Source organism: Candidatus Nitrospira salsa (genome assembly GCF_965152625.1).
Genome location: NZ_CBCUCO010000002.1, coordinates 228,470 through 459,155 on the forward strand (window position 1 = coordinate 228,470; position 230,686 = coordinate 459,155).

203 protein-coding genes and 2 tRNA genes (2 of these 205 cut by a window edge) are annotated in these 230,686 nt (G+C 45.8%); 146 read left to right on the forward strand and 59 right to left on the reverse strand.

The features are described 5' to 3' along the window. From ACWQXP_RS02900 to ACWQXP_RS02935, 8 genes are all read left to right on the forward strand, one after another. Positions 1–577, forward strand: partial view of a class I SAM-dependent methyltransferase gene (locus tag ACWQXP_RS02900; RefSeq protein WP_454061338.1) — the 3' portion only. Its footprint begins 44 nt before the window's first position; 577 of the gene's 621 nt are visible here — the last part of the coding sequence; its start codon lies beyond the left edge, outside the window; its stop codon occupies positions 575–577. Between the two features lie 184 nt (positions 578–761). Continuing rightward, entirely contained in the window at positions 762–2,345 is a 1,584-nt protein-coding gene (locus tag ACWQXP_RS02905) for a B12-binding domain-containing radical SAM protein (RefSeq protein ID WP_454061339.1), read from the forward strand. Between the two features lie 198 nt (positions 2,346–2,543). After that, positions 2,544–4,046: an SPASM domain-containing protein gene (locus tag ACWQXP_RS02910; RefSeq protein ID WP_454061340.1), complete on the forward strand. Its 1,503-nt coding sequence runs from the start codon at positions 2,544–2,546 to the stop codon at positions 4,044–4,046. A gap of 2 nt (positions 4,047–4,048) precedes the next feature. Then, the gene (locus ACWQXP_RS02915) at positions 4,049–4,717 is read left to right on the forward strand and encodes a class I SAM-dependent methyltransferase (RefSeq protein WP_454061341.1); all 669 of its coding nucleotides are present in this window, start codon (positions 4,049–4,051) and stop codon (positions 4,715–4,717) included. Positions 4,718–4,719: 2 nt separating this feature from the next. Beyond that, positions 4,720–5,790 carry a zinc-binding dehydrogenase gene (locus ACWQXP_RS02920; protein WP_454061342.1) on the forward strand — a complete coding sequence of 357 codons (1,071 nt, stop codon included), beginning with the start codon at positions 4,720–4,722 and terminating at the stop codon, positions 5,788–5,790. A gap of 164 nt (positions 5,791–5,954) precedes the next feature. After that, positions 5,955–7,412, forward strand: coding sequence for a tetratricopeptide repeat protein (locus ACWQXP_RS02925; protein WP_454061343.1), 1,458 nt, complete (start codon positions 5,955–5,957; stop codon positions 7,410–7,412). A 396-nt stretch (positions 7,413–7,808) separates the two neighbouring features. Then, complete coding sequence (locus tag ACWQXP_RS02930; protein ID WP_454061344.1) at positions 7,809–9,452, forward strand: B12-binding domain-containing radical SAM protein; 1,644 nt, start codon at positions 7,809–7,811, stop codon at positions 9,450–9,452. A gap of 72 nt (positions 9,453–9,524) precedes the next feature. Further along, a complete protein-coding gene (locus ACWQXP_RS02935; protein WP_454061345.1) occupies positions 9,525–18,404 on the forward strand; it encodes a glycosyltransferase in 8,880 nt (2,959 codons plus the stop codon). A 22-nt stretch (positions 18,405–18,426) separates the two neighbouring features. Here the strand turns inward: ACWQXP_RS02935 and ACWQXP_RS02940 are convergent, their stop codons facing one another. Further along, complete coding sequence (locus ACWQXP_RS02940) at positions 18,427–19,428, reverse strand: methyltransferase domain-containing protein (RefSeq protein WP_454061346.1); 1,002 nt, start codon at positions 19,426–19,428, stop codon at positions 18,427–18,429. 351 nt (positions 19,429–19,779) lie between these two features. On the opposite strand from ACWQXP_RS02940, the gene ACWQXP_RS02945 reads away from it, so the two are divergent. From ACWQXP_RS02945 to ACWQXP_RS03010, 14 genes are all read left to right on the forward strand, one after another. Next, positions 19,780–21,087 carry a glycosyltransferase family 9 protein gene (locus ACWQXP_RS02945; protein WP_454061347.1) on the forward strand — a complete coding sequence of 436 codons (1,308 nt, stop codon included), beginning with the start codon at positions 19,780–19,782 and terminating at the stop codon, positions 21,085–21,087. Then, positions 21,084–22,184 carry a CgeB family protein gene (locus tag ACWQXP_RS02950; RefSeq protein WP_454061348.1) on the forward strand — a complete coding sequence of 367 codons (1,101 nt, stop codon included), beginning with the start codon at positions 21,084–21,086 and terminating at the stop codon, positions 22,182–22,184. Before ACWQXP_RS02945 ends, ACWQXP_RS02950 begins: the two co-directional genes overlap by 4 nt. Beyond that, positions 22,181–22,360: a hypothetical protein gene (locus ACWQXP_RS02955; protein WP_454061349.1), complete on the forward strand. Its 180-nt coding sequence runs from the start codon at positions 22,181–22,183 to the stop codon at positions 22,358–22,360. The genes ACWQXP_RS02950 and ACWQXP_RS02955 overlap by 4 nt, the downstream gene beginning before the upstream one ends. A 16-nt stretch (positions 22,361–22,376) precedes the next feature. Beyond that, complete coding sequence (locus ACWQXP_RS02960; RefSeq protein ID WP_454061350.1) at positions 22,377–24,194, forward strand: glycosyltransferase family protein; 1,818 nt, start codon at positions 22,377–22,379, stop codon at positions 24,192–24,194. 20 nt (positions 24,195–24,214) lie between these two features. Next, positions 24,215–25,846, forward strand: a complete 1,632-nt coding sequence (locus ACWQXP_RS02965) for a glycosyltransferase family 9 protein (RefSeq protein ID WP_454061351.1) — start codon at positions 24,215–24,217, stop codon at positions 25,844–25,846. Positions 25,847–25,861: 15 nt separating this feature from the next. Further along, entirely contained in the window at positions 25,862–26,395 is a 534-nt protein-coding gene (locus tag ACWQXP_RS02970) for a hypothetical protein (protein ID WP_454061352.1), read from the forward strand. Between the two features lie 246 nt (positions 26,396–26,641). Further along, positions 26,642–27,469 (forward strand): flagellin N-terminal helical domain-containing protein, encoded by an 828-nt coding sequence (locus ACWQXP_RS02975; RefSeq protein ID WP_454061353.1) that lies wholly within the window; start codon positions 26,642–26,644, stop codon positions 27,467–27,469. Between the two features lie 76 nt (positions 27,470–27,545). Next, complete coding sequence (locus ACWQXP_RS02980) at positions 27,546–27,968, forward strand: flagellar protein FlaG (protein ID WP_454061354.1); 423 nt, start codon at positions 27,546–27,548, stop codon at positions 27,966–27,968. A 122-nt stretch (positions 27,969–28,090) separates the two neighbouring features. Further along, a complete protein-coding gene (gene fliD, locus ACWQXP_RS02985; protein ID WP_454061355.1) occupies positions 28,091–29,479 on the forward strand; it encodes a flagellar filament capping protein FliD in 1,389 nt (462 codons plus the stop codon). Between the two features lie 24 nt (positions 29,480–29,503). Further along, positions 29,504–29,896, forward strand: coding sequence for a flagellar export chaperone FliS (gene fliS / locus ACWQXP_RS02990; protein ID WP_454061356.1), 393 nt, complete (start codon positions 29,504–29,506; stop codon positions 29,894–29,896). A gap of 7 nt (positions 29,897–29,903) precedes the next feature. Beyond that, a complete protein-coding gene (locus tag ACWQXP_RS02995; protein ID WP_454061357.1) occupies positions 29,904–30,224 on the forward strand; it encodes a hypothetical protein in 321 nt (106 codons plus the stop codon). Between the two features lie 581 nt (positions 30,225–30,805). Beyond that, the gene (locus ACWQXP_RS03000) at positions 30,806–31,123 is read left to right on the forward strand and encodes a hypothetical protein (protein WP_454061358.1); all 318 of its coding nucleotides are present in this window, start codon (positions 30,806–30,808) and stop codon (positions 31,121–31,123) included. 131 nt (positions 31,124–31,254) lie between these two features. Then, positions 31,255–31,860 (forward strand): PilZ domain-containing protein, encoded by a 606-nt coding sequence (locus ACWQXP_RS03005; protein WP_454061359.1) that lies wholly within the window; start codon positions 31,255–31,257, stop codon positions 31,858–31,860. Further along, on the forward strand, positions 31,841–33,544 hold the full coding sequence (locus tag ACWQXP_RS03010) for a CsgG/HfaB family protein (RefSeq protein ID WP_454061360.1): 1,704 nt from the start codon (positions 31,841–31,843) through the stop codon (positions 33,542–33,544). The genes ACWQXP_RS03005 and ACWQXP_RS03010 overlap by 20 nt, the downstream gene beginning before the upstream one ends. Before the next feature lie 94 nt (positions 33,545–33,638). On the opposite strand, the gene ACWQXP_RS03015 is transcribed toward ACWQXP_RS03010, so the two are convergent. The 4 genes from ACWQXP_RS03015 to lon all read right to left on the reverse strand — a co-directional run bounded on the left by ACWQXP_RS03015 (position 33,639) and on the right by lon (position 39,159). Next, the gene (locus ACWQXP_RS03015; protein ID WP_454061361.1) at positions 33,639–35,033 is read right to left on the reverse strand and encodes an HD domain-containing protein; all 1,395 of its coding nucleotides are present in this window, start codon (positions 35,031–35,033) and stop codon (positions 33,639–33,641) included. A 126-nt stretch (positions 35,034–35,159) separates the two neighbouring features. After that, positions 35,160–35,609, reverse strand: coding sequence for a DUF2062 domain-containing protein (locus ACWQXP_RS03020; protein ID WP_454061362.1), 450 nt, complete (start codon positions 35,607–35,609; stop codon positions 35,160–35,162). 18 nt (positions 35,610–35,627) lie between these two features. Further along, entirely contained in the window at positions 35,628–36,671 is a 1,044-nt protein-coding gene (gene thiL, locus ACWQXP_RS03025) for a thiamine-phosphate kinase (RefSeq protein ID WP_454061363.1), read from the reverse strand. Between the two features lie 4 nt (positions 36,672–36,675). Next, a complete protein-coding gene (gene lon / locus ACWQXP_RS03030) occupies positions 36,676–39,159 on the reverse strand; it encodes an endopeptidase La (RefSeq protein ID WP_454062976.1) in 2,484 nt (827 codons plus the stop codon). A 462-nt stretch (positions 39,160–39,621) separates the two neighbouring features. Between lon and bamA the strand changes: the two genes are divergently transcribed. The 22 genes from bamA (at position 39,622) to rfaQ (ending at position 62,094) form a co-directional block, all read left to right on the forward strand. After that, on the forward strand, positions 39,622–41,952 hold the full coding sequence (gene bamA / locus ACWQXP_RS03035; RefSeq protein ID WP_454061364.1) for an outer membrane protein assembly factor BamA: 2,331 nt from the start codon (positions 39,622–39,624) through the stop codon (positions 41,950–41,952). Positions 41,953–41,975: 23 nt separating this feature from the next. Further along, on the forward strand, positions 41,976–42,551 hold the full coding sequence (locus ACWQXP_RS03040; protein ID WP_454061365.1) for an OmpH family outer membrane protein: 576 nt from the start codon (positions 41,976–41,978) through the stop codon (positions 42,549–42,551). 123 nt (positions 42,552–42,674) lie between these two features. Then, positions 42,675–43,133: a 3-hydroxyacyl-ACP dehydratase FabZ gene (gene fabZ, locus ACWQXP_RS03045; protein ID WP_454061366.1), complete on the forward strand. Its 459-nt coding sequence runs from the start codon at positions 42,675–42,677 to the stop codon at positions 43,131–43,133. 22 nt (positions 43,134–43,155) lie between these two features. Continuing rightward, entirely contained in the window at positions 43,156–43,965 is an 810-nt protein-coding gene (gene lpxA, locus ACWQXP_RS03050) for an acyl-ACP--UDP-N-acetylglucosamine O-acyltransferase (RefSeq protein WP_454061367.1), read from the forward strand. 51 nt (positions 43,966–44,016) lie between these two features. Next, positions 44,017–44,856: an LpxI family protein gene (locus tag ACWQXP_RS03055; RefSeq protein WP_454061368.1), complete on the forward strand. Its 840-nt coding sequence runs from the start codon at positions 44,017–44,019 to the stop codon at positions 44,854–44,856. 83 nt (positions 44,857–44,939) lie between these two features. Beyond that, on the forward strand, positions 44,940–45,884 hold the full coding sequence (locus ACWQXP_RS03060; protein WP_454061369.1) for a Gfo/Idh/MocA family protein: 945 nt from the start codon (positions 44,940–44,942) through the stop codon (positions 45,882–45,884). A 40-nt stretch (positions 45,885–45,924) separates the two neighbouring features. Continuing rightward, positions 45,925–47,067 carry a lipid-A-disaccharide synthase gene (gene lpxB / locus ACWQXP_RS03065; RefSeq protein ID WP_454061370.1) on the forward strand — a complete coding sequence of 381 codons (1,143 nt, stop codon included), beginning with the start codon at positions 45,925–45,927 and terminating at the stop codon, positions 47,065–47,067. Further along, complete coding sequence (gene msbA, locus ACWQXP_RS03070) at positions 47,064–48,821, forward strand: lipid A export permease/ATP-binding protein MsbA (RefSeq protein ID WP_454061371.1); 1,758 nt, start codon at positions 47,064–47,066, stop codon at positions 48,819–48,821. Before lpxB ends, msbA begins: the two co-directional genes overlap by 4 nt. A 4-nt stretch (positions 48,822–48,825) precedes the next feature. Next, on the forward strand, positions 48,826–49,326 hold the full coding sequence (locus ACWQXP_RS03075; protein WP_454061372.1) for a lysophospholipid acyltransferase family protein: 501 nt from the start codon (positions 48,826–48,828) through the stop codon (positions 49,324–49,326). Beyond that, complete coding sequence (locus ACWQXP_RS03080; protein ID WP_454061373.1) at positions 49,323–49,484, forward strand: hypothetical protein; 162 nt, start codon at positions 49,323–49,325, stop codon at positions 49,482–49,484. Before ACWQXP_RS03075 ends, ACWQXP_RS03080 begins: the two co-directional genes overlap by 4 nt. A 119-nt stretch (positions 49,485–49,603) precedes the next feature. Then, positions 49,604–50,932 (forward strand): 3-deoxy-D-manno-octulosonic acid transferase, encoded by a 1,329-nt coding sequence (locus tag ACWQXP_RS03085; RefSeq protein WP_454061374.1) that lies wholly within the window; start codon positions 49,604–49,606, stop codon positions 50,930–50,932. 33 nt (positions 50,933–50,965) lie between these two features. Further along, positions 50,966–52,057 (forward strand): tetraacyldisaccharide 4'-kinase, encoded by a 1,092-nt coding sequence (gene lpxK, locus ACWQXP_RS03090; RefSeq protein WP_454061375.1) that lies wholly within the window; start codon positions 50,966–50,968, stop codon positions 52,055–52,057. Positions 52,058–52,128: 71 nt separating this feature from the next. Then, positions 52,129–53,211 carry a lipopolysaccharide heptosyltransferase II gene (waaF, locus tag ACWQXP_RS03095; RefSeq protein WP_454061376.1) on the forward strand — a complete coding sequence of 361 codons (1,083 nt, stop codon included), beginning with the start codon at positions 52,129–52,131 and terminating at the stop codon, positions 53,209–53,211. Further along, on the forward strand, positions 53,201–53,770 hold the full coding sequence (gmhB, locus tag ACWQXP_RS03100; RefSeq protein WP_454061377.1) for a D-glycero-beta-D-manno-heptose 1,7-bisphosphate 7-phosphatase: 570 nt from the start codon (positions 53,201–53,203) through the stop codon (positions 53,768–53,770). The genes waaF and gmhB overlap by 11 nt, the downstream gene beginning before the upstream one ends. Positions 53,771–53,907: 137 nt before the next feature. Beyond that, positions 53,908–54,999: a glycosyltransferase family 9 protein gene (locus ACWQXP_RS03105; protein WP_454061378.1), complete on the forward strand. Its 1,092-nt coding sequence runs from the start codon at positions 53,908–53,910 to the stop codon at positions 54,997–54,999. Between the two features lie 55 nt (positions 55,000–55,054). Beyond that, a complete protein-coding gene (locus tag ACWQXP_RS03110; protein WP_454061379.1) occupies positions 55,055–55,825 on the forward strand; it encodes a glycosyltransferase family 2 protein in 771 nt (256 codons plus the stop codon). 99 nt (positions 55,826–55,924) lie between these two features. After that, positions 55,925–57,031: a glycosyltransferase family 4 protein gene (locus ACWQXP_RS03115; protein WP_454061380.1), complete on the forward strand. Its 1,107-nt coding sequence runs from the start codon at positions 55,925–55,927 to the stop codon at positions 57,029–57,031. Next, positions 57,028–57,867 carry a hypothetical protein gene (locus tag ACWQXP_RS03120; protein WP_454061381.1) on the forward strand — a complete coding sequence of 280 codons (840 nt, stop codon included), beginning with the start codon at positions 57,028–57,030 and terminating at the stop codon, positions 57,865–57,867. The genes ACWQXP_RS03115 and ACWQXP_RS03120 overlap by 4 nt, the downstream gene beginning before the upstream one ends. Positions 57,868–57,869: 2 nt before the next feature. After that, positions 57,870–58,640, forward strand: coding sequence for a glycosyltransferase family 2 protein (locus tag ACWQXP_RS03125; protein ID WP_454061382.1), 771 nt, complete (start codon positions 57,870–57,872; stop codon positions 58,638–58,640). 132 nt (positions 58,641–58,772) lie between these two features. Next, positions 58,773–59,867 carry a glycosyltransferase family 4 protein gene (locus ACWQXP_RS03130; RefSeq protein ID WP_454061383.1) on the forward strand — a complete coding sequence of 365 codons (1,095 nt, stop codon included), beginning with the start codon at positions 58,773–58,775 and terminating at the stop codon, positions 59,865–59,867. 61 nt (positions 59,868–59,928) lie between these two features. Continuing rightward, complete coding sequence (locus ACWQXP_RS03135; RefSeq protein WP_454061384.1) at positions 59,929–60,996, forward strand: glycosyltransferase family 9 protein; 1,068 nt, start codon at positions 59,929–59,931, stop codon at positions 60,994–60,996. Positions 60,997–61,074: 78 nt separating this feature from the next. Then, the gene (gene rfaQ / locus ACWQXP_RS03140; RefSeq protein WP_454061385.1) at positions 61,075–62,094 is read left to right on the forward strand and encodes a putative lipopolysaccharide heptosyltransferase III; all 1,020 of its coding nucleotides are present in this window, start codon (positions 61,075–61,077) and stop codon (positions 62,092–62,094) included. A gap of 69 nt (positions 62,095–62,163) precedes the next feature. Here rfaQ and ACWQXP_RS03145 read toward each other — a convergent pair whose 3' ends face one another. The 4 genes from ACWQXP_RS03145 to ACWQXP_RS03160 all read right to left on the reverse strand — a co-directional run bounded on the left by ACWQXP_RS03145 (position 62,164) and on the right by ACWQXP_RS03160 (position 64,644). After that, the gene (locus tag ACWQXP_RS03145) at positions 62,164–63,225 is read right to left on the reverse strand and encodes a hypothetical protein (RefSeq protein ID WP_454061386.1); all 1,062 of its coding nucleotides are present in this window, start codon (positions 63,223–63,225) and stop codon (positions 62,164–62,166) included. 154 nt (positions 63,226–63,379) lie between these two features. Beyond that, positions 63,380–63,471, reverse strand: a tRNA-Ser gene (locus ACWQXP_RS03150). A 277-nt stretch (positions 63,472–63,748) separates the two neighbouring features. Then, positions 63,749–63,961: a hypothetical protein gene (locus ACWQXP_RS03155; RefSeq protein ID WP_454061387.1), complete on the reverse strand. Its 213-nt coding sequence runs from the start codon at positions 63,959–63,961 to the stop codon at positions 63,749–63,751. Positions 63,962–64,008: 47 nt separating this feature from the next. Next, positions 64,009–64,644 (reverse strand): DsbA family protein, encoded by a 636-nt coding sequence (locus ACWQXP_RS03160; RefSeq protein WP_454061388.1) that lies wholly within the window; start codon positions 64,642–64,644, stop codon positions 64,009–64,011. Positions 64,645–64,853: 209 nt separating this feature from the next. Here ACWQXP_RS03160 and ACWQXP_RS03165 point away from each other — a divergent pair, with 209 nt between their 5' ends. The 8 genes from ACWQXP_RS03165 (at position 64,854) to ACWQXP_RS03200 (ending at position 77,573) form a co-directional block, all read left to right on the forward strand. After that, the gene (locus tag ACWQXP_RS03165; RefSeq protein WP_454061389.1) at positions 64,854–65,174 is read left to right on the forward strand and encodes a cupin domain-containing protein; all 321 of its coding nucleotides are present in this window, start codon (positions 64,854–64,856) and stop codon (positions 65,172–65,174) included. An 82-nt stretch (positions 65,175–65,256) separates the two neighbouring features. Continuing rightward, entirely contained in the window at positions 65,257–66,651 is a 1,395-nt protein-coding gene (locus ACWQXP_RS03170; protein ID WP_454061390.1) for a CCA tRNA nucleotidyltransferase, read from the forward strand. A 323-nt stretch (positions 66,652–66,974) separates the two neighbouring features. Next, positions 66,975–70,574: a chemotaxis protein CheB gene (locus ACWQXP_RS03175; protein ID WP_454061391.1), complete on the forward strand. Its 3,600-nt coding sequence runs from the start codon at positions 66,975–66,977 to the stop codon at positions 70,572–70,574. A 15-nt stretch (positions 70,575–70,589) separates the two neighbouring features. Further along, positions 70,590–71,072, forward strand: a complete 483-nt coding sequence (locus tag ACWQXP_RS03180; protein ID WP_454061392.1) for a GAF domain-containing protein — start codon at positions 70,590–70,592, stop codon at positions 71,070–71,072. 201 nt (positions 71,073–71,273) lie between these two features. Then, positions 71,274–73,091, forward strand: a complete 1,818-nt coding sequence (locus tag ACWQXP_RS03185; protein ID WP_454061393.1) for a PAS domain-containing protein — start codon at positions 71,274–71,276, stop codon at positions 73,089–73,091. Between the two features lie 12 nt (positions 73,092–73,103). Continuing rightward, positions 73,104–73,559 carry a response regulator gene (locus ACWQXP_RS03190; RefSeq protein ID WP_454061394.1) on the forward strand — a complete coding sequence of 152 codons (456 nt, stop codon included), beginning with the start codon at positions 73,104–73,106 and terminating at the stop codon, positions 73,557–73,559. Positions 73,560–73,888: 329 nt separating this feature from the next. Then, positions 73,889–75,625 (forward strand): ATP-binding protein, encoded by a 1,737-nt coding sequence (locus ACWQXP_RS03195; RefSeq protein ID WP_454061395.1) that lies wholly within the window; start codon positions 73,889–73,891, stop codon positions 75,623–75,625. A gap of 226 nt (positions 75,626–75,851) precedes the next feature. Beyond that, positions 75,852–77,573: an ATP-binding protein gene (locus ACWQXP_RS03200; protein ID WP_454061396.1), complete on the forward strand. Its 1,722-nt coding sequence runs from the start codon at positions 75,852–75,854 to the stop codon at positions 77,571–77,573. 519 nt (positions 77,574–78,092) lie between these two features. On the opposite strand, the gene ACWQXP_RS03205 is transcribed toward ACWQXP_RS03200, so the two are convergent. After that, on the reverse strand, positions 78,093–79,949 hold the full coding sequence (locus ACWQXP_RS03205) for a transketolase (RefSeq protein ID WP_454061397.1): 1,857 nt from the start codon (positions 79,947–79,949) through the stop codon (positions 78,093–78,095). A gap of 346 nt (positions 79,950–80,295) precedes the next feature. Between ACWQXP_RS03205 and ACWQXP_RS03210 the strand changes: the two genes are divergently transcribed. Next, positions 80,296–80,529 (forward strand): hypothetical protein, encoded by a 234-nt coding sequence (locus ACWQXP_RS03210; RefSeq protein WP_454061398.1) that lies wholly within the window; start codon positions 80,296–80,298, stop codon positions 80,527–80,529. 331 nt (positions 80,530–80,860) lie between these two features. Next, positions 80,861–82,201, forward strand: coding sequence for a POT family MFS transporter (locus ACWQXP_RS03215; protein ID WP_454061399.1), 1,341 nt, complete (start codon positions 80,861–80,863; stop codon positions 82,199–82,201). 418 nt (positions 82,202–82,619) lie between these two features. Here the strand turns inward: ACWQXP_RS03215 and ACWQXP_RS03220 are convergent, their stop codons facing one another. The 3 genes from ACWQXP_RS03220 to ACWQXP_RS03230 form a co-directional block, all read right to left on the reverse strand. Continuing rightward, entirely contained in the window at positions 82,620–83,375 is a 756-nt protein-coding gene (locus ACWQXP_RS03220) for a DUF6445 family protein (RefSeq protein ID WP_454061400.1), read from the reverse strand. Positions 83,376–83,670: 295 nt separating this feature from the next. Further along, entirely contained in the window at positions 83,671–84,627 is a 957-nt protein-coding gene (locus tag ACWQXP_RS03225) for an acetyl-CoA carboxylase carboxyltransferase subunit alpha (protein ID WP_454061401.1), read from the reverse strand. A 23-nt stretch (positions 84,628–84,650) separates the two neighbouring features. Next, complete coding sequence (locus ACWQXP_RS03230) at positions 84,651–88,121, reverse strand: DNA polymerase III subunit alpha (RefSeq protein ID WP_454061402.1); 3,471 nt, start codon at positions 88,119–88,121, stop codon at positions 84,651–84,653. Positions 88,122–88,303: 182 nt separating this feature from the next. Here ACWQXP_RS03230 and ACWQXP_RS03235 point away from each other — a divergent pair, with 182 nt between their 5' ends. The 5 genes from ACWQXP_RS03235 to ACWQXP_RS03255 all read left to right on the forward strand — a co-directional run bounded on the left by ACWQXP_RS03235 (position 88,304) and on the right by ACWQXP_RS03255 (position 91,529). Further along, on the forward strand, positions 88,304–88,624 hold the full coding sequence (locus ACWQXP_RS03235; protein WP_454061403.1) for a heavy metal-binding domain-containing protein: 321 nt from the start codon (positions 88,304–88,306) through the stop codon (positions 88,622–88,624). Positions 88,625–89,019: 395 nt separating this feature from the next. Continuing rightward, positions 89,020–89,664 (forward strand): LuxR C-terminal-related transcriptional regulator, encoded by a 645-nt coding sequence (locus ACWQXP_RS03240; protein ID WP_454061404.1) that lies wholly within the window; start codon positions 89,020–89,022, stop codon positions 89,662–89,664. Between the two features lie 193 nt (positions 89,665–89,857). Further along, positions 89,858–90,556, forward strand: a complete 699-nt coding sequence (locus ACWQXP_RS03245) for a sigma-70 family RNA polymerase sigma factor (RefSeq protein ID WP_454062977.1) — start codon at positions 89,858–89,860, stop codon at positions 90,554–90,556. Next, the gene (locus ACWQXP_RS03250) at positions 90,553–90,831 is read left to right on the forward strand and encodes a zf-HC2 domain-containing protein (RefSeq protein WP_454061405.1); all 279 of its coding nucleotides are present in this window, start codon (positions 90,553–90,555) and stop codon (positions 90,829–90,831) included. Before ACWQXP_RS03245 ends, ACWQXP_RS03250 begins: the two co-directional genes overlap by 4 nt. A gap of 119 nt (positions 90,832–90,950) precedes the next feature. Continuing rightward, entirely contained in the window at positions 90,951–91,529 is a 579-nt protein-coding gene (locus ACWQXP_RS03255) for a thioredoxin family protein (RefSeq protein WP_454061406.1), read from the forward strand. Between the two features lie 232 nt (positions 91,530–91,761). On the opposite strand, the gene ACWQXP_RS03260 is transcribed toward ACWQXP_RS03255, so the two are convergent. From ACWQXP_RS03260 to ACWQXP_RS03270, 3 genes are all read right to left on the reverse strand, one after another. After that, complete coding sequence (locus ACWQXP_RS03260) at positions 91,762–92,544, reverse strand: DUF3047 domain-containing protein (RefSeq protein WP_454061407.1); 783 nt, start codon at positions 92,542–92,544, stop codon at positions 91,762–91,764. A 40-nt stretch (positions 92,545–92,584) separates the two neighbouring features. Next, positions 92,585–94,138 (reverse strand): mercuric reductase, encoded by a 1,554-nt coding sequence (locus ACWQXP_RS03265; RefSeq protein ID WP_454061408.1) that lies wholly within the window; start codon positions 94,136–94,138, stop codon positions 92,585–92,587. 73 nt (positions 94,139–94,211) lie between these two features. Then, complete coding sequence (locus tag ACWQXP_RS03270; RefSeq protein WP_454061409.1) at positions 94,212–94,964, reverse strand: TVP38/TMEM64 family protein; 753 nt, start codon at positions 94,962–94,964, stop codon at positions 94,212–94,214. Between the two features lie 255 nt (positions 94,965–95,219). Here ACWQXP_RS03270 and ACWQXP_RS03275 point away from each other — a divergent pair, with 255 nt between their 5' ends. From ACWQXP_RS03275 to ACWQXP_RS03305, 7 genes are all read left to right on the forward strand, one after another. After that, the gene (locus tag ACWQXP_RS03275; protein ID WP_454061410.1) at positions 95,220–96,023 is read left to right on the forward strand and encodes a TVP38/TMEM64 family protein; all 804 of its coding nucleotides are present in this window, start codon (positions 95,220–95,222) and stop codon (positions 96,021–96,023) included. 309 nt (positions 96,024–96,332) lie between these two features. Beyond that, positions 96,333–96,473 (forward strand): type II toxin-antitoxin system RelE/ParE family toxin, encoded by a 141-nt coding sequence (locus ACWQXP_RS03280; RefSeq protein WP_454061411.1) that lies wholly within the window; start codon positions 96,333–96,335, stop codon positions 96,471–96,473. Beyond that, positions 96,454–96,747 (forward strand): helix-turn-helix domain-containing protein, encoded by a 294-nt coding sequence (locus tag ACWQXP_RS03285; protein ID WP_454061412.1) that lies wholly within the window; start codon positions 96,454–96,456, stop codon positions 96,745–96,747. The genes ACWQXP_RS03280 and ACWQXP_RS03285 overlap by 20 nt, the downstream gene beginning before the upstream one ends. Before the next feature lie 273 nt (positions 96,748–97,020). Then, positions 97,021–97,965 carry a hypothetical protein gene (locus ACWQXP_RS03290; protein ID WP_454061413.1) on the forward strand — a complete coding sequence of 315 codons (945 nt, stop codon included), beginning with the start codon at positions 97,021–97,023 and terminating at the stop codon, positions 97,963–97,965. Between the two features lie 659 nt (positions 97,966–98,624). Continuing rightward, a complete protein-coding gene (locus ACWQXP_RS03295; RefSeq protein ID WP_454061414.1) occupies positions 98,625–98,993 on the forward strand; it encodes a FitA-like ribbon-helix-helix domain-containing protein in 369 nt (122 codons plus the stop codon). Positions 98,994–99,085: 92 nt separating this feature from the next. Further along, positions 99,086–99,412, forward strand: a complete 327-nt coding sequence (locus ACWQXP_RS03300) for a type II toxin-antitoxin system VapC family toxin (RefSeq protein WP_454062978.1) — start codon at positions 99,086–99,088, stop codon at positions 99,410–99,412. Positions 99,413–99,659: 247 nt separating this feature from the next. Next, positions 99,660–100,223, forward strand: coding sequence for a Uma2 family endonuclease (locus ACWQXP_RS03305; protein WP_454061415.1), 564 nt, complete (start codon positions 99,660–99,662; stop codon positions 100,221–100,223). A gap of 199 nt (positions 100,224–100,422) precedes the next feature. On the opposite strand, the gene ACWQXP_RS03310 is transcribed toward ACWQXP_RS03305, so the two are convergent. Then, a complete protein-coding gene (locus ACWQXP_RS03310; RefSeq protein WP_454061416.1) occupies positions 100,423–101,814 on the reverse strand; it encodes a dihydrolipoyl dehydrogenase family protein in 1,392 nt (463 codons plus the stop codon). A 95-nt stretch (positions 101,815–101,909) separates the two neighbouring features. Here ACWQXP_RS03310 and ACWQXP_RS03315 point away from each other — a divergent pair, with 95 nt between their 5' ends. Further along, positions 101,910–102,317: a tetratricopeptide repeat protein gene (locus ACWQXP_RS03315; protein WP_454061417.1), complete on the forward strand. Its 408-nt coding sequence runs from the start codon at positions 101,910–101,912 to the stop codon at positions 102,315–102,317. 149 nt (positions 102,318–102,466) lie between these two features. Beyond that, positions 102,467–103,645 carry a DNA polymerase IV gene (gene dinB / locus ACWQXP_RS03320; RefSeq protein WP_454061418.1) on the forward strand — a complete coding sequence of 393 codons (1,179 nt, stop codon included), beginning with the start codon at positions 102,467–102,469 and terminating at the stop codon, positions 103,643–103,645. Between the two features lie 75 nt (positions 103,646–103,720). Here dinB and ACWQXP_RS03325 read toward each other — a convergent pair whose 3' ends face one another. Beyond that, positions 103,721–105,424 carry a GGDEF/EAL domain-containing response regulator gene (locus tag ACWQXP_RS03325; RefSeq protein ID WP_454061419.1) on the reverse strand — a complete coding sequence of 568 codons (1,704 nt, stop codon included), beginning with the start codon at positions 105,422–105,424 and terminating at the stop codon, positions 103,721–103,723. Positions 105,425–106,122: 698 nt separating this feature from the next. Here ACWQXP_RS03325 and ACWQXP_RS03330 point away from each other — a divergent pair. The 7 genes from ACWQXP_RS03330 to ACWQXP_RS03360 all read left to right on the forward strand — a co-directional run bounded on the left by ACWQXP_RS03330 (position 106,123) and on the right by ACWQXP_RS03360 (position 116,967). Further along, positions 106,123–107,484, forward strand: a complete 1,362-nt coding sequence (locus ACWQXP_RS03330) for a pentapeptide repeat-containing protein (protein ID WP_454061420.1) — start codon at positions 106,123–106,125, stop codon at positions 107,482–107,484. A 735-nt stretch (positions 107,485–108,219) separates the two neighbouring features. After that, positions 108,220–110,037 (forward strand): RNA polymerase sigma factor RpoD, encoded by a 1,818-nt coding sequence (gene rpoD / locus ACWQXP_RS03335; RefSeq protein WP_454061421.1) that lies wholly within the window; start codon positions 108,220–108,222, stop codon positions 110,035–110,037. Between the two features lie 243 nt (positions 110,038–110,280). Further along, the gene (locus tag ACWQXP_RS03340) at positions 110,281–110,955 is read left to right on the forward strand and encodes a response regulator transcription factor (RefSeq protein ID WP_454061422.1); all 675 of its coding nucleotides are present in this window, start codon (positions 110,281–110,283) and stop codon (positions 110,953–110,955) included. After that, positions 110,952–112,364 carry a sensor histidine kinase gene (locus ACWQXP_RS03345; protein WP_454061423.1) on the forward strand — a complete coding sequence of 471 codons (1,413 nt, stop codon included), beginning with the start codon at positions 110,952–110,954 and terminating at the stop codon, positions 112,362–112,364. Before ACWQXP_RS03340 ends, ACWQXP_RS03345 begins: the two co-directional genes overlap by 4 nt. Positions 112,365–112,656: 292 nt before the next feature. After that, on the forward strand, positions 112,657–113,913 hold the full coding sequence (locus ACWQXP_RS03350; protein ID WP_454061424.1) for a sigma-70 family RNA polymerase sigma factor: 1,257 nt from the start codon (positions 112,657–112,659) through the stop codon (positions 113,911–113,913). A gap of 487 nt (positions 113,914–114,400) precedes the next feature. Further along, a complete protein-coding gene (gene arfB / locus ACWQXP_RS03355; RefSeq protein WP_454061425.1) occupies positions 114,401–114,829 on the forward strand; it encodes an alternative ribosome rescue aminoacyl-tRNA hydrolase ArfB in 429 nt (142 codons plus the stop codon). Between the two features lie 44 nt (positions 114,830–114,873). Continuing rightward, a complete protein-coding gene (locus ACWQXP_RS03360; RefSeq protein ID WP_454061426.1) occupies positions 114,874–116,967 on the forward strand; it encodes a S9 family peptidase in 2,094 nt (697 codons plus the stop codon). Positions 116,968–116,971: 4 nt separating this feature from the next. On the opposite strand, the gene ACWQXP_RS03365 is transcribed toward ACWQXP_RS03360, so the two are convergent. Both ACWQXP_RS03365 and msrB read right to left on the reverse strand, forming a co-directional pair. Next, on the reverse strand, positions 116,972–117,295 hold the full coding sequence (locus ACWQXP_RS03365; RefSeq protein WP_454061427.1) for a hypothetical protein: 324 nt from the start codon (positions 117,293–117,295) through the stop codon (positions 116,972–116,974). A 55-nt stretch (positions 117,296–117,350) separates the two neighbouring features. Continuing rightward, positions 117,351–117,752, reverse strand: coding sequence for a peptide-methionine (R)-S-oxide reductase MsrB (gene msrB / locus ACWQXP_RS03370; protein ID WP_454061428.1), 402 nt, complete (start codon positions 117,750–117,752; stop codon positions 117,351–117,353). Between the two features lie 272 nt (positions 117,753–118,024). Between msrB and ACWQXP_RS03375 the strand changes: the two genes are divergently transcribed. Then, positions 118,025–118,759, forward strand: coding sequence for an FAD-dependent oxidoreductase (locus ACWQXP_RS03375; RefSeq protein ID WP_454061429.1), 735 nt, complete (start codon positions 118,025–118,027; stop codon positions 118,757–118,759). A gap of 103 nt (positions 118,760–118,862) precedes the next feature. Beyond that, positions 118,863–120,053, forward strand: coding sequence for a radical SAM family heme chaperone HemW (gene hemW, locus ACWQXP_RS03380; protein ID WP_454061430.1), 1,191 nt, complete (start codon positions 118,863–118,865; stop codon positions 120,051–120,053). A gap of 537 nt (positions 120,054–120,590) precedes the next feature. On the opposite strand, the gene ACWQXP_RS03385 is transcribed toward hemW, so the two are convergent. Then, positions 120,591–120,854: a DUF4112 domain-containing protein gene (locus ACWQXP_RS03385; RefSeq protein ID WP_454061431.1), complete on the reverse strand. Its 264-nt coding sequence runs from the start codon at positions 120,852–120,854 to the stop codon at positions 120,591–120,593. Positions 120,855–121,017: 163 nt separating this feature from the next. Between ACWQXP_RS03385 and ACWQXP_RS03390 the strand changes: the two genes are divergently transcribed. From ACWQXP_RS03390 to thiE, 6 genes are all read left to right on the forward strand, one after another. Continuing rightward, positions 121,018–122,526, forward strand: coding sequence for a DUF2779 domain-containing protein (locus ACWQXP_RS03390; RefSeq protein ID WP_454061432.1), 1,509 nt, complete (start codon positions 121,018–121,020; stop codon positions 122,524–122,526). Positions 122,527–122,684: 158 nt separating this feature from the next. Then, a complete protein-coding gene (gene aroQ / locus ACWQXP_RS03395; protein WP_454061433.1) occupies positions 122,685–123,179 on the forward strand; it encodes a type II 3-dehydroquinate dehydratase in 495 nt (164 codons plus the stop codon). Then, positions 123,176–123,736 (forward strand): elongation factor P, encoded by a 561-nt coding sequence (gene efp / locus ACWQXP_RS03400; RefSeq protein ID WP_454061434.1) that lies wholly within the window; start codon positions 123,176–123,178, stop codon positions 123,734–123,736. Before aroQ ends, efp begins: the two co-directional genes overlap by 4 nt. Positions 123,737–123,822: 86 nt before the next feature. Further along, positions 123,823–124,290: an acetyl-CoA carboxylase biotin carboxyl carrier protein gene (gene accB / locus ACWQXP_RS03405; protein ID WP_454061435.1), complete on the forward strand. Its 468-nt coding sequence runs from the start codon at positions 123,823–123,825 to the stop codon at positions 124,288–124,290. Between the two features lie 321 nt (positions 124,291–124,611). Further along, positions 124,612–125,964 (forward strand): acetyl-CoA carboxylase biotin carboxylase subunit, encoded by a 1,353-nt coding sequence (gene accC / locus ACWQXP_RS03410; protein ID WP_454061436.1) that lies wholly within the window; start codon positions 124,612–124,614, stop codon positions 125,962–125,964. Positions 125,965–125,974: 10 nt separating this feature from the next. Continuing rightward, entirely contained in the window at positions 125,975–126,613 is a 639-nt protein-coding gene (gene thiE, locus ACWQXP_RS03415) for a thiamine phosphate synthase (protein WP_454061437.1), read from the forward strand. Here thiE and bioD read toward each other — a convergent pair. Together bioD and ACWQXP_RS03425 are read right to left on the reverse strand one after the other, a co-directional pair. Further along, on the reverse strand, positions 126,594–127,325 hold the full coding sequence (gene bioD / locus ACWQXP_RS03420; RefSeq protein ID WP_454061438.1) for a dethiobiotin synthase: 732 nt from the start codon (positions 127,323–127,325) through the stop codon (positions 126,594–126,596). The genes thiE and bioD overlap by 20 nt on opposite strands. Before the next feature lie 58 nt (positions 127,326–127,383). Then, complete coding sequence (locus ACWQXP_RS03425) at positions 127,384–128,139, reverse strand: SDR family NAD(P)-dependent oxidoreductase (protein WP_454061439.1); 756 nt, start codon at positions 128,137–128,139, stop codon at positions 127,384–127,386. A 156-nt stretch (positions 128,140–128,295) separates the two neighbouring features. On the opposite strand from ACWQXP_RS03425, the gene ACWQXP_RS03430 reads away from it, so the two are divergent. Continuing rightward, positions 128,296–129,159 carry a hypothetical protein gene (locus ACWQXP_RS03430; RefSeq protein WP_454061440.1) on the forward strand — a complete coding sequence of 288 codons (864 nt, stop codon included), beginning with the start codon at positions 128,296–128,298 and terminating at the stop codon, positions 129,157–129,159. Here ACWQXP_RS03430 and ACWQXP_RS03435 read toward each other — a convergent pair. The 3 genes from ACWQXP_RS03435 to ACWQXP_RS03445 all read right to left on the reverse strand — a co-directional run bounded on the left by ACWQXP_RS03435 (position 129,088) and on the right by ACWQXP_RS03445 (position 134,197). Continuing rightward, a complete protein-coding gene (locus tag ACWQXP_RS03435) occupies positions 129,088–132,072 on the reverse strand; it encodes a proline dehydrogenase family protein (protein ID WP_454061441.1) in 2,985 nt (994 codons plus the stop codon). The genes ACWQXP_RS03430 and ACWQXP_RS03435 overlap by 72 nt on opposite strands. A gap of 53 nt (positions 132,073–132,125) precedes the next feature. Then, positions 132,126–133,277 carry a hypothetical protein gene (locus ACWQXP_RS03440; RefSeq protein WP_454061442.1) on the reverse strand — a complete coding sequence of 384 codons (1,152 nt, stop codon included), beginning with the start codon at positions 133,275–133,277 and terminating at the stop codon, positions 132,126–132,128. A 98-nt stretch (positions 133,278–133,375) separates the two neighbouring features. Next, entirely contained in the window at positions 133,376–134,197 is an 822-nt protein-coding gene (locus ACWQXP_RS03445) for a dienelactone hydrolase family protein (protein ID WP_454061443.1), read from the reverse strand. 917 nt (positions 134,198–135,114) lie between these two features. On the opposite strand from ACWQXP_RS03445, the gene ACWQXP_RS03450 reads away from it, so the two are divergent. Both ACWQXP_RS03450 and ACWQXP_RS03455 read left to right on the forward strand, forming a co-directional pair. Further along, positions 135,115–137,415: a tetratricopeptide repeat protein gene (locus tag ACWQXP_RS03450; protein WP_454061444.1), complete on the forward strand. Its 2,301-nt coding sequence runs from the start codon at positions 135,115–135,117 to the stop codon at positions 137,413–137,415. Positions 137,416–137,665: 250 nt separating this feature from the next. Then, a complete protein-coding gene (locus tag ACWQXP_RS03455) occupies positions 137,666–138,142 on the forward strand; it encodes a hypothetical protein (RefSeq protein WP_454061445.1) in 477 nt (158 codons plus the stop codon). A gap of 96 nt (positions 138,143–138,238) precedes the next feature. On the opposite strand, the gene ACWQXP_RS03460 is transcribed toward ACWQXP_RS03455, so the two are convergent. Next, the gene (locus ACWQXP_RS03460) at positions 138,239–138,544 is read right to left on the reverse strand and encodes an ATP-dependent Clp protease adaptor ClpS (RefSeq protein WP_454061446.1); all 306 of its coding nucleotides are present in this window, start codon (positions 138,542–138,544) and stop codon (positions 138,239–138,241) included. A 290-nt stretch (positions 138,545–138,834) separates the two neighbouring features. Between ACWQXP_RS03460 and ACWQXP_RS03465 the strand changes: the two genes are divergently transcribed. From ACWQXP_RS03465 to ACWQXP_RS03475, 3 genes are all read left to right on the forward strand, one after another. Next, entirely contained in the window at positions 138,835–139,845 is a 1,011-nt protein-coding gene (locus tag ACWQXP_RS03465; protein ID WP_454061447.1) for an SDR family NAD(P)-dependent oxidoreductase, read from the forward strand. A gap of 976 nt (positions 139,846–140,821) precedes the next feature. Next, a complete protein-coding gene (pal, locus tag ACWQXP_RS03470) occupies positions 140,822–141,805 on the forward strand; it encodes a peptidoglycan-associated lipoprotein Pal (RefSeq protein WP_454061448.1) in 984 nt (327 codons plus the stop codon). A 339-nt stretch (positions 141,806–142,144) separates the two neighbouring features. After that, positions 142,145–142,231 (forward strand) — tRNA-Leu (locus ACWQXP_RS03475). 307 nt (positions 142,232–142,538) lie between these two features. Here the strand turns inward: ACWQXP_RS03475 and ACWQXP_RS03480 are convergent. Continuing rightward, positions 142,539–142,919, reverse strand: a complete 381-nt coding sequence (locus ACWQXP_RS03480) for a hypothetical protein (RefSeq protein ID WP_454061449.1) — start codon at positions 142,917–142,919, stop codon at positions 142,539–142,541. A 406-nt stretch (positions 142,920–143,325) separates the two neighbouring features. On the opposite strand from ACWQXP_RS03480, the gene ACWQXP_RS03485 reads away from it, so the two are divergent. The 7 genes from ACWQXP_RS03485 to ACWQXP_RS03515 all read left to right on the forward strand — a co-directional run bounded on the left by ACWQXP_RS03485 (position 143,326) and on the right by ACWQXP_RS03515 (position 149,063). Next, on the forward strand, positions 143,326–143,793 hold the full coding sequence (locus ACWQXP_RS03485; protein ID WP_454061450.1) for a CreA family protein: 468 nt from the start codon (positions 143,326–143,328) through the stop codon (positions 143,791–143,793). Positions 143,794–143,922: 129 nt separating this feature from the next. Continuing rightward, entirely contained in the window at positions 143,923–144,765 is an 843-nt protein-coding gene (locus tag ACWQXP_RS03490) for a transporter (RefSeq protein ID WP_454061451.1), read from the forward strand. A gap of 182 nt (positions 144,766–144,947) precedes the next feature. Beyond that, complete coding sequence (locus ACWQXP_RS03495) at positions 144,948–145,328, forward strand: hypothetical protein (RefSeq protein WP_454061452.1); 381 nt, start codon at positions 144,948–144,950, stop codon at positions 145,326–145,328. Between the two features lie 177 nt (positions 145,329–145,505). Next, positions 145,506–146,027, forward strand: a complete 522-nt coding sequence (locus ACWQXP_RS03500) for a gluconokinase (RefSeq protein WP_454061453.1) — start codon at positions 145,506–145,508, stop codon at positions 146,025–146,027. 251 nt (positions 146,028–146,278) lie between these two features. Further along, positions 146,279–147,787, forward strand: a complete 1,509-nt coding sequence (locus ACWQXP_RS03505) for a BON domain-containing protein (RefSeq protein WP_454061454.1) — start codon at positions 146,279–146,281, stop codon at positions 147,785–147,787. Between the two features lie 283 nt (positions 147,788–148,070). Next, positions 148,071–148,607 (forward strand): ferritin-like domain-containing protein, encoded by a 537-nt coding sequence (locus tag ACWQXP_RS03510; RefSeq protein ID WP_454061455.1) that lies wholly within the window; start codon positions 148,071–148,073, stop codon positions 148,605–148,607. Positions 148,608–148,679: 72 nt separating this feature from the next. Next, entirely contained in the window at positions 148,680–149,063 is a 384-nt protein-coding gene (locus tag ACWQXP_RS03515) for a hypothetical protein (protein WP_454061456.1), read from the forward strand. 320 nt (positions 149,064–149,383) lie between these two features. Here ACWQXP_RS03515 and ACWQXP_RS03520 read toward each other — a convergent pair whose 3' ends face one another. Beyond that, entirely contained in the window at positions 149,384–149,800 is a 417-nt protein-coding gene (locus ACWQXP_RS03520) for a hypothetical protein (RefSeq protein ID WP_454061457.1), read from the reverse strand. Positions 149,801–150,164: 364 nt separating this feature from the next. Here ACWQXP_RS03520 and ACWQXP_RS03525 point away from each other — a divergent pair, with 364 nt between their 5' ends. Together ACWQXP_RS03525 and ACWQXP_RS03530 are read left to right on the forward strand one after the other, a co-directional pair. Further along, positions 150,165–150,557 (forward strand): hypothetical protein, encoded by a 393-nt coding sequence (locus tag ACWQXP_RS03525; protein ID WP_454061458.1) that lies wholly within the window; start codon positions 150,165–150,167, stop codon positions 150,555–150,557. 128 nt (positions 150,558–150,685) lie between these two features. Next, positions 150,686–150,853 (forward strand): DUF1328 domain-containing protein, encoded by a 168-nt coding sequence (locus ACWQXP_RS03530; protein ID WP_454061459.1) that lies wholly within the window; start codon positions 150,686–150,688, stop codon positions 150,851–150,853. A 478-nt stretch (positions 150,854–151,331) separates the two neighbouring features. Here the strand turns inward: ACWQXP_RS03530 and ACWQXP_RS03535 are convergent, their stop codons facing one another. The 3 genes from ACWQXP_RS03535 to ACWQXP_RS03545 form a co-directional block, all read right to left on the reverse strand. After that, the gene (locus tag ACWQXP_RS03535) at positions 151,332–151,637 is read right to left on the reverse strand and encodes a BON domain-containing protein (protein WP_454061460.1); all 306 of its coding nucleotides are present in this window, start codon (positions 151,635–151,637) and stop codon (positions 151,332–151,334) included. Between the two features lie 75 nt (positions 151,638–151,712). Continuing rightward, positions 151,713–152,027 carry a BON domain-containing protein gene (locus ACWQXP_RS03540; RefSeq protein WP_454061461.1) on the reverse strand — a complete coding sequence of 105 codons (315 nt, stop codon included), beginning with the start codon at positions 152,025–152,027 and terminating at the stop codon, positions 151,713–151,715. 96 nt (positions 152,028–152,123) lie between these two features. Continuing rightward, positions 152,124–152,588 (reverse strand): hypothetical protein, encoded by a 465-nt coding sequence (locus ACWQXP_RS03545; protein ID WP_454061462.1) that lies wholly within the window; start codon positions 152,586–152,588, stop codon positions 152,124–152,126. Between the two features lie 458 nt (positions 152,589–153,046). Here ACWQXP_RS03545 and ACWQXP_RS03550 point away from each other — a divergent pair, with 458 nt between their 5' ends. From ACWQXP_RS03550 to ACWQXP_RS03560, 3 genes are all read left to right on the forward strand, one after another. Beyond that, on the forward strand, positions 153,047–153,538 hold the full coding sequence (locus ACWQXP_RS03550; RefSeq protein ID WP_454061463.1) for a hypothetical protein: 492 nt from the start codon (positions 153,047–153,049) through the stop codon (positions 153,536–153,538). A 118-nt stretch (positions 153,539–153,656) separates the two neighbouring features. Next, the gene (locus ACWQXP_RS03555; protein ID WP_454061464.1) at positions 153,657–154,049 is read left to right on the forward strand and encodes a phage holin family protein; all 393 of its coding nucleotides are present in this window, start codon (positions 153,657–153,659) and stop codon (positions 154,047–154,049) included. Continuing rightward, on the forward strand, positions 154,025–154,939 hold the full coding sequence (locus ACWQXP_RS03560) for a hypothetical protein (protein WP_454061465.1): 915 nt from the start codon (positions 154,025–154,027) through the stop codon (positions 154,937–154,939). The genes ACWQXP_RS03555 and ACWQXP_RS03560 overlap by 25 nt, the downstream gene beginning before the upstream one ends. Before the next feature lie 166 nt (positions 154,940–155,105). Here ACWQXP_RS03560 and ACWQXP_RS03565 read toward each other — a convergent pair whose 3' ends face one another. The 3 genes from ACWQXP_RS03565 to ACWQXP_RS03575 form a co-directional block, all read right to left on the reverse strand. Next, positions 155,106–155,579, reverse strand: a complete 474-nt coding sequence (locus ACWQXP_RS03565) for a DUF4112 domain-containing protein (protein ID WP_454061466.1) — start codon at positions 155,577–155,579, stop codon at positions 155,106–155,108. 112 nt (positions 155,580–155,691) lie between these two features. Continuing rightward, positions 155,692–156,744: a DapH/DapD/GlmU-related protein gene (locus ACWQXP_RS03570; protein WP_454061467.1), complete on the reverse strand. Its 1,053-nt coding sequence runs from the start codon at positions 156,742–156,744 to the stop codon at positions 155,692–155,694. A 181-nt stretch (positions 156,745–156,925) separates the two neighbouring features. Next, complete coding sequence (locus ACWQXP_RS03575; RefSeq protein ID WP_454061468.1) at positions 156,926–157,354, reverse strand: hemerythrin domain-containing protein; 429 nt, start codon at positions 157,352–157,354, stop codon at positions 156,926–156,928. A gap of 269 nt (positions 157,355–157,623) precedes the next feature. Between ACWQXP_RS03575 and ACWQXP_RS03580 the strand changes: the two genes are divergently transcribed. Continuing rightward, positions 157,624–158,592, forward strand: coding sequence for a YihY/virulence factor BrkB family protein (locus ACWQXP_RS03580; RefSeq protein WP_454061469.1), 969 nt, complete (start codon positions 157,624–157,626; stop codon positions 158,590–158,592). A 118-nt stretch (positions 158,593–158,710) separates the two neighbouring features. Then, positions 158,711–159,373 (forward strand): HAD family hydrolase, encoded by a 663-nt coding sequence (locus tag ACWQXP_RS03585; protein ID WP_454061470.1) that lies wholly within the window; start codon positions 158,711–158,713, stop codon positions 159,371–159,373. A gap of 59 nt (positions 159,374–159,432) precedes the next feature. Here the strand turns inward: ACWQXP_RS03585 and ACWQXP_RS03590 are convergent, their stop codons facing one another. Further along, positions 159,433–159,753, reverse strand: coding sequence for a BON domain-containing protein (locus ACWQXP_RS03590; RefSeq protein ID WP_454061471.1), 321 nt, complete (start codon positions 159,751–159,753; stop codon positions 159,433–159,435). Positions 159,754–159,988: 235 nt separating this feature from the next. Between ACWQXP_RS03590 and ACWQXP_RS03595 the strand changes: the two genes are divergently transcribed. Further along, positions 159,989–162,034 (forward strand): AsmA family protein, encoded by a 2,046-nt coding sequence (locus ACWQXP_RS03595; protein WP_454061472.1) that lies wholly within the window; start codon positions 159,989–159,991, stop codon positions 162,032–162,034. A 429-nt stretch (positions 162,035–162,463) separates the two neighbouring features. Here ACWQXP_RS03595 and ACWQXP_RS03600 read toward each other — a convergent pair whose 3' ends face one another. Then, the gene (locus ACWQXP_RS03600; RefSeq protein WP_454061473.1) at positions 162,464–163,219 is read right to left on the reverse strand and encodes a BON domain-containing protein; all 756 of its coding nucleotides are present in this window, start codon (positions 163,217–163,219) and stop codon (positions 162,464–162,466) included. A gap of 472 nt (positions 163,220–163,691) precedes the next feature. On the opposite strand from ACWQXP_RS03600, the gene ACWQXP_RS03605 reads away from it, so the two are divergent. Both ACWQXP_RS03605 and ACWQXP_RS03610 read left to right on the forward strand, forming a co-directional pair. Next, the gene (locus ACWQXP_RS03605) at positions 163,692–165,404 is read left to right on the forward strand and encodes a L,D-transpeptidase family protein (protein ID WP_454061474.1); all 1,713 of its coding nucleotides are present in this window, start codon (positions 163,692–163,694) and stop codon (positions 165,402–165,404) included. 56 nt (positions 165,405–165,460) lie between these two features. Continuing rightward, positions 165,461–166,399 (forward strand): D-Ala-D-Ala carboxypeptidase family metallohydrolase, encoded by a 939-nt coding sequence (locus ACWQXP_RS03610; protein WP_454061475.1) that lies wholly within the window; start codon positions 165,461–165,463, stop codon positions 166,397–166,399. 107 nt (positions 166,400–166,506) lie between these two features. Here the strand turns inward: ACWQXP_RS03610 and ACWQXP_RS03615 are convergent, their stop codons facing one another. The 7 genes from ACWQXP_RS03615 to ACWQXP_RS03645 form a co-directional block, all read right to left on the reverse strand. Next, complete coding sequence (locus ACWQXP_RS03615; RefSeq protein WP_454061476.1) at positions 166,507–167,988, reverse strand: catalase; 1,482 nt, start codon at positions 167,986–167,988, stop codon at positions 166,507–166,509. A 77-nt stretch (positions 167,989–168,065) separates the two neighbouring features. Beyond that, the gene (locus ACWQXP_RS03620; protein WP_454061477.1) at positions 168,066–168,833 is read right to left on the reverse strand and encodes a PRC-barrel domain-containing protein; all 768 of its coding nucleotides are present in this window, start codon (positions 168,831–168,833) and stop codon (positions 168,066–168,068) included. Positions 168,834–168,998: 165 nt separating this feature from the next. After that, positions 168,999–169,436 (reverse strand): hemerythrin domain-containing protein, encoded by a 438-nt coding sequence (locus ACWQXP_RS03625; protein WP_454061478.1) that lies wholly within the window; start codon positions 169,434–169,436, stop codon positions 168,999–169,001. Between the two features lie 75 nt (positions 169,437–169,511). Next, complete coding sequence (locus ACWQXP_RS03630; protein ID WP_454061479.1) at positions 169,512–170,306, reverse strand: DUF421 domain-containing protein; 795 nt, start codon at positions 170,304–170,306, stop codon at positions 169,512–169,514. After that, a complete protein-coding gene (locus ACWQXP_RS03635; protein ID WP_454061480.1) occupies positions 170,290–170,622 on the reverse strand; it encodes a formate/nitrite transporter family protein in 333 nt (110 codons plus the stop codon). Before ACWQXP_RS03635 ends, ACWQXP_RS03630 begins: the two co-directional genes overlap by 17 nt. Before the next feature lie 391 nt (positions 170,623–171,013). Continuing rightward, the gene (locus tag ACWQXP_RS03640; protein ID WP_454061481.1) at positions 171,014–171,235 is read right to left on the reverse strand and encodes a hypothetical protein; all 222 of its coding nucleotides are present in this window, start codon (positions 171,233–171,235) and stop codon (positions 171,014–171,016) included. 95 nt (positions 171,236–171,330) lie between these two features. Then, complete coding sequence (locus ACWQXP_RS03645) at positions 171,331–171,777, reverse strand: hemerythrin domain-containing protein (protein WP_454061482.1); 447 nt, start codon at positions 171,775–171,777, stop codon at positions 171,331–171,333. 225 nt (positions 171,778–172,002) lie between these two features. Here ACWQXP_RS03645 and ACWQXP_RS03650 point away from each other — a divergent pair, with 225 nt between their 5' ends. Both ACWQXP_RS03650 and ACWQXP_RS03655 read left to right on the forward strand, forming a co-directional pair. Next, on the forward strand, positions 172,003–173,499 hold the full coding sequence (locus ACWQXP_RS03650) for a TrkH family potassium uptake protein (RefSeq protein WP_454061483.1): 1,497 nt from the start codon (positions 172,003–172,005) through the stop codon (positions 173,497–173,499). Between the two features lie 67 nt (positions 173,500–173,566). Then, complete coding sequence (locus tag ACWQXP_RS03655; protein WP_454061484.1) at positions 173,567–173,869, forward strand: hypothetical protein; 303 nt, start codon at positions 173,567–173,569, stop codon at positions 173,867–173,869. A gap of 302 nt (positions 173,870–174,171) precedes the next feature. Here ACWQXP_RS03655 and ACWQXP_RS03660 read toward each other — a convergent pair whose 3' ends face one another. Continuing rightward, positions 174,172–176,850 carry an MMPL family transporter gene (locus tag ACWQXP_RS03660; RefSeq protein WP_454061485.1) on the reverse strand — a complete coding sequence of 893 codons (2,679 nt, stop codon included), beginning with the start codon at positions 176,848–176,850 and terminating at the stop codon, positions 174,172–174,174. A 700-nt stretch (positions 176,851–177,550) separates the two neighbouring features. On the opposite strand from ACWQXP_RS03660, the gene ACWQXP_RS03665 reads away from it, so the two are divergent. The 5 genes from ACWQXP_RS03665 to ACWQXP_RS03685 all read left to right on the forward strand — a co-directional run bounded on the left by ACWQXP_RS03665 (position 177,551) and on the right by ACWQXP_RS03685 (position 185,366). Further along, a complete protein-coding gene (locus ACWQXP_RS03665; RefSeq protein ID WP_454061486.1) occupies positions 177,551–178,078 on the forward strand; it encodes a hypothetical protein in 528 nt (175 codons plus the stop codon). Between the two features lie 119 nt (positions 178,079–178,197). Beyond that, positions 178,198–179,046 (forward strand): hypothetical protein, encoded by an 849-nt coding sequence (locus tag ACWQXP_RS03670; RefSeq protein ID WP_454061487.1) that lies wholly within the window; start codon positions 178,198–178,200, stop codon positions 179,044–179,046. 667 nt (positions 179,047–179,713) lie between these two features. After that, positions 179,714–183,712 (forward strand): AsmA family protein, encoded by a 3,999-nt coding sequence (locus ACWQXP_RS03675; protein ID WP_454061488.1) that lies wholly within the window; start codon positions 179,714–179,716, stop codon positions 183,710–183,712. 347 nt (positions 183,713–184,059) lie between these two features. Continuing rightward, a complete protein-coding gene (locus ACWQXP_RS03680) occupies positions 184,060–184,689 on the forward strand; it encodes a BON domain-containing protein (protein ID WP_454061489.1) in 630 nt (209 codons plus the stop codon). Between the two features lie 215 nt (positions 184,690–184,904). Then, positions 184,905–185,366 (forward strand): hypothetical protein, encoded by a 462-nt coding sequence (locus ACWQXP_RS03685; RefSeq protein ID WP_454061490.1) that lies wholly within the window; start codon positions 184,905–184,907, stop codon positions 185,364–185,366. A gap of 459 nt (positions 185,367–185,825) precedes the next feature. Here the strand turns inward: ACWQXP_RS03685 and smbP are convergent, their stop codons facing one another. From smbP to ACWQXP_RS03735, 10 genes are all read right to left on the reverse strand, one after another. Further along, complete coding sequence (smbP, locus tag ACWQXP_RS03690) at positions 185,826–186,548, reverse strand: small metal-binding protein SmbP (protein WP_454061491.1); 723 nt, start codon at positions 186,546–186,548, stop codon at positions 185,826–185,828. A 406-nt stretch (positions 186,549–186,954) separates the two neighbouring features. Beyond that, entirely contained in the window at positions 186,955–187,830 is an 876-nt protein-coding gene (locus tag ACWQXP_RS03695; protein WP_454061492.1) for an endonuclease/exonuclease/phosphatase family protein, read from the reverse strand. 291 nt (positions 187,831–188,121) lie between these two features. Next, on the reverse strand, positions 188,122–188,280 hold the full coding sequence (locus tag ACWQXP_RS03700) for a YqaE/Pmp3 family membrane protein (RefSeq protein WP_454061493.1): 159 nt from the start codon (positions 188,278–188,280) through the stop codon (positions 188,122–188,124). Between the two features lie 267 nt (positions 188,281–188,547). After that, positions 188,548–188,928, reverse strand: coding sequence for a sensory rhodopsin transducer (locus ACWQXP_RS03705; RefSeq protein WP_454061494.1), 381 nt, complete (start codon positions 188,926–188,928; stop codon positions 188,548–188,550). A gap of 889 nt (positions 188,929–189,817) precedes the next feature. After that, positions 189,818–191,071 carry a carbohydrate porin gene (locus tag ACWQXP_RS03710; RefSeq protein ID WP_454061495.1) on the reverse strand — a complete coding sequence of 418 codons (1,254 nt, stop codon included), beginning with the start codon at positions 191,069–191,071 and terminating at the stop codon, positions 189,818–189,820. Positions 191,072–191,312: 241 nt separating this feature from the next. Continuing rightward, on the reverse strand, positions 191,313–192,713 hold the full coding sequence (locus tag ACWQXP_RS03715; protein WP_454061496.1) for a BON domain-containing protein: 1,401 nt from the start codon (positions 192,711–192,713) through the stop codon (positions 191,313–191,315). Between the two features lie 232 nt (positions 192,714–192,945). Further along, positions 192,946–193,476 (reverse strand): hypothetical protein, encoded by a 531-nt coding sequence (locus tag ACWQXP_RS03720; protein WP_454061497.1) that lies wholly within the window; start codon positions 193,474–193,476, stop codon positions 192,946–192,948. A gap of 18 nt (positions 193,477–193,494) precedes the next feature. Next, positions 193,495–194,925 carry a cytochrome B6 gene (locus tag ACWQXP_RS03725; RefSeq protein WP_454061498.1) on the reverse strand — a complete coding sequence of 477 codons (1,431 nt, stop codon included), beginning with the start codon at positions 194,923–194,925 and terminating at the stop codon, positions 193,495–193,497. 8 nt (positions 194,926–194,933) lie between these two features. Then, entirely contained in the window at positions 194,934–195,947 is a 1,014-nt protein-coding gene (locus tag ACWQXP_RS03730) for a TIGR04086 family membrane protein (protein WP_454061499.1), read from the reverse strand. Between the two features lie 381 nt (positions 195,948–196,328). Then, a complete protein-coding gene (locus tag ACWQXP_RS03735; RefSeq protein WP_454061500.1) occupies positions 196,329–196,616 on the reverse strand; it encodes a hypothetical protein in 288 nt (95 codons plus the stop codon). A 487-nt stretch (positions 196,617–197,103) separates the two neighbouring features. Here ACWQXP_RS03735 and ACWQXP_RS03740 point away from each other — a divergent pair, with 487 nt between their 5' ends. After that, entirely contained in the window at positions 197,104–198,228 is a 1,125-nt protein-coding gene (locus ACWQXP_RS03740; RefSeq protein WP_454061501.1) for an AI-2E family transporter, read from the forward strand. 335 nt (positions 198,229–198,563) lie between these two features. Here ACWQXP_RS03740 and ACWQXP_RS03745 read toward each other — a convergent pair whose 3' ends face one another. Next, positions 198,564–198,977 carry a host attachment family protein gene (locus ACWQXP_RS03745; protein WP_454061502.1) on the reverse strand — a complete coding sequence of 138 codons (414 nt, stop codon included), beginning with the start codon at positions 198,975–198,977 and terminating at the stop codon, positions 198,564–198,566. A gap of 701 nt (positions 198,978–199,678) precedes the next feature. Between ACWQXP_RS03745 and ACWQXP_RS03750 the strand changes: the two genes are divergently transcribed. Next, positions 199,679–199,879 carry a hypothetical protein gene (locus tag ACWQXP_RS03750; protein WP_454061503.1) on the forward strand — a complete coding sequence of 67 codons (201 nt, stop codon included), beginning with the start codon at positions 199,679–199,681 and terminating at the stop codon, positions 199,877–199,879. Between the two features lie 194 nt (positions 199,880–200,073). On the opposite strand, the gene ACWQXP_RS03755 is transcribed toward ACWQXP_RS03750, so the two are convergent. Both ACWQXP_RS03755 and ACWQXP_RS03760 read right to left on the reverse strand, forming a co-directional pair. Further along, entirely contained in the window at positions 200,074–201,246 is a 1,173-nt protein-coding gene (locus ACWQXP_RS03755) for a hypothetical protein (RefSeq protein WP_454061504.1), read from the reverse strand. A gap of 868 nt (positions 201,247–202,114) precedes the next feature. After that, positions 202,115–202,348 carry a hypothetical protein gene (locus ACWQXP_RS03760; RefSeq protein ID WP_454061505.1) on the reverse strand — a complete coding sequence of 78 codons (234 nt, stop codon included), beginning with the start codon at positions 202,346–202,348 and terminating at the stop codon, positions 202,115–202,117. Between the two features lie 291 nt (positions 202,349–202,639). On the opposite strand from ACWQXP_RS03760, the gene ACWQXP_RS03765 reads away from it, so the two are divergent. The 11 genes from ACWQXP_RS03765 (at position 202,640) to ACWQXP_RS03815 (ending at position 210,587) form a co-directional block, all read left to right on the forward strand. Then, the gene (locus tag ACWQXP_RS03765) at positions 202,640–203,179 is read left to right on the forward strand and encodes a response regulator (RefSeq protein WP_454061506.1); all 540 of its coding nucleotides are present in this window, start codon (positions 202,640–202,642) and stop codon (positions 203,177–203,179) included. 451 nt (positions 203,180–203,630) lie between these two features. Continuing rightward, the gene (locus ACWQXP_RS03770; RefSeq protein ID WP_454061507.1) at positions 203,631–204,479 is read left to right on the forward strand and encodes a hypothetical protein; all 849 of its coding nucleotides are present in this window, start codon (positions 203,631–203,633) and stop codon (positions 204,477–204,479) included. A gap of 16 nt (positions 204,480–204,495) precedes the next feature. Continuing rightward, positions 204,496–205,695, forward strand: coding sequence for a hypothetical protein (locus tag ACWQXP_RS03775; RefSeq protein WP_454061508.1), 1,200 nt, complete (start codon positions 204,496–204,498; stop codon positions 205,693–205,695). A gap of 709 nt (positions 205,696–206,404) precedes the next feature. Then, positions 206,405–207,019 (forward strand): superoxide dismutase, encoded by a 615-nt coding sequence (locus ACWQXP_RS03780; protein WP_454061509.1) that lies wholly within the window; start codon positions 206,405–206,407, stop codon positions 207,017–207,019. Positions 207,020–207,059: 40 nt separating this feature from the next. After that, positions 207,060–207,335: a YtxH domain-containing protein gene (locus ACWQXP_RS03785; RefSeq protein ID WP_454061510.1), complete on the forward strand. Its 276-nt coding sequence runs from the start codon at positions 207,060–207,062 to the stop codon at positions 207,333–207,335. A 67-nt stretch (positions 207,336–207,402) separates the two neighbouring features. After that, the gene (locus tag ACWQXP_RS03790) at positions 207,403–207,711 is read left to right on the forward strand and encodes a BON domain-containing protein (RefSeq protein ID WP_454061511.1); all 309 of its coding nucleotides are present in this window, start codon (positions 207,403–207,405) and stop codon (positions 207,709–207,711) included. A gap of 432 nt (positions 207,712–208,143) precedes the next feature. After that, entirely contained in the window at positions 208,144–209,010 is an 867-nt protein-coding gene (locus ACWQXP_RS03795; RefSeq protein ID WP_454061512.1) for a YihY/virulence factor BrkB family protein, read from the forward strand. Positions 209,011–209,247: 237 nt separating this feature from the next. After that, entirely contained in the window at positions 209,248–209,448 is a 201-nt protein-coding gene (locus ACWQXP_RS03800) for a CsbD family protein (protein WP_454061513.1), read from the forward strand. A gap of 53 nt (positions 209,449–209,501) precedes the next feature. Beyond that, a complete protein-coding gene (locus ACWQXP_RS03805) occupies positions 209,502–209,798 on the forward strand; it encodes a PepSY domain-containing protein (RefSeq protein ID WP_454061514.1) in 297 nt (98 codons plus the stop codon). Between the two features lie 35 nt (positions 209,799–209,833). Next, positions 209,834–210,208 (forward strand): CsbD family protein, encoded by a 375-nt coding sequence (locus ACWQXP_RS03810; protein ID WP_454061515.1) that lies wholly within the window; start codon positions 209,834–209,836, stop codon positions 210,206–210,208. Positions 210,209–210,290: 82 nt separating this feature from the next. Next, positions 210,291–210,587, forward strand: coding sequence for a PepSY domain-containing protein (locus ACWQXP_RS03815; protein WP_454061516.1), 297 nt, complete (start codon positions 210,291–210,293; stop codon positions 210,585–210,587). Positions 210,588–210,629: 42 nt separating this feature from the next. Here the strand turns inward: ACWQXP_RS03815 and ACWQXP_RS03820 are convergent, their stop codons facing one another. Next, positions 210,630–211,052: a hypothetical protein gene (locus ACWQXP_RS03820; protein WP_454061517.1), complete on the reverse strand. Its 423-nt coding sequence runs from the start codon at positions 211,050–211,052 to the stop codon at positions 210,630–210,632. Positions 211,053–211,300: 248 nt separating this feature from the next. Between ACWQXP_RS03820 and ACWQXP_RS03825 the strand changes: the two genes are divergently transcribed. From ACWQXP_RS03825 to ACWQXP_RS03920, 20 genes are all read left to right on the forward strand, one after another. Further along, positions 211,301–212,041, forward strand: coding sequence for a PRC-barrel domain-containing protein (locus ACWQXP_RS03825; RefSeq protein WP_454061518.1), 741 nt, complete (start codon positions 211,301–211,303; stop codon positions 212,039–212,041). Positions 212,042–212,098: 57 nt separating this feature from the next. After that, positions 212,099–212,287, forward strand: coding sequence for a hypothetical protein (locus ACWQXP_RS03830; protein ID WP_454061519.1), 189 nt, complete (start codon positions 212,099–212,101; stop codon positions 212,285–212,287). A gap of 254 nt (positions 212,288–212,541) precedes the next feature. Further along, complete coding sequence (locus tag ACWQXP_RS03835; RefSeq protein ID WP_454061520.1) at positions 212,542–213,261, forward strand: M48 family metallopeptidase; 720 nt, start codon at positions 212,542–212,544, stop codon at positions 213,259–213,261. A gap of 52 nt (positions 213,262–213,313) precedes the next feature. Continuing rightward, positions 213,314–214,441 carry an AI-2E family transporter gene (locus ACWQXP_RS03840; protein ID WP_454061521.1) on the forward strand — a complete coding sequence of 376 codons (1,128 nt, stop codon included), beginning with the start codon at positions 213,314–213,316 and terminating at the stop codon, positions 214,439–214,441. Between the two features lie 168 nt (positions 214,442–214,609). Then, positions 214,610–215,959 (forward strand): DUF2254 domain-containing protein, encoded by a 1,350-nt coding sequence (locus ACWQXP_RS03845; protein WP_454061522.1) that lies wholly within the window; start codon positions 214,610–214,612, stop codon positions 215,957–215,959. A 210-nt stretch (positions 215,960–216,169) separates the two neighbouring features. Continuing rightward, on the forward strand, positions 216,170–216,859 hold the full coding sequence (locus ACWQXP_RS03850; protein WP_454061523.1) for a S16 family serine protease: 690 nt from the start codon (positions 216,170–216,172) through the stop codon (positions 216,857–216,859). 463 nt (positions 216,860–217,322) lie between these two features. Further along, entirely contained in the window at positions 217,323–218,222 is a 900-nt protein-coding gene (locus ACWQXP_RS03855; RefSeq protein WP_454061524.1) for a mechanosensitive ion channel family protein, read from the forward strand. A gap of 121 nt (positions 218,223–218,343) precedes the next feature. Then, complete coding sequence (locus ACWQXP_RS03860; RefSeq protein ID WP_454061525.1) at positions 218,344–218,787, forward strand: MgtC/SapB family protein; 444 nt, start codon at positions 218,344–218,346, stop codon at positions 218,785–218,787. A 73-nt stretch (positions 218,788–218,860) separates the two neighbouring features. Next, positions 218,861–220,228 carry a glucose-6-phosphate dehydrogenase gene (locus tag ACWQXP_RS03865; protein WP_454061526.1) on the forward strand — a complete coding sequence of 456 codons (1,368 nt, stop codon included), beginning with the start codon at positions 218,861–218,863 and terminating at the stop codon, positions 220,226–220,228. 50 nt (positions 220,229–220,278) lie between these two features. Further along, entirely contained in the window at positions 220,279–220,434 is a 156-nt protein-coding gene (locus ACWQXP_RS03870; protein ID WP_447968130.1) for a DUF1328 domain-containing protein, read from the forward strand. Positions 220,435–220,515: 81 nt separating this feature from the next. After that, positions 220,516–220,827 carry a hypothetical protein gene (locus ACWQXP_RS03875; protein ID WP_454061527.1) on the forward strand — a complete coding sequence of 104 codons (312 nt, stop codon included), beginning with the start codon at positions 220,516–220,518 and terminating at the stop codon, positions 220,825–220,827. A 455-nt stretch (positions 220,828–221,282) separates the two neighbouring features. After that, complete coding sequence (locus tag ACWQXP_RS03880) at positions 221,283–222,749, forward strand: TrkH family potassium uptake protein (RefSeq protein WP_454061528.1); 1,467 nt, start codon at positions 221,283–221,285, stop codon at positions 222,747–222,749. Then, positions 222,746–223,474, forward strand: coding sequence for a potassium channel family protein (locus ACWQXP_RS03885; RefSeq protein ID WP_454061529.1), 729 nt, complete (start codon positions 222,746–222,748; stop codon positions 223,472–223,474). The genes ACWQXP_RS03880 and ACWQXP_RS03885 overlap by 4 nt, the downstream gene beginning before the upstream one ends. Next, a complete protein-coding gene (locus ACWQXP_RS03890; RefSeq protein WP_454061530.1) occupies positions 223,471–223,833 on the forward strand; it encodes a hypothetical protein in 363 nt (120 codons plus the stop codon). Before ACWQXP_RS03885 ends, ACWQXP_RS03890 begins: the two co-directional genes overlap by 4 nt. 509 nt (positions 223,834–224,342) lie before the next feature. Further along, positions 224,343–224,747: a response regulator gene (locus tag ACWQXP_RS03895; RefSeq protein ID WP_454061531.1), complete on the forward strand. Its 405-nt coding sequence runs from the start codon at positions 224,343–224,345 to the stop codon at positions 224,745–224,747. Positions 224,748–225,089: 342 nt separating this feature from the next. Beyond that, positions 225,090–225,713, forward strand: coding sequence for an outer membrane protein (locus tag ACWQXP_RS03900; RefSeq protein WP_454061532.1), 624 nt, complete (start codon positions 225,090–225,092; stop codon positions 225,711–225,713). A gap of 760 nt (positions 225,714–226,473) precedes the next feature. Continuing rightward, positions 226,474–226,941 (forward strand): hypothetical protein, encoded by a 468-nt coding sequence (locus tag ACWQXP_RS03905; protein ID WP_454061533.1) that lies wholly within the window; start codon positions 226,474–226,476, stop codon positions 226,939–226,941. A gap of 119 nt (positions 226,942–227,060) precedes the next feature. Further along, positions 227,061–227,528, forward strand: a complete 468-nt coding sequence (locus ACWQXP_RS03910) for a hypothetical protein (protein ID WP_454061534.1) — start codon at positions 227,061–227,063, stop codon at positions 227,526–227,528. A 1,008-nt stretch (positions 227,529–228,536) separates the two neighbouring features. Next, complete coding sequence (locus ACWQXP_RS03915; RefSeq protein WP_454061535.1) at positions 228,537–230,276, forward strand: type I secretion system permease/ATPase; 1,740 nt, start codon at positions 228,537–228,539, stop codon at positions 230,274–230,276. Continuing rightward, a protein-coding gene (locus ACWQXP_RS03920) for an HlyD family type I secretion periplasmic adaptor subunit (protein ID WP_454061536.1) crosses the window boundary here: on the forward strand, positions 230,273–230,686 show its 5' end (the start). The gene runs 894 nt beyond the window's last position; the window shows 414 of its 1,308 coding nt (coding positions 1–414); its start codon is at positions 230,273–230,275; its stop codon lies off the right edge, out of view. Before ACWQXP_RS03915 ends, ACWQXP_RS03920 begins: the two co-directional genes overlap by 4 nt.

The window sequence follows — 230,686 nt, forward strand, 5'->3', positions numbered from 1 at the left end:
CTTAGGATTTCTATTAGCAAGATATAAGTTCTGTGCAAAAGTCTTGGCGGGAAGAAAAAATGTGCTTGAGGTTGGATGTGGGGATGCGTTTGGAATATCAGTTGTTAAACAAACAGTCTTAAGTATTCATGGGATCGATCTAGAACCTCTTGTGCTTCAAGATGCGAGGGATCGCAAGAATGGTGAAGAACAAGAGGGGATTACTTTAAGTGTCCACGACATGACAAAGGCAGCTATGAGTGAAGAATTTGACGCAGCCTATTCGTTAGACGTGATTGAGCATATTCCATTGTCTGACGAGCCATTGTTCATGGAACACCTCTGTGCCTCACTGAATCCTCACTCTATCTGTATCCTTGGCACGCCAAACATTACCGCAAGTGCTTATGCTAGTCGTTTTGCAGCAGAAGGGCATATCAACCTTAAAAGTGCTGAGACACTTAGTAAATTGATGCTGAGTTTTTTTCATCATTGTCTATTGTTTTCAATGAACGATGAAGTGGTTCACACAGGGTTTTATCCGATGGCACATTATCTGCTCGCGGTTGGCATTGAGAAGAAGGAACGCCATGAGTAGGAGCGTGACGTATTGCCATAACTGAAGGGTGTCTGTTCAAAGGAGTCAGTACGTAGAATTGCAAAAATTGTGAGATATTTTCGCTGCATTTAGTCTGAGTGTGCACAAGTTTGTACTCTTTATGTGACAGGATTGCTGAGCCAGAATTGAAAACGAAACGTTTCTCTAGCTGTTGAGTGAGAACATGAAGATTTTTAAGGTATTGATTGTCGTCCCTCCTCTTGTTAATGGCGATAAGGGGACTGATCCAATGTCTAATCGGCCTGACATTGAATCGTATCGATTGGTTTCTCCTATAGAGCCTCTTACCGTAGCTGCTGATCTTCGGACACGTGGATATCAGGTGGATCTCTGTGACTTGGGTCTTTATGTCGATTCACGATTCAATTCCTTTACGAATGAGCTTATTGCCTTCCGGCCGGATGCCGTTGTGCTTGTACAGTCCATATTGACGTTCGCCACAGCACAGGACTGGAATGGAAGTCCCGTGTTTAAAATCGCCAAACAAAATATACCGAATGTGGTGACCATTCTGTCTGGCGGCCATGCCACGAATTACCCTGGTCATGCAGTGCGCGATGGTATTTGCGACTATTCTATTCGAGGTGAAGTGGACTTTGCGGTAGGAGATTTACTCTGTGCATTGAATAATGCAAAAGAACCGTCTTCAATCCACGGTGTTTCTTATCATCGGGGAACTGAAGTGGAAGTCTCTCTAGACTATCCATCTGTTGATCTTTCGAAGCTCCCTGTTCCAGCTTACGAGGTACTCACTGTGGAGCAGCGAAAAGGGTACGAGACGATTTTGGAGTATGGAAAAATTCGATTCCCAGAAAAGAGTGTTCGCTATCGGGATATCATGACTTCTCGTAGCTGTCCGTTGCGTTGTGCGTATTGTAGTGTTGCTCCTCTCAGGGGCAGCAAGCAAAAGTATCGTAGAAAACCATTGGAGCTTGTTTTAGATGAAATAGAGATAGCGTTAGATTCAGGTATAGAAGAAATTCATTTTTTTGATGATCTGTTTGCTGAGTCTGAAGAGCAAATCTTAAAATTCACAAACGAATTGGTAAAACGAAATCTAAGGTTCCCATGGTTCGTAGCACAAGGCATACCTTTATGGCCTCTCTCAGAAACAGTCATCGACGCAATGTGCAGTACGGGAATGTATCGATTGATCTGTCCGCTCGAATCCGGAAACGACCGAGTATTAAAGCGAATTATCGGTAAAAAGTTTTCGACGATAGCCCATCATCATGACGTGCTGAACTGGGCCAGAAAGTCTGATCTTGAAATCATTGGGATGTATGTGGTCGGAATGCCTGGTGAGAGCCGAGAAGAACTTTTTGACACTATTAATTTTGCTGATTCACATTCTGAAATCGATTATTCCGTATTCTCTATCGCGACACCTATGGTTGGCACGAGATTAATGAAGCAAGTAATAAGCAGCGGGCAATTGAAAGATACAGGAAAGATTAACAGAATTATTAAGCGAACGGTCGCGCTCTATCGAACTGAGGCCTTTAGCGAGTATGAGTTGGGTATCATTAGAGCTTTTGACTGGGACCGATTAAATTTTGCAACGTTGGAGAGACAGACCAAATATGCGTCAATGGTTGGAATAACTCTTGAACAACTCACGCAACTTCGCAGACATGCACAAGACACATTTTATAGTTTCTTCCCAGATTTTGAAGGTCCCTTTTCTTTCAAGGAACTGTATAGTGAACCCAACATGTATCAAGCACTTGAACCCAAAATCGCGTAAATATATGCAATGATATTCGAGAAGTTCTCAACTTTGCTTAGGATATCTTTGATGATGTCTATCAAGGTTAAGGAGCGGTATTATGGAGTCAATGTCGTGAAATCTTGGAAGTATCAGCGATTGCTCGTCTATCCGTTCTAGAAAGAATCTAGGGGTAATAGAAAAACTCGTGGCAAATATATACAGGAGTCTGATGAAATGTCGATAAGTACAGAGATCCCCGATAGTTCACAAGCAATAAATGCGAGCACCCAATGTATCAAGGATGGGGATATTGAGAGAGGCTTGCAGATGCTAGAAGAGGTCGTCAAGGCATTCCCCCGAGAGAGTGAGGGCTTTCGAGAACTTGCCTCTGTTCTTGTAAGTCTTGGAGAATTTCAAAAAGCTATTCTTGCGTTAAAACAAGCAACGCTTCTTTGTCCCAAAGACATGAATCTTTACAAACAACTGGGATATGCTCACTATCATGTCAAAGAGTATTCTGCGGCGGCGGCATCATATCGAACTTCCATCTCGTTGTCCCCCAAAGACCTCGATTCTAGAAGAAGCTTAGCTGAGATCTATCGAATGCAAGAGCGGTTTCCTGAATCTCTGGAACAAATCAATGAGGGATTAGTTCTAGCGCCGGAAGATGTTGGTCTTTGGGAAGGAAAAGCTGTCATTTGCGAACATCTTGATGAAAAAGCTTTAGCTATGTCCGCCTTGAAACGAGCAAAAGCATTACGAAATAAACAAGCAGCAAGACCAAGGTTAGGAAGTGTTAATGTCGAAGTGACGACCTTTTGCAACTTTTCTTGTGCTGGATGTCTTAGAACTGTGATGGTTGAGCAGGGTACATGGAGAAATCGGCATTTATCCGTAGAAGAGTTTCAGAAAGTTGTCGAAGGAATGCCCCACACAGAAGGCTTACTGGTTTGGGGAGTTGGAGAACCTTCGCTTCATCCGAATCTTCCAGATATTATCAAAATGGCCTCCTTGTCAAAAAAGTTCTCACGTATTGTGCTTACGAGTGACATTTCGGCTCGTGACATTCATTATTACATAAAGCTTTTCAATTTTGGTTTGTCTCATCTGGTTGTTTCTGTTGACACGTTGGATCAGGGGCTTGCGAATCAAATTCGTAAAGGGACGAAAGTGGACAATCTGGAAAGTCGCCTTCGAACCTTACTTCAAAGCTGTCCAGGTCGTGTTGATATTAGAACTGTTGTGAGTCGAAAGAACATTATGGACCTTTCCAATCTCTTTGATCGACTTGATCGACTTGGAGTACTGAGAGTCAATCTTCAACCATATGCGGATTTGGGTAATCCCGATGGCTGTCTTACTTGGGAAGAGCTGGCGTGGGTTTCTTCGCAAGTTCCGAAGTTGGCTCCTCGCTTTACGAACCTTACACTGGTTATGGGTGAGTTTCTGCCGTCTCCTGCTATCTGTACGAGACCTTGGCGGGATCCTTATGTGACCGCAGATGGACATCTGACTCCTTGCTGCAGACTTACAGATTCAAGAGAGTTCTCTTTTGGAAATATACTAGAGTCATCATTTAAGGAAGTCTATGATTCTCCTGAAGCAAGAAACTGGAGGGAAAATTTCTTAGAAGAATCCCCGGCCATTTGTGATAGTTGCCAAATGCATATATCTCGAAAAGCGCCGACATCGATGCCACAACGGAAAGATATCCCAATGCTTCAAGGAGGGAGTTGATTATGGGAGAAATTAATTTACTAGATCGTTATCCACGTTCAGTACGGCCGATTGACGAGCGAGGCAGTTGTATTACCGAAGATCATCGAAGAGTGGCCCGGCGTTTTGGCAAAGAGTACTTTGACGGAGAGCGTTTAACCGGATATGGGGGATATTCATATCATCCACGCTTTTGGCGGGACACTGTCAAACGATTTGTGGAGTTTTATGGGCTTACCGAAGAATCAAAGATCTTAGATGTTGGATGTGCAAAAGGGTATATGTTGTATGAGTTCAAGCAGTTATTGCCAGGCTTATCAATAACTGGAATTGATATTTCTGAATATAGTATTGCCAAAAGCCCTGAAGCGATCCGCCCTTACTTGCAAATTGCTAATGCCAAAGAATTACCTTTCGCAGATGATGAGTTTGATCTCGTGATTTCAATTAATACGATTCATAATCTGGAGTTGGATGAATGTAAGCAAGCATTGAAAGAAGTTAAACGAGTGTCAAAGAATCATACGTTTGTGACGGTCGATGCGTGGCGGAATGATATGGAGCGGGAGAGACTTCTTAAATGGAATCTGACTGCACTGACTTATATGCATGCTGCTGACTGGGAATTAGTGTTAGAAGAAACCGGGTATTCTGGTGATTACTATTGGTTTATTGCTGATACAGCTGCATAAACATGAATGCGGTAAGGCAGACAAGAGCGGCAGTGTTGCTCCAACCTAATTGTCCATTGGAGTTAATGATGTTAGAGGTCCCGGAGTTACAACCTGGCCAGGTTGTAGTAAAGGTCATGTATAGTGGACTCTGTGGTACGCAACTGATGGAAATGCAAGGGAAAAAAGGGCCTGATCGGTATTTGCCACATACATTGGGACATGAAGGGGCTGGAGTTGTTATAGAGATCGGAGAAGGTGTCAAAAAAGTACAGCCAGGGCAGAATGTGGTGTTGTCATGGATTAAAGGGGGTGGGGCAGATGTGGGGAAATCTGTCTACAGAAGTGAGAAGGGTCCGGTGAATTCTGGTGCAGTTAGTACGTTCATGGAATATGCTGTTGTATCAGAGAATCGAGTGACGCCAATCCCACATTGGTTGCCGTTAAAAGAAGCTTCATTACTGGGATGTGCAGTTCCGACTGGGGCTGGAATTGTATTCAATACTTTGAAGGTGAAAGAGCAGGACAGTGTCGCTATTTTCGGTATTGGTGGAGTTGGTCTGAGCGCTTTCTTCGCAGCTCAATCTGTCGGGGCACGGATTATAGTCATTGATCAAATCGACAATAAATTGCAACAGGCTAAAAAGTTAGGGGCATGGAAGACCATAAACATTACTCATGAAGACCCAATGAGCGTGATTGCTGAAGTAACCAATGGACGAGGTGTCGATCATTCAATTGAAGCCGCGGGTCAAGTCACGACCATGGAGCTGGCCTTTCAAGTGACTAAGGAACAGGGTGGAACATGTGTGCTCGCAGGAAATTTGGAACATGGTGGTGAAATATCTCTTGATCCTTTTGCTCTTATCAAAGGCAAGAGGCTATTGGGGACCTGTGGTGGAGAAACCACCATGGATCAGGATCTCCCACGGTTTGCAAGTCTCTATCAACAAGGAAGTCTTATGTTGGGTCAATTAATATCACAGGTCTTCCCGCTTGGAGAGATCAATACTGCTTTTGAAGCCATGAAAAAGGGCGTGATGGGTCGTGTACTGATTGATGTTTCTTCGCTGTCTTCTGATTCCATATTGTGAGGTCATATATCGCACCGCATTGTTTCTCTGTGATGTCGTTTGCCCCATTGTTCATGGTTCGGCATAGAACCAAGATGACTTTTTCGGCTAGAGATGGAAAGAACAGTCTGTTCCCTGTGTCATCTATGTCATACATTGAGTATTTCGTTACTTGACTCATGGATATGAAGAAAGAAGAATTCAATATTGTCGTTGTGGTGTGGGGGAAAGTCTATACAGAAGACTTTCTATCATGGACGTTACCGACACATCTTTCTAGACGGAATCTAGGAGTATTTTATACAAATACTGCCGCAAGCTGTCACTATCATATTTTTACCACGACTGCTGATAAGAAAGAGATTGAAAAAAGTGAGGTGTTTTCCCTCTTAAGCCGCTTTGCGACACCAGAGTTTCATATTATTGATCAAAGAATCTCCGAAATGGAGGCCGGCGACATTAACAAATATGATGTGTTGACATTATGTCATCAAGAAATTGTTGCTTTATCCGCACGACAGAATAGTGGTCTGATTGTGTCTGGTCCTGAAATGCTTTTGGCCGATGGCGCAGTTGAGAATCTCCTAAAGCTTGTTAAGCAAAAGAAGAAGCTTGTGTTGACTGGAGCGGTGCGTGCTAAACGAGAGTCCCTGCTTTCAGATTTTGGCACTCGACACGACTTTCAAGATGATGGGAGTTTCACAATTTCGCCACGAGATCTCGTTGCCTTATCACTGAAACATGTTCATCCATCATCCACGAGTATTTACTGGAATTCGCCTGTATATCGAAAAAAGGCATGTGCCTATCTCTATTGGCCGGTTGGCTCAGTGGGGCTTGTACAACGTGGCATTCATCTTCATCCATTTTTATCGTTTCCACAGTCGGAGAGCGACCTGACATATTCAGCAGAAGGTCTTGGGATTGATGGAACAGATTATGCCTTGCGAGTATGCCAAAATCTGGAACAATTACATGTCGTAGGAGATTCAGATGAGGTGTACTATCTCACGTTTGATACTGTCTTACCAGGAACACCTCCCAACGGAAACGCACGAATTATTGATCTCGCATCATGGCTTACTAGGCATACTCATTCCCATCATCGTTATTTCATGTCGAAAGCCATCATATTTCATAGTACCGAAATCAATGAAATGTTTGATCCTGTTTTACGAGAATCAGAAAATATTGTCATGCAGGCGTTAAGGATGGCAGAAGCCTTTGAGGCTGCTCCAGACGGTCACAAAGAATTTCAAACTCTACGTGAGGTTGAGATGGAGCAATTTCGTATGGCAAATTTACGATTAGTATTGACCGTAGCTAATCTCTACAATCAACTTGGTGTAGAAGTTTTCAATGGAGGAAAACCTGAAGAAGCTGAAAAATTCTGGCAAACTGCTATTGAACTAACTCCTAGTGTATTAGCTCCACATGATAATCTGGCTGCATTTTACGAGAGCCGTGGAAATCTAAAACAGGCAATACAGCGTGGGGCCTCAGGAGTGTACATTGATCCTGTGAATCCACAACGGTGGATTAAGCTCAGTCAATTGTATGAACATCAAGGTGACTATCAACGTGCTAGTGAGTGCAAGCAACAGGCTGCTCGACTGTTGTCTGGTAGTCAGTCTAAGGAATAGGTGAATGCATTTTTTTTGATGAGAAAGCGTATAGGCCTATATTGCATTATGTTTGCAGTCATGTCCTCAATTTTCCAAAACTGTGAACATATATTTCTCAATTCTACCAATTGCTGATTGTCTCCTTTGTCAATATCTTCTTTATTCCTCTTATTCCTCCCAAACAACCGCCTTGGGGAAGTAGGCAGCATTTTCATGTCCCAAGGCAATCAATTCCCATGTAAGTCCGTATTGTTCCCCATATTATTAAGTGCGTACCACTTTCAATCGTTGGCATAACGATTGCGTTCATTTTTAACTATCAGTCTTATTTGTTGTCCCGTACGAATTCGAAATGGTTTCGGATGGACGCGGAGCAGATGAGAGCAGTCAAATCCTCAGAGTAAGGAGTAAGCAATGAAGGTTGTGTTGGTATATCCAACCTGGACAGGCTCTTATGGAATTTTCGGCCATTTCGCACGACGTGCAGCAGGATGGCCCCCGTTGAATCTGGCTTTACTCGCTGCCATTGCTGAAAACCATGGTCATGAAGTGAGTATTATTGATGGAGAAGCGAACGGCCTGTCGATGGACGAAATGGTTGCTGCAACAATGGAACAGCAACCTGATATTGTTGGGTTGACTGCAACGAGTCCTTTTTTTCACATCAGTAAAGCGTTTGCCACCCATTTTAAGCAAACCGCTCCGGAGATTCCTGTCGTGATTGGTGGTCCACATATCACGATTGTGAAAGAGAAGGCTTTGGAGTCGTGCTTTGATTGGTTATTTATTGGTGAAGCTGAAGACTCGTGGCCTCAGTTTCTTGATCTTCTTGAAGCTGGCCGTGATGTATCTGAAGTGCCGGGACTAATCTTCCATCGAGATAATCAAGTCATCACCACAGGACAACCAGCAAATGTTTCTGATCTTGACAGTCTTCCTTTTCCAGGTCGGCATTTGCTTGATATGAGCAAGTATAAGATCGGTACATTAGAAGGCAGAAAAAATTTTTCGTCAATTCAGACCATGCGAGGTTGTCCGTGGAAATGTATCTTCTGTGCATCAGAAGCTTTGAAGACGACGGATATGCGCGTTCGTTCACCGCGTTCTGTTGTGGCAGAAATGAAGTCTGTCGTTACCAAATATGGAATCACACATTTCAATATCGTCGATGATGTCCTTACCCTCTGGAATGACCATATTGTAGAGATTTGTGATTTACTTGATCAGGAAGGTTTATCTATTACGTTTGAAGGTAGCACGAGAGCAAACTTAGTTGATGAGGCATTGATTGAGCGGCTCGCAAAAAGTGGGCTTATTCGTTTGTCCTTTGGGTTGGAGACAGTTGATGCGCAGATGCGGAAGACGATGAAAAAACAAGTGCCGCTTGAACATTATGTACGGGCGAATCGGATTTGTAATCAATTTGGTGTTGAAGCTCTAAATTCGGTCATGATTGGTTTGCCTGGGGAAACACGAGAGACGGTGAAAAAGACACTTGATTTCCTCGGTAAAGCACGTGACGTCGCGCAGGCGAATTTTGCGATTGCGGTGCCTTATCCTGGTACAGAATTTCACGATATGGCTATAAGTGGGGATTATGGAATTGAACTCATGAGTAAGGATTTTTCAGAATATCGACGGTATGGCAGTGCTGTGACTACGGTGAACGGTTTGTCTCCGCATGATCTCATTGAGCTACAGAACGAAGGATTTGTCAAAATCTACTCCGCGCCATGGCGTTGGCGCCCTATGCTTAAGAAGCATGGCGTCCTAGGTGGTCTCCTTATGCTTTTTCGTGTGGGTAAATTACTGATGAAAAAATCTTTGCCCAGAAATTTTACGGAAACAAAGCAAGAGTTTGTCAGTTTAGGTGATGGTGCATTCGGGAAAGTGCAAGATGTACCAAATATTGACATGGCATCGATGGAGCCTGAACTTGTGGGAATTGCGACGGAAGGATCACCGGACGCCCCCCTCCTAACGATTCAGTCATTACCACGCAAGTCTCCTGCTCCTGCTGGCCATATCGGTCATCCAAGTCGGCCCAATCTATTGTAAGTGCTGAGGTCAGAATTATGTCCAGTTCAGAGTATGTGAATTAATCAAACCTTTCGTTTGACGAAGGACAGCATGGCATCACGGAAATCCACTGCACTTTTAATTCAGCTAGAATTTCCAACTTGGAAACTTGCTCGCCCTTGGACCTATTCGGCGAACTTTGCTATTCAAGATGCACTTTCTCAGTTAGAAGTTGAATGTTTTACGATTCCCGCTATTCCAGGTGAGCAACGGTCTTGGCTTTCTCATGCGAGATCATTTTGCCAAAACAAACAGTTTGATCAAGTCTGGTTATGGCTCGTTCATTATCACTATGACGAGTTATTTTTAGATTGGATCTCTACTCTCGCACCGATACGGATTGGCGTGTTGATGGAATCATTACACTATGGGTCTGAAGCCTATGCGAATTCGCCCGGACTAATTGAGCGTCCTCGTATTGTTTCCCGTCAAATTCAAGCTTTGACTCATGTGTTGACATTTGATGAACAGGATGCAGAAGACATTAATGCTTCAAAGTCGGCTGATGCCATATGGTGGCCTGCAAGCGTTCCTCGCAATTGTATCGTCGATACTCCTGCTCCATTAGATGGCCGAAAAGCTGTTTTTCATGGAAATATCTATGGATCTCGCCGAGCGTGGATTGATCATCCAGTTCTAGACCGCATGCTCGTACCTACCAAGAGCAGCTCAGAATCTGAGTTTCCTTGTTTGTTTGATGAACTACAGCAGTATGCACGAAATATATTAGAGAGTGGGCGAATTGTTTCAGGGCAAGATCTAGTCCAATACATTTCAAATCTTCATAGTATTCGAAAGGGAGAGTTTCGTGAATGGATGCGTGGACTACGTGCATCCGGTCCAATAATCAATTTGCCTAGTTATGCGAGTTTTTATGGTGGGCGTGTATTTGAGGGAATGGCAGCAGGATGTCCAGTTCTTTCTTTTGCTATTCCGAATCGCCCTAAGACCCGAACTCTCTTTGAAGATGGTAAAGACATTCTCCTATTTTCTCAGGACGATCCTTCTTCTCTCGCTCTACAGTTGGATCGTCTTGAGCGAGATCCAGTCTTTAGCGAAAAGTTGATGGTTCATGCACTTCAGAAGATTCGTAAATTTCACACGGTCGAATGGCGAGTACAGCAAGCATTGGCTTGGGTGAAAAATGGAAAAGTTCCAACATATGATGAGAGTTCGGAGTATGGAACACTGAGTGATTTTCCAGATGCTTCTTCTACAAACAGTAGATCAAAGGATCTTCGTATGTCTTCCGATTCACCAGAGGGATGGAGTATGAGTAAATGTTTGCCCAAGGGATATATTGAACGTGTCGGTCATACGCAATACCTCGATACTCCGGGTGAGTTTATATACCAACCGCATGTGTATGAGCTAGCTGGTTTCTTGGCTGAACGTTCGGGTGCCAAATGGATTATCGATATAGGGTGTGGTTCTGGAGAAAAGCTTCAAGCGTTACCTCAAGAATTTCGAATTTTGGGTATTGATTGTTCGGACTCACTTAATCTTGCGAAAGAAAGGTTACCTCAAGGGAAATTTATTGACTGTGACCTCGAAAATGGGTTGCCACAATTATCTGAGGAAATTCTTAGAAATGCCGTCGTAATTTGCTCTGATGTCATTGAGCATCTTCAGCGCCCTGATTGCCTCATGCAGGCTTTGGCTGGTTTATCTAAGGTCTCACCATTTTTATTAATTTCAACCCCAGATCGGGATCGAGCACGTGGATGGCTCGATAATGGTCCACCGGCCAATCAAGCCCATGTGATGGAGTGGGCGGCGACAGAATTTGCGCGCTTTATGAAGGAGTCTGGATTTGGCGAGGGACATTTTTTAGGTCATACCATTAACACCGATTTTCATTTGGCGAAGACCACTCTTTTAGCTGTTGCCGGGACACAGGCGATACCGCCTTCGTCTGGGCAAAAAACGTTTCGAGTCGCAGCTATCATTCATGTCTACAATGAAGCAGATATTCTTCCTGAGGTGATTGAGCACCTATACAATGAAGGAATCGAAGTTCATATTTTTGATAATTGGTCAGATGACGATTCATGGAAAGTCATTTGTTCTCTTAAAGGATTAGGGAAAGTGACTCACGCTGAGCGTTTTCCGGAAGCTCGAATTAATGAATATCAATGGAAACGTCAACTTGAAAAAACTGAGACGTATGCCGCTACGCTTCCAGTTGATTGGGTCATGCATCATGATGCTGATGAAATACGAATGAGTCCATGGCGGGGGGTTACTTTAAAAAATGCCCTAGCCCACATTCATTGGCTGGGATACAGCGCGGTGGATCATACGGTTATTGATTTTCGGTTTCTGTCTCATCGGAATTCCAGCCAGGCGCCCTACCAAACAAATTTGACTCATTTTGAATTCGGTCGACGACCAGGTCATTTTCACCAGGTAAAAGCCTGGAAAAATGTTGGGAACATCAAACTCTCCAACACGGGAGGTCATGAGGCCCAGTTTCCAGATCGACGCATTTATCCCATTAAGTTTCTCATCAAGCATTACCCATTAAGAAATTTGGATCAAGCCAGTAAAAAGGTATTTCAAGATCGATTGCCTCGAGTGATCAATGAACACCATACCTTGGGCTGGCATTCGCAATATGATCAATATTCCCCAAAAGATATGGCTGGGTGGTTGCCCAAAGATTTGTTGTCTTACCATTCTGTGCATTTTGATACGGAGTATTTGGTCGAACGAATAAGTGGCATAGGCTTAGCAGAAAAGAAGCCTGAAGTGATGGAGGAGACGATGTCTGAAGTTGGAGCAGCAATCTTAAAAAATTATACCCGAGATATGACGACAAATGTCTGGCAGCGTCCAGAATATACAGGTATTGCATATAGTGACGGAGATGAGATTGAGAAGCGTTTAAAAAATATTATAACAAGGGCCAGTGATGTCAGTGTAATGTCGGTTGAATTGGCAAACCACTATACTGATTGGCCCTCTCGGTATCATTTGTCCAATCAACGTGCCAATCTTTTGCGACCATTTGAAGAAGGTCTACGAGGAAAACAGGTTCTCGAAATTGGTGCAGGTTGTGGGGCCATCTCACGGTATCTGGGTGAGATTGGATCCGATGTGTTTGCCATAGAAGGTAGCCCGCGTCGAGCTTCCATTGCTGCCCTTCGTTGCCGTGATCTGAAAAACGTGACAGTCGTTGCCGAAGCGGTTCAGACACTTCAATGTATTCAAAAATTTGATGTGGTGACTCTCATTGGAGTTTTAGAATACGCGAGAAAGTTTTTCCCCGGTGAGGGAAAAGATCCTGTTGATGCCATGCTGAAATATGTCACAGGCTTTTTAAAGCCTGGGGGTAAATTGATTATTGCGATTGAAAATCAACTGGGCCTGAAATACTTTGCGGGATTTCTTGAAGATCACATGGGTGAACCCATGTTTGGGATTGAAGATCAGTACGATTCTAGCAATGTGGTGACGTTTGGTCGGAAAGACCTTGGTGACCGAGTAGGTAGGGCTGGATTAACGAGGATGCAATGGTGGTACCCATTTCCGGATTATAAGCTTCCTAGACTGATGATATCAGATCAGGGAGCATTGCCAGTGGACGACATGAATCTTTTTCCGCTTGTCCGCAATGCCTGTTCCAAAGACCTGCAACATCCTTCACGCGTCAGTTTTAACCAGGAAAGAGCGTGGCGGCCCGTTATGCGAAATGGTCTTCTCAAAGAAATGGCAAATTCCTTTGTCTTGCTTGCATCTGATAGGGAAATTTCTGACATGTCAGACAGATCCCTTGCTATTCATTATGCCACGGACAGGAGACCTGAATTTGCTAAAAAAGTCGTGTTTAGTCGTACCAAAAATGATGCGCCTATGACCTATCAAATTGCACTGTACCCTCAACTTCATAGTCGAAACTTGATGGTGAACCAGCGTCTTGAACATCAAGCCTTTGTTCAGGGTCAACTATGGCAAGACCGCCTAATCGATATTATGACCAGCCCTGCTTGCTCATTTGAACAAATCCAGCAATGGTTTCACGTATGGGTCGACGCATTCTATTCTGCTGCAGGGTTAGTGGAAGCTCCCGATGTCATGTATAAAAAAATTTCAGGTAAGTACATTGACATGATCCCACAGAATTTATTTGTTGATGGAAATGGAGCATATACGTTTATCGATCAAGAATGGGAATATGGGCAAGAAATTCAGGTTGGGTATGTGGTTTATCGAGCACTCATAACTTCTCTCGGTGAAATGAAAAACTTTTGCAAACATTCGGAGCAAAGGGATCGACAGCCATTACCTCTTATTCTTAAAGTTGCAGAAAGTGTCGGTTTTTCTTTTACGAACCATGAATTGAAGAAGTGTATCGTATTTGAAAATACCTTACAGCAATATGTCCTGGGTAAGATCAATTCCCTAAACTATGAGACCCTGTCTCCTCATAAGGGCGGCAACAGTAATATTGAGGAATCCAAAGAAAGTTGCGAGAAGCAGAATACGAACTCACCTGTTTTTGATTGTTCGATTGTTATTCCTGTTTTCAATAAGGTAGAGCTTACCCAGCAATGTCTTATTCAATTGGCAAACGTGACGGATGGGGTCAGCTACGAAATCATTGTTGTGGATAATCACTCAAGTGATGGGACAAGAGAATTCTTAGAAACGCTCGATGGTGATGTGCAGATTATTCGAAATAGCGAGAATTTGGGCTTTGCCAAAGGTTGCAATCAGGGTGCACGTGCATCGAGAGGAAGGTATGTCGTGTTTTTGAATAATGACACCATTCCTCAACCCGGCTGGCTTCAAGCCCTGGTGAAGGAAGCGAGTGCACATTCGGACGTAGCGATTGTCGGAAGTAAGTTGCTCTATCCTGATAACACTGTACAACATGCTGGAATTGTGTTTAATCGAAAATCTGGTCTGCCTGGTCATTGGGCGAATGGAGTGAAAAAAGATTCACCGCTCGTCAGTCAACGGAAGCAGTTTAAAGCCGTGACCGCGGCATGCATGTTGGTGAAACGTGAAGTTTTTGAATGCGTCAATGGATTTGACGAAGCGTATATGAATGGGTATGAGGATGTGGACTTCTGTCTGAAAGTCGAACAGCAAAACCAAAAAATTATTTATCAACCAGAGAGCTGTCTCTATCATTTAGAAAGTCAAACTCACGGACGGCAGGATCATATGGGACAGAATAGAGACCTGTTTCTAAGCCGGTGGGGAAATGTGTGGTTGGAAGACGAAGACATCGTAGCTTATGAACACGACTGTGCAATGGTTCAAGTCGCACAAGGGCAGGTACAAGGCGTTCAACTTGTTTCTATAGGTAATGAATTAGAGAAAATGCAATGGCGTCATGTTGTGACCGTGCAGGAGATGTTAAGTGGTTCTACTCGTGGTGTACTTAAGCAAGGAGAGCGAAGGGACCAGCTTCACAAAGTCTTGAGCGAGCATGAACAATGGCCAAGCGACCCTGGAGTCTTGGAGTGGGGCGGATTTGTATGTGAAACATTGGGATTCGAGGATAATGCCTGTGAGTTTTGGCGAAAGTTGGTCAAGATCGGGAATGACGTTGATGCAAGGCGTTCCTTAATTCGCTCAGCTATCAGACGCGGTCAATTAGATGATGCTCAAATGCATCTTGATATTTTGACGGAAAATGTTTCCTTTAGTATCGAAGATGTCATATTACAAGGAACCTTGTTCATACAAAGACAAGAATTTGACAAGGCAATATCTCTCTTTGAAGATGGTCTTGCTCGAAACCCTCTGCATCAGAAGGTACGCTTGGGTTTAGGGGTGGCACTGCTAGGACAGGGGAAGGCGACAGAAGCTTTTGAAGTTTTTCAATCGATTTTAAGGGATTGTCCAGATGATCAGGAGGCGATCCATTGGATCGTGAGGGCTGGGACAGACATAAAGGATTGGAGTCGTATAGCTGAGCAACTTGAAAAATTTCTTATCAGAAATCCAGCCAATTGTGATATGCGTTTTGCTCTAGCTGGAGTATATCTTCAAGGTGAAATGAACGAAAAGTCTCAAAAGGAATATGAAATTTTGCGATTGTTGAAACCTGATCTTGAAGGGTTGGATGACCTATCCGCAAGTTTGTCGATTCCTTCTCCGCAGACCCCCATTATTGGACAAAACGAGGGCAGTAAAGACCTCGATTTAGCCGTAAGCTCTTTCCCCAAATCTCAAGATGCCTCAATATCTCTTGAAAAGAATATTTCAGTTCTCGTGTCGGATACTATTTGTGGTGCTGTGAGGTTGGTCATGCCTTTATTGGCGTGCATTAAAACATTAGGGGTTCACGGGAAGATTTTTAATGCATTGGAAAATGACAATGTTAAGAACGCGTTACCCGAAGGTCCTGATGAAGTGTGGCTTAGTCATCGAACGAATGTGATTGATGCTGATATCTTAAAAATGGCACGTCATAAAGGGACACGTGTTGTTCATGATATTGATGATTTAATCTGGAATGTTCCAGATGATAATCCTAATGCATCTTTGGAGAGGATCAGGAGTCCTAAATTAAGAGAGTTTCTTCCATTGGTAGATTGTGTCACTGTCGCCACTGATCCTATTAAGAATTTTCTTTCAACGTGGGGTATTGAGTCCTTCGTTCTGCCCAATTGTTTATTTCCTCAAGATTGGGCTGGGTTATCTACTCAGTCGAGAGGTGGGCGTCGGCCTCGTGTGGGTTGGGCAGGACAAACTAGAGTGCATATGGCTGATCTTGCACTCCTCAATGCAGTCATTGAAGCACTAGGCGATGAAGTGGAATGGGTTTTTCTTGGGGATGCTCCAGAGTGTATGAAAAATTCACGTATACCCAATCAAGTGTATCCTATGGCTGCCATCGAAGATTATCCACAAGCATTGGCCAATTTACATCTCGATGTGGCGCTGGCTCCTTTGGAACTAAACGAATTTAATGAAGCCAAAAGCGATATTCGAATTTTGCAATATGGCATCTTGGGATATCCAGTCATTGCAACAGACATTTATCCCCATCGACAGGCACCTATCGAACGAGTGCCTAATGACACAGCCGCTTGGGTTCGAGCTATCCGGGACCGAATTTATAATTTGAATGAAGCACAAGCCGAAGGAGAAAAACTTCGCCAATGGGTCTTAGCCAGTCGGATGATAGGCAACTATTTGCCCCAGTACCAGGCTGTCTGGCTCGGTTTGCCAGATTTTACCCAAGAAGGCACGTCGACTACTGCTTGTGGTCCAGGAAAAGAGGTCATTCTTGATAGAAATGAGACTGTTCGTCAATTCACTAAGGATTGTTCAATTATTATTCCTGTTTTTAATAAGGCCGAATTAACGAAACAATGTCTTACGGAATTGATGGAAATCACAAGCGGTGTCAGTTATGAAGTCATTGTTATAGATAATAATTCCACTGATGAAACTCAAGAAATCTTAGAAAGTTTTCTTAATGAGATACAGGTTATTCGAAATACAGAGAATCTTGGGTTTGCGAAGGCGTGTAATCAGGGGGCACGAGTCGCTCGGGGCAAGTATGTCACTTTTCTCAATAATGATACGATTCCGCAACGTGGATGGTTGAAAGCTTTGGTCGAAGAAGCCGAGTCCGATCACAATATTGCGATTGTCGGTAGTAAGCTGTTGTATCCGGACGGTACGCTTCAGCACGGGGGAGTGGCTATTTCCCGTAGTACGTTGACGCCCTACCATATCTATAGGGGCTTACCTGGCGAAAGCACGTTCGCAAATCGACGACGAGAGTTTCAAGCGGTAACAGCTGCCTGTATGCTGGTGAAGCGAACATGGTTTGATGCGGTTGGAGGGTTTGATGAAGCATATAGAAATGGGTTTGAGGATATTGATTTGTGTCTGAACATTGGAGAGAAGGGAGGCAAGGTTGTGTATCAGCCAAAGAGTTGGCTATACCATTTAGAAGGCCAAACTCCTGGCCGAAATTTACACAATGATAGCAACACTGAGGTTTTCTTGAAAAGATGGAGTAATAAGCACCTCACCGATGAAGATTGTATTGCTTTTGAGGATGGTATTGCGCTGTTGGTGGAAGACCAGGGTGAGTCGTCTAGTATTACTTACAAGTGGTTTGATGATGAAAAAGAGTCTGCAAGTTGGTCAAGAGTTGCTCAATTGCAGCATCTTCTTCACCAATATAGAGACATAAAAATCGTACATGATCAAACAGATTCTCTTTCTCAGGAAATTCAGCAATTAGTTAACGGTCATGAAGAGTGGCCAAAAGATGCCGCGGTGGTTGAGTGGGTTGGATTGACGTGTCATGCATTAGGATATGATGGGTTAAGTGAAAAGTTTTTCCGACAAGCTCTTCAATTAGGAGAGTCTCATAAGTCACTTGCCATGTTAGCACGCTTCGAGCTTAATCGAGGGAATTTGGAGGAAGCGGGTAGGCATCTTATGGCTCTCTTAGAAGCTAGGCCGAACAACGGATCTGATTTGCATTTACACGGGGTGTATCTCATGCAATGCGGGAAATTTTCAGAAGCAGTAGAAGCTTTTCACAGGGCAATCCAATGTGAAGGAGATCGGAAAAAGGCTCAGCTTGGAATGGGAATGGCTTATGTCGGTATGGGGCAGACGAGAGACGCGTGGGATGTTTTCACGCAGAACGCCAATGAGAATCCCGATGATATTGAATCGATGAATTGGGTGATTCGAACAGGAACGGAGTTGGCTGATTGGAAATCATTGTCGAAGTTGCTCTTGCGATTTGTCCAACGAAATCCAGCAGATGGTGACATGCGGTTTGCGTTAGCTAGTGTCCATGTTCGTCAGGGAAATTCGCAGGAGGCTCAATCTCATTTACAAACCTTGAAGCATCTAAATCCGGAGTACGATGGAATTCAGGATTTGGCGCATGCTATTGACAGCATGGGAGTGAATCTTAGTGGTGTCGCGAACTCATGAACACCGTGCAGAGAAGAATGTTCTATGAGATGTTAGATTTTAGATGCGGTTTTTGGATTTCGAGTAGCGTATTCAAGGCTTGGTAGGTTGGCAACGCTACTGTGAGTTTTTCGAGTGTGTCCTGTGCCTCATCAAGTTTTCCGCGTTCAACGAGGACTTCTACTGTGCCGATCCATTTCTCAAGACTGTCAGGAGACTGTTGCCGTAACGCTTCATATGTTCGTAAGGCTTCCTTTTCCCGGCCTGCCTGAAGGCATTGTTCGGCATACCATACATACATTCGTGTATCGAGCAAAGAAAAAGCCTGACCACATTCAGCTTGTAGCCAGCATGTATTCTTGGGCCGAATGACTGCTCCTGATTTTTTAGCGAGATATATGCCGCAATTTGGTTCCATCCGATTGCTCGACTGTATGTTTGTGTCTAAATGTGTTTCGCCAATTAACTGAAATCCACAGCGCTGTAATTCTTCTGCAAGCTCATGTGTACCGTACTGACGCATGGTAATGGTATCTTCGATTGCCGTATCTAGAGGAACTCCAACTGGAATCTGAAAAGCCAGATATCCATGAATTTTCAATACGCGATGACTTTCTTCCAAATAACGTGCAAACACAGGTCGAGGCATATGTTGAAAGGCGACAAATGAATACACCAAATCAAAAGACTCATTCCGAAAAGGATGTAAGTCAACTCCAGACGTTTCCCTTGTCTCGACATTATTGAGTTCGTTCAGCCATTGCTTACTGTGTGCAATCATCTCACCGGAGATGTCGATGCCGATAAGATGTTGAAAGTGCGAGGCAAGAGGTTTGAGGACGCGTCCGACTCCACACCCAATATCCAAGATTGACCATGATGAGTTGGAGTAGGGTGCGACACGAGATAACAGAGCATTGGCCGTATTTTTACCGGATTTCGCAAACTTCCTATCATCATGAAAGTCTTCTGTCGCAACCCAATAACGGGCATGGTGTTTAGCCCGCCGATTCCATTCACTTTTCATTGTTTCAGCAATATTCATCGATGATGTTTCACGTCTGAGTGTATTTCTGCACCTGTGTTAAGCAATGAGAACTGAATGTAGAGAGACAATGTCGCGTACTGGCAAAAAGCTGATGTATGGCTGAGTATTCATTATCGAAAATGCAAAAGTATTGCCAGATATGTAATCGAGTGAGTCTGTTAATCGATGAAAGATGTTTCTCGTAACGTGATAAAAAACTCCGCATTTTGCACGTAATATCTATTTTAATGAAAATGGAGTCGTGAGGTTTCATTTCTCTGTCTCCTCTCGCTCTGCCTAGTTAAAAAGTCCATTCGTGTTTCCTCAAATTAAAGAATTGAATAGTAAGTTCCGATAACAAGAAAGAACATGTTGCATCGTCTTGTTATTCAATTGGCAAGGTTAGGAGACCTGCTTCAAACCTTACCTGCAATGACTTCCTTGCGTGGTCGCTATCCGGATGAGGAGCTGGATCTCTTATGTGCGAAACCGTTGGTTCCTGTCGGTTCATCTTTTCCCGGTGTTAGGCATATTTTTCCTTGGGATGGAAATGAATGGGGGAACATTGCCAAAAGTTGGTCACACAAGGGGGGAAAGGCTCTTTCTAGGGCTGATGATTGTCTAAACCATTTCCAGCCTAACGCTTACTCACTGGCTTATAACTTGAATAATCATCCTCGTGCGATCATTGCGGCTCATCTGTTTGCTCATGATGTAATCGGTCCTGGTTGCCAGGGACCACTTTCACAGATTGTCCCAGACTGGGTGAAGTATTTGAACCTTGTTGGTGTTCATCGTGGAAGGAATCGTGTGCACCTAGCAGATGCATTTTGTGGTGTTTGTGGGGTGAAGCCTCCATCGGTGGTTCCAACGTTCCAGCCTCGAGAAATAGATTGGCCCACCAGTTTGAATAGTTTCAGAGATGGTAATGGGGTCTGTGTAGCACTTGTTCTTGGATCCGGTGATGCTGATCGCCGGATTCCTCTTTGGATGTGGGACGAGTGGATTTGCACATTTCTCACCGCCTGTCCTGACGGGCGTGTGATGTTAGTTGGTGGGGGAGGTGAGCGAGAGTTGGCCTATACACTCTTAGATCGAATTCCGTCGCACTATGTGAGTCAGATATGGGACGCATGTGGACAGACGTCTCTGATGCAGCTCGCGAATATCCTTTCTCACTGTTCATGGGTGCTGGGGTCTGATACGGGGCCCCTTCATTTAGGAGTGGCCTGTGGGGCCAAAGTTCAGGGTTTTTATTTTTCTCGTGCACGTGTGCATGAAACAGGACCCTACGGACATGGTCATTGGGTGTGGCAGGCGGAACAGGTGTCAGGTCAAGAAGAAAACAGGAACGTCAAAAAAGAAGCAGTGGGAGAAGGTGCGTTACATCAAAATATCAAAGAAGGTCTCAGGCTGGATCATTGGCCGGTAAAAGAAAGTATTGAGCTTTTGTTAACCGAGACCTGTTCGGTCATTCCAGAGAGATGGAGTCTGTGGAGTAGTCAGCTGGATGATTGGGGTGCCCATTTTATCCAATTTAGTGATCCGAATAGAGAACTTGATGGTTATCGCGAACAGATCTGGGAAAAGCTTCAGAACGAAAATGTCAACTGGGACTCTGTTCTTGAATTGATGAGCCCGTCGGGCTCTTCTCACGTTGTAGAACGATTACTATGAAGATACTCTTGCTCGGGTTTCCTATCTTGAAGAATGCCTTTCTTCAATGTGGCCATGAGGTGCTGACATGCACGACCGATCACTGTGGAGATATTTGGGTTGATGAATTTCCGGTTTCCATTGATCAGGTCCTTCAAGCATTACCACACGGGTGGAGTCCTGATCTTGTGTTCTTAATGGATGAGAGCACGGAACCCATGTTCCTCGGATTAGAGAGTCTCTCAATTCCAACGGCATGGTACACCATTGATGCTCACCTTCATTTACATTGGCATAAAGCGTACACCGCGATATTTGATTTTGTCTTTGTCGCGCAAAAAGATTATGTGCCGGATTATAAATACGATGCCTCTCGTCAAATTGTGCAATGGTTGCCCTTATTTTCTGACCCTGAACGGGATCGTCATTTTCCATTGCCAAAGATTTATGATGTAAGTTTTGTGGGTGTCGTGAATTCGAAGTGGAAGCCTGAGCGAAGTCGATTGTTAGATGCGGTGCGTGAACAAATTCCTCTCTATACCACGACCGGGGAATATGTGAGTGTCTTTAATCGTTCGAAGGTTGTGTTGAATGAGAGTGCGGCCAATGATATCAATTTCCGTGTGTTTGAGGCCCTGGCCTGTGGAAGCCTGTTGTTGACAGAACATGTTGGTAACGGATTTGAGGACTTATTCCAGGATCGAAAACATCTTGTCATGTACGATCGTCGCAATGTCGAACAAATTGTTGAACTTGCACAGTATTATGCGAGTCATACGCAAGAGCGTGAGGATATTGCAAGAGCTGGTCGACAGCGAGTTCTCAAATCACATACCACTGTGCATCGAGCTCAAGCCATTACTGAGATCGTGCAAGCATCAGATGTGCATAAACTTGTGAGCACAAGACAGTCTGCACTGTTAGATGTGTATGGTGTCTTGGCTCGCGTGTATGAACATGCTGTTGGAGTCTATGAGGTCGCCAGTCAACGATATCAAGGCTCTGATTCTCAGTTTCGCGAGTGTGTTCGAATGAAAGAAACCTATCTTCATGTTCGAGAGAACGTGCTTCAACAGTTAGATGAGCAGGTAAGGTGTCCGAACGCGGTCAGTATGTGAACATTTTACTTCTTGGTCTATTGGATCTGATGGAAGGATTTCAAGAGCTGGGCCATCACGTTTTGACGTGTGCCACTCGCTTTATTCACAGCTATTCCATGATGCGTCAATCTGCGACTGTGACTGAAAAGTTTCGCCATGTCATTTGTCAGATTCATCATGAATTTGGCATGTAGGAGTTCAACGATCTTTATGAGTCAGTTTCAGGAAAACCTTCGTCTTCTTCGACTTTACGATTCAATGCTGGCTGACAAGCTGACAGATGAAAAGCCCGGTGTTCTCACAATCCAAAATGCGAAGAATGGAATGCCAACAGCACGTGTTCAACAGCAGTGGATTCATAGCGCCTATGATCCTTTGAAAGAAGCTCAAACGTGGGCAGAAAATGCCATTCAAGAACACCAATCCGGAGAAGCAATTCTTGTTACGGGGGTTGGGCTCCTCTATCACGTGGAAGCGCTCATGAAGATTGCGGCTCCTCACACATCGATACTAGTATTGGTTCCTGACTTGAGAGAGCTGTGCGCTGCGCTTACGGTGCGATCTTTTACCGGATGGGGTGAAGAGATCCAATGGTTATGGGGAAATGTTGAAGATTTAGCCAATCGTGTCCAGCACGCGTATTCACGAATTCGTTTTGTCGGTCATACTCCTTCCGCCGCTCTACATGAGACGTATATCAGGGACTTTCAATCTGCACTTCGTGAAAGTGTGTCCCGCACCCAGGGAGGAAAGCTTCATATTGCCGTGATTGGACCAATCTATGGCGGGTCTCTTTCTGTGACGAGTCATGTTGTGCCAGCGTTAAAAGCTCTTGGCCACAGAGTGACATGGATTGATCATTCGATTCATTATCCAGGATATCAAGACTTAGAACGTCTTCGTGATCAGCAATTACGAATGACTATGCAGAGTCGCTTTGGTGAAACTCTTGGAGTTGTGAGTCTCGCTCATATTGCTGATGATCCCCCGGATCTTGTCCTTGCGATGGCTCAAGCGCCTTTATCCATGCCCGTTCTTCAACAATTACGAAAAAAGAAGGTCGTCACGGCCATGTGGTTCGTTGAAAATTTCAGGCATCTGACGTATTGGCAGCAAGTCGCGTCCGGATATGACTTTTGGTTTGTCATGCAGCAGGAGCCTTGTATGAATGTCTTGTCTCGTGCCGGAGCAAGGCAGGTGTCTTATTTACCCTTAGCGGCGAATCCCGATGTGCATAAGCCTGTGGTATGTAGTCCGGCGGAACAAAAAGAATTTGGAGCTGACGTCTCATTTTTGGGAGCAGGCTATCCCAATCGGCGACAACTGCTTGAAGGGTTACTTAATCAAGGTTGGTCTTTCAAACTCTGGGGAAACGAATGGGACAATCCTGGTCCCCTCAGCGCCGCCTTACAACGAAACGGTGCAAGAATTGATTCAGAAACCAGCGTCAAAATTTTTAATCAAACAAAGGTCAATATTAACGTACATTCGTATACTGGGTCAGGGTTTGATCCTGATGGTGATGGAATCAATCCACGGACCTTTGAATTGGCCGCCTGTGGAGCTTTTCAAGTGATTGATCGACGGAGTCTGTTGTCTCAACATTTTGATGAGACCATGTTAGCGGTGATTCAAAACCCTGAAGACCTTGTGCCAACCGTTCACCGGTACGTGCATGATTCAGCGGCTCGTCTCGCCATGGCAGAAGCCTCAAGGCGACATATATTGGCTCATCACACCTATGTGCATCGAATGAAAGAACTTCTTGGAACGGTTGGTCTCCATAAACCGGACTGTGTGGGGGAAGTATTACGTGGTGATCGAAGTACGGCTTCATTGGAAAGGAAGAGTCATAAAACTCCAGAATTGATTTCAATTCTGCGGTCTGTACCAGAAACTGACCGTGTAGAGCTTAAGGATGTTGCTAAGCAAATTCGATCAAAAGGGCCAACGTCTGTGCTGAGCCGAGACGAACTCTTGATCTTAATGATGGATGAGTATCGTCAGGAAACGCGGGATTTTATTTAGATATCGTGAGCAGGGTTTTCATGCCTAAACAAGTTCTCATCATCAATATTACTCGCATGGGCGATTTGATTCAGATGACGCCATTGTTGAAGCGATTAGAGTACGAATGGCCTGGTGTGGCTATTGATGTCATCGTAGATCGTGAATTTTGTGTGATTGCGAAACTACTTCCTGGCATTCGTCATGTTCTGTCATATGACTTTCAAATGCTTATGGATGATGCACGTGTTCAATCTCGTGATTTGGTGTCGTTGTATCAAGATGTCGCGGAGTGGGCGAAAACTCTTACCACCAATGGCTATGATCGAGTAATCAATCTGACATTTAATCGACGGAGTGCGTATTTAACCGGTTACATTGGTTCCTCTGATATTCGTGGTCTGACGACGGCTCCTGATGGAAATGTGATTGTGAAGAATTCTTGGATGGCCTATTTTCTCGATATGCATACCTATCGAAGATTAAACCGCTTTAATCTCGTTGATATCTATGCTCTTGGAGGGAGCGGTCCAGGTCCTTACGCGCCAGTGAAACTGAAACGGCACGACTCTGATTGTGAATGGGCACGGGCATTCCTTTCGGTATCAGGAACTCCAGCATGTTGGATTGGGGTACAAATTGGAGCGAGTGATGTGATGAAAGCGTGGCGTCCAGAGTATTTTGGCCACACCATGGCGTTGATCAGCCAACAACTCAATGTTGGCTTTGTGTTAATTGGGAGTCAAAAGGAACTGCCTGCCGTGCAGGAAGCCGTGCAGACGTATAAAAAAGCTGGAGGTGTTGCTCCACTCTGTCACGCGATCGGCAAAACCACGATTCCTCAACTCGTTGGTCTCTTGTCCCAGTGTGATTTGATGCTCACGAACGATACCGGGCCCATGCACGTAGCTGTCGGAGTGGAGGTGCCGGTGGTCAATGTGTCAGTTGGTCACGTTGACTTTCGGGAGACTGGCCCATATGGCCAAAAACATTGGGTTATTCAGCCCGAAATTGAATGCGGGCCATGTGGGTTTGACCAAGTCTGTGCCCACCAAAGCTGTAAGGACCGACTTCCCCCACGGTATGTCTCGGAGGTCTGTCTCCATGCATTGGGAAAAGGCGCATTGCCGGATGATTGCTCTCTGGGAATGCGGATCTACGAATCTGCTATCGATCATGACGAGCTGGGAACGTATCAACTTCGTGTTGGCACAGAATCTCATCTGTATCACTGGTATGGGCAGTTTTGGCGAAAGTTTTGGTTTGACACGTGTTCAGGAGGCACAAGTCAACTTCCCATTTCCAATGAGAATCCTCCAGATCTTGATCATATAGAAGAGACGTTCTTGCAATTAGAGCCGCTGCTGACGGCTCTGTGTCACAGCGCGGATGAAATGGTAACGATCACTTCTCATGAGCCTGTAGCAGTCGATCGTCTTAAAGCTTGTCAAGGTCATATGAATCAAGTAGCGCATGAGGCCAGAAAACTTGGACGAACATCTCTCGCCTTTACGCCCATTACGACAGCATGTTTTCGAGATACACACAATTTACAACAACCCGATCTTCGGGGAATGGCCCGTGAACACGCGCGTGCGTATGCCACATGGCAGCGTCGTACATGGGACATTGTCAGGCAGTTGGGCATTGATCATACATTAGCACTACACTAGCAAGGAGGATGGTTCATGCAAGTACAACTTGATGACGAAGTTTGGGAAATGTCCGACACGGTCAAGCTTGAGGAAGTCATTGCACGTGTGAGTGATACGGCGCATGCCAGAGGATGTTTAGTGACGAATTTAACAGTTGGGTCGCGATCGTTTACTGATCGTGATTTAGTGCCATCGATTCTCTCGCAAGTCGCTGGCCCATTGGGTAATATCGTGGCGACCAGTCAGCCGCTTCAGTCTATTGTTGCGAGTGGAGCATCCAGTGCCCAGGAGTATGGTCGTAGCTTGAAGGTTGATGGAGAACAGTTAGTCCAAGCCTTTCGCCGTGGAGAAAAACGTTTTCGTCAACTTGACGAATGGTTTGGACGTCTCGCCGATTACGTGGAGTGGGTCGAGCTTACGAGAGCGGTCGAGTCTACAGGTGAAAAACCTGATTCTATGGTGAATTGGTTACAAGAAGTGCTGGCTGCTCGTGAAAGAACAGATATGGTGGGGTTAGCCGATCTCTTGGAATTTGAAATTATGCCACGTTTGCCCCATAGCCCGTAATGCGCTCAACATTCTTTCTTTTTGAAAATGCTGAAAATCTAACAATATGACGAATTCCTTCTTGTTCGTGTGAGTTCTGAGTGTGCGAAAAGAAAAATCTCAAGTATTTGATGTCCTTTCCGATAATATGATCGAAACCAAAATGAGATTGTTCATCTTGGGGAAGGAGATCAGAAGTACATTTATCATTCATTAAGCTTTAGAGTATGGATACTCTGAGGTGACTCATTATCAAGGAGGATTTTTATGGCACTTGTTGTAAACACAAACGTTGCATCCCTGAATGCGCAACGGAACTTAGAAGCGAATACCAATTCGTTACATGGTTCCGTGGCTCGTCTTTCTTCCGGTCTCCGGATTACCCGAGCAGCTGATGATGCTGCCGGTCTGGGTATTTCGGAAACGTTACGTGCACAGATCAGAAGTATTAATCAGGCGGCCAGAAATGCAAATGACGGTATCAGTCTTCTGCAAATCGCCGACGGTGGTGCGGCTAATGTTGGTAATCTTCTAGGTCGATTGCGGGAATTAGCCGAGCAGTCAGCCAGTGGTATTCTTGGAAGTACCGAACGGTCATACTTGGATCAAGAGTTCGTGGCGTTACGATCTGAAATCGACCGAATTTCTTCCGTGACGGAATTCAACGGTGTGAAGCTATTGAGTGGGACGGACAATAATAGTCTCTCCATTCAAATCGGGTTTAGGAGTTCAACCAACGATACATTATCGATTGCGCTGAATGATCTCAATACCGGTGCGCTTAACTTGTCGACGACGAACGTCTCTACCTCGGCGGCAGCGTTGGGCGCTTTGGGAAGCATTGACAGTGCGATCAGTGCTGTGGCTAGTGCTCGTGCAACAATTGGTTCCTTGCAAAATCGAATTGATGCGGCTGTCCAAAACTTGGCCGTGGGTGGTGAAAACCTTACGGCTGCTGAGTCTCGTATTCGAGATGCAGATATTGCGTTAGAGACATCGCAATTTGTCCGAAATCAAATTTTGGTGCAAGCTGGAACATCAATTTTGGCACAGGCCAATACGTTGCCTCAGCAAGCACTCGCGTTATTGAATTAATGAAGATAGGGAAGAGAGCAAGGCCGTACTCGGCCTTGCTCTTTTCCGCTCCGTACGATAACGGAGGGAGGATATTATGATACAGAGTGTTCCAGAATCTACATCGGCTGCATTGTCCATTGGGCAAGGTGTACGCGATCGTTCTGGAGCCAAAGCGACTTCTTCGGATTCGAGCGACATTCAAGAGAAAAAAACATCATTTCGACCTTCATCCTCAGAAGATCGCACAGATGCTTCAGGCATTCAAGCGTCTTTAGCAACTAGAGATGCTGCCCTAAGCCAGGATTTGAAAGAAAAGGTTGCACAGATTCAAGATACCATTAATCAGTTAGATTCTCATGTGCAGTTTTCTGTTGAAGAGGAATTGGATCGTGTGGTGATCAAAGTCGTTGACCGGGATTCTGGAGAACTGATACGTCAAATTCCCTCGGAAGAAGTCTTACGAGCTCAACGATTCTATGATGAACATTCAGGAATTCTTTTCGAGGAAGAAGCTTAACGAGAAAAGTCTCTATTCCCGACCCGTTAAGAGTGTCAGTCTCATTGGATGTTCAATGCCCGATGATTCGTAGATGTGTACTTGATATGCAAGATGCACCAACATGACAGGGAGCGTTTACTATGGCTGTAAGCTTTGGAGGTTTAGGAAACGGAGTCGACTTTGGGCAAATTGTCGAGTTTCTTGTCCAAGCTGAACGTTTACCCATTGATCGGTTGACAGAAAAAAAACTGGCTTCTCAAGAAAAACTCACAGATTTTGGGGCATTAGGGACCAAACTCTTGAGTCTTCAAAGTGCCGCGAATAGTATTCGAACGCGTGTGAGTTTTGACAAGACGAAAGTTGATGTCAGTACTGCCAGTGCACAAAATGTGCTCACGGCCTCGTCTTCTTCAACGGCCACGGCTGGGACACACACATTGACGGTGAATCAACTTGCCACCGCTCATCAAGTGACTTCGAAGTCGACAACGACGGTATCTTCTGTTGAGGCTGATATTGTCAGTGGTGGATCAGGCACATTTTCTTTTACGGTTGGTGGCGGTGCGGTGCAAACAGTCAATTTGGGAGCTGATGCCACGCTTGATGAATTGAAAAATGCGATTAATGATCTTGGGGCTGGAGTCAGTGCCGCTACCCTCAACACTGGGACTGAATCGACCCCGGCTTATCGTCTTGTTCTGACAGCTAATGACACCGGATCATCGAATGCCATTGCGATCACGGCAGATAATACGACTCTCAATACCGTCGGTGCTGGAGTTGATACGCTTCAAGCAGCTCAGGACTCGGAAGTCGTTCTTGGCGGTGCAGGCAATGATCAAGTGACGCTACAACGCTCCTCCAATACGCTGAGCGACATCATTGCAGGCGTGACCGTAAATCTTCAAGGTGTCGATGCGGCGAATCCTGTCACGATTGCTGTTTCTCAGGATACGGAAGCGGTGAAGGAAGGCATTTCATCACTCGTTGAGTCGTACAATGACGTAGTGAAGTTTATTGATGAACGGACATTTTTTAATGAAGAAACACAAGAACGCGGAATTTTCGTCGGGGAATCCATTGCTCGCAATGTCCTTGATAAAATACGTGGAGCAATTTCTGGCCAAGTCAGTGGATTGTCTACTATCACTTCGGCTGGTCAAATTGGTTTTCAGACTCAAACCGCTGATGGGACGTTAGTCCTCGATACTGATGATCTTGATGCGCGGTTGGCTGATTCCTTTGATGAAGTACGGGAACTGTTTATTGACAATCCGACGAACGGAACATCGGGGATAGCCGATCGTATACTTGATGCCGTTGACGCGTTGGATGATATTGAGTTTGGTGCACTTGCGTTGCGACAAAATTCTCTCACCAGTGAGATTGATGATTTCGATGATCAAATCAACGTTCTCGAAACACGAATTACGCAATTTGAAGAACAGCAGCGAATTAAATTTGCAAATCTCGATGGATTATTGGCGAGCTTGCAATCTCAACTTGACAACCTAAATTCATTAATCTAATAAGACCTAGGGAGGGGTGATTGTATGATGCAGGGTGCCCAACAGTATGCCAAAACCCAAGTGCAAACAGCATCGTCTGTGCAAGTTGTAGTCTTATTGTATGATGGAGTAATTCAGTCATTGAAACTGGCGCAGGATGGGATTCAGATGAATAACAGCCAGGATAAGGCACGATTTCTTGATCGTGCCCTTGCAGTAGTGAACGAATTGTCCGCTTCGCTTGATATGGAACAAGGTGGTACAGTCGCAAAAGACTTGCGTCGTTTATATGAATATGTTCAGCATGAACTGACTCAAGCCAATCTTCATCATGACGCCACGCGCTTAAGTAGTCCAATCAGATGTTTAGGCGTGGTCCGTGAAGCTTGGGTGGAGTTAGCCCGACAAGGTGCGATGGCTCAAGCGGTTGGAGTATAAAGAATCCATGATGCCACCGGCCTCTCAACATCCAATCGAACTCTTGACCCAAGAAGCTCTCGCTTCATCTGAGGCTGGAAATTGGGATCACGTTACATTGTTGTATCAACGTCGAGCGGAAGAATTTGTCTTTCATGAATTGCCGGCCCCCGTGGTTAAACGCCTGATCGATATTGATTTGGTTGTTCAAGAGCGCGCGCGGGTGGTTCAAGCCGCGACGCAACAAAGCATGGAGGATGTTCAGGAACAGTGTCGTAAGTTACGACAGCGAAAGCACAAGTTGACGTATTCAAACTCCGCTGGCACTCGATTTGTGCGATCTGCCTAAATTTGTCCATGGTCTGCGTAGCAATATATCCTTTCACATTGACCGATCTTTTCCTCTCCTACTAGTGCCATGCTTGTCTATGCCATTCATAGACATTTACCCTTCAAGTCTTCTCTTACTGTTCGCTTATTGCTATAGCCGTTTCAGTTATACCGAAACGATAAAGCGCCAACTTGCAGAATTTTGATATCCAATGCGTGATAGAAAACGTCAATCATTGTCAGGACATCCAAGCGGGTATAACCTTCCGATGTTTGATGCGTGGTATTACGCTTTGGCAGTCTTAATAATTAACTGGAAATTAATTGGATTTGCTATAGGGAGCTTCGTCACATATTGTTCAATAAGAAACATATGTGCGAAATTTGATTTGTGCTTATCATGGAAACGAGTAGGCCTTGTTCGCGGAATAATATTAAGCATTGTCAAGATGTTGACGGGGTTGGTCAGTTGCCCAACATGCCATCTGTAAAAAAACCTTATATTTATTATTTCTTTTTCCAATTGCAAACCTTTTCAAGGTATTGAAATAGTTATTGTTGGTATGACACTTGCTTTTATCTCATAAGGAAAAGTTTTGAATGTACGAAGATCCAAGACGGCTTATGCATAACTCCATGTTCCCCTCACCCTCACTCGCTCAACATGAAGCATCGACCTCAAATAACGAGCGAAATGTACTCAAGCAGCAGATCCATGTTTTGGCGAATAAATTATTACCGATTACGGTATTTGCGCAGTTAGCGCTTCGACATTGTCAAGACCCACAGGTGAGGAAGCATTTAGAAAAAATTAATTGTTCAGCCGAAGAAGCCAGGGTGATTGTGAGCCAGATTCAACAGTTTGGGCAAAACGATACGTCATCACCCACAACAGATATCCAACAAAATGAGTCATGATCGTGCAATCAAACATGTGGGAGATTCAATTGCGCCTAGTGTGGTTTGTTCACGGAAATTCTAATCCGATTTCACAACAATGTTCAGGTGACTGTTCAGGTAGGTTGACCTGAGACTCCACGAGGGATGATATGAGCGTTTTAGATAGTGATGAACGCCGAAAAGACGTTCGAGCGTCTGTCAATGTGTGTGTGAATGTCGATGTACCTCTAGCCCTTTCCTATGAAGCGGTTGAACCGAGTGAGGCTCAAATGGCTCAGTGGCAGTGGGAAGAGTTAGCCGTCTCACCCGATTTGGTTCGCGCGATGGTTGATGAAAAGGATCTCATCATCAAAGATCCACTCATGTTACAAATGTTGACTCGCATTGATTGGTTATTGACATCAGTGCTCAAGACGCTGGCGAAGGAGAAACGGTTAAAAGATACCATTCCGCAGTTTATGAATGTGAATCTCAGTGGCTCTGGCATTAGGTTTAAGACAGAAAAGGAATTTCCTATTGATAGTGCTCTGGTCTTGCGCCTGATTCTTCGTCCGTTTGTTCCCATCCAAGCCATAGGGAAAGTGGTTAGAAATTCTTTGATCCAAAAAGATGAAGAGTCATATTTTGAAACAGCTGTTCAGTTTACTGAAATATCTGAAGACGATCGCGAGGCGATTATTCGTCATATTATCCGCTCGCAAGCGATTATTCAGCGTCATCGTCAGAGTCATCCTCATGGCTGGGTCACGAGTTAAGACGATTTTGCTTGTTCCGTACGTTATTTTTAGCTTCACGTTTCTCGGGCTCCTGAGTTGTTCAACGCCTCCTCCTTCTTCCGTGCCGATAGCAGAATCTTCTTCGGTTCAGGTCCAACAACAGATTCCTCTCTCTCTCCCTCATTCGCTAGGGATTTTGCCATTTGATTTTCATAGCGATGGGTCTCAGTGGTCCTGGTTACGACAAGGTCTTCCTGACATGCTTGTGACGGATTTGGCTATGCAGACGGGTATCCATATCATTTCTCGTCAATCGTTGGGGGAAGTCTTACGAGAGCAGTGGCTTCAGCATCGAGGCATGACGGAGCCGGGATTGGCTGTCAAACTTGGTCAATTGAGTGGAACGCGATATTTATTGAAAGGCAATGTGTATCACATTGACGAGCAATTATCAGTTGATGTTCATCTTCTTGATGTTGAACGGGGTGTCGTGGTCCGAGCGGGCCGGGTCACTGGTACGCCTGAAAATTTTCTTGCTCTTGAACGACAATTATCACAACACGTAAAGTCTTTTTTTGATGTTCAGTCAGAGTTAGATTCGAGAAAATCTATCAGTCATGACGAGCGGTCGGCTATACAGTCTTTTTCTGATGTCGTCGTAAAAGAAGACCCTCAATCTATCCCTCAATCTGATCTATTGACCGAGAACCCTCGGTCTCCTCTACTGACAATGGATGTTCAACTGAGTCTTGACCGTGCGCAACGGTTACGTGAAGAGGCTTGGCTGTTTGCGAATGAAGTGTGGCGTCGAGGGTTGGTCATTGAACTAGGGGTTCCAGGTGATCGAGTCGATGTTGTAGCAGAACGACATCAAGGTTTCAGATATGAGAGCCTGTTGATCCCAGTTTCATCGTTTTTTCTTCCTGGCAAACTACGGGATATCCATCGCGCGTTGGAGTTATCTCGTTTAACAGAAAATAGTCAGGAAGCAGTACGAGGGATGCTTGTTTGGAAAGCAGATGAGAGTACGACACGTTTATTTGCTGAGCGATTCCGTTCTCCTCGTCGTTTGTTTGTGCGAGCGATTTCTCAATCTGGTGAGGTGCTTGCGGTCTCGTCGCCATGGACTTGGCGAGTCGATCAGACCGTCGAAGTTGAAGAGTCTGGAGCCATACAGATTAGACTTTCACCGGAACCGACAATCCAGGGAAATGCAGAATTTTTAAAGTTTATTTTGAGTCAGCATCTGTTGATGCAACATTTTGATGCGGTGGTCGTGCCCGTACCAAAAGAACATCGAATGGTTTCCGTCGAACCTTTTGAATCAGGCAACGAAAATGACTTGAACGACTCTGAGTTCGGAAATCTGCCAGTGACGTTACAGCAAAGACTCAAGGATTGGCTGCTGGAAAATTGGAGACCTCCGGTAACGGAGTCCCTTCCTGTCAGAGGCTATTTGCCGGGCAATCGTCGCGCAATTCAATTGCGAGTCTGGGGACAGCATGGTGTTGTTGAGGATGTTCAATTGTCTCAGGTACCACATGAGGAATTGTTGCAGGCCGATGTGAAACGTCTTGTTTCTCAATTGATCGGGTATTGTTTATCTGATTGTCGAAATACCTCCAGCGAATATGTTGAGGCGAACGATGCGTTTGCGTTTCGTGTTCAATTGGATTTAATTAAAGACCTTCAACATGTTGGATTCGGGGACATCTCACCATAATATGGAGAATAAACATATGAGGGATGACTGAGTTTCTTGTGTGGTCCCGGCCTACTTTTTGAACAATCCGTTGCATCTTTCTTTCCCAGACAGTTTACCCTTCTTCTCCCAATACATATTTGGCGGCTTGGGCAAGTTCTGCGTCGGCTTCATGATTGTGAGTGTATATACGAAATTGCACCATTCGCGCCGGCAGATACTCAAAAAAAGTCTGCAGACTTTCTTTGGCAACATGATGTGTTGATGGTTCGTAGACAAAAATTTGAAATCCACCCATATTCAGCAGATTGATTGGACGTGGGTCTTGATGTGCCATATCAATCCAGAATTTCATCGTACGTAGGCGACGGGGGAGAGCTTTCCGAATCTGATCTTCGAGACGTTGAGACTGAACACGCTTTCGAGTTCTTGAGTCGTTCGGAATTGAAACGAGCGTTGTATAGGCCATTTTCCATTTGACGTTTCGAGTTAAGATTCTTCCCCATTCCCGTCCGAGTCGCTTCTTGATGCGATGGGTGTCCTTTTCCCATTTCCGGACTGATTCAATGATATGCCAATCGGTGAGTTCAAGATAGGTATCGAGTTGTTCCAGTGGATTGTGTGGGTAAAGATACCGCATGGTGTGAGAGAAGATTTCCTGCAAATGGATATCAATCGCTCTCGTGGTGCGATGATAGTACACGTTGGAATACAGATAGAGTCGTGCATTTAAAAACATTTGTAATGCGGGGAGTCCTGATTTATGAATGGTCAGGCCTTTATTCGTGAAAAATGTATAGTGTATCAGCCGTTCAATATCGACCGGTCCAATGGCAACCCCACACATATAGGAATCACGAAGAATATAGTCGCAGTTATCAGCCGTGTAGACCCCGCCCAAAATGGGTTGTAATGCGGCCAACCATCGAGGGTAGCCCTGAGTTGACTTACGTGGATCTTTCAAGATGAGAAAGGCCACATGGTCGGGGTTGAGTTGCTCTCCTGGCATGAATGAGCCGGATGGACTGCGAGTAATCTGTGCAATCATGGGTGCCAGTTTTGTTCGGATAATCGCTTGTCCAATTTGCTCATGGGTGAGGTGAAATTGGTTTAGGAAATGATGATCAAAGAAATGGCAAAATGGTCCGTGCCCCACATCATGGAGAAGCGCAGCGACGCGGAGCAATTCTTCAATATACGGCTGAGAGGGGACATCGTGAACCATGTGGGAGAGCGTGGGGTACACATGATTGGCGAATCGACCTGCTAAATGCATGGCCCCTAAGGAATGCTGAAACCGAGTGTGTTCGGCTGCAGGATATACCCAGTGCGCGCTTTGAAGTTGATAGATATATCGTAATCGTTGTAGCCAAGGAGAATCGATTAAATCTTGTTCTGTGCGTTCCCTTGAGGAATGATCTGAGAGCTGTACGGTGAAGGTGATATAGCCATGAATCGGGTCAGCAATGAGAGATGTTCCATCATGTGGCAGCCTTCTGTCCGTACTCATATGTCAACCCAAGAGATCCGCGATAGATTACCGTTCACTAGAAAATTCTCGGTTGAAGTGACTTGTATGGGCTGGTCGTGGAGTCTTTGAGAATGGAGAATCTTAAACATCAGATGGTGAGTGGTCCTAGAGAGATTTCGCTGAGCGGTAACGGTGAATAACAAATAACATAATTGGATAAGCCGTGAGCGCTCCGATGAGTCCGAGAACACAACCTCCGAGTATGAACGGGAGTAAGTAGGGCGTGAGGCTTTCAAACAGATTATCGAAATGCAGGTTCGAGAAATCGAATGTGGATGTTGGAGTTGTTCCAATGACGGCGAATCCAGTATAGAGTGTGCCCCCTAAGATCGGGGCGATGGTCCATGGATTATTGAGAAAGGCTCCCATCAGCATGGCTAGGTAATTGAGCCGAAATGCCCAGGCACACAAGACCACGCTGGCGGTGTGAAATCCGTAATGTGGGGCAAAGGCAATAAAGACTCCAAGCGAAAAAGCGAATGCTGTTCGTTGTGGTGATTCTTGAAGGTGAAGAATTTGAACAAGCTGCGCCCGGACTGTTTTTAATGATGCCACGAGACTTGCCTGGATCAATTATAGAGGAAAATGTTCATAACTGTTTCGAGGCAAGCCTTGCCGGGATCCATCCTCCAATAGGAGGTGAAGTCCTTGCTGGTGTGCGCAAATTGTTCCAAGGCGTGTAATCATGTGTCCGAGACGGGCAGCCATTCGTTTAAGGGGTTGTTGGTGATGGGGTGAAACTGTAAAAAGCAGTTCATAGTCTTCACCACTCGCAAGCGTCAAATCTATCCGTGATTCGTGACGGTTTTTAATGTATTTTGCACATTGCGATGAAATCGGAATCTTCGACATCTCAATTTCGGCACCAACATGGCTGGCCTCACAGAGATGGTGCAGGTCTCCTGATAACCCATCTGAAAGATCGATGGCTGCCGAAGCCAGGCGACGTTTGGCTAATAACTGACCAAAATGGACACGTGGAGTTGGATGAAGATGACGCTGTATGAGAAATCGTACGACAGACTTCGGTAGTTGTCTAATCTGCTGAGTCGATCGGTGTTGTAGCAGTCGTAGACCGGCACCAGAATCACCAAGCGTTCCTGTGACAAAAATACTATCTCCGACTTTTGCTCCACCTCGACATAGAGCGTGACCAGCTTTGACTTTTCCAATGATCGTCATGCTGATACAGACATCGGTTCTGGATGCCACGGTGTCGCCTCCGATCACGGAGATGCGAAATTCTTTGCACAGGTCGCGAAGTCCTCGATAGAGAGCCTGCACATGGGCTAATGGATGAGATGGCGGAATGGCCAGGCCAACGAGGAGGAATTTGGGGGTGCCTCCCATTGCGGCCATGTCGCTGATGTTCACGGCAGCGGACTTATATCCGATGGCTTGATACGACGAGTAACTCGAATCGAAGTGAATACCTTCAAGGAGGAGATCTTTTGAGACGAGCCATTCGTCATCAGATGTTGGTTTGATAATGGCGGCATCGTCACCAATGCCGCGAGGCGATGGAAGACTACAGTTGGCAAGGGTCTGTTGGAGAATTTTGATAAGCTCAAATTCGCCAAGATTCGAAACGATTCTCCGAGAGGGAGGACGCGGCATATGATCAACGGGCTGAAGATTTTCGTCTTGTCAATTTTCGTCGTTGTGTGGTACGGGCTCGAGAAGGCTTCACGATCGTGCGTCGTGGAGTTGAAGTTTTTCCATTCATGGCTTTATGCGAGACTCGAGTTTTGCTCGGTTGACGAAGTGCCGCTTTCAAAACTTCTGCCATCGTTTCAACAAAAACAAAATCTAAGTCCTCCAGAAGATGTTTCGGAATATCATCTAAATCTTTTTCGTTGCGTTTGGGGAGTATAATGCAAGTCAGTTTCGCACGCTTGGCTGCAAGGATTTTTTCTTTGAGACCGCCAATAGGGAGTACACGCCCTCGTAGCGTCACTTCGCCAGTCATGGCCACATCGCGCCGAGTAGGGATATTACTCAGGCTCGAAGCTAGGGCTGTTGCCATTGTGATGCCAGCTGACGGGCCGTCTTTAGGAATCGCTCCCGCCGGAACGTGAATGTGAATATCTTTTTTGGAGAAGAAGTCAGGGCTGATATTCAGGGTTTTCGCTTGTGTTCGAATATAACTGAGCGCCGCCTGGGCGGATTCTTTCATGACTTCGCCCAGGTGACCTGTTAAGGTAAGCTGGCCTTTGCCTTTGATAGAGGAAGCCTCAATATACAGGACATCTCCACCACTCTCGGTCCATGCCAGTCCCGTGACGACGCCAACCTCATCATGTTCTTGCTCCTGTTCAGGAAGAAATTTTGGCGCGCCCAAATACTTATTGAGCGAGCTCGGCGTCACGGTTGACCGAGTAGTTCGCCCTTCTGCAACACGTTTGGCAATCTTACGCATGACATTGGCAATTTCTCGCTCGAGATTTCGAACGCCGGCTTCTCGCGTATAGTGAGAAATGATTTGTTGAATAACTGGTTCGGTGAGTCTGAGATGTTCCTCGGTGATTCCGTGTTCCTCTAATTGTCGCGGAATCAGATAGCGCTGAGCAATGCCAAGTTTTTCCTCTTCGGAATAGCCGGGGATACTGATGATTTCCATACGGTCTCTTAAGGCCGAGAGGATCGGATCAGTTAAATTGGCCGTCGTAATAAACATAACGTCACTCAGGTCAAAAGGGACGCTGAGATAGTGATCGGTAAAGGCATGGTTTTGTTCAGGGTCCAAGACTTCAAGGAGTGCTGCAGATGGATCACCTCGAAAGTCCATCCCAACCTTATCAATTTCATCAAGCATAAATACGGGGTTATTCGTGCCTGCCTGCTTGAGGCCTTGAATAATCCGACCAGGAAGGGCTCCGACATATGTGCGGCGATGTCCACGAATTTCTGCTTCGTCTCTGGTTCCCCCGAGACTGATACGAATAAACTCGCGGCCAAGTGCCTTCGCAATGGATTTTCCCAGAGAAGTTTTGCCTACACCCGGAGGTCCGACAAAACAGAGGATAGGCCCTTTCATCTTTTCTTTCAGTTTTCGAACAGCCAAATATTCTAAAATGCGTTCCTTGACTTTTTCGAGGTCATAATGATCCTGATGGAGGACTTTCGTGGCTTCCTTGATGTTCAAATTGTCCTGTGACCGATGACTCCAGGGAAGATCAACCATCCATTCCAAATATGTTCGGACGGTTCCAGACTCCGCGGCGTCGGGGTGCATTTTTTCCAGACGTTTTAACTGCTTTTCACATTCCTTCAGAACTTTTTCCGGCATCTTCGCATCGTTCATGCGCGTTCGAAACTCAGAAACTTCTTCCGCGCGATCGTCTAATTCGCCCAATTCTTTTTGAATAGCTTTCAATTGTTCACGCAAAAAGTATTCACGTTGGGTTTTGTCCATCTCGCCTTTAGCTTGTGCCTGAATTTTTTGTTGCATGGACAGAACTTCATGCTCTTTGGCAAGGACTTCCCTGACGCGCGAAAGTCGTTTGTGCGGATCGGCAATTTCCAAAACTTCTTGTGTCGTTTCGACTTTTAATCCAAGATTTGAGGCGATGATATCTGCCAATCGTCCGGGCTCATCGAGATTTTCAATGACCGTGAGGACATCGGGCATGATGACCTTACCAAGACTCACCAGTTGTTCGAGAGATTCTTTGGTGGTTCGCATCAGGGCTTCATGCTCGAGCGAAGACTGGGAGATGTTGGCATCGACGATTTTTTCAATCTTGACGGTGTAGAATGGTTCTGATTGTGTGTAGTTGAGAATTCGGGCTTTTGCCAGACCTTGCACCAAAATTTTGATCCGTTCATCTGGGAGCTTGAGCATACGCATGATCATTCCCACGGTCCCGACGGAATGCAATTCATCAGGTTTTGGCAATTCGATGTCTTGGGTTTTTTGCGTGGTGAGAAAGATCATCCGATTGCCGGCTAAGGCCTCTTCGATGGCCTTAATTGAGACATCTCGGCCAACAAACAGAGGCAACACCATATACGGAAATACGACAATGTCGCGCACAGGTAGGAGCGGGAGGGATGACGGAATTTCAGTTTGAGGACGTTCTTCCATAGCTAACGGTTCTTCCATAGTCACGTACGAGATTTATCGTGGTCTGTGTGGTGTCGTCAGAATTCGTAGGATGGCTTGGGACGCATCGGGACCTGCTTGGTCAATTCCGAGGTAATGCGTCATGAGGTTGTCCACGATCATGGTGACGATACTAGGAGAAGGGTAAAAATAATGTCAAGGTAATATCCTCATTATGGAATGACCAGGATTCATCTGTGTCCTATACTTTACAAGAATCATATTTCAACTATATAATTCAATGTCTTCCTAAGAGTATTCAAGTCTTACAAATCGTAGAATTCCTACCCTCTCTGTGAGCATGCCGTTTCGAACTCCTGTTGCTCCCTGGTTGGGTATGACCAATCAATATCTCTTGTCTAATTCAGGTTTTGTAATCCACAGTTATCATTTCATACTTTACTCCGTGCGGGGGCGTTCGTCTGTTCATCGATCCCAAAATGCCGGAAAATGGGATGGGGAATGAACGACTGCCGAGTTCAACTTTGGTCTGTGTTCGATTGTCCATTTTTTTCCTCTAAAGTGTCATGGCTTTGCGCATTGGTGTTGAGTCTTGCTGTGTTGGGGAGCGGGGCGGTACGACCGGCCTTAGCGGCCGAGGATGAATTGAGCATTCGTTCAATTCGCATTCAAGGTACACAACATATTGATGTGCAGGCGATCGAATCAAAGCTCACGCTTAAAGCCGGTGATCGATTTCTTCCTGAGGAGGTTCGTGCGGAAATCCAGCATATTTATGCAATGGGGTTCTTTGAAGATGTCCAAGTGGAAACTCAGAGGAAGCCCGATGGAGTCGATATCGTGTTTGTGGTTCGTGAAAAAGCCTTTAATGTTGAGACGGTCTTTGATGGGAATGAAGAACTGTCCGAAGACAAGTTGAAAGAAAAGGTGACGGTGCAGAGTCAAGTGTTTTTGGATCAAGAACAAGTGAATGTCAGTGCCGAAAATATCCGAAAAGCGTATCAAGAAGAAGGCTATTACCATGCACACGTGATTCCGGTAATGGAGATCGTGAGCGAAAATCAACACCGATTAACATTTTTCATCCAAGAAGGCCCGCAGGCACATATCAAGCATGTCACGTTTGAAGGCCGAACAATACTGACTCGAAAGGAATTGCTCAGTGGGATGGCGACTCGCGAGTGGTCGCTCCCTTGGTCATGGTTCACCGACGCAGGTATTCTTAAGCAGGATGAGATTCCAAATGATGTGGAGCGAATCAAGGAAGCCTACATGAATCGCGGGTATCTTGATGTGCAGGTGGGCGTCCCGTCTATTGAACTCGATGAACAAAAGGAATGGTTTGACGTGAACTTCCCGATCGTCGAGGGTGAGCCATATATCGTGAACTCGATCGCGATTAAAGGAAACACGATTTTTACAGACCAGGAATTAGAAGAGGGACTGTCGATTCGAGCGGGTGAGGTGTTTCAACGGGCACAGGTGAGGGAGGAGGTCGCTCGGTTAACCGATCTCTATGGTGAAAGAGGATACGCTTTTGCTGAACCTGTTCCTTCCATTCAACCTGATCCGGAGAGTCGCAGTACCGAAATCGTGATTACCATAAAAGAAGGTGAATTGATTCGAATCCGAGACATTCGGATTACCGGCAATGGGAAAACGCGAGACAATGTGATTCGTCGTGAGTTGCGAGTGGATGAACGGGATATGATCGACTCGGTGGCCATGAAGCGAAGTTTTGAACGTCTGAACAATTTAAACTTTTTTGAAACCGTCGAAATATTGCCACAACAGATTGATGAAGGACAGGTGGATCTTGAGGTGAAAGTCAAAGAGAAGCCGACAGGATCATTCAGCATCGGCGGAGGTTTTAGTACACTCGATCAATTTACCGCCATTGCTGATATTACGGAAGGCAATCTTTTTGGTCTTGGATATACGGGACGAATTCGTGGACAGGTTGGTGGACGTCGAACCTTAGGTGTGATTACTTTTCGAAATCCAGCCCTCTATGATGGATTGACATCTATGCAGATCGATGGGTTTCAAACCAATACGGACTTTTTAACTTATCGGGAAAAGAAAACTGGTGGCAATATCACCTTTGGTCGATCCTTCTCAGAATACATTTCTGGAAGTTTTACGTTTGTGGCTGAACGAATTAGGATATCCAGACCCCGCTCGGACGCTCCTGAACTTATTTTAAGTCAAGTTGGAAATCAAACCACCACGGGATTTCGGACCGCCATATTTCGAGATTCTCGAGACTTTTTCCTGGACCCCAGACGCGGGGCCCGGGTCGGCGTGAATGCAAGCTTTGGGACGGAACTTCTTGGCGGGACGAATGACTTTTATTCTGTAGCTTTTGATGCTTTGCGGTACACGCCACTCCCAATTTGGGATCTTCGTGTGGCGACGCGAGCTCGAGTCGGTGTGGCCAAAGGCTATAATGGCGATGCGGTCCCACTGCCTGAACTCTTTTTTGTTGGAGGTATCAATACGGTCAGAGGGTTTAAGTTTGGTCGAGCAGGGCCGGTGACCGCCAGTCGTACGTTGTTGGGTGCGACCAAGCAATTAATCTTTAATGTTGATTTGATCTTCCCCATTTTGGCGGAGGCCAAGCTGAACGGCGTCGTCTTTTTCGATTACGGTGAAGGATTTTCCAAGACCAAAGCTCTTGATATTTGTTGTAATCTTCGGCCTTCCACAGGCCTTGAAGTCCGGTGGATTTCTCCATTTGGGCCTCTTCGGGCCGCATATGGAGTACCGATATCCAGAAGGTCCGGAGAAAAACGAGGTGTCTTTGAGTTTTCGGTGGGATCAGTGTTTTAACCAAGGTGGGAGAGGCGTCAGTTATGCATGCAACCATTTTCCAATCTCGTTCGTGGTTCTTTAATTGTTCAACCATTTGGGTTCTGGTCACCTGTGTCGGATTGGGAGGCCTCACAGGATGTATGTCCACTGCGCCAACTGTTGAAAGCCCTGGTGTCATTGCGGTGGTAGATTTTCAGCGAATCCTTGAAGAAACACGAGCTGGAAAAGAACTTAAAGAGTCCTTTGACAGCTTCGTGAAGGATCGTCAGGTCTTACTTGAACTTGAACAACAAGAGATTCAACGGATGCGAAATGATCTTGTGAATCAAGGAAGTGTGTTAAGTGAATCAGCAAGGCGAGAACGGGAAGAAAAATTTCAACGACGAGTGAGAGACTATCAAGTCAAAGAGGCGGCTTTGTCTCGTGAACTGCAAGGCAAGCAACAAGATTTGATGACCGACTTTCGATCCAACGTGACAGAGGTTGTTGCACGACTCGCACAAGATCGTGAGTTTGTGATTGTCGTGGAACGTGGGCAGGGTTCGTCGACCCTCTATCATCGTCCTCAGTTGGATATCTCTGATGACATAATCAAAGAAATGGATCAAGATGAATGATACGCTACGGTCTGTCTCGATGGAATCGTGGGTGCCAGGCAGTCGCTTCTCGAAACGCTATCGTCTTGTAGCGGAAGACTGAGTCTCACTATCTAGCTGTTCTGTTACGGAAGGAGGATTATTGTGGCTGGGCTTGAAATTACTTGTCAGGAAATTCAATCCATTTTGCCTCACCGCTATCCGTTTTTGTTAGTCGATAAAATTATAGATTTTGAAGCTGGACAACGGATCATTGGTGTGAAAAATGTCACCTGCAACGAACCCTACTTCCCGGGGCATTTCCCCGGTCAGCCAGTGATGCCCGGTGTCTTGCAGTTAGAAGTGATGGCGCAAGTTGGCGCAGTGCTCGCCTTGAAAGGCGCTCAGGGTCCTGGACGGTCAATTGTCTATCTTGCTGGTGTTGATAAGGCCAAGTTTCGAAAACCTGTGTTTCCGGGAGATCAACTCAAGGTCGAAGTCAACGTGCTGAAGCAGAGGTCTGCTTTTTGGAAAATGCAGGGGAAAATACTTGTTGAGTCGACCCTCGTCTGTGAAGCAGAAATGACCGCGATGGTGACAAACGAATCGGCAACCACATCATGATCCCTTCCTTGGACTTGACCTTATGAATATACATCAAACAGCGATTGTGCACCCAAAAGCTGAAATCGAAGACAATGTGAGTATTGGTCCCTATTGTATCGTTGGTGAGCATGTCCGAATACGGAATGGCACAGAACTCATTGCACATGTCAATGTCGAAGGCCACACGGAAATCGGTCAACGATGTAAGCTTTTTCCATATTCCTCTCTAGGGTCGCCTCCGCAGCATCTGCAATATAAAGATGAACCCACGAAAGTGGTTATTGGTGATGACAATATTTTACGAGAATATGTGACGGTCAATCGTGCGACGAGTTTTGGCGGCGGTGTCACCCGTATTGGCCATCATAACTTCCTCATGGCCTACGTACATGTCGCGCATGATTGTGAATTAGGTGACCACATTGTCATGGCCAACGCCGCAACGCTGGCCGGGCATATATTCATCGGAAACTATGCTGTCATCGGGGGGTTAGTTGGCGTGCATCAATATGTGCGGATTGGTGACTATGCCATGGTCGGAGGCTGTTCCGCCTTAGGTCGAGATGTGCCTCCATTTTTACGGGCAGCCGGGGGGTATCGTGCGAGATTATTTGGACTTAATTCGATTGCCCTTCGGCGTTATAAATTTAATAGTGAACGTATTGCCAATCTGAAGGGAGCGTTTGATGTCCTGTTTCGACAGAAACATCCAATCAGCGAGGCGACAAAACTCGTCCGTACACAATACGAACACAGCGTCGACGTACTGAAGCTTGTGACGTTCATCGAGAGTTCACGTCGAGGTACGTGTCGAAGCGCATCGCGAGAATTGGATGAGGAAGAAGTCTAATCTCGAGAATCGAGCGTTGCAGGTTCTGGCCAGTCTGAAAGAAGACGGACTTTGGAAATAAATGGACGAATTGGGTTAATCGCAGGGAATGGGCGGTTTCCGATTATTTTTTCGGAGAGAGTGAGAATGCTCGGCTATCAAGTCTCGGCCGTCGCCCATATTGGTGAGACCTCTCCTGAACTCGAACAGGCGGTTGAATGGATCCAATGGGTCAAAATAGGCCAGTTTAACAAGGTTGTCCAAGTCTTTCGAAAACATGATATCCAGCAAGCCGTGATGCTTGGAGGCTTTAAAAAGACTCATGTCTTTTCCAAGGTGAGTCCGGATCTTCGGGCATTGATGCTGTTGAGTAAGTTGAAAGATTGGAATGATGATGGAATTCTTCGTGCTGTGGCCGGAGAGCTTGAACGAGAAGGTATTCAAATCATTGATTCCACGTTTGGCTTAGAAGACATCCTGGTCGAGGAAGGGGTCTTGACCAACAGGACCCCAACGAAAAAAGAGTGGGCCGATATTCAGTTTGGGTGGGACTTAGCCCATGACATTGGTCGCTTAGATATTGGGCAGTGCGTCGTGGTAAAAAATCGAGCGGTCGTTGCGGTCGAGGCTGCGGAAGGCACTGATGAAACTATTCGGCGTGGTGGACAGTTGGCACAAAAAAATGCCATTGTGGTCAAGCGGTGTAAGCCCACACAAGATCTCCGTTTTGACCTCCCTGCCATTGGACCAGTTTCCATAGAACGAATGATTGAAGTTAAGGCCTCGGTATTGGCACTGGAAGCCGGACGTACGATTATCCTTGATCGAGATATTGTGCTAGAACAGGCGAATGCCAATCAAATTGCCATCATTGGAATGATGGGTTCCCCAAGTCATTTTCCTTCGCTGTGATGATCAGTTCGAAAATTCGGACAGATGGGTAAATAGTTTTTATTTCACGGTTCGTATTATTCAATGAAAGCATGTGATTAGAAATGGATCAACTCAAAGTCGGAGTGATTGGAGTTGGGCATTTAGGGCAACATCACGCAAGAATTTATTCCGGACTTCCTGAAGTCCGGCTTGTCGCCGTCTCGGATACTGATCAGGCACGAGGTCAATCAATTGCGAATCTCTATCACGTGCCGCACTCTGCACAGTTTGATCGCTTCCTATCTGACGTCGATGCGGTCAGCGTTGCGGTCCCGACTTCGGAACATTATCCTGTTGTCCGTGCCTGTCTCGAAGCGGGCGTTCATGTCCTTGTAGAAAAACCAATTACGTCCCGCGTTGACGATGGTCAGACGTTGGTTAAGCTAGCCAAGCAACATGGTTGTGTTCTGCAGGTTGGTCATGTTGAACGTTTTAATCCAATCGTCGAACTTGTCCGTCCCTTGATTCATCATCCAGGATTTCTTGAATGTCATCGGCTGAGTCCGTTCCAACCACGCGGAACGGATGTCGATGTTGTTCTTGATTTGATGATTCATGACCTGGATATTGTGTTGTCGCTGAAGCTTGGCGCCATCGTCACGGTTGAAGCCTCTGGCTTAGCGGTGTTAACCGATCAAGTGGATATCGCCAATGCTCGTATTGGATTTGCGAATGGCGGCGTCGCGACGTTTACCGCGAGTCGAATCTCAACCGGAAGACTTCGAAAGTGCCGAATTTTCCAGTCTCAGGCGTATCTATCTATCGATTACCAAGACCGTCAAGCCGTCATTCACCGTCGAAACGGACGGAATGCGGGAGTGGGTAGTGTAAAAACCGAGCAACTGTCTGGTGATCAAGATGAACCGCTTCAACGTGAGCTGCGCGCCTTCATTGCCTCGATCAACACGCAGGCGCCTCCATTGGTGTCTGGAGAAGACGGCGTGGCGTCATTACAGTTGGCTCATCAAATACTGACGAAGATTGAGATGACCTCAGTCATGGCCTAACGTAGACAGCCATGAAATTGATGATCGTACGCAACTCATTGTGAAACCGTCACCACGAATTCTCATTGTGACAGGGGAGGCGTCAGGGGATTTGCATGGTGCAAATTTAGCGAAAGAGTTATATGACTTAGATCCACAGATTCACATCGATGGTGTTGGCGGTCAACGGATGTTGGCTGAAGGTGTTCACTTGCTTCCCGGTATTGAATCTGTTGATGCCATTGGCGTACCGGGGCTCAAACAGTTAGGTCGTGGAATCCGCACATTGCAGCGCTTAAAAAAAATGCTGAGAGAAAATATCTATGATGCCGTGGTGTTTATTGATAGTCCAGGCATGAACCTTCGTTTAGCGAAAGCTGCGGTGAAAGCCAAACAGCATGTCATTTATTATATTGCTCCACAAATTTGGGCCTGGGGGAAACGCCGTCTCAGCGTGATCCAGCGTGCGGTGAGTCGGATGTTAGTCATTTTCCCATTTGAAGAATCGTTATATCGTCAGGCTGGAGTTCCCTGCAATTTTGTCGGTCATCCATTATTGGATGTGGTGCAACCGTCCTACGATAAATCCATGGTTCGAGAACAATTACACGTTCCAAAGGGTGCGCGGGTCTTAGGGTTGTTGCCAGGCAGTCGAGAGCATGAAGTGGAGCGTTGTCTTCCAATGATGCTTGAAGCCGCCTGGGAGGTGAAGAAAGCTTTTTCCGATGTACACATTATGATTGCGAAATCAGCTTCCGTATCACATGCCGGTATTCATGATAGAGTCAAAGGCTATAAGAGTTTACAGGTTGCTGTTGTCGACAATCAGCCGAATGAAGTGATGGCGGCCGCTGATTTGTTATTTGTGGCCTCTGGAACGGCGACTCTTCAGGCTGCCATTATCGGAACTCCCATGATTATCCTCTACCGCGTACCATGGTTAACCTATGCCATCGCTCGCCATTTGGTTAAAATTCCTGACATTGGATTAGTCAATATTGTGGCGGGCCGTCGTATTGTGCCTGAATTGATTCAACATGATATGACGGTCACACGACTGGTTCCCGAAGCGCTTCGGCTTTTGCACAATCCACAACTCCTCGAAGACATGCGGAAGACATTTCAGGAAGTACGAGATGCTTTAGGTGAACCTGGGGCTTCTCGTCGTGCAGCAGAATGTGTCTTGGCTGAGGTGCAATCGTGAAGACGTTCCTACGTCTGCTTCGGTATGTTCAGGTCTATCGAGTTCGTTTAGTGTTGGCCTTACTATGTTCGGTTGGTGTCGCAGGCTTGCAAGCGGCCTATGCATGGCTTGTGCAGCCCCTGATGGATGGCATTTTCATCGAACAGGATGAATATTTATTTCGTGTGCTTCCAGCTATTATTTTGGGCGTAGCGTGTGTGAAAGCCTGTTGTGCCTACGCTCAGGCTTATCTCATGAGTTATGTCGGGAACTGGATCGTGGCAGATGTGCGGCATCAGTTATTTGTCCACGTTGTGCGCTTGCCCGTGAGGTTTCACGATAGGAATGCCTCTGGACGGCTCGTGGCACGCGTGATCAGTGATGTGAATGAAATGGCGAATGCTATTCCCAGTGTGATGAAAGATCTTTTTCAGCAGGGCCTGACGTTTGTGGCACTGTTAGGTGTGGTGTTTTATCAGAATTGGAAACTGGCAACCGTCATGCTGTTTATCCTTCCAGCATCGGCACTTGTCATCGTGCGGATTGGAAAGCGCTTGAGGAAACTCGCGACGCGTGGTCAGGAAAGTATGGGCGATATGGCCGCCGTCCTCAAGGAAGCGTTTGCGGGGATTCGTCTCGTCAAAGCGTATGGAAGAGAAGAGTCTGAAGCACAGCGGTTTGACGTGACGAATCGAGCGTATCGATCGGCGAGCCAAAAGTCCGCTCAGGTTTCCGCATTGTCGTCACCGTTAATGGAGATTATTGGCGTGTGTGGAACAATGGTGATTACCTGGTACGGTGGACACCTGATTAGTATTGGTGCGATGACGCCTGGAGAGTTTTCATCATTCTTTGCGGCGATGTTTATGGCATATGCGCCAATTCGGCGTCTTTCAGGGGCGAATCAAACAATTCAACGAGCCCTGGCTGCATCAAAGCGGGTTTTTGATGTCCTAGATCTGGAAACTGAGTTTGATCGTGATGACGGGAAAGCGACTCTACCTCTCATTGCCCAGTCATTAGAGTTTCGTGATGTGACGTTTTCCTATGAAGGCAGTGATCAGCCTGCTCTGCAACAGATTTCACTGACGATTCAGGTTGGCGAGGTTGTGGCCCTTGTGGGAAGCAGCGGGAGCGGTAAATCGACCTTAGTTAGCTTGGTGCCGCGATTCTATCGCCCATCGGATGGGGTCATCTTAATCGATGGACATGATGTGCGTGAGGCCAGTCGAGTATCGTTGCGACGACAAATTGGCATTGTTTCACAAGAAACGGTGTTATTTGATGACACGATACGAAATAACATTGCGTATGGTCGTGCGGATGCGAGTGATGCCGACATTATTGACGCGGCAACATCTGCTTTTGCCTGGGAATTTATTGAGCCACTTCCAAAGCAATTGAATACGCTGGTTGGAGAAGATGGGGTCAAGCTTTCCGGAGGGCAACGTCAACGTTTGGCGATTGCCCGTGCAATTTTGCGCGACCCGCCTATCTTAATCCTTGATGAGGCCACGTCGGCATTAGACTCAGAATCTGAAAGACTCGTACAGGCGGCACTTGCCAATCTCATGAGTCATCGAACCACGTTGGTGATTGCGCACCGGCTTTCTACAGTCCAACACGCTGACCGGATTGTTGTGCTTGAACGTGGACAGCTTGTCGAAATAGGCACACATGAGGAATTACTCAAGCATGGCGGGATCTATACTCGTCTCTATCAGACGCAATTTGAACACTCGACCATCGCATCATTAGAATCTAATACGGTCTAACACTATGCATGTTCCGCAGTGGATAGCGGCTCATATCATTCCAGTATTGGGAGCAAAGTGTATCCAATGGCTCGGACACACTTTATATATTAGCAAAAGAGGTGAGGAACCAGTTTGTAAATTGTATCGTGAGGGAAAGTCCGTAATTTTTGCTTTTTGGCATGGTCGACAATTAATGATGCCGTTGGCCTATCGTGGGAAGCTTGCCTATATATTAATTAGTCAACACAGGGATGGGGAACTCATCGATCGAGTCATCAGCCGATTTGGATTTCGATCGGTGAGAGGATCGACGACGAGAGGTGGAAATGCTGCTCTTCGACAATTAATTCGGTACGGACGCACGGGTGCTGATCTTGTTATCACGCCCGATGGGCCCAGGGGACCTCAAGGGACAGTGCAGGAAGGTGTGATTCATTTAGCCAAAATGACTGGACTTCCCATTGTTCCAGTGACGGTGGCGTACTCAAAAAAAAACTTTTCTCCAGTTGGGATCAGTTTATGATACCGTATCCGTGGGCAAAAGCCTTGTTTATTTGGGGCACCCCTCTGTGGATCGAATCCTTGTCCTCTCGCGAAATCCTTGAAGTGAAACGTCTTGAACTTGAACGCACCCTGGCCCAGATAACTCTTGAAGCTGAGGCTAAAGTTTCTGAACTATAACATCCGGTCTGTATTGATTATGTGGCGGGCCAGAGACCGCTTGTTTTCATCGTTCTCTGCTTCGTAATGAGTGATGCGACATATGTTTGTCATGCGTGGGAGGTATGGTGGGGTACTTCTTGTACAATGTTCTCCTGCTGATTGCATCTCCAGTGATCGTGTTGGGACTTTTGGCCAAGCCGCGATGTCGTCGCGGTCTTCTCCAACGGTTGGGTCGAGTTCCCACTAACCTTAAACATCTGAATTCTCCTGTTATTTGGATTCACGCCGTGTCGTTGGGAGAAGTGACGGCGGTGGTTCCCTTCGTCAAAGAGCTGCATGCACTGTATCCTCATTGCTCTCTGGTGGTTTCGACTGTTACTGAGACGGGACGTGAAGCGGTTGAGCAACAGTTAGGTCATGTCGCGCATCACTGTTATTGCCCCGTCGATTTCTCCTGGGCGGTGAAGGCCTATATTCGTGCATTACATCCAGTAGCGTTTCTTCTTATCGAAACCGAATTGTGGCCGAATCTCTTACGGTTGATGGCCGATCAACAAATCCCTGCGATCCTGGTCAACGGACGTCTCTCCTCAAATTCATTTCAACGTTACCAACGCATTCGAGGTTTTATGAGGAAAGTCCTGTCCTTTGTGACGCTGTGTTTAATGCAGACGGAACGTGACGCACAACGTATCATCAATCTGGGAGCTAGCCCTGAAATTGTCCGAACGAGTGGGAACATGAAATTCGATCATGTTGATGCTCGTCCAGATACCCATTCTGTCCCCTTGTCCCGTTCCACGCTTCATCTTGCTCCTCACGAAATAGTTTTGGTGGCGGGGAGTACCCATGCGGCTGAGGAAGATCAACTTCTCCGTTGCTACGGACGGTTATGTGAAATTATGCCGTCCCTGGTCTTGCTCATGGCCCCTCGTCACATTGAACGTAGTCAAAATGTTGAAGACAATATTCGACGTCATGGTTTTCTCTGTACCCGTAGGAGCCGTCTACAAAACGATAGTGAAACACACGAAGAAACGAAAACTCCACGTGTCATTCTGCTCGATACGAGAGGAGAACTGGCTTCGGCCTATGCCTTGGGATGGATCGCATTTGTTGGGGGAACGTTGACGCCTATTGGAGGACATAATCTCTTGGAGCCAGCTCGATGGGGAATTCCGGTATTCTTCGGACCCCATACCGATCATTGTGCTGAGGTGGCTCGGATATTATGTGATGCAGGAGGAGGGATAGAAGTTCAGAACGGAGACGAATTGTTCCGCCGGATCAAAGAGGCGAATGAAGATGCATCATGGAGTGCTCGCGTCGGACAAGCCGCGCAGAAGGCTCTTGCCGCACATGGTGGTGTGGTGAAAAAAAACATTCAAATGATTCAAACCGTCGTTCCCATGCTTGAGACGGTTCCGGTGGAGGAATCATCAACATACGTCCTTGATAGGATGTAAGAGCGCCATGCAGAGAGAAATCCGTGTTGGATCATGATGTTGGATCTTCGCATTCAAGCAGAAAAAAGCGTGTCATGGTTTCACCGTCATTGTCCAGGCTTACTGACCGTACTGGCTATTCCTTATGGCTTGGCAATTCAGACGAGAGGAAAGCTGTATGAGAAGGGCTGGTTGAAATCATCCCGACTTCCTCGTCCTGTGATTAGTGTAGGAAACCTGACGGTCGGTGGAACCGGAAAAACTCCGGTGGTGATCTGGCTGGCCAATTGGTTGCGGGCGAATGGAAAACAAGTTGGGATATTGAGCCGAGGCTATCGTCGGAAAAATACCGCAGATTGTGTCCTTGTCACAAATGGTCACGAGTGTTTGGTGAGTGCGGTGGAGGTTGGTGATGAACCGTTTCTCATGGCCCAATGTTGTCCAGGGGCGGTGATCGCGGTGGGCCATGATCGCTATAAGCTGGGTTCATGGGTTCTTGATCAACTAAACGTCGATTGTTTTGTGCTTGATGATGGATTTCAGCATTTACGTCTGTTTCGGGACTGCAATCTTTTACTGGTCGATGCCTTAGATCAACAAGGATTAACGGCACTCTTGCCGAGAGGACGGCTGCGGGAGCCACTTTCTGCAATACGACGAGCGACCTCCATTCTGGTCACTCGTACGAATCAATCTCCGAATTATCTCGATGTCATTCAGCCTCTTCAAGCAGTGATTGGTGAAAACTTTTCACCTATTCATGTTGAATTCCATTCCTTGTCAGTGGTGAATATCAGAACTCGTCAAGTCAAAGCTGGGGATTGGCTGATTGGAAAACGAGCCATAATTTTTAGTGGCATCGGCAACGCGTCGTCGTTTAGTCGGACGGTCGAACAGATGGGCGTGACCATCGTTAAAGAATTTGAGTTTGCTGATCATTTCTCCTATTCCGTGACAAGCCTTGAGCCCATTCGTGCTTACGCGCAACGTCATAACAGTGATGTGACCTTGACGACGGAAAAAGATGGAGTGAAAATTTCTTCTCTGTTACAGGATGGCGAGAATGTGTGGGCGATCCGTCTCGAGACCAGAATCGAAAAAGGTGAAAAAGAATTTTTGGAATTGTTGCAACGCGTCGTGGCGTAATGGATGAGGGGATATGGCCCCGAAGATGACCCAGTCGAGTGTGTATCGCAAACTATTGATCCTGCGTATCTATGACTGATCAGGATATCTCGAAAATTCTTATCCGAGCACCAAATTGGATAGGAGATGCGGTGATGTGTACACCGGCACTTATGGATGTACGGGAATGTTATCCACGCGCCAATATTACGTTGTTGGCAAGACCAGCCATTGCAGAGTTACTGAACGGTCATCCGGGCATCAATGATGTGCTGCTTTATCAGCATCAACGTACTCATGCCGGAATGATGGGCAAAGCACGGATCATTCGAGAGCTCCGATCCCACAAGTTTCAGGTTGCCATTTTGTTGCAAAATGCGTTTGAAGCAGCCTTTCTAACTATTTGTGCCGGTATTCCGGAGCGTTGGGGATATGGAACCGACGGGAGGAGTGTTCTGCTTTCGAAAGCCGTGCCGACCTTACGCACTAAAAAAAGTATACATCAAGTTCGGTATTATCAGTTACTTATTCAACATGTGTTAGGCCGTACACTTCCACGTCGGATGCAACTTGTGACGTTTGAGCAAGATGAGGAAAGTGTGAATCAACGCTTTCCTGAGATTGTCACAGGAAAGCGTGAATATGTCATTGGTCTGAATCCTGGATCCGTGTATGGTTCTTCAAAGCGATGGTTGCCTGGTCGATTTGCTGAGTTAGCTGATCGCGTGGTGGACCACATTCGTCAGAGGGCTGGTTCGACAGCAACCGTTAAGTGTGTGCTTGTCGGGGGAACGGGAGAAGAATCGCTGGCACAGACGATTGCCTCTTTGATGCAAGTGACGCCAATTATCCTATCTGGGAAAACGACTCTTCGTGAACTGATGGTCATCATTAAACGATGCTCTCTGTTTATTACCAATGATACTGGCCCGATGCATATTGCTGCTGCATTCAACGTTCCTCTTGTCGCGATTTTCGGATCAACAGACTCTGGATATACGGCTCCGTTTGGGTGGGAGGATACCGTTGTCCAGGATTCCGTGAGGTGTGCTCCCTGTTTTCTTCGATCCTGTCCGATTGATCATCGCTGTATGACGCAAATTTCGGTGCAACAGGCGTTCGATATGGCACTGTACCAACTTTCAAGAAGTGTGAAGGTGGATCATGATGCATAGCGACGTCACAGTGTTTGTGGATCGTGATGGCACCTTAAATGAGGATCCTGGGTATTTGTCGAGCCCTGATGGCCTCGTGTTGTATCCCGGTGTCGTTGAAGCTGTTGCTCGATTAAAGCAGGCAGGTTGTTCTGTGGTACTTGTTACGAATCAATCGGGAATAGGTCGAGGATATCTCACGAGAACCAACTTACAGGCTATTCATGATAAGCTAGAGAACGTATTAATGAAGGGTGGAGGGAGCTTGGATGGAATTTTTTTCTGCCCGCATCTTCCCGATGAAGGGTGTGATTGCCGTAAACCCAAGACTGGCCTCATTCATCAGGCTGTCGAGACGTTAAAAGTCTCAACCGCTCATAGCTATATGGTTGGTGATAAGCAAAGTGACATGGAATTAGCCAACAACATTGGAGCGATTGGTGTCTTAGTCACCACGAGTTCTGTGAGTCACGAAGCCATAAAAGCAGAAATGCGTGGCGGACTTCATATTGAAAGTATCACTTTAACTTTTAGTGATGCGGTAGAATGGATTCTTCAGGATGTAGTAAAGAAGCAGTGAACAGGGTTGTTGTTGTCTACTTGGTCTTTTGTTCATGCATTGCCAAGTATGAACTCCCTGTATTGCATTGTGTATTTCTCTTGTCATAATGAACCACGGCTCATGTCTGGTAAGTTTTACTTCTGCTTGACGCATGCATGATTTCCCCACCTAAACGAATCCTTATTTTAAAGCCCAGTTCGTTGGGTGATATCGTGCATGCCCTTCCAGCTCTTGCTTCGCTGCGTACATGTTATTCTACGGCAAACATTGCCTGGATGATTAAACAGGAGTGGGCTGAATTGTTGGATGGCAATCCAGATGTCGATGAAGTTATTCCTGTCAATTTTCGTCTGAGATCTTGGCCCTCGTTAATTCGTCGCGTTCGTCGAGGGAAATACGATATGGTGATTGATCTTCAAGGACTATTTCGAACGGGATTCCTCGCGGGTGTTTCCGGAGCATCCGAACGGGTGGGATTTGCAGCAGGACGAGAAGGCAGTCCCTGGTTCTATACCCAACGCGTAGAATTACCAATACCGATGGATCGTCCCTGGCGTTTACTCGATATGCACGCGGTAGACAGAAATCTAGCCGTGGTCCGGCACCTTGGTGTGGAGACTCAAACTCCCACATTTTCTCTTCCTGATATCGAAGCTGATCGAATCACTGTTCTGCAAAAATTGGATGAAGCTGGGGTGAAGCTTGGTGACCGACTGATTGCTATCGCTCCACTGTCTCGTGAAGAAATTAAAAATTGGCCGCTGGACTGCTATGTCGAACTTGCGATCAAATTGAGTCGTTGGCCAAACTATAAAATTGTTGTGCTTGGGTCACAATCTCAACAGTGGATCATGGAAAAGTTTTCGCAGGTGACGAAAGCGAAGTGTCTTGACATGGTTGGAAAGCTTCGTCTTCGTCAGCTTGGAAGTCTGTTGCGGCAAACAGATCTACTGATTGCGAATGATTCGGCGCCTATCCATTTGGCTGTGGCCGTGGGGGTTCCTGTTATTGGTCTGTACGGTCCCACTCATGCTGGAGCGACTGGACCGTATGGGGGACGTCAACATCGGTCCTTACAGACGGTTCTTCCTTGTCGTCCGTGCGGACAATCTACTTGTCATCACGCCAAAATAAAAGAATGTTTGACTGCAATATCTGTTGACGAAGTGCTCAGTGCGGCAGAAATTCTATTAAAAGCGTCAGTGATGGACACAAAAAATGTTGTTCAGAAACCAAATGGGAAATGAATGTATGGAATTTGTTATGAGAAGCACGAAGCCTCGAAGAAAGAAACGGTAACCGATGGCTCAGAGTTCTAAGGTTTCTGCAGTGGTCATTGCCTACAATGATGAAGCGAATATGCGTGCTTGTTTAGAGAGTTTACATTGGGCTGATGAAATTATCGTGGTCGATTCTTTCAGTACCGACCAGACGACCAAGATCAGCCAAGAATTTACGGATAAAGTCTATCAGCATGCCTTTCACGGGTTTGGGCGATTACGGAATGAGGCCATATCCCATGCCTCATATGATTGGGTGTTTAGTCTCGATAGCGATGAACGTGCATCTTTGGAAGTTCGTGACGAAATTCGTGGCTATTTAGCAGAAGGTCCAAAGGCACAGGCATACTTTGTTCCTCGACTCAATAACTTTCTCGGTCGATGGATCAAGCATTCTGGATGGTATCCTGATTATCGACAACCGCAATTTTTTCACAAATCCCATATGCAGTATCGCGAGGACCTCGTTCATGAGAGTTATTCCGTGACAGGTCAAATTGGTTACTTTAAGAATCATGTGACTCAGTATCCCTTTCGAAATATTGATCAATATATTATAAAGATGGATCGATATTCATCTTTGATGTCTCAAGAGATGCGAAAGCGAGGCCGCCGGTTTCACCGTCATCAACTGATCACGCATCCGCTGTTCACATTTTTTAAAATGTATGTGTTGCGTCTCGGGTTTCTCGACGGAAAGCCTGGTCTCATTTTGTCCGGGTTGTACGCCTACTATACCTTTACGAAATACGCCAAACTGTGGGAACTAGATCAACATGAGTCTTCATGTTGATCAAAAAAACTTTCTCGAGAAGTCTTTATGATATCAGCCAATTCAGTGAACACTCAGCAGCCACGCCTTCCATTGCGAATTTTGCATACTGAATCATCAATGGAACTTGGAGGTCAGGAGTTTCGGATTATCAATGAAATTGCTGGCATGGTGAAACGAGGGCATTATGTCGTCTTGGCCGTGCAGCCGTGCAGCCAACTGGCCATACGCGCGAAGCAACATGGTATCGTGGTTGAAGAAGTGAACATGAGTCCTGTGAGGTGGCTCTGGCTCATTGTGGTGTTTCTTAAGATCATTACGCGGCATCAGATTGAGGTGGTGAATTCCCATGGGTCAATCGATAGTTGGACTGCGGCTATTGCTGGCCGTTTCTCACGTCGTTACCCGTTGATTATCAGAACGCGTCATAAGTCCACGATGATTTCCAAGACCTGGCGCCATCGTGTGCTGTATCAACGTCTGCCTCATGCCGTCACAACGACGGGTGAAGCGGTAAGAAATCTTGTGATACAGCAAGCGGATGTACCAGCGGAGCGAGTTTTCTCGATCCCAACTGGAGTTGACTTGGAGGCCTTCCATCCTGATGTGACCGGTCATAGTCGCAAGGCGCAACATTCACTGACCGATCAGCCTCTTGTGATTGGGACTGTAGCATTTTTCAGAACGTACAAAGGATTATCCTATCTTTTGGAGGCCTTTCACATTGTGGCGTCCAGTTTTCCACACGCCAAGTTACATCTTGTGGGCGATGGACCTGACTATGCTTCGATTGTCAAAAAACGAGATGAGCTTGGTCTGCACGAGCAAGTAGTACTGACAGGATTTCAGGAAGATGTGGCACTACTTTTAGCGAGTTTCGATGTCTTTGTGCTTACGTCGATTGAAGCTGAAGGGGTTCCTCAAAGTTTGACTCAAGCGATGGCCATGGGGGTGGCGGTGGTGGCGACGGATGTGGGCAGTGTTCGGGAAGTGGTGGAACATGAAACAACCGGTCTCTTAGTGGAGGCTAAAAACAGTGGAAGCCTTGCTCACGCCATCATTCGATTGGCTACGAATCAAGAGCTTCGAGAAAAATTAGGGCAGTCAGCGAAAAGGCACATTGCTGAATCCTATAGCTTTCACGGCATGCTTGTACGAACTGAATGCGTCTATCGTGAGTGTCTTGATCGACAAATTTCAGGGAGTGTGATTGTGAGTGGCACATGAAAGTCAGTGGCTTTACCTTTATTCGAAACGCGGTGAAGTATGACTTTCCCATCATTGAGGCGATTCAGTCGGCCTTGCCAATTGTCGACGAATTTATCGTGAATGTCGGAAATTCAGAGGATGACACTCTGGAGTTAATCCGCTCCTTGGGCGACAAGCGAATAAAAATTGTCGAGAGCATTTGGGATGAGACTCTGAAGCAAGATGGCCGAGTGTTGGGAATGCAACAGGATATTGCACTTTCTCATTGTTCCGGAGATTGGGCATTTCTCGTACAAGGAGACGAAGTCATCCATGAAGATGACTTACCTGTCATCCACGATGCTATGAATGCACATATTCATCGCGAAAATATTCTGGGACTGGTATTTCGTGTTCTGCATTTTAAAGGAGACTATTGGTCTCTTGATCCTTGGATGTATCGAAAAGCCACCAGGGTGGTTCGCACGAATAGGCAGATTCAGTCTTCGGCGGATGGTTGCGACTTTCGAACAGAGCAGGTAGCGAAAATGATCAAGTCAGGTCCTTCCGGACAGGTAATTCCAGCTCGAGTGTTTCACTATGGATGGGTCAAAGACCCTGAGACGTTTCGTGCCAAAAAACGTGTTATGGAATCCTGGTGGCATGGGAATACTCGTACACCTGAAGAGTTGGATCAGGAGGCGGCCTTGCAAGCGCAATTTCCGAATTATTCAATACTCAAGGATTTTAATGAGCCCCATCCCCATGTCATGCAAGCGCGACTGGCTAGGGCGAAGAAAATTAGAGCAAGACGAAATCGTTGGTTAAATTGGAAGTTTTACCGTGAAGTGATGAATCATGGATTTAAAGGGTAGAGATGAGCTCACGCCCGACTTTAGCGGTTTTGGTCATCACAAAGAATGAAGAAACGCATATTGCAGAGTGTTTGGAGAGCGTTAAGTGGGCCGATGAGGTCATTCTCGTGGATGCCCAAAGCACAGATGAAACTGTGGCAATTGCCAAAAAATATACAGACCGTATTTTCGTCAGGCCGTGGCCAGGTTTCGGGCTTCAAAAGAATTTTGGCATGGAACAGGTTGGTTCTGACTGGATATTGATACTCGATGCTGATGAGCGTGTGAGTATGGAATTGTCCAAAGAAATTCAAGAAACCCTTTCGACTGTGTCAGGTAAGACTGTGGCCTATCGCGTTCCACGGCGAAATTATTTTTATGGTCAATGGGTTCGATGGGGCGGAGCGTATCCTGACTATCAAATCCGTCTCGTTCAGAATGGAAAGGCGCAGTATAATGATGTCGCAGTTCACGAGAATTTACTTGTGAATGGTCAGATTGCGACGCTTTCAAGACATCTCGATCACTATACGGAACGAAAGATTACGGATCATTTTAAGAAATTTAATCTGTATACAACTTTGGCAGCTTCAGAAAAAGGCAAAGTCCAGAATTCTGTCTCTTGGTATCATGTCATATGTAATCCATTCATCATATTTTTCAAGACGTATGTGTTAAAAAAGGGCTATCGGGATGGTACGCGAGGAATTATTTTTGCTGTATTTGCCAGTATGTATACCTTTGTCAAATATACAAAACTGTTCGAGTCTCACGTGACGGAAAATAATGAGTGAAAGCGATTCGGTTGAAACGCTGGGTAACCCAATTCTTATAGCCGTTTCAAGTATCAACTTATACTTGAGCCGTCGTATGACGTTGAGGTCGTCTCAATCATCCAACTGGAAGTTAATTGGATTCGCTATGGCATGAAAATTGTGATTGCTGCCTGGCATTTGAAAAATTTTAATGTTGGTCTGGGGCGGTACACGCGTAATCTCATTGAAGGTCTTGGTCGTGTTGATCAGACAAATGAATATGAAGTTCTCGTACCCGTCAAGGATTTAAATTTCCCCGACTATCCCAACGTTCGGTATCGGTTCTGTCGTTACCCTCTATTTAAGAGACGGTTTTGGGAGCAAACCGCAACGATGAGTGTGGGAAATTATGATCTTTTGCATTTTCCTTATGATTCTTGCCTTGCGATCAAGCGTGGAAAGTTTGTCGTCACGATTCACGACGTCAAGCCGTTGTTGTATCCGAAACCTACAAAACGTTTCAATCTGTATGGACATATTAAACGTTTGTGTATTCCACGTCCTTTAGAAAACATCGATCATATTATTACGGTGTCAGAATGTTCACGGAGAGATATTGTCGAATATCTTGGTATTCCTCATGAGCAGATCACGGTGATTCCACAAGGTGTCGAGCATGGTCTTTTTCTCCCTCCATCAACAGAAGTGACTCAAGCGCAAGCGATGATTCCTTACGTCTTGTGTGTGGCAGGGGCTGATCCAACTAAAAATATTCAGTCCCTTATACATGCCTTTTCATTGCTGCCGGAGGATGTTCGGCATTCTCATCAATTAATTTTTGTTGGAGATATCAAAAAGCAAGGAGACCTTCCGCTATTTGTCAAGCAGAAAGGAATCGAAAAGCAGATAGTATTTGCCGGAATGGTATCAGATCAGCAATTGATACGGTATTACCAGCATGCGTCACTCTTTGTTTTTCCTTCTCTTTATGAAGGCTTCGGGTTGCCGGTTCTCGAGGCGATGGCCTGTGGTTGTCCCGTTGTGTGTTCAAATACGTCTTCATTGCCCGAAGTGGTGGGTGATGCCGCGATGATGGTTAGTCCTATGGATGTTGCCGCCCTGGAGCACGCGATGAAACAGGTTCTGACGGATCCAAGCCTTCAACACCGCATGCGGAATGCCGGCCTCCAGCGGGCCAAACAGTTTTCTTGGGAGCAAACGGCAACGCAAACAGTCCAACTCTATGAACGAGTTGCAGGTAACTGATTATGTGTGAGCTGAGAACGAAGAAAGCGAGTTGGCCGTAATCAACGAGAGTCATTCCTCCATGTCTAGCGAAGCGCCTACACGACTCTTACTCCTGGCGATACGAGCGATCGGTGATGTAGTGCTCATCACACCCATTATTCGACAACTCCGACTGGCTTACCCCGATGTCTATCTTGCGGCACTTGCCGATGGACAGAGTGCAAAGATTCTTCATCACAACCCACACCTCGATCGAGTGATTGAGATTGATCGACGTGCCGCGAGACGGTTATCAAAAACGACACAATTCAAGCAATGGCTGCAGTGCATTGCTGACATTCGGCATGAACAATTTGATACGGTTGTTGATTTATTTAGCGGGCCAAGAAGTGCCATGCTCGCATGGTTATCCGGGGCCTCTCGTCGGTATGGTGAAGAGTCTCGAAATAGGGTACGTGGCTTTCTCTACAGTCATTCTGTGGCGATGCCGCGTGACGATCGACATCTCACTGAACAAAAATTGGCCTTAGTCCACTCGCTGGTGGGAAGTATGGACTTTTACCAAGCGCCGCCATTAGAGCTTTTCCTGACTTCCGATGAATCGCAGCGTGCCTTGTCGTTGCTTGCAAATGGACAGACGACATCCGAACGAATAGTCGGTCTTGTGCCGGGAGCCGGATCACCGTGGCGAATGTGGCCGTTAGATCGGTTTGCTCAATTGGCAGACTTTCTCGTCGAGCACTATCATGTCCGGATTGTCTTGGTCGGAGGTGCTGATGATCGTGGTGTCTGTCAACGAATTTCTGAGTTGATGAACGAGCCACCGTTGGATCTATCTGGCCAGACGAGTCTCCGTGAGTTGATTGCCGTTTTAGCGGAATTTGATTTAGTCATTTCAAATGTCACAGGGCCGATGCATATTGCCTCAGCATTACCGAAACCTCACGTGATCGGTCTCTATGGCGAGGCTGATACCGTTCAATATGCGCCCTGGGGAAATCGAGCGATGATGGTGACCAAAGGAAGAAGAGAGGACGCGTATTGGCAAAAGGTGGATTATGAACAAGATTATCAGCAATTATTGGAAATCTCAGTTCAGGATGTAAAGGACGCCGTGTTTCAAGTCATGAGCGACTGGCATGTCTAGCTTACCTGTGTTGTTGTCAAGGATTGGCGTTCCTCGCTTTCTCTTCTTTTCGTGTTGGACAAGCTTTGGAAGCCACAATTGAACAATATTCTTATTATTAAATTGCGGTATATCGGGGATGTGGTGCTCTCGACTCCAGTCCTCTCAATATTGCGGCAGCAATTTCCTCATGCAAGCTTGGTTTGTCTTGTCAATCCTGGTACGCAAGAGGTTCTTCAGCATAATCCGCATGTCAACGACGTATTGGTGATGGCTCGGGGCAGCCTTGTTGAACAAATTCAATTCTGGCTGGAATTGCGTAGGCGACAGTTTGATTGCGTGATTGATTTGACTGATGGGGATCGTTCAGCATTTCTGACTTGGATTTCTGGCGCATCTCGACGCATTGGCTTCAATAGCGAAAACCGATGGAGAGGGAAATTGTACTCCCATTGTATTTCATCCGGAATTGCGAGTCGTCACATGGTGGAATATCACACTCAAGCCCTTACGTTTGTTGATGCACCTTCTGTTGTTCAAAAGCCTGAGGTGTTTGTCGGATCAGAACAAACGGCTCGTGCTCAGGCCAGATTAGATGAGCTGGGGCTTCTTGGTCGTCGTTGGGTGATGGTTCATCCGACGGCACGATATTGGTTTAAAGCCTGGCCGTTTGAACGATTTGCCAGTTTATGTGATCGGTTGGCTGAAAACTCCCTGTCGATTATTCTTGTTGGGGATGATCGAGACCAGGAAGTTGCCACGAAGATTCAAGAAGTTGCCAAAACACGAATCTTTTCGCTTGTGGGGAAAACGCCGCTCTTGGTATTAGCGGCACTCATGCAAAAAGCTGAATTGTTCATTGGTAATGATACGGGGCTGATGCATATGGCTTCCGCCGTCGAATGTCCCGTACTGGGTTTGTTCGGGCCAACGAACCCTGAAACGTGGGGGCCAAGAGGAAGCATGACGACGGTTATCTATAAGGGGCTGGATTGCCGAGCGTGTTTTCATCCAGGCTGTTTTCGCGGCGAAGAGAGCTGCATGAAACTAATTTCCATTGATGAAGTGTATGAGGCGGCGCTTAAGCTTCTTCAAGAAGTGAAGCCTGCGAAGTCATAGATTATGGGTGAGAACGATTTATAGGCATCCATCTTCATCGCCATTTGTGCTATGCAGCTTTTGTCTTCTCTATGGAAATGCTGAGAGAGGGGAGTAGGTCACAGGTCTGCCGATGACAGATTCCAACCAATCCGTGGTGTCTTGCGCACTGACTGGGTATCGATTTAACCGAACTTCGATTTGAAATGTTCCTTGATGGCCGACAATACCGATAATGGCGGCTGAATCATGTCCGTTTGGGAGAATCGTGGACGTTTGAAATTCGCAGAGCGTTGAATATAGACGACCGGTCTCTCCGAGAGTGGTCAGGAGTTCAGGGAGTTCATTCATGACGCAATGGACGGAACATCGGTACACTGATCGTTTCGATGCATCAAATGAGTCAAAGTGAATTAACTGTTCTTCAGTGAATCCGGTGAGATAGGCTCGTACCGATTGGGGTTTCCCTTGCCATGTTGCCGCGAGTTGGCTGGCCGGAACAAGAAATTCAAAGACGTCAGGGGAGTTTAATTCAAATTGGCATGGTCCAAAGGCATCCGGCCATGAACAAAATAGTGGTGTGTCCTGACGAGGGGTTTGGAGGCGGACCTGTATCTGGTCGACAACGGCTTCCAATGGAAGGTCGAGTGTTTTGATCGCGGACTGAAACGCGGCTTGACGTTCGGTTAACCACAAAGGGCGTTGATGATCAGCCCATGTTTCGCCGGGTGCGACGATTTCCGTCGTGTGCACACGGACTCGGATAAAGGAATGGGCATGTCGAAAACCCAACCAGAGCATGGCATCAGGTCGTAAGGTCACCATGTGTTCTTCAATGCGCCAGGGATGACAGATTGAGCAATAGGTGTTCACGGATTGGTATTGTTGAACAACGGTGTGATATTGCCCTGCCAGTAGGAAGAAGTCTCCTTCCCATTGATCCAAAATGTGAATCAGTGTGATGTCTTCTAATGGCCAAGGGTCAAGTGCTTGAATGCCCTGTGGTCCAGAAACCTTCCACTCTTCGATATAGCAAATAATATCTTTTTCGGTATGGGCAGGGGTGAGTCCAGCCTGTTTCAATTGTTGAGTGGTCTGCAAGACCTCATCAAAAGAGAGGGGCGCTATTGTTTCCCAGCGATGTTCACGCATAACGATGACGGTTATAAAGTTTTGATGTGATCAGAACGTTTGGTCAGAGATAGTATTGACCGTATGGAAATTATGGCAACTGAGATTTGGAATGGTGCTCTCGACAGATCCTTGCCCCAAACAGCTGGCCTGCGGGACGAAGCTATGCGAAGGCTGGCGGAGAGGGCGGGATTTGAACCCGCGGTAGGTTTTACCCTACGACGGTTTAGCAAACCGTTGGTTTCAGCCAGACTCACCCACCTCTCCGCATTGTCTGTGTTCCGACTGGTGATGTTTTAGTTGTTATAAGGCGATTTGTCAATCTACACGATGAAACCCTCTCTGTGTGTCACTTTTTCGACTTCATGGGCGAACAAACACAATGTTCATACGAGGTGGTGAACTGTGAGTAGGGTGATGGCCAAATGTTCACGGGTCTTGTTTTGGACAATCTATGATCGCCCACTCATCTTGTTGGTTAGTATGTGTGTTCCGAGGGTTACCGGTGCGCTCTATGAGGAATAGGGCTGGGCGGCGTGAACATTTATGCCTGACCTTGTGGACCTTTGAATGTGGTTTCATTATTCTTATCGTTCATGGTATTCACCATAGTTTCCATCAGTGCAGAAAGTTTTTTATATTGAGGGTGATCTGGAGTCAACGGTTGCCCATTCTCGTCTCGCATAAGATCTTCCATGCCGGCGACCAAATCGTTCATTTCTGGAAATGGTAGGTCTGATTTGCTTTTTTTTCCCATGTGCTGCATCCTTTTTCTTGAATACGAATAGGTTGACGAAGGTGTTGTTATGAGTGTTTATCCTGTTCGAGAATACTCTGAATGATGGTCTTGAGATTTTCTTCCGTTAAATTTGCGACTCGAATATTTCCATCAATCACAATGGTTGGTGTGTGCGTGACTTTAATGCGTTCTCCCCAGGCTTTTCCTTTTTCGAGTGTTCGATAAGGAACGCCGCTGGCTAATCCTTTTTCAAATTCTTCAACATCAAGTTCTAGCTTTTCAAGCAACAATCGTCGTATGGTTTTGTCGAAGACTTCAATTTTTTTCCCATGAATGGCGCCGAATAATGCATCTTTCATTTCAGGGCCCTTGCCCATCGTCACGGCTTGTTCATACATTTCAAACGCCGTAGGAAGTTTGCCTGGCATGACTGGAAATCCGATGAGTCGAGCTTCGAATTCATCTCCGAACTCTTCTGCAAGCTTGGTGACGACAATTTTTTCAAACATGTGGCAATGCGGGCAATAGAAGTCGGCAAATTCAAATAGGATAACTTTCCCTTTTTCATGTTTGGATGGTTCATCAAGCAGTTCATATTCACCTTGAATCGTGTTACTTGTTGCCCCAATTGCCAAAGGGACAGTCAGAGAAAAAATGACGACACAGATGAGCCAGGCGAAGGATGAGCGGGCGGTGTCCATGCGAGTACCTTTCCTAAATATTATAACTGGCGGTCTGTAGCAAGATGGTTTGATGTACGCGAATTCTTCCTCTCAGGCTACCATGATAGTGACGAGGGTTCAACCTAAACGAACGAGAGACTCTAGGGTGAGTTGGTCTCACTGGCTGCTTGATAGCCGTTCGAAAGGCCACGCATGCTTGACAAATTTCACGTAAGGAGGACAGGAGAATGAAGATTGTAAGTCTTGATGATTTTCAAGAGTTTTCTTTGGAGAAAATGAAAAAACACAATGTATTTCAATCTATGAGGTTTTTTTGTGATGTGTATTGTCTTGAGCCGAAACAAGAGCAAAAAGGTCATGTGCATGCCGACCAAGACAAAGTCTATCTTGTCATAGAGGGGAGTGGAATATTTCAAATTGGAGGGGAAAGTCATGTGCTTGGGCAAGGGCAGGGGACGATGGCTCCTGCCGGTGAGGAGCATGGTGTTATCAACCATACGGATCAACGACTTCGAATCTTGGTATTTATGGCACCGAATCCTTCTTAAGCCACTATATGAAGGGAGAGACTTCATCGAGGTGAGAGTATTCCTGGAAAAATTAGCTTAACTACGAACATGAAGAACTGACATGGAGTTACCGATTTTACATATCGGAGATGATGTGACGCAGGAGGCCTTGGAAACCCTTGTCCAAGCGGTTCGAAGCGCAGGAGGGCGGGCTCTCTTTGTGGGAGGATGTGTCCGGGACGCGATTCTTGGTATCTCTTCCAAAGATCTTGATATTGAAGTCTATGGCATTGCTCCTGAGAAGTTGAAGCAACTCTTAGGTACCTATTTTAAGATTGATGTCGTTGGGGAAGCATTTGGGGTACTCAAAATTTATGGTTGGCCTATCGATGTCTCCATTCCGCGTAGGGAATCGAAAGCTGGATTGGGACATAAGGCTTTTGACATTTTTTCTGATCCAACGATGACTCCCAAAGACGCTGCGATCCGACGAGACTTTACGGTGAATGCCATGGCCTATGATCCGATGACTCGCGAGCTGATTGATCCTTTTTCAGGCTTCCAGGATCTTCACGATCATATTCTGCGTCATGTTGGGGAACAATTTTCGGAAGATCCGCTCAGAGTGCTTCGCGGACACCAATTTGCTGGGCGATTTTCCTTAGAGGCGACACCAGAGACCATACGGTGCTGTCAAAATCTCGTGACTGAATATGACACCCTGGCGATCGAACGTATTTGGGGTGAGTGGTACAAGTGGGCGGCACAATCTCAACGGCCTTCGGCTGGCTTGCACTTTCTTCAGCAATGCGAGTGGCTTCAAAAATACCCGGAGTTAGCGGCACTTCAGGAATGTCCGCAGGATACTCGTTTTCATCCTGAAGGGGATGTTTGGATTCACACGTTGTATGTTGTCGACCGGGCAGCTCGAATTGCCGAACGAGATGGTTTAAGTTTGGAAGATCGGGCCGTATTGGTCTTCTCGGCATTATGTCATGACCTTGGAAAGCCAGAAACCACGGAAGTTCTTCCTGACCGTATTCGTTCACATGGCCATGCCGGAACGGTTGAGACGTTTCAACATTTTCTTCAGAGTGTGGGGATGCCGCTTGGATTAAGGAATCGTGTCATACAGCTCTGTCGATATCATTTGACGCATATTGACTTTGTTGGATCTTCTAAGCATGTGCGGCGTGTGGCCGTGGCACTCGATGAGGCAGGCGAAAACTTAGAAATGTTGGCGCGACTTGTCGAAGCCGATCACAGTGGCCGACCTCCACTGCCGCAAGAGCTCCCGCGCAACATGGCAGAGATGTTGGAGGTCGCTCAAAAATTAGAAATCCACACTCAAGCTCCAAAGCCATTGCTCATGGGTCGTCATCTTTTGGCGATGAATGTGCAGGCTGGTCCTCTAATGGGGGTTATCTTGAAAGCAGCATTTGAGGCTCAACTAGGAGGGGAGTTTGATACCATAGAGGGAGCTTGTCGGTGGGTACAACAGCACTATTTCGAATAGGGGCATGTTGGGTCTATTCAGGAAAACGGGAAAAACCCATAGGGAACGGTGGGTACGTTAGTGCCCGCCAGCTGACAAGAACTTCTCATCGTCATTTTTTCTTCCATAAATCACTCCTGGTGAAATGTCCGGGAGACAGATTTTGGTAGTTTTCTGAATCGTTTCAATAATTTGCTATAAATCAAGCAGAAAGATACAATTTAAATCTTCCAGCATTATCCTTTATCTGTTAATTTAGAGTTTATTCGTGTCGTCAAAAGCAGAGAACAAATTATAAAAAACCTCGGCAAGGGAATGAATATTGAGTAATGAAATCCAAAACCATGTCTGAGAAAAAAAAGACCTCTTCTCAAACAGCTTTTGTTGCCAAGAAGGTTCCCCCTAAAAATAAAACAAATTCGAAGCTAACTAAGAATAAAGCAAAACCCAAGACAGCGAAGGCCAAGCTTATAGTCGAAGTCCTCCCTCAATCCGGACGTGTTCCATTGAAAAAAAAGACCTCGTCCAAGGTTTCTGGTCGCAAGAAGAAACCTGTCCCACTCAAGCCCGAAGTACCTAATTCCGAGCCCGCGAAGTCTAAGGCAGCCGACCAAGCCCGCCCTCGCCCGCGACGAGTGTCATCGAGTCAACTTGCCGCGCAGCCAGATGATCTTGAGATCGTCACCGCACCACCAGCTCGAGGTGACGAGCTGGTGGTGGTTGGCATTGGAGCCTCTGCCGGTGGGTTGGAGGCACTCCAAGTGCTCATCCCAACGCTTCCCTATACGAATCAGATTACCTATGTCCTAGCACAACATTTGGATCCCAAACATCCCAGTATGTTGGTGACACTGTTGAGTCGACATTCAGAAATGCCCATCCTAGAACTGAGAGATGGAACGATCCCTAGGCCTGGCACCATTTACATTACGCCCCCAGATCGTAATGTATTATTTGAACAAGGGAAACTCATTCTCGCTCAGCCTCGTCCGGGTTCAGTAGGGCCTAAACCATCCATCGATATCTTTTTCTCGTCTCTCGGGGAAGAATTGGCAGAGCGAGCCGTAGGCATCATTCTGTCTGGAACAGGGTCTGATGGAGCACATGGCGTGAAAGCGATCAAGGCGGCAGGGGGATTCATTATTGTTCAAGATCCCGTAACAGCCAAATATGACGGCATGCCGAAGACGTCTATTGATACGGGATGTGTTGATCTCATTCTTCCCTCACCAGAAATTGGCCGGGAGCTTCCTGGAATCCTCGTCTATCCCACGCGACTTCCATTGTTAATTAAGGAAGAAGCTTCAGTCAAGGCGTTACAAACGCTCTATGCACGATTGCATCAGAGTACCGGATGTGATTTTTCCGAGTATAAGCAAAATACGATTCATCGGCGAATAGGACGGCGAATGGCTGTCCACAAGATCCACGATGTGACGGAATACCTTGAATTAGCGGAGACTTCGCCAGGTGAGCTTGATGCGCTCTATAAAGACATCATTATTTCAGTCACTAGCCTTTTCCGAGATTCCCAAGCCTATGGGGTACTCAAGGATGTGATTGATCAAATCGTCGATAGCAAAAGCGAGGGAGACAATCTGAGGATGTGGGTAGCCGGTTGTGCCAGCGGCGAAGAAGCCTATTCAATCGCGATGCTGGTGGCCGATTCGCTGGCTCGAAAAAATCGAACATTAAAAGTGAATATTTTTGCGACGGATATTGATACCGATGCCCTAGCTCGAGCGAGAAAAGGCTTGTATCCGGAAGCGGCCATTGTCGATGTCCCAAAAGCTATCGTGGGAAAATATTTTACCCGAACCGAAAATCATTATCGGGTGGTAAAAGCAATACGTGAGATGGTCGTGTTTTCTCGGCAAGATCTTGTCAAAGATCCACCATTTTCTCGTCTTGATCTCGTCAGTTGCCGAAATGTCCTCATATACTTTTCGCCGCATCTCCAACAACGCCTCTTGCCGATTTTTCATTATATTTTGAATCCAAATGGGTATTTGTTCCTTGGGAAGTCGGAGTCAACAGGGCAATTTATCGACCTCTTTTCTCCGGTTGAAAAAAAGTCGAAAATCTTTCGGCGTCGCGGAGGAGGAGGGCGAACCCGGCGTGTCCAAGTCGGTCCTCTGGCTCTCCAGCATTTCAAACCACTGAGTCCCGGGAAAGCGCGAGCAGTCAAAGAGCCGTCACTTGGTGATGTGGTCAACAAGATAGCGGCCGAGGCGTATGGGCATCCTGGGGTCGTAGTAGACGATCACATGAATGTCATCCTTGTTCGGGGTGAGGTGAGTTCGTATCTGACTTTGGCCCAGGGAGAGGCCGGGCTCAACGTGCTGGCCATGATCCGGCCTGATTTACGAGCAGAATTACGGTCCATACTAATAAAGTGTACCCGTGAGCAGATTCCACTGTCGACAAAGAATCTTATCCTCAATATGAAGGGGAAAGCGGAGACCATCCGATTACATCTTCGGCCGATCAAGAGTGAGAGTCGTCAGGCAGGTGCCATCGTGATATTTTTCGAATCTATTCTCACGGTCAAACCTGTGAAGCTGACCATTCGCAGTACGAAAGGTATGGTCGATGAACGCATCAAAGAACTTGAAAGGGATTTGGTGGCCACACAAGAGCATCTGCAAACCACCGTGGAGGAACTGGAAACTGCCAACGAAGAACTCCAATCGTTGAATGAAGAACTCCAGTCCGCCAACGAAGAACTCCAATCCTCGAATGAAGAGTTAGAAACCTCGAATGAAGAGTTGCAATCGACCAATGAAGAATTAACGACGCTGAATGAAGAGATTCAGGAACGTTCGGCTGAATTGAGTTTGGCCAACACGGACCTCGAAAATATTCAAGAGGCGATTGGATTTGGCCTGGTCGTGGTTGACAAATCATGCCGTCTCACCCGGTTTACTCCAGCGGCAACCGCGCTCTTCGAGATGTCAGAAGAGCATCTTGGCCATGCGCTCACAACGATTCCGACCCGTCTCGATATGCCGTTTCTTCGGGAAGACGTGCAGGAAGTGGTCAATAAGGAACGAGCAAGAAGTCGGGAATTTCAACATGGCGATATGACTTACCTGTTTCAAGTTTTGCCGTATCGAGCGCCGAACCAGCAGACAGTAGGAGCCGTGTTGATGTTCATCGACAAGACGACTGATCTTTTGGCTGAGCAGGCTCTCCGGGAAAGTGAAGGACGGTTTCGCCAAATTACTGAGCATATCCATGACGTGTTTTGGGTGGCTGACTCGACAGGTAAAACGATACAGTATGTTAGTCCGGCCTATGAGAAAATCTGGGGACGGTCATGTCAAAGTCTGTATGACCGAGGGCTTGATTGGATTGATGCCATTCATCCTGAAGATCGCGCGGGTACACAACATGCGTTTTTCGACAAAGCTGCAAATGGGACGTTTAGTCAGGATTTTCGTATCCTCCAACCTGATGGGACTGTACGGTGGATCTGGGACCAAGCCTTTCCTGTGTCCGATGCAGAGGGACGCGTTGTCAGGATAGTGGGCATCGCTAAAGATATCACAGACCGAAAGCAAGCTGAGTCAGCAATCCGTGAGCACGAACAACAGTTTCGAGCTGTCTTCAACTCGGCATTTCAATTTATGGCCATTCTAGACACAGATGGCACGGTACGAGAAGTCAATCAGACGATGTTAAATTTCTGTGGAGTGGACGCCAAAGACGTGGTAGGGAAACTACTCTGGGAAGGGCCATTGAAAGTCATGAGTAGCGTCGCCACGAATCAGCTTAAGCATGCGATTGCCTCGGTCATGCATGGCGGCTCTTTTGCGCGCTTCACAGGTGAATTCGTTGGGAGCGAGGAAAAGACTATGACCATTGATCTCTCCTTCAGAGGTTTTAAAGGCGAATTTGGGAAGGCGAACTCACTGATTATGGAAGGTCGAGAAATCAGATAACAGCGAGGCGGACACATGATCGATATTGGTATGGTAGGAAAAGCCTTGGGGTTGCTCTGGTATGAGACCCCTGTTCTTGTGACGAACAAAAAGCACAAAGGAGCAGAGCATCCAAACTTTATGTACAGTGCGCCTCTGCCATCTGATGACCCTGTGAGACTTCAAGCCCTTTCGGCGAATTCCATCTTTGATACGCCGTCGAAACTCCAGTTTGATGACCTGACCTTCCCGGCGTCACATATTTGCCAAACACCTATTGCGATCATCAGTTTCATTGATCCAGCGCGACAATGGTTTAAGTCAACGGTGGGTTTCAGTGCGAGTGAAACGTCTCAGGATATTGGGTTTTGCCCTCACGCGATCCTCGCGCAGCAGATATTAGTTGTTCGCGATTTTGCGACTGAACTGAGATTTGCGGATAATCCTCTCGTGACCAAAGACCGACAGATTCGGTTTTATACTGACGCGCCATTGGTACCCAACGCTGATCATACGTGAGGTACGCTTTGTGTGATTGATCGGGTCCCACTCGATTTGGCTCAATCAATCCTTGCACATGGCGTTGCAGCCGTTGGCGCGTCACGTGATGATTCTCATGTTCACCAGGCACTTCTGAAGAAAGGTTGATCAGGTGAACCCAACCTCGTTCTTCTTCCGGTTTGTGCTTCTTGGTACTGAAGACTACCTGGGACATCAAAAATGAGTAGGGATATATGGCCGCCCACGGGCAAAAATGTTCAAGACGTGAGTCTCTCTCTTCTTTTGCTGATAGGAGCGAGTACTGCTGACCTCCTGACGCCCCTGGGCGTGGCGACCGGTGTTCTGTACGTATTGCCTATTGTCGCAACTTTAAAATTAAATTCTTCGCAAACAACCTGGATATTCGCAGTGGTATCCACTCTCTTAATTTTTCTGGGATGGTGGCAATCTCCAATTGGGGACAGTGTATGGAAAGTCAGTGTTAATCGTATCATTTCAATTTTGGCAGTGTGGACGACAGCTTTTATCGTGATGAGGGGGATACAAACATCACTGCTGCAGGTCCTTCATCGCCGGAATGAATTACTTCTCACTTGCGCTGGAGAAGGAATTTTTGGATTAGATTTAGAAGGTAAGGCCACTTTTGTGAATCCTGTAGCAGCGCAGATGTTGGGGTATTCCCCTGAGGAACTTCTTGGCTCTCCTATGCATGCGACTATTCATTCCACGAAGCCGGATGGGACACCCTGTCAGGGCGAGGACTGCCCGATGTCGGCCGCCTTCATGGACGTCCCCGTCCATCATGTAGACGATGAAGTGCTCTGGCGAAAAGACGGCACCAGTTTTCCGGTTGAATACACGAGTACGCCGATCCGTAATGAACAGGGTACGATCGAAGGAGCCGTCGTCACGTTTTCGGATATTACGGAGCCCAAAAAGCGTCGAGACGAAATCAACCGCCTCTCCGAACGCCTGCAAATTGCCACACAATCAGGCCATATTGGTATTTGGGACTGGGACGTCATTAACGATGTGCTGACCTGGGACGACACCATGTATGCTCTTTACGGAATCTCCGAGGATACATACTCTGGTGACTATAAAGCCTGGATACAGAGTCTCCATCCCGATGACGCTGCTCAAGCCAAAGCCGAATTACAGGAAGCCCTTAAAGGCAACAGTCTCTATAACACGCAATTTCGAGTTAGGTGGCCTGATCACTCCATTCACCACATTCGGGCCTTTGCCCATGTCTTTCGCAATACGGAGGGACGACCGATACGAATGACGGGTGTGAATGTGGACATTACTGACCAAAAACACATAGAACGTGTGTTGCTTCAACAACGTGCCAAGCTAGCGCGCTCGAATACAGAATTGCAACGATTCGCCTACGTGGCGTCCCATGATCTTCAGGAGCCACTTCGCATGATTAGTAGCTTTATCCAACTTCTTGCCACAGAGTATCACGGTCGTTTGGATGCGGAGGCTCATGAATATATTGACTATGTGGTGGATGGAGCGGCGCGCATGCGGACGTTGATTGATGGGCTTTTGGAGTATTCCCAATTAGGGAACATCGAGAAGACGCTCAACCCAACGGATTGCGAAGACCTGTTGAATGAAGCACTCTTGAACCTTGGCGAAGCCATTGCAGACAAGCAGGCTATGGTCACCCATGATCCTCTCCCGACCGTTCTCGCGGACGGTAATCGACTCGCGCAAGTTTTTCAAAATCTGATCAGTAATGGGTTGAAATTCTGTGGTCCGCAATCGCCCATTATCCACGTTGGGGCTGTACACCAGGAAGAGGCCTGGCAGTTTTCCGTGGCGGATAACGGTATTGGGATTGAGGCCGCGTACCATGAACAGATATTCGACATGTTTCAGCGCCTCAATCAGAAATCCGAGTATCCCGGTAGTGGCATTGGGTTGTCCATTTGTCATAAAATCATCGGACATCACCGCGGCAAAATTTGGGTTGATTCGGAGTTCGGGGCCGGGAGTACCTTTTATTTTACCATTCCTCATAAATAGGGATCGGTTGATATGAATGCACCATTAAACATTCGAGCGATTGACCTTTTGCTCATCGAAGACAGCCCTGGCGATGTGCTCCTCATCAAGAAGGCGTTGAAAGATGCCAAAGTCTTAAACAATATTCAGGTGGCGAACGATGGCGTTCAAGCGATGGCGGTACTCCGGAAGGAAACACCCTACTTTGACGCTCCGAGGCCTGATTTAATTCTTTTGGATCTGAACATTCCCAAAAAGGACGGGCGTGAGGTCCTCAAAGAAATCAAGCAGACTCCAGACCTCCGCTCCATACCCGTTGTGATTTTGACCACATCGACGGCGGAAGCAGATGTGTTGAAGTCGTATGACCTTCATGCCAATGCCTATATTACCAAACCCATGAACGTCGAGGGATTAATTCAAGCTGTCAAAATGATGGAAGGGTTTTGGTTTTCGATTGTGACATTACCACCGAAATCTGATGGGTAAGGACCCGTTGGATATTGTGTGGGTAGATTTTCGCTCCAGACGACATGATGTATTGATCGAGCATATAAAGTTTGATATGGTTGTCATATTATATACGTCTAGCATTTATTTTTTCCCGCTCCCTTCCTCTTCCATTACTCAGGTTTCATAACAGACCTTTTCAACAAAAACTTGCTCCACTGTTTTCTTGAGCATGATTTAATAGCGTACGAAATCATGGAGGACAGCTTCCTCTTGGTGAACTGGGATCACTGTGCGTGGCTCCCGCCTACAATAAATCCGGCGCAGGTCGAATGGCTCGCTGACGTCATGAGTATAGGGAATGTTCTATGAGTCGTGTCCGTAGCAAAAAACTCAGCGCTGGTCCAGGATTTGAGTTGTTGGATCTCCAGCGTGAAAATGCTGATTTTCGAGCACAGCTTGCTCGTTTCCAGCATGTAGAATCCAAACTCCAAAACACCTTGGAAAATCTAAATATCCATCAAGAGGAACTTCGAACGCAAAATGAATCGCTTCGCCAAACACAAGAAGATCTTGAGGAGTCTCGCCAGCAGTATGTGAATCTCTTTGAATCTGCACCAATTGGCTACTTTATCCTCGATCAACATGGAAACGTGCAGAAGGTAAATAATAAAGGCGCGGAATTATTGGGGTACAGTCGGGACTATCTTATTGGGAACCCCCTTCTTCCGTATTTGACTCAGCCGACCCGACTGCCGTTCTCTGCGCACTTACGCAGCATTTCTGGGGTGGCGACCTCGGCGTCTGCCGAAGTGGAATGTTTGCATAGTAGTGGGCGAGTGGTCCATACCAAAGTTGAAAGTGTCTTAATTGATGAACAACGGGGCATGCGGCGGTTCCAGACCGCGTTGATAGACATCACCGAACGAAAACACGCAGAGGAAATGTTGCTTCGTACGGAACGACGGCTTCGTCAAACACACAAAATGGAAGCCATTGGGACTTTAGCTGGAGGCATTGCGCATGATTTCAACAACATTCTGATGGGGATTCTGGGCTACACGGAAATTGTTCAGGGGAAACTTCCGGCCGCCAGTCCTTTACGATCGAATCTGAGTGAAGTGCTAGTTGCCGGATTTCGAGCCAGAGATCTGGTCAAACAGATTTTGATGTTTAGTCGTCAAGCGGAAACTGAAAAACAGGCGGTGACCATGAATTCGGTGATTCAGGAAGCCCTTCATCTGCTACGAGCCACGTTACCCTCGACGATCCACATCCGTACCTCATTGAAAGCTCAATCAACATGCGTGTACGGCGATCCAACCGAATTGCATCAAGTGCTTATTAATTTGTGTACCAATGCTGAATACGCGATGCGCAAAACTGGGGGAGGCCTAGATATCAACATGCGAGAGGTCGAGGTATCGCTCGAATGGGCAAGACAGCATCCTCCGCTCAAACCTGGGTCCCATCTTTATCTCACCATCTCAGATACAGGATCAGGCATGTCCAGGGAAGTCCAAGAGCGGATTTTTGATCCGTTCTTTACAACCAAAGACATCGGTGAAGGGACCGGGATGGGTTTGGCAATGGTGCATGGCATCATTGCCACCCATAATGGAATGATTCAGGTAGAAAAGACAGGCGTTCACGGCACAACGATTGCGGTCTACCTCCCGATCCATGTCGATGCACCTGTTGAGGTTTTCCAGCCTCTTCCCTCGAAGCCTCGAAAAAACGGGCGTATTCTTTTTGTTGATGATGAGGCGGCATTGGTTCGAATGGGGGAGGAGCTCCTGCAACAATTGGGATACGATGTTGTGGCATGTGGAAGTGGAGCGGAAGCATTGATGATCATTAAGAAGAATCCCGATGACTTCGATACGGTAGTCACTGATCAAACGATGCCCAGGCTTACGGGTGAAGATTTGGCCAAACAGCTGTTGGTGCTCCGGCCTGACCTCCCCATTATCCTTATGACGGGCTTTAGTCATGTCATGACCCCAGACAAGGCGAAGGAAATGGGTATTTTTGCCTATCTTATGAAACCGTTAGTCATTGCTGAACTCGATCATGTGATTCAGGAGGCGTTGTCTGTGGAATAAACATCTTAGAGCATGGAGGCCTCTTCCTCCATTCTCGTGGTGTTCCGCTTCCACATCTGAACTCGATTATTCCTTCAACGCTTTCGCATGGTACCTTGTGAGAAGTGGAGAGGAGCTACACAGTGATCGTGTAGCGCTTTAGACAATCGACATACTACAGTTTTTCGTGAGTGTGGGCCAGTGTACGGAAATTGACGTTGGAATTCCTATGCAAGGAGGATGTTCTATGACCGCAGGAAAAACCACTTCGCAGTTACGAGTGGAAATTCAACGAGCACAGACTGAGATGGAATCGTTACGAGCTCGAGATGCACAACGGGCAACCATCCAGAAGCAGTTAGAAGACACACTGGAAAATTTGACGATTCATCAAGAAGAGTTGCGAGCACAAAATGAAGAATTACGCCAAATGCAGGAAGAACTTGAACGATCGAATCATAAATACTTTGATCTCTTTGAAGGTGCACCTATCGGGTATTTCACTCTCAACTGGCAGAGTATCATTCTTGAGATCAACATTACGGGTGCTGAAATGCTTGGGTTTGATCGCAAGCACCTCACTCAGACTCGGATGTCGCTTCGTGTGAAGCCGGATTACCAAAAGGCGTTTTCCACTCATCTCAAAAAGATATTTTCTGGTGCATTTTCTGACTCCGTTGAACTGGAGTTTGAGCATTTCGATGGGAAACGGTTGTGTGTCATTCTTGAAAGTGTTCCCATGCATGGCCACGGCAAACGAGTCGCCGAATGCCGTACAGCGATGATGGACATGACCAAACGCAAGCAATTGGAAGAGCAACTGCACCATGCGCAAAAATTAGAAAGTCTCGGAGTGTTGGCTGGAGGGATTGCTCATGATTTTAATAATTTGCTGGCTGCAATCTCTTCCCATGCCAGGCTTGGAATTCGAGGGTTGACCACAGAGAGTCAAGCAATCACTCATTTTAAAAAAATTGAGAAAGCGGCATTGAGTGGAGGAGAACTCGCGAATCAAATGTTAGCTTATGCCGGGCGTGAGCCCCTAACGCGTCAACCTGTTAATCTGACCGATCTCATTAAGGAATTAGGACATCTCCTTGAAGACGCTATTTCAAAAGGAACCGTGCTCACCTTTGCCTTAGATGCCAAACTCCCCAGGATTGAAGGTGATCCCTCACAACTCCGACAGATTGTGTTAAATCTAATCACGAATGCTTCTGAGTCCTTCTCCAATGCCAGTGGCAGGATTACCTTGACCACGGGGATGATGGTGGTGGATCGTGCCTATCTATCGCGCTGTCATTTGGCCGCAGATGTGCCTGATGGTGATGTAGTCTATGTGGAGGTGAAAGACAATGGCGTCGGGATTAATCCTGAAATGATGAAGAATATTTTTGATCCATTTTTCACGAGTAAATTTATCGGTCGGGGGTTGGGCCTGGCTTCTTTGGTTGGAATCACGCGGACGCACGGCGGAGCCGTTCATGTCTCAAGCGAGGTTGGGCATGGCAGCACTTTTCGTGTGCTCTTTCCCGTCGCTCAGGATCAAGACATTCTTCCTGCTCCGGAGGTGTCCTCAGAGACCGATGATTCGTGTCGGGGCCATGGTCTCTTTTTGGTCGTCGACGATGAAGAAGAAATTTGTCTGACGACGGAGATGTTCCTTGGGCAGTTGGGGTTTACCGTCTTGACGGCTCGAAATGGCTTTGAAGGCCTGCGGCTATTCGAAGAGCATGCGGAGGATCTGACTGGTGTGCTGTTAGATTTGACCATGCCAGGCCTGAATGGAAAACAAGTCTTAATAGGGATGCGCGAAATATCTACAGATGTGCCTGTCATTCTTTCAAGTGGCTATACGGAAGAGGTCGTGGTGACTGGTTTGAATGAACAACAGCCGATTGATGGATTTATCCAAAAGCCCTATTCACTTGATACCCTTCTTGAAAAAGTGAAAGAAATCCTTGTTTAATGTGCTCGGAGTAGGACTGGGGTCTGTTTAGGAAAAAGGAAAAATTCCCAGGGAACGGTGGGTACGTTAGTGCCCGCCAGCTGACAAGAACTTCTCGTCGTCTTTTTTTCTTCCACAATTCACTCGCCTTCATTATCTGTTTCTCAGAAGTCGAATTGCTCCATTGAGACATCAAGATACCTCATTTTTTTCACTCACGGAGATCTCGATGCCCAGATTGAAAATTCTCAGTACCGTTGAATGTAAAGAATTCGATTCGTCGTCGATCTTCACCGGTGCATAACTTCATGAATTTCCGTTCTCTTTGCCAGGTTGACCTGCAAGGAGGCTAATCGTCGCTCTGCGGAATGGAGAGCAAAGCCTTTGGCACTATTTTGAGCTTCAGAAAATAAATTCATCTTTCTGGCAAAGTAGCTCAACAGTGTGCTTTTCGAGTTGTTCACGGTCCACCGCGTTCAAACGATGAAAGAGCGGCAAAGTTTGAAAGATGCTTGGGTCCGACATGGTGGTAAATGATGGTCAGACAAGCCGCTTCGCAGTTTCGACGATGACGCGTGCACTAATTCCATATCGGTCGAGCAATTCATCAGATTTACCGCTGTGGGGAATTTCTCGAACAGCAAGTTTGTGAAGACGAATGCCTTCGCCTGATAAGGCGCTCAGCACGGCATCGCCCAATCCGCCATGCGCATAGTGATCTTCAACCGTGAGGAATGTGTTCGATGTGGCACGGGCGCAGTCAAGCAGTGTTTCCGTATCAATAGGAACAATACTATAGAGATCGACAATCCGAACATGAATGCCGGCTGCAGCTAATTCGTCATAGGCTTTCAATGCTTCAAATAACGTGACGCCAGCGGCCACAATGGTCAGGCGGTCTTGGTCACTTTGCCGAAGAACTTTCGAGCCTCCAATATGAAAGATATCATCATTGCCGTAGAGGATTGGTGTCTTGGGTCGGCTGGTCCGCATATACACCATGCCGTCATGGGAGGCTGCTGCTTGGACCAAATGATACGCGCAGACGGCATCGGAAGGGTATAAGACCGTCACGCCTGGCTGTACCGACATCATGGCTAAATCTTCGAGCCCCATTTGAGACGGCCCGTCTTCGCCGATGCTGACCCCGGCATGTGACCCCATCAATTTGATATTGGCTTGACTGATGGCTGACATCCGAATGAAATCGTAGGCACGAGTCAGGAAACAAGCAAACGTGGCGGCAAATGGAATCTTCCCGCACGCCGCAAGTCCTGCTGCCGCGCCAACCATATTTTGTTCGGCAATGAAGTTTTCAAAAAACCTTGTCGGAAAGCGTTGTCCAAATTTATCAGTGAAGGTAGAGTTTTTGACGTCGGCATCAAGGGCGACCACTAATGGATTCACTTCGCCTAAATGGACCAGGGCTTCTCCAAACGCTTCACGGGTCGCGACTGACTTTTGAGTATCATATGCCGGAGGCGCGACTGGTAAGATGTTGGCTGGAGTCGTCTCGTGTGAAGTGGGAGCCTGAATGGTCAGAGGACCTTCTTCTGTATTCAAGAGTTTCGAGAGTTCTTGAATGGCTTTTTGGGCATCTTCTTGACTCAGCGGTTTTCCGTGCCAGTTCATTTTATCTTCAGCAAAAGAAATTCCTTTGCCTTTTAGCGTTTTTGCTAAGATGACCGTTGGTCGGTCATGCGTATTCGCGGCTTCTTGAAATGCCTCAAGTAAGGCCGAATGATCATGTCCGTCGACGGGAATGGTATGCCAGCCGAATCCCTTCCATCGTGCTTGGTACGCCTTTAGATTATGTTGGAGTAGAGTCGGGTCGGATTGTCCAAGGCGGTTGATATCGACAATGGCGCATAAGTTGTCGAGTTGTTTGTGCTGAGCAATTTCCGCAGCTTCCCAGACCGATCCTTCCACCGATTCTCCGTCACCCATCAGCACGTACACGCGGGCATCGTTTTGATCAAGAAATTTATGGTTGAGGGCAATTCCGACACCACCACACAATCCTTGGCCGAGCGAACCCGTGGCCATGTCGACAAAGGGCAATCGAGGTGTTGGATGACCTTCTAAATCGGAACTGAGTTTCCGTAAGTTCAAGAGATCGTCGCGTTTGATGAATCCAGCCTCCGCCCATGCGGCATATAGAAGCGGAGCTGCATGTCCCTTCGATAAGATAAATCGATCATTCCCGCGGTCTTTCGGATTGGCGGGATCATAGTGCATGACAGCAAAGAACAGCGTGGCGACAATGTCAGCTGCAGAGCAACAACTGGTCGGGTGACCGCTTCCTGCTTCGGTTGTTCCTTGAATACTATGAATGCGTAATTGAGTGGCGTAATGCTGCAGCGATTGAATTGACTGGCCAGAAGCAGTAGGTGACACGATAGACTCCAATTGTTTGGTGAAATAGAATGGACGTAATAGCCCTCGAATCGACGATAGCGAAACTCGATAACTTCCAGCAAGGGGAAACTCCCTCACGCCGTACATGACCTGTTATAAGTACTGGAAGCATATGGAAACGGCTATAGGATAAGTACGGTAGCAGACGTCTCCCATCCAGTCAATTTGTGGATGATTCGATGAGACCTCTCTTGCCTTTGCCTCAATAAGATAGGCCTTCTTTTAGAGGAAAAGGTAGGTGACCATACAAAATTGAGCAACTCATCAAACGATGGTATTGAGGTATCGTACTAATGTGAAATTAATAGACAAGGAGGAAGGTGAAATGAAAGCGCAGGACTCGCATTTAAGTAGTTTGCAAACTCACGGGGTGGTTGATTGCTGTGTGCGGACCTTGATCGATAGGAGTGCGAAAGGCAGCCTGGTCTTGCTGAGTTGTCTCTGGGTGTTTGGATGCAGCACTCCGGCTGAGACGAAGCCAGATCCTTCCAAAGAGGAGATTCGAAGCGATGCTGATCGATTTTTTGAAAAAATGGAACGGGAAAAACATGGTGAGTAGAAACGCTAGCTCTTATTCGCTATGTGTCTCGAAATGTGATGAAGAGAAGATTGCTATTTTTTGACAGTACTGTGCAAAGCGGCGTAGAGAATTTTTCACGCGCATACCTGATTGTCAGCAGCTGTTAGTCGTATTCATGCCAGGTTGTCAGGTCTGTCTGTCGCGTTCAAGAATTGGTACATGCGTGCGAAGAATTACTGCCCACCTTATGTCTTCGATGCTTTTCTCTGGTCGTAGTTAAGTAGTTCTGTGTAAACCACTCTCCACTCACCTGAGTTTGATAGAATGGCGTCCGTTACAATTGGATTGCCCTCACTCGCAGAGATTATCTATGTCAGATCGATCGTTTCGCACCACACCATTGCCGACTGACCAAATGCCTTCTGGCATTTTTCATCTGGTGGCCAATGAAGGCGCTGAGCGCTTTAGTTTTTACGGCATGCGCGCCATTTTGGTCGTCTTTATGACTGAACTGTTGTTGAGTCAGGATGGCGTTCTTGACGTCATGACCGAGGCTGAGGCACGTGCCCATTTTCATTTATTTACCTCAGCCGTATATTTTTTCCCCTTCCTAGGGGCCTTATTGGCGGATGGGTGGTTGGGGAAATATAATACGATCATTCCCTTGTCTCTCGTGTACTGTGCAGGACATTTTGCGTTGGCGGTCGATCAAACGCGTGTGGGTTTGTTGATTGGGCTCACGCTCATCGCGATTGGCTCGGGTGGGATTAAACCCTGTGTGTCGGCCGTGTTAGGTGATCAATTTGGTGTGCGGAACCGGCACCTCCTCTCCAAAGCCTTTTCCTGGTTTTATTTCTCGATCAACTTTGGCGCGTTTTTTTCCACTTTACTCACGCCGTGGTTGCTCAAGCATTATGGCCCCGATGTCGCTTTTGGTGTACCTGGCCTGCTGATGTTGTTTGCGACGTTGGTCTTTTGGTTAGGTCGCTATAAATATGTTCATGTCCATCCTGATCCTCGCCAGTTTCTTGCGGAATTGAAAAGTGCAGCAGCGTGGCACGCAATCCTCAAACTCTCCGGAATATTTTTGTTTGTTGCGTTTTTTTGGTCACTCTACGATCAGACCTCTTCGGCTTGGGTCCTACAGGCAAAACACATGGACCGGCACTGGCTTGGGATCGATTGGTTGCCGTCTCAGGTCCAAGCCGTCAATCCTGTTCTGATCATGATCTTTATCCCAGTCTTTACCTATGGCATCTATCCCACGATTGACCGGGTTTTTCCACTGACACCATTGAGAAAAATTTCAATAGGGTTTTTTGTAACTATGTTGGCATTTGTGATATCCGCTTCTATTGAGGAGCAGATTGAGTCCGGGCTTCGACCGAATATTGTGTGGCAGCTCTTGGCCTATGTGGTGATGACCGGAGCTGAGGTGATGGTCTCAATTACTTGCTTAGAGTTTTCCTATACTCAAGCACCGCTTAAGCTGAAGTCGGTCATCATGTCTCTGTTTTTGCTCTCTGTGTCCCTGGGGAATGCGTTTACGTCGTCCGTCAACTATTTCATCCAAAACCCTGATGGAACAACATGGCTCAATGGGGCTAGCTACTACTATTTTTTTGCTGGAATTATGTTCGTTGTGGCCATTGTCTTCATCTTTGTCGCAAAACGGTATCATGAGGAGACGCATTTCCATGGAGACGTGTGAGCCATGGCTGAGGCGCGAGAAAACAGAAAAAGTACCGTATCAAACTATCCCCTAAAGACAAGTGTTTTTGTATGTGGATAACCTGTGAGAGGTTTGAAATCTCTTGCCTGGAAAGGATGAAGCCGTTCTGAAAAATATTTTCAATGGAGATAACGAATGATTTTCAAGAATTTCATCATAAGATATGGAAATATTTGAATATTTAAAGATTTAACCTCATGAGGGTTTTGGAAATAAACTGTGTGATGGCGCGTAAATTATTTATGAAAATTTGGTTGATTTTTTGTCTGTGAATTGCTAGGGGATAAGTTTATTAGGATCGAATGCCTAAGTAGTAATCAGGTTGGTGTTTTGGTAGACGGTCGGAGGGGGCGTGAGTACTCGGTTAAGTCGAGTCGTGATTGCTTGTTGAGCCTTTCTAGTCCTGGGTTAAATAGAGAATTTGGTTGACTCGGAAGGCTTCAGCATAATGCTGTGTTTGGATATATTGGGAATGAAAACACCGCCCGTCAAAAATAATTAGTCGGTTGGGTTTCATCTCGATGAGATGAAGGAGTTCCCAATATTCGTTCCCATCATTGATGTATCGATTTTCCTGGCAGGCAAATAACGGGTTGAAAATCATACTATTTTGAAAGTTTTCGTATCCTTCCTGATTATTGAGAAATTCATCACTCAATTCCAATCGGTCTGCGAGGGTGCGAATCTCCTGATCTGGGATTCTGGGCAATCGTTCCAAATTTGTCGGTTTGTGTCGAAACAATCCTGTGCCTCCTGCGCAAGACTCCTGCGGATTGAGCCAAATCATGGCTGTGATGTCTTGATCAATGTGTGGCTGACGTTGTCCAACATTGAGACGATAGCGATTGTTCGTGATTCCAGAAAAGACAACTGGCTGTGGGGTAAATGCTGAACGCAAGGGGGCGTCCCAAAGTTTGCTGATAGTCTGGATGAGTGTTTGAGTATCTCTCTGAGCTGCAGCACGGACGCCTGGAAAATTTCCGATTATTTCAAATTGATTGGTGTAGGGAAGTTCAAGAGCAAAGGTGAGGATTTTCTCAGGATATCGATAAAAATGATCGGCGGTAACGACTTTATGCTTTCCCTGTCCGACGAAATTGACGGTAACGTCAAAATCGGTATTGATCGTAAAGAGGTCGTCATCGATATCCATAAGAGACTTAAGGAAAGCATGACGTGGATAAATTCGATAAGACTTTAAACTTCGAGGGTGAATAATGCCCATATCTTTGGTGCGAGTCAAATCCTGACAAGACAGACAGAGGCAAGGAGAGATCTGGTGGCCATGAGTTATGTCGTCGATAGGCCTTCGTATGAGTCTTGAAGGAAGAGTGAGGGGGTATTGAGGGACACAGTCTCGTTACCCAGAAATTGATGGATTGTTCCTTTTGTGTGCGGGTTTAGCAGGTCTGTAGCAAGCAGAATTACGAGGCCGTCATGACTTGGTCTTACTGGATCTCGCGAATGGCTGCCATTTTGCGAAACTTTTCATCTCGTTCATGTAAGAGCGTCGTTGGTGAGAGCTTGTCGAGTTGCTGAAGGGTTGAATCAATAGTGTGGAGGAGTTGTTGAGCCGTGGTTTCAACATCACGGTGTGCACCTCCCAATGGCTCGGGTATTACCTGATCCACGATGCCAAGCTTCAGAAGTTCAGGAGCCGTCAGTTTCAGCGCTGAGGCGGCTTGAGCAGCTTTTGAGGCATCGTCCCATAGGATCGCAGCACAGCCTTCAGGAGAAATGACGGAATAAATTGAATGCTCCAGGATAAATACTCGGTCCGCAACGCCTAAGGCTAACGCGCCCCCACTTCCACCTTCTCCTGTAATGATGGCGATTATTGGCACATGCAGACGTGCCATGGTCATCAGGTTTCTCGCAATGGCTTCAGCTTGTCCATGTTGCTCCGCATCAATTCCTGGATAGGCGCCGGGCGTATCTATAAAGGTGATAATCGGACGCTGAAACTTTTCAGCCATTTTCATGAGGCGGAGAGCTTTGCGATAGCCTTCAGGATTCGGCATGCCAAAATTTCGTCGCATGCGTTCTTTTAAGGTTTTCCCTTTTTCTTGTCCAATTACCATGACGGGCCGTTCTTTTAGGAGAGCAAATCCCCCTATTATGGCATGGTCATCGCCAAATAAACGATCGCCATGAAGTTCAAGAAATTCTTGAGTCATGCTCTCAAGATAATTTGAGATGGATGGACGTTGGGGGTGCCTGGCAATTTGGCTGTGCTGCCAAGGCGTGAGGTTCCCGAACAGTTCGATCTCCAGTTCGTTCAGCCGAACGGTTTGTTTTTCAATCTGATCCAGCACCGACTGTTTTTGTGAATTTGATTTTCTAAGACGACTAATGCGCTCTTCTAGCTCACGGAGCGGTTTTTCGAAGTCGAGATATTCTCTCACAAGGTTCTCCCTATCATCTGCAGTTAGGCGTGTAAGGTCACAGTAGACTTGCCAAGGATGTGCTCAACCTCTTCCATGAACTCGGCATTGGGGAGTACCCCCACGTTTGGGAGAGGAGAGGTTTGCGCGCGAAGGTGACTCAGCAACGAGAAGTGAATCGAGACAGAGACCGGGCCCGGATGACGTTGGAAAATGCTTTGAAGATGATCTAGGCTGGTATCTTTCGTGACCGTTTCATCAATAGTAAGGGTCAAGGACTTAATTTTTCGAGACAGGAGTTCCTGGATTGGCTGAATGGCGGTGGCTTTGACCCGGGTGCCACTGTCCATTTGATCAACGGTTCCCGTGATCTGAATAATCGCCTCAGGCACCATATGCTCACCACTGTTTTTATAGAGTTCGGGAAAGACGATAATTTCAACGGTGCCGTGAAGATCTTCAAGCTGGAGATAGGCCATCGGATCTCCGCGTTTTGTCGTATGGTTCTTGATCGAAGAAACGACGCCACACAATTTGACATCTTTTCCCTCTCGAACCTCTGAAAGGGTGGCGGTTGTGCCGGTTGAAAATTGTTGAATGGCGGCCGCATGACGATTGAGTGGATGGGCGGTGATATAAAACCCGGTCAATTCTCGTTCGTTTTTCAATAATTCCGGTTGCGACCATTCACTGAGATTCGGCAGGGTAAATTCCAATGGCGTCGGTGAGTCCGATGACGTGTCTTCTTCCATCACTTCAAAAAGGCTGGTCTGACCATGACGTTTTCGACGTTGAACGGTATTCGCTTCCTCCAGCGCATTCTCTAAAATAGCCATGAGTTGGGAGCGGATGAGTTTCATGGAATCAAATGCCCCGACTTTGATCAGTCCTTCAACGACCCGCTTATTGACCTTCTGTAAATCAATTTGGCAGCAAAAGTCATAAAACGATCGAAATTCGCCGTTTTCTTCGCGTGTGACCAATATACTTTCGACCGCCCCGCCCCCCACATTCTTAATCGCCGCCAACCCAAATCGTATACCGTCGGGGACCACGGAAAAGTCTTTCCCACTTTGATTGACATCCGGTGGAAGAATTTTGAGCCCGCGCTCACGACATTCAGTGAAATAGCCCACCATTTTATCGGTATTGCCCATTTCAGTGGTTAATAAGGCCGCCATAAATTCGGTGGGGTGATGAGTTTTTAAGTAGGCCGTTTGATACGTCACTAAGGCATAAGCGGCTGAGTGTGACTTGTTAAAGCCGTAGCCCGCAAAAAAGGCCATTTGGTCAAAAAGCTTTTCGGCTTTTTTCTCTGGAATATGTTTGTGTTTGGCCCCTTCGATAAATAAGGCCTTTTGCTTGGCCATTTCCTCATGTTTTTTCTTACCCATGGCTCGCCGGAGAAGGTCGGCTTGACCCAGGCTGAACCCGGCTAATTGGTTGGCAACGGCCATGACTTGCTCTTGATAGACGATCACGCCATAGGTTTCTTTCAAGATGGATTCGAGTTGTGGCGGATCGTAGATGGTTTTTGAGGGGTCTCGCTTTCGTTTGATGAAGTCATCGACCATTCCGCTTTCCAGTGGTCCAGGGCGGTAGAGCGCAAGAATGGCGATTAGGTCTTCAAAGGTTTCCGGTTTGATCTTGACGAGCAGGTTCCGCATTCCTGAACTTTCAAGCTGGAAAATGCCGGTGGTTTTCCCCGTCGCGAGCATAGCATAGGTTTGCGAGTCCGTGAGCGATATATGATTAATGTCCAGGTGGGTATCTTCGGGTTTATTGGCATTGATGAGGAGCACGGCACGATGAATCATCGTGAGTGTTTTGAGCCCAAGAAAATCAAACTTGACCAGCCCAACTTTTTCCACATCGGTCATGGTGTATTGGGTGACGATTTCGTCATTGCTGGTTTTGTACAGCGGCACATGCTCGATTAACGGCTTTTGAGAAATGACCACCCCGGCGGCATGCGTCGAGGCATGCCGGGCAAGCCCTTCCAAGGACTGAGCCGTATCCATGAGGTCTTTCATTCTTGGGTCACTTTCGATGAGCTCTTCGAGTCGCGGTTCTTGAGTCAGGGCATCTTGCAACGTGATGTTCAATTGAGTAGGAACAAGTTTAGCCACTCGATCGACTTCGGCATACGGAATGTCCATGACACGTCCGACGTCACGGATAGCCGCTTTGGCGCCTAATGTTCCAAAGGTGATGATTTGACAGACGTGTTCTTCTCCATATTTCTCGATGACGTAATTGATGACTTCTCCGCGACGGTCCATGCAGAAGTCCATGTCGATATCCGGCATCGTGACACGTTCGGGGTTTAAGAATCGTTCAAAGAGAAGATTGTAGGAAAGCGGGTCTAAATCGGTAATTCGCAGTGCGTAGGCGACAAGACTTCCGGCAGCTGAGCCTCGTCCAGGCCCAACCGGAATCCCGCGTGAACGGGCAAAGTTGATGATGTCCCACACGACCAAAAAATATCCGGCATAGCCCATCGACGTTAAAATTTCGAGTTCGGCATTGAGTCGTAATTCATAGGCTTCACTGGAAATGCCCGTTGGGCGTTCACGAAGTCTGGCGGCAAGTCCCTCTTCTGTGAGTGTTTTGAGGTAACTTTCACGAGTTTGTCCGTCTGGCACAGGATAATGCGGGAGATAGGTTTCACCAAATGAAAGTTTGAGATCGCAGAGTTCTGCGACTTGGCAGGTATTCAAGACCGCCGAAGGAAGTTCGGAAAAATCCGCCACCATCTCTTCTGTTGATTTGACATAGAGTTGATCGGTATCAAACTTCATTCGAGACGGGTCTTTGAGAGTTTTGCCCGTTTGTAGGCAGAGCATGATTTCATGTGGACGGGCATCGCGTTTTTTGAGGTAGTGACAATCATTAGTGCCGACTAACGGAATGCCAAGTTTCTTATGAATATCAACAAGGCCGCGGTTGGCGATGACTTGATGATCAAGTCCATTAGCTTGCACTTCTAAGTAATAGTGATCTTTGCCAAAAATCGAACGATATTCATCAGCCACACGAAGGGCTTCGTCCATATTATTCTGACCAATTAAGTAGGGAATCTCACCGCTTAAACAACCTGATAACGCAATGATGCCTTCATGATGGTCTGCCAATAATTCCTTGTCCATCCTGGGTTTATAATAGAAGCCTTCGAGGTAGGCTTTACTGGAAAGCTTCATCAGATTTTGGTAGCCGGTGAGGTTTGTGGCAAGAAGGATCAGGTGGTAGTAGTCGTTATGGGCCAGGTGACCATCTCGCTTTTGTCGTCGACTGCCCGGGGCCATATACGCTTCACAGCCGATAATGGGTTTCACTCCATGATTTTGGCCTTTTTGAAAGAAATCAATGGCGCCAAACATATTGCCGTGGTCGGTCATGGCGACGGCCGGCATACCATATTCACTGACTTGTTTAAAGAGGGGATCGAGTTGGTTTGCGCCGTCTAGCAGGCTATATTGGGTATGGAGATGGAGATGAACAAATTCGGAGGCCACGCAACAGTCCCTTCGCAAGGAAATTTTTTAACAAGGGTCTCAGGGGAAGTCAATGAACCTGGAATTGTATCATTGATTCATGTTTAAAAGGGAAAAAAGATTTCTTAAAATCCTAAGTGGGGATAAAGTGGGGATAAAGAAGAAAGGGTGTTCATGTATGAACTCATATTCAGGAGACGATAATGATCTTAACGACGACACCAACACTAGAAGGCCGGCGTATTCAGGAGTATTTAGGGGTGGTTACTGGAGAAGCGATCTTGGGAGCGAATTTCTTCCGTGATTTTTTTGCCAACATTCGCGATATTGTCGGAGGTCGATCAGGTGCCTATGAAAAAGAATTAGCACGTGCCCGTCAAATTGCCTTTCAAGAACTTGAAGAAGACGCAAGGGACGTTGGGGCCAATGCCATTGTTGGAATTGATTTAGATTATGAGGTTCTCGGTGAAAAGGGAAGTATGCTGATGGTGAGTGTCAGTGGGACTGCCGTCTTGGTGGAATAATATACAGTTGGCAGTGTCCCGGAGTCGTTGTTTTTGGTGGGGTACTGGATTTCTCAAGTAACTAAGATTTTTCATCTAAGTACTGACAGAAGATTCTTGATTAATCAATCTCTGCTTAATTTCTCCATAACGACTGTTCCTCTTTCCTGTCTACTTTTTAGGCAATCGTTCCAATCCTTCTCTGCCAGTATTTCATGTCATGCCGGACAATCTTGCCTCTGATAATAAAGTCTCAAATCAAAAAGACCGAAAGTTAGAAGATTGAGACTGTAAGAATCAAATACTTAAGTATTCGATTGATTCGTGGAGCAATAATCACAAGCTAGTAGATATTGCTCGAATTTCACTGATGACTTAACGCTTTTATATTTTTGCTTGCCTGTTGATGAGGAAACGTGGCTGTTACTCAGAAAAACTTTTCTCATGTGAATCACAATGAAGAGGGGCATGCACGTCCGTTGATGTCCTATTTAGAAACGATTGCGGATCGTCGGTCCGTGCCAGGCGTTTTGTCCTTTTCAGCTACGGGAGACGTCTTGTACATGAACACAGAGGCGGAGATGTTGTGTCGTCAAATTCTCGGGAGCCGTTCCGGTGAGAAGGCTGCAAATCCTTACCCCTCAGAAGTTTTAGATATGTGTGAGGACCTGAAAAACGCGCTGCAGGAGCAATTAAAGCTGGAAGATTATGAACATCTTGAGTTTCGCCGAGTGACAGGAAATTTAGAGGTTCCTGTTCTGCTGCGCGGGTTCTTGTTGCCCGATCCGCATCGCCAGCAAGATACACGTTTCTTGATTCTTATGGAAAAAATCGGTCGAGAGAGCCGTGTGATTCCGGTCCAAGCGACGGAGCGTTTTCATTTGACCGAACGAGAGCAGGAAATTGTACGACATATTGCCGACGGCCGGACGAATAAGGATATTGCGAATGCTCTGTCGATTAGTGAACACACGGTGAAAGAACATGTCAGACATCTTCTCAAGAAAACAAAATCTTCCACCAGAACAGGCATTCTTGCTCAAATCTATCAAGATTCCTGACGTTTTCTTCATTAGTTATCGTCTTTTCGAATCAACTGTTCATTTTAGGTTAGTGTTCCGCGCACTCAGTCAATGAGTCCGTTATACATTGACGAACGCGGCATGTCTTGATTCTATCGAGCGAAGGCGTAGATAATCCTCCTTCGGTCTTGTCCCTGAATGTTGGCAATGGAACCTGTGATTTTTGAACATAATGATCATTCTGCGGTTTCTACCTTTGGCGTTTGCAGTGCCGGAATCATCTGGTGATCTCGATGAGTCTCAATTGGTTGATGCGCTGCGAAGTGGAGAGGACGCCGCCTTTGCCAAGGTTGTCGATCAGTATTCTGGGTCAATGTTGCGGTTGGCCATGGCCTATGTACCCAGTCGGGCGGTCGCAGAAGAAGTGGTCCAAGAGACCTGGCTTGGAGTCTTTGAAGGATTGTCTCGATTTGAGGGGCGTTCATCCTTTAAAACCTGGCTCTTTACGATTTTAACCAATCGAGCCAAAACCCGAGGGCAACGAGAAAGCCGATACGTTGCCTTAGCAGAAAAATCTGCCATGGACGATGAGGAAGCCGGAACAGGAGTTGATCTGGATTTATTCATCCAAGCCGGGACAAAGTCGGGGCATTGGATTGAACCACCGCATGCCTGGGATCACAGTACCCCTGAACGGTTAGCATTATCAAAAGAAATTCGGGAGCAGATTGAACAGGCAATCGAGAGTCTTCCTCAGACACAACGACAAGTGATTACCCTCAGAGATCTCGAGGGAGTCAGCTCTGAGGAAGTGTGTAACATTGTTGGTGTCACGGAGACTAATCAACGTGTGTTGTTACACCGTGCACGGTCTCGCGTGCGTAAAACGCTCGCTCCCTATGCTATAGGAGATTCAGGGGCACTCTCATGACGAGTAAATTGAAACAACAAGCCATGACTTACATGACAGGTAACCTGACATGTCAGGAAGTCGCCAGCGTCGTAACAGATTACCTGGAAGGGGCCATGCCGTTTTTGACCCGTCTTCGGTTTCATCTGCATCTCGGCTTGTGTTTTTCCTGTAGAAATTTTCTCAAGCAAATGAAGTATACCGTTCAAACGCTTGGGAAGCTTCCTGCAGAGCCTATATCGCCAGAAATTCGAGAAGAACTGCTTCGTCGGTTCCGTCATTGGAAACAGGGTTAGCCTGCGAGTGCGTATTCTTCGCATGGCGAACGTGGGATCTCGTATTGGTTTCTTTCTCTATGAATCCATTTTTATTTGACTAAATCTCTTGTGTCATCTTCTAGTAAGGAGTGCTTGGTATGGCGCTGAAATCTTCCACGATGTTGCCGCTTGGCACCACGATGCCATTCTTTTCATTGCCAGATGTGGTCTCTGGTAGCATGATTTCTCCGGAAATGTTTGACTTGTCTCAGGGGGTGTTGGTGATGTTTATCTGTAAGCACTGTCCCTATGTGGTTCATGTCAAAGATGAGTTAGCGCGGCTTGGTAAGGATTATCACCAGTCGGGCCTTGGCATGGTAGCGATCAGCAGCAACGATGCCAGCAGTTACCCTGATGATGCACCGGATTCCTTGAAGGTCATGGCAGAACAATTAGGCTTGGTGTTTCCGTTCTGCTATGACGAAAGCCAAGAAACGGCTAAAGCCTTTACCGCAGCCTGTACTCCGGATTTCTTTCTCTTTGATAACAAACAACAGCTAGTGTATCGCGGGCAACTTGATGACAGTCGTCCTGGTAATGGAAAGCCGGTGACGGGAAAAGACTTACGAGCTGCGGTGGATCTCGTATTAGCAGGGAATGAAGTTTCGCTAACGCAGCGACCCAGCGCGGGTTGTAATATAAAATGGAAGCCCGGGAATGAGCCCGATTATGCCTAGTGCTAATTCAATGAACTTCTCATTTTTCGAGAAGTAGCTAATGACGCAGAGTGAGCTTAGGGGGTCGGTCATCGATAGATTAAGAGGCCTTTACGATATTCTTTAACATGAGGAACTCTCTTAGAGCGCTCCGTTCTGAAAATGATCGTGTCCAAGATTGTCTCGATTGGGCAGTAAAGGCTGAAGGCTATGTGATAGGATAATAGAGAATAACTGGTATCCTGGTCTTTCGTCATTTGCCGTCTGCGCGTTTGAAGGTAATATCTCCAAAATACGCAATAGCGGCTTCTTTCGTGTTGTCGGTGTCTGTCATAATGGCTACACCGGAAATCATGGGCGGTTCCTCGCCGAACGCTCGCAAGTAATCTTCATACACATTTCGTTTTTCCGTGACCCATTGCCCGAGTTTCTTTGTTCCACTTTCTGTCACGAACATTTGTACGCGATCAGTGTAGGGATTCGGGACCATCGTTCCAACTGGACTTTTGCTTTCCCAAATATAGTTGATGGCACCAAGAGGCGGGTATTGCCCATAGAGTAATTTGGCTGCCTCATATTTTGCTTGTTCAAACAACCCGACCTTCTGACTCTCGTAGGCAAAGGTAATGTAGATTCTTGCCGGATAGTCATCGCCTTCCTTTTGTGTCACATCGCCGTTTTTGAAGATATTCTCCACTTTCCATCGCCAGGTCACAATTGGAAACTGTTTCGGATCGATGGTGATGTTGCGAGTGAGTCCGGATGAACTTTCCACGCTTGTGGCTTTAACGACAACCTGCTTCTTGTCTTTGACGAGTTCATAGTGGGTGTGTTCTTTGATTTTCTCAAACGTCAGGGGTTGCCAATCTTCCGGAAATGTTTCCCCTTCTTGAGCCTGAGAAAAAGCGCCAACTTCGAGGGTAGCTGGAGAAGTCGTTTCCGCAAGGCTGAGAGGAGGCAGAAAACTCATAACGATCCAGAGGCCGATGGTGTAGCCGAGTCGGCTCAGACGAGCAGTGAGGAGTTCCTGCATCATGGTTCTCCTTGGGCTGATAGCGGGTTCTGAGATGTTGGGGTTATCGTGTCCAGGCAAACAGTTTTTGAAGCAATCGTTTTTTTCCATCGGTGAAAGTCGTTTTTCTCCAGGCATTCGCGACTTTTTTCACAACTTCCGCCTGGGTGGGGTAAGGGTGAATGGTTCCCGTGATTGTGCTGAGACCGACCTTGGCTTTCATCGCGAGGGTAAACTCACTAATCATATCTCCAGCATGTGAGGCGACAATCGTTGCACCCAGGATTGTATCAGTTCCCTTTTTGACATGCACCCTGGCAAATCCTTCGTCTTCGCCATCTAAAATGGCCCGATCCACTTCATTGAGGTGAAAGGTAAAGGTATCAATTTTAATGTTGCGCTGTTCGGCATCATGTCCATAGAGACCAACGTGGGCGATTTCTGGTTCTGTGAAGGTGCACCAAGGGATAATGAGGGAATTGGTGCTGGCGTAACCGAGCCCAAGAGGATGAGGAAAGAGCGCATTTTGAATCACGATTTGTGCCATGGCATCGGCGGTATGGGTAAATTTAAATGGGAAACACACATCGCCTGCCGCGTAAATTTTCGAATTGCTCGTTTGAAGTCGGTCGGAGACCTTGACGCCTGAGCGGGTATCGAATTCAACACCGACGGTATTTAAGCCCAATTTTTCCACATTTGGCGCACGTCCAATCCCGATCAGGATCTCGGTGACTGGCAATTCCTTAGATTGTCCATCGATCTCATAGTGAATCACTTTCCCAGTTTCGTTCTTGGAGACATGCGTGATTTTCGCGTTACAGAAAAATTTCACTCCGTCACGAATCATGGCCTCTTTGACGACCTCCGCCGCTTCGGCATCTTCACGGGGAAGAATTCGGCACTCCTGTTCAAAGACAATCACCTCACTGCCAAATCTCGCGAAGGCTTGTGACAATTCGCAGCCAATTGGTCCCGCCCCAATCACGGCCAGTGTGGAGGGAAGTGTCGTCAAGTTAAACACGGTTTCATTGGTCAGGAATCCAGCGTCTTTTAATCCGGGAATTGGCAATGCAATGGCTCGGGCTCCGGTGCAAATGACCGCTTTGGCATACGGTAAGGTCTGGTCGCCGACCGTGATGGTCCCATCACCGGAGAACCGTCCTTCTCCGATGTAGACATCCACGCCAAGTTTTTTGTAACGATGGGCTGAATCGACATGGCTGATACGGGCTCGAAGTTTTCGCATGCGGGCCATGGCTGTGCCGAAATTCGTCTGGACGTTTCCAGAAATATCCAGTCCAAATTCTTGAGCCTGCTTGAGTTCTGCCCAGGCCCGAGATGCGCGAATCACCCCTTTTGAAGGGACGCATCCCACGTTTAAACAATCGCCTCCCATGAGATGCCGTTCGATCAGCGCCACTTTCGCTCCGAGTGCTGAGGCGACAGCTGCCGTGACTAGGCCAGCCGTTCCTGCGCCAATGATAACCAGATTATACTTTCCATCTGGTGTGGGATTCGTCCATTGAGGCGGATGCACATTATTGAGCAATGCTTGATTGAATTCGTCCATTGGTTGAATCTCAATGGCATGATTAGTCGTAGGAGATTGAGTCATCGTATCCTCAAATTAAAAGTATGAAAAAGGAATGTGAGTCGTATGTCATGTCCGGTGTCACAATCTGTTGACGTTAGGCGCCGGGACTGCTCTTTCCGGTGATTTTTCGATAGACAATGGGCATGACCGCGAGAAGCCCAAGAAACGTAAAGGCAAGCAATACAGGTGGTGATGCGATTTCGGATAAAGAATTGATCGTTCCGAGTTGGCGGCCGGCAAACGCAAAGACGAAACTGCCGGGAATGATGCCCAGGGCCGTCGCGGAAATGTAGGTGCCAAGGTTGACTCGGGTGAGACCGGAAACCAGGTTAACCAAGAAAAAGGGGAACGCTGGAATGAGACGGAGCGTCATGAGGTAGCTAAAGGCGTTTTTGGCAAACCCAGCTTGAATCGGACCCAGCCGATCCCCAAATTTACTTTCAACCCAATCCCGCAGAAGATAGCGGGATGCAAGAAAGGCGAGAGTCGCACCGGTTGTGGCTCCGACGTTGACGAACAGAGTCCCTAAAATACTTCCAAAAAGAAAGCCGCCTGCAAGAGTCAGAATAGCTCCGCCAGGAAGCGAAAACGCAGTTTGGACAATATAGACCAGAATAAAGAGGGAAACCGCGAGGGTGAAATGACTTTCAGTATAGGCAAGAAGATGATCACGATTGGCTTTAAGCGATTCGAGGGAAAGATAGGCTCCCAAGTCGAAGTAAAAAAATGCAGTAATTCCAGTCAACAAGAACAGAGCCGTCACAATCTTTCCTGTAGAGCTCGAAGAACTCGTGTCATCTGTTTCTCCGGCATTAGGCATAGCGTGCTCCAAATGGTGAGTTCTCATAACACATGCTCCTTTTTCGTTTGTGCATCTTTAGTGTCCTGCTGATTGAAAGTACTGCGATATGATGCGTACGACTGAAAAGGAGTCTCATGAAGTTGAAACTTGTTACAGAAATGTTGATGATGTCATGCCCCCAGAAGGTTTCTTTCAAAATAGCAGGCTTAGGAATGTCGTCACGGATAACAACCTGCGAGAAACGATTAGACTACTCTCGGAACAGTGTACTTGAATGATTCATAAGGAAACAGGAGATTCATGACTGTTGCTGATGAAAAGAACGGATATTCTAGATTTGGGAAATGGCTCAATTTAGCAGGATTCGTGCTTGTCTTAGCTTGTTCGTACTGGGTGTTCCATTCTTATGATCTCACCGAATATCTTCAACCTATCAAGCTCGTCGAGTTTATTCAGTCTTTTGGGATGATAGCACCTGTGGTGTTTGTGAGCATCATGGCACTGGCCGTTGTGGTCAGCCCGATTCCCAGCATACCTTTAGATCTCGCAGCAGGTGTGGCCTTTGGACCTTGGTTCGGAACGCTTTATGCGGTCATTGGTGCAGAGATTGGCGCCATTATAAGTTTTCTTATTGGGAGGAAGTTAGGGCGAGATGTGATTGCTCGCATCCTAAAAAGCGACGTGGTGTTTTGTGAGAAATGTTCTGATCATCATCTTATGGGATTTGTGTTCTTGTCCCGTCTTCTCCCAATCTTTTCCTTCGATCTCGTGAGTTACGGAGCCGGACTCACGAGCATGAGTCTGAAAGCCTTCGCCCTCGCGACATTCGTTGGGATGATTCCCCCAACGTTTGCTCTTGTCTACTTTGGGAGCAGCGCGTTAGCCGTTGATTGGCTCGTGATTCTTCTCGGCATCATCCTAGTAGGATTTTTTCTGGTCCTGCCAAAATTGCTTATACGAAATCAGTCAACATGGTGGGCTCGATTGATTCAAGGAAAAAAGCCGGAAGTTCAGGCGGAACCAGTATTCATTCCAGAACATGTTCCTTCATCAGGACCTACAAGCAAATGTTTTTGGTGCGGTTCACGGGATTCTGGTGAATGATTTGAGAATTTAATTCCCTTGCTTGAACAAGATAAAAAATATTGCGTGAATGTACCATTTTAGGTACTGTGATATGCGAGTTAAGTTCAAAAGGTTATCACAGCCACATTTTACCGGCTTCCCAGCGGGAAATAGACTTTTAAGAATTGGCTCTTGGAAATGTCCGATTCCGATCGAAAGAGTATTGAGAGTGATCTGATGACGGTTGAATTTGGCTGGCCGTGTGGCGAACCGTTGTGTAAGTCCTTAACTGGCTATGCAGGCCTCCGGGAAGTACGTAGTGATTTGTCGGATGGATGAATTGTTCGAGTGTTTTTCTATGTGAGTGAGGCTGAGACGGTTCTGCTCCATGGGTTTGTGAAGAAGTCACAGAAGACGCCGGACAAAGAATTGAAACTCGCGAACAAACGTAAGAAGGAGCATGAGCGATATGAAGCGGAAAAAAATTAATCCTCGGTCTGGATCTACGCTTGAAGAAGTACTGAAAGTGGAAGGACAATATGAAGAGTGTCAAACCGATGCAATTAAGAAGGTGCTGGCCTATAAATTGAGCAAAACCATGGAACAAAAAAATCTTTCCAAGGCCTCGATGGCTTCTCGCATGGAAACGAGCCGGTCACAACTCGATCGCTTATTAGACCCGGAAAATGAATCAGTCACGCTGCACACCATGAAGAGAGCAGCAGAGGCCTTGGGCTTAAAATTGGAATTGCAGTTAAGGTAGTTTCATGCACTGCTCAACATAAATGGTTCAATCTAGCAGGTCCGAATGATTCAGGGGAAGAAGTCGAGATTCAGTGGAAAATGAGGCATTTTTAATTTTTTAAGTGATATAACTAAATTTGACCCCACGAATCAGAACCAACAAGCAAATGTTCTTGGTGTGGTGCAAAAGAACACGGTATGTGAGAAATTAGGATGATTCTGGGTTCAGAAAAGGTACAATCATAATTTATTAAGAATTCAGATCATTAGGTCTTTTCATGGGAGATTTGAGATGAATCGAGACAAGAGTATCATCAGATCAAAAAAAACTGCTGTAACTGTCGGAGACCTTCTAGGCAAGGAATTATTGACAACATTCATTCCGGGTAGTGGCCTTGTTTATGAACTTGTCAAGGCTTTAATTAACCACGGAAGACAATATTATTTAGATAGAACGGAAAGTCGGTTAGAAGAATTTCATTTGGGCTTGTTAAACGGTATAGAGAGTCAAGAAGAATATTCAGACTTTATTAATAAGCCGTTTGATCTTGACGATTACTATGCTCTGTTAGCTTCATGCGTTCAAGACATTGAGAATGAAAAAGTCGAAATATATTCGCAATTGATGAGAGGTTTAATAGGCGGGGAGCTTGATCCTGAAATGAGGCGACATTTCGTAAAGGCTTGTCAGAAATTGACGTATTCTGAGCTGTGCTTCTTAAAAGACCTCTATATTTATAGCAAGCATGATTTAATGACAGTTGGTGGAATCCAAGAGCAGATTAAAACAATGCTATCTACTCATGAGCCATTACGCCGTCTTGCAATTGAAAAACTCATGTCATCCGGTTTCATAGATAAAGAGGAGAGAAATATTACTTCAATGGGAGAAAAGTTTATATCCATAATCTTTCCAAGTGGCGCTCTATCCCCTGAAGCTGTTGGGCGAAAACCATTTTCAGGAATAAATGTGGGCATCATAAGCTATCGGCTTGGTGAAGGAGTGCATTCAACAATTGCAATGGAGATCCAACGGGCACTATGGGAGTGCCAGATTAAATCCTGTATACATATACTTGATAACGAAAGACTACGTATTAGTATTCTCAGATATAAAGCTGCAATTCTCATTGTAGACAATCAGCCGATCGATCCTGAGTTCATTGAACCAATATTGCAATTTTCTGATAAAAGAGCACTCTTCAGACTCAATGTTGATGCTAGTTCAAAAAAGTAATGATGTTGACGGTATTTCATTCAAAGGTGAGTTGACTTTAGATTCAAAAGAACCACTTGAAATTAAGAAACAAGTGACTGCATATCTGTCGACAATCTTGGCCTCATGATGTTCTGCGCTCCTAAAAGTTCTGGGTAAGGGGACATTCTTCTTTTTCTATACATGGGGTCAAATCTAGTTTTATAAGATTAAAAATGGCGTGAGAAAGATGTGAAGAATCTAATTTTTCCTCGTCATTGCGGCTCGTTGGTGTCTCTCACATCATCAAATTCCTATTCTCGAAATATCGCCGATTTCTTGGTGTGGGTCATATTGAGGAAGGATATTTTTGGTTGACTCATGATCGTCGTTTGGGAAAGGGGACATTCTACTTTTTCTTCGCCTTATGCTAGCTGTCATCAAGAAATTCTTATTAGTGATGTCACTCGGAAAGCTCAATTAAAGCCATTTCTTCGGCAAGGAAGCCACCGTCGTGGGGCACTGGTTCTCGCGTCGCCTGTAAGTCCAATCGCGTCTCTATTACAGCGATCGAGAGAAGTGGAGAGAAGAAAGCATCCCTCGGCGACTGGGAATGTGATACGGTGAATTGGACAGGATCGAAAGAGCGTGGCTGTGACGGTTGTTGACCCCGCTTCACTGAGTAAGATGAGCAAAGTATTATGACGTCCTGTCTTGATCCCTTTATCTTCCCATTTTTCTTTTCATACGATCTCACTCTTTTGGTTTTGTCCGAATATGGCTTGTGTGATATCGATGATATAGAAGTGGAGGACTTAACAATGGGACAATTAATTGTTCGAAATATTGAAGAAGATGTGAAGCTGCGTTTACGTCAACGGGCTTTTCGACACGGCCGAAGTGTGGAGGAAGAGGTGCGCGATATTCTTCGGAATGCCACAAAGAATGAAGGGAAGCGAACGGATGGTTTTGGCTCAGCAATGAGCCGCCTGTTTCAAGGTATTGGGTTACAAAAAGACATTCCGGAACTCAAAGGGACTTCTCCTCAATCTACTGACTTCGAATCATGATCATTCTCGATACGAATATCCTCTCTGCGGTGAAGCAGGAGCAGGGCGATTCTATCATCGTGTCATGACTTGACAGACAGGCATGGGTATCAATCTGGACCAGCTCGATCACAGTATTTGAAATTCGTTTAGGACTCTCGTCTTTCACAAAAGGCAAGCGACGTGTCAAACTTGAGGATGCTTTTCAGCAGATGCTGGGAAATATACTTAAAGGACGAATACTTCCCTTTGACGAAGATGCGGCATTAACGGCTGGAGAGTTAGCTGCAGGTAGGCGACGCCGAGGAATCACCGTCGATATGCGAGATACACAAATTGTAGGAATTGCCATTGCGAAGCGAAGTCGTATTGCCACACTGAATATCAAAGATTTCGATGGACTCTCTGTGTCTGTCATTAATCCGTGGAAAAAACGTTGAAGAGGCATAGGTCTTTTGCTGTCATTGAACTTGTGATATCTTTCGAAGTAAAGCTTCTGGATATACTTTGAAGAAAGCCGTTCATGGGTCATTCGCAGCGGACACGTTTGGGTCAGGAGCTTGAACCAACGTCGCTGAGGGTTTGAGTAGGGCTAGATAATGAGAGGGGTCTCAGGAGTTCCAGCATTGCGAATTCTGGAATAATCTTTTATTCTGAAGTGAAGACGTTAAGTGTGAGGCATTGAGAATGACGACAACTCCCTCCAGTGTGAAGTTTACCTATGAGGATTATCTCAGCTTTCCTGACGATGGGAAGCGTCATGAAATCATCGATGGAGAGCGCTACGTGACACCCGCACCCTTGACTAAACATCAGCGCATTTCCGGCAATCTCTTTGCCGCGCTTCATCATCATTGTCAACAGACCAAGGCCGGAATAGTGTTTGCTGCGCCGACAGATGTCAAATTGACGGAGATTGATGTTGTGCAACCCGACCTTTTATTTGTCGCGAAGAGTCGAGTTCACCTCGTCACCCGTGAGAATATTCAAGGTGCGCCAGATTTTATTATCGAGATCCTCTCCGATTCAACTCGTCGACGCGATGAACGATTTAAACGCACACTCTATGAACGTCATCAGGTATCCGAATATTGGATTGTTGATCCTGAACTAGAAAGTGTGAAAATCTATCGACTTCATGAAGGCCGTTATCATGCTCCTCACGAAATGACTACTGAGTCACCTCAGGAGAAACTCTCTACGCCACTCCTTTCTGAATTTACCCTGAAAATTCAGGATATCTTTGAATAACGTGGGTCTTGCAAAACTCTGCGTTTGATCTTCTGCCTGAGCCGTGGGCAGCCGATGGTCTCGATTATTTCTCTTTTCCAGCGAGGGGAAAACGTGTTTTTTGTGCAAGGCATGGCTGATTCCTCTGGGAATGTGACCGGCCTCTAATCGGCAACCTTCGACCAGAAAACCGTAGAATCCAGTCTTGTAAGTATGTTCGTTATTGAAGCTTTTCTACGAGTTCTTCTGACGGGTAGGTCAGGATTTCGGCTAAGGTTGGGTGGTAGTGGGGAATGCGGAGCATGTCGTGGACGGTACCGTGATAGTACATGATCGTGATCAGTTCATGAATCAGCTCTGCGGCTTCTGGGCCAACGATATGACCTCCGATCAGTTCTCCGGTTTGCGGGTGACAGAGTATTTTGACATGCCCATGCATTTCTCCTAGACACATGGCTTTTCCGTGATCGTTAAATGGGTATGATGCGGTGAGATAACTAATACCTTGTTGTGTACACTCTCGTTCGGACAATCCGACATTGGCGACTTGAGGATCGGTGAAAACAACCTGAGTTTTTAGCCGATTGTCGTGTTTGCGAGGTGAAGCTTCCGGGTGTGAAGCGTTCCATCCAGCAATTTCTCCTTCTTGGATAGCGATATGAACGATTTCTCGAAGGCCGTTTACGTCTCCGACCGCAAAAATATGTGGGGTCGAAGTCCGCATCTCATTTGAAACAGTAATGGCTCCCTGATGAGTCTCTACCTTGGCATTGTCCAGATTTAAATTATCGATATTGGGGCGACGCCCAAGTGCTTGTAGAATCACTTCTGCCGAAACGCTTTGTTCTTTTCCATTGTGAAGGAAATGGGTGGTTTTGAGACTTCCCGCTTGGCTAAAATGTTGAAGTTGGGTGGAAGTGAATACTGTCATACCTTCTTCGCGAAATCGATCTTCCACCGGGCGAGCCAGGTCCTCATCACCGTCAGATAATATATAAGCGCTTCGTTGAAGGAGGGTCACCAAAGTGCCCAGTCGCGAAAAAAATTGCGCGAACTCAAGGGCTACCGCTCCTCCGCCTAAAATAGTCATTGATTGGGGTAGTGTGCGCAATTCCAGCGCTTCATCGCTCGTGATATAGCCCACCTCCTCAAGTCCTGGTATGGGAATTCGCGAGACCACGGATCCTGTCGAGATAATGAACGATTTAGCACTCAATCGGTGTGGACCTGCTTGAACTTCTGTTGGTGATAAGAACTGGGCGTGTTCTTGGTAAAGTGTGAACCGTGGATCTTTGAGAGATTCGATTCGATAATCTGCAAATTCTTGAATGAGTCGAGCTTTGCGGTCAATAATGGCAGAGAGATTGGCTTTTGCCACGACGGGATGCAACCCAAACTCCTCAGCGCGATGCATGAGTGACATGACATCAGAAGAGCGGAGAATGGTTTTGGTGGGCATGCAGCCCCTAAGAATACAGAGGCCACCTAATGGCCCGTGGTCGATGATGGCTACCTTTGCCCCTTCGTCTCTTGCGGTGCGAGCGGCAGCATATCCGGCAGAGCCACCACCTATGATAATCACATCGTAATTCATTAATTTCTCAGGAGCCATGGTCAGTGAGTCTCTCGTTGATGAAGATTGTTCTTGCGGCAAGGTCATCTAAACAGATTCTGAAGTTCTATCCCTATGAATAGGAAACTCAAGGCATGAAGATAACATGGTCATTCCCATTTGTCGTGCTGTGGGTGTTGATGGGCCAGGGCTGTGTCAAAGCCACTGGCCCACTGGCTACCTTACCCATCGTGAGCCCGACAGCGTCAGAGTTGAATTTGTCTGGCATTCAAGCCTACAACGATGGCCAATGGGAGTTGGCGAAACAGCGTTTTGAGGACGCTCTTCTCGCTGATGATCAATTGCCGGAAGTGTATTTTAATCTTGCGCTGACCTTACATAAACTTGAAGATCATCAACAGGCCACTGAATATTTTCAAAAAGCTGGTGAGTTAGCGCCACGCAACGACAGCATTATTCAATCATCGGTCTATCGCAATCATCTGGGGCTGTCTTCGACATTTGAACGACATATGAGCGGGGGATACCGTTATGCCCGATAGATCGTGATTTTTTATTGTCATGCCAGATTGGTGTTTCCTCCTTAGGTGATGTCGTTGATTGATCAATTGCATTCGACGGGGAGAGCGTGATGATCCCTTCACTTCAAGTTTCGAGGATGAACTACTGAGCAATTCATGTAACTAACCCCATGCGATCAATCCTTCACATAGACATGGATGCTTTTTATGCATCAGTTGAACAACGCGATAATTCGGCGTTTCGTGGGAAACCTGTCGTGGTTGGGGCAAATCCTCAAGGAGGCAAGGGACGGGGGGTGGTGTCCGCGGCGTCATACGAAGCACGTACATTTGGTATTCATTCTGCGATGCCGATCAATCAGGCATATCGACGGTGTCCGTCTGCAATTTTTCTTCCCGTTCGTATGGCGCGATATGAAGAGGTGTCTGAACGAATTTTTGAGATTTTTTCCCGGTACACAAATTTAGTTGAACCACTGAGTTTGGATGAAGCCTTTTTAGATGTCACGGGGAGCTATGCCTTATTCGGTTCAGCCGAAACGATTGGCCGGCGTATTCAAGCCAAGATTTTGAAGGAAGAGCAATTGCAGGCATCCGTGGGAATTGCAACGAATAAATTTGTCGCAAAAGTGGCGTCCGATCTTGAAAAACCTCGGGGTTTTGTCATGGTTCCGCATCAAAAGATCCATGATTTTTTGCGAAGCTTGCCCCTGACCCGTTTATGGGGTGTTGGGGCAAAGACCGCACCCCTTTTACAACAGATGGGGTATCGAACCATCGGAGATATCGCGCAGCAGCCGCAAGAAACGCTCCGTGTGCGTTTTGGTAAACGGGGCGTGCATCTGTGGCAATTGGCTAATGGGTTAGATGATCGTCTGGTTGTGCCACGCTCCACGATGAAGTCAATCGGTGCTGAGACAACGTTTTCACATGATACCAGTGATGATGCACTCATTCGACAAACGCTGCTAGCCTTGTCTGAACGCGTTGGTCAACGATTACGAAATGAACACCAAGGGGCCTGTTGTCTCACGCTCAAATTTCGGAATACGGCCTTTGAAACGGTGACGCGATCATGTTCTTGGTCCGAACCGATCAATCAAGCCAGTGCCTTGTGGAAACAGGCGATGACACTTCTCGAGCGTGTTGGGGGCGGTGAGCAAAAGGTGAGATTGTTAGGGCTATCAGTCTCAAAGTTGGCCTTTCTTGGGTCGCATGAGCAATTAACGCTCTTTGAACCAGACAGTCGACAGGAACATGATTTGTCGGAAGCGGTGGATATGATTCGCATGCGTTTTGGTGATGAATCCATTCAGTTGGGGTCATTGTTAGGAAAAGAGAAACCGTAGAAACGCAGGCAACGAGAATGGGAAATCTGTGCGTCAGGGTAGAGAATATTTGTTATGTCGCACGTGATCAGGGAGTTAAGCTGCCGTGTATGATTGGCTTTCACCCATAATAAGCCAGTGGCGGCTTTCGTGAGCTGGAATGGGCGGAGTGACCCAAAACCCTTGAATGGCATAACATCCGTGTTCAGAAAGGAATTGAACTTGGGCTTGTGTTTCGACTCCTTCAGCAATCACCTTGAGCCCCAGCGTATTTCCTAGGGCAAGAATGGCTTTCACAATTGCGGCATTATTGATGTCGGTGTCGAGGTCTTTGATTAACGATTGGTCCAGTTTGAGCCCATCGAGGGGAAATGCTTTAAGGTAACGAAGTGAGGCGTAGCCCACACCAAAGTCGTCGATATAAATTTTCACTCCCATGGCCTTCAGATCGCGTAACGTCGCCAGCGTACTCGGCGTTTCATTAATCAGAAAACTTTCCGTAAGTTCAACTTGAAGGTATTGCGGATCAAGTTGTGTCGCCTGAAGAATATGTTCGATCGTCGCAGGAAGATTTCGCTGATGAACCTGCCGTGCTGACAAGTTGACCGAGATGGGTGGAATCGGCAGTCCCTCGCTCTCCCACTTTTTGGCTTGGAGACTGGCGGTTTCCATGACCCATTCCCCCATTGGCACGATGATTCCGGATTCCTCGGCTTTCGGAATAAAGTTCATCGGACTAATCATCCCCTGATACGGGTGTTGCCAACGAATCAACGCCTCCATTCCAATAATCTGTTGCGTGCGTAGATCCATTTGAGGCTGATAGTGCAGTAAAAATTCACCTTTCGCCAGCGCACGACGGAGTTCGACATCAATCGTCGTCCGGTCAAGTGACGAGGTCTGCATGCCGGCGGTGTAGAATTGAAAGTTGTTGCCGCCTTGCGCCTTGGCGCGGTACATCGCGGTATCACTATGTTTCAAGAGATCTTGAGCTTTGGCGCAATCCCACGGATAAATCGTCATTCCGACGCTTCCAGTAATGTGAAGTTCATGATCCAGGATCACCATCGGTTGAGCGATGAGATTAAGCAATCGCTGAGCGATGGTGCCGACGTCATCAACCGACACGACTTCATCAAGCAGAACGGCAAATTCATCACCTCCCATCCGGACGCCTGTGTCGACTTCGCGTATGCATTTCCTCAGACGATTCGCAACAGTTTTCAGCACGATATCCCCATATTCATGGCCAAAGGTATCGTTAATAGCTTTAAAGTGATCGAGATCCAGAAAGAGGAGCGCGATGGCGGCGTCATTGCGATGGCAGCGGGCTAATGCATATTGCAGTCGTTCGTAAAACAAACCTCGATTCGCCAGGCCGGTAAGATTGTCGTAGTGAGCTTGATACGTCACCTGCTCTTGGACTCGATGGCGTTCAACCGCGTATCGAATCGCGCGACTCAAGGCGTGGCTATTAATATGGTCTTTAATGAGATAATCTTGAGCCCCATTTCGCACGGCTTGTATCGCCAAGGCTTCATCTTGAAGTCCGCTCATGATGAGGGTCGCTGCGCTGGCATGGGTTTGTCGGAGTTCTCGTAAGGTGTCGAGCGCCATCGAATCGGGTAAGTTGAGGTCAAGAAGAATCATGTCGAATGACTGGTCTTTCAGGTAGGTACGTGCTTCTCCAACGCAGCTGGCATGTGAAAAAGTAAATTGAGTCCCAAGCCCTTCCTTCAGCATCTCATGTGTGATGCGTACGTCAGCCATATTGTCGTCAATAACAAGAATATTCAACATAGTTGGGTTCCTGTGAAAAATGATTTGCCCAGCATATTGCGACATTATTGGATGTTCTATCTGCTCAGTGGTTCTTGTCGGGAAATTGAGGAAGATTCTTGAGGTTAGGGATGAATGTCTTTCGGTATGGGGAGTTATGGCCCTGTTACCGTCAAGCCGTCTCAGTTCTGTCCTTAACGTGAATTGTGTGGTAGGGGATCTATATGAAGAACAATGCAGTAGAGTATGTTGGATTGAGGAGCTCTGGCGGAAGGTCAACAAGGTTTTTTCAACAAGTGACGCGTTTGGTTCGTGAATCACGGCAGTACAGTTCAAGGTTTTCTGGTTCTCCGGTCTCCCGTTTTCGTGTTCGGAATAGCTCAGGCCATGTTTCCGTTGTTCGTAGGCTGACTCATCCTGCCCATTGTAATGCTCCTGGATGTCATGCCGTCCTATCCGATCGATATTTTCGACGCCACGATGGCTGGGTGTTGTGTCCGACATGTTTCTCCTCTCAATCTCATGCCGTCTGAACCGACGACTCTCATTAATAATCTCTCTCCAGTTGTTTGTGTTCGTTTTTCTACTTTCGACATTCAATAAGTTGCGTAACTTGTCCGACGTAGTAGGTGAATGCGGTAAAGGAGATGTGTGCATTGGCCTAAGGATTGTTTTCAAAGCCCATGATCTATCATAGAACTGTTGTCTAAGTTGAGACGATGAATCATCAACCTTCAGGATTATCAGCTGGACCACCAGTGGCCGCATGGATTTCCTGGACTCCTCAAGAAAAATGGGTCTGGGAGCACATTTGCGAAGGGCAATTGGCGGATCTGAATTATTATGATGGAGTCGGGGTTCTTGATCCAACGCAGCCCATGAGTTGGTCAGCTAGTCGGATTCTCCGTGCCTCCTTTTTGTGGAAAATTCTCTTAGAAGAACCCTATGCGAGCGCTATCCCTGTCCAAGGCGTCCGCATCAAAGGAGCATGGTGGGAGGATAGCCTTAGCTGCCCCACAGGCAAGATTGTTCACGATCTTTGGTTACATGCCTGCTACTTTGAGCAAGCCGTTCAGTTTCAAGGTTTGCACATGACCGGGACATTATCATTTGACGGATCCTCTTTTGTACGAGAATTGGTATTGAGTGGAGCCTCAATTGATGGCGATCTTGTCTTCGATGGCAGTACGGTTTCTATGCCGCTTGACATGACCCAAATTCATGTCAGCGGGTTATTATGGGTCGGGGCTTCGGGCTGTTTCACGTCAATCAACTTACACGGCAGTCGTTTGGATCGAGGGGTTACGCTTTCTGGCGTCACCGTATATGGGTCAGTCAATCTCGAGCAGTCTGAAATCGGAGGGAATGTGTATGTGGAAGATACGGAAATTCTGTCATTGTTGTCCTTAGGGTCGGCGATGGTTCATGGACATGTTTCCCTGAAGGACACGGACATTTTTAGCACACTGACGATGCAGAACATCACGGTAGAAGGCAGCGTCTACCTTCGCTATGGTCTGAAGTGCGAAACGGTTGATCTTCGTGGTGCTCACTGTCGTGCTCACGTAACGATTCTTGGCGCTCGCATCGGTCGGATGATGAATTTTGAAGGTGGGCAAATTGTTGGCTCGCTCTATTTGGGTGGAGATGTTGCCTGTGAAGAGATCAACTTTTTTAAGGTGTGTATTGCGCAAAATCTAACCTTCGTGGACGCATCAATATCCGGTGTTGTCAACCTGACGCAGGCCCAGGTATTTGGAGACGTCATTTTCGGAGCCAGTACTCGGCTTCAATCTGTTAATCTTTCCAATGCACACGTTGGAGGCCCAGTCTTATTCATTGCGGCTAATGTTTTTGGCGAGCTCAATATGGAGTCTATACAAGTAGGAGGAAGTTTAAATTTGTATGATAATGCCAGCTTTGGTTCCGTTAACCTTGATGGAGCACAAGTCCAAGGTCGATTAGCTATTGTTGGCGCCACTTTCTCACGTAATCTCAGTATGGATCAAATTCAAGCCAACGGTGGAGTGTTCATTGGTGAGGGGACACACTTTAGTCAAGTCAGCCTCTTTCACCCGTAGGCAAGGATCGCTCGGGTTTTTGCCGTTTTCACTTCTCTAAAAAAATCTCTTTACCATAATCTTTGCTCACCCTTCGTCTGGAATAATAGGAATTTTATTTTTCGCGTCTTCTAATAGCGTGCATATTGTTGAGCTCATGGGCTGTGCTGCTGGCTCTGCAAATTTTTAGGCACATTCCTTCATGATGTTTGGTTGATATTGTTACTGTAGGGCATGGTTTATGGCCATGATATTGACGACATTTATGATGGTGATAGTGTGATAAATGTCAATTTATTCAATGTGTTATATCTTGTTGCTGTTCAAAGGGTTATCTTGGTGGGTGTGAGGTGAAGTTCCTAAGTATTTTGTGACTTTACTTTCATAGTGAAACAGCGTATATTAGGTTTAAGTTTTGCCCTAAGGTATATGATGGTTTTTGGGGTTAACGATCAAAAATTTTTCTGACAAGTACCTAGGCGATAAAAGTTAAGCATGTAACCATCCTTGTCTAGATATTTCAATAGTTTGTCAAATCTTCCCCCATTGATACCGCATAGTTAAGTAAGCATTATACAGAAGGATCTCATGAACTTGCTGAATGAAGTTGTTGATGTAGAGCCATTTTCATTTTAAAAATGGTGTGGATGAGGGTTTTGCTAATTGTTCTGAGACTGTGAGTGACTCAAGTGAATTACGTGCTTTTCCCGTGAAGACGCATGTGTAAATTTTGATTTATTGTTGAAGGGGTGTTGCATGTCAAAAGAAAAGATTGTGGATGATGTACAGCGTCTTATTGCCCTCGCTCGAGAAAAAGGACACTTGACTCATAAAGACCTTTCTCAGGTTCTTCCAGCTGAAATTGTGACATCAGACCAGTTGCATGTGGTCTTGTTGGCGTTAAACGAAATGAATATTGAAGTGATTGATATGCCGAGCAAGGAGTCCCTTCAACCTTCAGCTCAGGGCAATGAAAGCGATGATCAGGAGTCAGCGGGTGACGAAACTGAGAGTGGGGGAAGTGACATTGATCTCACCCCAGGGGAGCCGACTCGCATCGACGATCCCGTTCGCCTTTACCTCAAGGAGATGGGGCGAGTCCCGCTCTTGACTCGAGAAGGGGAAATTGATCTTGCCAAACGAATTGAGGAAGGCAAGCGTGAGCTGGCCTGTGCCATGTTTGGTATGCCTGTCACCATTCAGCAGTTTGAAATGTTGTATGAACAATTAAAAAATCATGAGATTCGTGTTCGTGACTTGGTGTTACTCCAAGATACTCAGGAAGAAGATGATGTTGAAGAGGAACCTCAGGCCGCAGAACAAGATGATGAAGAGTTACACCAACGTACCTTAGATATTTTAGGAAACATTCGGAAATTTGGCCGATCGTTAATGCTGTTGTATGGGAATCAGCGGAAGTCTGCGTCTGCAAATTCTAAACAAGCCCAATTAGAAAAACGTATTATTGATGTCTGCGACCAATTTGTTGATCAGATTGAGTCTCTGAATTTACATCAACGGGTTCGAGATCAGATGCTCAAACGAATTAAAGACATCGGCAAGGAAATTTTTGAGTGTGAATCGGTTGTACGAAGAAGTACCGCGCGACTGGGGTTTGCCAGCCAAGATGGCATGCAAGCGATTTCTCAACGATCTCGGGGGACATCCAAGGCGAGTGGGGGAAGACGGAAAGTTGAGCTCAGTGCGCAAGAGGTTGCCAAGCTGAAGGAACTCGTGTCTGAGGCAAAGGGTCGTTTAAAAGAAATTCAAGAAGAAACGGTGCTTATTCCGGTCAACGAATTTCGTGAAGCATTGACAAAGCTTGGTCGGGCTGAAGGCAAAGTGAAGCGTGGCAAAGCGCAATTGATTGAAGCGAACCTTCGCTTGGTCGTCAGTATTGCTCGAAAGTATACGAATCGAGGTCTGCAATTTATTGATTTGATTCAAGAAGGCAATATTGGTCTGATGCGTGCGGTTGATAAATTTGAGTATCAGCGGGGATACAAGTTTAGTACGTATGCCACCTGGTGGATTCGACAGGGGGTGACCCGCGCGATTGCTGACCAAGCGCGCACGATTCGAATCCCTGTTCACATGATCGAAGCAAATACCAAGCTTGCACGGACAGCTCGCCAGTTAGTGCAGCAACTTGGGCGGGAACCGACTCCAGAAGAAATTGCCAGTCGTATGGGACTGACGGCAGAAAAAGTTCGTATGATGTTGGATATTTCCAAGGGCACGATCTCGTTAGAGACACCGATTGGAGAAAAAGAAGACAGTCAACTTGGGGATTTAATTGAAGATAAAAATGCTGTTTCGCCAATGGATGCGGCCAATCGATACGATCTCCAGCGACAAATCGCCAATGCACTTGGAGTGCTCACACCTCGAGAGGAAACGGTGATTCGTAAGCGGTTTGGTATTGGTGATAGCACCGATCACACTCTCGAAGAAATCGGTCAGGATTTTGACGTGACACGAGAACGAATTCGTCAGATTGAAGCCAAAGCGCTCAAAAAACTTCGGCATCCAAGTTGTAGCCATAAACTCCGGAGTTTGGTTGAACACATTTAAGAGCTGCAAGATACGCTTATCCAAAATAAAAAGCCCCGTCATGCGTGACGGGGCTTTTTTGTCTTGAACGGTTTCCGAATACTGCACAAATTTTTCAGTTTCTTTTTGTCCTCTCTTCTAGGCAATCTTCACAAATGGTACAATTACAGCGAATCCAGTGAATTTTTATTAGATAAGTCAGATTGCAACTCGAAGTCATCGATCTCAATCATCGGAAATTGTGTGAAACGGCTATAATTACGTATGCGTATTCTTGTTGTTGAAGATGAACCAAAAGTTGCGTCATTTATTCGACGGGCTTTGGAAGAAGAAAGTTATGCGGTGGATGTGTGCGCTGATGGTCAACAGGGACTCGATTGGGCACAGTCGATTGACTACGATTTAATTGTCCTCGATCTGATGCTTCCTGGTATTCCTGGCCTTGAGCTTCTCAAACAAATTCGAAAAGGAGGGGTCAAAGCCCCGGTTATGATTCTCACTGCGAGGTCCGAAGTGGATCAGCGTGTCAAAGGGTTGGATGCGGGCGCCGATGATTATTTGACCAAGCCATTTGCCATAGAAGAATTGCTCGCCCGTGCCCGTGCTCTTCTTCGTCGAGCGGGAGGAGTTCCCAGCGGTATCTTAGAGGTCAGTGATTTAGTGTTAAATCCCGTCACACGAGAAGTGACGCGTGGTGACCAGCGGATTGAGTTGACCACCAAAGAATATGCCTTATTAGAATATCTGATGCGAAATGCTGGACGTGTTCTGACTCGGCCGATGATTACGGAACATGTCTGGGATCTTGATTTTGATACATTTACCAACGTGATTGATGTCTATATTAGCTACCTGCGAAATAAAATTGACCGGGGACGGGAACAGAGTCTGATTCAAACGGTTCGTGGTAGCGGATATGTCATGAGGTCTGATACATGAGTCAGGCCTCGATACGAGTGCGTCTGACGCTCTGGTATGGAACCGCCTTAGCCCTTATTCTCATCCTATTTGCCGGGACGATCTACTTTGTCATGTCGCGCGGGCTGCGGGACCAAGTTGATGCGTCTCTTGAGGAGGCAGCCTCTGCAGCCATTCGCACGTTAGGCGAACACCGGTTCGGGCCATTTCTCATATTTGAAGATCTGTCTCAAAACTTTCCTGAATTGGCTCTCCTTGATAAGTTTTTTCAAATTTTTGGACCGGCAGGACAGGTCACCATTCAGTCAGCCAATATCAAGAGTCGTGAAATTCCGTTAAGCCAAACTGCGTTTCAAGCATCGTTGAAGGGGCAATCCACATTCGAATCTGTTCGGTTTGATGAAGGGGTTCCGTTCAGACTGTTATCCGTTCCGATCCGCCATACCGAACGTCTGGTGAGTATCCTGCGAGTGGGAACTTCATTGTATCCCACCGAACGGATGTTGAAACGATTATTGCTTGCCCTTGTCATTGCCTCACCCCTGGCGATTATAATTTCGTTGCTTGGTGGATGGTTTTTGGCTGGACGCGCACTCATGCCCGTGAATGTCATTACTTGTGCCGCCCAACGAATCGCCGATGGCGATTTAACCCAACGAATTACTAGTCCCCGTTCAACTGATGAAATTGGGCGTTTGGCGTCCGTCTTCAACGATATGATTGCTCGTCTTGAAGTCTCGTTTCGTCAAATTCGACAATTTAGTGCCGATGCATCGCATGAGCTTCGCACGCCCTTGACGATTACCAAGGGCGAAACCGAGCTGGCGCTACGACGGCCTCGAGAGGCGGAGGATTACCGTCAAGTGCTCGAGAGTAATTTAGAGGAAATTGATCGCATGAGCCGAATTGTCGATGAGCTATTATTTCTCTCGCGTGCTGATTTGGGAGAGATCAAAATGACAATGACGCCGATTTCATTGGATAGTTTAGTGCGAGAAGTTCAACTTCAGGCGACCATTCTTGGCCAAGATCGACAGATTGAAACAGTTTTAGGGGCCGTTGAGCCGATTGTTGTGGATGGTGACGAACTTCGACTGCGAGAACTGCTCTTAAATCTTGTCGATAATGCCATCAAATATTCTCATCCAACCTCACAAGTTGAATTATCATTGAGGCAGGTCGAAGCTCAGGCAGAACTCAAGGTGTGTGATCACGGCATTGGTGTTTCTTCACTTGAGCAACAACGAATCTTTGACCGCTTCTATCGGACGGATACCGCCCGCGCCCACGCTTCAAAGGGGACTGGCTTGGGTTTGGCGATTTGTCAATGGATTGTTGATGTGCATCAGGGAACGATTCACATGCAGAGCTCTCCTGATACTGGGTCATGTTTTACCGTCTTGCTTCCGCTTCGTGCGCCCGTTTCATAACCTGCCAGATTTCTTCAGCCGTTTTACATTAAAAAGTTTTAATGTGTGCTTAATCCTCCTTTCATATCTGATGGGTATAAGGTATGGGATGTCTTATTCACACGAGAAGGAGGAACGTATGCAACAGATCGTGACCGGCTTTCATCACAAAGATGGTTTCTGTTGTCTGAAAAGCCGTTTTTCTGATTCTTTTGATCATCAAGTGCTGAGTCACTGTGGCTCTATAGAATTCTAGAATATTGTACCGGAATGTTCACGGAGTGTGTGTGGAAATGATGAAAGGAAAATTTTTATGAATGTCATAGAAGAACGTCGAACAACAGCGAGACGCGTCAAGGCTGGATCCAATACCGGCTATGACACCGATCAACACGACGAAGAAGGCGTAGGGGTGCAACGCCTACGTCAAAAAAGAAAAAGGTCAAATGAGGGAGGGGTTTTTGATAAAGTCGCTCTTCCAAATGGAGAAGGAGCGGTCACGTTAGAGACGGTGTATTTTCGCGACTTTCGATCACGGCCCTTACTTGACCCCGATGCCGAACTGCAGTTAGCGAAACAGCTTCATCACGGCACTTCCACCATTCGGGACACGTTACGTGAAGCGATCGCAATAACAACAAGTATGGAGACGAATCTTGAGATTAAGCAACTCTCGGAACGATTTCATGAGATGGTTGAGTTGAGTGGATTGTCGGCACCGATCATTGATGAAATCATCGACTCACTCCAAAGGTTGCATAATCTGTTGCAAGCAGAAGGGGGCAAAGGGCGAGAGCTTGCTAAGCAGGTTGAGGGATTGCCAAAACAGGTAGAAATTGCACGACAAAAGGTCGAACGCGCGAAGGATGAACTTGTTCAGCGCAACCTACGCCTTGTTATTGATATCGCAAAACGCTATCTCAATCGAGGTCTTGGGTTTCTTGATTTAGTACAAGAGGGCAATATTGGATTGATGAAAGCTGCTGAACGATTTGATTTTCAGCGTGGCTTTAAGTTTAGTACTTACGCGACATGGTGGGTTCGGCAAGGTATTACGCGTGCGGTCGCCGATCAATCGCGTACGATTCGCGTTCCGGTTCATACGACCGAAGCGTCGAATCGAATCGCGAGAACAGCTCAAAAATTAGCTCAACAATTCGATCGTGAGCCCAGTTACGAAGAACTTGGCCGTGAGTTAGGGTTGAGTCAGGAGCGAGTCAAAGAAACGTTGCAAGCCTTTCAAGAACCCATCTCACTCGATGCGACACCGACTGATGGAGATGGCATGCTCGGTGACTTAATTCCTGACCTTGATGTGGTCTCACCTGATGTAGAGATCGACAAAAAACGAACCACCGAGCACCTTGAAAGAATTTTGCAGATCTTGTCACCCAGGGAACAGCAGGTGGTTCGTTTACGGTTTGGGATTGGTCAGGATGAACCTTGGACCTTGGAACAAGTGGGACGCAGTTTATCGGTGACGCGAGAGCGGATACGGCAAATTGAAGGTGTGGCGCTCAAAAAACTCAAAGAGCCGCAAGTGAAAGCATTGCTCATTGAACTTCGTTAGGGCATGGGGCCGTAGGATTCCTGTATAGGTCCTTAAGCAAAAAGGCGTAAGGCTGTGATTGTTTTCACACCTTACGCCTTTCTTACGTTTATCAAGTCTAGGTAGAATATGTCCTTCATCTTAAAATTGAAGGACTTTTGAGAGCATAGCTAGGAAAAAAAACGGGTACGTATCTGGTGAGTATGCCAAAGAACTTAAGAAAATTTCCGGGGATAAACAGCTTCTGAATATGAATACTAGTGGATCTCTGTCATCAGGTTTTCATCGAAATAACCGAAAAAGCATGAGAGATTATTCTATCTGAACAACTCATCATATCGTTGTCGAAGGTGATGTGGTGACGTGATCTTTTCTACTCCATTCTTTCCATTCTCTATCAGGATGCCCGTTTCACTGATCATGCGAGTCATTGAATATTGAGCTTTTTGGTGAAAGTAGACTTTGCGGCATGGAGTCAAGACCCCATTTCTAGATCGTGAGACAATTGATGGATCTTTTTATCAACGACCACCTATCAATTCCAGAACGGGAGTTAGTCTTTACGGCTTCTCGGAGTCGTGGCCCCGGTGGGCAGCATGTAAACAAAGTGAATAGTCGGTTGACGCTGCATTTTGATATTCAGAAGAGTCCGAATCTTACGGCCACGCAGAGAGCGAAAATCTGTTCTTTGCTGGCGACCAGAATTACTGTCGATGGCGTGTTTCGTTTGGATTGCCAAAAACATCGAATGCAATCCATGAACCGGGCGGAGTTGATTGATCGTTTCGTGGATCATTTGCGTGGGGCATTATTGCCGAAACGATTTCGTGTCCCAACGCGGATATCGAAATCCGTCAAAGAACGCAGACTTGACCAAAAAAAACACCAAGGACGAACAAAAAAACGTCGATCGTCTTTGATCGAGAGAGATGAGTAAGGCACTGTACTGAGCGATCATCATTCGAATAAGGAATTTGAAGAATGAATAAGAAGACCACGATTTTGTCCATTGAACCGCCAAAGGCGAAGAAGGTTCCTTTTGAACTGAAAGCGCATGGACAATTACGCGTTGATGAGTATTACTGGCTTCGTGACAGAGAGAATCCAGATGTTCTTGAGTATCTGACTGCAGAAAACGAATATGCCGACAAGGTCATGGCTCATACGAAGACTTTAGAAGACACCTTGTTTCAAGAAATTACAGGTCGAATCAAGCAGACAGATTTATCGGTGCCGTTTAAACATGGCGACTATTACTATTATGTCCGGTATGAGCCTGAACGTGAATATGGCATCTATTGTAGGAAATACCAATCCTTGGAACATCCTGAGGAAATTATGCTTGACGCCAATGTTCTCGCTCGAGGATGCGAGTTTTTTTCGCTGGGGAATTGGATGATCAGTTCTGAGCAGGATCTTCTTGCCTATGCCGTCGATACACAGGGTCGACGAATTTACACGGTCCACATCAAGAATTTGGTTACCGGTGAAATTATTCACGATATGATTCCTGAGACAACTGGAAATATGGATTGGGCCAATGATAATCGGACCTTGTTTTACAGCAAACAAGACCCAGAAACGCTTAGGGCCTATCAGATTTGGCGACATGTCCTTGGCACTGATATTGAGAAAGATGAGCTAGTATTTGAAGAGAAGGATGAAACATTCTCGACCTATGTCTTTAAAACCAAATCGAAACACTTTCTGATGGTTGCTTCGCATCAGACGATTTCCAGTGAATACCAATTCCTTGATGCGAACCATCCTTCTGGTGAATTTCAAATCCTACAACCACGTGAACGCGGACACGAATATGACGTTGAGCATTACAACGGACAGTTTTATATTCGAACAAACGATCAGGCCAAGAATTTTCGCCTGATGGTGACGCCGGTTAATCAACCGCAAAAAGAATATTGGAAAGAATTGATCCCGCATCGCGAGGATGTGTTACTCGAAGGAATCGAACTCTTCCAACAGTTCCTCGTGGTGGAAGAACGGAATCAAGGCCTCATTCATCTCCGAGTTATCCCATGGGAGGGTGATGAAGAATTTGAAATTGATTTTGGAGAGGCGGCCTATTACGTCACCTTTGGTGATAACTATGAGTTAGAGACTTCCGTGCTGCGGTTCGGCTATACCTCCATGACGACGCCGATGACGATTTATGATTACCATATGGAGACGAGACGTAAGGTTCTCTTGAAGCGTGAAGAAGTCTTAGGTGACTTTGATGTATCGCAGTATCACACTGAGCGTCTTCATGCTCAAGGGAGGGATGGAACGTCTATTCCCATTTCTCTGGTCTATCGGAAAGGGTTTGTGGCTGATGGGAATGCGCCGTTGCTGTTATATGGGTATGGGGCCTATGGATCCAGTATGGATGCCACGTTTAGTTCAGCCCGTCTGAGTTTGTTAGATCGAGGATTCGTGTACGCCATTGCCCATATTCGGGGAGGCGAGGAATTGGGGCGTGTCTGGTATGAAGATGGCAAATTGCTGAAAAAAATGAATACCTTCACAGATTTCATTGCTTGTGCCGAGTATTTACGAGATCAACGGTATGCGAATCCAGAAAAGTTATTTGCCATGGGTGGAAGTGCCGGTGGGCTTCTTATTGGAACGGTCACCAATTTACGGCCTGACGTGTTTACCGGTGTCATCGCGCAAGTTCCATTTGTGGATGTGGTGACGACCATGCTTGATGACACGATTCCCCTCACGACCGGGGAGTATGATGAATGGGGAAATCCTCATCAAAAAGAATATTTTGACTACATGTTGTCCTATTCCCCCTATGACAATGTGGAAGCCAAATCGTATCCGCATATCTTGATCACGACAGGTCTTCATGATTCGCAAGTGCAGTACTGGGAGCCAGCGAAATGGGTTGCGAAATTACGGACACTCAAAACGGATTCCAATCGTCTTATTCTCAAGACCAATATGGATGCCGGTCATGGCGGAGCGTCTGGACGGTTTAAACGGTATAAAGAATCAGCAACGATTTATGCGTTTCTTTTAGATTTGGCAGGTCTAGCTAGAATTAATTTGTCAGCTCCACGACTGTGAGCGCTTAGGGAGTGTTCTCACTTTTCGCATCGATGAGGTAACGAAGTTGTTCTGTTGTTTGAGGAGGACATTCGATAATTTGTGACGGAGGAATGTCAGCTTGAAGACGTCTAAGCAGACGGGGGACGCTAGTGCCTGCCGGGATCTCGCAAAGCCAAATATGAACGCCTGTTTCTAATTGGTCGTAGTGCCGTCGAATTTGAAAGCCAGGTTTTTCCATATAATAGGCTGAAAGAAAGCCTGTAATACCTTGAATGACCCACTGATGTTCCTGAGCATACCGATAGCTAACACTAATTTCGACAAGGTCATTCTCACTGTCAATCATTGAGATGACCCGATCATACAGCTGTCCGTAAAGAGGACTTCCGGTCTAGCCATGTCTATGGACTCTCTTCTTTGAAACGCAGTGATGCAGAGTTGATGCAATAACGTTGTCCTGTAGGGAGAGGGCCATCGTCAAAGACATGACCTAAATGTGCATCGCAAGTGGCACAAAGGACCTCGGTTCTTGTCATTCCATACGTGTGATCATGCTCTGCCTCAATGGCTTCTGGTTCAACCGGCATGGTAAAGCTTGGCCACCCGGTTCCGGAGTCAAACTTATGCTCTGATCGAAATAACGGACTTCCACAGCAGACACATTGATAGAGCCCCGCATCCTTATGATTATAGAATTGTCCGGTAAATGCAGGTTCTGTTCCATGTTGCCTCGTCACATGAAACTGTTCTGGTGTGAGATTTTGCTTCCATTCGTCATCAGATTTTTTAATTTTCTCTTTCATATATTTCTCGTGATGGATAGAGGGTTCATAAAGCCTCAGACATGCTATAACCGATTTAATTAAATTCTAATATTCAAAGTCGTTATGACGCTGAGTTTGTCAAGCTGGCCCAAGCAGACCTTTTTTGAATTCAGTGGAAGTATATCAGGTTTCTCAAAGAGAAACACATCAGATGCGAATGAGACGCATGGCCTGTCACGGTGTTTTATCTTAGTGTGTCACAAGGAACGGAGGTTGTTATCGACTCACAGAATCTACTACATTCTTCAGCTATGAAGCCCTCGAGATATACGGCTCGCATTGAAAAAATTCGGGATTTAGCTCCTAATATTCGTGAATTAACGCTCAGTATCGTCGAACCGAGTTCCGGTAAACTTAATTTTCTCCCAGGCCAAGCCATTGCGATAGAAATCGAGTCGTCTAACACCCAAACGCCACCTGTGAGATACTATTCCCTTGCCTCATCTCCCATTCAATCCACACGATTAACCCTTCTTCTCAGTCTGGCCGATCAAGGAATTGGTTCTACCTACTTATTTGAACTATCAGAAGGTGCGATGGTTCGATTTCAAGGGCCGCATGGTTCCTTTCATCTCAATCGTGCTGAGAGTCGCAATAGGCTTTTTGTGGCGACAGGCACCGGTATCGCCCCATTTTTGTCTATGTTACATACACTCTTTGAAGCAACACCATCACACTTGATTACATTATTTTGGGGGCTTCGGAGTGAGCGGGATGTCTACTATCAAGAAGAATTGCAAGCGTTGGCTGATACGCATGCGTGTTTTTCTTTTGTCACGACACTCTCACGTGCGCAATCGAGCTGGAAGGGGGAGACGGGTCGCGTCACTGCGTTGGTTGCGAATCTTTCGTCCGTCGAAGATCTTGCGGTGTATGTTTGTGGCCATAAAACCATGGTGAAGGAAGTGACCAAAATTGTACGTGAGAAAGGCTCCTGCCCGATTTATCGAGAGCAATTTTTCAAAAGTCAGAAACAAGATCAGTGAGAAGTGACGAATATATGTTCAATGCGAGTCACCAGATGTGTCTAGTTTGTATAGAACCAATGTGCCTTGACCTGTAGGGTTTTATGAGAAGAAGTCAAAAGATATGAGCCGCATGGAACCTATCTGGGACACGTTATGTCAACGAATACATATGGACTTTAAGGCCCGTGACCTCGGATTGTATGTTCATATACCTTTTTGTCAGAAGCGCTGTCACTTTTGCGCCTTTTATCTTACGTCTCATCGGGAAAACCGCATTCAAGACTTTTTATCCGCATTAGCACAAGAAATTTCATTGTATTCGCAAAGCGAGACCTGTCATCGTTTTCCAATTTCGACCATCTACTTTGGTGGAGGAACACCCACATCCCTCGAGTCAGTCCAGCTTGCTTCTATTCTTGATCTCATCCATCAACATTTTACGGTCGATCCTGCGGCTGAAATCACCATTGAGGCTGATCCTGAGACGGTCAGTCGGTCGAGTCTTCAAGCGTTGCATGATGCTGGAGTGACCCGATTAAGTTTAGGCGTGCAATCGCTGGAAGAATCTGAATGGCAACAGTTAGGTCGGTTAGGGCAGATGGAGACGGTAAGTCGTGCTATGGCAGATGTGAAAGATAGCGGGTTTACAAATGTGAGTCTTGATGTCATGTATGGACTACCTGGGCAAACGCTCGAAACATGGCAATATTCATTGGAAAAAGTCCTCGAACTTTTTCCGACTCACCTGTCGTGCTATGCGTTAACGATCGAAGAAGGAACGAAGTTTCATCGAGATGTTCGTGAGGGGAAATTGGGGAGCCGTGACGTTGAGTTAGAAACGGCGATGCATGAGCAGGCCGTCACCTGCTTGGAGTCCGCAGGATATTACCAGTATGAAGTTTCGAATTTTGCAAAGGCAGGATGGGAGTGTCAACATAATCTTCGATATTGGTCTGGATTGGACTATCTCGGCTTAGGGCCCAGTGCTCAATCCTATGTTTGTGGTATGAGATTTGGAAACATTTCAGATCTCTCTACCTATTCACATTCATTACAGACACAAGACTTGCCTGTAGACTTTCTTGATGCGTTGTCGGTAAAGGATGTGGCGCGAGAACGAGTGATTTTTGGGTTACGCTTGAACAAAGGAGTCCCCATTCACGAGTTAACGATATTCGAGAATGATCAATTGTGGCAATCAACGGTTGATCGTTTAATCGAAGATGGTTTGTTGTCAGTTGACCATCAGTATTTGAAAGTGACATCACTTGGACGTCAGTTTATCGATACCCTTGCTCTACAGTTGTCGTAGAAATGTTTCAAAAAAGTGCTAACGAAGTGTATCACTCGTGGGACAACTCTATAGTTTTTGAAAGTTGCCTTAAAAATAGGCAATTTGCTGGATTAAGCTTTCTAAGAGTATGCAAAGGAGTTATGAACAGGATTATGAAGAGTTTTTCCCCAGTTTTTGTGGATAGTGAAAATCCTTATCTTCTTGCTATCCTGCAAGGTTGTTATGACAGTAACGCGAGAGATGCAAATAGTATAGTTGCCAATTTTTCGTGAGGTTATGCCAATCCCTTACGAATTATTTACTGTATAACGTGAAGGCGATTTTCACCTCTGATTGAAGGTCATGAATGATTTTCCTTTAAATTTACTAGTTATGAACAGAATATACATAGAATGCCCGGGGGGGACGATTTGAGAGAAATATTGGTGTTCTTGAGGGTTTGGCTGGCAAAGTCTTCTTGTCAGGGGTGATGATTATGAGGAGAAAAGGCAGAGACTCAACGACTTACGCCAAAGATTCCCAAATAATTCTCATGAGTCAGAAGATACCAAATTTTTAAACCATATGGAAAACAGGTCTCCAATCATGGGAATAGCTCCAATGACCATATTGAGAAAAAATGTTGAAGGCTATACGGAATATAACAATGCCTGGTACGTCTGAGCGAGAAGCCAAAAAGAGAAGTGATGATCCGATAAGATTTGAGAGACAATCTCCAATTCCGGGTATCAAGCCTAATAACGGGTCGAGGCCGATACGAATAGTGGTTCCAGGGATAGAGAAGGCCGAGTCTAAAATGGTCGAAATCAAATCGGCCAACTCGTGGGACGTTTCGCCTTGTCTTTTGTAATCAAGGCGACTGTGGATGTTTAGAAAATGTTGTCATCAAACATGTACCTGCCTTCAGATCGTATAGAGCACGACTTGTCTTTGGCAAGACGATTGAGATTGTTGTTCAGATATTGAGAACAGGATAAACCTTGTGACGTTTTCGTTGCCCATTCGGTTATCAAAAAGTAAGTTTTTGTCAGGTCTTCAGTGTACAAAACGATTGTACTATGAAGTGCATACTCCAGAATTGGCTGGTGAGATTGATCCTGAACGTCAAGCGATCATGAACATGGGGACGGAGATTGGGGAAATTGCCCGACGCCGGTTTCCTCATGGCATTCTTGTCACAGAAACATATCGACAGACAAGTGCGGCCTTACGTCGAACCACAGAACTGGTTGAGGATCAAACGACTTCGGTCATTTTTGAAGGAGCATTTGAATGGCAGGGAACGCTGGTCCGTGCTGATATTTTGGAACGTGTAGAACATGATACCTGGAAACTCATTGAAGTAAAATCGACGGCGAAAGTCAAACCCATTCATATTCATGATTTAGCCGTTCAGGCCGAAGTCCTTCTTGGAGCAGGCATTCAATTGGTCGGCTTTGGCTTAATGCATCTGAATACGCGTTATGTGTATGAAGGTGGACCTCTGGACTTAGAGGCGTTATTTATAATCGAAGACTTGACCGAGGTGGTAATGGAGCGAGCAGCGAACGTTCATAAGCAATTAGAGGAAATGCGGCAGATATTGCGTGCACCATTCCCTCCCTCTATTGCTCCAGATGGTCATTGTCATACCCCCTATGCCTGTCCGTTCTGGGCGAATTGTACAAAAGAGAAACCAGATCGTTGGATCTATCATCTACCTGGAAGCCGGCAAACCTTCAAAGATCTTGAAGCTCAGGGTATTGAGACCATTGATGAAATTCCAGCCGGATTTAATCTCACGGTTCTTCAACAACGGATGAAAGACCATGTGGAGTGGATATCTCCGGAATTTTCAAACATCATGCAGTCGGTGGTCTATCCCGTTCATCATCTCGACTTTGAAATGTTTATGCCGGCGATTCCGCCTTACCCTGGCACACGTCCCTATCGTCCTATTCCCATTCAGTGGTCGAATCACATTGAACATGAAAATGGAAGCGTTCTGCATGATGCCTATCTGTGTACTGAACCAAAGGACCCTCGGGAGGAGGTTGCGAAGAGTATTATTGCGACTGTGGGGGACACGGGGACCATTTGCGTCTATTCCGAAAATGAGCGCCATATCCTGCTGTCATTGGCCGAAGCCTTTCCGTTGTTGAAAGATGATCTACTCAAGATTGTTGAGCGTTTGTGGGATCTCTTTGCGATTATCCAGCAGCATTATTATCATCCGAACTTTCATGGGTCATTATCGATCAAGGCGGTGTTGCCTGCCCTGGTTCCACATATGGCCTATGGTGATCTTTCAGTACAAAATGGAGCGATGGCTTCAGTCGTGTATCGTCAAATGGCTTTTGAGGAGCCGGATCTCATCGAGCGTTCACGTATGGCTTCAGAGTTACGAGACTATTGCGCTCGAGATACGTTAGGCATGCTCACGCTTCGACATGTGCTTCAAGAGAAAGCTGCCGCAATTTCCGCTTCATCTTGGGAGAATAATATTGAGTAACTGAGTCGGCCACCTTGCTTTCTGATGGTATTCCCGCGTTGACCCCTTAGGAGATGCCTGCTAGAATCCATCCCGTCCCTGCCATTGTGTGATGAACTACGCGAGCATATGTGCGTGGTATTGCAATCCCTTAAATCAGCGTACTGAGGATACACTCCATGTTTCGAATCCTTGTGCTACATGGGCCAAATTTAAATTTGCTTGGTACGCGTGAAAAGTCGATTTATGGTGTGCAAACATTAAATGAAGTGAATATGGCCATTGGCCAATTGGCACGGCGAGAAGGCGTCCATGTCGAAGCCCGGCAGTCAAATCATGAGGGGGAGTTAGTGACATGGATTCAAGAAACTCATGGACAGTTTCAGGCCCTGGTGATCAACCCGGCAGCCTATACGCACACGAGTATTGCCATACGAGATGCCATCGTGGCAGTGGGGATTCCGGCCGTGGAAGTGCATTTATCGAATATCCACCGGCGAGAACCATTCCGAAAACGCTCATTGATTGCTCCGGTGGCTCTTGGGCAAATATCTGGATTTGCAGCGACCAGTTATCTTCTCGGCGTTCAGGCGGCCATAGATTATTTGCGAATGAAAAGTCCTGATGAAAAAAAAGAAATCAAACATCTTGATAGAGGAGCCATGCGATCGTGATTTCAACGTCTGAATTTCGAAGTGGTACTCGATTAGAAATTGATGGAGTTCCCTACTACATTGTTGAGTTTCAACATGTGAAGCCCGGAAAGGGCGGAGCATTTGTCAGGACCAAACTCAAAGCCTATCGAACAGGTAATGTCATTGATCGAACATTCCGTTCCGGTGAAAAGTTTCAAGAACCTAATCTTGAAGAGCGAGAAATGCAGTTTTTATATTGTGGTGGTGAAGAGTATTCTTTTATGGATACGTCGAGCTATGAACAGTTCAGCTATCAAAAGTCCCAACTCGGAGAGAATACGGATCTTCTCAAAGAAAATACGAATGTGAAAATTTTTCTCTATCATGACGAACCGATTTCAGTTGAGTTGCCAATTTTCTTGGAATTGAAAGTTGTCGAAGCCGATCCCGGTATTCGTGGGGATACCGCTTCCGGTGGAACCAAGCCTGCTGTTGTCGAAACCGGAGCCGTGATTAAAGTCCCACTTTATCTTGAAGCCGGTGAAGTTATTAAAGTTGACACGCGAACACGAGAATATGTGGAGCGTGTACGATAAGGCAGGGATTGGCATAAAGTATCTCTTGCTCGTTCTGGTATGAAATGATCGGGGTTTTTGTATCCTAACAATGGTGATGTTGACATATGAGTGACACGCAGCGAGAAGAAATTGAATCGCTCATTAACCTTTTGAATCAGCACCAACTGACTGAATTAGAAATTGAAAAAAAAGGTGTACGGATTCGTGTGAGACGAGAGCCGACTCCGCTTGTCTCCATGGCTTCTGCCGAGCCGGCCGAGCCGTCAGTTGACATTGCGGTATCTGAGCCATTTTCCCATCATGTCAAAGCCGCAGATCAGGGGAAATTTATGGCGGTGACATCACCAATTGTCGGAACGTTTTATCGCTCGCCGTCTCCTGATGCCGATGCCTATGTCGAAGAAGGGGATTATGTAAAAAAAGGGCAAGTGCTCTGTATCGTTGAAGCGATGAAACTCATGAATGAGATTGAAGCTGAAACGGATGGAAAGATCATGAAAGTGTTAGTCGAAAGTACAACGCCTGTTGAGTATGGGCAAACCTTGTTTCTTATTGACCCGATTGCTGTTTGATCGTTTTGGCTGTAGGAAATGTTAGCATGCTGCGCTTTGGTTTTGTTGACGAATAGCGGATCCAGCCTGCATGTCCTCAGTTTAAGTGTCCTCTCACTTTCGCATCACTTCGTACATCATTGCCAATGAGTCAGATGCTTGTTCATGTCCTGACCATGAGGGGACAGATAGAGCCTCTCTATTAAGTCGATCGAAGTGACTTAGATATGTTACGGTATGCTCGGATGAAGAATGGGACACGGTGCTGTGACGATGAGGGAATCTATTGTATGAAATTTCCCGATACAGCTACACGTACTTTCGAAGGTTAGAGGATGAATCGTGTTTAAGAAAATTCTCGTGGCAAATCGTGGGGAAATTGCCCTTCGTATCATTCGGGCCTGTCGTGAGCTTGGGATTCGAACTGTTGTGGTCTATTCGGATGTCGATGCCGATTCATTACCTGTACGACAAGCCGATGAGCATATTTGCATTGGTCCGGCCGATGGGACCCTGAGTTATCGAAATATCCCCAATGTATTGAGTGCGGCAGAAGTCACGGGCGTGGATGCTATTCATCCCGGCTATGGTTTTTTAGCCGAGAATGCGCACTTTGCCGAAGTGTGTGAATCAATTGGCTTGACCTTCATTGGACCCTCCTCAGAGCATATTGCGCTCCTCGGTGATAAGTCCAAAGCCCGTCAACAACTGAAGCAGGCTGGTATTCCCGTTCTTCCAGGAAGTGATGGTGAAATTGATCCAGACCAGGACTGTCAGAAGATTGCTAAAAAAATTGGATACCCGGTCATTGTGAAAGCGTCTTCAGGTGGTGGAGGACGTGGGATGCGAGTGGTGACGAAAGAGGAGGATTTATTGCCAGCGGTGCAGGCGGCACAAGGCGAAGCCGAGTCGTCATTTGGTCATGGGGGTGTCTATCTTGAACGATTCTTTCAAGATCCGCGTCATATTGAAATCCAAGTGTTGGCTGACCATCATGGTCATATTGTCCATCTGAATGAACGAGACTGTTCTGTCCAACGACGTTATCAAAAGTTAATTGAAGAGTCTCCGTCCCCGGGTATGGATGATCAGTTGCGGAAGGAAATGGGTCGTGTCGCGATCCAGGTCATGAAATCCGTGAATTATCATAATGCAGGGACCGTTGAGTTTTTACTTGATCGTGATGGAAAATTTTACTTTATGGAAGTGAATACACGGATTCAAGTCGAACATCCAGTGACCGAAATGATTACCGGTATTGATCTCATCAAAGAGCAGATTCGAATTGCCGCCGGTCTTCAATTGTCATGTAGTCAGCGAGACATTCGTGTGACCGGTCATGCCATTGAATGTCGTGTGAATGCGGAATGTCCTGATCGTTTTACCCCAAGTCCTGGAATCGTTTCACGGTATCATGCACCAGGAGGACCGGGAATTCGAGTTGACTCTGCTATGGAGACCTTAGGAGTCGTTCACCCATATTATGATTCACTTGTCGCGAAGTTAATCGGGTATGGACGTGATCGTGAAGAAGCCCTTGCAAGGACGAGACGGGCGCTTGATGAATTCATTATTGAAGGTGTCAAGACGACAATTCCTCTACATCGACGTGTGCTTGACCATCCAGACTTTCAAAAAGGCCAGGTGTCAACGCGGTTCTTAGATCGAATGATGACCTCGCGTCCTGTTTCGTAACCACGTTTCTATGCCGACTTCTCCAATCCGCACTCCCCTGAGAGGACTCTATCTTATTTTAGATCAAAGTTTGTCGTCGACACGTTTATTGGCTGACGTGCTGAAGCAGGCTGGTGAGGCGGGTGTGCAACTCATTCAGTATCGAGATAAACATGGATCGTTGAACGAGATGTATCAGCAGGCGATGGTGTTGCGTGATCTTGCCGGTAAAATGGGCATGACGTTTATTGTGAATGACCGATGTGATTTGGCAAAATCTGTTGAGGCTGATGGTGTGCATTTGGGGCAGTCGGATTTGCCATTAGACGCGGCTCGCGAGTTGATGGGTTCCGATTGTCTGATTGGCATCTCAACTCATCAAGAGGAAGAAGTAAAGATAGCCATTGAGGGGGGCGCTGATTATCTCGGGTTTGGTCCGATCTACGGAACGACCACGAAAAAAGATCATGAACCACTGGTCGGACTTGAGGGACTTCAACGCGTAAGATCATTCACCACACTTCCGATTTTTGCCATTGGCGGGATCACATCGCAAGTCGTGCCGGACCTGATCGCTGCAGGTGCTGATGGTGTCGCGGTGGCTTCAGCTATAGTAAAAGCAACAGATATCGAGTCCGCCGTTCAACCGTTTATCGCTGCTTTTGAGTGATGAAATGAGCCAGATTTTGAATCGATGTGTCTTGCTGTAGACTGTCGACCCCTTCCCGCCATCCTGCGCTGAAGGTCTTTTCAAATACAATAGGTCCATACACCGGAACACCACTTCGCGTTCGAATGATCTCGACTGTCGATTGAATCTGCAACGCCTTGACCTCTGACTGATCTGGTTGTTGGCAATGGTTTAAGGCGATCGCTAAAACTTGAATTTCTTGAGTCTTTAATGCCTCAAGCGTCAGAAGGAGATGATTGACCGCTCCTAACGTTGCCCGTCCCACGACAATACAGGGGACCTGTAGCAATTTTATGAGATCCCGCACTTGTAGGTTCTTCGTGAGAGGAACTAGGACCCCGCCGACACCTTCTATAAATATATACTCATATTGTTCAATTAATTTTTTATATGTTGATTGTATAGACTGAAGATCTATGTTGCGAGCTTGTCGATTTGCGGCAGCGAGTGGAGCAAGGGGATCGGGAAAGTGATACTGACATACCGACTCAAACATTTGAGCTGGTTCGATGATCGTGCGAAGTCGATGAGTATCGGTGTTTGTCGTATTTGTGAGGTTAACTCCGGTTTCAATTGGTTTCATAACACCAACTTTTATTCCCTGAGCTTGAACGCATCGTGCGAGTGCGGCAGTCATGGCGGTCTTGCCAACCCCAGTATCTGTTCCTGTTATGAAGATTCCGGTGCCCATAGCTTAGGAGATATTTCTGTCGCGAGAGGTTAAGTACTTTTCGATCATTGTTGAATGATTACCAAATTCGGCTATCGAGATTCCAGATTTGTCCAGACATGCTTTCCATGAGCGCTAACTCAAAGACGGCTTTGGCGACATCTGTTGTCGCAGGTGTGTTCTTGAGAAGATGATTGTCAAAATTTTTCTCTGGAGAATATGCTGCTCTTGAAAGTGGTGACGCATGCCAACCTGGGAAAATGGCATTGACTCGAATATGCCAGGGAGCCCATTCTTTTGCGACGCTCTTCATTAATCCAATGAGCCCGGATTTCGACGCAGCATAGGCCGCTTGCCCAACAGTTCCCAATATCCCAGAGAGTGAACCGATTAGGATAACCGAACCATGGTGTTGTCGTTCAAAAATTGCTGCGGACGCTTTCAGGAATTGAAAGCATCCCGTTAGGTTTGTCGTGATGTGGGTGGTCCAAGACTCCGGTGTTGTGCGAGCAAGTAACTGACTCTCTGAGACTCCAATGGCCCAGATTAACACATTGCATTGATGAGACTGTTCGTGAAAGGTTTGAAGCATTGCCTCACATTGGCTGTAATCCTGGATATTGGCTTGGTACAGTTCCGCTGTTCCCCCAACATCGTGAATATGTTGCGCCGTGTTATTTGCTGATTCGTGATTTCGGTAATAATGAATACCGACATGCCATTGTCGATCTCCAAAGTAGCGACAAATGGCCTGACCGATAATTCCGGATCCGCCAGCAACAAAAACGGTTTGTTGACGTGAAGGGTGGACAAGGTCTGTGGGGAGGGGAGTCAATTTGTTGATTTGTTAAATTCCTTAATTAAAGCGAGAGGGATTGTCCATCTTGACGCATGAAAAGCCACTTAGTTGAACCTATGCTGTTTCTTGCTGCGATAAATCAGTCTATGATACTGTGCCCTAGGAAATTCATCATAGATCAAGGAGGATGTGTTGGCAAAGAAAATTACGAAACCTTCGACCTTCTCTGTCAGTCTGCTTTTCGTGTGGAGTCTGGTTTTCGGATGGCCTGTTTTCAGTTTGGCTGGTCCTTCAAGCGAGATCGTTGAGAATATCGAGGAATATTTTCCAGATGACAAGGGTAATGAGTGGCACTATCGTGGTCGGTTTGTTGAAGGTGTGATGGTGCAGATTGCCAAAAAGTCTTTTACCAATGTGTCAGCTGTTACGGGAATCGAGAAAAAAGATGGAATGGAGCTTACGGTGTTTCACGATACCAATCCTGGGGATCAGGGGGCTTCAGATAGTTACTACCGCCGAGATGAAGCCGGTATTCGATATTTTGGTTCTAAGCCAGGAACGGTGCTTGAAAAGCAATTAATCCCGTATCAAATTATGCGATTTCCCCTGGAGGTTCCAAGCGCCTTTCAACAGCTTGACCGTCAAGGGCTGGACTTGGGATTAGACTTGGACCGTGACGGCCAAACAGAAAAAGTTGATGTGCAGGCAAGAGTGTCGGTGTTAGCAAAAGAGACAGTCACGGTTCCTCTTGGGACTTATCATGAAGCCATTCGTGTCGAAGCCCACATGACGATGCGTGTGCATATGTCTCGATTGCAACAAATTGTTAACGGGACCGATACGATGACGGCGTGGTTTGGTCGGGGTATTGGACTGCTAAAATATGAGGAACGGCAGACCATTCCATCATTACAGTCAGAAAGTGATCGAATGATTGAAGTGACAGAGGAGCTTGAGAAAGCGACGATTCAAGGGAAGCGTCTTTCAAGGCGAGGGGGCAAATCCCCGTCGAAGGGTATTCTCACTCATCACCCGTTCGATCATAAATTGCAATAAATAATTTTCCCCTCCGGCCTTCATTCCGATTCCAGACATACGATGCCCTCCAAACGGCTGGCGTCCGACGAGTGCTCCGGATATTGGGCGATTAATGTACAAATTTCCCACATCAAATGTATCACACGCACGTTGAATATTGGCGGGACTTCTGGAATAGACGCCACCCGTGAGGGCATAGGGTGTCCCATTGGCAAGGTCTAAGGCCTGGAGGAAGTTTTTGGCATTCATGATGGCTAAGACAGGTCCAAATATTTCTTCTTGAGCCAGGCGATGGTGAGGCTCTATCTCTGTGAAAATTGCTGGACCTTGAAAAAACCCAGGGCCAGTGACCGGCAAATCAAGAATGCACCGGCCTTCTTTCTTTCCAATGGCAATGAAGTGACGAACCCGCTCAAGTGCGCGTGCATCAATGAGTGGCCCCATACGATGATGCGGATGTTCGGGGGAACCAATTTGAAGGCTGAGGGCAGCCTGTTTCAATCGATCGACAAGTGTGTCGTGGATTGAATCTAAGACAATGAGGCGCGAGCAGGCTGAACATTTTTGGCCTTGATACCCGGTTGCGCTGTCTAAGATTCCTGTGACGGCTTGATCCAGATCAGCTGTCTCATCAACGATGATGGCGTTCTTTCCCCCCATTTCAGCAATGACATGTTTGAGATGTTGTTGTCCCGCAACGATGTGTGATGCCGAAGACATGATTTGAATTCCTACCTCTTTTGATCCGGTAAAGGCGATAAGATGCACGTCGGGATGACTGACGAGCGCCTGCCCAAGCTCGGGCCCTCCGGGAAGGAAATGCAGGACATGCTCTGGAATGCCAGCCTCACGGAAGAGATTGTATAGTTGATAGCCAACCATGGTTGAACGTTCCGACGGTTTAAAGAGCACGATATTTCCCGTGACTAACGCTGCTGAGACCATGCCGGTTGGAATGGCTAACGAAAAATTCCATGGAGCAATAATGGCTGCGATTCCTCTGGGCCGATGGTGAAGTTGATTATATTCCCCGGGTTCAGACCGGAGGGAAGGTAATTTCACAATTCTGCGCATGTCTCGTCCATAGAATTCGAGAAAATCGATGGCTTCTGCGACGTCAGCATCAGCTTCTCGCCAGGGTTTTCCGGTTTCAAAGATTTCCCATGCAATCAATTCCGAACGCCTCGCTCTCATCAACGAAGCCGTGTTGAACAGTATCTCGATTCGTGCTGATACAGGTGTCAGACGCCACATGTTCATGGCTGCCTTAGCCGATTCGATCATGATGTGAATATCGTGCGGTCTCAGGCTTTGGAACCTTGCAATAATCTCTTCGGGTTGACTAGGGTTCACCGTCAAAAGTTCAGGTCCTGAAGGAGTCACGCCTGTTGGAACTGGATAGACCCATGCCTTCCCAAGTTGTTGGCGTATATGTGTGAGGGCTTGTTTAATCGGAACATGTAAGTCTTGTTGAGAAAAATCCGTCAGAGGTTCATTCTGGAAATCTTGACGGTCTGTAGATACGTGAGATGCTTGCGGATGTTGAGATTGTGGGGAAGGTGAAGAGTCCTGAACTTGTGGCGGAGCTAAGAGTCCTTCGATTGACGTGTTGGTCGCGTGATGTTGATGGATAAACCCTTCATTCGCGGTGTTTTCTAGTAAACGACGAACAAGGTAAGCCATACCGGGAATAAGTTCTCCTACTGGTGTATAGACTCGCATCCGAAATCCTGCGTCAATAGCGGCTTCCTGAAGCCCATCCGTCATCCCAAATAACATTTGATACTCACAAGCCTCTTGTGGAAGGTGAAGGGTTTCAACCAGAGCTTGCGTGTGGGCCAAGGTTCGAAGATTGTGTGTTCCAAATGCTGGTCTGAGCACATCCAGGTTTTTCAGTAAGACCTGAGAGAGGGATTCAAAATTGATGTCGGTTTCGGCTTTATTCAAAAATACTGGAATGGGCCATCGTCGTTGTTGATATTGCACGGTTTCCGAGTCCCAATAGGCTCCTTTGACGAGTCGAATGCCAATGGGGGTTCCTCGCTTTCGAACCCAAATCAAGAGGTCTTCTAAATCTTGGGCCGTCTCTTTGAGATAGGCCTGTAGGGCAATGGCAGCATACGGATACGATGAATAGGAGGATTCTGAGAGGATACGTGTGAAGATCTTGATCGTCAGATCTTTGAGTTCGGCTTGTTCCATATCAAAGGTGATTGCAGCAGGAAGATCGGTTGCAAGGTCGAGTATGGGACGAAGACGTTGGGCAACGCCTTCATAGCTTCCTTCTGGATCAATCGGGTCGAGTTGAGAGTAGAGTGCCGAAACCTTCAGCGATAGTTGAACACGGGGAAGAGGGCCAATATGATCCTTTTCAAGTCTGGGTTGGCTTTCCCATCCTTGTGTTTCCTCGTTAAGAAATCGGAGGGTCGCTAGGCAACGATCTCGATAGTGATCAGCTTCCGCTTCACTGACCGTCGCTTCACCTAATAAGTCAACGGAATACCCGCATCCGGATTTCCAAAGATGAGAGAGCGTAGCTTTGGCGTCTTCTGCAGAATGTCCAGCCATAAAGGTTTCGGCTGCTTTGAGGAATTGTCGTCGAAGGAATCGTGTGCCGATGCGGGCACGTAACGAATTCGCGGGTGTCTCATGTATCAGCCGGCGAACGGGTGAGGGGAGAACGGCCAGATCTTGAAAATATTCCTTAAAGACTTGAATGAACTGTTGATCGGTCTCAAGTGTTGGAAGAACATCGACAAAGCGAAAGAGTTGGACCTTTAATTCTTCATCCCTCGTCCCCCAATCCAAAAGGAGATTAATGATTCGTCGGTGGTGAAAAATGTTGAGGGTAAACCGGCGAGAGCGATCGTGCAGGGTACGACCGATGTCTTGGATTGATGTTTCGAGTACCTCTGGGGAGACCAAGGCCATGTTCTCCTCCTCTACTTTGTAGTATACCCGATTTTTCTGTTAACGAATACGATTCAATGCCGGGAGAGTGGTTTTGGTTCGCAGAAAGACAGACGCTTGCCGGAAATGCTGCCATGGGGGCCTAGGGTGTTGTGAAACGTTCCCTCCAGTCGCTTATCATCTTGACTCAAGAGAAGACTATCTTCTTGAAATCCTTTAGGGAATTTCCACAGGAGATACACGGTTTCTCCATTGATTTTCATTTCAGCTGGTTGAGGTTGTTTGGTGGGAGACTTCGCAGGATCGCCAAAGAACACGGTCATTTTATGGTCAGCATGATTTTGGTGATTATGCACCGTCCAATGCCATGTGCCACAAAGTCTTGCTCGGTTCTTAGTGAGTATGTGGGCCTTCTCTTCTTTTGTGATCTGAGTCATGGATTGTTTGGCGAATTGTATGGACTCGGCATCAGCTTGGATGGTCAGAGCGATAAGATGGGATTTGAATACCGGCCATAAGCGTGTCCGGACATAATAGTGTTCATAGTTGTCAACATTGGCTTGTGAGGTATCAGCTTGAGGATCGTGAGATGATTCGAGTTCCCAATACTCAGAGAAGCGTTGGGAAATATCAGAAAGGTTGCCGTGTTCGAGCATCTCAACCCAAGATTCTCCTTGACCAGTGAGTGCTGGATAGTGTTGATCAACATACGTGGCAAATTTGTCAAATTGGCTTGAGTGAATATGGTCTGATGGTATGGTGTCCTTGAATACGTAGGTGGCGACATGCTTCTGGAAATCAAGCATTTTAGTGACGGTGTGTGAAATTGGCTGGCTCTTGAGCCATTTGAGTACCGCTGGATGCTGCTCGGAAAATGGGCGGATATCTGTGGTCTTCTGTTCTTGTATGGCGGATTGAATGTGAATAGCTAAACGTGAGGCCAGGAGATTGGCTACTAATGTGATGCGATGATGGGGTATGACAGGTTCAGGGCGTGTGCGTGACGTGTTTCGATAATGACGAGAAATATTCCGTGCTTTATCCAAATTTTTTTTATAAAAATTGAGGGCCTCATTGTCCGATGCAATGGTCAATAAATCGGATTGGTGTGTCTGACTTAATTCTCGAAGGGTTGATTCTTCGCCATGTGCGAGGCCTGAAATAGCCCAGACTATGCAGAGCACTGCAATGATGACATGCGATCTGATGAATAAAAGGCGAGGCATCACGACTGCCTGTAGGGAGTCTCAAATACACAGGTGAGAAAAAGTACTAGTCAAATCTTGCCATTCTGGTACAATTGAAACAAGAGGCGGGTGGAAGGCTAGGAACTTCTCAATATGTCATTGAGGAATTTCACCGTTGTCCCCCAAGCTTGTTGAGATGCCTCCGGGCGATAAGTGTCAGGGTTTGACTGATTCCAGAATCCTGCCGGGGTGTCTGGATAAGATTGAACTTCTACAGTCTTCCCTTCTTCCTTTGCCTGCTGTTGAAGTTGATTGACCGATTCAAGGTCTGAAAATCCATTGTGATGCACGGCGTGGTACAAAATCGGACAGTACATTTCTTTGGCGAGTTCGCTGGTGTTCTGAGGAATGGAACCAGAGAACGACACGACCGCTCTCAGCCGTCTTCGTCGTGCTGCAAATTGAATGGCCAGTCCACCTCCCATTCCAAGTCCAATCACGCCATGCAGGTTTCGTTTGGTGACATCTAAGTTCGTATCTTCGGGGATGTTGGTGTTGAGGAATTCACAGCAGGCATTGATATCTTTCAACGCCAGTTGTTCGTCGAGACGACTCATGAGGGATTCGGCGACTTCATCATTTGCCGTAATCATTCCTCCTAGGCGACCATATAAATTCGGGACTAGGACAACATACCCTTCACAGGCGAGTTGCTTGGCGAAGGCCTGAACATGCGACGTGAGTCCCCAGCGGTCATGCAAGAGAATAAGGCAGGGGAATAGCTCCTTGACTTGGGGAGTAAATTGCGTTCCTTCAATCTGGACCTCTTTCGCAATGCGAGTTTCCGCATAGGGGTCGACCATATTATCTTTGTGTGTAATAAAGGTTCCGGAACTTGAGAAACGCACTGGGCTAAAGCCGATTTGATCAGGAGTAAACGGCGCGGTATGTTCAGACATAATGAGACTTTCTTTTTACGGCTAATGATGCTGGATGCTGAGACAATCTAGGGAAAATGAGTAATGCACAGCCCTAGAAGAAACCTTTCGAAGCCACTATATCGACGGATTCTTGATAATGTCAATGAAGCGAAGAGGGGTGTCCTGTATGTCGAATCATCTCAAGGGGAAATGCGGTATTGTGTGGTTAAAGAGAGGGTGATACGTCGGTTGTTGTTGCTTAAAAATGTTCCTGTCTCGAACGTGTTCACATGACTGATAACCGTTTCAAATAACGTCCGATACTTGAGGCCTATAGCCGATTCCATGAACTTTCAATCTTTGATGTGGGTCATGACGCTGGGTTACTTGAATATCTCTGATTGGTGGTATCAAAAGGATAAAGTCTCCTCGATAGATTGCTTAACGGTTACGCTCAGTCCTGCGAACGATTATATCCACTGAGGCCATTTATGATCACAATAGTGAGTGACCAGAGGAATTCTCAGTAAAGGTTGAACAGATAAGACGAGTGGTGCGTTCTACGTTCATGGCCTCAGCACACCACTGGAACGTATTTAAATTCGCTATAGTTATGACGCTGTCTTGGCGACTTTGAGTAGACCTCTTCGTGACAGAACGGCTTACAACGTTAGTTGCCATTGAGATTGCATAAGGTTATGGAGCAATCGTCGCATCAAGGCCATTTATGATCACAATAGTGAGTGACCATCGTGATTCTCAATAATGATTGAACCGACAAAGCCAATGGGGTGCTGAGCGTGTGTGGACTAGGCACATTCTGCAAATTCATTGGATTCGCTAGAATATTATGACTGTTCTGACTTTTATCTCATAGCCGAGAAGTTCAACGGAGTGAACACTCGACCTGTACTGCGAATGACATCAGAAACTTATCGACGGAGGAGATTAATTTTATGATGTGTAGACGGACGGCTCACGTGCTTGTCACCTGCTTTATTCCTTGTCTCATCTTGCTGTTAGGAAACTGTACGCAGATGACGGCAGAGGAAAAAAAGGAAACGCACTATAAAAGAGGTCTCGCATATAGTGAAGAAGAGAAATATCAAGAAGCGGTGATTGAATTTAAAAACGTCATTCAAATTGATCCGAAAGATGCCAATGGACATTATCAGTTGGCATTGAGTCATTTGAAGATTGGTGGAATCACGGATGTGCAATCAGCCTACGGGGAACTCAGTAAGACTGTTGATTTGGATCCATCCAACCAAGATGCTCAGCTGAAATTAGGTGAATTGTTTTTACTGGGTAAGAAACCATCAGAGGCCCGTGAACGAGCTGAGATTGTGTTGGCGTCTTCGCCGCAAGATCCGAAGGGGCATCTTCTTCGTGGGAGAAGTTTGATTAGTGAAAAAGAATATAACGAAGGAATAACCGAGCTGAAAAAATCGATTGAGTTAGACCCAGATAATGTTCAGATTTATCTTGATCTGGCGCGAGCCTATGTCGGGTTGGAAGATTTCACAACCGCGGAACAAACACTTCACGATGCGTTAGCCAAACACCCAGATTCGACGCAACTGGTGATGGCATTGGGCGATTTTTACGCTATTCAACAAAAGAGTGATGAGGCCGAAGCCCAGTATCGCCAAGCCATTGAGTTAGACCCGAATAATGAGGGCCTTTATGTAAAGTTAGCGCTCTTCTTTCAAGCCTATCAAAAGTATGATCAGGCGGAAGCGACGTATCAGCAGCTGGCCGCGCAGCAACCTCACAGTGAAAAGCCTCACCTATTCTTAGGGGAGTATTATACCTATATGAGTCGGGCTGACGATGCCTTAGCCAGTTACAAACGCGCGATGGAACTGAATCCTGATTCAGCTGCCGCTCGGGAGAGATTGACAAATCATTATCTTGACACGGGAGAGCTGAAATTAGCAGAGGAACTGGTCAATGAGACATTGGAGAAGGATAAGCGGGATTCAATGGGTCGAGTGCACAAGGCACGCCTCCAGATGGCAACTGGAGATATTGATGATGCCGTCTCCCTGTTGCAAAAGGTTGTGAATGACAATCCAAATCTTCCTGCGGCCCACGAGTATCTTGGCATTGCCTATGGAGCGAGGCAGGACCTTTCTCAGGCAGCAACGGAATTATCTGAAGCGGTGAAGCTGGCCCCCAACAAAGTGACGGCTCGGACTGCGCTCGCTGCTGTGTGGTTGGCTTCAGGAGAATATGATCAGGCGATTGACGAGGCGCAAGCTGGCATTCGTCTGAACCCTCGAAATCTCAAGGCTGTTCGTATTCTTGGTGCGGCTTATCTGCAAAAAGGTGAAATCACCAAGGCCAAAAAGGTCTTTGAGATGGTTATTGCGCAGGTTCCGCAGGAATCATCAAGTCATTATCAGCTAGGACTGATCGCTGGAAATGATAAACGATGGGCAAAAGCGATCAAGCATTTTGAAGAAGCTTTGAAAGGCAGTCCTGACTCGATTCAGGCCTTATCGCAACTTTCGAGTATTCATTTGGCCCAGGGTGAGGCCAAAAAAGCTCGAGAGCGTGTTCTCCAACAGATTGACGCATCCCCAAAAAACCCATTGTTTTATAACCTTCTGGGAAGATTGTGGATGCAAGAGAAGGACAGCGCTCAAGCGGAAACCGCGTTTAAACAAGCCATTGAACTCGATGCGAATGTTCAAACCTCCTATATGAACTTAGCCGAACTCTATCGTCAGACGGACAGGACCGCCGAAGCCGTGAATGAATATGAACAACTGGTTAAAAGAAATCCTAAGCTCGTATCAGGTCATATGATATTGGGGATGATCGCAGAGCAACAAGGCGATTATGAAAAAGCAAAGACGCACTATACTAACACATTAGACCTTCAGCCAAAATTTGCTCCAGCCGCCAACAATTTGGCGTGGATACTTGCTGAGCATGATCGTGCTGGTAATCTTGATGTGGCACTTTCGCATGCTCAGACGGCTCGTGAGCAACAACCTCAGGAGCCACACATCGCTGATACCCTTGGGTGGATCTATTATAAAAAGGCTGCCTACTTAAAATCCGTTTCGTTGCTCGGAGAAGCGGCGGAAAAGCTCAAGGATAATCCTGAGGTCCAATATCACTTTGGCATGGCTCAATTTAAGAAGGGCAATAAAGTTGAGGCTAAAAAGGCATTGGAAGCTGCCTTAAAGCTTAATGCCACGTTCCCGGGGGCCGATGAAGCCAAATCAACACTTGAGAGTCTCTAAATGAGTGGGGCACCTGCCTAGAACTCTCGTTTTCAGGCTGTGTAAGGTGGAATGAATCAACAACGTGTCAATTATGTTAAATTCACGCGCATCGTATACATGACGTTCTTCATGGGCTTGTGGAGCCGGATGCTTGTCAAGTGAGAAAAGCACACTAGGTGATACTGACAAGTGATGGTCAATTTCTGTACAATCCCGATGCTTGGTGGCAAGATAATGCCATTTATCGATAAAAGGAAAGGAACGCTGGATGGAACGGCGAGTAACTTCTCATACCGAAGAAGAGGAAATGAACCAACGCCGGCGCCTATTGGGTATGGCCAGAAAAGGGGATGAAAGGGCTATCAGTAAATTATTTGAACTCTATCAAGTCAAGGTGTATACAGGTGAGACGCTAAAGAAAAGCAAAACATCATTCTCGAAGGATCCGCAACCCCTTAATTCTGAAAAGAAATCTAGCGCTAAATCCAAGAAAGCTCAACCAGCAAAATCTAAGAAAGCGACCGTAGAAAAACCTAAGGATAAAATCTCCGCAGAACGTAAGCCCGCTAAGCCAGCGGTCGAAAAAAAGGCACCGACTAAACCGAAAGCGATGGCTTCAAAGACTCTTAACGCAAAAGCGAAAAAGTCTGTCGCGAAGGCAGCTCCCAAAAAGGCAGCAAAATCAAAAAGTTCATCGAAGTCGGGAACGAAGGTAAAGAAGGCTCCTGTTAAGGCCAAGAAATAGTCAAACCCTAAGATTTTGACGATGTGAGCCATCTACATTACTCAGAGCCAGCCTGAAGTGAAAAAAACAAAGATGATGGTGTGATCGCTGAGCTCTTCAGTATCTGACCTCGACACGCAATCCGCCACCCGCTAATCGATTCGCAATGTCTTCAGCTTGTTTTTGATCGCCGCGAAATACCCCGGCGCTGCCATGGTGGTCAATCTGCCAGGCGAGTTCGAAGGCTCGGTCTGGCGTCATGCCTGGTATGAATTGGCAAAATAAGGCAATGACCTGTTGGTAGGTGTGACAGTTGCAATTATACACAATGACTTCTGCCTCGAAGTCTTCCCCCGTGCCAGTCCCTGTGTCTTCGATAACCTCTGGTACTTCAAGTGTACTATTACTTATCACTCCGACCATCAAAGTATTGTAACAATCACTCTGGCACCTCACAAGTTGAGTCCACACATGTGATGATCCTGTCGGACAGAGGCCGTTAGTTCACGATGATGAGTCAAGATGATGATCTCTGTCTTAAGGCTGCAGTTGGAATAGCCGACTGATACCTCAAGTCGTTCATCGTTGGGATGTGTTGCGCCGAATGATGAAATCCGCAATCATATGTGACCGAAAATGATATTTTGTGCTATTGATACTCGGGCGCTGTTGAGCAGACGACAAGACGAGTGACAACGAGAAGGAGAATACGCATGTCTAAGACTGTTTTGGTAACTGGTGCTGCTGGATTTATTGGGAGTCATACCGTTGAAACGCTTTTGAAGCGAGGCGATCGTGTGGTGGGCATTGATAATTTCAATGACTATTATGACCCCAAGCGCAAGCGTGCCAACATCAAGGAAATCGAAACGCAACTGGCTCCTTCCGGTCAGTATGAAGCCTTCACGCTTATTGAAGGTGATATTCGTGACCGAACCCTCATTCAAAAAATATTTCAATCCCATCAGTTTGATGGCATTGTTCACCTCGCGGCAATGGCCGGTGTGCGCGTGTCGATTGATGATCCGGGGTTGTATTACGACGTGAATGTGACGGGAACATTGAATTTGTTGGATGCCTGTGTCGGCAGAATGGATGGCACGAAAAAATCAAATGCTTTGCCAAACTTCGTGTTTGCCTCAACGTCGTCCGTGTATGGCAATACGCAAATTGTGCCTTTCGTTCCCGATGATCGTTGTGATCGCCCATTAGCTCCATATGCGTCCAGCAAGCGAGCAAGTGAAATGTTAGGGTATTCGTATCATCATCTGTATAAGCTCAACTGTACGATTCTTCGATTTTTTACCGTGTATGGACCACGTGGTCGTCCGGATATGATGGCCTATAAAGTCTTGGATAATATTTTTAAAGGTTCAGAGGTGCCGCTTTATAATAGTGGAAATATGCATCGTGATTGGACATATGTTGAAGATATTGTCAGTGGAGTGATTGCCGCGGTCGATCGTCCGCTGGGCTATGAAGTTTTCAATATTGGCCGTGGAGAACCAGTATTGCTTTCTGATTTTGTTAAAGGTATCGAACAGTTAGCAGGAAAATCTGCACATCTGATTCCGACTCCCATGTTAGAGGCTGATATTTCCTATACCTTTGCCGACATTAGTAAAACACGTGAACTTTTAGGGTATGAACCGAAAACCTCAGTTCCTGAAGGCGTTGAAAGATTTTGGCAGTGGTATCAACAAACCATACTTCATAAAGATTAACCCCCGCGCATGTACTAGATAGAGTGACTTTTGGTTTCTGCAAAAGTGATTGTGTTGATAGGGGAGTCGAAATGGATAAAGCTTTTTTGACGAATGACATTTACGTAGAGTTTCACTACCTATAACCGTTTCAAAGAACTTCCAATGTTTGAGACGTAGATTTCCGCTACTAGGCGACCTTCTATCTACACTTCAGGGACTCAAGCACAGTTGCCTATCGAGGTGCCCCGAGTGACGCAACAACCGTCGCCAGGTTTCCTTTTCTGATTCGAATGGAAATTAATTGGATTCGCTATAATGCCTGTCTCGTCATACTCCTCAGGGGTTGAATTAAACGAGTAAGCTGTGGACTGACACAGGGATATTCTGAATCGCGTTGTTAGATGTCCTTACCTGCCTTTGAATGTCTGACTACTTTTCTACATTCGTTTCTCACTAATATCCAAGATTCCCAGATAGATACTGATCTCCATATGTTCGGTCCTCTCAGGGGTTCGAGGAGAGTAGAGCCCTCAATGGATATCTGTGATATTCACCGGGATTTATTGTCACTCCTCTTGATTGCCAACTTTACATTCATCTGCATTTCTTTCCTATGACTTCGTATTCCGTCTGTTCTTTTTCGTTCTTGTCTGTCCTTAAGAGGACTGTGTTTCTTCGTTGCTGGAAATTTTCCATTGTCGCAGGCCTTCAAGCATTCGGTAATTAAAGATTCCTATGACGTTCGACGATCACATTGGTAGATAAATTTTAAATATCGAAGAGACTTTGTCTTCAATATAAGCTGGAAAGTACTTAAGTTTTACTCCGGACGACCGATAGTACGGGCATGAAGTCAATCTTGTTTTCATGCATGTTTGTACGAACACAGCCTAATTCTTCGAGATAGGTAATCTGCGTCCCTTCACCCCGACCGACGACAATATGGTGTTGAGACACGCAAGCGTATCATCTACTTACTAAAGAGGAGGTTTTCATGAATACTCGGCATCAAACACGGTTATGGATGAGCGCCATTGCCTTATTGCTGTCAATTGGGCAGGGGTGCAGTTCTCATTCAGTGGGGTACACAGTCGACTCAGAGGCAGGGGCGCATGAAGATGGAATGATGATGGGTATGACTGACGAATCCGGAAACACCATGAATGGCGCAGGTGACTATGAACAGGGACGATCATTTTATGAAAGCGGTGAGTCCTATGATCCCGGAGCCGTCGGATCTTCCCGAGCGTATAATCATGGTGGAACACCAGACGGACAAGGAGTGAGCAACGGGTATTATAATGGGTTGGAATATGTGAACCCGGGAACTGGTCATGATGACGACATAAACGGATATGGTCATAACTATGCCGGTGTAGGGCATGGGGCGAATAATGGCCCCGTGACGGGGTTTGGTGATGGATTTGCTGAGGGTGTGACTCCAACGCCCGAAGCGTGGGCCGAATCTTTTTTACGTGGCTATGATTCTCGTGGCAATGTGGAAAATGGAGGGTTGAGCTCAGAGCATGTGGACCAAGATGTCATGGTTGCAAGATCAGATTCAAGCGAGAATGGCCATGGTGGAATGACGCATTCATCTCGCGGTACTGCCATGAATGGCGGGCAAATGGCGAGTGGCCATGGAAATGTGGAAGATGTGTATTTCGCCTTTGATAGTTGGAAAATTACAAAAGCTGGCGCGTATTCACTTCAAAACGATGCGGAGTGGTTGAAATCCAATCCTGGGCAACGAGTGACGATTGAAGGTCATTGTGATCAACGCGGCACGCAAGATTATAATATGGTATTAGGAAAAAAGCGTGCTGAAGCGGCCAAGGCGTATCTTATTGACTTGGGAGTACAGCCCAGGCAAGTCAAAGTTGTGTCCTATGGAAAAGAACGGCCTTTTTGTTCAGAACATAACGAACATTGCTATCAGCAAAATCGTCGAGGACATCTGACGATTCGGAATAACTAAGCGACACAAGATACGTAACAGTCGTGAAAAGGGCAGTGGGATATTCTCTCCCACTGCCCTTTTTGTTTTCCATGATGGCCTATTTGTAAGGTCATGTTAGTGAGTGACAGGGTTAGCCATTCCTCTTTGAAGGGCAATATTTGGAATTTGGGGATGACGTCTAAGGATGTTATGTGAGGCGTACTTTTTGAGCTTGAAGCATTAGTGAACATCTTGAACGAAGTATGCAGGAAACAGCCTGCCCTCGCTTATCCATTCATGGTAAGGAGGCGTCTGTTGAAAATGATCTTGCCTTGATCCGGCTTGAATGGTAGAGTCTGATCCTTTGTTCTCAGGCCTGCGGGAGTGGCGGAATCGGCAGACGCACAGGACTTAAAATCCTGCGCCCGCAAGGGCATACGGGTTCAATTCCCGTCTCCCGCACCAGTTTCTTTGCAATATCCAGGGATACGGTCTTAGACGGAAGCTCGTTTCTAGACAGTCAAATGGAGAATGGTGGATAGCAGAAAGCTTCGACTCGAAGAAGAAGATGTGCGAATTATATATAGGCCGTCAGTTCATTTTTGAATAACGAGTCAGATCCGTATTTTTCGAATTGCTTCGCTTTAAATATACATTCTGATACGCGTTAAGAATAGGTGAAGGATCTCGAGTTTGGCTGAGCTGTTAATTCGAGTCTGCCCCTAGAATTTAGTGAACGCAAAATTCCTGACGAAACCGGTCGTTCTTAGTGCTATTTGTTTTTGGTCCGGTCTTGTATTCTTGACGATGCTAAGTCAGATGACGTTTTAATCTCTCCCCACGCTTTATTAAACCCTTTTACTAAATCATCCCAAGCATGTTGGCTGCCAGTCTTCATTTCTTCCCAGGCTTCTTCTCCACCCGATCTGATCGACTCAAGTCGTTGCTGACCTTCAGCAATTTTAATGTTGACGGCTTCGATTCTTTCTTCAACTTCTTTGATTTGTTCCAGGTGTTGGAGTCGTACGTCGGACTCAAGTTGACTCGCCTTTCTTCTCAGTCCGTCTAATTTGCTTGAGTATTCATCAATTTGAGACTGCCATTCTTGCAATTGTTGCTCTATGGTGGTTTGAAATGCTTCTTTTTCACTCATAGGTCTCGCTCCTTCTTTATTAGGAAAATATCTTGCTCATATTTGCCACTGAGAAGAATGCCAGAAAATTGATTTGAACTGGTTTGTGTCATTTTCAACAACTGCAATTGGAATTCTAGTCTGAACCTCTTATGAATGAAATTTTGAGTTTCATCAAAAGTAACTATAGAAGAAAAAAGATGAGAACGAAAGATGGCATATTTACTTTGGAAATTGAGCAAGGGTGATGTAAGTTATTTTATTCATGGACAACCGTAACCTAAAATAGTCTTCGATTGCATTAAATCTGACTAGATTTTTGAGGTCATTGTACCCATGACTTGTCTAGTGCATTTATCTCTGTATGATGATGTAAAATGGTCATTTATGATAGTATTTGAGGTTTTCTACCAAAACTGAGGTTACCATGAACACGAAGATTGTTGTTGCAGTTCTTGTGGTATGTTTAATGATAGGTGTTACAAGTTTTGCTGAGGAAATCGGGAGTGTGGATACCAAGTTCAATTTACTTGGGCCGGATCATAAGATTGTGGTCGAAGCGTTTGATGATCCAAAGATTGATGGAGTGACGTGCCACCTCAGTCGATCGAAGACAGGCGGATTTAAAGGGATGATCGGAGTCGCTGAGGATAGCTCGGATGCTTCCATTGCCTGTCGGCAGGTGGGACCAGTTCGCATGCCGGCTGAGCTAGAAGAAGGTGAGCAGGTTTTCAATGAGCGACGATCATTGATTTTTAAAAAACTCCAAGTTGTGCGTTTTTTTGATAAGAAACGCCGAACGCTCATCTATCTAGTCTATAGTGATAAAGTGATTGAAGGGTCACCCAAAAATGCGATTTCTACAGTCCCGATCATGCCATGGCCCGGTCAATAATCAATGAAGTGTTGTCTCTCTACTATCAAAAAAGGAGAGAACCCTGACAGCTGTTAAGCAAACATCACAGAAAGATGGGAGTTTTTCTTCTAGAAGGCAGACGCTTGTGCGTTTGATTGGTCATTTATCATGAGGGCTTTATTGCTGACCTTCTCGTGCATCGTAGTCAGTCTTGTCCTGCAAGTTTATTGGGCCGAGGTTTCAGCTGAGGAGCAGACTCCAACGCCCTTTACGACCGATCGGCCTGGAATCGGTGATACGGCATATCTCATCCCACAGGGTCATGTGCAATTTGAAGTAGGTGTCAACCTGCAACGGGATAAGACAAATGTCATTCTTGAGCGAAGGGTAACTCCAGGCAGAGGCAGTGAAGTACGAAGGACGACGGTTTCGGTGCCCAATACGTTGATTCGGATTGGTGTATTAGAAGCGATGGAACTGAGGCTTTTGGGAGGAGGGTATGTCTATCAGAAGACGAGTTCGGGCAATATGGACAACCATGATCATAGTGTAAGTGCTCCAGTCATTGGCACGAAATTACACCTATTCGAGGAAGATCAATGGATCCCACAGACAGCATTTCTTCTTAATCTCACCCTTCCATATGGAAGTGAGAGACTACATCCAGACGATGTGACCCCTGATTTTAAGGTCGCGGGAAATTACATTATTTCTGACAGGGTGAGTTGGGAAGTGAATCTTGGCGGAGCTTGGGAAGATGGGGTGAACGATAATATCACTGGCTTTTATACGACCGCCTTGTCTGTCTCAATCAATGAGACGGTAGTATCATTTGCGGAATTTTTTGGAAATATGAATGGTCCATCCACCCACGCGTTTGATGCTGGCTTTACCTACTTGTGGTTGCCTACAGTACAGTTTGATGTGTGGGGTGGGCCAGCTCTCACGGATGCAGCTGCTGACTGGTTTGTCGCGGCAGGTATATCGTATCGTCTTCCCCAATTGTGGTAATAGAAAAAATGAATGATCAAAAAATGAGGAGTACAAGCATTGACGAGCTCAGTGTGGTTATGGCGCGTGTTTTTTAGATACGAAGTAAGGTAAAATATGGTGTTGTTTTAAGGATAATTAACGACGTTGAGGATACTGTGAATCAACACATTTCGCATGAATCTAAGTAAGGAGTGATAATCATGAAAACATTATTTCTCATACTAATTTTTGTTACGATCGGGTCGTTTGTAGCCAATGCTAACACGCTACGCAATGCAGCATTTGGACAGTTGATTGACTCGAATTCCAGTTCAGCTTCACGATCAGAGGGTGACAGTGAGAGTACCTCTGAGTCGGAACAAGTCCCAGAGGCCCAGGAGCCAACAGATTCGATTGAGTCTCAAAGTCAACAATCACCGAACGATATGACAGACTCTCCTGCCGTTATTGTTCCTCCTGTCACTGATCCAGAAATGACGATTGCTCCTCCGGTTGTTGACCCAGAAATGACTGTGAATCCTGAGCATCTTCCCGAACATCTTGGGCAAGAATCAAAAGAGCTTCCTAAAGTGCCACATTAGTACCGAGACGATAGTAATTACTGCACTGATAAAAACCTGAAGTGTGCAATTGAGCATGCTTCAGGTTTTTTTATCGTTGGTGCGCTATGACTTGTGCATGTTATCTTTCAACTGTTGTGAGTCATTGATCGTTCGTCGGCTTAAAAGGATTGCTTCTCCTAAACGTTGTCTTTATTTATGAAGATTCGTTCGTCTCCGTTTAATTCTTCTGTTCAAATTCTTATCATTATGGGGGTATCTGGATCAGGAAAGACCACGATCGGAACACTTCTTGCGAAAGATCTTGGATGGTCTTTTTACGAGGGAGATAATTTCCATTCTCAGAAGAATATCGACAAGATGACACGTGGTATTGCCTTAACAGACGAGGATCGGGAGCCATGGTTACATGCGTTGAGGCTATTGATTGAGAAGCTCGTTGCTACATCTGAGCATGCGGTAATCTCATGTTCTGCCTTGAAACAGGGGTATCGAGACATTCTTGCAGCGAACAGTCCTCGCATCGGGTTTGTCTATTTAAAGGGCTCAGATTCCCTGGTAAGAGAACGTTTGTCAAAACGGGAAATGCATTTTATGAACGAGGTTCTTTTGGAGTCGCAGTTGCATGAGCTTGAAGAGCCTGATGATGCATTGATTCTTGATCCTGCTTTTCCTCCGCAGTTCCTCATTTCACAAATCAAGAAGAATTTAGAATTTTAACCAATTGTATAATTGTCGCGTCGATTATCTCGTATATCGACGTGAATGTGTACCATAATGGGAGGGTTGGAATCATGTATTAGACAAGACTTCTTGTAAGCATTTATTTTTGTCTAGTGCAAGGGTTTACCGATGTCGGTACTGTAGAAGACATACACGATGTGTCTGTGGTGTTACGTATCTGGCAGGTAAGGCCTGAGTGACGGGGTTTATATTGAATGAAGTTTGTTAGTCATCTGTAGGAGGTGTGAATGCAGTTAAGAAGTCATGGCCGACATTCCTTGAATACTCATCAGGTTATGAAGTTTCACATATGGGCCGGAGTGTTGTGTAGTTTTATTATTCTACATTCAGGAAATATTTATGCTGCACAAGAGAAAACGCTTCCCACCGATGGAGCTATCACCCGTGCTGTGGAAAGCACATTGCTGCTTGATGAAAATGTTCCATCCCATTTGATCGATATACGAACAGAACAGGGAATTGTGACATTGATTGGAGCCATGCCGCATTACCGAGCAAAGGATCGAGCAGTCAAGCTGGTCGAAACTGTCAAGGGCGTAGAGAGTGTGATTGATGGGCTGACTGTTATTGTCTCGAAGCGACCAGATGAAGAAATCCGTGAGAAGGTAAGTCTGGCGCTACAAGACGATCCTGCGACAGATTCTTACAAAATTGACGTCAGTGTCGAGCATGGAATGGTGACACTCACAGGGACGGTCCCATCCTGGGCAGCGAGAGCGTTAAGCGAATGGGTAGTGTCTGGGGTGTATGGGGTGCGAGACATTGAAGATAAGCTCCTCATTGAGAAGAAAGAGGACCGTGCAGATGACGTCCTATTAGAAGAAATTCAAAAGCGTTTAAAGGCTGATGTTTGGGTCAATGACGGCACGGTGCTCGTGACCGTAAAAGACGGGACGGTCACCCTAGACGGCGTTGTCGGAAGTGTCGCCGAGAAGCGACGCGTGCTTCGGGACGTTCAGGTAGCGGGGGTGAATGAAGTCGATGACAGTCTCTTGTTCGTCAAAGCTTGGGCTAAGGGAAAAAGTCGGCGCAAGGGACAGCCTGGGTACAAGAGCGATGCTGAGATTAAAGAAACTCTGCTTCTAGCATATGCGTACGATCCGCGGGTTTCGGTCTTCAACCCGACAATTGATGTTCGTCATGGGATGGTCACGTTGACTGGGGTGGTTGATAACCTCAAAGCAAAGCAAGCTGCAGAGGATGTGGCCAAATACACTCGCGGGGTTCTCTGGGTAAAGAATTTTCTGAAAGTCAGGCCAAATAACCCAATTGAAGATGACGCACTGAAACGCAAAGTCGAAATGGCATTACATGAGGATGCGTTCATTAATAGATTCCTTGTGAACGTTTCCGTCCGTGACGGCGTTGTGGTATTGCGAGGTTCTGTTGAATCTCATTTTCAAAAAAATCACGCTCAGGATGTTGTTTCGGGAGTAAAAGGTGTGATTGCTGTCAAGGATAAGTTGCTGGTCGAAGAAACCTGGATTTGGAAGCCAGATTCGGTCATACAACGCGAAATAGAAAGTGAATTATGGTGGAGCCCGTTTGTTGATCATGACGATATTTCGGTGAAGGTTAAGGCAGGTGTGGCGACACTTTCCGGAACCGTGGAGAATTATTTTGAATATAAAACGGCCTTAGAGAATGCCCGTGAAGGGGGGGCTAGGCGAGTTGAAACCCTGCTGAGCATACGAAAGTACTCAGGATTTGACATCCTACCTGATCGGCCATTGTAAGATGAAATGAAGCCTTAAGGAGATCGGTCGAAGGGTGGCAGGGGAATATTGCTGTTAGGAACCGATGTCCGGTGAAGAAAGTCACATGGAAGCTGCGCTTTTGCAGCTTGGCGACAAGGATGGGGTAAGGTCTGTATGACTCCTAGTGGTTCATATCTTTTGCTGAAACGTCCCCAAACACCTCCGGTAGACACTTCAATAGAGGCACTCGCAGTATCACTTAGAAGCAAGACCAAACACATTAATCAAGAAGGATCGTCATTTTCTATGAGGGAGACAATACATGGGAAAACGAAAGTCAGAAGATGAAATACGAAAAGCAATAAAATCTGGAGCGATCACGAAAGAGTACAAAGCGGACCCCAAACACATCATTACTGAGCTCAATAAGTTACGCTCTACAGAAATTTCCAGCTATCTTCAGTATAAACAGCATGCCTATATGGCGGTTTCTCTGATGGCGCCAGGACTCAAAACTGAATTTGAAGGACATGCGAATCAAGAACTACAACATGCTGATGTCTTAGCTGAGCGTATTCAGCAGTTGGGTGGTGTTCCTATCTATGAATTAGACGAAATTGCCAAGAAGTCGGGTCGGGCTGGCGTTCGTGCCGAACAGGGGACAACTTTGAGAGATATGGTTGCTCAGGATTTATTGTTAGAACGCAATCAGATCGAATCGTATACTAGGCTTATTCGAAAAACTGGTGATAACGATCCGGTCACGCATCAAATTCTCGTGAATGTTTTACAAGATACGGAAAAGCATGCAGGGGAGCTTGCTGATTTTCTGACCCGTACGGCGGATACACGGAAATGACCCGTACAGATATCATTGTCTTTTAAAAAGTCTGTGTGGGGTATACGTGAAATTTTTTAATCGAAAGGAGACATGATGATTCATGAATGTAAATTGTTTTCGAAGACGATTATTCTGACCAGTGCTGTATGCTTCAGTCTATTTGGTATGACGGCTACTGGTGTCGCGGGAGAAGGGCATCAACAGGAAATGACAGAGGCAACAGATCGGCAACATAAAACAAACGGTCTGGCCGCGGGACAGCGTATTATCTATGGGACAGTTGAGGGCGTGAATGAGAATACGATTAAGGTAGATGCGGGTGAGGCGGGTGAAATGTCTCCTCGTTATTTAGAGTTAGAGAAAATAGCGAGCAAAGCAGATGAGATAAAGCAAGGTGATCGTTTGGAAATTACCGTCAATAACAAGAATAAGGTGGTTGACTATCAACTTTCACATGACGAAGACAAACACTAAGTCGTAGAGGAGATTAGTTATGGCTAAAAAATGTGCACATCCATCGTGTTCGTGCGACGCAGAACCGGGAAAAGAATTTTGCTCTGACAACTGTCGAAATGTTAAGAGCCCTTCCGCAGGCAAATGTGAATGTGGTCATTCAGGTTGTCAGGCGGATAAAAATACTTGAGACCTTGGAAATCCTAGTGAATTTCAAGTTATAAGGATTATCTGTCTAGTACGAATAATATCAGCCAATGTTAGTATGAAGCTCCTACCGATAATAGGAGCTTCATACTAAAGACTTTCTCTTTAGGCAACCTGATAAATTTCTTAAACGCTCATCGCTCCTTCCTGATCGCAATCGCTTCCCCATCCGCGTTTATTTTGACGATAATGCGATCTCCTGTAACCATCCCTTCATCCACGAGTGTGTCTGAACTAGTCTTGAAGTGCTGCTCTGCTCCTGCGCGATCCTTTATGACGTACATATCTTCCTCGATCTTGAGCAGTTCACCTTGCATAGTTGTTTCCTCGACGACCGATGAAGAAGTTGATGGAGTGACTTCTTCACTAACAGCTGGCATTGAGGGTGGAGTTTCTTGTTCGACGACAGGTGGTGCGGCTGTTGAAGTTTCCTGTTCACCGACGGATGGGTTGTCGGAAGTCGAATCTGAATTTCCGCAGGCAGAAATTGCAAAGGCCAATCCGAAAGTCATAAGCAAGTTACACGTGCGATATATGGTGACACATTTCATGATGCTCTCCTTTTGAATAAAATAATGGTTGAAGCAGAGAAAATCAGGACAGATATTTCATCAGCACGCATTACCGAAAAACAGACATGTGATCCATCTGATATAGACCTCGCTGGTCCCGCGGCTTAAAAAAATCTCCTGGCATTCTAACAATCTTGTCTTCATAGTATGTCCAGCATAAACTGTATCGCAAAGGACAAGTTCTCTATTGCGATTTGCAAAATGTCCAAGGTGGACTAAAGGACCTTATAGACATAAAAGCATGGAGTCATGTTTATTTGTCCGTAGGTATGGGATAACTGTGACTGTTATAAAATATCTAGACGGCGATGGTAGTGTCATTAATTATCTCTAGGAGGCAGCCATGCATACTTCATCAAAAATTACAGCAATGTTTTTGGCCATCGGACTCACGATGTGTGGAACAGCATTTGCGGGTCAGGGCAAATCAGCAATGGGTTCGCAGTCCCAATCTCAGGAATCTGGTATGACAGAGGGTCAAGGTAAGTCTGTCGAGGGTGAATTAGTTGCGATTGAAGGTGAATTCTATGTTGTGAAAAGCCAAGAAGGTACAGAAGAGCGCTTACATGTTAGTCCGACGACTCAAAAATCAGAAGGACTAAAAAAAGGTGATATGGTGACAGCGCAAGTCACTGAAAAAGGACATGCGTTATCTATTCAGCAAGCTGAGGAATCAGGTATTGCCGCCCAATCGAGCGAGAAAGCTGGAGAAATTAAAGAGATGGAAATGCCTTAAAAAAGTGAGTAGAACGTTGAACGTGTTGGACTCGTCGTCAAATACAAACGACGAGTCCGGATTTTAGTTTGTTGATGGTGGAAGTGTGTAGAACATCCATCCTCTCTCACATACTAAGGAGGTGCACAATGTTAAGCTGGGCAATTACATTTCTCGTGATCGCGCTCATCGCTGGAGCGATTGGACTATCAGGAGTGGCTGGGACTGCAACGAATATAGCCTGGGTACTTTTCGTTGTATTTCTTATTATCTTTGTTGTGAGTGCGGTCATGGGGCGTCGTCCTCCAGCAGCTTAGATAAACGTCTTCTCATTCTTTAAGGTCATTGTCGGGAATGCCATGTCTATTTATTGTGAAAGAAGGAGGATTGATTCCTTGGAGACTGGGAGGAGTATTCTTTAATTAGGCGCGTACTTCATCACGTTAGAGAGCATCTGTTCCACCGTTTAAATGTGGGGACTGGAGAAAAATAGAGAGACTGCGTATGAGATCGCATGTGTATTGCAGATATGAGTTTTATCTATCATCATGCATATGGAATGCTAGCGAAAAGTACTAGTGAGCTGTTTTGGGAAACGCTTGTTCAAGTCATCACAAACTTTTAACACATTTATCTTCCGAAGACATTGAGTCTTTTGCTTTTGCTTCGCAGACTGGAAAGAAACTATGACTTAGTTTCCGATCTATAAATTATGCACTGCTCTCCGATTGAAAACAGCTTTGTCAGAGAACGAGCCAAAGTAGATAGTGAGGCGTCGGAACATTTCAATGCACGTCATTTGATACTGATATGGTTTTCTATGGCGCCGACGCCTCCAATTTCCTTGGCCAAAGTCGCTGCGTGTTCTGCCTGTCGTGCATTGTTGACAAAACCACTGAGTTGCACACGTTTTTTAAACGTTTGCACGTGAATGTCCAACCCGGAGACCATCGGACAACGCAAAAGATCGGTCTTCACCTTCGCGGAAATTACACTGTCATCGATATATTCGCCTGTACTTTCTTGGTACGGCGTGGCTGCACATCCAACGAACAGCCCAGCGAGTGCCAATGAAGACATGGCAAGCAATCGAGATTTCATACATTTAGGCTCCTGAGGCATGGAAGGTCTGATGCCATACCTACATTGTGCACGCAACCGTGGTGCCTTATTTTATTATTTAATAGATAAATTGTTTTCCACTGAGCCGACTCCGCCAACCTCGCGTGCCAATTGAGAGGCCTTTTCAACCTGGTCTGCGTTATCAACGAGGCCATTTAATTGGACGCGACCTTTGAAGGTGCTGACACTAATATCAAATCCTGACACTTCTGGATCGCGTAACAAAGATGTTTTGACTTTCGAGGTAATCACGCTGTCATCAATATGCTCTCCAAAACTCTCTGACTGGGGTCCGCCCGCACATCCCATGAGGGCGTTCGCTGCAATTAAAATGCTGCTCAACAGGATCATCCGATAAAGAGATTTCATTAGCGTCCTCCTACTGTGATGTTTCCAACATTTTCGTGAAGTTGAACATTTTGCTTGTGTTACATATCGTCTCGATAAAGAGATTGCGTACGTTCATCACTGCATTTTTCCGGAATCTGATTTACTGGCGGCATTGATGGAACTGCCAAAGAAATTCTTTCGGGAGTCCTGAAATCTTTTTCGTGCTCCAACAAATTTATCTTTTGCTTCTAAAAACCGATCTCGCTCTTTCTCGTAATTTTGTGAAACTATATTGAATCGATGTTTCGCTTGGTCATATGTTGACTTGGATCGATGGTATTTGGCTTGAGCTTCTTTGTAGAGCAGACGATCCTCATTGAACTCTTCAATGCCTTCGTTAAATTGGTCCTCGGCTTCTTCGTATCGATCAATGCCTTTTTGGGCTTCCCCCAACTCTTTTAACGAAGGACCGACATTAGAAAAAGAAGGGGAATCCTCTGGTGAACCATTTGTCTGGGCATAGGCATGTGAAACCGATAACCCCAAGAACACCAGAAGAACTGTGAAATTCATGCCGAATTTCGTTAGCTTCTTCTTCATAAAGCACCTCCTTATGCTGAATTTTAATGCGCCGCCGATAGATTCACCGTTACTCTATGAACCGTAAGGCAAGCAATTGTGAACATTTAGACAACCGACAAGAGATAATCGTCACATAATTACTTTGCTGATGGTTGCCGACGGATGAGACGATCACCGAACTTGCTCTAGATAGTAATGCCAATCAATGCCTGCATAATAAATGAGCCTCATTCACGCATGATAATTCTTAAGACGTACGCTAGCCTACGGACATATCTCTGAAATTTAGGATTTTTTTGTCCAGTATCTCCGGTACCAATTAAGGCGTTACACTTGAACTTTGTTATTCCTGTGGAACTAGGCGCGAATAACATACAAATATATAGAGCTTATGTCTAATACCACACTGGTGTCATTTGGCATTTCAATAACAGGATGGCAATTCATATTCATTTCAAATCACAAGGAGGAAATACATGGAAGATACGGTAAAAGGCAAAGGCGGCTCTACGCTTGAGCATGCGGATCTAGAAAAAAAAGCAGGCGATGTGAAAGAAGCAATTCAATCGAAGGCAGAATCTGTCTTACAGGAGGGCAAAGCTGAAGCCAAAGCTTATGCGAAAGAGGCGCAACACAAGACCGTATCTGCTTTGTCTGAAAAAAAAGAACAGGCTGTTGGAGAGCTGGGAAACTTAGCTCAGGCTCTCCGTCAAACGGGCACGCAACTCCGGCAACGAGATCAGAATACTGTTGCACAATATACGGACAAAGCGGCTCAACAGATAGATCGGGTTACTGGCTATCTGTCCAACAAGGATATGGATCAGCTTCTCGATGAAGGTGAAGCGTTAGCGAGAAGAAACCCTGAACTCTTTATAGGGGTGACATTCGGATTGGGTTTATTAGCTGCTCGGTTTATCAAGAGTTCGCGGCAACGTCGTCATTCTCAGCAACCAGCGGCAGTTTGAGAAAGATCATCAATGTCGTCTCTTATGAGCGTGACGATTTGACACAGTAAGCACTACACAGGCTTTCATCTCTTCTGAATTTTTTATCTACTGCATGACGATAGTACGAGGAGATTTCATGATACGAACAGAGGAAGAGCAATCGCTGAGCGAGATGTTTAAGGAATTGATACAGGAAGTCAAAGTCTTGCTCAAGCAAGAAGTGGATTTGGTTAAGGCAGAAATGTCTCAAAAATTTTCAAGGGCAGGGAAAGATGTTTTATTTGTTGGAATTGGAGTTGCATTAGCTTATGGGGGACTACTCGTGTTATTGGGAGCTCTAGTCTTGCTGGTCGCACAGATTCTTCCGACTTGGGTTGCCGCATTATTAGTCGGACTCGTTGTGATAGCGGTTGGGTATGGATTGGTTCAAAAAGGACTGAGCGATCTAAAACATGTTAATCCTGTCCCACATAAGGCTATCAACGCACTCAAGGAGGAAAAACAATGGATCCCGCAACAAGTGAGATAAAACTAGCAGCTGAAGAGGAACAAGATAATTGTCCGGAAAGTCCGGATGTGCTTCGCGCTCGTGTCGAATGTACGAAGGCGGAAGTTAAAGAAACGATAAACAATATTCAAGCAAGGCTTTCGCCCGCGCGCCTTAAGCAAGACGTGCGTGAAGTGACGGTCGGAAAGGTAGAAGATATGGCTCAGTCAGCACGGCATACCGCAGAGCGGTGGAGTGGGAGTGCTTTGGATACGATTAGTCAGAATCCAATTCCTGTGGCACTTATCGGGCTCGGATTAGCTTGGCTGTTTAAAGCACGATCAGAGCAAGCCTATCAGTCTGATTTGCCTGAGTATAGTAGATCATATGCTTATCGTAATCCATATGATCCGTCGGTTGATCGTGATTCAAGCACATTAGAAAGTCTAAAGCTCAAAGCGAGCGAAAAATCCCAGGCCCTCCGCGCTAAAGTCGAAGGAGCGGCTGGTACGGTTCAAGAAAAAGTGGGTGAAGCGGCTCAGACTATTCAGGATAGTACGAGTGAGTTCGGTGAACATGTGAAGGGCCAGGCAGAAGAATTCTCCACGCAGGTCCAGGAACGAGCCGGAGAGTATAAGGATCGTGTGCAACAGCAGACTCGTCGGGCAAGACAGAGCTTTGAGCACACTTTTCAGGAAAACCCATGGGGAATAGGAGCGATGGCCTTTGCCATTGGAGCAGCGGTAGGGCTGTCCGCGCCACGGACTCAGCAAGAAGACGAATGGATGGGAGATGCTCGTGATACCTTGCTTGATCAAGCGCGGGGAAAGGCACGAGAAATGGGTGACAAGGTCAGGCAGGTTGCGGAGGAAGTTAAGGAAACTGCAACGGATACAGTACAGGAGGAAGTGAAAAAACACAGTTTTTCGTGAATTTATAAATAAAGTGAATATTCATCGACCCTATACTATTGACTGTATTTATATATTTTTGAAGTGTGAGGGATGGTTACTACATTTTAAGACCACAGGATTGGGTTGGAAACATCCGATCCTGTGGCTAGGGTAAAGGCCAGACAGTTGTTTGATATCTACGACATCACATGGAATTCACTTTTTCCCACACGGCCTTGATGAGCCACGTGGTAACAAGAATAGATCCGATAAGTAATACTACGATTCCAGCGAATAAGCTTCCTACAAATGCCCAATCCCCGAATGTTGAGGAACGTTTATTATTGTGAATATGTTTTTCTAAAAGCTCGATATTTCGTACATTGCTTTTGAACCAAATCGAAAAGAGGTCGCCGAAGACGGGAATCGCACCAATCAAACCATTGATAGAAATATTTATCCCCATCCGAAACAAGACAATTTTCGGTAAATGGTATTGCGCCGCAACTAGCAAAATGGTTGAGCCTGCTAGGCTGGTGAGGAAATCACCTATTCCCGGTATTAGACCAATCACGGGATCGAGACCTATCTGTATAGATGTCCCAGGAATATTGAACTGTCGGTCTAGAAGTTTTGCTAAAATTTTAGCAAAGTTGAGTCTTTTCAAAGGTTCTGCCATTTTTCCTCTGACTTATTAAGGCCTGAGTGAATCTTATTGAAAGACACGTTTTCCTGAAATTCACGATAAGCTTTTTTCGTAAGAGTCCATTGGGGAGTTACTGATTGCACTTCTATTTATGAATCTCTGAGTTACAAGAAGATACGCTTTTGGCTGGGAGGCCCATTGAAATTGTTCGTGATGGGAGGTTATTCGTTACCACAGCCCCTGCTCCGACCACAGCACTATCTCCAATCGATACTCCATCAAGCACGACGACTTTGGCTCCTAACCAACAATTTTGTCCTATGGTGGTGGAACCTTTTGAATACACCTTCTGGTCACTAAAGGCCACCTGACTCTCATAATCATATGAATTGCCACTCATAATATAACAATAGGCAGCAATCATACTTCCATTTCCAACCAAAACGTGATCGCCTGAAAAAATCTCACAGTTTGAACCGATATTAGCCTTTGATTGAATTTCAATGTTTCCGTCTTTACAGAATATGATAGAATTCCGACCAATATAGACATTGTCTCCAATTTGAATTCCCTTGTTAGACTGTCCTTTGGCGTCCAACACACAGTTATCATCGATGGTCACATTTTTCCCAATTCGAATCTTATGCGGATGACGTAGAATAACCGATCGGCCTATTACCGTGTTCGATCCAACGTCGCCGAGAATCCATCGATATACCTTACTTCGAAGATAGTACCCGATCGCACCAGGTATATTTCCCAGTAAACTTGTGATGAGTTCATACTTGAAGATCTCTGGCCAACGTGTTGTTCCAATCACCCATTTCGCATACTGTTTCCAGCGTGGCGTTTTTTCTCGTGACATCGAATTGAGTTTAAACTTTCCTTCACCCACTTGTTTCTTTGGGTTCGCTTTCCCAATGCTTTCGGGTAATGGGGCCTCCGTTATTGATCGAGATGCTATCTCCTTGATCATCGCTTGCATCTCTCGCTTCATATGTTTAGTTTGACTTAATAGTATAGTTAACTCATCTTCAATTTTAGTCGTAACACAAACCTGATCTTCTGATAGGTGGTCAAGCGTCTTCAGCTCAAGCGTCAAGCGATTCAATTGCTGTGTGATAGCAGAAATTTCCTCAGTCTTTTTCTTGATGTGTCGTGGGTAATCTCGTGTTTCTTTTATAGATAGAGGTGTCATTCTACCTTCTCCTAGCTATCATATATATGATTTGCGAAGAAAACCCATCCAGACTTAATAATTGAACATTCTTGTTTGTTCAATATCACGCAAATGTTCAAGGAACGACTCGGCAGATTGTTATCTGTCAAGATAAGAGAATATTTATTATGCACGTAAATGTCGCAGAAGCACTAAGATGTTACGTGTTTTTGGCATCGAGATATTGTTGTGCAAGTTCCTGGGCTTGATGAGCGGAAAAAACTCTCCGCGCTTCTTTGAAGATGCCCGTTTCCTCCACTTTAATGTGATCTTGAAGATAACTTTGAAGCTCACTTATCCGTTCATGCCAATTCTGATCATCCACACGTATCATATCAATATCTTCTAGTTCATAGGCGACCTGCTCGCGTTGCTCGAGTGCATTTTCGATCCGCCGATTTATGCCATGCCGTTCTTCTAATGCCGTATAAAATATCTTTTCTTCGTTTTCATGATGTGTTGCAAGTATGGTTTTGAGCCTGATCAAAATATCTTCACGTTCTTTATCTTCCAGTTTAGTTTGTAAAAGTTTTGAGAATAAGGCCTTAGCTGTTCGATGCTCTTTTTTTAAGGCTTGATAAATGTCCATAGTCATCTCCATTTAGGTAATCGATCTAGAATAAAAAAGATAATGGCATCACCTCATGAGTATTAATGGCTTTATTACACCAAATAGAGTGGTATTCGGATATGGATAAAATCTTGACAAGCATGCGAAAAATATCCATTTCATTTCTCGTGCTGGAAATTGTATGAATTGATGGAAGGGTTTACCATTTGTGCGAGAAATGTTTAATTTTCTCATAAGGACGACGTTCACACTTCGAGGTAGAAGTTAAGATGAAAGGGATGACCACCATGACTTTTTCCTCGTCACCAGAAAATACATCTAGAGGTCGCAGTGCCACTCGTCCAAGCCAGATTCCTCCCCTCGGTTGGCGGGACATTGGATTCAGAATTAAACATCAATTGGATGCTGATAATGTCTCTCTGGTCGCTGCTGGAGTGGCTTTTTATGTCGTGTTGGCCCTGTTTCCAGCTTTAGCTGCGCTTGTGTCTTTATATGGGCTGATTATGGATCCTCATGATATTGAACGGCATTTGGCGTTGGCGAGTTCCCTCTTACCACAAGAGGCACGTGCCATTATTGATGAACAACTCAAGTCTGTTATCAAGAGTGCAGAATCTGCTTTAAGTTTAGGGGCTCTTGGTGGCGTTTTGCTGGCTTTATACAGTGCTTCCAAAGGAATGGCGGCTCTGATCACCTCACTCAACATTGCGTATGATGAAGAAGAGACGCGTGGATTTATGACACTCACGGGGCTAGCTTTATTGTTAACATTCGGTCTTATCATTTTTATAATCGTCGCCCTCGCATTCATCACGTTATTTCCAGTCATTCTAGAGAGTATTGGAATTGGACAGCTCATTCAGACTTTGCTCATGCTATTAGGATGGCCCCTTATGGGAGCCGTCATTATGTTTGGGCTGGCCGTGTTGTATCGTTATGGTCCATGTCGCAACAAACCTCAGTGGCAATGGGTCTCCTGGGGGTCTGGAATCGCGGCGTTTTTGTGGATCACCGGATCAGCACTGTTCTCTCTGTATGTCGAAAATTTTGGAAAATATAATGAGACCTACGGTTCTCTTGGCTCAGCAGTCGTATTGTTTATGTGGTTCTTTGTTACGGCGTATATCGTAGTGCTTGGGGCCGAAGTAAATGCAGAAATGGAACGACAAACAAAACATGATACAACCGTCGGACCGGAAGAACCAATCGGTGAACGAGGAGCATATGCAGCCGACACGGTTGGAAAAGTGCCCTAACAAAAGCGTCGAGGGTTTTTTCTTTTTGTACCTGAATCTCCATGTTTGATTGAGTGCAAAGTATGAGGAAATCTTCGGAACTCTCGCAGAGGTTCCTCTCGCCTCGAAAGCCATAATTATGAAACGTACCATTATCCTCGATGTCGATGGAACGCTGATGGATACCAATTATTTGCATGTCGAGGCGTGGGCTCGTGCTTTTCAAGAAATTGAGATTTCTATCTCTCGTTCAGCTATTCATCGACAGATTGGGAAGGGGGCAACGCTGATGCTGGAGGAACTTCTTGACGATTCTTCATTGCGGCCACAAGCCAGTGAATGGCACAGTCATTTCTTTGCCGACCTTCAACAATATGGGAGTGCTTTACCGGGGGCCAAGGAGATGATAGAGAAACTGTTTTCTCAAGAAATGGCTATATGGTTAGCTACGAGCGCAAAATCACAGGAATTAGACTACTACCTTGATAAACTTGAGGCACGGGAAAAACTGACTGGAATTGTCACTTCTGATGACGTGGAGAGCGGTAAACCGGCACCACATATTTTTCAGCAGGCACTTGAACGTTCTGCCAGTGCTCCGGAAGAAAGTATCGTTGTTGGGGATACCATTTGGGATATTCAAGCGGCTCATGGATGTGGACTTCAAACCATTGGTGTACTGACCGGAGGAGCGTTTAGTCGTCAGGAACTACAGATGGCTGGTGCCGTGGCCATTTATGAGAATTGTAGAGAATTGCTCTTAGCGGGATTCCCTCAGACGTTTCCCAGTACCTGTTCTTGATCAACCTCTATTGGGGATATGAATGTTTTCCTTCTCTCATGATCCCGAGTGTGGTGTCGCTATTTAATTTGAATATTATTAATGACGGACTGTACTCCTTTTGCGTTTTTAGCGACTTCTGCGGCTTGTTTTCGTTGAGTTTCGTTTTCAACGAAACCCTCTAAAGTGACAACCCCTTTACGGGCTCTGATGTTTATAGGGGCGACATTGAGCGTAGGCTCTTGAGCTATGGCCACTTTCACTGCAGCCGCAATTCTCTCATTTTTATCTGAAACTTTATTGTCTTGTCCCAGATGACTCCAACATCCTCCTATTGCTGTGAAGGTTGTCAGAATAATGAGACCCCGTACTAATTGGCGTTTGATAAGTGAGTTTAACAAGATTTTTGTATCCTTTGATATTCGTCACGTCTGGTGACATATATTGTCGATGCCTGGTCAGGATAAGAAGACAAATGAATTATGACCGACGGTATCATACACCCTTCATTCCGATAAACGTTTTATACCATAAGTTGAACGAATGTTCATACGGGATTCCGAATTCACTCTAGGCAGATGAAAGATCTTTTTATCAGAATAAGTCATGCATAAGGAAAAACCTCGAACAGTTCCTATGAAGATAATTGTCGGTTTGATCACGAGTCTGGTTCTGGTGATAGTCCTATGCGTGGTTCTAGGGGCAGTCATGCTGAATTCTCAGTGGTTTCAGGAATTTATCGAAACAACATTGTCAGAAACCATTGGGCAGAAAGTGTCCATCGATTCCATAAAACTCAACCTAGGACATATTACCCGTTTACGAGTGGAACAGATATCGGTCGCCAATCCTTCTTGGGCATCAAAACCTTATTTAGCTTCTGTGGAAGTCTTAGAGGTAGGCATTGATCTGTCTGAACTACTTGTCGGCGATTTAGTGTTTACCGAGGTGCAGATAATCAAACCGGTGTTTCAGTTGGAAAAGTCGGCACAGAATAAAGCAAATTGGGTACTCACTGAGGAATCTGTGTCTTCCCCTGATGAGCAGGACCTTTCTAAGCAAGACAAAGACGAGGGAGGTTTGAGTGACTTACCTCGTATTAAATCACTCTCGGTGGATAACGGACGTCTAACCTATAGAGACTCTACTCAAGACACATCGGTAACACTTTCGATTGAGTCTCATAATCAAAAATTATCGACCGGCCAAAATCATGAAGTCGAACACGATGATTCTGATCGACAGGCTAAGATAGCTGTTCCCTTAACTGATGACAGTTTTCAATCGGACATAATCATTGAAGGGAACGTGAAGTATCAGGGTATACCAATCGATGTTTTAGTCAGAACTGGTTCAACTCGTCAAGGTATTGAGGACTATCGAGAATGGCCGATAGATGCCAAGCTGCAAATTCGAGAAACGACGATGGACCTAGATGCTCAAATTGGTAGCCTCTGGCCGCTAGAGAGTCTCACGACAACATTTAGAGTGGCAGGCCCAGACTTGTTTCGCTTGGGGGAAGCTATCAATATCCCATTACCACACTTACCTCCCTATGATTTACAGGCCCAATTGCAAAGAAAACTGCTTGAGGATGGAAAACAAATTTTTCTTTTTAAAAGTCTTGACGGTACCATAGGGGACAGCGACGTGGCTGGTGAGCTGCGGTTAACCATAGGTGGTGAACGGCCAATGATTTTCACGCATTTACAATCCCGCATGCTCGATTTGGACGATCTTGCCGGTTTAACGGGTGCACAGCCGGATCCGGAGGAGACCGCATCTACTAAACAAAAGGTGCAGGCCGAAAAGAACGAGGATCGGAAAAGACTATTGCCGGATAAGCCTCTCGACTTTTCTCAACTTAAGAAGGTGGATGCAGATGTTGATTATCGAGCGAAAAATGTTCAGGCTCCAAATCTTCCGTTGGATGATTTCGTGCTTGTCATGACACTTCAAAATGGCCACATGCAGATGAATCATTTAGATTTTGGCGTAGCTAAGGGAACGGCAGCGATGAAGCTTGAAGTTAATGCACGGCAAGTTCCTGGAGAAGCTAAGCTGAAAGTAGACTTTGATCAGATGCACCTGAGCCAGCTATTCGCTGACTCAGAAGTGGCCGATGATTCATTTGGTAAAATTGGAGGGAAAGGGACTCTGTGGATGCATGGTCAATCGTTAGCCAATTGGTTTGCCTCAGCTGATGGAGGGATGTATTTCACGATGACTGGAGGAAAAATTGATGCTCTCCTGGTCGAGTTAGCAGGATTAGATTTCACGGAGTCGGCAACAGTCTTTCTAGGCACTGATACGGGGGTGCCGATCGATTGCGCCTACTCAGATCTTCAGGCCCGCAGCGGTATCGTCACCATAGAACCCTTTCTGTTAGATACATCGGATACCAAATTTAAAGGTCTCGGCTCAATCGATCTACGTCAAGAAATCATGGATTTAACGATTAAGCCATACCCAAAAGATTTTACCTTATTAAGCTCACGTGGGCCATTGCATGTTACTGGCACCTTTAAAAATCCAGAATTCAGTGTGGACCCCAGTTTTCCTTCTCCTGAGTTCGGAGTCGCGGATGATAGTCAAAGTTGTGAGGGTATGATCGAAGCATTGAGGAAAGCTCGAAAGAATGATATGGATCATCAAAAAATGGATCCTGCTTTAGACAAGTAATCTGTCGAACGGATTCTTATTTTCTTCCGTAAGTTACACGTGAGCATATTGCTGTTTCCCCCCTATATTTCTTGTTGTGTTAATATTGCACAATCTCACTGTTCAAGCTCACAATTTTCTCATTTCTTCAAGTCAATGTGAGCCTCTGCGCATTATAGGCATTCATTGGGTCGAGCAAGTGTTTATTAATATTTACCAAGGTAACATTGGATGTTGAAATATAGGTCTGTGTCAACTTAATCAGGAAACAGGACGAAACTGCTCCCCCTCCCAGGGGGAGCAGTTTGTAAGGTAGGATGAAGACAGGAGTGTTGGAAGGATGGATAACAAGGCAGGTATTTAGTAAACAAAAGACGATTTTTGTCTACATTTCCCAAAGCTGCTTACTTAACGGGATCATATCCTATTGTTAGTTTAGAAATACTAAAATTAATTACGAAGTCGTAATTTATTGATTACCCGTCTTGCGCCGATGTCGTAGGTTGTTTCAACAGCATCAGCCATTGCTGATCGATCTTCAACGGTTCCCCGCAATGTCGCAACCCCAGACCGAACATTTACGGATATTCCCTCTCCAAGTTCATCGTATAAATCGGATTCTAAACGACTGTCGCTGTAATTTAACCAAGGTCTTTCATCATGATGAGTAACCTGAAGTTTATTGATTACCTTTCTGGCCCCGCCCTCGTAGGCATTCTCAACGGCCGCGACCATTGACCCGCGATCTTCAACCGTTCCCGTTAAGGTGGCCACTCCGCGTCGTACCTTGACTCTTACTCGATCCTCATCGACATAAGGGCTTCCATCCAGTTCATCGCGGATATCTTCTCGTATTTCTAAGTCAAGTTGGCGAAGTTCGTTACGATTTACATTTCCCATTCCTGCATAAATATCTTGTCTACTGTCAGACGTTCGATTTTGCCTTCTTTGGTAGAGCTCATTGTCAACGTCACCGTACTGATCAGTGTAATAATCAAGCGAATTATTCTGTCGATTTTCATAGCGGTCATAACGACTATCACGGTAGTTGCGCGAGTCCTTCACCATCAGTGCCTTAGGGGTATCTTCTGAATAGGACACTGAGTTTAGGGAGCTGCTTTGCGCTGAAACGGGAGAGGTAAGAGCCAATGCGCAAACGGCGAGAACAGCTGGGAGAGAGCGTTTGAAATATAATTTTGGCACCATGAGAGCCTCCTTAAAGGTTGAAGAGTGTAAAGGTTTTCGAAAGTGTTTTCAGGCGATTATTTCCTGATGGTTGTTCAAAAGTAACAAATCGTTAGAATCGATCAAAGCGACAAATTTGAAAATTCATCACCATTTATGTCCACTGAATGTCTGATCAAAATATTTAAAGGCAGTCAGTATTATCGTACGCTCAATTTTTGTGAGTACGAAAGACTCTGGACAGGAGAAGAAATGAGAGAGATGCAGACATTTTTGAAGATATCCTTATGAATTTGTCCATCACGCGTTGATTAAAAGGACAGTTAAAATTTCCTAGAAAATTCAGAGTGATGGATATCAAGAGTGCCTAACAGCATCTTCGATGAAAGATTATTTGTCATGGTTCAGATATTTGGTGAGGGCATGTCGTAACAAGAATGATGGAGTATCCAATCAACTATTCATTCCTTGTGTTGTTAGGGTGGAAAAATATATGAAGAAAATTATGCTTAGCATTGTTATCATTTTTTCTATTTTTGTATCTTTTGAGTATGGGCTATCAAAAGAAAACGTGGTGCAGGAAATCTCGCCTACGGTACCTGACCGCCTGAAAAAACAACTGGAGACTTTTAATGGTTCGTATGGAACTGAAGTGGCTTCAATTTATTCCGAAAGAAAATATAGTCCTATATGGATAGAAGACTATGATCTCAATGAATCTGGTGAGCAGCTAATTCAAACCTTGTCAGATGCAGTGCAACAAGGGTTGGACCCACAAGACTATGAAGCGGATGAAATACAGTGGTTGCTTCGAACCATCCGCCTCTTTTCGGTGGATGACCATATCGCTCGCACGGAAATGCTTTGGAAATTAGAGACTGTACTGACCAAAAATTTTTTCAAATTTGCTGATCATCTCACAGCCGGCCGAATTTCCCCAGCGGCCGTCAATGGAAAATGGTATCTTACAGACCATCGTCACTCTCTCACTTCTCTCATGTCAGATGCATTGGAACGTGGTGTTTCGGCAACGTTCACGAAAATCGCCAGTGGACATGATGGTTACACGCCTCTATTCAAAGCGCTGGCATCTTATCGAACCATTCAAACGCAACATGGCTGGCCAGTTATCTCAGATGGTCCTCTCCTCGGCTCTGGGTCACATGGTGAACGGGTCAGAGCTCTTCGACGTCGATTGTCTGCGACGAGAGATTTGAAAAGTGACCCAGATAACAATGTTTTTAACAAAGAAGTTGTAGAGGCTGTGAGACGATTTCAACAGCGTCATGGCTTGACCGTTGACGGACTCCTTGGCCCTGTCACGTTAAAAGAATTGAATGTTCCGGTCGAAACGCGGATTAAACAAATTCTCATTAACTTAGAGCGGCGGCGATGGATGCCGCGTGGCTTAGGAGATGATTATGTTTATGTGAACATTCCGGATTATATGCTGACCGCATTCTTGAATGGTAATGAAGGAATGAGAATGCGAGTGATTGTAGGCAAACCAATGAGCCAAACGCCGATCTTCAGTGACACTATCGAATATGTGGTGTTTAATCCGTACTGGTATGTCCCTCGGAGTATCGCGACCGAAGAAATTTTCCCCAAGTTTCGTGAAGATCCTCTGTATTTACAGACGAAAAATTACGAACTTGTCGACTGGGATGAACAAGTTCTCGAGTCCGACTTATTTACGCTGGAAAATTTAGAAAACAATATCGTTCGTCTTCGGCAAAGGCCTGGTCCCTCCAATGCCCTCGGTTTGGTCAAATTTATGTTTCCGAATGACCATGCAATATATTTGCATGATACGCCCGCAGATTATCTCTTTGATGAATCGGAAAGAGATTTCAGTCATGGCTGCATACGTATTGAAGATCCGAGGGCTTTTGCTGAATTTTTATTAGGTGAAACGTATACGCCTGAAAAAATCACGGAAATTTATAAAACGCAAAAACGTGAGGTCGTTGATATGTCTCAAACCGTCCCTGTTTACATTGTTTATTTTACATCATGGGTCGACAATGATGGTCTTATAAATTTTCGTGAGGATATTTACGGTCATGATGAACGCCTGTGGCAGGCATTGAAACCCGCTCTCTCAAATACCTTGGCCCGTCCGCATATCACTGATAAGTGGATTTATGGCTTATCAGATAAGCGTGCGAGTGAGATACCACACTATTATGCTGCGAAGCATTAACACTTAAAGTGAGGTGTTCAATTAGAAACATCACATTAAAGCTGTTCATCGCCTTCATGCCCATTGTCATGTTGACGCTTACCACTACTAGTGTGCGGGCAGAAAAATTATCATCTGTTGAAAAGATGAATTTTTCTGTTCAATTCAAAGATGATCTCAATCCTTATCACACTCTCGGTATTTTTCTGATGCCGGGAGAAAACATAGAATTTGAATGTGTATTTACCGATCCCAAAAGCACTTTTACCATTGCGGCATCGATGGGGACTCCCAAACTCATTTCAAAGGAGCAATGGACGTGGAAAGCTCCGCAAGCAAAAGGTATGTATTCGGTGACGATTACAGAGAAGCCGAGTCAGCACCGCATGGTGTTTCATGCGTTTGTGATGGTTCCGTTTCAATCCAAGAATAGCAAGCTTAATGGCTATAGAATTGGACAGTATCAGCAGAAACCTCTCAAAAACAATCCTGTCTATGCACCTCCACGAGCGTTTATCGAAGTCACGAAGCAGAACCAACATGAACTGGTCTCGCCGCATTTTACTTTGGGACAATTTGTTTCCAAGCAGCCTAGCGGGTATCCAAAGTATGTCGCACTGCGAGAGCGACTGCTGTTGAAATTAGAAATGATTCTCGAAGCGGTGCAGGAGAGCGGGAAGAACGTGAAAACCCTCCATGTCATGAGCGGCTTTCGAACTCCGTTTTACAACAAAGCCATCGGAAACCCAACTCAGTATAGTCGTCACCTGTATGGAGATGCCGCCGACATTTTCGTTGATCAAGATCAAAACAACATGATGGATGACCTTGATCATGATGGAAAAACCACCCTCGTCGATGCTCAAAAGTTTGCCAATATCATCATCGATAAATCGAAAGAGGCCTGGTATCGCCCATTTATTGGAGGACTTGGCGTATACGGCCCAAGAAGTCACCGAGGACCGTTTGTTCATGTGGATGTTCGTGGGACCCCAGCCAGGTGGTCGAACCCTTAGCAGACACAGTGTCCACGTTCGGACGCTGTGTCTGCGCTCAATACCGTGAACGTCGTCGTTGGATCCCTTTCAATGATTCACTATACGGGTTCTAAATCGGGAGATGTTCAAGTCTCCCATGCTTTGAGCGCATCCTCGATGTTGACATCTATTGCTTTTGCCACCTGCTCTCCGAATTCTTTATCCACTTTATAGAAATGATACACCTGTCGATGTTGAATATTTTTGGGCACCTTGTTCATACTTGTCGCGAGATTCTGGATTAATTGCTTGCGACCCAAATCATCAAGGGTGTGTTGATAAAACATCTTTGGCTGTTCGTAATAATCTCGATCATCACAAGTATAACTATTATATCGTGTCGCTTCACCTTCGATTTTCAGCGGGGGTTCATCATAGGCCGGGTCCTCCATTGGACCGCCATAGGTATTCGGTTCATAATTGACAGCGTTACCGTGGTTGCCATCGACTCGCATTGACCCATCGCGGTGATACGTGCGAACCTTCGCATGTTTGGCTTGATTCACGGGAATTTGATCGTAATTGACTCCGAGTCGATAGCGATGGGCATCGCCATAGGATAATACTCTATTCTGCAACACTTTATCTGGTGAAAAGCTGATGCCGGGAACCCTGTTATTTGGTTCAAATGCTGCTTGTTCGACTTCGGCAAAATAATTTTCTGGATTTCGGTTTAATTCGACAATGCCGACTTCTTGTAGTGGGTAATCACTATGTGGCCAGACTTTGGTTAAATCAAAGGGATGCCAGTGATACGTCTCAGCGTCAGATTCCGGCATGATCTGAACCGACATTTTCCACTTAGGGAACTCATTTCTGGCAATGGCTTCGTATAAATCACGTGTTGAGTAGTCCGGATCTTCTCCTGCCATCCTCGTGGCCTCGTCGGCGGTAAAGTTTTGAATGCCCTGCATGGTCTTGATATGAAACTTTACCCAATGGCGCTCACCGTTATGATTAATCAAACTATAGGTATGGCTTCCATATCCATTCATGAAACGAGCTGACTTGGGGATGCCCCGTTCACTAAACAGAAACATGACTTGGTGTAGGGATTCCGGACTTAACGACCAGTAATCCCATTTCATCCAATTCGGTTTGAGGTGAGATCCCGGCTCACGTTTTTGCGTATGAATAAAGTCTGAGAATTTAAGAGGATCACGAATGAAAAAGATGGGCGTATTGTTGCCGACGAGATCCCAATTGCCTTCTTCCGTATAGAACTTCATGGAAAAGCCCCGAGGGTCACGCTCTGTATCAGCTGATCCAGATTCGCCACCTACTGTGGAAAAACGAAAAAAACATTCTGTTTGTTTTCCAATATTGGAAAAGATTTTTGCCTTGGTAAATTGCGTAATGTCCTGAGTGACCGTTAACGTGCCATACGCTCCGTAGCCTTTCGCATGAACCACTCGTTCAGGGATGCGTTCGCGATTAAAGTGCGCCATCTTTTCGATTAAATGCGCATCTTGCATGAGTACGGGGCCACGGGGCCCTGCCGTCATGGAATGTTGGTTGTTGGAAACAGGACATCCCGCCTTCGTGGTGAGCGATTTATAGTTATCCATGATTCTTCCTTCCGTCTGTGCGTTTATTTCATGCTTGATTAAATCGTACGGAATATGTCAGCAGAGAGACATCTGTCTTACCAGTATTTGGCACGTCCATAATAATCGTAAAGTCGGGCCTCATACTCGCGATTAATCGGAAGTGATGGATCAAATTCTGGACTATTCTTGATCTCTTCCTGAGTCAAGTCGAGATCAACGGTTTGGTCTGCCCAATTGACCCGTTTAATCCACTCCGGAGAGATAAGGACCTTTTTTCCTGGAAGCCAATTCCCGGTATTCACAATCATATAGAGAAGCCTCCACGATGTGTCATCCATCACAAAATCATCAACATGCCCGATGTCACCATCACGTGCCTGTATCGAATACTCACAGACCTCATTCACACTGCGAAGATGGGGGTCGCCGGTCGGAACCTGAAACGATTTCTCGACATGTGGTGGTAAGACTTCAGGGGCGGGCGTCACGCCAACCAAACCAAAGGTGGCACCAGCCGCAGGCTGAATAAATGGCTTTTCACCCCAGTAGCGTTGCCATGAAAAATAAGAGCGAAGCTTTTCCTCCTGTTGAAGAGAAACTGGAGAATCGCTTTGAATATCTGGGCTCTGTTCAATTTGTTCAGCAGACAGGTGAATTGGAAATATTTCCTCATTCCAATCCGGTTGTCCAAGAGCTTCTGTGCCAATCAACACTTGTCGTCCGGGAAGCCAATTCCCAGTATCGGCAATCAGATATCGAATCAACCAGACATGGTCATCAAAATAAAAGTCTTTCACTGATCCGAGGTCTTTGTCCGTAGCCCGAAGTGCATAATTCAAGATGACGTTGAGTGTTCGTAACATAAGCCCTCCATGATATAGCCTGAAATTGTCTATCATTCACAATGCGTGCATATTTGCATTGTGCGATCAGAAGTAGCGTGTACCATACCCTACTGTAGACTCATTGTTTCAATGGATAAAACCTCAGCCGTATAAACAAGAAAGTCTAATCTTCATGCAATGGATTTATTTTTTTAGAATCTTTGCTTGTTGAAATTGTTCTCCCATTTCTCGAGCTTGTTGCTGAGAGAAAACACACCGTGCCGTTTCGAAAATCTCCCCCTCCTCTTCATTAATATGTTGTTGTACTTCATCGCATAGGCTCATCAGTTTGTTGAGCCACGTCGCACTGTTTGTATCCATGTTTTCAAGAACTTCTAGGGTTCTCGAGACTTGGTTATGCTCATTAACCGCAAGTTCAATTTTCTTTTCTACTTCTCCCTGTTGTCTCAGCTGTGTGTAGAACACCGCTTCCTCAGCTTCACTGTGTGACGTAAGTGCAGTTTTAATTTTCGTAAAAATCTTGTCCCGAGACTCGCCGTTCATATGTGGTGGTTGCTTAAGTTCATCGAACAATTCCTTGACTTCCTGATGATCGTTCTTTAAGGCGTTGTAAATATTCATTTGTTCCCCCGTAAAGTAAAGTAACAGAGAGACACCAACGTATCAGATCGTGTGGTCTTCAAATTGATACATGTTTTATTTGCTTTTAGGCAATTCAATGTTTGCAAGTGAAGAATTATCTGGGCGATGATTCAATGTTCCTAATACTGAAAAACTTCCGTCAGTTTCGATTACCACAGCAGTTACTCCTTCCAGAGATAGATGCCCGCTCTCTCGAATGATTGCCCGTACCTCTTCTTCGGTCACTCGCTCTCGTTGCATGGCCTTTTTTAAAAAGTGTTGCTTGTGGTAAATGAGCGTCGGATCGGATTTAATCAAATGTTGAAATGTTGATGAGCGAACCGACAGAGAGGTGATGACAAATTGACTGAGAATCAGTACACAGAACGCTGCAATACCCTCAGTCAAAGCCACATCTTTGTTCAAGATCATACTCGCCAGAGTAGAACCCAGTGCGACGGTTACCAGAAAGTCAAAGGTATTCAATTTGGACAGAGTTCGTTTTCCCGAAAGCCGCAAGAGAATGATAGCAGACAGATATGCGAGAATTCCCACCACAAAGACTCGTCCGAGTTCTGGCCAATTATCAAAAAACATCTTTACTCTTTTTCCTATGTGTATAGATCTTAGACGTGGAATACGTTGCAAACTTTCACATGACGACGAAGCTTGCTCCATCAACCATCGACGCCACGAGAGCCGTTCGCCGAAATCTTCTTTAGCGGCGCTGAACGGTGCGTGGTTCAATGTTGTCACACATACCACGCTGCGGACGGTGTTGCCCAACACAACTGGCACGAGAAAGTCAAAGACAATAGCTGCTGAAGCTTGCTCTGCACGAGGAGGTTGAGTGCTAACGCGATTCCCCATACTCTAAAAAGGTCTGCAGCCTGGCGAACCGGGTAAAGGTCAATATGACTGGGGTCAACGTGTTTTCGGTATAGAGTGGATAACGACCTAATATCACGATAATAAAGCCGATGGGATAGAGTAGATGGCCCAGCAATCCGTAGGCGCTACCCTTGGGTAAGGCCGTTGTCACAACAGCTTGAGCTAGAAAGGAAATGCCGATCATGAGTCCTGCCGCAAAGCCCCCACACAAATGTGTGAATGGGTTGGAGTAACGTATGGTGTGCTGTTGCTTAGACTTTGAGGAAAATCTCGTTGGTGTCGAAATAATCCTCAACGGCTTCGCCCTTAGCAGAAGCCTATGCTGAAGGATTGGTTAAGGTTTCTTGCTTAGGTTTATCCAGATCATCCGTGGGAATCTTCCTCCCCGAAAGTCCAATATTTAATGATATTTATTTTTTTTCATTGATTAATGTGCATATCTTTATCGAGTAGAATAAGCTATGAAAAAAATCTGAAAAGTTTCTTTTTTAGATAAGGACCTTGGGTGCATAGTTTCCTACAGTAAATTGCTCAACAAGGAACGGCTAAGTGTCTAGAAGACTATTCCGCAATGACCCCGAGGACACCAACACTGCACCTGTACCTGTTGGCCACTGCCATGATCATAAAGATCAACAACGCACAGACATTCAGAAACAACTTACTTTCCGCATGAGTACGTACAGCTATCGAGCCGGCTCGGCTGTTGGAGGTTGTGTCGAAGATCCTTTGGCCCGGGCTGGTGTCCCGCTCATGAATTTATTGCAGCCACTATCGCCAGAAACTCGTAATAAAAAAGGTTGAAGCGTTTCATCAATACAGAGGCCTAGTGTCTTATCCTTGATTTCCGCTTCTGGATCGATTTGCCACCATTTGCAGCTTTTACATAAACCCCATTCTGTTCCCATTGTCGCTTCCTCCTGCACAGTCCTGTGAATGTTTGATTGTTGATGATCTGCAAAACTAAAACGAATGCCACAACACGGAGCGACACCCTCTCGGTCTATGTTTTCATGGCTTTCTGATTCTTAGCTTGTTCAAATTCTTGAGCCATGTCCTCGGCTTGCTGCTCGGAAAAAATGCCCCTGGCTTTTTGGAAAATTTCCTCTTCTTCTTCCTTGATGTGATGCTGAACGTCTTCCTGTAGTTGTGTCACCTTCTTGAGCCATTGCTCATTATCTTTATCCATATCCTCAAGCTCTGTAAGCGTTTTCGCAACTTTGTCATGCTCTTTGTTTGCATGCTGGATTTTTTCTTTTGTCTCTTCATTTTTCTTCAGTGGTGAATAAAATACCTCTTCCTCTGCTTCGCTATGAGCTTCGAGTGCGGCTTTCAATTCTGTGAAAAGTTTCTCGCGTGCATTGCCATTCTTGCCTTTGGTCTGTTCGAGGTCGGCAAATAATTTTTTGGCTTCCTGATGATCATTTTTCAGCACTTGATAGATAGTCATGAGCTCCTCCTTGAAATATGAAATTGTATATGATGATCGATTGCGCGACATACATATTTTCGCAATCACGCTCTATTACATCACGATCTTCTCCTCACAGGAAGAGACAAAAGTAATGGCGAAGCAGCTGATTTGTATCATTCAGTTCAGTGAGTTAGTCGTGCATCATCATGTTTTGGTTGTGGTGAAAAACATTAAGCAGTCACTTGAAAAAAAGAATATTAGATGCCGGCGCTGACTCGTTTATCGTTCAATGCTATTGGACATGATCTTGGAATGTTGCTTCATGTTCCGGGCGCTATGGCTCTCTTCAGCATTCTTATCGTCGTGGGATCAGGAGAATGGTATGCCTTGCCAGGGTTTATTATTACAGCTCTACTAGGTCTTGGCGGGGGCCAGCTTTTGTATCGATGCTGTGCGAGAGGCGGACCAACCCAATCCCCTCAGTCAATGATTGTTGTGGCTTTAAGCTGGCTTTTTATTGCCATGATAGGCTCGATTCCATTTATTACGGCTGCCTATCTTGGAACGGAATCCAGCGAAGCAGTTCGTGCTTTTAGGCATCCGTTGAATGCTTTCTTTGAGTCAATGTCGGGTTTCACTAGTACAGGTCTCACCATGACTCAAGATCCAAGTATTCTACCGGTGACTCTACAATGGTGGAGAAGCTTCACGGAATGGATTGGCGGAGTCGGTGTGATGGTCTTGACATTGGCATTGATTGAACCCACGGAAGATAACTACGCGTTATACTCTGCTGAAACACGCTCTTCCCAGTTAGGCGACAGTATCACAGAGGCAACCCGTCGAATTTGGATGATTTTTCTGGGATACTCGATATTTGCCATAAGCATATTTTATTTCGCGGACATGCCAATGTGGGAAGCCGTCAATCATGGTATGACGGGTATTGCCACTGGAGGCTTTACGATCACCTCAGAAAGTTTTAATAATTATGATGTCAACATTAAATCTGCAGCCATCATTATTATGATACTTGGGGCCGTCAGCTTTCCCATTCATCACGCATTCCTCATACGAGGCGATCTCCGATTTATCATTCGGCAGTCGCAATTCCACACTTTTCTGATGTTGTTTTTGTTCGGGCTGCTTGTATTACTGCTGATGTATTCAACACAAGATTCCCGCGTACTATTTATTGACCAGTTATTTCAATGGGCTTCTGCCATGGGAACCTGCGGATTCAGTTCTGTCAAAATTGCCACGTGGGCCCAATCAGTCTTATTCATTCTAATGATTGGGATGTTTATTGGCGGTATGGCTGGGTCAACTACTGGTGGACTCAAGGTTAAACGAATCACCTGGTTGAGTAAGTCTTTCGTGTGGAGGCTCCAGAGTTTCTGGCTGGAGAATCGTCAATCGACACGTTATAGGTATAACGGAAAAGACATGGATGAGGCTTCAGCTATGCGATACGTGGGAACGGCTGCTCTATATGCATTCCTCTATATCGTGACCTTAGCTACAGGTACATTGGTTCTCTTTATTGCGCTCGGTAATCAATATAACTTGTACGAGATTCTCTTTGAGGCTATGTCGGCCTTAGGTAGTGTGGGATTAAGCGTTGGAGTGACGAGCACTGATTTACCCCAGTCAGCGAAATTGACGTTAATAGGACTGATGTGGATGGGCCGGCTCGAAATTATTGCAGTTCTTGTTTTAATATCCAGTTCGTTCATGTGTCTACTCAACAGACGGTAGTGATAAGTCCTCTCATTTCTCTCTCACGCGTTCCTCGTGCCTAAGTGTGAAAAAACGGTTCCCTCGTATGGACAACGACGAAGCGAAAGAATGGTGCTCACGGTTTAACTCTGTCGGTGTGATGTATATCACCATTACGGTGGGGTTAATTGGACCGTTGAACTACGATCAGTGGGCAGCAGCTTTTCTACTGGTATTTGTGTGTGGGCAACTGTTTTCTATTAAAGAAATTTACAATCCATTTCAATCCGATAGTATGACCCTGCAAACTAGTCAAATATTGCATTATGGCTTGCCGTACCTACTAGGTCTCTTGGCCATTGTTTGGGGCATCATCGCCTCGTTAAGTTGTCAATTCCAATGGATTTAGGGATTGCGGTAATCCAAGAGAAAGGATCACTCACTTGCTTCAGATTCGTTCTCAACATCGGTATGAAGAGATCCCTTACCGACACTGAGGCTGAAGAAGATCCCGATGTGAGAAAGCTGTGCTCCACAGGTTGACATGAGATAGCTGTGCCCAGGCTTGCTAAAGTTTGGCAGGACGGGTAAAGATTCTCTTAAGGCTTTGACGATATTACTGGTTTCCTCGTTTGCTCGTGGAATCTCTATCATTCAAGAGCATTTGCTGGCGAAACGATCAACGAATTTTGGCATTTTGACAGCATGATGTTACTTTTTTATTCTCGGAGTTTTCGATGTGTTACGTGGTATCTTGAATGTTGAGCAGAGAAAGGCGGGTAAGATGATCACAGAGCAGATCAATGTATAGAAGACGCCAATAATCAAGAATTGTCCCATACTGGCCATGCCAAGGTGAGAAGAAAAGGCCAGACCACTAAAGCTCATGATGGTCGTGAGGCAAGAAAGAATCACGCCTCGAATGGTACTCGTTTGAAATAATGCTTCGCCTGAGCGTAAAAAACAGCGTACACGATGGACGATATGGATTCCATTGTCGGCACCAAGTCCAAACAATAAGGGGAGAGCAATGACATTCGCAAAGTTGAACGACAGATCTAAAACGACTGATGTCGCAGCTGTCAGCATACCAGCCATGAACAATGGGATCATCACCAGAAGAGCGTCTTTAAAATTGCGGAACACCATAAGTAAGAGGAAGAAAATAGCCCCAATGGCTAAAAGAAATGCTTCCTGAAAGGCCCCTATCACCGCATCTCCGCCATCCGTGTAGACCATGGGCAGATCGGTCACCTGAAGAGAGACACGACGTACGTCGTCCACAAAATTTTGTAAATTGTCGTTCAGGCTGAGGTCTTCCTGAGGGAACACTTGCACTCGATAGATCCCTTCTTCGCTGACCCATCGTTCCTGCAGGCTCTTGGGTAGACGATTTAATGTGACGAGACCGAATGAACTGATCTGTTGTTGTGTGGACGGTGCTATAAAAAAATCTTCGAACAGACGTTGATCCAGTTGCTCGAGAAGTTGTCTCTGTGCATCAGACTCTAATGTCGCGAGATGGGTTGAAAAGACATGCAATTGCTCTTTTAAATGAACAGCCAGGTCTTGGTTATGCCGAATGGCTTCCTTGCTGCCTATGTGGTCCAATGTTGCAATGACGGCATCTAAGTCTGGGGGTTGAAATGGCTCTGATGCCGGCGGTGAACCTGAAGATTGATGATTTTGCGGGAGAGACGCTGCGATCTTTTCAATATACGGAAATTTTCCGAACTGTTCGCTTGGTATAAAGTTATGAATGGTGCGAACGCTTTTCACGGAATTCAATTGCTTGAGACGAGAAACGTAGTCTTGCGCGATGGCTTCATTCAATGCAAGGATGGAGAGGGTGAGAGGGCTGGCCGATTCCGAATGGAGGAGATCGTTAAAGGTTGTGACGGATTCGCTGTGAGGATTGCGGAGATTGTGAGGATTACGATCAAACGTTGTATAAGGCAATAGCGTGATGGTGACAAGCACAAGCCCGGCTGCTCCCCAACGAACGGCTCGTCCCTGAAAGGCTGATAAATGATGAATAGGGCTGAAATGCCGAGTGAGTTTTTCGAGAGGTCGATCGGCGGTCTGTGGCAGTGGGATGAGGTTGAGCAGGGCAGGCAACACAATAAGGCTGACGAACATGCCAATGAACATGCTTGTGCCAGATATGAGACCCAATTCAGCCATTCCGTCGTAATCGGTTGGTAAGAAGGAATAAAATCCAATGGCGGTGGTCACGGCACACAGAGCAATGGATGGTCCGACGTCGAGCATGCTGCCTCGCAGTGCGTGTGTGATTGGTGCACCAGCTATGAGACGTTCTTGATATCGCAGGCAAAGATGAATGATGTAATCGACTCCCAGGCCAACAAATAAGACGGCGAAGGTTATCGAGATCATATTTAAGTAACCAACGGCCAGTGTGGCATATCCCGCTGTCAGTGCTAAGCCGATTCCTAGCGTCAAGAGTGTTGCCATCACAAGTCGTACTGATCGTAGTCCGAGCAATAAAATGATGCTGATCATGATCAGAGCCAGGATTGACGCGATACCTGCACTTTGGCTGACGGATATGAGTTCGTCATGGGCCAGTGCGACTTCACCCGTGACTCGGATTCGAACATCAGAAGTCGAAAATTGTTCGAGATCTTTGATGATGAGATGAATCGCATCGAGAGCAGCCTTAGCCGGGAATAAGCTTTGATAATCAAGCGTGGGTTGCACCATGATGAGCTTGGTGATCGGTTGCTGAGGTGCGAGGTGGTTCATGAGCACATGTGGCCATGAAACGGCGTAGGGATACCCGGCCATGGTTGCCTTGATCGCCTGCGAGATTCGAACGAACAGTTCGGGTAGTATCGGATCTTCAGAAGAGGTTTGTGTATTCAGTCGCTTATTTAATAATGCCAAGAGTCCAGAGAAGCTTGGATTTTTGGATAATTCCTCGATCATGGGCTGGGCATTTGCCAAGGATGATGCAAAGCCTTTTAATTCTTCGATGTCGAGATACAGCAGTGCATGATTTTTCCAATATGGGTCTCCATCAGGCGCATAGACAGACTGAATCAAGTTCTTTTGATTGTTAAGCCGTTGTTCTATCGTTGAGACGACCGTTTGCGCCATCTCCGGCGTGTTGGCTTCGACGACCAAAAGAACTGAATTGGATAATTGTGGAAAGGTTTTCCGAAATAGCTCTTCGGCCTGTCTATAGGGCAAGTTGGCCGAAAGCATTTGAGACATATCCGTATTCAAGCTTAATGTCGTGACCGCATAAAAAGCCGAGACGGTGCTCGTCAAGATAGCGAGACCTACAACCCATCGAGAGTGGTGTAAAATCCAGCCGGCGAAGGCTTCAATAATCGCCCGACAGAACCTGTTTATTTTATTTTCCATATCTAGCTAATGTATCCGGATGACTTGCGTAGGCGTGTCTGATATCGCTCGCCTGATCTGGGAACGGTACAAGGAGGGCAAGCTGTGTGGTCGGAATGAAGCAGTGTAATCGTGCGGGAACGCAAGAAGTATTTCGTTAATAGCCTAAGATTAATCTTAAGCGGAATTATGTTAAATCAATGAGTTATGTGAAACATATGCTGCCAATAGTTTCAAGACAGATGCTGACTGTGAAAAGTATCTTACCAGTGATGACCTTCATTTTTACACTCCCTCTGTAAGTTTCATTAATCCGTGGCACGGGCATCGTTTGCTCATCAGTTTAGCGTTGCTCCTTATTTATCCCAACTTAACCTCGTTCCAGCTAGTCATACAGTGATCTGTGAGGAGATGTAAGTTTTAGGGGGCTGGTGAGTTGAGATGTCGAGTTGGAGGACAACGGAGATCTTAAAATCTTTAGATTTAAACGCTGTCACTGAGAGTTTGTAAAAACGTTTAGAAAGATTTGCCATTCAGGTTCAAGTGTGGACTTCTTCCATCGTCTTTCCTGACTTTTGTACATGCAGAACAGCGTGCTTGTCTTGCTAGAGTTTAACGTGTGCTGATCCTTTACTCCGTACCATTTGATTTGTCTACGTGATGCCAATATCAGCATTCAGAGAGTTTCTCACTCATCAATCTTAAACGAAAGGTGCCCATCATGAAACATGGTTTATCTCAAATTCTCGCGCTAGCAGTTTGTGGATTGTTTATTGCCTCAGGATCTGTTGTACAAATAGCATCCGCCATGGAGAAGCCGGTCGGTTCCTCTGCTGAACCAAATTTAGGAAGTATGTCTGACGTCACTCAAGATCCTAGTGCAAGCGGCGGAACCCAATGGAGTGATCAACTCAAACGAGAGCATGACGAAGCCCAAAAAGGTATGGAACAGGCTCAAAAGGAACGCGATCAGGCCAAACAAGAACGCGATCAGGCTATGAAAGCAAGCGAACAGGGCAGCCAAGGTAATTCCGGTCAGCAGAACATTCAGGCCCAAAGTGGTACTTCAAGTGACGGACAACACAATCAAATGATCCAGGAACGCGATCAGTATTTAAAAGAACGGGATGCTCTCCAAAAGGAAACAGCAAATCTCCGTCAAGAGCGTGATCGTGCGATGAATGCAATCTCTGGCGGTTCAGCGCGTGATGCGGTCGATTCAGGTATGCCGGTCAAACAGCGCCAGTAACGGAGATCGGAAATTTGACAATTCGATGTACGTGAAGCATCAGTGAAAAGTTAGCCCCCATCGCCAAGTGGGGGCTAGTAAACGATTTGTAAAAGGGGGTCTCTATGTTGACTATGCGAATGAAATCAGTCGGTATTTTTATCAATGCACTGGCTACCACTTACTTCGTAATATCTCTGTTCTCTCTGAGTATCGCATCTAATGGCAGCGGGGAGGGCCCATCTTCTTCTGAAGGCGCTGAGTCGAAGAAGCTCGACGATGATCAACACAGCAATCACCACACCCTTATTCCTAATCATCGAATCATTACCGGAAGGGTTGAAGGTATAACGGAGGATCATGCCAAAGTGAACTCTGGTGATACGGGGGAAATAAGTCCACGGTATTTGTCACTGGAGCGTGCAAAAGAAAAAGGGTTTACTCTCAAGGATAATGATGAAGTTCAAATAATTGTGAACGCGAAAAACCATGTCGTGGATTATCATCTCATGGGTAAAGAAGTGGAGGGTCAACATAAATTGATCAAGGGTTTTCTCGCTCAATCATTGCCCGTTGGTCAAGCGCACGCGATGATCAAAATGCCAGACGGGAAAGTAGAGACATTTCCTGTCCGTCCGCTTGCTCGAAGTGAGGTGGCCGCTATTCCATTTGACACCGAGGGGCTGTTCTTACTTGATGAAAGCAATAAAATCGCAAGTGCCACACTGTCGAAAGATATTGAAGCTGAACGTGACTGGGCACGTAGCGCCAAAATTAGTGCTTATCGTCAAGTGAAGGGTGTTGTTCAGGAAAAATTAAGTGAAAAAACGTTAACAATTAAAAAGCAAGAGGAAACCATCTCGCTGCCCGTATGGGACTTCGTCAAAGATGAGTTACAGCAGCTCACGAAAGGGGCGGAGGTGACCTTATTGGTTGATCGTAACGATAAAGTGGTTAATATTTCTTATCCAACAAAAGAGCTGGATTAAATTTGCAGGAAGAACCCTTTCTGCACAGTTAAGGTAATTGCGAATCTTCTCTCGACGTCTCTGGCCCAGCGTCGAGAGAAGAGTCTGAGATTTGTTCGTCCCCTATCCGTAGCTGTTTGATTCGGTTCTCATCTGAAGTGTTTTTATCAGTCATTATCGTCAAATGTATGTCGTCTTTTGTAATGCCACGACGTTATTTTATTTGAAGATTGTTCGTGACGGTCTGTTCTATCTCACATTTTGCGCTGCTTCTGTCGTTGGTTTTTGTTGAACCGCAGTTTTAACGAAACCTCCCAAGGTTACGACTTTGTTGCTGGCGGCGATGTTGATGGCGGCGACATTGAGCATGGGCTCCTGTGCTATGGCAACGTTTACCGCAACCGAAATCCTCTCATTTTTATCCGAACCTTTGTGTTCTTGTTCAACGTGATTCCATTATCCTAATGGGATCATGGTTGTCAGGATGATGAAGCCTAAGGTAGGTCGTTTCTACCATTGGTTGAACGAAGTTCCTTCGGAATTTCCGATCTGTCTGGTACCTGGCAGGAAAAATACTCAAGAATTCTTGTTTCGACTCCAATGTCAGGGAGGAGTCGTAGTTCAACGGTAGGTGAGAGGTTTTTCTAACAAAATGAACCATGATAATGAAAAAACTCGAACCTCTCCTATGAGAATAATTATCGGTTTGCTTACTGGGCTGGTTCTTGTGGTAGTCCTTTGTGGAGCCACAGTGACACTCATACTGAATTCTCAATGGTTTCAGAATTTTGCCGAAGTCAAATTATCAGAAATCATTGGTCAGAACGTAACAATCGCTTCCATAAGGCTTGACCCAGGAGCTATCACCCGCATACGAGTGGAACAGGCATCGGTAGCCAATCCATCTTGGGCCTCAAACCCCTTTCTGGCTTCTGTGGATGTCTTGACCATAGGCATTGATGTGTTTGAACTACTCGGCGGTGATTTGGTTCTCGCCGATGTGCAGTTGATCAAACCCGTGGTTCACTTGGAAACGTCGGCGCAAGATAGAGCCAATTGGCAATTGGAGGAACAACCCCCACCTCCACAGAATGATCAAGACTCTGCAGGTCAAGACGAAGATGAGGATGGTGTGACAAATGTGCCGCGTATTGAGTCACTATCGGTGGATAATGGGCTTCTCACCTATGTCGACACAAGACAGGACACGTCGCTAAAACTCTCATTTAAATCTCTCAATCAAAATCTCTCTCCTGAGCAAGGACGAATAATTGCCAAAGGCGGAGGACAACTCTTGGGACAACCGCTGGAGATGAGCCTGTCTGCAGGTCCGGCTCCGGTGGTGACAAAAAACAATACGAATAACTATCCGTTGAAACTACAGCTCAGCTCCGGTGAGACATCTTTGCTCATGGAAGGAACGGTTGATGCTCCAATTTCGCCAGAGATGGCCAATCTGCAATTTCACTTGAACGGTGAAAACCTCTCACGTTGGAATGACGCATTGGACATGCAATTGCCCGCACTACCAATGTATCAGGTTGCCGGGCATGTCGGGCTAGAAGATGGTGTCTGGTCCATTGATGAACTGAACGCAACGGTGGTGGACAGCGACCTCACTGGGACGCTGAGAGTCATACCGGATGCTGATCCACTACGTGTAGAAGGAAACTTTTCTTCTGAACACGTAGACATCGCACAGCTTCAAGGATTTATGCCTGACCAAGAAAATTCCGAGCCAGTGAGCAAGCAGGTGGCGAACCTTTTGGCGTTTCTTGCGAATGCATCTATGCAAACAAAATTCAAGTATAGATCTGATCTGCTGAAAACCCAGGAAACACCTATAACGGACGCCGAGGTTGTAATGAGCCTTGAGAATCATGCGTTAACAGTTGAGACCTTATTCGGTACGATAGACGAGAACCATGGCAAAGTCGAAGGATACATATCTGCTAATTCTGACCTAACGGGTGGGCGCATACAGCTCAAAATTGAGACAACTCCGACTATTGGGACTGCGAAAGACTCTGAGATGAAAGACGCTTTGTCTGCACCCACATTCCCGATGTTTCCTGGGAATCTAAGCATAGCATTAGCAATGAATGTTGCAACAAAACGTGTCCCAGTCAATGAAAACCAAGCTTCCATCGATGATGAGGAAAATTCAGTTGCTCGCATAGAACTAGACTCGGTTGCCGTCGAGGAGTTTCATGTGACTTACACCGATACTCCCTCAAGCACAAAACTGGTTGCACGTCTTAAAGAAGATATGTCTAAGGAAGATATCGTTATAGAAGCCGATGGGAAGTATAAAGATGCACCGCTAGGTTTTTCCTTCACGATTCCTGATCTGACATCATTGGTGAAACTCAATACAGATGAATCGCTTCAACGTCTGACTTTGGATCTCAAGCTGGCTGACGCGATGGCATCCGTAACGGCGTCAGTGATGCCCACTTGGCCAGTGACAAAAATGAATATGCGCTTTCAAGTGAGCAGTGATACGCCCGCATCCATTGCAGCTCTATTTGGGATCGAGGTGCCGACGTTAGGCAAACTGGCGATACGTGGCTCACTCAGCAAGCAACATGATCACTGGAAACTCGATAAGTTTGTCAGTCAGGTTGGGCAAAGCAATTTGAATATGGTGGGAATAATCAATACGGCTGACGAACTACGCGTGAAGGCGACGCTGAAGTCCAACTTACTGGATGTAGCCGCGTTGATACCACAGACGCCTACAGAGGGCCAATCGTCTAAATCAACAACATCTGACGGTTCCTCTGCGAAGTCCGATTCTTCTGAACGTATGTCGATCGAATCAACCACCCCACCTTGGTTGACAGATCTGACTGGCCAAATAAGTCTCGAAGTGCAACGTCTTGTATTACCTGGAGCAACCCTGAACAATGTTTCAGCTAAGGCCACGATAGACCAGGGCCGACTTCGCGTCGTTCCGCTATCCATTGCACTTGGAGGAGGAACGATTAAGACACGAGTGAATCTGAATGTTAACACCTCTGCTCCAACAGGAACCCTGCGTACTGAAATTCAGGGCGTGGATCTCGGTGAAGCTCTAACGGCTTTTGGTAAGGAACCCTCTGCGCTAGGAGTCGTTGATGGACGAATAGGGTTGAAGCTTCCGGATGTCAGTCACAAAAACATCAAGAACACTTCAAACACTGATGCTCTGCTTGACCGATTGGAAATAGAGGAAGTCCGTCTGCAGTATGACGATCCTGATCTACAGGCTAAGACAGACTTACGCCTGAAGGCGGATAGTTTCAAATCAGATATTCGTATTGAAGGAAAAGTGGAGTATCAGGGAATACCAGTGGATGTCTCTCTTAAAGGCGGCACGATTCGTCAAGCTATTCAGGATTATCGTTCATTACCAGTGAATGCAACCTTCCAAATAAAAAAAACTACCCTTGATATCGAAAGCCATGTTGGTCGGTTATTTCCGCTTGAGAGTTTGACCACCTCTCTACGCTTGGCGGGTCCAGATTTGTTTCGTTTTGGAAAATCGATCAAAATTCCTCTGCCTCACTTACCTCCCTATGACTTACATGCCAATTTGGAAAGAAAGCAGCTTAAGAATGGAACGCAAGTTTTTATCTTTACTAATCTCGAAGGGACCATAGGGGATAGCGACGTAGCCGGCAAACTGCGTGTGACCACGGGTGGCGAGCGGCCGATGATCTTTACACGTTTGCATTCCCGTAAGCTTGATTTAGATGACTTAGCCGGTTTAACCGGTGCTCCACCTGATCCAGAGGAGACCGCTTCTGAGAAGCAAAAGGCACAAGCAGAAAAATTCGATGATCGAGAAAGGCTGTTGCCTGCCAAACCCATTGATTTTACTCAACTCCAAAAGGTGGACGCGGATGTCGACTATCGTGCCAAAAATGTTCAGGCGCCAGACCTTCCGCTAGACGATTTTGTGCTCACCATGACACTTCAAAATGGCCACATGCAGATGAATCGATTAGATTTTGGCGTAGCGAAGGGCACTGCAGCGATGGAGCTTGAAGTCAATGCGCGCCAAATACCTGTAAAGGCTAAATTGAAAACGGACTTTGATCAAGTGAACTTGAGTAAGCTATTCACTGCTTCTGAAATGACCGATGATGCATTTGGGAACATTGGAGGGAAGGGGACTCTGTGGATGCGCGGGACATCGTTAGCAGATTGGTTTGCCTCAGCAGATGGAGGTCTGTACCTCACGATGACAGGAGGAAAAATGGATGCCCTCTTGATTGAGTTAGCAGGATTGGATTTTACCGAGTCAGCGACGGTATTTCTCGGTACAGATACGGGGGTGCCGATTGATTGTGCCTACACAGACCTTCAGACTCGCAGCGGTATCGTCACCATCCAACCGTTCCTGTTCGATACGTCGGATACGAAATTCAAAGGTCATGGGAAAATTGATCTTCGTCAAGAAAAGATGGATTTGACCGTCGAGCCTTTTCCAAAAGACTTTACTTTCTTAAGCTCACGAGGGCCCTTACACGTTGCCGGCACGTTTAAAAATCCAAATTTCAGTGTTGATCCAAGCATTCCGTCTCCTGAATTTGGAACTGCGGACAATAACGCGCGTTGTGACGGCATGATCGAAGACCTGAGAAAGGCGCGAAAGAGGGACATGGATGAACGGAAACGAGAATTTGAAACAGTGAAGTGATTCATCGAATAGATCCAAACCTTCTTCTAGCTTGCTGGTTTCAACGTTCTCAAGCTTAACGTCAATACTTGGTGAATCAATAGACTAGAAAGTTGGTCCAAGAGAATTATTTGGCTAAGGGTGTTCGAAGAATTATGTAGTAAACAGTTTTTCACCTTTACATGAAGAGTTGTGCAAGGATTTACCGTAGACTATTTAGGCGTCGTTATTGTGGATGAGTGTTGTGACCTAGACACTTATGTTGAAGAATTCAGTGATTTGTATACTTCTCCACGAGAGCTAAAGAAAATATAGTAAAGTAGGTATTTAAAATGGACACATTTTTCTTCCTCTTTAAACGGAGGTTAATGATGAAGAGACTACACTCAGGTATCTCAACAGCCACACTTCTCGGAGTGTTTATAATGATGGTGGGCGCACCAGGACTTGCTCAAAGCCAAGATTACTATGGTGCCAAACCGTATGTGAGTCCGTATTATGATCCCTTGTTTCCGGAGGACAATGATTATGAGCCTGAGGATGAAGTTCTCACTGATTCTAAGCTACGGGCCCTCATCATCACAGATTTGGGGATAAGTCCATTTGTCAATAGAGATGACATTTATGTTTCGGTCAAAAATGGAATTGCGACGCTTTCCGGTGACGTAGATGATCGTAGTGAGATGATCGATGCAGTGGAAATTGCTTATGATGCAGGGGCATGGAGAGTTCAGAATAAGTTGCATCGGAGAGAAGTCAGCGATCGTCCATGGGCTGAACTGAGTGACAGAGAATTAGCACGTGAGATCGAGCGAGAACTCTCACTCAGTCCGTTTGTCAATTCAGCCTATATTACAGTGCATGTACGAGAGGGAGTAGCCACGCTTTATGGTGGTGTCGAAAATACAGGGGAAATTGCCGACGCTGTAGAAAATGCCTATGAGGCTGGCGCGAAACGAGTCAAAAGTAGATTGTGGGTTGATCATGAGCTCTCGTGACCAGCTATTAATTGGACGATTATGATACCGTTAATTGCTTATGAAGTCGGTGTCGCAAAAAGGATAGTGTATAGGGGAGAGAGGATATCAATTAATGGTTTTTCTATCGATATAGATAATGGCCGGTGTGGAAGCCATTGGGTGCCATCCGACTTTTGATGCAACCCGTCGACTACGGCCGAGACTCATGGGCAAAGATACTAAGGACGTGTACCATGAACAGCAACCTTAACAACGTTCGGACTTATTGTGGACTATTTTCGCTCGTACTTTTAATCGTTCTCGGGTTTGTATCATGTCAAGAGGAAAAAGAACCTCTTAATGAAATCATATTAACTCCGACCACGACATCTCCATCGTCTACGCCAAACATCATTTCAACGAGCCCGACTGAACCAGAGATTGCCATTGTCGACCCGGGTGGTCCTGTTCTCCAAGGCGAAGTCGTTTCCATAAATGACAAGACATACATCATTAAAGACAATGACTCGGATGAAGAGGAGATTTACTCTATCGAGGCCACCCCATCAATTCTTGTAGACGAAGCTCTGATTGTAGGAGACAGAGTTGAAGTTCGTTTTTCTGAAGATCGTATTCCAATCGCCATTCGAAAGGTGTTGAGCATTGAGATGGGTGATAAAAGCTCAGCAGAAAATGTGACCATACATGGGAATTAAGGCCGCATTGATAAATGGCATGGCGTGTACGTAAGCAAAACGAGCACGGGCGATAAAAAGGAACTGACGACCAAATCACATACACTCATAGATGAGTCACTTTGGGTTGGGGATCAAGTAGAAGTGCAAACCTCCATGGATAGCCACCAGCAAGCCATAAGAATCAGAAAAGCGAGAGGGGTCTCATAATAATTATTCGTCCCTCTGTCGAATCCAAGTTTTGTTTGACAATTCGTAAGTCAGCGAGAGTTTTTCTGTTCATGGTTTCATCAAATAATCTATGGCTTTGGATCATCTATCCACGCCGCATTCGTATGCGGCGTTCTCGGCTGTGTGTTTGGGCTTGCAGGAGTGGGCAGTGCCAGTTGAATATCACAGATCTACCCTTTCTCTCTTGAAAGGATACATATCGTCGATTTTTACGACGGGACAGCAATCTGTTTTATCTCTCAAGATCAATTATTGCGAATCCTTTTGCTCTTTAAAAGCTGAATTTAAATGGAGATATGCGCCTCTTATTAATGTTTTGGCCGCGCCTAATTTGTCTTGATTAATGTGAGCGATCGCGTCATTCAATTCAGAGATGCTCTCGCTTAGTGGTTCAGAGTCAATTCCTTCTTGTTGGGCGAGAGACGCATAGTCTTTAGCTTTTTCTGAGTTTTTTAGGAATAAATTCTTTCTTTCTTCTTCTGCAAAGCTTTCGGCAAGCTTCGCATGATGAACGGCTTCTTGAAGATAACGGGATTTATCGTGAAGAGTGGGAAGAATCTCATCATACGCCATGTCTAAGTTGGCCATGACCGCGTCGACTTCGGTCTTATCTCTCAACCAGTCTTTTGGGTCTACCGAGTCAAAGTTCTTATATACACGTTGAGCATGTTCCAGCTCTTTATTGAGTTTCATCATTTTTCTTTTTAGTGTTTCCTGATTTTCTTTGGACCTTGTATCAATCCTGCTCTCTATATCTTGCAAAAGATTCTGAGCTTTTTTCAGTTGCTGTTCAACGTCTTCTTTATATTGTTGAAGCTTGTCCTGTGATGTGAGCGTTGTAAGAATGAGAAATGAACTATGATTGTTGATTGTGTGAGGTGATGCTCCAAGCGCTAAGCCAGAGAAGGAAAATGATAGAGTCAACATACTCACAATCATGATGCTTCTGTGAGAAATAGTGAAATCCTTCATGAACATGCCTCCTATATATTTACATTACGTGTGAAATGAATTCGAACTCTGTCTATATGTACCTGCTTCAAACAGAGGTTTCTCTTAAAACGAGTTAATTCGTGGGATGATCGAGAGACTTAGTCTATTTTCATCCTGCCTATCGACTTCGTCCGCGCCGGGTTCCGTTATGACTTGTATTTATGCGATGGTCTTTGATAATTGCAACGTCTTTGGATCATCTTCTTGACTGCATAAGTTTTAAAATTTAACCCCACCCCAAGCAATATCTTCAAACTACAAATCCCATCGTGTAAAAATCTAAATGTCTAGTTGGAAAAGTTTTGGGAAGGCACCAATACTTATACGTACTAAGAAAGAAAACAGTCATTTCTTTCGAACGTAATATGCCTATTATGTTTTTTGATTATGTCAACGATTTATTGTGAGCGTGTTCAAGCCCTTCCTCAATCTTTTCTTTCGCTTCATTGCGTACCTTTTTTTCTGTATTTGGAAGGGGAGTTGAGTGATCCTCAAAAGACAAGACAGCAAAGATAGGATAGTGGTCTGATCCAAATGCTTCAAGGATCTGAAGTCGCTTGAATCCAATATGCTTCGTGTGGAAAATGTGATCCATGGGAAATCTGAGAAAAGGGAAGTGAGCCGGAAAGGTATTAAAAAACCCTCGGCCGATACGAGGGTCCACTAAGCCACTTTGTCTTAGAAACAGTCGAGTCGAGTGTGACCAGGCTACATCATTTAAATCGCCTGCGACAATTGCTGGTCTTTGCCGTTCTTTTATTCTGCGACCGACGATGAGGAGTTCAGCATCTCGCTCGTGAACATCTTGACCGATGCGAGGAGGACGAGGATGTAATCCATAAAAATCCACTGTTTCTCCTGAAAATATTCTGAGAGTGGTGTGTATCGAAGGGACATCATCTTCCACCAAAAATTTTATTTCACTGTCTATCAATGAAAAACGAGAGTACAAGAGTATGCCGTAGGTATTCTCGAGTGGCTGTTTGATGGTGTAATCGTATCTTGTTTCTAGCGGTTTCATGGCCTGTTCCCACCAATGATTCGCTTCTGTGAGCAAAATAAGATCAGGGTCTGACATTTCAATAAATTGCATGAGTTGGTGAGAGTTTCGATTGTCCATCAACACATTTGCTGAGAGAATACTGATGGTCCGTTCTGGATCGTCTTCTCTGCAAGGAGTGCTTTCTTTATGCGAGAAGATAGTGTACGGATAAATTCGATATCCTTGGATCAGCAGGCTTCCCACGAGAAAAGGAATCATGGCTGTGCTGTAAAAAAGCGAGTGCTCCTGTAGATATAGAACAAGCCATGTGATTAAAATCATTACACCTAAAAAGGCAAACTGGGCACAAGGAAAGTCCAAAATCCTCAGCCACCACATTCCTTCGCGACAGAACGGAAGAACCGTAACGATGATAATGAAAAGTCCACATACTGTAAGGATAAGATCAGGGTCCATGGTTCAATAAGAATCGAGGTATACGTATCGCAATCTAAAACATCGTCGATGCCATTACGCCAGAGAATAGTGCAAGTGATAATGTGCGAAAGACTATCGTTTTGCAATAATCCATACGGCGTGAACAATTCCAGGAATATATCCTAGTAAAGTTAACAGGATATTTAGCCAAAATTGTGCTCCAAAACCAACCTGAAGAAACACTCCAACAGGCGGTAATAAAATTGAGAGGAGCACACGAAGGACGTCCATGATTATTATCCTTTCTAATTTTCAGGAAATATGTGCAGACTTGGCTATCCACTCATCTACTTTTTTTAAGAGTGGATCGTGAGCCAATCGCGCTTTCTGTCATTTTTTTGAACTCTGCACTGGATATCCTATAAAGGATCATGATCAATATTTAATCTGCATGTACACACGACTGTCATGGATGCAATTAATTAATGAGCGACAAAAGCGGGTCTGAGATTGTGACGAGGGTAAGCCTACCACCCAGTAGAATGGTGTATGGGTGGTTCATGATGACACAGGAAATGCCATTGTGCTGAGAAGTGCATTTTCAGCTTGACGGGAATCCAATCGTGTATGTTGCACGATGATCGGAACATCGGAGGCGATAAGGCTGGCATAATCGGTATCGAGTGGAATCGGTTCGGGATCTTTGAGATCATTGAACCGCACATGTTGCGTGCGTCGTGCTGGCACGACGATGTGATAGGGTCCACCTGGTTCACGATCAGAGTAGTAAATCGTAATAGTGACCTGGGCATCTTGGTTTCCTGTATTAAGAATGCATGCTGTCTCATGACTCGTGAATTGAGGCTCAGGGCCATGTCCCCAACTAGGAATATAGCCTTCTGGTATAGCCCAGATTTTAGCTCCATGTGGTTTGCTCATAGAATTTGTGCTCCAAAAACTTTCTTCAATTTTATTACCCAGTTATTGCATCCCCAAGGAGAAGAGAACTTAGAGGCCTTGATGATTCTTGAAATCATGGATCTATGTCAGATGCGAGTCTAAAAACGACGAGAAACATATTCTCTTGTCGCCTTCAGTGTTATAGTCAACCGGTCAGCAAAAACGATGAGAAATACTGTTCCACGCTTCTGGTGCTGAGCTACTTAAGAATATCCGATTCTGCTGATTCAATGCCCTATTAGCTGTCCGGCTTGGCCGTTGGTGTTTCAGCATACTTTATTGCCATTCGTTTATGCTCGCAGGGCATGAACCAGTTCTACACTCCACCTCCAAAAATCAACAGGTGTATGGACATCAGTGCTGATGGCCCCACTATTGTTTAGTCGACTTGATAGTTCTATGCCACTAAATAGCTGCGCACGTTCAGAACGTTCCTTCTTGATGAGCACTTACAGGGCTATTACCCCAAGAAGCCACAAGACAACAATTAAACTCAATGGCACGCCGAGTAACCATAAAAGTATAGGCATAATAATCTCCTTTATAAAATTGGTTCGCTTTACTCTCGACACATGTCCGCATGTGCCGAGGGTTATCTCTGGGTACGTTGAATCATCATCGTAGCAAGTGAAAGTGAGTGTTCTCTATGGACAATTTACTTACTCGCTCTATCATTATGTCTAATTTGTTTGAGTCTCTCACACCCGTCGCTTGAGCAGTTGTTTCATCCCTAAAAATGATTGTGTGTCGGGAATTACCTTCCAGGACAGAAGTCATTCAAATATTCCGGAAACATCTAGGATAAGGTCTTGGTCCAAGATAAAGAAAAGCTCCGTACGTTACGGAACTAACAACAGAGATGTCATATTTATTTTTGAATTTCCACGGATGTGGTTGGACCTTCGAACCAATTGAGGTTGAATTCCACTCGTGCACCGACGACCAACGCGTTTTGAATGGCTGGATTGGTATCAGGATTAATAATGTATTGAATGTTAGGTTGGATAATAATTTCAGAGCGAACGTTGATCGCGTATGTCATTTCTACAGCTATTTCTGCAGTATCAACTGAGTTTCCAGATCTCTGCTGTGCTCTCTCGAAATGACTACTATTGAATGCGGCAGCGACACCGATCCCAATCTCGTCATTCTCACGATTGGGCAGGAGACCGCGGTAGACCATACCTCCGCCATAATACTGAGAGAAACGATTCACCCGAGGATCAGCAAAGCCGATTCGAGTAAATAGTGTGAGATTCTGTTCTCGATCCTGCGGTTCCCGATAAACGATTTTCTCTGCGAAACCATATACTCCGTAAGTCATATCCCGTTTCAGTGGTCTTCCTAAAAGGTCGACTTCACTGAGATCATTGAGGTCTGTGGTGTAACCCCATAGTCCAATAGCGTACTTTGCTTGGTAGACGATTGGAGCAGCCCGACCCACTCGTTGAAAGGTTAGACGAAATGGACGTTGCTTGAGGATTTTTTGTTGATCTCTTTTTTTTCTCTCTCGTTGATCATAGTAGGCAAGCTCTGTGGCTAAAAGTAGGCCGTCCTTTCTATCTAATTTGACTTGTGTCCCAGTGACGTCGTTGGGGGTTCCTGACACGCCATCAGCAAGAACGGCACGAATGATGACGTCATCGCTGAGAATCGCTTGTCCTCTGATCGCCAAGGATGTTGTAGGAAAGGTGGAGGGGCCGTTTATCCCACTTGTGGCGAATTCCGGACCTGTGCCAAATGAACCATTCAGAAATAGCTCCGAGGATGATCGAATGACATCAAATTCAGAAGTTACGTCGTACAACCCTGCCAATAATGAGAAGCGTTGTTGAAGGAAATTTTGCTGATACCAGGCTTCAAATAGTTTCCAGTCATTGGGAGCCGCGATGTTACTTACGGCCTGAATATCGCCAACGTTCTTACTGGGATCATTGCCATATAATCCCAAACCATACACAAAGAATGTGGCTTCATCCCAGTTTAAAAGTTTTTTGGCATCAATCACGAGTATTAAATCGAGGTCACCAATGAGTGCAGTGTTTCGATCAAGTCCCCCTGTCACATTGGCCATCACATCATTGGTATTGATGGTTTGAAAGATGACACCTTTTTCATTCATGTATGATTGAATAGCCCCCCAGTGATCAATGATAGAGGCCTCATCTGATTCGAGAGAGGCTTGAGATAATCCAGGGAAGAGACTGTTACAAACAGAAATGAACAGACATGTGATGATGCAGGGTCGTGGATATCTTCTCAGTTTTTTAGTCCCTGACGGAACAGCTATGCAATCGAGAAAATACATCAGCTTTGGTGCCGAAGGACCATGCTTAACGTAGATAAGCGCTCTGCAGGCAGAGTTACTTTTCCGAAGCGAGTAAATCTATTTCAGTATTTTTAGTCTGTTCTTTATCAGTCGAGATTTGTGCAATCATATGAAGATCTTTGGACACGTCGGCAATGGGCCTGGATGGATCAGTTTGTGGTGGGGCACTCTCCTTGCTTAGTTCTTGTGGGGGGCCATGGTCTGACATGGTCTGAGCATCGATATGAGAAAGTCCCTGTACTTTGAGACGGTAAATGGGTTCAGGCATCTCGTAATTTGCAAGATCAAAGGCCTCCTTCACATTACGAATAGCCTCACTTTTCACTTTTAAAAAATCAAATTGATCTTGCGTCGTCCATGCCAATATTTTCAGCACCACATTGGAATCGCCGAGTTTTTCAACGAAGCAGCGAATGGGTGGATCTGCAATCACTCCAGGTGTTTGTCGTAATGTCTTAATAGCCAGTTGGCGAGCCGCTTCAATGTCGACAGCTGTGTCAATTCCGACTTCGAAGGTGAACCGGCGTTTGGGATTGCGAGAGTAGTTGAGAAGAATGCCTTTGTAGACAGTTGCGTTAGGAATGCGTACATGGTTTCCGTCTAGGGTCATTAAAATAGTCTCCCTCGACGTGAGCTTCATGATTAATCCTTCGTACCCCTCTAGAACTACATGATCGAGTGGGCGGAATGGTTGCCGAAGACTTAGCAAGAGGCTTGCAATGTAGTTTTCTACCGTGTCCCGAAGGGCAAATCCGACTGCGAGCCCCATGATTCCGGCCACTCCTACGATGGTACCCAATAAGGCCGTGGCGTCCAAAATTTCAAGCATAACAATGAAACCAATAAAGAGAATGGCGCCACGTACCGTTTGCCTTACCAATGACTGTAAAAACACATTCGGAGTGACTTTTTTGTAAAAAGTACTCCAGTTGCTGATAAAAGAGGCCAGAAACCAAAAGAGAAGAAATACACAGATCGCAATAATCAGGAGAGGAATCATGGAAACAAGTTCATTCAATTGAATGAACAATTTTTCTTGAACAACAGAGAGTCGATTCTGTATATCTCGTTTTTGCGCGATGTTATCGGTCACACTGACCACACCCTCAGTCCGTTTGGCTAGTTCAAGCGCTTGTTGATGGGCGTCTTTTGAAAGAGTTTCGCCGGATAGCTGAATCACCCCAGCATTCACTGAAACGTCAACATTGGCGAGTGCTGGAATATTTTGATAGACGTCGATGAGTCGGGCTTTGATTAACTCATCCTCGACTTTGCCTGGCCCAACAGAAATTTCTGGTGAAGGGTCCTGTGGCACGGCTTCTGATGGAGTAACATTTTGGTCAGCGGGCTCTTGAGAGTAAATAAATTGTGACGAGATGATCAAAAGGCCAAAAATGCAAACAAGGATAAGTCGCGAGTAGTGTGTGACGTTCATAGGGTTTGCCGCATCTTTAATGGATACTATACTTCTCAGGTGAGGGTGAACTTATCGTTCAATACATATAGTTTTCAGAGGAAATGAAGAGGGTGGAGCTAAAGAGCTATTGCAACGGTCGTAGGTATTCGTACTTCATGTGTTCGCGAAATTCGAATAACACACTTGAGTGCGTTTGACCTAACCCCACTACTCATCCCAACCTACGTTGGGGATTTGACTCCAATGTTTGCTATGGCTGCCGTACCCTGTTTCGCTCAGGTTTTTCCCCAAAGATCAGTTTAGTCAATGTTCGAGTCATGACCATCACGAGATATGCTTGTGCCATACTTTTTACTGGATTTTTCGGTTGGTCATCTACATGAGAAGTCTTTGTCTCATACCTGTCTTGAGGTGGTATTGGCTCGAATCCACTTTTGATGCTTCGTGTAACAGCATCAAAAGTGTTGAAGAGTCGTTCTCCTTGATCTAGCACCGCCACGTGCATCCGTTTCACGGTATCCCCGATATCTCCGATGGCGTGGCCCAGCACCATAGCATGGGTTATTCCCAGGCGAGTCTGATGGGTCACGCCACGCACATTGTGGCTTATTTCGTGGAGATTGTCGAGCAATAATGGTGTCTCTTTGTTGAGATGCTCAAGAAGGTGCTCAGCCTGAACGAGCGTTTTTTTGACTTGTATGATGGTGCTCACAAGAACACCGAGTAGACCGACGAAGGCTATCATAGCAGCCACGATTGTGAGTTCAACCAACACTTCCATATTGTTATCCATTCGAAATTAAAGAACACGGAGAAATTCTACCAAGTCATTTTTCTCTTGAGTCGTCATCTTTCGTTGAAGAACAAGATTGAAAAACTCCACCGTATCTTCTAACGTGAGCAATCGTCCGTCATGGAGATAGGGCGGGGAGTCTTTGATTCCTCGTAAGGGCAATGTTTTAAACAAACCTTCCGCACGTCCTGGCTTTCCTTCTGATGTCGATCCCACATGATCGTAAAATCGTTCAACTTGTAAATCGTGCAAACTGTTGTCAGTGTAAAATGGAGCTGTGTGACAACTCGCACAATTTTTCATGAAGACTGCCTCACCTCGAATTTCAGCTTTTGTCGCCTTCGCGTGATCCAGTGAACCCTCGACCGTAAGTTTCGGGGCAGGAGGAAAATCCACAATGTTTTGAAATCGAGCCATATGACTGGCTTCTTCACGACTAAAAAACCGACCACCTTTTTCTGCTGCTTTGGCCAACACGTCATCAAAGTAGGCCGTGGCCCCTTCGCTTTGAGTGAAGTCCTCAAGAGATCGAAGGCCTCGCTTAGACCCTAAGCGGTCTTGGGCGAATGTTCCACGCATCGAGATGGTGTCGATACGGTAACGCTCACTCTGTGGCCGAACATCGGGAGTCAGCTCAAATGCGCCAGAGGTATGTCCATTGATATGACAGTCCATACAGGCCGCACCCTCGACGGGTTGTGCGGTGGAACGATCAGCTGTAACGTTGTGACGTTGTGCAGGAATTTTTTTGAGCAAGAGTCGAAGTCCTTCTTTTTGTCGAGGAGATAAGATCTCTTTATCGCCAAAGATGGCTTCAAAATTTTCAGTGGAGATGACCTGTCCTTTGCTGACATCACCTAAGTCAGGTCGTCCGACGAGAAACAGCGGAGGTGGAAACTCTGGAAGATACGTTATCGGCAAATCATGACCAGCATCGACTCGCTCTAGCCCATCCATCTGTTGAATTTGATGATCAGGGAAAATAAAGCCTCCTACCTTCTGGAGGGGAAACCATAGGGGTGGGTAAGGGAAAATCTTACGATCTTTAATTTCCTCAGGTGACAGTTTGGCCAGTTTTTCCCAAGTCACGTCTTTTTTAAGTTTTGCTGTTGGACCAACAGGAATGTGCTTACGACCTCCCGACATCGTGACAGTTGGATGAGTGCGACCTGACAATTCGTAACGCTCATTGATTGTGTTCATATGTTTGGCCATCACCTCTTTCTTTTGAGGAAGAGGGTCAAGCGGCTTGGGCGCATCAACCATGGGCTTGCCCATGAATTTATCATTGGAAAGTGAGCGAGTATCGGATGCTTGGCTGTCTCTGGCGTCGGAGGCGAGAAGGGGTTGTTGAGCTCCGAGCGTCGTCATGCTTATGATAACCGTCGCGGCTACAGCAAAACAGGTGGTCTTGTTTAAACAATGCTTGAACATCATGTTTCTCCTCAATTTCGATTCGGTGACGATACGGGTGCGATAATATCCCGTGGAGTACCCATGAATCCGCCAATAGCTGCAGCTGCAGCTCCGAATAGCATTGAAATAAATGTCCAGAGGGATGCCTGAGAAATGGTCTCAGCTGTAGCATCGGCTGCTATCCGAGCTTTCTCCTGAGCTTGACCTTTGAATTCATCATATTTGATAACGGCTTTTTCATATGTGTCTTTCCATCGTTGGACAGTTTGTTCAGCTTCCTGCTGGCTCATATTCGTCCTCGCGACTAAAACATTAACGACTGCCTTGCGATCCACCTCTGAAAACACGTCTTTCCCCTTACGCATCACCTGATCAAGTATGGTCAGTAGTTCTTCATCAGTTTGTTTAGGTTTGCTTGCAGCATCTTGAGCCGAAACTTTCGCGTTTGCGGCTACTGCCTCCGCCTCATTGGAGAGGTTCTCAGCCTGAAGTTCCTCTTTCCCTGTTTGTTGAAGGAGGATTTGTGCCTCCTGTTTGATATCCTTCCAGGTGACGTCGCTTTGTTCCATCTGACCCGTGACTGCGTTTGTGATGCTGGGCGCAAAACCAGACAGGCCTTGTCCTGTGGCGGCCAGGGCATTACCGACAAGCCCGAAGGTGCCCCCAAGAAGACTACCCGCTGTCGTGGTTAATAAGTACATTGTGACAAGGGTGGCTGCTCCCCAAGTAATGAGGCCGTGTAACAGTCCATCAGTTCGAAGTGGCATTCCTGCAAGTCGCCCTGCGACCCACCCACCAAGCAACAGTGCAATCATTGTGGTCACGATCCACCAAATACCTGCCCCGACGCTGAAGCTTGAAGCCGTGGGGGTTTCATCAATCAAGGGATCAATCGTACTAGCGCCGATGCCGATGCCAAGTAAGCTGAGAGAGAGCTGAACAATAAGAACGATAATAAGTCCGGCAAAGATAGCTGCCCATGAGATCCGTCGTACCATTGCTGGTTGGTCGTCGCGATAAGGCTCTCTTGTTAATATATCCATTGGGAAATCCTCCTGATTTATGAATAGTATCCTTAGGTGGTCGGTTCTTGTGGTTTCTGCAGAGGTGATTCAGAGGAATCATGATAACGGTTGCAATCTACTTTCAAGGTATCACCTTTTTGAAAGGAGGGTTAGTGGACAAATGGAGGAAGGCCGAACTTGTATTGTCCGTGTGCGTATCAGTGATTCTTGAGGAAAGTTTTAGGGATAATAAGATGTGTGCGGCAGTGATTCGTCAGGGTAGAGAAGGAATGTCATTTTGTCGTATCAAGAACTCCACAACTGTCGCATTCAACGGTCCTGCTGGGGAATACGTCAGCAGGAGGTTGGCTGAATCTGATCACGACGGTGTCCCCCTTGATTTTTCATGAGGTTTTCTGTTTATTCGGGACGTGTTTGGTCTACCCGAAGGCGAAGCCGCCATTGCAGGGGAGTTTTAGGATCTCGAGTGTAATGATTCTGGTCCTCTCCTACTTCAACATTTCTTAAGGGAATTGATACTTTGTCTTTCATATGCGGAAACGAGTCCGCAAATATTAAATGGACAACATGTTCAGTGCATCCCGACACTTGTGCATTTAGGTCCCGAGCATCAGTAAAGTCCACGGTGATTCTCTCTTCTGGATTAATCCATGGTGTGATTAATGCCGATTTTTCTGAATCAGTCATATTCCCTCAAGATAAACTAAAAGTTTTTGAAGTAGACGGTCGAATTTAAAGGTCGTTCCCTAGAGCGCTCATTCATGATTTTTTATATTGCATCATTTCTTTTATCTTCACTAGTGGACAAATAGATTTTATGAACATGTTAAAAGTCTATGACTTTATGAAACAGACGACTCGTAATAATTTCTTTTGTCCGACTTTTCTTATGCAAGCCAGTAGTATTTATTGGACATTGTATTGTATTAGTGATGTGCCAACGAGTCTTAGTCAACAGCGGAGAGGAGCTCATGTTTGTGTGTCCTATACATATACAATGTAAAAGATTGTATATCGTCCGTTTCTAATTTCATCTCAATCCGGTATGGTGTTATTAAGAGGCATATGCTTCTGTATCTTGCACATGCTTTTATTCGACGGCCATATGTTCAGGTCATAGGTCTTGACTATGCGCGCTCAATGATCCTTACATTTAGGAACCCTCCTGACCTTTATGCCTGAATCTCATTCAAGAACCTCTCTCGCGGAGAAACACCTTTGGCAAATCACTCCGGTTCGTGATCTTTTTGTGATCGGGGTGCTGATCTTTGTTCTCTGGGCTGGCTATGCACTCCGTAGTATTTTCACGCCTGTTCTCATCGGGTTACTCTTTGCTTATCTCTTTAGTCCTCTGATTACCTACACCCAAACGCGCTGGCATTTTCCTCGTCCTCTAACGATTACGCTATTGTTTGTTTTATTAATTGCTGTTGGGGCAGGATTAATTGGTTGGTTAGGTCCTATCGTCCAAGAACAAGTGGTGACCCTCACGCAGAAGGCTCCATCTTATCTTGAGAATTTGGCGCAACAGTACAATATTGACGTAGCGCATCCACGGGAGCAGCTTCAAGATGCAGTATCTACCCTAAAAATGAACGCCATGTCGCTGATAAAGGCGGCATTGACCGGAACGAGTCAAGCGTTTGGTTTTTTAGGGAGTGTCGTGGGCGCGACAACCTATTTTCTAATCTCATCCGCTCTGATTCCAATATATTTTTTCTTTTTTGCCTGGCACTTCCCTTCAATGATTCAACATATCGAAGAATATGTCCCTTCAAGTCGTCAAGATCGTATATTGGAAATCGTGCAACGCATGGACCATGCAGTCGGGAGTTTTTTTCGAGGACGTCTTGTGATTGCCGTGCTAATGGGTGCCATGTTGTCGATTGGCTGGTTAATCGTCGATGTGCCGTATTGGTTCCTTCTAGGAATTGGAACCGGACTCTTTAGCATCGTTCCCTATGGAGCAACTTTGGGCTGGCCATTGGCAGTCTTGTTGAAATATCTCGATATGACGACCGGTTCTGGAGCCCCAGGTTTTGATTGGACAGCGGTAGTACTCTGGCCTTCCGTGGTGTACGGGGTGGTTCAACTTCTTGAAGGCTGGGTCTTAACGCCTTTTGTCCAGAGCCAGTCAACAGAACTCAGCGCGGTGACCATTTTAATAGTCGTGTTTATCGGAGGAGCCGTCGGAGGTCTCTATGGATTGATTTTAGCCATCCCTCTGACTGCGTGTGTCAAGATTCTGTTTCAAGAAGTCGTGTTCGTTCGTCTTAAGCAGTGGGCTGCAGAGAACTAGAAGTGGACCTTGATTCTTGGACAGTTCGCTAAGTGAAATTTCTGCCCTTCCTTTCGCACCAGCTGTGCCTTGAGATCAGAAAAATGTACGGCATTAGGAGTTTGCCGGTTCAATGTCTGATGACGGCGCATGCTGTTATAAGATTGAAAATAGTTGGTCGGTCCAGTGCCCACCGTGGCCGGTGTGTCAGGGCGAGTGTCCATGGAGGCGAGGTAAGTCCAAGACAGCTTAACCCCTTGTCTGATTTTGTGGGGAGGATCAAATAATCAAAGAATTACGAACCCAAGTCTTGACTTATTTTGTTGCAAATGAACTGACTTGAAATACAGTCAGTGTTATTTGATCGCAGCGCAGAGCGATTTCTCGATATCTTCAGTAGAAGAGTTAACCAGAGTTTTATTAAGCTCTAAAACGATTTTATCGGATACCTCCTGGTGCAGTATGGGGCGAAGTTCACCTAGAGTTTCAGGATCGGCCATGAGAACCAGATGGCTGAATTTTCCTGAGTGGGCGAGCTTATAAAGATGTTCCGCCAATTGCTTAGAGAATGTTGCCTCGTCCGTCTCACTAGGAGATGATTCTTTGGGGCGATTACCAGAAGGTCCATCATCAGCTAAACTCTTGGGAGTCAGACCCCCATCAGATCGGAGCTTGATATCCCCTGAGTCGCTTTGATTACGGAAAATTTTAGCTTCTGTGCCGGTTGTTACAACTACAAGTGTGTTTTTCGGTATATTCGTGCTACTCATTAGGTATTTCCTTCCCCTCTCAATATTAATATTCTGTTCGCTTCATTGAGCCAACATATTTAAAGCGTACAACGATTGTTGTCACCATCCTACGACAATTAAATATGGTCTGGTCAACCCAATCAGAACATTCCAGTTAAACAATTTTATTTATACTGGCCATTTGGGGGTTATATCGATTTAGGATTTTCTCCTAAATTCCTCAGTTGAACGTATCCAAGTGTATGGTTTTAGGCTATATGGTAGAGGTTCGCATGATCCTTTACTTCACTATCTCGACCTTCTCAGTAGTCCTTTAATGTCGGAAGGTCCTGCGCAGTGGCCAACACCATTGCGTGGGCCGGAAGAAATTGATGAGCCAAATGAAACTCCCACTGTCTTCCCTTTCGAAAAACAACAGTTGATACGAGAGTACGCCTGCCGCTTCAAGTTTGCGCTGAATGACAAAAGTGACTATTTCTGATCTTTGCCGGCCACGATGACCGTATATCGAATGCCTTCTATAGCTGACACTGCCAACATTTCGTCAATATAGGTTTGACATGCATGTACCACGTTCCCGGCTTCATCCCATTCGCTTTCATGGCGTGCTGATGCCCAACGCTACGCTCCGATCCCAGATTAGCTAGGCGAGTGCGCCCAGGCGCCGAACATCACCGATGCGGATGGCGATCTCTCTCTTAGCCTTAACACGGGTTTGCATGAGTTGGGCCCAAATACTCAAGCGCGTCTTTGCCTTGATGCTTCTGGCGGCTATCGAAGATCCCACAGTGATCGTCAAGACTTCCGCCCATCTGGGATGGCCCACCCGCGCCCCACCAATGGGCACAGCCTACCTCGACGCGTTCATGCAAAGCAGACAGTTTAATCTCCTCCTTGGATTCCGGTACAAATATCGATAGGGTCCTTTTCTCCCTCTCACACGCCATAAGCGAGCATCCGGTTGGACATCATCCCTGGCAAAAGGGCCAGTCTGGCCCTATGCGCAGTGTGTACTCACGCGTGGCAGACACAATGTTCGCATATTGCCCCTGCAATGGGGGCATTGGTCGTTCTCTGTTCACTCAAGAATGCCTTGTAATATTCCTATTCCTCATCAGGATTCCTCTTTGGTAAACAGAACGGCACGAATCAAATCCTTGCTATCAGCGCGGCCACCCAGCGAGCCTGCCAATAAGGCCAGCCCACCAATTAACAAGCTCAGTTTCAGATGAGCCAGCAAGCCCGTCGCTGGTCGAACCGTTGTCCAGGTCTCCATCAGACGATACGGAAAAATACTGATGATCGCGACATAGACTAGCAGAAGGAATCCCAGGTTGACGATCAACATGGTTAGAAATAGACTGGCGATCGCGACCGCTTCAGTGACCACAGCGGATTCCGACACGACGCGGTCTCGACTGAGGATCGGCCCGAACGCAAAGGTTTTATACAAGGCCAATGTAGCCCCAATATTTGTCAGTAGCGAAAAAATAACCAACTGGTACATTTCCATGGTGCTGGCGACATCCCACATATCCGGTGTGAAGAATAGGAAAATCAACACGGATATGGCCGCTGTTGCCATGGTTGGCAATTGAGCGAGCAGGCTAAGCGGATTGGCCCGTATAATGCCGGTCATGATGCCGCGACTGTTGATCGCAAGCGCCCGCAGAATGAAACTAAATTGACCCTTGTCATGCTTGCTGACTCGCTCCCGGGCTTCAACGGGCAGGTTACGGACAACGGTTTCGCGCTGTTGCTGTGTGAAGTTGGCCATGGTATCAAGCTCTTCCACATTCTTGAAGTCAAACATCACGTTGTCGGGGTCCTGCACGCGTGACAGATTTACAATGCGGCCAAAGCTGTACAGCATCAACGCAGCTAACCGATTGGGTGACGCGCAGGTTGGACTTTGTTCGACCCGAAATTCCGGTTCCAATCGCTTCGTGGAAATGACGGCGATATTCGTTAGCTGACTGGGTAGTGCCAGGGCGAACGAGAGTTTGGATGCAGCAAGATCGACTTCGGTTACGATCAGCAGAAAATCGATGTTACGCTCGATTTTTTCGCTCAAACCCAGACGGAGAAAATCTAGCGCGGCGTAGGCGCCCGATTCGGGTGTGAGGTGCGGACCGGAAAAGCTGAATGTGGTAACGCTGATTTGTAGTTCTTCGGAAAGCGTTTGCTTGAACGTTTCGATGGCGGCCTCGACGGTAGTCTCCAACGCGAATTCCTTTTCCGAATTGACTGCAGCTTTCATGATTCCAATTATGTAGCGATCTGCCATGGGTTCGATCCTTAAAGATTTTACATGCCGGAATAACTTAGTTAACCAGAGCGCATCCGGAAACACGTGTTTTGAATTCATGGTGCTTTTGTAGGTTCGAATTTATTCGGACGAATCCACGTGTTAGCGAATCGCATTGCCCGAATAAATTCGGCCGGCGAGGTCGTCCTCTAACTCAAAACCCCATCCCGGGATAGGACCACCCTTCTCGTCATGACCCGGCGGAATTCCGGCAACGCTTAGCTACACTTGTCCCACGTTCCCGGCTCCACTCATACGCTTTCATGGCGTGTTGGAGCCCAACGCTGCGTTCCGATCCCAGCTTGCAGTAGGGGGAGTGCGCCCAGGCGCTAAACATCGCCGATGCGGACGGCGCGCGTTCCCCAACCGAGTTTATTGGGTCCTCACCGTGATCTAGGCCGTACATTCGACATCAAGAAGACCCCTTTGCCTAACATTTCAATAAATCCCTCTTGTAAGTGCGTTCGAAGGTTTTTCTGAGTGAAGCCCTTATGGCGTTCAAGGCGCCTTGTCTAGGACGATCCTTAGATTGGCAGGCTTTCGCATCAGTGGATTCGAATTTATTGCGCTGCGGAGTTTTCTTCATAAAAGTCCTTGATTCCTTCAACAAATTTCCTTGTTTTAGCTAGTCAATAACTTGATTGTGTCGGGCACCCAATAGTCCTGACTCATAGCAATACCTCCCTGTTCGTGATGGGCTACCCAATAAATGTCTTGGAATCTCTCGTTCTCAATCATTCTGTTCAAGAGTTCCTCATGACAATCGGTAGTCAAACATATCCTTGCACGTATCCTTGACCACACTTGCGGACAGGTCTTACGGCACATTTCATGCCATTCATAATTGCTAGTACATCATCATCGGTCGACCCGTAGGCTGTGGGTCACCAATTGGTTGTGGATCATCCATTGGTGGTTCATCAGGTGGTGAAGGTGTGGGCGGTTCCTCGACTGGTGGTTCTTGGGGAGAAGGCTTGGGTGGTTTGACAGGTGGTTTCTTTGGATCATTCGGTGGTTCTTGTATTGGAGAATCATCATCTTTAAGTTTGGACGATTTGTTTTTGGATTGTTGAAGTATCATGCATTATTTCCCTATGAACTCTGTAAAATCGACAATGAGGAATACAACAGATTATTAAAATATATAAGTTTACCTCAGGTCATGAAGAAACTCGGACATTTCCTTGATCTCAAAAGAACTTTTATCCGTAGGAAGTTCATAGGTTCTTTAATAGAATAAACGATCAAGGCATATCAAGAACTCTTGAAGTGTTGAGTGTACGATGTTGTTGATTTCGTCAACACCTGAGTATTTATTTCGATGAGTGCAAGCAATATCCGCTGAAATTCTCACGGGAGCAGAGGTCCTTTTATGATTATGATCGTGACACACCAGCCGCAATTACGCAATGAACTGATAGAGCATCTTAGTCTACATGGTTATGAAGTGCTTGTGCCTCCTCATCGACAAGATGTATGTGCTCTCGTGCAAGAGACTAATCCTCAAGTTATTATTATAGATCTGTATGTCGCTGATCCTAATGGCCTTGAGATTGTAGAACGGTTGCGGCGTCAGGGGTTTACTGGGAGAATCTTAATTATCGCAGGTGCATCAGTTCGGAGTGCGGTTCCGGAAGCCTTGCGTCGGGGGGCTGATCAAGCTATAGGCGGACCACAAGGAACTGGAGCTCCGCTTATGGCAGGACAAGTAGAGGCCACGATTCGTTCGTTCTTTCATAAGGAAATTCAAAAACTAGCCTATAAGCTTTTCGAAGAAAGAGGACACATATGTGGTGGAGAGTGGGAAGATTGGTTTGAGGCTGAACGCCAAATTTTAAAGCGACAAAAGTCTCGACATCTCAACTCGATTTCTACAGAAGCCACGGCAGATAAGTGGGTGCGACATTCATGAGCAGGAAGAACATGACGTGCTTTCGTATTGTTGGCTTCTTGAGACTGGCTAGTGGCCATGTTGTGTGTAAAGAAGTTAATGAATACTCGAAAGGAAATTGAGAAGCGACATTGTGTTCTAGGCTGATTCGTTCTATTGGACGTCTATTAATTCATGAACGATTATTCTTTTGCCAGTTCATAATTTTCCATTCTTGACTCCCGTTAATCCTCCAGATTTTGCAACGAGAGATCGTGAAAGATCCTGCTATCTTCTTTCAGTTGCTCGAACTGCATTTCTCACTCTATGCATGAGATTTTAATGTTAGTAAGTTGTTGATTTCATGACGATTTATAAGGTTTACATCTTCTTTCCTCTACCGCCATTCTTGTTCCACAGGTTGCCTGCCTCAAAGCTTCTCTGTAGAATCCAATACCTTTTGACCGCTAATCAACCTGTGTTATCAGAACAAATGGATACTCAAAACCCTGCCACAGATCTCATCATTAATACGGAAGAAGAGTATGATCAATTTATCCGAGCTTCAATGCCCATGCTCTTAGAGAGAGCGAGTACGTATTCTAAGAAAATTCTCAGAGAGACGGATGATTGGACTGAAAATGTAAGCCATGAGAAATTAGCCTTACGCTTGGGGTATGAATTAGTCGAACGGTTTCTTTTGTATGCACGTACCGAGATTCCGTGTCGACCGACTCTCCTTTTGGACAGCTATGTCGCAAAATATTTCAGCCAGCCAACCTCTTTTGTTCCTAATAATAAGCCCGGCACCGCGCTTGAGACATTTATTGATGGTCTGGCTTCGAAGGCGGTGGTCAGTCGGGATGCACTCATTGCTCAATTTACGCACTTTTATGCCTTAACACCGTCTCAGGTGATTAAGTTACTTGGGTTAGCAGAAGAGCAAAGTCAAAGAATTTACAAAAATTTTACTCGTTGGCGGCGAGCTGGATGGAATCAGACGATGAAGGAGATCGGGTTGACGCTTCCACAAATAACCAATTTAGAACAACAGTTGGAAAGTGAGCCACATATTGTTTCACAAACCGCAAAAGAGTTACTTGTGCAATTTCAATCTCATTACCGAAAAAGCGAGCCAGATCATTATCCCTGTCAAACAAAAGATCAATGGGAAGAGATGTTCATGGATGGACATGGCCAAGACTATCGAGTCTGGCATTTGGCGATGTGTTTCCCATGTCTCAGTAAGGTGTACAGTTCGACGATTGAGGGTGAACTTTCTGAGGAACCTTTGAAAATGAACCTCCATATTCAACCGGGACTCATATCATCAAAAAGTTAGGAGCAGGATACGGTATATGGTCCCGCATAAAGAATTGACCCTGTATCAGCAAGACCTTGTTCAGGCATTGTTGGACCAGGCTGAACGAAGACGAACTGAATCTCTTGGATCACTTCAGGTTTTCATTGGTGATAAAAGTCTTGGGTCCGTTGAATGTGCTGACCAGGTCAAGACTGAAAAAGTCTTTGAAATCGGAGCAACATCAGACCCAATTGAACTTCGTTCTTCATCTGGACTTCCCGTTGGTCTGTTGTCTGTTGAATCGCTGAAACCATCGACTGCTCAATTTCTGGTCGGACAGCATCGTATTGAACTTTGGGTGAAACCACAAGACGATACCAGTGTGCTTCATCTAACGTTAACGAATCTTTTGGCCATTCCTCGACAAGTCCAGGCCTTGGATGATGATCGGGTTGAGAATGCCCATCACATGGTGACAAAGCCTTCGAATTACTGGTCAACGGTAGCTCTGGCTGCTCAAGTCATTTTGGCTGTGGGTGTGGTCATGTTAGTTGTTGATCGGTTTTCTTCAACGATGAATGCTCCGAGCGGTCAAAGCTTACAAGTGGATCTACAGAAACAGCAGTTGCAACAGGTTCTTCAGCAATTGACGGCGCTTGAGAACCGTCTTGGAACTACTCCTGTTGTTCCGGTGAAACATGAAGGCGAAGACGTGTTGCATGATGATTTAGAAATTCAAACTGTTAGTCAGGTCCAGACGTTGATACCCGATACGTCGGTTCTGGAGACAAAACCGGTATCGGCAGAGAAGGGACTCTTGGAGCGTCGTCCAGTTTGGGTTCGATTTAAAAAAGGTGTGGCAGATATTCGAAGAAGTAATTTCTTTAAAGAGGTTTCAGCGCAAGAACATGCACAGGTGGGGGGATGGTACTCGTTTAATCTTGATATCCCCAAGTCACAACAGTTCGATGACGTTCTGGGATCTTTCGAAAAGAGTGATGACATTGAGGTCATCACCACTTCAGTGGTCACGCGCCGCGTACGAGTCCGATTCAAGAATGGTAGTAATGATCACGATATTACGAAATTTTTCGAAGAAATACGAATTCCCCAAACCGCGCCCAAGGGTGATTGGTACGACCTCAATCTTTCTCTTCCTGAACCAGTTCAGCCAAAGTCCTTTATCAACGAATTACGTTCACGAAGTATTGTCGATCAAGTAAAAGTCGATCTGGATGGGCTTCCTTCATTTTAGAGATCCCCTCCCTCCTTGTGTCACACGGTTCATGAGTTTCACTACAGTGCTGTATGATTAGGGACAGGTTGGCAAACACCGATGCTGCAAGATGACTGAGTCGATGATATCACCACATTGGATGCAACGTTGAATTGGAATTTTCAGCATTCCGCTGTCCAAGATATTGTCACACCAATCGCGGACTAATAACCCTCCACACCGTGAGCAGTTATCCTCGAACTGTTTTTCTGATATTACCTTGATTCTGTGTTGATCGGGCTCTGGTATTTTGGAAAGTATGTGTGGCATCTCCTCCCCCTTCTGTGTTTAAAACATGAACAAGCTACTATGTTGGCCAGACAAGGCATAGCTTGTACTTCATGAATGCATATCAAAATTTTGGGAACAGGTGAAGTGGACAAACACGAGAATGATGGAAAGAAAATATTCAGTGGTTCCAGGATATTAGTGCAAATGATCAACGGCATGAATGTCCATAGGCGGGCTTTAGCTAGGGGATGGTTGATCTGCAATGAAAGAAAACACTCATGAGGTAGACATTTCCACTCTGATCTTTCCCAAAACGTCTATTGTGAAGAAGGGAGGGGCTTCCTTTATAACTATGGGATGACTTGTTTGTTCAAGCGACCCCCGTTCAAGAAGATGAATGATGTCTTAGATTGACACCATAGCCATGACCCTCTCAGCATTTAAGGAGAAAGCACTCATGCAGAACCAGACAATCTACAAAGCTCAGTCCTTTAACTTGAGCAATTTAAAGGGCATATCTGATCAAAGTTTAGAAATGCATTTTAAGCTGTACAGCGGGTATGTGAAGCAAGCGAATAGTCTTCTTGAGCGGATCAGTGAATTTTTGAAAGATGGTGTTATTGATCAAGAAGAAAAGCCGGCGTACTCAGAGCTCACACGACGCCTTGGGTTTGAATATAATGGCATGGTCCTCCATGAATTTTACTTTGGGAATCTTAAAAAGCAAGGTATTGGTGCACCTGGTTCGCAGTCAGCATTTCGAAAAGCCGTTGAGTCCAGTTTTCCGAGTTACGAGATATGGAAAGCTGACTTTATGGGAGTCGCAAAAATGCGTGGGGTAGGATGGGCGATCTGTTATCAAAATCCCACCAATCAGCGAGTCTCCAACCACTGGGTCAGTTTACATGAAATTGGCAATGTGGCGGGCTTTCAGCCTCTATTGGTTCTCGACGTGTGGGAACATGCGTATCTCCTCGATTATGCGCCGTCCGATAGACCGAAGTATATCGAAGCGTTTTTTGAAAATATTGACTGGGATGTCGTTGACTCGCGTGTTGAGAGTGCTCGTTAGTGCCGATAGATGGATTATTATGTCATTTAAGAGGCAATCAATGTCAAAATACAATGAGTCTGAACGTTCTTCCATTATTCCTGTCCTTGCAGGGTTTTTTCTTGGTGCCGGACTCGCGTTGTTATTCGCACCTAAGTCAGGTCCTCAACTCCGCCGAGATCTCAATCGCAGAGCACAAAATGCTAGGGAGACCTTTGAGGAAACTGTTGATAAGGTAAAAGAACAAGGACAGGAAGCAATTGATGTGGCCGGTGAAGTTATGGAGGAAGCCAAGTCTGCATTTGAGGCCGGTCGAGATCAAGCCCGGAGGTCGTAACGTCAGCAAGAGAGGAAGCGCTCTTTTTTCTTTTCATTTATTCAAACACATTTTTAGGAGGAACAACATGAAGCACGTACTGACTTATGCAAGTATCATCATGATATCGATGATGGTCATGATGGGATGTCAATCCATGACGGGGAAAACCGCAGGTACGACCGTCGATGATGCGATGATTACCTCTTCCGTCAGTGCAAAACTTGCTGGCGATAGTATGTCATCCATAGCTCGTATTGATGTAGATACGGAAAGAGGTGTCGTGATGCTGAGTGGCATTGTGGAAGATGCGGAAACGAAAGATCGAGCCGAGCAGTTAGCCATGCAAGTCAATGGGGTCAAAAGTGTGACAAATAACTTGCAAGTGCAAAATTAACAATCTCTACCAAGTCTCCGCCCTGCCTTAAAGAAATGTTATAAGGCAGGGCGCTTTTTTTTTAAATGTCAGCATTGAACTCATGCAAGCATCCTCGCTGCGAATCGTCTCTCTTCTCCTCTATAATTTAAATACTCGTACATCTTGCTCAATGAGTGTATGAGCAATGTTTTTTTAAAGCTCAGAATTGTTTTCAGCCGATGCTCCTCTCGTAATGAAAAATATACGTCTGAGTCGCTTGCGGTATTGGACAGCAATTTTCTAAGGTTCTATCGAGTTTATGCTTTTCCATCACAGTGAAATTAAACAGTTCAGTGTAAACGTGTCTAATGGGCATAGGTGTTGGTGAAATATTATAAAGTTTCCTATACCACATTTCCCACACTGTTGAGTTTGCATGAGTTAAAAAAAGGTTGTGCTTAGTCGTACCTGATGTCCGAAAAATCAAAATGGCAATTAAATGGACTCTCCTGGTGGGAGTTTTTCAATCGTGTGTGGGAGGAAGTTCTACGCGATGATTTGTTGGGAAAATCCGCGCAGTTAGGTTTTTATTTCCTCCTAGCGTTGTTTCCTGCATTGTTGTGTCTCACAGCTTTGGTTGGGTTACTGCCGATACAATCCATTACTCCCGACCTACTTAGCTATCTCAATACCGTTCTTCCCTCAAATGCTATTCCGTTAATCGAAACCTACTTAGAGCAGGTCGTGTCCGGGAGTGGGGGCGGTGTTGTGTCATTGAGTTTTCTGGGTGCCTTTTGGGCTGTCTCAACCGGAATGGCTGCCATCATTGATACGCTCAATGTTGTCTATAATGTCAAGGATTCTCGGCCAATGTGGAAAACACGCGGTATTGCCATGATTATGTCGATAGGAGCAAGCGTGTTCGTTATTGTTTCCATGTTTCTCATTCTTGCGGGCGGATACATGAGTCAATGGATTGCCGAAATCGTAGGATACGGTGCCGTGTTTACCATAAGTTGGGCCATAGTACAGTGGCCACTCGTCGTCGCATTCATGCTGTTAGCGGTGAGTATGATTTACTATCTCGCACCAAATGTCTCTCACCGATGGCGTATGATTACGCCTGGTTCAATCGTGGCTGTTTTTCTCTGGCTCTCTGCTTCTCTGGGCTTCAAATACTATGTCGCCCATTTCGGGACCTACAATGCTGCCTACGGTTCTTTGGCGAGTGTGATCGTCCTAATGTTGTGGTTGTATATGAGCGGGTTAGTTTTACTCATCGGCGGAGAAGTAGATGTCGTGCTTGAAGGTTCGGCCAGAGATCAGACGAGAACGTAGTTTCATCGCCTCACATTGTTTGCCCTGCCTCATCCACACGAAATATCGAGATTCCTCAAGCTTACAATTTTGGTGTTATTAATAAGCGTAAAGAACTTATTGAGGCGAGGTCTTAGAGTGATAGACATTTCAGCGGGGAGTGATCACGTTTTGTCCATTGAGGATCAAACGATGTCTCAAGTATTACTATTATTAACATTACGTTAACAATGTTTTTTATCATTTAAGGAGGTTTGTATGAACAAGGAACAATTCAAGGGCAAGTGGAATCAATTCAAAGGGGAAGTCAAACAGCAGTACGGAAAACTGACTGATGATGACCTGAAGGAAGTTGAGGGAGATTATGATAAATTTCAAGGGAAAGTGCAGGAGCGATACGGCGATGAGAAACAAGCGGTTGAAGATTGGGCCGAAAGTTGGCACAAGAATAATACGTGAAGCATGAGAATTCACGTACTCGAAGCCTATAAATTTGTACAATGGAGGACATTATGACTATTACTCGTAAAGTTTTGGCATGCACAGCATGTTTGTTGTTTGTGTGGACGGGGTCGACATGGGCTTTTTTTGAATCGAACAAAGAACTGTCAAAGTCGGCAAAGGTTACGCTTTCTGAAGCCGTCGAAACAGCTGCTGAAGTGGCCCCAGGAAAGGCCGTTGAAGCTCAGATAGGTGAAGAAGACGATCGAGTGGTTTATTGGATCGAAGTCATTGACGCGAAAAACGCCACCCGCACGATTTATGTGGATGCGGAAACTGGCAAGGTCGTCAATGTGGAGAAAGATTGAATTAGCAAAAAGGATAACAAGGAGCAAATTAGCGTATGAAAAGTCCTAAATTGGCAGTAGGAAGTTTAACCTTTCTACTTGTTGTGCTAGGTATGACCAGCTTAGCCTGGTCGGACTTCAAAACCTACTCGACATTCAACGAATCACTCAGATCCGAGAACATGTTTACGATTTTCATTCTCAATAAGGATCAATTCCAGGGTTCATGGAAGCAGTTTAAAGGTGAGTTGAAAGAAGAGTGGGGCCAATTCACAGATGATGATCTCCTCGAAATCGAGGGAGATATGGATAAGTTTGAAGGGAAACTACAGGAGCGCTATGGAGATCGGAAGGAAGAGCTCAGAGAATGGACGGACAGATGGTTCGAGCGACAGACGTTCGAGTCGCAGTCACGTCCGATCAATCCATAGGTGAGATTTCATAATTATTTTCACGAATATTATATCAACTCAAAAGGTGAGTGTGTGAGGAGCTCACAGAAAAGGAAATATAATGAAACGATATTCGATGGTTCTATTCATTTCACTTTTACTCATGGGCGTGAGTACCGGATCTGCCTGGGCGTTATTCGAGTCGAAAAAAGAACTTGCCAATTCAACTAAAGTTACGATGGCTGAAGCTATTGAGGCTGCTGTGAAGACAGTTCCAGGGAAGGCCGTCGCGGCGGAAATTGATACCGAAGATGATCGGACGGTTTTCGAAATAGAAATCATCGATACGGCGGGAAAAACTAAAGAGGTCTATATCGATGGGCAAACGGGTGAGGCTCATAAGGTGGAGGATGAATAGGTTGTTAGCGTAAAAAGCGAAGCTCGGGGTGAGAATGAATGATTAAGGTGTGATCTGATGAATTTCTTTCAACCCCGGGCTCATTCGCAATCCGGACTTGTTGGTCACTGAAAGCAGGTTGTCAAGTGCATTTAGAATGATTTCGTCAATTGGTCCGGTACGAAGTTCAGGCTGATCGAGAAGGCTTTTGTAGACCTCGGCTGAAAGTTCCTGTGCCGACAATGGGCGTTTTAACGTTACGACTAGGCCCTGTGCATTATAGACGTGATCAAGGCCTGCTAAAAACCCAAAGACAAACGATGCACGGTTTTGGGGAGTAAGTTCCATCCATTTCTTTGCCTGAACGTCGTCAGCATTTAAGATAAATGCCCCGTGTCCTTCTGAAGGCACACTTAAAGCGCACGCGAATACAAACCATATGAGGCTAATCATTCGTATAGTCTGAATGGTGTTTGGATGTGTCATGAAAAATAATTCCTCGTGGAGGTTAGGCTCAAACTAGACAGTGCATGACCATGGTGTCTTTGCACATGGATACTATGTAACATGTTGAAAAACTTGTGATGAGCATAAATGGATTTCCGCTATGAGTTTATGTTCGATTTTAAATGTGAGCCGTTGTTTGTTTGATACAGAAGTATTACCAGACTATTTGTATTTCGGGCATTAGTCAATATGAGTTTCATTTTATCAACCTCACGATATCGATAACGATGTTACGAAGGTTACAATCTCTATTAAGTTATACTCTTCGGGCTACAGACGGAAGCCTTGGTGGGGTCAAAGATCTGTATTTTGATGATTCCAAATGGGTCATTCGGTATCTCGTGGCTGAGACTGAAAGTTGGCTGCCGGGGCGTTTGGCGTTAATTGCAACAGAGGCTCTTGGGCAGCCAGATGATGAAGAGAAGGAGTTCTTAGTTAACCTGACGGTAGAAAAGATTAGGAAGAGTCCGACTCTTGAAACTGATAAACCTGTCTCGCGCCAAAAAGAAGAGGCACTACGCGCATATTTTCAATGGCCGGCCTATTGGGATCTTGCAGGAGCCGCTGTCGCACGAAAGTTGAAACCCGTCATGCCTGAAATGGCAGACGCACTGGAGTCAGCTGAAGATGGAGACCCGCATCTTCAAAGTGTGAATGAGGTCTTAGGCTACGGAATTCAAGCTACAGATGGTGAATTAGGTCATGTCAAAGATTTCGTGATTGATGATGAGCATTGGAATGTGCGCTATATGGTTGTTGATACGCGAAAATGGTTGCCAGGGAAAACAGTACTTGTCGATCCTCATTGGATTGGAGACATTAGTTGGTCAAATCAAACGGCATCAGTGGCGCTTTCTCAAGCACAGATTAAAAGCAGTCCGGAATTTGACTCAACTCTTCCGATTCATCGGAAATATGAAGAGCAACTGTACGATCATTACGGGCGTCCGAAGTATTGGTCCAAATGATCTTTTTTGAGTGATGACTGATTTAAGGCACCGCGCGCATATGATTAAGGAGGGGAAATGATGAAAATGATATCAAGATTATCTACAGTGCTGTTTTTGAGTTTGACCCTTTTGCTGCCTGCACTCAATGGGTGTGAACAGCAAGGTCCTGCCGAACGAGCGGGGGAATCAGTAGATGAAGCCACCGAAGACGCAGGAGAGGCCATAGAAGAGGCAGGGGAGGACATGGAAGATACGGCTAATTAACCAACCGGTACCACGGACTTTCCAAAGTTCGTTGGTGGTCAGTTGCTTCTCAGCAAGGCAGAAGCCATTTGAGACAACTCTAAAAAGATCTATCTGGGGATCTTCATATTATGACTATGCATTATTTCGGTCGAGTATCTCATATTCGATTTCTGTGGATCAGTGTTGCTTGTCTACTGCTTTGGGGTTGTCAAAGCAATCCGTATACAGATCGCTCTCAATTATTATTGGTTCCTCAATCATACGAGAATCAGATGGGGAATCAAGCATATAAACAGGTGTTGAAGGACCCGGAAGTCAACATTTCACAAAACCCTGAGACGGTTAAACTCGTCAAGCAGGTTGCTGATCGGGTTATTCAGGCCGCCAAAAAATCAAAGTATTCTGAGAAAGCGAGTGCGTACGAGTGGGATGTTTCGGTTATACAAAATGATAAGACCCTGAATGCGTTCGCTCTTCCTGGTGGAAAAATTGCTATTTATACCGGCATTTTTCCGGTCGCCAAGAACACTGCTGGACTTGCCGCCATTATGGGGCATGAAGTCGTGCATGCTTTGGCTCGTCATGGAGCTGAACGAATGAGTCAGGGACTCGTCACTCAAGCGGGGCTGACCGCTGCGGCGATTGCCTTGCAAACTCAAGGATTAGGCGGTGTAGGAGGCCAGTCCATTATGTCAGCGTTAGGAGTAGGAGCCCAAGTTGGCGTCGTCCTACCGTTCAGCCGTGAACACGAATCCGAAGCTGACTATATCGGGCTTCTTCTGGCGGCTGAGGCTGGATATGACCCTCGCGAAGCCGTTAGAGTATGGCAACGAATGAAACAGGCTTCGGAAGGACAACAGCCGGAATTTTTATCCACCCACCCAGGTCATGATACACGCATACGTCAATTACAAGATTGGATGCCTGAAGCGTTGACACGTTACCGCAATGGTCCTGAGGCACCCGTGCAGAAACTACCCCCGGTGCAGTAAATCGCGACTGCCCCATGTCAAATCCTTACCTGATGAGCCTCTAGAGTGATCAATGGATAAAATTGATCCTGTAGAGCCACCTCCATCTTCCCCGCCCAAACCTACTCTTGCTAGGCTTTTCGAATTATTGGAAAGTGCTATTGATGTCAGGTCTTTTGCCCTGACTGGACTCTTTATTTTCGCTTCCGTGTATGTCTTGATGGTCGGGAAGGCTGTGTTTTTGCCTATCGCTATCGCTCTGACGTTAAGCTTCCTGTTAGCTCCATTTATCAGATTACTAAAAAATCTTTGGATGCCAGAGGCGCTTAGTGCGGCATTTGTGTTGTTTGCAGTGGGAGGAATTGTCGCCTATGGCATTGCCTCTCTTGCAGAACCAGCAGCTAATTGGTTGACAAAGGCACCAGACGCGTTGAATGCCATTGAGGGAAAAATACGAACGGTCAAAGCTTCTGTACTCCATATGAGCCAGGCGACGGATGTGATAGAGCAGTTAGCGACTCTTGAGGATGGGACCCCGAGAAGACGTCTGGTTGAAATCAAGGGCCCAAGTCTAGGAGGGACGCTCATAGGGGTGACCACAGAATTTTTTGCCAGCTTTATTGCGACAGTTATTCTTCTGTATTTTCTATTGGCTTCTGGCGACATGTTTCTTGAAAAGTTGGTGAAGGTCTTACCGACATTTTCTGATAAAAGACGAGCTGTCGAGATTTTTCGAGAAATAGAGAAAAGTATTTCCACGCATTTGGTGACAGTGACGTGCATTAATATTGGTCTTGGATTGGCCATTGGAATCACGATGTATATGTTGGGAATGCCGAACCCCATACTTTGGGGCGTCATGGGTGGAATTGTCAATTTTGTCCCTTATGTTGGTAGTATTATTGGAATCGTCAGTATCACGGCGGCAGCGGCGCTGACATTTGAACAACTCGAATGGATCTTACTCGTCGGCGCTTCGTATGCGGCATTAACGGCAGTAGAGGGAACGCTCTTGAGTCCTATGATATTAGGAAAACGTCTGACGTTGAATCCGGTCGTGGTGCTTCTCAGCGTGTTTCTCTGGGGATGGATTTGGGGAATCCCCGGGACTCTACTCGCTGTTCCTATTGTTGCTTCCTTGAAGATCATTTGTGACCAACTAGAGCCTCTGAACTCCTTAGGAGAGTTTTTGGGTAGATAGTCCTCTCTTCTTTTTCCTTCTCATGCAAAAGACCCGTAGCCCCTCAATCCAACGCTTAACCCATGTTTTACTGATTCAATTCGATACGATGTAAATTTCCCAGGATCGTTCCGAATCTCATTGCAATGAGGTAACATTGATTATGTTATTAAACAAAGAAGGCGGATCATGAAAGTATGGATTTTTAATCAGTGGGACCATCTCCGTTCCAGCTTCTGGTTTCTCCCGGCTACAATGTCTGTGTTAGCTATTGCGCTATCATTTACGATGATCAAGCTGGATGAAGAATTCGCGTCGACAGTCATTGAACATGTGCCCTGGTTATGGGCGAGAGGACCAGATGGTGCGTTGTCTCTCTTGTCGACCATTGCAGGTTCGATGATTACGATCGCAGGTGTCGTGTTTTCAATTACGATCGTGGCATTAACTCTCGCTTCAGCTCAGTTTGGTCCGAGACTCCTCAGAAATTTTATGCGTGATCGAGGCAATCAAATTAGTCTTGGGACGTTTATTTCGACGTTTCTGTATTGTTTGCTTGTCATTCGTGCGGTTAAAGGAGGCGAGCCGGATCAGGTGTTCGTGCCATCCCTTTCTATTGCTGTTGCTCTTGTTCTGGCCGTGGCCAGTCTGGGTGTGTTGATTTACTTCATGCATCATGTGTCGCTCTCGATTCAGGCCCCACAGGTGGTGGCTGTTGTGGCCGAAGATCTTCACCACGCTATTGACCGTTTGTTTCCTAACAAAATAGGAGAGGAAAAGAACACAACCCATAACCATCACGGAGAGAAGGATGTCCCTGCAGACTTTGAGGAAATGGCCAGTCCTGTACGGGCTACGCGCGGGGGATATATACAAGCTATTGATACGGATGGGCTTATGAATCTTGCTGAAGAAAAAGACATACTGATTCGAATCGAACGACGTCCTGGTCATTTTGTCGTTAAAAAAGCTCCTTTGGTCATGGTTTGGCCTGGAGCACGTCTTGATGATGAAATCGTGGAGCAGATTATGGAGACGTTCATTCTGGGTGTACAACGAACTCAGGAGCAAGATGTGGAATTTGCCATTGATCAATTAGTTGAAGTCGCAGTTCGTGCGCTATCTCCTGGTATTAATGATCCGTTTACCGCGATTAATTGTATCGATCGTTTAGGCGAAGCGTTGTGTCACGCTGCGGGACGTACTTTTCCTTCGCCATATCGTTACAGTGAACACCATGGGCTTCGTGTCATTGCATTTCATGTGACTTTTCCTAGTATGATCGAAGCGGCCTTTAATCAAATCCGTCAGTATGGACGATCATCCGTGGGTGTGACCATTCGACTGCTGGAGTCCATCGAAGTGATTCTCACATGTGTGCACCTTGAAAAAGACCGACACGCATTACGTGAGCAGGCGAACATGATCAAACGTAGAAGTGAGGAGACATTGTTTGAGGAACTGGACCGGCGAGAAGTCAATAAGCGTTATCAAGCCGTCATGACCGCGTTTAGGAAAAAAACGTATGACTACTCATAAAATTCCTAAACGGAGATCAAAAATCTTTGTACGCACTATTTGATGTCGATGGCTTGTTTTCTAGACACACCCCTCATTCCAAAGTCGTATTTGTCTATTTGATGCCATCGTTCAGATACGGTACAACTATATAGGATTTACAAAGATGCGTCTCGCAAACGAAGAAGATAGTTTATAAGTCATAAATTGGAAATATTCATAGAGTGAAATATGAACGGATGGAAGAAAAGCACCATAGTGTCCTTGCTCCTTCTGCCAGTTGTCGTGTGGATGAGCCTACCGATATCTGCCGCTCCTCTCCCTGCTTTATCTGGGTGGCAAGGACGAACGATTCCCATTCTTGGGACCGCGCTTGACTATCAGTCTAATCAAATAGGAGTGGTGGCGCACCTCGTTGTAGTATTTAGAGAGCGTAATGATCATTATGGATTGAACGTGACATTTCGAACGAGGCCGGGACGATTTTCTCCCGTAGCACAGGTCGCCGTTCAAAACGCCATAATTCACATTGCCAGGGCAGCTGGATTGGACGAGAAATCATGGAGCGTGCAACTCATGATTCCCTACAACGGCATTACCATCTATGGAGAAAGCCTATCAGCGATGGTTGGATTGGCCGTTGTGGCACTTGCGCAAGGCGACGTATTTCCGCAAGATCGGGTTGTGACGGGCAAGGTCAATTCAGATGGTCGACTTGGATCCGTAGGCGGGGTGCCAGATAAAATTGAAGCGGCCTATGCCGAACATTTTCAACGTGTCATTGTTCCAGAGGAGCATGATGTGTCCGATGGAGATTGGCGCACGCCGTTCCTCATGCACATCTCGCCAGTCGCCAATGTGAACCAAGCCTATCAAGCATTGACGGGACATCCACTTCGACATGTGAAAGCTGCAGGGTAGTCAAAGCCAACTATGCGTGAAAAGTGTTGCTTAAGAATTTTATGTAACAACAACTCAATGACGAACTAGAATTTTGTGATTTCTTTTCGTGCCTTACTCACCCCCTTTAGCAAGGCAAAATGCGCCTCTCATCGACAGGGATAACTCAAAATAATCAACCTCTTTATAAATAATACGATATTCTACAGAGAGGTAAGAGGAATTTTTCACGCGTACTGTTGTCAAGTTCACTTCACTCGCTCGGGCTGTTTCTTGAAGTATTGAGAGAAGCGTCATTGAAGTTTAATATCTCATTTAGATTATTTGAGTATATTCTGCGGATGGGGCAAGCGATTTAGAGCAACGCGAAACGATCACCTCATTGCGATAGATTATTGAACAAGCTCATGAGAGTTGACCATTCAGAAGTCGCAGCTTTTACAATGACGCATCTTCAGCATGTATCGGATAGGAGCTCAGTCGTATGAAACCGTTGAATGTCATCATGGAAAGTCTGCGCAAGATGGGAGAAAATTTTCTCTCACATCTTCCCCAGATTGTCTTTGGCTGTATCCTTCTCCTGATCACGTGGGGAATTGGTCGAGGCGTTGATTTCGTTCTCATGCGGGTCCTCCCTCGTTTTCATTTGCGAAGGTCTCTACAGGAACTTTTTCGGCAGCTGAGCTATATCGGTATTTGGATAGTGGGAATCCTGGCCTCGGCCATCGTGATGTTTCCTTCGCTGACTCCAGGGAAGGTCTTGACTGCGATTGGTCTCGGATCTATTGCGATTGGATTTGCGTTTAAAGATATTTTTGAAAATTTTATCGCTGGGATGCTGATTCTTTTGAGAGAACCGTTCCAGCTCAAGGATTACATTGAGTGTGAAGAAATTGAGGGGTTTGTTGAAGATATCACGATTCGCGATACGCATATTCGACAGACCGATGGTCAGCGAGTTGTCGTGCCGAATGCCAAGCTTTTTAAAAATCCAGTGACGGTTCGCACTGATCTTGATCGACGTCGTGTCACCATTATGTGTGGTGTCGCCTATGGTGAAGATGTGGATAAGGCGAGAGACGTGATCGCTCATGCGGTTCAAGGACTCGACACGATCGATAAGGAAAAGGATATTCAAGTGTTCGCTCAAGCATTTGGTGCTAGCAGCATCGATTTTGAAGTTACGTGGTGGACCGGATCTAAGCCAGTGGATATTCGGCAATCTCGGGACAAGGTTGTCGCAGCAGTCAAAAAAGGGTTGGATGATGCCGGCATCGAGATCCCATTCCCGTATCGAACGTTAACTTTTAAGGAACCATTGAAAACGGTGATGGAGCATGCAGATCAAGAAGAAGCACAGGTTGATAGTCAACCGGACACATGATCATTTCGAATTGCAAGAATCTTGAGTGAGTCGATGCAATGTATGCGAACAATGTGACTTCTGTTACGATATCAGTGTTTCAGACCTTCGTTTCCGGTTGATCATTAAACGAGCCCTTTTCATGCTAGAAGACATTCAATGGACGGAAATCTTATCGCACCTCTATCATCTTGGCATTGCATACCTCTTGGCCATTCCAATTGGTTGGGATCGAGAAAGCCGTGCTCCTGGTGCAGGCATTCGCACATTCCCTCTCGTCGCAATGGCTTCTTGTGCCTATATGCTCACCGGTATTTACGTGTTAGAGCCGGATGACGCAAGGGCGAGGGTCATGTACGGAATTCTTACCGGCATTGGATTCATCGGAGGGGGATCAATTCTTAAGGAAAAGGGGAATGTCGCTGGGACTGCTACAGCAGCAAGCATTTGGAGCACTGGAGCGATTGGCATAGCGGTAGCGTGGAATCGATTAGAAATTGCGTTGACCCTTAGTATTATGACGTTTTTGACTCTGAGATTTGGGAAATTTCTTAATGGTGGAACCACTGAAGATCAATCACGGTAAACATGAATAGACAGGGTTGGTATTTCATTCGGGTTATTCCAGTTGTGTCTGGCATTCGGTCGGTGGGTGCAAAATGATTTCCCGGCTTGTGATCTTTGGCGCCTCAGGTGATCTGGCCACTCGATATCTTTTTCCAGCGATCATTCGGTTGTTTGAGGCTGAGCGTGAACCTGACGACTTGTCCATACTGGCACTCTCACGGCAAGAGTGGAACACGTCTGACTACCGTGCCCATGTACGGAAAAACCTCCATGGTCTTCATGAAAAGTTTACGAAAAAGTGCATCAACCATCTGATGTCGAGACTTCAATACAAGCAAATTGCAGACACGGGAGATCATAAGGAAATTGCACATGCGCTTGGCTCACTTGATGATCCAAGTATTTTTTACCTTGCGTTACCCCCCTCGATATTTGCCTCTACGATCAAAGCTCTTGGACAACTGGATCTTCATGAGAAATGTCGTGTGATTGTTGAAAAACCTTTTGGTCAGGATCTAAAGAGTGCTCGAAGCTTGAATCGTCTCTTGAAGAAGACGTTTTCAGAGCAACATATTTTTCGTATCGATCATTTTCTTGGGGAACAAACAGTCAGGAATGTCCTGGGTTTTCGCTTTGCTAATCGTCTGTTTGAGTCGAGTTGGAACAATCAACATATTGAACGCGTCGATATTATCTGGGATGAGACCTTAGCGTTGGAGGGGCGTGCATCGTACTATGATTCTTCTGGAGCCTTGAAAGATATGATTCAAAATCACTTGCTCCAGCTCTTATGTTTGATCGGGATGGAACCACCTCATTCCTTTGATGATCGAGACTTTCACGATCAAAAGGTCAACGTATTACATGCGATTAGACGTATGAGTTCCGCTGAAATTAAACGCTATACCGTGCGAGCAAGGTATGCGGCAGGGACTATAAACCATAAGGCCATCCCAGCGTACAAGGATGAAGAAGGTGTCGATCCCAAGCGCAAGACCGAAACCTTTGCGCAGGTGACGTTGTTTATTGATAACTGGCGATGGGGAGGAGTTCCGTTTACTTTGCGATCAGGTAAGGCGTTGTCTCAGGACAAGTTTGAAATCGCGGTCCATTTTCGGAAGGTCCCCTATCAAGTATTTGGAGCGACGTCCGTGCCGGCGAATGTTTTGCGCATGCAGTTTAATCCAGACAAAATTGGAATTTCCGTCAATCTTAATGGAGCAGGAGAACCTTTTGACTTAGAAGAGTTTGAGCTGAATGCGGCATTCGCTCAGCAAAAGATTCCAGCATATGGGCATCTCTTACTTGATGCTTTCGAGGGCGATCCGACTCTTTTCATTCGAGATGATGAAGTCGAAGCGATGTGGCGAATCGTGGACCCTATTATGAAATCTTGGGAGAAAGGTCAAGTGAAACTCCAAACGTATCCCGCGGGTTCATCAGGCCCAAATTGTGAGTGAGCATAGTGTGTGTATAATTATTAATTTTTATCTTTCTTAAGGAGGTTATCATGTTAAATTGGGCTATTACATTTTTAGTCATTGCCATTATTGCTGGAGTTTTAGGACTGTCAGGAGTGGCGGGCACGGCCTCCCAAATCGCATGGATCCTGTTCGTGGTATTTCTCATTTTCGCCATTGTTGGTTTTGTGAAAGGGAGGACATAGGCATAGCTCATCTCACGCCTGTGCCTCATACATTCTATCAAGAGTAAGGGGGTAATCTTTAACTGCAAGCAAGGAGATGACATGTTGCGTCTTAAATTTCTTATTGCCCTGGTATTGACTTCACTATTACTGATTCCCATTTTCTTGAGTGAAGCTCAAACATCATCAAAGAAGAGTGATAGGCTTTCGTCACCTTCCGAGGCTATACTCATAAAAGGAACAGTGCTGGAGATCGAAGGGAACCTGTACATCATTAAAACAGAAGATGGCCAGATAAGCAGAGTCAGGGTATACCGCGGTACGATTCAGGATGAATCCATTAAAATCGGAGACGCCATCGAAGCTAGAGTCCTGCCGGAGTGGCAGGCTCTCGTCCTTAGACAGCAACATTGATGAAGGTGCCGCACCTGACGATTCTGTATCATTTTCACACGCGGGTTCAACCAACTCTCGTAAATAATAATTTTTGTTTCTTCTGGTCGTGGTATCTCTTTCGACTCTCGTCATTCGGATTGCTCCCCATTGTCCTGCGACATCCCAGGTCATCCAAAAATCTTTTCAGCTTTCAAATTCGATCAGTCTTTCCAAGGTCAGAATTTACCTCAAGACGAATAAAAATAAGTATCAAACGATCTAGTTCGACTGGGCATGGGCATGTTTTGATATTGCTCAAAAATGCTGTACTAGTTAGCTATGGTTGTGGATTGGTTTTTCAGGAGCTTGAAAATGTCAATCAGACGCGTTGAGGCAAACAAGTTGAGGCAAACAAAAGGACGAAGGAGTTGTGGACTTCCTAAAGTACTGTCAGCAAGGAGGATGCACGAGAGACAGATGGAGAAGTGGAATCTATGATCAAGCAGGCCGCGGCGTTACGCCATGCTGTTCGTATCCGTGTAATACTTAAATATTTTGGGCAACTATGTCTGGTCTTGGCTGTGCTGACGCTTGTGCCATTCAGTGTTTCCCTAGTGTTTCAAGACACTGAGAGCAGCGTGAGATATATCTTGGTTATTGTGAGTTTAGTAGGATTGGGCGGGTTTCTCAGTCGTTTGACTATTCCAGTTCGCGTCCAGATGAATGAAGGCATGGTCTTGGTGTCCATGATGTTTTTATTCACACCGCTTGTCATGTCTTACCCAATGATGGCGTCAGGTTTAAGTTTTCAGGATGCGCTGTTTGAAGCCATTTCCGGAGGGACCACAACTGGGCTGAGTACACTCTCGACGTTAGAGGGGACACCCTCAACCTTTCTATTCGCTCGTTCGTGGATGCAGTGGTATGGGGGGTTAGGAATCGTTGTCCTCTCGTTGGCGCTCGTCGCTGAGCCTGGATTAGTCGCCAAAGGCCTATCGGCCAGTGAAGCTGATCAAGAAGACCTTGTTGGTGGAACGAAGAAGCATACCAAGCGCGTGTTGATCGTATATGGTGGATTGACCGGTTTTGGAATTATCGGGCTTTGGCTACTAGGAGTCGACCCCTTTTCGTCAATGCTCTACACCTTTGCTGCGGTCTCTACAGGTGGCTTTGCTCCACACGACGGGAGCCTCGCTGGACTCCATTCATGGACGGCTCAAGCTTGGGTCATTGGGAGTTGTGTACTGGGAGCCGTTCCCCTTGCGTTTTATCATGTGATGAGCCAAAGAAAACGTCCGCCGACTATGCAGATTGTTCAACTCCGGGCATTCTTGATTAGTGGAATGCTTGTCTCACTTCTCTTGGGTTGGTGCCTGTGGCAATCCAATATTCTCTCGTTCTCTGACTCTCTACGCTCCGCCCCGCTGATGGCCTTCTCAGCTCAATCAACAGCAGGTTTTGCGATTCACAATCTCTCAGACTACGATCCTGGTTCTAAGCTCACACTTATTATGGCTATGATGATCGGAGGTGGAACTGGGTCAACGGCTGGAGGGTTCAAAATCCTACGCCTCTTAATTTTTCTTCGTCTTCTCCAGATTGTCATTTTACGAATCTGTGTGCCACGCCATACGGTGCTCGAACCTCGGATTCACGGCGAACGATTATCTAACAGCCAGATTCGAGAAGCCTTAATCCTCATCGTTCTTTTCGGCGTGGTGATCCTCTTCTCCTGGTTTCCGTTTGTGATGATGGGATACGATCCCTTGGATGCATTGTTCGAAGTGGTTTCCGCTACCGGCACAGCTGGGCTCTCTGTTGGCATCACGAGCGCGGATTTACCAGAAGTGCTCAAAGCCATCCTCTGTGCAGATATGCTCTTGGGAAGACTTGAAATTTTAGCGTGGTTAGTCCTCTTCTTTCCGGGAACATGGATTGGCCGAAGATCGGAGGAACGATGAGAATTGCATTTGTCGGGGCTGGCGAAGTAACGGTGATGACGGCGAAGTCGCTCATTCAGCAACATCATGAAGTGATCATTATCGAGTCCAACCGAGAAAAAATTGATCGGCTCTCTGAGGAATTAGACTGTAGTTTTCTCCATGGTGACGGTGGAACGCCATCCATTCTTCTCGAAGTTGGTCCCGAACAGACTGATATGCTGTTTTGTCTTAGTGATAATGATCAGGCCAATTTGATCGCAAGTCTCGTTGGTCGTTCATTGGGTTTTGCGCGGGTCGTGACCGCAATTGAAGACCCTGATTTTGAAGAGATTTGTCGTGAGCTTGGACTGGAAGAAACTATCGTGCCGGTCCGCACAACAAGTCGGCTTCTTCAAAATATGGTTCGAGGTCTTGATGCAGTCGAACTTTCTACCGTACTAAAGGACGAAGCAAGATTTTTTACATTTATTGTGAAGAACGAGGATGCGACTACTGTGGTAGATCTTAAGATCCCTGAAGAAAGTCGCGTGATCTGCTATTATCGAGATGGTCGCTTCAACTTTGCAGACGATGAAATGACACTGAAGGTAGGGGATGAAGTCATCATTCTTACCCATAGCAAACATTTACAGACCTTAAAGGATCGATGGGTACCGAAACAGACAAAAGAGCATTCTATAGGTTCAAAAAAGAAAAAAGGAGAAACGAATTCACCTATGTCGAATGAGGAGAATACCCCATGACCCAAGAAGACACGAAGTCATTGTTTCTGCAATTTATTAATACGTTTAATGTCGCGCTTACAAAGCACAAAGAAACGATTGTGTACAAGCAAATGCTAGAACTTGGGGAAAAAATATTAGGAAACAAGATTATTGGTGTGGAAGTGTATAGCGAGAACGAATCTAGTTCAGTTGCTTATTATACCATTCGCTTGAACGCTGGAACATTTGATGTGGTCTCGCATAAACAAGAAAAATCCGAACTCGTGTGGAAACTCAAAGATACGTACCTTCAACATGTTGTCGATAATCCTCATGATTATGTCGAACACCCAGAGAAATTTGAATGGGATTGGTTAAAGAGCTATATCGGTATGTGAAGACAGTATCTCAGCATGCTGGTCATATGTGATGAAGAACCGATACCGCACCTTCATTCAGTTATGTGGTCATGACAACACGTTTTAATATTTAAGTGATTTTTTGACTAATCAGCGAATTTAGAAACTCCGACATCTCACCTCTCTTACCCCTCTAGATGCTATCGCTTGTTTTACCTCCCGTTGCTCATTTGACTGGGTTGAATAAAGTTTATCTTGTTTGGGGTTGAAGACTCTCAGCTCGCCTGCACTATGCCCGCAGTGGTTGAAAAGAATGCATCTTAGATAATCATCTATTGATGATACAGACATCTGCAAGCCAAACGTAGTCTTCCCGATCCATAGTTATCACAAGATTCAGTGACTCGATTTCCTGGGTCGGACATTTTCACATATGTTTACGAAAGGATGTCTACTAGATTCCTGGTTTTTCAACCTTATAGTAGAGATAAGCTGGTCGGAATCATTCAAATCTGTCGAAGGTTAAAATAGAAAAGGAAGTTATAACTATGAAAAGATTTCATGAAGCTTCGCCTCATATTCTCATCGTGGAAGACGATCCTGATATTCGGCTTTCCCTTTTTATGCTTTTGGAGTTTCAAGGGTATAAGTGTCAGGAAGCGGAACACGGACACATGGCTTTGAATCTGCTCAATGAGCATGATTTTGATTTGATCATCACGGATTATCACATGCCTCTCATGAATGGTTTGGCGCTTATGAAGGAAATATCGACAGGTACATGTGGTGATCAGGTACCGATGATCATGATTTCGGGTTCGCTAGATCGGTCTGTCTATGATCAGGCTATGGAAGCTGGTGCATACACGGTACTTCAAAAACCCTACGATCGAGAAGAATTGCTTTTATCAGTTAAGCAGACGTTGGAGGGTAAGCCTTGTCCATGTTCCTAGATTTTCTTACATGCAAAATTATACGTGCATGTAATCATTCGCTCTCTTCCATTTCTTCAATAACGATAAAAATCAGATTTAACATGATACAACATGGCAATGGGACAAGTGAATTTGTCTACTAGATGGTCCATAAGCTCTATGTTATGAAAAAGACTCTGAGTGTCGTTTTGGAACATCACTCTTTAGTTGGCTCTCTGGGTGTTTGTCCTCCATGGCTTTGCGAGAAGGAATGTGGGGGCAAGATTATTGACGTGACGTTCCTACGGTGCAATCAGTGAATATCAGTGACTCGATATTCATCATTCACAATTTCATAACTATTATTACAAGGAGAGTGCTATGATGTGTGACGCAATCCGCAGTCGTTCAAAAGGATGGAGGGGGGAGTCTTCCATATTGCTGTCTAAGGTTTTGCCTGTTGTGACGATGGCTGTTGTGCTTTTTTCGTTCCCTCAGCCTGCAGCAGCTTGGTTGTTAGATGACGTCGACAAAGGTTTTCTGTCAATTGGTGGTCATGCCACATATTATGACCCGTTAGACGCTGGTGATGAATGGTACGGCGGTGCACATGTGCGCGCACATATTCTTCCCACGCTCGCCATTGAAGGGTTAGTTGACTACCGAGATAACGACTTCGGGAACAACGATGTCGTGACCATTCCTGTTCAAGCATCAGCACTATTCTATTTACTCCCAGGTAAACGATTCAGCCCATTCGTCTTAGGTGGTGCAGGTTGGTATTACACTGATGTGGACAGTCCGACGGACGATGATACGGATCATCGCTTTGGTTTACATGCAGGGGGCGGTGTTCAACTTATGCTCAATGAACGTTGGTCCGTTGATGGAACCTACCGTTATGTCTGGGTGGAAGATGTGAAGGCTCAAGATGTCAATTTCTCAAACAAAGACTTTGAAGACGATGGACATATGGTGACGATTGGACTGAACTTACATTTCTAAGCTTGTCTCAGGTTAAGACGCCGATAATGTGTCGTAAGGATAAAGAGAGCCACTCGATTGAGATCAACTCGAGTGGCTCTCTTTGCGTTTTTTTACGATCATCAAACTTTTACAGAGAGAAACAATGGTGTGCCGTTACGGTGTATGAGCACGAGGGCAATGGCATTACTCGGAGTGTTTGAAAATTTCCCCTGATAATCGTCAAGCGAATGAATGGGTTTCTTGTTAATAGGTTGATGATGTTTACTCGAACAAGTCCTGCCCGATCAGCTTGACTACCGGAAGCCAAGTGGGTGACGACTGAATCCGTCAGTATGCTGGTTAACGTCAAGACGCAGGGCCATGTGCCTGTCTAAGTTGCGACTGTTAAAACTTAGGGAGGGTGGATGTACAGACTTAATAGGTAAAGGTCGTGGAGCTTTGTGATCGAGTTTCTTCAAGGTAAATGAACAAAAATTTGATAAGTGAGAAATGAATTCGAGAAGAAAGCCATGGGAGAAAAAAAGAGTTCCACCATTACTGGATACCTGTCGAAATGTATTTATTGTTGCGAAGAAGAGAAAAGTGCTAAGATCAGAAGTCGGAACAATTAAATTTACAATTAAGTATGGAAATGATACGAGCCTGCTTTATTGAATTATCTATTGTTATGGACGAAGTAGGTATAAAAACTGAGCAAAAGGTTATGGTTTAGCAGAGTCAATCTAATGATAAGCCCATTTGATTCTACCCAATGATTTTGCTTAGAGGAATAGTCTCCTTGAAGGTAATGATATATGTCGTCACGATTTTTGTTTGCGGGGTGGTGTGGAATGTTGCCCTTGCTGAACCTTTAACCGCTACATGCGAAGCTGTGAAGGAAAAAGCCTGGAAAGCCGAGCAAGTTCTTGTCGAGCATCAACGAGCGCTTCAGATCGCTCAAGGAAAGACGAGACTTGCCTACGCACAGCTAGTGGAGTGTCGTCCTGGCGCAATTTTTTCGGGAAGTCGAGCTCAACGTTGTGCGCATGCACAATCAGATGTGCCGCTTCAGGTTCAAGCTCAACTGGATGCCGAATATCGACTGGAGATAGCTACAGTTGATTATCAGAAGAAAAATCAGTTAGTTGCTAAGGAATGTGTGTTGAAGGCAACGATGGCGAACCAACGGGATCTCTTGTTTAAAATTTCCGAACTTGAAGCCGAGGTACAAGCGCTTAAAATTTTCATCGAACAGTTACACGAGTAAGACAGACCATTCCTTCCCTATCCCTCCTTTTGAGTAATAGCGTTACACCCTTTCTCCATGTAATAGTAATCTTGGTGTCAGAAGTTGTGCTGTAACCTCATCTATGCACTGCCAGAATTGTGAATTCACTCCGACATAGCCCACTCGCTCAGCTGATTGTTTGTATAGTTCTGACTCTCGCGATGGGGGTCTACCTGTTCTGGGCCGTATATAGAAATTCACCTGATCGTCAAGATTTTCAAGAGGTTGTTGTGCCAGGTGAGGTTGTGAAAGGGTGGGCAAAAACCTTTCCACATGCTCCAACCTTAGCTGTTGCTCTTACGACAAAACACTTTCGTGATGGTCGTGCACCAGATGATTGGGTGGAAGATGTACGTGGCCTTTGGTCGCAGTTGCGGTTCCGCTATCAGACGGGTCAGGTTCAATCAGGGTGGACCAAGGGAGACACCGCACTAGTGATCTTTAACGCCACAAGCACCAGCATTTGGGGGAAACACAATCGTCGAGAAGAATATCGGCTGATCAAAAATGCTCAAGGCCAATGGCTCCTTGACCAATTTCGGTTAGTGAACGATCGGATTCTGTGAGTATCTGCTTTTTTCATCTCTTTTGATTCTCAATCCACATCGCGTACTATTCACCAAGCATCCACTTCAGTTGTATCGTTTTCAGTATTCATCCCGTTACCGTGAATGAATACACCAAATCCTATTTATCTCATATTTTGATATTCATAGAGTTCTAATGAAATTTACGGTCAAGAATTATGAACAAAGATAGGGAGTGAATTCTCCGTTGGATTAGATTTGGTTTTTACGCAATCAGAAAATATCACGTTCGTATTATCTTGAGTGTTGAACGGTGGTTTTCCAAATCCAGCCAAAAACGAGACATGAAGCAATGGTGAGGGCAAGATCAAACGATTCCATGATAAGCACACTCCTATAAGCAGGGGAATTACCTCGTATTTGCTTATGGTGCTCAGGTCATGGCGCGATCGGATATACCACAAAAGAACTATTGAAAATGATCCATGATAGGTATTCTGACGTAACCCTTCATATTCAAGTGTTTTATCTTTCTCGAGAATACCTATTTATTTGGTATGCAAATATTTTTTCAACGCCAACACATTGTGACGATCACTAAGCCTCAGGTGAAGATGGTTATAGGTACCCTCTCTTATCATCCACGTAGGCGGCTGAAATTTCATGCTTTGTATGTGCTTGATTCTCACTCGGCTGTCGTCGCGTCAGGAAATTACTTTCACGATAAAGATTTATGGCAACGTTGTTTAGTAAGTCGTGTCTAAGGTTACGTTTTCGATAGGGGCTATTTCATCCCGTTCTTGTTGCGTCCTGCGGATATGATGAAATTACTGCTTTTCCCTGTGTCCAAAGACCATTCGAATGGGGAATGGTGATCCAAGGTAAAGATTAGTGATGATGCCCTGAAATACAGAAGATAACTTGTCCGTATAGTAAAGACCTTATGTATAGTTTTCTCGTCGTTTATTACCAATGTTAAGAATCCAATTACACTGAGGATGGTAAAGGGTTAAGCCATATCAAGAGTTTGTCATTGACATGAATTGAATGATGAAGACTTCTCCATCCAAATATCCACTTGCTTCTCCGTTAGCCGAGGCACTTTCACTTCGCAAAACGGCATTGGTGGTTGTGGGGCTCATCAGCTTCGTGATCAATATTTTAATGCTGACCGGCCCCTTGTTCATGTTGCAAATCTATGATCGAGTGCTGACCAGCGGGAGTGTTCCTACGCTCGTCGTCTTATCGGGATTAGTAGGGGGGCTTTACGTCTTTTTTGGTTTACTAGAAGGCTTGCGATTGCGTTGTCTCGCACGGATTGCTGCCTGGGTTGATGAACGTCTATCTGCCAATAGCTTGGCAGCTAATGTGACGCTGTCTTTGCGTTTTGGTGAACAAGTCCAAGGTCGTGATGCCGTCAGGGATTTGGACTCCGTGCGTCAATTTTTGTCGAGCCCCGGGCCTTCAGCCTTGTTCGATATGCCTTGGATTCCTGTCTACTTGGGAATTATCTTTCTTTTTCATGCGTATCTTGGTTGGTTGGCTTTAGCAGGCGCACTGATCATTTCGATTTTGATTGCTTTTAATGAAGTTCTGGCACGCAACCCAACAAAGGTCGTTGCCGAGTGTGTGGCGCGACGCACGGCTATGGTTGGGGCAGCGCGGCGAAATGCCGAAGTGTTGACCGCGATGGGTATGTTGAACGCTTTTACACAGCGATGGGAAAAGGATAATGCTGAGTATCTTCGAGTCCAAGGTGTTGCGATTGATTATTCGACATTTTTCAGCACAACCATCAAAGCGTTTCGTTTTATGTTGCAATCGGCGGTCTTGGCCTTGGGTGCTTGGCTGGCGATTCGTCAAAACATCTCTCCCGGTGTGATGATTGCGGCCTCAATTATGACGTCACGGGCGTTGGCACCGGTTGAGCAGGCCGTCGCACATTGGCGTGGATTTTTGACTGCTCGACAGGGAGCGAAACATCTCGCAGAGTCTCTTCGAATTAGTCACACGACAGCCCCAAAGACCGCGCTCCCTTCCCCAACGCAATCGTTGGATGTTCAGCAATTAACCCTTGCTGCACCAGGAGAACGTACTCTATTAGTTCAAGGGATTCATTTTCAGCTGAAGGCAGGAGACGGACTTGGCGTAATCGGGCCGTCAGGGTCCGGAAAAACGAGTATTGTGCGCGCACTGGTAGGTGTGTGGTCGGCAGTCAAAGGCAGTGTTCGACTCGATGGGGCGGACTACGATCAATGGGATCGGACGACGCTCGGAAGATCCATCGGATATTTGCCTCAAGATGTTGAATTGTTTGACGGAACTGTCGCAGAAAATATTGGTAGATTTGATCCTGATGCGACCTCCGATGCCATCATTGCAGCGGCCCGCTTGGCTGATGTTCATGACATTATTACGTCATTGCCGTGTGGGTACGATACCGTGATTGGTGAGGCTGGAGGGCGGCTGTCGGCCGGTCTGTGTCAACGTATTGGCCTTGCTCGTGCCTTGTATGGCGAGCCGTTTTTGATTGTGCTTGATGAACCGAATTCAAACTTAGATCATGCAGGAGATCTGGCGCTTCGTGAAGCCATACGCACCATGCGGACTCGTGGCAGTATCGTCATCGTGGTTGCTCATCGCCCAAGCGCAATCGAACCAGTTGAACAACTATTATATCTCAAAGAGGGGCGACAAGGGGCTTTTGGTCCGAAGGCAGAAGTTCTCGCTCAAGTTACTCGCTCAGCTCGTGATTCTGACAATATGCTAACGGCGGTGACTTCATGAAACACACGGAACAACAGATTGCGAACAGTCTCAATCGACACCTGATCGTTAGCGTGTTATTGATTTTTCTGCTAGTCGGTGGAGTGGGAAGTTGGGCGATGATTCACGAGATTAACGGCGCGGTGATTGCCTCGGGGGTGATTGTCGTGGAGAGTAATGCAAAGCGAGTTCAACATCAGGAGGGCGGTATTGTCAAGGCTATCCATGTTCAAGATGGAGATGTGGTGAAAGCCGGAGATTTATTGGTGTATTTAGATGATACGGTGGTGAGAGCCAATTTGGACATGATTATCGGTGAATTAGGGGAACTCATGGCACAGGATGCGCGATTAGTGGCCGAACGAGATGAGGTTGATGTGTTGACCTACTCGCAAGATTTGCGTATTCAGGCTGAACATGATTCTTCCATT

Excerpts from the sequence above, each read along its gene's own strand:
- ACWQXP_RS02905 (WP_454061339.1), top strand. The coding sequence starts at position 762 with ATGAAGATTTTTAAGGTATTGATTGTCGTCCCTCCTCTTGTTAATGGC.
- ACWQXP_RS02910 (WP_454061340.1), top strand. The coding sequence starts at position 2,544 with ATGTCGATAAGTACAGAGATCCCCGATAGTTCACAAGCAATAAATGCG.
- ACWQXP_RS02915 (WP_454061341.1), top strand. The coding sequence starts at position 4,049 with ATGGGAGAAATTAATTTACTAGATCGTTATCCACGTTCAGTACGGCCG.
- ACWQXP_RS02920 (WP_454061342.1), top strand. The coding sequence starts at position 4,720 with ATGAATGCGGTAAGGCAGACAAGAGCGGCAGTGTTGCTCCAACCTAAT.
- ACWQXP_RS02925 (WP_454061343.1), top strand. The coding sequence starts at position 5,955 with ATGAAGAAAGAAGAATTCAATATTGTCGTTGTGGTGTGGGGGAAAGTC.
- ACWQXP_RS02930 (WP_454061344.1), top strand. The coding sequence starts at position 7,809 with ATGAAGGTTGTGTTGGTATATCCAACCTGGACAGGCTCTTATGGAATT.
- ACWQXP_RS02935 (WP_454061345.1), top strand. The coding sequence starts at position 9,525 with ATGGCATCACGGAAATCCACTGCACTTTTAATTCAGCTAGAATTTCCA.
- ACWQXP_RS02940 (WP_454061346.1), bottom strand. The coding sequence starts at position 19,428 with ATGAATATTGCTGAAACAATGAAAAGTGAATGGAATCGGCGGGCTAAA.
- ACWQXP_RS02945 (WP_454061347.1), top strand. The coding sequence starts at position 19,780 with ATGTTGCATCGTCTTGTTATTCAATTGGCAAGGTTAGGAGACCTGCTT.
- ACWQXP_RS02950 (WP_454061348.1), top strand. The coding sequence starts at position 21,084 with ATGAAGATACTCTTGCTCGGGTTTCCTATCTTGAAGAATGCCTTTCTT.
- ACWQXP_RS02960 (WP_454061350.1), top strand. The coding sequence starts at position 22,377 with ATGAGTCAGTTTCAGGAAAACCTTCGTCTTCTTCGACTTTACGATTCA.
- ACWQXP_RS02965 (WP_454061351.1), top strand. The coding sequence starts at position 24,215 with ATGCCTAAACAAGTTCTCATCATCAATATTACTCGCATGGGCGATTTG.
- ACWQXP_RS02970 (WP_454061352.1), top strand. The coding sequence starts at position 25,862 with ATGCAAGTACAACTTGATGACGAAGTTTGGGAAATGTCCGACACGGTC.
- ACWQXP_RS02975 (WP_454061353.1), top strand. The coding sequence starts at position 26,642 with ATGGCACTTGTTGTAAACACAAACGTTGCATCCCTGAATGCGCAACGG.
- ACWQXP_RS02980 (WP_454061354.1), top strand. The coding sequence starts at position 27,546 with ATGATACAGAGTGTTCCAGAATCTACATCGGCTGCATTGTCCATTGGG.
- fliD (WP_454061355.1), top strand. The coding sequence starts at position 28,091 with ATGGCTGTAAGCTTTGGAGGTTTAGGAAACGGAGTCGACTTTGGGCAA.
- fliS (WP_454061356.1), top strand. The coding sequence starts at position 29,504 with ATGATGCAGGGTGCCCAACAGTATGCCAAAACCCAAGTGCAAACAGCA.
- ACWQXP_RS02995 (WP_454061357.1), top strand. The coding sequence starts at position 29,904 with ATGATGCCACCGGCCTCTCAACATCCAATCGAACTCTTGACCCAAGAA.
- ACWQXP_RS03000 (WP_454061358.1), top strand. The coding sequence starts at position 30,806 with ATGTACGAAGATCCAAGACGGCTTATGCATAACTCCATGTTCCCCTCA.
- ACWQXP_RS03005 (WP_454061359.1), top strand. The coding sequence starts at position 31,255 with ATGAGCGTTTTAGATAGTGATGAACGCCGAAAAGACGTTCGAGCGTCT.
- ACWQXP_RS03010 (WP_454061360.1), top strand. The coding sequence starts at position 31,841 with ATGGCTGGGTCACGAGTTAAGACGATTTTGCTTGTTCCGTACGTTATT.
- ACWQXP_RS03015 (WP_454061361.1), bottom strand. The coding sequence starts at position 35,033 with ATGAGTACGGACAGAAGGCTGCCACATGATGGAACATCTCTCATTGCT.
- thiL (WP_454061363.1), bottom strand. The coding sequence starts at position 36,671 with ATGCCGCGTCCTCCCTCTCGGAGAATCGTTTCGAATCTTGGCGAATTT.
- lon (WP_454062976.1), bottom strand. The coding sequence starts at position 39,159 with ATGGAAGAACCGTTAGCTATGGAAGAACGTCCTCAAACTGAAATTCCG.
- bamA (WP_454061364.1), top strand. The coding sequence starts at position 39,622 with ATGAACGACTGCCGAGTTCAACTTTGGTCTGTGTTCGATTGTCCATTT.
- ACWQXP_RS03040 (WP_454061365.1), top strand. The coding sequence starts at position 41,976 with ATGCATGCAACCATTTTCCAATCTCGTTCGTGGTTCTTTAATTGTTCA.
- lpxA (WP_454061367.1), top strand. The coding sequence starts at position 43,156 with ATGAATATACATCAAACAGCGATTGTGCACCCAAAAGCTGAAATCGAA.
- ACWQXP_RS03060 (WP_454061369.1), top strand. The coding sequence starts at position 44,940 with ATGGATCAACTCAAAGTCGGAGTGATTGGAGTTGGGCATTTAGGGCAA.
- ACWQXP_RS03075 (WP_454061372.1), top strand. The coding sequence starts at position 48,826 with ATGCATGTTCCGCAGTGGATAGCGGCTCATATCATTCCAGTATTGGGA.
- ACWQXP_RS03080 (WP_454061373.1), top strand. The coding sequence starts at position 49,323 with ATGATACCGTATCCGTGGGCAAAAGCCTTGTTTATTTGGGGCACCCCT.
- lpxK (WP_454061375.1), top strand. The coding sequence starts at position 50,966 with ATGATGTTGGATCTTCGCATTCAAGCAGAAAAAAGCGTGTCATGGTTT.
- waaF (WP_454061376.1), top strand. The coding sequence starts at position 52,129 with ATGACTGATCAGGATATCTCGAAAATTCTTATCCGAGCACCAAATTGG.
- gmhB (WP_454061377.1), top strand. The coding sequence starts at position 53,201 with ATGATGCATAGCGACGTCACAGTGTTTGTGGATCGTGATGGCACCTTA.
- ACWQXP_RS03105 (WP_454061378.1), top strand. The coding sequence starts at position 53,908 with ATGATTTCCCCACCTAAACGAATCCTTATTTTAAAGCCCAGTTCGTTG.
- ACWQXP_RS03110 (WP_454061379.1), top strand. The coding sequence starts at position 55,055 with ATGGCTCAGAGTTCTAAGGTTTCTGCAGTGGTCATTGCCTACAATGAT.
- ACWQXP_RS03115 (WP_454061380.1), top strand. The coding sequence starts at position 55,925 with ATGGAACTTGGAGGTCAGGAGTTTCGGATTATCAATGAAATTGCTGGC.
- ACWQXP_RS03120 (WP_454061381.1), top strand. The coding sequence starts at position 57,028 with ATGAAAGTCAGTGGCTTTACCTTTATTCGAAACGCGGTGAAGTATGAC.
- ACWQXP_RS03125 (WP_454061382.1), top strand. The coding sequence starts at position 57,870 with ATGAGCTCACGCCCGACTTTAGCGGTTTTGGTCATCACAAAGAATGAA.
- ACWQXP_RS03130 (WP_454061383.1), top strand. The coding sequence starts at position 58,773 with ATGAAAATTGTGATTGCTGCCTGGCATTTGAAAAATTTTAATGTTGGT.
- ACWQXP_RS03135 (WP_454061384.1), top strand. The coding sequence starts at position 59,929 with ATGTCTAGCGAAGCGCCTACACGACTCTTACTCCTGGCGATACGAGCG.
- ACWQXP_RS03145 (WP_454061386.1), bottom strand. The coding sequence starts at position 63,225 with ATGCGTGAACATCGCTGGGAAACAATAGCGCCCCTCTCTTTTGATGAG.
- ACWQXP_RS03155 (WP_454061387.1), bottom strand. The coding sequence starts at position 63,961 with ATGGGAAAAAAAAGCAAATCAGACCTACCATTTCCAGAAATGAACGAT.
- ACWQXP_RS03160 (WP_454061388.1), bottom strand. The coding sequence starts at position 64,644 with ATGGACACCGCCCGCTCATCCTTCGCCTGGCTCATCTGTGTCGTCATT.
- ACWQXP_RS03165 (WP_454061389.1), top strand. The coding sequence starts at position 64,854 with ATGAAGATTGTAAGTCTTGATGATTTTCAAGAGTTTTCTTTGGAGAAA.
- ACWQXP_RS03170 (WP_454061390.1), top strand. The coding sequence starts at position 65,257 with ATGGAGTTACCGATTTTACATATCGGAGATGATGTGACGCAGGAGGCC.
- ACWQXP_RS03175 (WP_454061391.1), top strand. The coding sequence starts at position 66,975 with ATGTCTGAGAAAAAAAAGACCTCTTCTCAAACAGCTTTTGTTGCCAAG.
- ACWQXP_RS03180 (WP_454061392.1), top strand. The coding sequence starts at position 70,590 with ATGATCGATATTGGTATGGTAGGAAAAGCCTTGGGGTTGCTCTGGTAT.
- ACWQXP_RS03185 (WP_454061393.1), top strand. The coding sequence starts at position 71,274 with ATGAGTAGGGATATATGGCCGCCCACGGGCAAAAATGTTCAAGACGTG.
- ACWQXP_RS03190 (WP_454061394.1), top strand. The coding sequence starts at position 73,104 with ATGAATGCACCATTAAACATTCGAGCGATTGACCTTTTGCTCATCGAA.
- ACWQXP_RS03195 (WP_454061395.1), top strand. The coding sequence starts at position 73,889 with ATGAGTCGTGTCCGTAGCAAAAAACTCAGCGCTGGTCCAGGATTTGAG.
- ACWQXP_RS03200 (WP_454061396.1), top strand. The coding sequence starts at position 75,852 with ATGACCGCAGGAAAAACCACTTCGCAGTTACGAGTGGAAATTCAACGA.
- ACWQXP_RS03210 (WP_454061398.1), top strand. The coding sequence starts at position 80,296 with ATGAAAGCGCAGGACTCGCATTTAAGTAGTTTGCAAACTCACGGGGTG.
- ACWQXP_RS03215 (WP_454061399.1), top strand. The coding sequence starts at position 80,861 with ATGTCAGATCGATCGTTTCGCACCACACCATTGCCGACTGACCAAATG.
- ACWQXP_RS03220 (WP_454061400.1), bottom strand. The coding sequence starts at position 83,375 with ATGGATATCGATGACGACCTCTTTACGATCAATACCGATTTTGACGTT.
- ACWQXP_RS03235 (WP_454061403.1), top strand. The coding sequence starts at position 88,304 with ATGATCTTAACGACGACACCAACACTAGAAGGCCGGCGTATTCAGGAG.
- ACWQXP_RS03245 (WP_454062977.1), top strand. The coding sequence starts at position 89,858 with ATGATCATTCTGCGGTTTCTACCTTTGGCGTTTGCAGTGCCGGAATCA.
- ACWQXP_RS03250 (WP_454061405.1), top strand. The coding sequence starts at position 90,553 with ATGACGAGTAAATTGAAACAACAAGCCATGACTTACATGACAGGTAAC.
- ACWQXP_RS03255 (WP_454061406.1), top strand. The coding sequence starts at position 90,951 with ATGGCGCTGAAATCTTCCACGATGTTGCCGCTTGGCACCACGATGCCA.
- ACWQXP_RS03260 (WP_454061407.1), bottom strand. The coding sequence starts at position 92,544 with ATGATGCAGGAACTCCTCACTGCTCGTCTGAGCCGACTCGGCTACACC.
- ACWQXP_RS03265 (WP_454061408.1), bottom strand. The coding sequence starts at position 94,138 with ATGACTCAATCTCCTACGACTAATCATGCCATTGAGATTCAACCAATG.
- ACWQXP_RS03270 (WP_454061409.1), bottom strand. The coding sequence starts at position 94,964 with ATGAGAACTCACCATTTGGAGCACGCTATGCCTAATGCCGGAGAAACA.
- ACWQXP_RS03275 (WP_454061410.1), top strand. The coding sequence starts at position 95,220 with ATGACTGTTGCTGATGAAAAGAACGGATATTCTAGATTTGGGAAATGG.
- ACWQXP_RS03285 (WP_454061412.1), top strand. The coding sequence starts at position 96,454 with ATGAAGCGGAAAAAAATTAATCCTCGGTCTGGATCTACGCTTGAAGAA.
- ACWQXP_RS03290 (WP_454061413.1), top strand. The coding sequence starts at position 97,021 with ATGAATCGAGACAAGAGTATCATCAGATCAAAAAAAACTGCTGTAACT.
- ACWQXP_RS03295 (WP_454061414.1), top strand. The coding sequence starts at position 98,625 with ATGACGTCCTGTCTTGATCCCTTTATCTTCCCATTTTTCTTTTCATAC.
- ACWQXP_RS03305 (WP_454061415.1), top strand. The coding sequence starts at position 99,660 with ATGACGACAACTCCCTCCAGTGTGAAGTTTACCTATGAGGATTATCTC.
- ACWQXP_RS03310 (WP_454061416.1), bottom strand. The coding sequence starts at position 101,814 with ATGGCTCCTGAGAAATTAATGAATTACGATGTGATTATCATAGGTGGT.
- ACWQXP_RS03315 (WP_454061417.1), top strand. The coding sequence starts at position 101,910 with ATGAAGATAACATGGTCATTCCCATTTGTCGTGCTGTGGGTGTTGATG.
- dinB (WP_454061418.1), top strand. The coding sequence starts at position 102,467 with ATGCGATCAATCCTTCACATAGACATGGATGCTTTTTATGCATCAGTT.
- ACWQXP_RS03325 (WP_454061419.1), bottom strand. The coding sequence starts at position 105,424 with ATGTTGAATATTCTTGTTATTGACGACAATATGGCTGACGTACGCATC.
- ACWQXP_RS03330 (WP_454061420.1), top strand. The coding sequence starts at position 106,123 with ATGAATCATCAACCTTCAGGATTATCAGCTGGACCACCAGTGGCCGCA.
- rpoD (WP_454061421.1), top strand. The coding sequence starts at position 108,220 with ATGTCAAAAGAAAAGATTGTGGATGATGTACAGCGTCTTATTGCCCTC.
- ACWQXP_RS03340 (WP_454061422.1), top strand. The coding sequence starts at position 110,281 with ATGCGTATTCTTGTTGTTGAAGATGAACCAAAAGTTGCGTCATTTATT.
- ACWQXP_RS03345 (WP_454061423.1), top strand. The coding sequence starts at position 110,952 with ATGAGTCAGGCCTCGATACGAGTGCGTCTGACGCTCTGGTATGGAACC.
- ACWQXP_RS03350 (WP_454061424.1), top strand. The coding sequence starts at position 112,657 with ATGAATGTCATAGAAGAACGTCGAACAACAGCGAGACGCGTCAAGGCT.
- arfB (WP_454061425.1), top strand. The coding sequence starts at position 114,401 with ATGGATCTTTTTATCAACGACCACCTATCAATTCCAGAACGGGAGTTA.
- ACWQXP_RS03360 (WP_454061426.1), top strand. The coding sequence starts at position 114,874 with ATGAATAAGAAGACCACGATTTTGTCCATTGAACCGCCAAAGGCGAAG.
- ACWQXP_RS03365 (WP_454061427.1), bottom strand. The coding sequence starts at position 117,295 with ATGATTGACAGTGAGAATGACCTTGTCGAAATTAGTGTTAGCTATCGG.
- msrB (WP_454061428.1), bottom strand. The coding sequence starts at position 117,752 with ATGAAAGAGAAAATTAAAAAATCTGATGACGAATGGAAGCAAAATCTC.
- ACWQXP_RS03375 (WP_454061429.1), top strand. The coding sequence starts at position 118,025 with ATGAAGCCCTCGAGATATACGGCTCGCATTGAAAAAATTCGGGATTTA.
- hemW (WP_454061430.1), top strand. The coding sequence starts at position 118,863 with ATGAGCCGCATGGAACCTATCTGGGACACGTTATGTCAACGAATACAT.
- aroQ (WP_454061433.1), top strand. The coding sequence starts at position 122,685 with ATGTTTCGAATCCTTGTGCTACATGGGCCAAATTTAAATTTGCTTGGT.
- accB (WP_454061435.1), top strand. The coding sequence starts at position 123,823 with ATGAGTGACACGCAGCGAGAAGAAATTGAATCGCTCATTAACCTTTTG.
- thiE (WP_454061437.1), top strand. The coding sequence starts at position 125,975 with ATGCCGACTTCTCCAATCCGCACTCCCCTGAGAGGACTCTATCTTATT.
- bioD (WP_454061438.1), bottom strand. The coding sequence starts at position 127,325 with ATGGGCACCGGAATCTTCATAACAGGAACAGATACTGGGGTTGGCAAG.
- ACWQXP_RS03435 (WP_454061441.1), bottom strand. The coding sequence starts at position 132,072 with ATGGCCTTGGTCTCCCCAGAGGTACTCGAAACATCAATCCAAGACATC.
- ACWQXP_RS03440 (WP_454061442.1), bottom strand. The coding sequence starts at position 133,277 with ATGCCTCGCCTTTTATTCATCAGATCGCATGTCATCATTGCAGTGCTC.
- ACWQXP_RS03445 (WP_454061443.1), bottom strand. The coding sequence starts at position 134,197 with ATGTCTGAACATACCGCGCCGTTTACTCCTGATCAAATCGGCTTTAGC.
- ACWQXP_RS03450 (WP_454061444.1), top strand. The coding sequence starts at position 135,115 with ATGATGTGTAGACGGACGGCTCACGTGCTTGTCACCTGCTTTATTCCT.
- ACWQXP_RS03455 (WP_454061445.1), top strand. The coding sequence starts at position 137,666 with ATGGAACGGCGAGTAACTTCTCATACCGAAGAAGAGGAAATGAACCAA.
- ACWQXP_RS03460 (WP_454061446.1), bottom strand. The coding sequence starts at position 138,544 with ATGGTCGGAGTGATAAGTAATAGTACACTTGAAGTACCAGAGGTTATC.
- ACWQXP_RS03465 (WP_454061447.1), top strand. The coding sequence starts at position 138,835 with ATGTCTAAGACTGTTTTGGTAACTGGTGCTGCTGGATTTATTGGGAGT.
- pal (WP_454061448.1), top strand. The coding sequence starts at position 140,822 with ATGAATACTCGGCATCAAACACGGTTATGGATGAGCGCCATTGCCTTA.
- ACWQXP_RS03480 (WP_454061449.1), bottom strand. The coding sequence starts at position 142,919 with ATGAGTGAAAAAGAAGCATTTCAAACCACCATAGAGCAACAATTGCAA.
- ACWQXP_RS03485 (WP_454061450.1), top strand. The coding sequence starts at position 143,326 with ATGAACACGAAGATTGTTGTTGCAGTTCTTGTGGTATGTTTAATGATA.
- ACWQXP_RS03490 (WP_454061451.1), top strand. The coding sequence starts at position 143,923 with ATGAGGGCTTTATTGCTGACCTTCTCGTGCATCGTAGTCAGTCTTGTC.
- ACWQXP_RS03495 (WP_454061452.1), top strand. The coding sequence starts at position 144,948 with ATGAAAACATTATTTCTCATACTAATTTTTGTTACGATCGGGTCGTTT.
- ACWQXP_RS03500 (WP_454061453.1), top strand. The coding sequence starts at position 145,506 with ATGAAGATTCGTTCGTCTCCGTTTAATTCTTCTGTTCAAATTCTTATC.
- ACWQXP_RS03505 (WP_454061454.1), top strand. The coding sequence starts at position 146,279 with ATGCAGTTAAGAAGTCATGGCCGACATTCCTTGAATACTCATCAGGTT.
- ACWQXP_RS03510 (WP_454061455.1), top strand. The coding sequence starts at position 148,071 with ATGGGAAAACGAAAGTCAGAAGATGAAATACGAAAAGCAATAAAATCT.
- ACWQXP_RS03515 (WP_454061456.1), top strand. The coding sequence starts at position 148,680 with ATGATGATTCATGAATGTAAATTGTTTTCGAAGACGATTATTCTGACC.
- ACWQXP_RS03520 (WP_454061457.1), bottom strand. The coding sequence starts at position 149,800 with ATGAAATGTGTCACCATATATCGCACGTGTAACTTGCTTATGACTTTC.
- ACWQXP_RS03525 (WP_454061458.1), top strand. The coding sequence starts at position 150,165 with ATGCATACTTCATCAAAAATTACAGCAATGTTTTTGGCCATCGGACTC.
- ACWQXP_RS03530 (WP_454061459.1), top strand. The coding sequence starts at position 150,686 with ATGTTAAGCTGGGCAATTACATTTCTCGTGATCGCGCTCATCGCTGGA.
- ACWQXP_RS03535 (WP_454061460.1), bottom strand. The coding sequence starts at position 151,637 with ATGAAATCTCGATTGCTTGCCATGTCTTCATTGGCACTCGCTGGGCTG.
- ACWQXP_RS03540 (WP_454061461.1), bottom strand. The coding sequence starts at position 152,027 with ATGAAATCTCTTTATCGGATGATCCTGTTGAGCAGCATTTTAATTGCA.
- ACWQXP_RS03545 (WP_454061462.1), bottom strand. The coding sequence starts at position 152,588 with ATGAAGAAGAAGCTAACGAAATTCGGCATGAATTTCACAGTTCTTCTG.
- ACWQXP_RS03550 (WP_454061463.1), top strand. The coding sequence starts at position 153,047 with ATGGAAGATACGGTAAAAGGCAAAGGCGGCTCTACGCTTGAGCATGCG.
- ACWQXP_RS03555 (WP_454061464.1), top strand. The coding sequence starts at position 153,657 with ATGATACGAACAGAGGAAGAGCAATCGCTGAGCGAGATGTTTAAGGAA.
- ACWQXP_RS03560 (WP_454061465.1), top strand. The coding sequence starts at position 154,025 with ATGGATCCCGCAACAAGTGAGATAAAACTAGCAGCTGAAGAGGAACAA.
- ACWQXP_RS03565 (WP_454061466.1), bottom strand. The coding sequence starts at position 155,579 with ATGGCAGAACCTTTGAAAAGACTCAACTTTGCTAAAATTTTAGCAAAA.
- ACWQXP_RS03570 (WP_454061467.1), bottom strand. The coding sequence starts at position 156,744 with ATGACACCTCTATCTATAAAAGAAACACGAGATTACCCACGACACATC.
- ACWQXP_RS03575 (WP_454061468.1), bottom strand. The coding sequence starts at position 157,354 with ATGGACATTTATCAAGCCTTAAAAAAAGAGCATCGAACAGCTAAGGCC.
- ACWQXP_RS03580 (WP_454061469.1), top strand. The coding sequence starts at position 157,624 with ATGACTTTTTCCTCGTCACCAGAAAATACATCTAGAGGTCGCAGTGCC.
- ACWQXP_RS03585 (WP_454061470.1), top strand. The coding sequence starts at position 158,711 with ATGAAACGTACCATTATCCTCGATGTCGATGGAACGCTGATGGATACC.
- ACWQXP_RS03595 (WP_454061472.1), top strand. The coding sequence starts at position 159,989 with ATGAAGATAATTGTCGGTTTGATCACGAGTCTGGTTCTGGTGATAGTC.
- ACWQXP_RS03600 (WP_454061473.1), bottom strand. The coding sequence starts at position 163,219 with ATGGTGCCAAAATTATATTTCAAACGCTCTCTCCCAGCTGTTCTCGCC.
- ACWQXP_RS03605 (WP_454061474.1), top strand. The coding sequence starts at position 163,692 with ATGAAGAAAATTATGCTTAGCATTGTTATCATTTTTTCTATTTTTGTA.
- ACWQXP_RS03610 (WP_454061475.1), top strand. The coding sequence starts at position 165,461 with ATGCCCATTGTCATGTTGACGCTTACCACTACTAGTGTGCGGGCAGAA.
- ACWQXP_RS03615 (WP_454061476.1), bottom strand. The coding sequence starts at position 167,988 with ATGGATAACTATAAATCGCTCACCACGAAGGCGGGATGTCCTGTTTCC.
- ACWQXP_RS03620 (WP_454061477.1), bottom strand. The coding sequence starts at position 168,833 with ATGTTACGAACACTCAACGTCATCTTGAATTATGCACTTCGGGCTACG.
- ACWQXP_RS03625 (WP_454061478.1), bottom strand. The coding sequence starts at position 169,436 with ATGAATATTTACAACGCCTTAAAGAACGATCATCAGGAAGTCAAGGAA.
- ACWQXP_RS03630 (WP_454061479.1), bottom strand. The coding sequence starts at position 170,306 with ATGGGGAATCGCGTTAGCACTCAACCTCCTCGTGCAGAGCAAGCTTCA.
- ACWQXP_RS03640 (WP_454061481.1), bottom strand. The coding sequence starts at position 171,235 with ATGGGAACAGAATGGGGTTTATGTAAAAGCTGCAAATGGTGGCAAATC.
- ACWQXP_RS03645 (WP_454061482.1), bottom strand. The coding sequence starts at position 171,777 with ATGACTATCTATCAAGTGCTGAAAAATGATCATCAGGAAGCCAAAAAA.
- ACWQXP_RS03650 (WP_454061483.1), top strand. The coding sequence starts at position 172,003 with ATGCCGGCGCTGACTCGTTTATCGTTCAATGCTATTGGACATGATCTT.
- ACWQXP_RS03655 (WP_454061484.1), top strand. The coding sequence starts at position 173,567 with ATGGACAACGACGAAGCGAAAGAATGGTGCTCACGGTTTAACTCTGTC.
- ACWQXP_RS03660 (WP_454061485.1), bottom strand. The coding sequence starts at position 176,850 with ATGGAAAATAAAATAAACAGGTTCTGTCGGGCGATTATTGAAGCCTTC.
- ACWQXP_RS03665 (WP_454061486.1), top strand. The coding sequence starts at position 177,551 with ATGAAACATGGTTTATCTCAAATTCTCGCGCTAGCAGTTTGTGGATTG.
- ACWQXP_RS03670 (WP_454061487.1), top strand. The coding sequence starts at position 178,198 with ATGAAATCAGTCGGTATTTTTATCAATGCACTGGCTACCACTTACTTC.
- ACWQXP_RS03675 (WP_454061488.1), top strand. The coding sequence starts at position 179,714 with ATGAGAATAATTATCGGTTTGCTTACTGGGCTGGTTCTTGTGGTAGTC.
- ACWQXP_RS03680 (WP_454061489.1), top strand. The coding sequence starts at position 184,060 with ATGATGAAGAGACTACACTCAGGTATCTCAACAGCCACACTTCTCGGA.
- ACWQXP_RS03685 (WP_454061490.1), top strand. The coding sequence starts at position 184,905 with ATGAACAGCAACCTTAACAACGTTCGGACTTATTGTGGACTATTTTCG.
- smbP (WP_454061491.1), bottom strand. The coding sequence starts at position 186,548 with ATGAAGGATTTCACTATTTCTCACAGAAGCATCATGATTGTGAGTATG.
- ACWQXP_RS03695 (WP_454061492.1), bottom strand. The coding sequence starts at position 187,830 with ATGATTCCTTTTCTCGTGGGAAGCCTGCTGATCCAAGGATATCGAATT.
- ACWQXP_RS03700 (WP_454061493.1), bottom strand. The coding sequence starts at position 188,280 with ATGGACGTCCTTCGTGTGCTCCTCTCAATTTTATTACCGCCTGTTGGA.
- ACWQXP_RS03705 (WP_454061494.1), bottom strand. The coding sequence starts at position 188,928 with ATGAGCAAACCACATGGAGCTAAAATCTGGGCTATACCAGAAGGCTAT.
- ACWQXP_RS03710 (WP_454061495.1), bottom strand. The coding sequence starts at position 191,071 with ATGAATGAAAAAGGTGTCATCTTTCAAACCATCAATACCAATGATGTG.
- ACWQXP_RS03715 (WP_454061496.1), bottom strand. The coding sequence starts at position 192,713 with ATGAACGTCACACACTACTCGCGACTTATCCTTGTTTGCATTTTTGGC.
- ACWQXP_RS03720 (WP_454061497.1), bottom strand. The coding sequence starts at position 193,476 with ATGGAAGTGTTGGTTGAACTCACAATCGTGGCTGCTATGATAGCCTTC.
- ACWQXP_RS03725 (WP_454061498.1), bottom strand. The coding sequence starts at position 194,925 with ATGATGTTCAAGCATTGTTTAAACAAGACCACCTGTTTTGCTGTAGCC.
- ACWQXP_RS03730 (WP_454061499.1), bottom strand. The coding sequence starts at position 195,947 with ATGGATATATTAACAAGAGAGCCTTATCGCGACGACCAACCAGCAATG.
- ACWQXP_RS03735 (WP_454061500.1), bottom strand. The coding sequence starts at position 196,616 with ATGACTGATTCAGAAAAATCGGCATTAATCACACCATGGATTAATCCA.
- ACWQXP_RS03740 (WP_454061501.1), top strand. The coding sequence starts at position 197,104 with ATGCCTGAATCTCATTCAAGAACCTCTCTCGCGGAGAAACACCTTTGG.
- ACWQXP_RS03745 (WP_454061502.1), bottom strand. The coding sequence starts at position 198,977 with ATGAGTAGCACGAATATACCGAAAAACACACTTGTAGTTGTAACAACC.
- ACWQXP_RS03750 (WP_454061503.1), top strand. The coding sequence starts at position 199,679 with ATGAGTTGGGCCCAAATACTCAAGCGCGTCTTTGCCTTGATGCTTCTG.
- ACWQXP_RS03755 (WP_454061504.1), bottom strand. The coding sequence starts at position 201,246 with ATGGCAGATCGCTACATAATTGGAATCATGAAAGCTGCAGTCAATTCG.
- ACWQXP_RS03760 (WP_454061505.1), bottom strand. The coding sequence starts at position 202,348 with ATGATACTTCAACAATCCAAAAACAAATCGTCCAAACTTAAAGATGAT.
- ACWQXP_RS03765 (WP_454061506.1), top strand. The coding sequence starts at position 202,640 with ATGATTATGATCGTGACACACCAGCCGCAATTACGCAATGAACTGATA.
- ACWQXP_RS03770 (WP_454061507.1), top strand. The coding sequence starts at position 203,631 with ATGGATACTCAAAACCCTGCCACAGATCTCATCATTAATACGGAAGAA.
- ACWQXP_RS03775 (WP_454061508.1), top strand. The coding sequence starts at position 204,496 with ATGGTCCCGCATAAAGAATTGACCCTGTATCAGCAAGACCTTGTTCAG.
- ACWQXP_RS03780 (WP_454061509.1), top strand. The coding sequence starts at position 206,405 with ATGCAGAACCAGACAATCTACAAAGCTCAGTCCTTTAACTTGAGCAAT.
- ACWQXP_RS03785 (WP_454061510.1), top strand. The coding sequence starts at position 207,060 with ATGTCAAAATACAATGAGTCTGAACGTTCTTCCATTATTCCTGTCCTT.
- ACWQXP_RS03790 (WP_454061511.1), top strand. The coding sequence starts at position 207,403 with ATGAAGCACGTACTGACTTATGCAAGTATCATCATGATATCGATGATG.
- ACWQXP_RS03795 (WP_454061512.1), top strand. The coding sequence starts at position 208,144 with ATGTCCGAAAAATCAAAATGGCAATTAAATGGACTCTCCTGGTGGGAG.
- ACWQXP_RS03800 (WP_454061513.1), top strand. The coding sequence starts at position 209,248 with ATGAACAAGGAACAATTCAAGGGCAAGTGGAATCAATTCAAAGGGGAA.
- ACWQXP_RS03805 (WP_454061514.1), top strand. The coding sequence starts at position 209,502 with ATGACTATTACTCGTAAAGTTTTGGCATGCACAGCATGTTTGTTGTTT.
- ACWQXP_RS03810 (WP_454061515.1), top strand. The coding sequence starts at position 209,834 with ATGAAAAGTCCTAAATTGGCAGTAGGAAGTTTAACCTTTCTACTTGTT.
- ACWQXP_RS03815 (WP_454061516.1), top strand. The coding sequence starts at position 210,291 with ATGAAACGATATTCGATGGTTCTATTCATTTCACTTTTACTCATGGGC.
- ACWQXP_RS03820 (WP_454061517.1), bottom strand. The coding sequence starts at position 211,052 with ATGACACATCCAAACACCATTCAGACTATACGAATGATTAGCCTCATA.
- ACWQXP_RS03825 (WP_454061518.1), top strand. The coding sequence starts at position 211,301 with ATGTTACGAAGGTTACAATCTCTATTAAGTTATACTCTTCGGGCTACA.
- ACWQXP_RS03830 (WP_454061519.1), top strand. The coding sequence starts at position 212,099 with ATGATGAAAATGATATCAAGATTATCTACAGTGCTGTTTTTGAGTTTG.
- ACWQXP_RS03835 (WP_454061520.1), top strand. The coding sequence starts at position 212,542 with ATGGGGAATCAAGCATATAAACAGGTGTTGAAGGACCCGGAAGTCAAC.
- ACWQXP_RS03840 (WP_454061521.1), top strand. The coding sequence starts at position 213,314 with ATGGATAAAATTGATCCTGTAGAGCCACCTCCATCTTCCCCGCCCAAA.
- ACWQXP_RS03845 (WP_454061522.1), top strand. The coding sequence starts at position 214,610 with ATGAAAGTATGGATTTTTAATCAGTGGGACCATCTCCGTTCCAGCTTC.
- ACWQXP_RS03850 (WP_454061523.1), top strand. The coding sequence starts at position 216,170 with ATGAACGGATGGAAGAAAAGCACCATAGTGTCCTTGCTCCTTCTGCCA.
- ACWQXP_RS03855 (WP_454061524.1), top strand. The coding sequence starts at position 217,323 with ATGAAACCGTTGAATGTCATCATGGAAAGTCTGCGCAAGATGGGAGAA.
- ACWQXP_RS03860 (WP_454061525.1), top strand. The coding sequence starts at position 218,344 with ATGCTAGAAGACATTCAATGGACGGAAATCTTATCGCACCTCTATCAT.
- ACWQXP_RS03865 (WP_454061526.1), top strand. The coding sequence starts at position 218,861 with ATGATTTCCCGGCTTGTGATCTTTGGCGCCTCAGGTGATCTGGCCACT.
- ACWQXP_RS03870 (WP_447968130.1), top strand. The coding sequence starts at position 220,279 with ATGTTAAATTGGGCTATTACATTTTTAGTCATTGCCATTATTGCTGGA.
- ACWQXP_RS03875 (WP_454061527.1), top strand. The coding sequence starts at position 220,516 with ATGTTGCGTCTTAAATTTCTTATTGCCCTGGTATTGACTTCACTATTA.
- ACWQXP_RS03880 (WP_454061528.1), top strand. The coding sequence starts at position 221,283 with ATGATCAAGCAGGCCGCGGCGTTACGCCATGCTGTTCGTATCCGTGTA.
- ACWQXP_RS03885 (WP_454061529.1), top strand. The coding sequence starts at position 222,746 with ATGAGAATTGCATTTGTCGGGGCTGGCGAAGTAACGGTGATGACGGCG.
- ACWQXP_RS03890 (WP_454061530.1), top strand. The coding sequence starts at position 223,471 with ATGACCCAAGAAGACACGAAGTCATTGTTTCTGCAATTTATTAATACG.
- ACWQXP_RS03895 (WP_454061531.1), top strand. The coding sequence starts at position 224,343 with ATGAAAAGATTTCATGAAGCTTCGCCTCATATTCTCATCGTGGAAGAC.
- ACWQXP_RS03900 (WP_454061532.1), top strand. The coding sequence starts at position 225,090 with ATGATGTGTGACGCAATCCGCAGTCGTTCAAAAGGATGGAGGGGGGAG.
- ACWQXP_RS03915 (WP_454061535.1), top strand. The coding sequence starts at position 228,537 with ATGATGAAGACTTCTCCATCCAAATATCCACTTGCTTCTCCGTTAGCC.